Consider the following 228,099-nt stretch of genomic DNA (forward strand, 5'->3'; position numbering starts at 1 on the left):
CGGCATGCCGGTCGTCGCGCTGGCCACCACCGAGGCGGTCACCGCCGTGCCCCCGGCGGCGGGGGCCCTCGCCACCCGGATGGACGTCCTGCTCGACGCCGCCCGCCGGTTCATCGCCGAGCCGGCGGCCGCACGTCAGGCCGGCGCGGCGGCCCAGGCCGCCGCGCGCGACAGGTACGGCCTCGACCGTTTCCTCGCTGACTGGGACCGGCTGCTGGAGGAGGAAGTATGCGGATCGCGATGATCTCGGAGCACGCCAGCCCGCTCGCCATCCTCGGAGGGGAGGACGCCGGCGGCCAGAACACGCACGTGGCCGAGCTGTCCGCCGCGCTCGTCGCCGCCGGGCACGACGTGCGGGTCTACACCCGCCGCGACGCCCTCGACCTGCCGGTGACCGTCCGCGCCCCGGACGGGTACGACGTGGTGCACGTGCCGGCCGGTCCGGCCGAGCCGGTCGCGAAGGACGCGCTGCTGCCGCACATGCGCGAGTTCAGCCGGTGGCTCGTGGAGCGGTGGCGGGGCGGGGACTGGACGCCCGAGGTGATCCACGCGCACTTCTGGATGAGCGGCCTGGCCGCGCTGACCGCCGGCCGGCAGACCGGCGTGCCGGTGGTGCAGACGTACCACGCGTTGGGCACCGTCAAGCGCCGCCACCAGGGCGTCCAGGACACCAGTCCGGCCCGGCGCATCGCCTACGAGCGGGAGTTGGGCCGCTCGGTGGACCGGGTGGTCGCGCAGTGCCGCGACGAGGTCGGCGAGCTGGTCCGGATGGGGGTGCCCCGCTCGCGGATGACGGTCGTGCCCTCCGGCGTCAACCTCGCCTCGTTCGCCCCGCTCGGACCGGCCGCCGACCGGGAGCCGGGCCGCGCCCGCATCCTCACCGTGGGCCGGCTGGTCGAGCGCAAGGGCTTCCAGACGGTCGTGCGCGCGATGGCGCTGGTGCCGGACGCCGAGTGCGTCGTGGTCGGCGGTCCGCCCGAAGGGCTGCTGGAGACCGACCCGTACGCCCGGCGGCTGCGTGCCCTCGCCGAGTCGTGCGGGGTCGCCGACCGGGTGCACCTGGTCGGCGCGGTGCCCCGCGAGGAGATGGGCCGCTGGTACCGCTCGGCGGACCTGCTGGTCGCCGCACCCTGGTACGAGCCGTTCGGGCTGACCCCGCTGGAGGCGATGGCGTGCGGCGTGCCGGTCGTCGGCACCGCCGTGGGCGGCATCCGGGACACCGTCGTCGACGGCACGACCGGCGACCTCGTCCCGGCCCGTGACCCGAACGCCCTGGCCGCCGCGATCCGGGGACTGCTCGACGACCGGATCCGCCGCTTCCGGTACGCCACCGCCGCCCGCGAACGGGCCCGGTCGCGCTACTCCTGGGAGGTCACCGCCGAACGCCTCGCCGAGGTCTACAACGAGGTCGCCGCCGTACGCCGGCCGACCCGGGTGGTGGCCTGATGCCGGCGGTCAGCCCGCTCGATACGCACCTGACCAACCTCGCCGCGGCACTGGAGCCGTACCGCCGGTGTGAACCGCAGTTGGCGCGCTGGGGCGCGCACCTGGCCCACCGGCTGGCCGGCGGCGGACGACTGCTCGTCGCCGGCAACGGCGGCAGCGCCGCCGAGGCCCAGCACCTCACCGCCGAGCTGGTGGGCAAGCTGCACGACGACCGCCGGCCGCTGTCGGCGATCGCCCTGCACGCCGAGACCAGCGCGGTGACCGCCATCGCCAACGACTACGGCTACTCCGACGTCTACGCCCGCCAGGTCCGCGCCCACGGCCGGCCCGGGGACGTGCTGTTGCTGCTCAGCACCAGCGGCGGCAGCGGCAACCTGCTCACCGCCGCGCACGCCGCGCGGGACGCCGGGCTCACCACCTGGGCGCTCACCGGCCCCGCCCCCAACCCCCTCGCGGACGCCTGCGACGAGGTGCTCGCCGTGCCGTCGGCCGACAGCCAGGTCGTCCAGGAGCTGCATCTCGTCACCAGCCACCTGATCTGCGAATACCTCGAGCAGGAGCTACCCGCGGCACTTGCCGCCGCCGAGCCGGTCACGGCCGGTCGACTCGCGTCCGAGCCGGTACGCACCGGCGTCGAGGTGGTGCTCGACGGCCCGACCGCCCAGCAGATCGACGCGTGAGCATGAGGAGGTAAGCGTGAGGGGACCCGTGGTGGTCGTCGGGGACACCCTGCTCGACCGGGACGTGGAGGGGGTGGTGAACCGCCTCTGCCCGGACTCACCGGTGCCGGTGCTCGACGAGACCTCGGCCGTCGACCGGCCCGGCGGCGCCGGCCTCGCGGCGGTCTTCGCGGCCGCGCAGGGCGCCGACGTGGTGCTGGTCACCGCGCTCGCCGACGACGCCGGGGGCGCACGGCTCAGCGCGCTGCTCGCCGCCGCCGGCGTGCGGGTGTACCCGCTGGCCCTCGCCGGCGCGACGCCGGAGAAGATCCGGCTGCGGGCCCGGGGTCGGGTGCTGCTGCGCCACGACCGGGGTGGCGCCTCCGGTGAGCCGGGTCAACCCTCCGACGAGGTGCTGCGGGTGCTCGCCGCCGCGTCGGCGGTGCTGGTCAGCGACTACGGCCGGGGCGTCGCCCGGCAGCCCGCGCTGCGCGCCGCGCTGGCCGCCACCCGCGCGCCGGTCGTCTGGGACCCGCACCCGCGCGGACCGGCGGCGGTACCCGGCGTGCACCTGGCCACCCCGAACGAGTCGGAGGTGCGTGAGCTGGTCCCGACGCTGCCCGGCGCGTCCCGGATCGCCACCGCCTCCCGGGGTGCGCAGGGCCTGCGTCGACGCTGGCGGGCGGGCGCGGTCGCGGTGACGTTGGGCGGGGACGGCGCGTTGCTCTGCCACGCCGGGTCGACGCCCCTGGTGGTGCCCACCTCGGGCAGCGCCGAGGGCGACACCTGCGGGGCGGGCGACCGGTTCGCCGCCGCCGCCAGCCTCGCGCTGGCCCAGGGCGCGCTCGTCTCCGAGGCGGTGCAGGCAGCCGTCGCCGAGGCCTCCGCGTACGTCGCGGGTGGGGGAGTGGCCACCGCCCTGCCACCCCCGGCCGACGTGGTGAGCCTGCGCGGCGCCCGCCGGCCCGCCGTCAGCGCCGAAAGGGTGGGCGTCGCGGCGGTCGCCGCGCTCCTGTCCGAGGTACGGGACGCCGGTGGCACGGTGGTGGCCACCGGAGGCTGCTTCGACCTGCTGCACGCCGGGCACCTGGCCACCCTGCAGGCCGCCCGGCAGCTCGGCGACTGCCTGATCGTCTGCCTGAACTCCGACGCCAGCGTCGCCGGGCTCAAGGGCCCGCGGCGGCCGGTGCTGCCCGAGGGCGACCGGGCCCGGCTGCTGGCCGCCCTGAGCTGCGTCGACGCCGTCCTCGTCTTCGACGAGCCGACGCCCGAGGCGGTGCTGTCCTGGGTGCGCCCGGACGTCTGGGTCAAGGGCGGCGACTACGCCGGCGGTGTCGACGACGTGGCCACCCTGCCCGAGGCCGACGTGCTGCGCCGGTGGGGCGGCAACACGGTGGTGGTGCCGTACCTGGACGGCCGCTCGACCAGCGACCTCATCGCGCGTGCCGCCGCCGGTCAGGCCGTCGACGCGGACGACGGGCCACCGCGGCCGGTCGGCGTCACCGTACCGGTCACCACGACGCGGGAGCGCACCCGATGACCGCCACCCGGCCCGACGCCGGACCCGCCGTCCTGGTCACCGGCGGTTCCAGCGGGCTCGGCGCGGCGGTGGTCGCGGCGGTGGCCGCCGATGGTGGCCGTCCGCTCGTGCTGGACCGGCAGCCGCCGGTCGAGGGCGTGGACTGGACCGAGTGCGACCTCGCCGACACCCGCGCCGCCGAGGCGGCCACCCGGCACCTCGCCGAGCAGGCCGGCGGCCTGGACGCCGTGGTGACGGCCGCCGGGACGGACGTGCCGGGCCGGCTCGCCGACCTGCCGGGGGAGACGTGGGACCGGATCGTCGCGGTGGACCTGTTGGCCACGGCCGCGGTGATCCGGGCCGCGCTGCCGTTCCTGCAGACCTCCGCCGGGCGCATCGTCACGGTCGCCTCGACCCTGGGCGTCAAGGCGGTCAGCGACGCCACCGCGTACTGCGCGGCGAAGTTCGGCGTCGTCGGGTTCACCCGGGCGCTCGCCGCCGAGCTGGCCGGTCAGGTCGGGGTCACCCTGCTCATCCCCGGCGGCATGCGCACCGCGTTCTTCGACGAACGCGATCCGCAGTACAAGCCGGGTCCGGACGCCATCCTCAACGACCCCGCCGACACGGCCGCGGCGATCATGTTCGCGCTCCGCCAGCCGCCCGGCTGCGCGGTCCGGGAGATGGTGGTCTGCGCCGAGCAGGAGACGTCGTACCCGTGATCCTCGTGCTGCGCGCCCTCGGCGTCGGCGACCTGGTCACCGCGGTGCCCGCGCTGCGGGCGCTGCGGGCCGCGTACCCGGATCACGAGCTGGTCCTCGCCGCGCCCGCCGGTCTGGCCCCGCTTGTCGACCTGGTCGGCGGCGTCGATGAGCTGGTGGACACCGCCGGGCTGGACGGTCCGCTGCGGCCGGGGCGGGCGCCGGCGGTCGCGGTGAACCTGCACGGGCGGGGGCCGCAGTCACACCGCCTGCTGGCCGCCGCCCGTCCCGGGCGGCTCGTCGCCTACGCCAACGCCGACGCCGGGTTCGCCGACGGCCCGCGCTGGGCCGACGAGGAGCACGAGGTGGACCGTTGGTGCCGGCTGCTGTCCTGGTACGACATCCCGACCGACCGCCGCGACCTGGGCCTGCGCCGGCCCGAGGTGGCCGGCCTGCCGGTCGGCGCGACCCTGCTGCATCCGGGCAGCAACGTCCCCGCCAAGCGGTGGCCGGCCGAGCGGTTCGCGGCGCTGGCCCGGGCGCTGCGCGAGCGGGGGCACCGGGTGCTGGTCACCGGGTCGGCCGACGAGCGCGCGCTGGCCGAGCGGGTGGCCGGGGCGGCCGGTCTGCCGCCGGACGCCGTGCTGGCGGGCCGGACCGACCTCGGCGCGCTGGCCGCGCTGGTCGCCGACGCCCGGCTGGTGGTCAGCGGCGACACCGGGGTGGCGCACCTGGCCACCGCGTACGGCACCGCGTCGGTGGTGCTCTTCGGGCCGGTGCCTCCGGCGGTGTGGGGGCCGCCGCCGGACCGGCCCCGACACCGGGCGCTCTGGGCCGGTGCGGGAGATTGGCCCAGGTGGGACGGGGTAGGAAGCCACCCGACACTGGCGGCCCTGCGCCTGGACGAGGTGCTCGCTGCGGTGGACGAGGTGGAGAGGGTGGTGCGGGTCTCCGGTGCGGTTACGGCGTAGCGACCCGGGTCGGCCCGGTTACGGGCGACTCCGGCGCGGCAAGGGCTGGAGCTTCGTCGATCCGAGCGGTGCCGTCGTACGCGATCCGGACACCGTGGCGCGGCTGCGGGACCTCGTCATCCCGCCGGCCTGGCAGGACGTGTGGATCGCGCCGCACGCCAACGGACACATCCAGGCGACGGGTGTCGACGCGGCCGGGCGCAAGCAGTACCTCTACCACCCCGTGTGGCGGGAGAAGCAGGACGCGGCGAAGTTCGACCACATGCTGGAGGTGGCCCGACGGCTGCCCACGTTGCGTGCGCGGGTGGGGCAGGACCTCGTCGGCCGGGGCCTGGGTCGTGACCGGGTGCTGGCCACCGTGGCCCGCCTGCTCGACTTGGGGATGTTCCGGGTCGGCAGCGACCAGTACGCGGCCGGCGACGACCCGACGTTCGGGGTGTCGACCCTGCGCCCGGAGCACGCGCGACGCCGGGGCGACTGCGTGGTCTTCGAGTTCCCCGCCAAGGGCGGCATCGAGCAGGTACGCCGGATCGACGATCCGCAGCTGTGCGAGGTGCTGGTCAGTTTGCGTCGGCGTCGCCGCCGCGCGGACCGACTGTTCGGCTACTGGGACGGCCGCCAGTGGCGGGACGTCCGTAGCGACGAGGTCAACGGCTACCTGCGCGATGCCAGCGGCGGCGAGATGACCGCCAAGGACTTCCGCACCTGGCACGCCACGGTACGCGCGGCGGCCGAGTTGGCCGCCGCGGACCCGGCCCGCTCGGTCACCGCCCGGCGCAGGGCGGTGGCCGCGGTGATGCGTGCGGTGGCGGAGCTGCTGGGCAACACCCCGACGGTGGCCCGGACGTCCTACGTGGACCCCCGGGTCGTCGACCTCTACCACGACGGCGTGGTGGTACCGGTCGACCCGGGCGCCTCCCGCGAGGAGGTCGAGCGGGTCGTGTTGGAGCTGCTGGAGAAGGCCTGACCGGCCCCGCCGACGATCCTGGGGGGGAAGCGACGGGGCCGGAACCTCGGCCGGGGGCGGCACCGGGCGGCCGCCCGCCGCGTGTCACGCGCCACGGCGGGCGCCTCGCCACGGCCCCCGTTCGCGGTCGGCGCGGGCCCCGGGGTACGCGGGCACCGCCTCTACCGCGTCGACAGTCAGTCTGCCCGGGTCGAGTTGACTCTGGATGCCAGGTCGTTGACGTCCCGTGCCGTAACCGGCTCACCGTCGCGGCAGGCCTGCGGGCTCACCCCGTACGCCGCCCGGAACGCCCGACTGAAGTGGGCCTTGTCCCCGAACCCCCAGCGTGCCGCGATGACCTGCACGGGCTGGGTTCGCAGCGCCGGGTCGGCCAGGTCGCGCCGGCACCGGGCCAGCCGAAGGTCGCGGATGTACGCCGCCACGGTGGTGTTCTCGGCCTCGAAGAGGCGGTGCAGGGTGCGCAGCGAGATGTGGTGGGCGTCCGCGACGGTCCGTGGGGCGAGCGTGGCGTCGCCCAGGTGCCGGTGGACGTACGCCTGCACCTGCGTGACCAACGCGCGGCGGCGGACCTCGGTCGGCACCGCGTCCTCGGCGACGAGGTTCCGGCCGAGCAGGGTGGTGGCCAGGTCGAGCCCCACCGTGCCGAGCCGGCCGGCGTCGACGGCGTGGTACTGCTCGGGGTGCCCGGTCACCTGGATCAGGAACTGGGCCAGCAGCGCCCCGAGACCCTCGCTGCCGGACATTCGCCCGCCGTAGAGCGCGGCCATCCGCTTCGGCGGCAGCGGGAGCGCGGCGTGCGGTATCAGCGTGATGATCGAGGTGGCCCGGGTCCGCCCCGGCTCGTTCGCGTGGTGGCAGACGTCGTGCGGGCGCGAGGCGTCGTAGAAGGTGAACTCGCCGGCCAGGATCTCGCTGCGCCGACCGTCCTGGCTGGACGTGCCGATCCCGCTGGTGGTGAGGGCGAGCACGTACAGCTCCGGGTCGGACTGCCGGATCAGCTTGCGGGTGCGGGTGGCGTCGAGGGAGGGGTACCGGTACTCGACGAGTTGGATCGCGCCGAGATCGGTGAAGTCGGCCCGGGCGGCGAAGTCGGCGGCGTGCGCGGACTCGACCCGCAACGGCGCGGAGGTGCGCGCCACCAGGTCCAGCCACATCCCGAAGCGCTCGCCGGGCGGCAGGACGGTGGTGTCGACGGTGTTCCTGGGTAGCATCCGCGCCCCCTCAGGCCGTCCGGCGGGCGATCAGGGCCTCGACGCCGTCGAGGATCCGGTCCAGTCCGAAGGTGAACTCGTCGTCCGGGTCGTCGTCCTGGTCGAGTACGCCGGCGTCGAGCACCCGCGTCAGCGCGGGGAAGCGGACCGGGTCGATCAGCCGCGCCACCATCGCCCCGTACGCCGGCATCAACTCGCCGGGCTCGACACCGGCGGCTCGGCTGCCCTCGGCGATCTGGTTGGTGAGCATCGCCTCGTTGCGCACGTAGCCGGTGACCAGCAGCAGGATGGACATCTTCGCGCCCTCGGGCAGCGGGGTGCCGTCGAGGCAACCCAGCCCGTCCTCCAGCCAGCCGAGTTGCTGGGGTGTGGCGGGCGGCCCGGCGATCGGGATGTGCAGCAGCCAGGGGCGCTGTCGCAGCACGTCGTGTTCGGCCCACGCCCAGCGGGTCAGGCCGGCGCGCCAGTCGTCGTCCGGCGCGGCCGGGCCCGGTGCGGGGCCGTAGCCGGCGTCCACCATGAGCGTCAGCAGGTCGTCCTTCGAGGCGATGTGGCGGTAGAGGGCCATGGTGGCGGCACCCAGTTCCTTGGCCACCCGGCTCATCGACACGGCCGCCAGCCCGTCGGCGTCGGCGACCCGGACGGCCGCGTCGACGATGCCGGCCACGGTCAGCCCCGGCCGGGGGCCCTTCGGTGGCCGCTCGCGCAGCCCCCACGCGCTCTGGATGGCCGGCGGGAGCGCCGGGCCGCTGTCGTCTTTCGTCTCCGCCACATTTCCTCCTTGCCTCGCCATCCTAGTTCTGCGTATGGTCTACGCATTAAAGCGTACGCCATACGCAGAAGGAGTTTCCATGACAGCGACGACCGCACCGGCGCCCCGAGCGGGCCGGCGGGAATGGATCGGATTCGCGGTGCTGATGCTGCCGCTGCTCCTCGTCTCGATGGACGTGTCGGTGCTCTACTTCGCCGTCCCGTTCATCAGCGAGGAGCTACGGCCCAGCGCCACCCAGCAACTCTGGATCTTCGACATCTACGGCTTCGTGCTGGCCGGGCTGCTGATCACCATGGGCGCCCTGGGCGACCGGATCGGCCGGCGTCGGCTCCTGCTGCTGGGCGCCACCGCGTTCGGCGCGGCATCCCTGCTGGCCGCGTACGCCGACAGCGCCGCGACGCTGATCGCCGCGCGGGCCGTGCTCGGCGTCGGCGGGGCCACCCTGATGCCGTCCACGCTCGCCCTGGTGCGCAACATGTTCCACGACGCCAAGCAGCGGGGCACCGCCATCGGCATCTGGACCGCCACGCTCACCGGTGGCATCGCCATCGGTCCGGTGCTCAGCGGCGTCCTGCTGGAGCACTTCTGGTGGGGCTCCATCTTCCTGATCAACATCCCGGCGATGCTGTTGCTGCTCCTGCTCGCCCCGGTCCTGGTGCCCGAGTTCCGCAACCCGGCGCGCGGCCGGTTCGACCTGGTCAGCGCGGCGCTCTCGCTCGGCACGCTGCTGCCGGTCATCTACGGCATCAAGGAGATGGCCCGCGACGGCGTCAGCGCGGTACGGGTGCTGGACGTCGTCGCCGGCCTGCTGATCGGGACGCTCTTCCTGCACCGGCAGCGGACCCGGGCGTACCCGATGATCGATCTGGCGCTGTTCCGCCGCCACGGCTTCGCGGGATCGCTCGCGGTCAACCTGCTGGCGATGTTCGCGCTGGTCGGGTTCGCCATCTTCACCACCCAGCACCTCCAGTTGGTGCTCGGGCTGAGTCCGTTGCGGGCGGCGCTGTGGAGCCTCGTACCGTCGCTCGCGGTCGGCGGCGTCGCCCCGGCCGCCGCCGCGCTCGCCCAGCGGGTCGAGCGGGCCTACCTGATCGGCGCCGGCTTCGCGATCGCCGTGGTCGGCTTCGCGGTGCTCACCCGGGTCACCCCCGAGACGCCGCTCTGGCTGCTGCTCGTCGGCGCGAGCGTGTACGCCGGCGGCCTGGTGATGGTGATGTCACTCGTCACCGAGCTGGTGCTCGGCGCGGCGCCGCCGGAGCAGGCCGGTGTCGCCTCCGCGCTGACCGAGTCCAGCAGCGAGCTGGGCGGCGCGCTGGGAATGGCCATCCTGGGCAGTGTGGGCGCCGCGATCTACCGGCGCGAGGTCCTCGACGAGCTGCCGGCCGGACTGCCGACGGACGCCCGCGACGCGGCCGGCGAGACCCTGGGCGGCGCGCTCGCCGTGACGCGCGGACTGCCGGCGGAGGTCGGTGACGCGGTGCTGCACGCGGCCCGGTTCGCCTTCACCGACGGGCTGCACCTCGCCGCGATCGCCGCCATGGTGGCGATGGCCCTCGGCGCGGTGACCGCGCTGCTGACGCTGCGCGGCGTCCGGCCGGCCGACCCGGCGGCGCTGGCCACCGAGCCGACCGGACCGTCGTTGTCGGACCCCGCTCCGGTCAGTCGTTGAGCACGTGGGCGAGTCGGTCGCGGAACCGCCGCTCGGAGTCGCTGACCGACTCGCCGCCGAGGCCCAGCAGACCGCCGCTGGAGGCGGCCCCCACCACCTGGTCGGCGATGGTGACCAGCCAGTGCTTGTACGCGCCGGCCTCGCCCTCGTCGACCCGGGCGGCCAGCAACACGGCCGCCTCACGGGCCCGCACCAGCACGTCGTCGAGGTACGCCTGCGGGTCGGCGGGCGCGATGACCGGCAGTTCCTCGCCGGCCTCGGGGTCGCCGACCCGGGTCACGATCTCGCCGGCCACGGCGGCGACCAGCGGGCTGGCCGACTCCCGGCCCGCCCCGATGGACTCCAGCCCGGCCGCGTTCTCCGCCATGGTCCGGCGGGTGCCGTCGGACTCGGCGGCGCTCGCCGCGGTCAGCACCGACTGCGGCAGGCCGACCAGCAGCCCCCACTCCTCGTCGGAGAAACCGAAACCGGTGTACGCCGGCTGCTCGATCACGGCAATGCCCCTTCCGCCCTGTTCTGTCTGGTCAATCGGTGCTCTGCTTGGTCGATCCACCGGGCCCGTAACCGGGGCCCGGGTCAGGCTAGTCCAGGGACAGCAGGCCCTGCTCGGACACCACGCGCACCGACAGCGTCTTGTACCCGACCTCGTCGAAGAGGACCGTCATCTTGTCGTCCTCGTAGCTGAGCACCAGGCCCCGCCCCCACTCGCCGTGACGCACCTGGCTGTGCACCGGGAACGGTCCGACCGCGCCCTCGTCGGCGACGCTGGTGCCCCGGTGGCAGTTGTCGCAGTGCGCGCAGACCTCGGTCATCTGCTCGCCGAAGTAGGCCAGCAGGGTCTGCCCCCGGCAGGCGGTGGTCTCGGCGAAGGCCCGCATCATGTCGGTACGCGACCGGGTCACCGCCTGCTGGCGTTCCGCCTCGGCGAGGGCCGCCGACGCCGCCTCGACCGGAGTGGGGGAGTAGCGTGGGGCCCCGATGCGCTGGCGCGCGCGGGGCTCGGCGGCCCCCACCTGCTCCAGCAGCGACAGGTACTGGCCCAGCTTGCGCGGTCCCAGGCCGGTGGCCTCCCGCAGCTCGGTCTTGGTGGCCGGCTTGCGGCGCAGCAGCGCGGCCAGGTCCCGCAGCTCGTTCTCGTCCGGCAGGCCGCCGCTGAAGAACCGTTGCAGGCCCACGTCCTCGGCCCGCCAGAGCAGCAGCACCCGGGCCGGCTGCCCGTCCCGACCGGCCCGGCCGATCTCCTGGAAGTAGCTGTCCGGCGAGTCGGGCAGCGCGGTGTGCACCACCCAGGCGATGTTCGGCTTGTCGATGCCCATGCCGAACGCCGACGTGGCCACCATGATGGGCACCTGGTCGGCGAGGAACGCCTCGTGCAGCTCGTTGCGCGCGCCGGCCGGCATCCCACCGTGGTAGAACTGCGCCGGGAAGCCCGCCTTGGTCAACTTATCGGCCAACTCCTCGGCCGAGCGGCGGGTCGGCACGTAGATGATCCCGGGTCGTTCGTCGTCGCGCAGCAGGGCGATCAACCGCCGCCACCGGTAGTCCTCGGTGGGGCAGTGCGCCACCTCCAGGAAGAGGTTGGGCCGGTCCAGCCCGGAGACCACCACCTCCGGGTCGCGCAGCCGCAGCCGGGCGATGATGTCGTCGCGTACCGGCGGCGACGCGGTGGCGGTCAGCGCGACCACCGGCGGTCGGCCGATGCCCTCGATGAGGTGGCCCAGCGCCAGGTAGTCGGGGCGGAAGTCGTGCCCCCAGGCGGAGATGCAGTGCGCCTCGTCGATCGCCACCAGCGCCGGCTTCAGCGCGGCGACCTCGGCCATCCGGTCCGGGTTGCTCAACTGCTCCGGGGTGATGAACAGGAACTCCGCCCGCCCGGCCTGGATCTCGGCGACCGCCTCGGCCTGCTGGGCGGCCGACTCGTTCGAGCTGATCCGTACCGCCCGCAGCTCGGGACGTTGCCGCTCGTTGAGCGCCGCGATCTGGTCCTGTTGCAGGGCCAGCAGGGGGGAGATCACCACGGTCGGGCCGGGGATCAGGCTGGCCGGGATCTGGTAGATCGCCGACTTGCCGGCGCCGGTGGGCAACACCACCAGGGCGTCGTGCCGCTTCATCACCGCGCGCATGGCGGCGAGCTGGTTGGGCCGCAGTGCTTTCCAGCCGAAGAGGCTCTTCGCCGCGCGGCGCAACGTCATCGAGTGCGTGGACAGTTTCATCGAGGGCCGGAGGTACCCGAGCCCATGACCACCGAAACACCTTCGGGGATCATGGGCTCGGGAAGTGTCCGGTTCACCGCAGGCGGGGCAGGACCTCGCGCTGGTAGAGGTCGAACAGGCCCTCGAAGTTCGGGCCGGTGTTGGCCACGTACAGCTCGTCGAAGCCGGCCTTGGCGTACTTGTCGATCATCTCCAGGTGCGCGTCGGCGCTGTTGCCGCAGACGAACGCCTCCCGCACCATGTCCTCGGTGACCAGCTCGGCGGCCTGCTCGAAGTGGCGCGGCGAGGGCAGCACCTGCGACAGCTCACCCGGCACACCCGCGTTGGGCCAGCGCTCGTACGCGATCCGCGCGCCCTCGTCCTCGCTGGCCGCGAACGCCGCCTTGAACCCGGCCTGGCACGGCTTGTCGCCGCCGCCGTTCTCCCGGAAGCGCCGGACCAGCTCGCCGTCGGGCATGGTGCTCACGTAGCCGTCACCGATCCGGGCGGCCAGGTCGACGGCCTTGGGCCCGAACCCGGAGACGTAGATCGACGGCGGGGTGTCGGGCAGGGTGTAGACCCGCGCGTTCTCCACCGTGTAGTGCGTGCCCCGGTGGTTGACGAAGTCACCCCGCCACAGCTCGCGCATGACCTCGACGGCCTCCTCGAGCATCTCCAACCGGACGTCGGCGGACGGCCAGGCGTCACCGAAGATGTGCTCGTTGAGCGCCTCGCCGGTGCCGACGCCGAGCACGAACCGACCGCCGTGCAGCACCGCGCTGGTCGCCGCCGCCTGGGCGATCACGGCCGGGTGGATCCGTACGGTCGGGCAGGTCACCGCCGTGGTCACCGGCAGTGAGCAGACCTGGCTGAGCGCGCCGATCATCGACCAGACGAACGGGCTCTGTCCCTGCGCGTCGACCCAGGGGTGGTAGTGGTCGGAGATCCACAGTGCCTCGAAGCCGGCCGCCTCGGCGCCCCGGGCCTGCGCCAGCAGCTCGGCCGGCGAGTACTCCTCACTGGACAGAAAGTATCCGATCTTCATCGCTTCCCCTTCGGCGCGCGGACCAGCTGTCGGGAAAGCCGTACCCCGGTGTCGGCGGGCCACACCGGCGGGTCGGGGCTGATCGGTCAGCGGCGGCCGAACATGGCCCGGATCGCGGCGAGCAGCAACAGGGCGCCGACCACCAGGCCGAGCAGGCGTACGCCGGGGATGTCGGCCGGACTCGTGGCGTCGGCCAGCAGGGCGGTCTCCATCCCCGCACTCTTCCCGGGATCGGCCCCGTCGGGCAACTGTAAGGTTTATTGACTATTGAATCGCTCGGTGTGACCATGGCAGCACCGCCTGCCGAGGACGGTGCGCCGAGGGCGCGCGAGAGATGGGGTACGGGGCCGCATGAGCGAGCGCAACCAGCGGGTCGGCGTCACCGCGCCGGCGAGCAACGTCGACCGTTCCGGAGTGGCGGCGTGACCGCGCCGGCCGGGCACCTTCCGACGTTGGCCGCCGCCGTCCTGCAACCCGGGTTCGTCGGCACCACGCCGCCGCCCTGGGTGTGCCGCTGGCTCGGTGACGGGCTCGGCTCGGTGGTGCTGTTCGCCCGCAACGTCGTCGACACCGCCCAGGTGGCGGAGCTGACCGCGACGCTGCGCGCCGAGCGGCCGGACGTCATCGTGGCGATCGACGAGGAGGCCGGCGACGTCACCCGGATCGAATCCGGCCGGGGCAGCTCCCGGCCCGGAAACTACGCCCTCGGCGCGGTCGACGACCCGGCGCTGACCGAGGCCGTCGCCCTCGACCTCGGCGTCGAGCTGGCGGCGGCCGGGGTGACCCTCGACTACGCGCCGGACGCCGACGTCAACTCGAACCCGGCCAACCCGGTGATCGGCGTCCGCTCGTTCGGGGCCGACCCGGCGCTCGTCGCGCGGCACACCGCCGCCTGGATCCGCGGCCTCCAGCGCGGCGGCGTGGCCGCCTGCGCCAAGCACTTCCCCGGACACGGGGACACCCGGGTCGACTCGCACCACGACCTGCCGCGCATCACCGCCGACCGGGCCCGCCTGGACGCCTGCGAGCTGGCCCCGTTCCGGGCCGCCGTGGCGGCCGGCGCGCAGGCGGTGATGACCGGCCACCTGCTGGTGCCCGCACTCGACGCGGAGCTGCCGGCCACGCTGAGCCAGCGCATCCTGGGCGGCCTGCTCCGCGACGAGTTGGGCTTCTCCGGCGTGATCGTGACCGACGCGGTCGAGATGCGCGCGGTGGCCGACCGGTACGGCTTCGCCGGAGCTGCCGTGCGGGCCCTCGCCGCCGGTGCCGACGCCATCTGCGTCGGCGGCGAGCGGAGCGACGAGGAGGCCGCCCGGGAACTGCGCGACGCCATCGTGGCCGCCGTCGTCGCCGGCGAGCTGCCCGAGGAACGTCTCGCCGAGGCCGCCAAGCGGGTCGGTCAGCTCGCCGCCTGGACGATGGCCGCCCGCGCCGCCCGCCCGAGCGTCGCCCACCGGGCCAGCGACGTCGGGCTGGTCGCCGCCCGCCGGGCGGTACGGATCACCGCCGGCCCGGACTCGCCGGTCGCGCTGCCGCTGACCCGGGCCGCCCATGTGGTGGAGTTCGAGCCGCCGCGCAACATCGCCATCGGCGCGGAGACCCCGTGGGGTATCGGCGAGCCGTTGGCCGAGCTGCTGCCCGGCACCACGACGGTCCGGCACGCCGAGCACGACGTACCCGCCGACCCGGGCGTCGCCGCCGGCGACCGTCCGCTCGTGCTGGTCGTGCGTGACCTGCACCGGCACGGGTGGATGCGGGCGGCGGTGCGGCGGGCGCTCGACAGCCGGCCGGACGCCGTCGTGGTCGAACTGGGCGTGCCCGAACTGGTCGTCGGGGCGGTGCACCTGGCCACCCACGGCGCCACCCGGGCCAGCGGGCGGGCCGCCGCCGAGGTGCTGACCGGCCGGACCCGCTAGACGAGTAAGTCCTAACGACCCCGGGCTGTGGGCATAGACGAAGGGTGTTGAAGATCCGTTTGTGACGACAGACCTCAACACCCTTCTGACCGCACTGTACGTGAAGATCGACGACTGGCTCGGGCGTCCTCGCCGGACGGGTAGGCCACCGAAGCTCTCTGACGCGGAGTTGCTGACCCTGGCCGTCGCGCAGGCGCTGCTCGGGGTGCGTTCCGAGGCCCGTTGGCTGCGGTTCGTGCCCGGGCATCTACCCGGGGCGTTCCCGTACCTGCCCGGACAGTCTGGTTACAACAAGCGGCTACGGGCAGCGTTGCCGCTGCTCAAGCGTGCCATCCGGGCGGTCGCCGAGGACACTGACCTGTGGTCCGACGCCACCTGGGTCATCGACTCCACACCGGTGGAATGCGGGCGGTCCAGGCCGACGGTGAAACGCTCTGACCTGGCGGGGTGGGCCGGGTACGGCTACTGCGCCTCGCACTCGCGGTTCTTCTGGGGACTGCGGCTGCATCTGATCTGCACCCCGGCCGGCTTGCCGATCACCTGGGCCCTGGCGACACCGAAGGTCGACGAACGTCAGGTCCTGATGGCTGTCCTTGACCACGACCCCGACCTCATCGCCGAACGCCCGGGCCTGCTGATCGTCGCGGACAAGGGATACGTGTCCGCGGAGCTGGACCGGTGGCTGGCAGAGCGTGGCGTGCGATTGCTCAGACCGTCGTACCGCAACCGCACCCCACGCCCGGACGAGCACCTACTCAAGCCGATCCGCCAGCTCATCGAGTCCGTCAACGACACGCTGAAGGGGCAACTCGACCTCGAACTGCACGGCGGACGCAGCATCGAAGGCGTCGCGGCACGCATCGCGCAACGCCTCCTGGCGATGACCACCGCGATCTGGCACAACCGGGCCACCAACCAACCCGTGACCAGGTCCCTGATCGCCTACGACCACTGACCCAACTTCGGACTTACTCGTCTAGGGCTGCGCGAGCACCAGGTCGGCGTACTCGGGGTGCTTGTCGATGAACGCCGCCACGAACGGGCACTGCGGCACCACCCGGGCACCCCGGGCGCGCACCTGATCCAGGGTGCCGCGGATCAACACGCTGCCGACGCCCTTGCCCTGGAAGCGCGGGTCCACCTCGGTGTGCGTGAAGACCAGCACGTCCTGCCCCCGCGGCACGTACGCGGTGAAGCCGGCCAACGCGTCGTCGACCAGGATCTCGAATCGGTTCTTGGCGGGGTTGTCCTCGACCAGGCTGCTCACCGGGCCATTGTCCCCGTTGCGGCGGCCACCACGTCCAGTTCGGCGAGCAACCGGTCCACCTCCTCCACCGTGTTGTAGTGATAGATGCTGGCGCGTACCGCGCCGCCGCTGTCGCGCAGACCCATCGTCCGGAAGTACTCGTAGGCGTAGTAGTCGCCCGACGAGAGGCAGAACCCGGCGTCGCCCAGCGCCCGCTGGACCTCCAGCGGCGAGCGTCCGGCGACCCGGAAGGAGACCGTTGGGCAGCGCCGGGCCGGCGAGCCGTAGACGGTGACGGCGGGCCGCTCGGCGAGACCGCTGAGCAGCCGGTCCAGCAGCGCCTCCTCGTGCGCCTGCGCGGCGGCGAGTCCGGCCCGCAGCCGCGCCCGGCGGTCACCGGTCGCGGTCGGGTCCAGGGTGGCGAGGTGGTTCACCGCGGCGGTCACCCCGGCCAGCAGGGGGAAGCTCGGGGTGCCGTACTCGAACCGGTCCGGCACCGCGTCGGAGGACGGCACCAGCTTCGCCGGGCGCAGCCCGGCCCACCGGTCCGGCTCGGCGACCATCGCGGCCAGGTGCGGCCCGGACCACTTGTACGCGCTGGTGACCAGCACGTCCGCGCCGAGCGACGCCAGGTCGGTCGGCCCGTGCGGCACCGAGTGCACGCCGTCCACACAGACCAGCGCCCCGACCGAGTGTGCGATCTTGGCGATCGCCGGCACGTCCGGCACGGTGCCGATGGCGTTGCTGCCGGCGGTCACCGCCACCAGCCGGGTCCGCTCGCCCACCAGGTCGGCGTACTGGCCGGTGGGCAGCTCACCGGTGTCCCGGTCGACCTCGGCCCAGCGGACCGTCGCGCCGGCCGCCTCGGCGGCCTGCACCCACGGGCGCACGTTGGCGTCGTGGTCGAGCCGGGACACCACCACCTCGTCGCCGGGCCGCCAGGTCGCGCCGAGGGTACGGGCCAGGGTGTACGTCAGCGCGGTCGCGCTGGGGCCGAGCACCACCCCGTCCGGCTGCGCGCCGAGCAGGTCGGCGACCGCCGAGCGGGCCTGCGCCACCAGCTCCAGCGAGCGGCGGCCCGGCGTGAACGCGGCGTTGCGGTTGCCGACGGCCGCGCGCATCGCGTCGGTGACCGCGTCGATCACACCAGCCGCGGTCTGGGTGCCCCCGGCGCCGTCGAAGTGGACGAAGCCCTCGGTCAGGGCGGGATAGGCGGCCCGGGTACGGGCGATGTCGAAGGCCATGTCCGGGACCCTAGCCGGGGCGCCGGCCGCGCTCGCTCCCGCCCGGTCGTCGCGGACGTCTCGTACCCTAGGCGGGGTGACGAACCGACCCGCCACCATTCCCCTGCCCCCCGTCCGCCGCGTCGCGGGCCTGGTCGCCGCCGCGGCGCTCGGCCTCGCCGTGCTCGCCGGTTGCAGCTCCCAGGGCGCCTCCACCGACTGCGGCCTGGACGCCTGCACCGTCACCTTCGAGCGGGGCGTCGAGGCGAGCGCCACCATCCTGGGTGTCGAGGCCAAGTTGGTCGGCGCCGAGGGCGACCAGGTGACCGTCGAGGTCGCCGGCGAGCAGCTCACTCTCACCACCGGTCAGCAGGCCACCGAGGCCGGTGGCTTCGCGGTGACCGTCGACAGCGTCACCGACCAGCAGGTCAAGATCCGCGTTTCCCGCAATCCGGGCAGCTGACCTCGTCGGGCGGCGGTGGCCGACGTTTGGGAATCTTCCGGATCGGAGATTGTGACGGCATGTCACTCACCCGTAGCGCCGAAGCCACCGCCTCCCGCACGGCGGACAGCCGGTGGCTGGAACTTCTCGCCCGGGCCGGCTTCATCGGCTACGGCATCGTCCATCTCCTCTTCGCCTGGTTGGCGTTGCAGATCGCGTTCGGCACGTCGTCCCGCGACGGCGACCAGTCCGGCGCGCTGCGTACCCTCTCCGCGCAGCCCCTGGGCAAGTTCCTGGTCATCGCAGTCGCGGTCGGCCTGCTCGCCATGGCGATCTGGCAGGGCCTCGAGGCGGCGGTCGGGCACCGCGCCGAGCGGGGCAAGGAGCGGGTCATGGAGCGGCTGGCCTCGGCCGGCCGGACCATCGTCTACCTCTACTTCGCCTGGACCGCGTTCAAGGTGTTCAACGACGCCGGGTCGAACAGCGCCGACAAGCAGGAGGCGCTGACCGGCAAGCTGATGACCTCCACCGGTGGCCGCTGGCTGGTCGGCCTGGCCGGGCTGGTGGTCGCGGCGATCGGTATCGGCCTGGTCATCTACGGCATCCGCAAGACGTTCGAGAAGCACCTCAAGACCGGCGAGATGAGCCCGAAGACCCGTCAGTTGGCCCGCCGCCTCGGCATCGCCGGCTACGTCGCCAAGGGCATCGCGTACGGCATCGCCGGCCTACTGGTCATCGTGGCGGCGGTGAACTACGACCCGGAGAAGGCCCGTGGTCTGGACGCCGCGCTGCACACCCTGCGCGAGCAGTCGTACGGCCCGTTCCTGCTGATCCTGGTCGCCCTCGGCATCGCCTGCTTCGGCGTCTACTGCTTCCTCCAGTCCCGGTTCCGCAAGGTCTGAACTGGTCGATACCGAGGACATCGGGCACTATTAGGCTTTTGCCCGAAGTAACGCCGCTCGGTCGAAGGGAAGCGCTTCACTCGTGCAGAGCTATCTCGAAACGACCGTCGCCGCGCTCGTCGCGGCGGCGGTCGCCCTCTTCGTGGTCGAGGTCATTCACCGGCTCATCCGGCGGTTCGGCTGCCGGTCCCTGTTGTTGACCGAGTTGACCGATCACGCGCACCGTCCGTTCCAGGTCGCCGCCACGGTCCTCGCCGTGCAGTTCGCCGTCCGCTTCACCACGACGTACGCGGTCGGAGTGCCCTGGCGACGGTTTTTGCTGCACCTGCTGGTGCTCTGTGTGATCGCCAGCACGGCCTGGCTGGTGGCGGCGCTGTTGATCGTCGTCGAGGACACCGCGCTCGCCCGGTTCCGGGTCGACGTGCCCAACAACCGGCACGCCCGGCGGGTCCGTACCCAGGTGGTGATGCTGCGCCGGCTGACTGTCGCGGTGATCGTCATCCTGACCGTCGGCGTGATGCTGATGACGTTCCCGAGCGTACGGGGCATCGGCGCCGGCGTGCTGACCTCCGCCGGAGTCGTCGGCGTGGTGGCCGCGCTGGCCGCCCAGAGCCTGCTCGGCAACGTCTTCGCCGGGCTGCAACTCGCCTTCAGCGACGCGGTCCGCCTGGACGACGTGGTGGTCGTCGAGGGGGAGTGGGGTCGGATCGAGGAGCTGACCCTCAGCTACGTCGTGGTGCAGATCTGGGACGACCGGCGGCTGATCCTGCCCACCTCGTACTTCACCAGCAAGCCGTTCCAGAACTGGACCCGGACCGAGGCGGCCGTGCTCGGCACCGCCGAGTTCGACGTCGACTGGGCGGTGCCGGTGCAGACCATGCGGGAGGAGCTGCGCCGGCTGGTCGAGGGCACCGAGCTGTGGGACGGCCGGGTCTGCGTCCTCCAGGTCACCGACGCCACCGGCGGGATGGTGCGGCTGCGGGCGCTGGTCAGCGCCGCGGACGCGGGCAGCCTCTGGGACCTGCGCGCCCTCGTCCGCGAGCACCTGGTCGGCTGGATCCGCGACAACCGGCCCACCGCCATGCCCCGCGTCCGCACCGAACTGGGCGACGCCACCAGCAACCTGTCCTGGCAGTGGGTGCAGCCGAGGCGGCCGGTACGCCGCCCGTCCGACACCGAGGCGCCGGACGACGCCCGTGTCTTCGGCGGCAGCGACGACGGCGACGCCCGCAGCGAAGCTTTCGTGGGCCCCGAGGAATCCCGCCCCTGACCCCGGCCGGTGACGGTGATCAGGGGGCGCCGGCCGGAACCCCCTGATCACCATCGTTCAGCGCCGGACGGCGCGGTCGTAGAGCAGCTTCGCGGCGGATCCCAGGCGGGTGGCGTAGGAACGCTCCTCCGGGCCGCCGGCCAGGTCGCTGCCGGTGGTGGTGACCCCGACGATGGTGCCGTGACCGGTCGCGGGGTCGAAGCCGACGAGGTGCGGGCCGCCGCTCGCGCCGTGGGCCATGTCGCAGCGCATGCCGAACAGCAGTGGGGCGTCCGGCCCCGGTCGCGCCGCACCGGCGCAGTGGACCATGCGGGCGCCGAGCCACTGGGTGCCCGACTGCACATGCGGATAGCCGAAGGCGTGGACGAACTCGCCACTCACCGGAGGCTGGAAGGCGATCTCCTGGCTACCGACGGCGTCGCCGAGCCGCCGGCCGTCGGCCCGGGGATTGACCACCGCCACCCCGGTGTCGTAGCCGGCGACGGCGACCTCGCTGGAGTCGGTGCCGGTGTCCCACCGGCTCGAGGTGAACATGACGCGCACGCTGAAACCGCCGTACGGCTTGCTGCCGTTGCGGTATCCGGGCACGAAGTACACGTTGTGGTTCCAGGTGTCCGCGTCGGCGGGGTCGCCCGTACCCCGGAAGCAGTGTGCGGCGGTGACCACCGTGCTGCGGTTGGGGCTGCGGACGGACGTGGCGGTGCAGCTCCCGTCGTACCCGTCGCTGAAGGTGAAGAACAGTCGCCCCACCGTCGTGGTGACCGCCCCGCCGTGCGTCCACACCGCGCCGGGATCCGGCTGGTCGGCGGGCGGGACGGTCGGGTCGTCCGGCGTGTTGTCGTCCGGCGGCATCGGGGTGATCTCCGGAACGAGCGCGCCGGCCATCCGCATGCGGTCCGGGGTCCAGTACCGGTCGGCCGCCCGCTGCTGTCCGGGGGTGAGCGCGCCGTCCCGGGTGGTGACCTCGGTGCGGTGGGCCGCGGCCGGAGTGGCCAGGACGAGCGCGGGTAGCAGCGCCACGGCGCAGAGCGTGGCTCGCGTTTTCCTCATCGGTCCATCGTGCGGAGGCGATGTCAGGAACCTGTCAGGCCGCGATGAGGAGTCGATGGTCGCCGCGATGGGGGTGGGTGGGAGGTTTGGGCGGGCTTGGGTGGGGGATCTGCTGCCGGGCATCTCTTTACCTCTCGCCGAACCGCTGCCGCAATGCACGGCGCGGCGGTCGGCCGAGACGGACAGATGCCTGCTCGGCGCGCTTTAGGATTGGCGAGCGGCGACTCCGGGCATACAGCGCGGTGATGAGGAAAGGAGGACAGCATGGCTGACGTGGCGAATGCCCGCACATCCCGCAACGGGAGCGAGCCCTCCACCGCCGAGCTGGTGCAGCGGGCCGCCGAACAGGTATCCCGTCTGGTCCGCGACGAACTGGCGCTGGCCCGGGCGGAGTTGACCCAGAAGGGCAAGCACGCCGGCATCGGAATCGGCCTGTTCGGTGGCGGCGGGGCACTGGCGTTCTACGGCCTCGGCGCGCTTGTCGTCACGGCCATCCTGCTGCTGGATCTGGTGCTGCCCGCCTGGGCCGCCGCGCTGATCGTGGCGGTGGCGCTCTTCCTGGTGGCCGGCATCCTCGCGCTGGTGGGCAAGAAGCAGGTCAGCCGGGCGGTCCCGCCGGTGCCGGCGGCGACGGTCCGCAGCCTGCGGGCTGACGTGGACACCGTGGCCGCCGCCGTGAAGGACAGGGGACGGGCATGACGGGCAACGGGACGGGTGACACCGAGGCGCTGCGCGAGGAGATCCGCCGTACCCGGGTGGAGTTGGGCGAGACGATGGAGGCGTTGGCCGCCAAGGCGGACGTGAAGGCCCGCCTCAAGGAGTCCGCCGACCAGGCGAAGGAGCGGATGCGCGAGCAGGCGGCGCAGACCGTGGCCCGGGTCCGCGGGCAGGCCGCGCGTGGTGCGGGGATGGCCCGGGCCCAGGCGTACGACAAGGGCGGCCTGGTCCGCGAGAAGAGCGAGCTGGTACGACGCAACCCGGTGCCGTGGGCGGCGATCGCCGCCGGCGCGGTGGCCACCGTGGTGGTGCTGATGATCGTGCGGGGGAGGCGTAGGTGAGCGGGAAAATCGGCAAGGTCGCGTACCGGCCGGTCGGCGTGTTGTTGGGTATCGCCGCGGGTACGGTGGCGGGCGCGATCTTCCGACAGGTCTGGAAGGTCACGGCGGGCGACGGCGAGGCGCCGAGCGCCACCGACGAGGACCGCGGCTGGGGCGAGATCCTGGCCGCCGCGGCGTTGCAGGGGGCCATCTTCGCGGTGGTCCGGGCCGCCGTCGACCGGGGTGGAGCGGTCGGCGTCCGTCGGATGACCGGCCACTGGCCGGACTGACCAGGACATCGATGTCAGGCCCCCTTCCCCATCGACGGAAGGGGGCCTTTCGCACGACCCGACACGCCGCCCAGCGATCTCGGCCATCCGTCAGGTCACATGTCGGAGAAATTCGTCGGACAGGTCGTGCAGACTTTTTGCGTACGTGATTTGCTGTTCCACGCTGTTGCGAGATGGCGTGGGTTGAGAGAAGTCTCCTTCGTGGGGGCCGCCTCAGACGCCGCTGCTCGAAAACGGCCAATCGGCCGCACGGCGTGCACGGCCGCCAGTTTTAGAAGGAGATACACATGGCGCAGGGAACCGTGAAGTGGTTCAACGCTGACAAGGGCTTCGGCTTCATCACCGTCGACGGCGGGGGTGCTGACGTGTTCGTCCACTTCTCGGCCATCCAGACCAGCGGCTACCGCACGCTGGAGGAGAACCAGCGGGTGGAGTTCGAGATCGCCCAGGGTCAGAAGGGCCCGCAGGCCGAGCAGGTCCGTCCCCTCTGACACATCTGACCGGCCCCCGCCGGTCAGTGGGACGGCCCGGTCAGGGCTTGTTGACGTGAAGCCCCGTATCCCCACCCGGGATGCGGGGCTTTCCACGTCCGCCGCTCGCGCCGACTCAGAGCCGGCGGCGCGAGCGCAGTCCCCACCAGAGCGCCACCAGCCCGGCCAGGGCCACGACCGGGCCCAGCACCACCCAGAGCGTCTGGTCGGTCATCACGCTGCCGTCGACGTAGCCGAGGCCCTGCACCGTCCACACCGCACCGATCACCACGGCCAGCAGGCCGAGGGTGAGGGTCAGCCAACCCCTCATCGCGCACCCTCCTCGCCTCGTCGGGCGGCACGCCGCCCCGGGCGTCCAGCATCGTCGGTCCGACGGCGCGCCGCGAGCACCCGGGGTCGGCGGTTCACCACCGGTCGTGCACCTGCGGGCGGATCAGCTCGTCGTAGACCTCGCGTACGCCCGCCAGTTGGGCGGCGGTGAGCGGCGGCAGGTCGGCCGCGGCGGCGTTGCGCCGGGCCTGCTCGGCGTCGCGGGCGCCCGGGATGACGACGGTGACGCCGGTCTGGTCCAGCACCCACCGCAGCGCGAACTGGGCCATCGTGCGGTCGGCGTCGACCAGCGGCGCGAGCCGGCGTACGGCCGCGAGCCCCTGGGTGTAGTCGACCCCGGAGAACGTCTCGCCCACGTCGAACGCCTCGCCGTGCCGGTTGTAGCTGCGGTGGTCGTCGGCGGGGAACTCGGTGTGCTCGTCGTAGCGGCCGGAGAGCAGGCCACTGGCCAGCGGCACCCGGGCGATGATCCCGACGCCGGCCTGGGCGGCTGCCGGCAGCACCTGCTCCAGCGGCTTGTGCCGCACCGCGTTGAGGATGATCTGGACGCTGGCTACCCCGGGGCGGGCGATCGCGGTCAACGCCTGGTCGCAGGTCTCCACGCTGACGCCGTACCCGGCGATGGCCTTCTCGGCGACGAGGGTGTCCAGGGCGTCGAAGACCGCGTCGTCGGCGAAGACGGCGGTCGGCGGGCAGTGCAGCTGGACCAGGTCCAGGGTGTCCATCCCGAGGTTGGCCCGCGACCGGTCGGTCCACTGCCGGAAGTTGGCCAGGGTGTACGCCTCCGGCCGCTGCTCGACGCGTCGGCCCATCTTGGTGGCGACCGTCAGTCCGGCGTCCGGGCGGGAGCGCAGGAAGCGTCCGATCAACTGCTCGCTGCGGCCGTCGCCGTACACGTCGGCGGTGTCCAGGAAGGTGACCCCGGCGTCCACGGCCGTGGTGAGCACCGCCATGGCGTCGTCCTCGCTGACCGTTCCCCAGTCGGCGCCGAGCTGCCAGGCGCCCAGGCCGACGACTCCGACGGTCCGGCCGAGCCGGTTGAAGCTGCGCTGTTCCATGCCCCGAGCCTAGTGATCGGGTTGCCGGGCTGCCACGCGAGTCGTACCGTGCAACAAGACGGACGTACGGTTTGGAGGCGGCATGTGGGATCCGACGGCGTACCTGCGCTACTCCGACGAGCGCTCCCGACCCTTTCACGACCTGCTCAACCGGGTCCCCGCCGTCCGGCCGCGGACCGTGGTCGACCTCGGCTGCGGCCCCGGCCAGCTCACCGCCACCCTGGCCGAGCGCTGGCCGGACGCCCGGATCGTCGGCCTCGACTCGTCGCCCGAGATGATCGACCGCGCCCGGGCCCTGCCGAGCCCGGTCGAGTTCGCCGTCGCCGACCTGCGCGACTGGCGTCCGAGCGATGACGTCGACGTGCTGGTGACCAACGCGGCGCTGCAGTGGGTGCCCGGGCACCAGGAACTGCTCCGCCGCTGGGCCGCCGAGCTGCCCGCCGGCGCGTGGCTCGCCATGCAGGTCCCCGGCAACTTCGACGCCCCCTCGCACCGGGCGCTGCGCGAGGTCGCCGGCCGCCCGGCCTGGCGGGCCGAACTGGCCCCGCTCCAGCGCGCCCACCCCGTCGACGACCCGGCCGACTACGCGGACCTGCTGACCGCCGCCGGCTGCGCGGTGGACGCCTGGGAGACTAGCTACGTGCACCTGCTGCCGGCCGATCCCGCCGCCGACCACCCGGTGCTGACCTGGATGGAGGGCACCGCGCTGCGACCCGTGCGGGCCGCGCTGGACGCCGCCGGCTGGTCGGCCTTCCGGGCCGAGCTGGGGGTACGCCTCGACGCCGCCTACCCGGTACGGCACGGCCAGGTGTCCTTCCCATTCCGCCGTGTCTTCGTCGTCGCCCGTACCGGCGCCCACGCACAGGAGAACCCGTGACCGATCTGACCACCTTCATCGCCGGTCTGCCCAAGGTGGAGCTGCACGTGCACCACGTCGGCTCCGCCTCGCCCCGGATCGTCTCCGAGCTGGCCGCCCGCCACGAGGGCCGCAGCCCGGTACCGAGCGACCCGGACGCCCTCGCCGACTACTTCGAGTTCCGCGACTTCGCGCACTTCATCGAGGTCTACCTGAGCGTCGTCGACCTCATCCGGGACCCGGAGGACGTCTGGCTCCTCACCCACGAGGTGGCCCGGGAACTGGCCCGCCAGCAGGTCCGGTACGCGGAGCTGACGATCACCCCGTACTCGCACGTCCGGCGGGGCATCCCCGCGCCCGCGTTCTGCGAGGCGATCGAGGACGCCCGCAAGCGCGCCGCCGGCGACTTCGGCCTCGACCTGCGCTGGTGCTTCGACATCCCGGGCGAGGCCGGCCTGCCGGCCGCCGAGGAGACCCTGCGGATCGCCCTCGACGAGCGCCCCGACGGGCTCATCAGCTTCGGTCTCGGCGGCCCGGAGATCGGCGTGCCCCGGCCGCAGTTCCGGCCGTACTTCGACCAAGCCCGTGCGGCCGGGCTGCGCTCGGTGCCGCACGCCGGCGAGACCACCGGCCCGCAGACCATCTGGGACGCCCTGCACGAGCTGGGCGCCGAGCGGATCGGGCACGGCATCTCCGCCGCGCAGGACCCGGAACTGCTCACCTACCTCGCCGAGCGGCAGATCGGGATGGAGATCTGCCCGACGTCGAACGTGCGGACCCGGGCCGTGGCCAACCTCGACGAGCACCCGCTGCCCCGACTGGTCGAGGCCGGGCTGCTGGTCACCATCAACTCCGACGATCCGCCGATGTTCGGCACCACCCTGAACGACGAGTACGCGGTGGCGGCCCGACTGCTCGGGGCTGGCCCCGGGGAGCTGGCCGCGCTGGCCCGCAACGCGGTGACCGCGTCCTTCCTCGACCCGGCCGGCAAGCAGCGGATCATCGAGGAGATCGACGCGTACGTGGCCAACGCCGGCTGAGATACCAGGGCGAGCGGGGCGCGCGGCGGGAGCGTGGGTGTGGGGGGACCTGAGACTCCCGCCGCGCGCACGGCTCCACCGGCCGGTGGACGCGCGGGGCGCTGGCCGGTGGAACTGGTGGGTTCGTGCACTGATCCTGTCAGTCCGCGAGCGCCTGACCGCGGTCGTTAACCTCGATCTAAGGAAGACTTGTGCCGCCGCACAGCCCCGGCCCGCCGGGCCGATCGGAGCGTCCTGGTCAACCGATCGGACCGGGCCTGTTCGGTCGTCGGTCGACAGTGCTCGGTCGTCCGGCACGGGTGTGCGGTCGTCCGGGCACGACGCTCCGCCGTCCGGCCGCTCAGTCGTCGGTGGGACGCTGGCGGGGCCAGCGCCGGCCGCTGCTCTTCTGATCCCGGACGTCGCGCGCCATCCGGCCCACCAGGCCGAACCGGTTGACCTGTCGGGGCGTGGCGTCCGGGTCGGCGAGCAGCATCACCACGCTGGCGCCGCCCAACCGGGCCCGGTCGATGCTGACCGAGCCGTTCGCCTGCAACGCCACCCGCTTGGCGATGTCCAGACCGAGCCCGGTGGAGCCCTGGTCGCTGGCGCCCCGACGCAGCGCCCGATCCGGGTTCGCGATGCCCGGGCCGGCGTCGTCGATCCGGATCGCCACGTACCCGTCGCGGCGCGACACGGCCACCTCGAACGCCGTACCCTGCGGCGTGTAGCGGAAGACGTTGCCGATCACCGCGTCCAGCGCGGCGGCCAGCTCGGCCCGGGGCACCGGCGCCGGGATGCGCAACTGGGCGCCGGTGACCCGGTGCGGCCGGTTCTGGTCACCGGCCAGCGCCGCCCAGAACACCATCCGGTCCCGGACCACCTCGCTGACGTCGCACATGGCGGGACCGGCCTCGTGCGCCACCGCCTTGCGGGTGGTCTTGATCAGCACGTCGATCTCGCCCTCGAGGGTGACGATCGCCTGCCGGATGCGCCGGATGCCCCGCAGCCGGTCCAACTCCGCCGGGCTGAACGAACCCACGCTGGTGTCGTCGGACTCCAACGCCTCCGCGTCGAGCCGGAGCACGGTCAGCGGCGTCCGCAGCCGGTGCGACAGGTCGGCCACCAGCTCGCGCTCGTCGGTGCGGGCCGCGTCCAGCCGCTCGGCCATCCGGTTGAAGGCGTACCCGGCCTCCGCCAGCTCGCGGGGGCCGGTCGGCTCCACGCGCACGCTCAGGTCGCCGTCACCGACGGCCAGCGTGGCCTTGACCAGGCCCTGGGTGGCATCCACCGCCCGGGCGGCCACCCGGTCGACCACCAGCACCGCCGCGCCGACCATCGCCGCGCCCACCGCGAACAGCAGCAACCAGGTGCCACCGGCACCCTCGCCCAACGTCGAGTCCGGCACGAACACCTCGACCACCGCCGTCCGGTCACCGAGGACCACCGGGTCGAGCCGGACCACCCCGCCGTCGACGTCGGTGACCAGTGAGCGCCGGTCGGCGCGGGCCCGGTCCAGGTCGGCGCCACCGGCGCGGCCCGCGGCCTCGTCCAGCCCCAATCCGTACACCACCGGCCGAACCGCGGTGTCGTCGCCGCTGGCCACCACGGCCCGTTCGACGACCGCCTTGTCCGTGCTCACCGCCAACGCGCCGGTCACCAGCGCGCTGCGTCGGGCCGCGTCGGCGATCGCCTCCTCCCGCGTCTGCTCCCGCAGGCTCAACCCGAGCGGGATCAGGAACGCGAGCGCGACGAGGCTGCACATGCCGGCCGTGAGCAGGGCCAGCGCCGTCCTCAGTCCGGTGCCACCAGCCGGAACCCGACCCCCCGCACGGTGCGCAGGTAGCGCGGCTTCGCCGCGGACTCGCCCATCTTTCGGCGGAGCCAGTACAGGTGTACGTCGATGGTCTGATCCTCGCCGACCGATGGCTGCCGCCATACCTCCTCCAAGAGTTCCCGGCGGGACACTACCCGCCCGGGTCGTGCGGCGAGATACGCCAGCAGGTCGAATTCCTTACGGGTCAGCGCCAGCGGCTCCCCGTCGAGATGGGCGCTGCGCTCACCGACGTCCACCCGCAGCCCGCCGACGGTGTGCACCGCCGGCTGCACCGTCCGGCTGGCCCGTCCGGCCCGGCGCAGGACCGTGGTGATGCGGGCGTCCAGGTGCGCGCCGGTGAACGGCTTGACCATGTAGTCGTCGGCCCCGGCGCGCAGCAGCTTGACCACCGACTGTTCGTCGTCGCGGGCGGTGGCGATGATGATCGGGATGTCGGTGATGCCGCGCAGCATCCGCAGCGCGTCCGAGCCGTCCAGGTCGGGCAGGCCCAGGTCCAACACCACGAGGTCGGGTGTCTCCGCCGCGACCCGTCGTAGCGCGTCCAGGGCGGTGCCCACGGCGTGCACGGCGTGCCCCCGGTCAGCGAGGGACCGCAGCATCGCGCCGCGTACGACGTGATCGTCTTCGACCAGGAGCACGGAGGCCACGACAAGACGGTACTTGGCCTGGCAAGTTGATCGCGTTGCGACGTACCTGGGAAGCGGGCAAGCTGGTACGACGATGTCGTTCACCCTGTTCGCCGACGCTCGCCTGGCGCTCGCCCGGGACAGCCTCGCCGGTCTCTCCACCGGCGACGCGCTCGGCGAGCGGTACGCCCCGCCCGGGTCCTCCGTCGACGACGTTATCGGCGCGGGGCCGGGCCCGTCGGGCGCGGCCGACTCCGGGGCGGACGCCCTGCCACCGGCGCCGTGGGCCTGGACCGACGACACCGAGATGGCCTGCTCGGTCGTCGCCGAACTGGCCGCCTCGGGCGCCGTCGACCGGGACCGGCTGGCATTGGCGTTCGCCGAGCGCTGCGACGCGCGACGCGGCTACGGCGCGGGCGCGATGCTGATCCTGCGGCTGATCCGCACCGGCACGCCGTGGCCGGTGGCCGCCGCGTCGGCCTTCGACGGCCAGGGCTCCTGCGGCAACGGGGCGGCGATGCGGGTCGGCCCGTTGGGCGCGTACTTCGCCGATTCCACCGCCCGCGCGGCGGCGCAGGCCCGCGCCTCGGCCGAGGTGACCCACGCGCACCCCGAGGGGATCGCCGGAGCGGTCGCCGTGGCGGTGGCCGCCGCGCTCGCCGCCCGGGCCCGCCTCGACGGCCACCGACCGGCCCCGGCCCGACTCCTGGGCGGGGTGGCCGCCGCGGTCGACGCGGGCACCGAGGTCCACCGTGGCGTACACCGCGGCATCGGGCTGCTCGGCCGCCCCCTGCCCCGCGTGGTGGCCGCGCTCGGCAACGGCTCGCGGGTGACCGCCCAGGACACCGTCGCGTTCACACTCTGGGTCGCCGCCACCCACCTCGACGACTACCCGGCGGCGATCCGGACCTGCGTCCGGGCAGGCGGCGACGTGGACACCACGGCCGCGATCGCGGGTGCGGTGGTGGCGGCGTACACCGGGGTCGGCACCCCGGGCGGCGTCCCCGACGCGTGGCTGGCCGCCCGCGAGCCGCTACCCGCCTGGCTGCCCTGACCGCTCGCCTGCCCGGCCCTTCCGGCATCCGTCGCTGTCCGGTGTTCTGCACGCGGGGCGGCCCTGCCGCACCGGCTGCGCGCAGAGACCGCCAGGGGTGCCACACCACCTTTGCTCTGCTTCAACCCACGCAACAGTGTGGGGGCATGACTGTTGCGTGGGTTGAAGCAGAGCAAAGGACGCGTGCGGGGCCATCGGCACCGCCCGACGATGAGCTGAGGCACGTCGATCGGTGCGGCCTCAGACGGTGTCGGCCAGGTGTGGCTCAGCCGGTGTCGCCCAGGTGTGGCCTCAGCCGGTGCGGGCGGGAGTGGCTGCCGAGGCGAGCTCCGCGGCGGGCGCCGGTTCCGTGGGCGCGTCCGTGCCGTCCGGCCGCGACGTCGGCGGCACCGTGTCGGTCTCCGTGGCACCGGTCACCTCGGCCAGGGCCGCGTCCTCGGCCGGGTCGCGTCGGCGCAACCGGCTGACCAGCCAGCCGATCGCCGCGCCGCCGCCCAGGCCGGCCAGCAGGCCGGCGGCGAGCATCGCGTCCGCGTTACCGGACTCCTCGCCGGAGCCGGCCGCCGTGCCACCGCCGCCGGAAGCGCCGTCGGCGCCCTGCGCGCCCGCGTCGGGACCGTTCGCCGCGCCTGCCGCCGGGGCGCCGTGGCCGCCGTGCGCGGCCGGCCCGGCCGCAGCCGGGTCCGGGGGCAGCAGCGTCAGCGCCGGCGCGCGGTGGGTGCCGGTGGCGTCCGCCCAGCGGACGACCGTGCCGTCGGCGTACGTCTGGACGACCTCGAAGGTGAGCCGCTCGGCCTGCGGCAGCGGACCCATGGACAGCGCCAGCTTCGCCGGGCCGGCCGGACCCGCGCCGACGCGCACCCAGGTCACCGCCGTGGTCACGGTGCTCACGCCGGAGGAGTGGATGCCGGCCACCGGCTTGTCCAGGGTCGTGGAGTCGATCCTGGGCGCCCAGCCGTCGACCGACATCGGGTAGACCTCGGCCACCGGCGCGTCGGCCGGCAACCTGATCTCGACCTGCGTGGTCCTCGTGCCGGCCCGCTCCTCGGGCACGCTGAACTCCAGCCGTACGGCGTCACCCTGCCGTGCCTCGGTCGGGGTGGTCGTCACGTCCGCGGCCTGCGCCGCCGCAGCGGGCCAGAGCAGCAGTCCGGCGGCGGTCAGCGCGGTCACCGCCGCGATCCGCCGCGGACGGCCACCGCCGTGCGTGCTCGCCATCTCGTGCCCCCATCCGTCTCGGCGTGACCGGCACCGGTTTCCGGCCACACCTGGTAGTTCGGATTCGCGGCGCGAAAGGTTCAACGCGAGCCGTCCGGAAGGTGCCGGCGGCGCGACCGATAGCATCGGCAGGAGCCGAGACCGGCGCCGTTTCGTACCGCTTGGAGGAGTCACCGTGTCCGCACCCCGTACCCCCGCCGTGGCCGACCCCGTCGTCGTCGCCGCCGGGACGACGGCGGCCGACGCGGTGGCCGCGGCCGGACTGCCCGCGAACGGCCCCAAGGCGATCGTCGTGGTCCGCGACCCGCAGGGTCAGCTCCGTGACCTGGACTGGTCGCCGGCCGAGGAGACCGTGGTCGAGCCGGTCAGCCTGGACTCGCCGGACGGGCTCAACGTGCTGCGGCACTCCACCGCACACGTGCTCGCCCAGGCCGTGCAGGACGTCTTCCCCGAGGCCAAGTTGGGCATCGGCCCGCCCATCGAAAATGGCTTCTACTACGACTTCGACGTCGACAAGCCGTTCCAGCCCGATGACCTCAGCAAGCTCGAGAAGCGCATGCAGGAGATCATCAAGTCCGGGCAGCGGTTCCGTCGCCGCCGCTTCGGCAGCCTGGACGAGGCGCGCGCCGAGTTGGCCGACGAGCCGTTCAAGCTGGAGTTGATCGAGGTCAAGGGCGAGGGCCTGGACACCGACGAGGTGATGGAGGTGGGCGGCGGCGAGCTGACCATCTACGACAACCTCGACGCCAAGGAGGACAAGGTCTGCTGGTCGGACCTCTGCCGGGGCCCGCACCTGCCGACCACCCGCCTGATCGGCGCGTTCAAGCTGATGCGCTCGGCCGCCGCGTACTGGCGTGGGTCGGAGAAGAACCCCCAGCTCCAGCGGGTGTACGGCACCGCGTGGCCGACCCGGGACGAGCTGAAGGCGTACCTGAAGCTGTTGGAGGAGGCCGCCCGGCGCGACCACCGCAAGCTCGGTGCGGACCTCGACCTGTTCAGCTTCCCCGACGAGATCGGCTCGGGCCTGGCGGTCTTCCACCCCAAGGGCGGCATCATCCGCCGGGAGATGGAGCACTACTCGCGGCGGCGGCACGAGGAGGCGGGGTACGAGTTCGTCAACACCCCGCACATCACCAAGGCGCAGCTGTTCCACACCTCCGGTCACCTGCCGTACTACGCGGACACCATGTTCCCGCCCATGCAGCTGGAGGGCGCGGACTACTACCTCAAGGCGATGAACTGCCCGATGCACAACCTGATCTTCAGGGCGCGCGGGCGGTCGTACCGGGAGCTGCCGCTGCGGCTGTTCGAGTTCGGCACGGTCTACCGGTACGAGAAGTCCGGCGTGGTGCACGGCCTGACCCGGGTCCGGGGCCTGACCCAGGACGACTCGCACATCTACTGCACCCGCGAGCAGATGGCCGGTGAGCTGTCCACGCTGCTCAGCTTCGTGCTGGACCTGCTGCGGGACTACGGCCTGGACGACTTCTACCTGGAGCTGTCGACCCGCGACGACTCGCCCAAGTTCATCGGCGCGGACGAGGACTGGGCCGAGGCCACCGAGGCGCTGCGCACCGCCGCCGCGACCTCCGGCCTCGACCTGGTGCCCGACCCGGGTGGCGCGGCGTTCTACGGGCCGAAGATCTCCGTGCAAGCGCGCGACGCGATCGGCCGAACCTGGCAGATGTCCACCATCCAGGTCGATTTCAACCAGCCGGAGCGGTTCGGGCTGGAGTACCAGGCCGCCGACGGCAGCCGGCAGCGTCCGGTGATGATCCACCGCGCGCTGTTCGGGTCGATCGAGCGGTTCTTCGGGGTGCTCACCGAGCACTACGCGGGCGCGTTCCCGGCCTGGCTGGCCCCCGTGCAGGTGATCGGCATCCCGATCCGCGAGGACCACACCGACTACCTGCACGGCTTCGTGGCGGCGCTGCGCGCCGAGGGCATCCGCGCCCAGGTGGACGCGGGCGACGACCGGATGCAGAAGAAGATCCGTACGGCGCAGCAGCAGAAGATCCCGTTCATGGTGATCGCCGGTGACGACGACGTGGCAGCCGGGACGGTCTCCTTCCGCTACCGCGACGGCTCGCAGCGCAACGGGGTGCCGGTCGCCGAGGCCGTGACCCACGTCCTGGACGTGGTGACATCCCGTACCAACATCGGCCCCTCCGCCGCCGCGGAGTAGCGCTCGCCTTTCGCGCGCCGCGCGCTCGCCGCCCCGCCCGCCGCATGATCGTGCTCGATCCAGGAAGTAGTGGCCTCCCGAGGCTGGGAGGCCACTACTTCCATGTTCGAGCGCGATCTTCAGCCGGAAGGCGGGCTTCCCGTCGTCAGATGCCGCAGTTCGGCGCGGACCAGCCGCCGACCGCCGCGACGTGGGTGTGGTCGTTGTGGTCCGGGTAGCCGGGGCCGAGGATCTGGCCGAAGCCGTGGTAGCGGGCCTGCTGGGCGAGCCGGCAGAACGACGGTGAGCCGACCAGGTCGACCGCGTCGCCGTACAGGTGCCGGCTGTTCGACGCCCCGCCGACCGCGCTGTTGCAGGCGTAGCTGCGGAAGCTGCTGCTGATCGCGATGGGCACGTCGCCGAGGGCGTGCCGCAGCGCCTGGAGCTTCCACATCGAGACCAGCGCGTTGGCGCGGGCGGTGCTCGCCGAGACCGCGCCGCCGGACCAGGTGCTGTTGCAGTTGTTCAGTTCGGCGTAGCTGAAGTTGACGGGTGTGCAGTCGTCGTCCTGGAGCGCGTAGAGCCGGTTGAAGGTCTGCGGACCGGCGATGCCGTCCGCGCCCAGCCCGTACGCCTGCTGGAAGCGGATCACCGCCGACCGGGTGGCCGGACCGAAGGCGCCGTCGATGGTGAGCACGGCTCCGTAGCCGGGGTAGCCGGCGACGCGGATCTGGAGCTGTCGGACGTCCTCGCCGGACATCCCCTGGGACAGGGTGCGACCCCAGGTGTAGCAGCCGTCCGCGTGCGCGGCGCCGGCGGTGAGGGTGACCCCGGTCACTGTGGTGACGGCGGTCAGAGCGAGTGCCGCGAGGACTCGGCCGAGCTGACGGATCATGTAGTTCTCCATCCAGCGATCCAACAACGTCAATGGATGGAAGTTTCAGGGCTGAGTCTCGGCTCCGTCAAGAAGTTGCAGCAGCGAGTTTCCGGTCACGGGTGTCGCGGCCCGCCGGCCCGCCTCCGTAGGATCGGCTCGTGACAGGGGCGGAGCGACACACGGACAGCGGCGGCATGGCGGACGGCCTGGATCGGCTCTGGACGCCGCACCGGATGACCTACATCTCGGGTGAGGACCGCCCCGCCGAGGGTTACGAGAAGCCGACCGGCTGCCCGTTCTGTCTCGCTCCCGGACTGCCCACCGAGGAGAGCCTCGTGGTGGCCCGTGGCGAGCGCGTCTTCGTCGTGCTCAACCTCTACCCGTACAACCCCGGGCACCTGCTGGTCTGCCCGTACCGGCACGTCGCCGACTACACCGACCTCGACGAGGCGGAGACCGTCGAGCTGGCGTCGTACACGCAGACCGCGATGCGGGTGATCCGCAAGGTGAGCAACGCGCACGGCTTCAACCTGGGCATGAACCAGGGCGGCGTCGCCGGCGCCGGCATCGCCGCCCACCTGCACCAGCACGTGGTGCCACGCTGGGGCGGCGACGCGAACTTCATGCCGGTGATCGGCCGCACCAAGGTCCTGCCGCAACTCCTGCACGACACCCGCGACCTGCTCGCCCGCGCCTGGCCGTCCTGACCGAACCGCCCGCCCGGCGTCCGCGCCGGTCCGGCTAGTCGGCGCGCAGCAGCGGCACCAGCTCCGGCCAGCTCTCGACCCGGTGTACGAGCGGCAGCAACGCTGCGTACGCGACGACCTGCGCCGGGCGGGGCCGGAACAGGAACCGGTGCGGCACCGAGTCGAGGTAACCCAGCACCTCCAGCTTGTCGTCCACGAAGTGGGTCAGGCCGAGCCGCCGGGCGATCGGCGCCTTCGCCGGACGGGTCCGGCAGAAGTGCACCCGCTCGACCGGGATCCCGGTGCGGGCCGGGAAGTCGTGGTGGGACAGCCACTCCCACGTCCGCCGCTCGGTGGACTCGCCGCACTTGGAGACCAGGTGCACCTCGTCGAACGCCGGCCCGAGCGCCGCGAGCGCGTCGAACGCGCCCTCGACCATGGGCGTACGCAGGTAGTGCGCGCCGAAGAAGGACGTGTCGGCGTCGTCGTCGGCCGGTTCGATGAGCACGCCTCCGATGTCCACGCCCAGCCGTCGCATGGCGACGATCATGCCGCACACCGTCGGCACGCCGGTACCGCGTTTCCGCGATCGTGGTTGCTACGCCCCGGCCCGCTGGAGGTGGCACGATCGGCCGATGGCAGTCACGACACGGATGTTGGGGCGCAGCGGCATCGAGGTCAGCGCCCTCGGCATGGGGTGCTGGGCGATCGCCGGTCCCTGGGCGGAGGGCAGCCAGCCACTCGGCTGGGGAGCGGTCGACGACGACGAGTCGGTGCGGGCCGTACGACGTGCGCTCGAGCTGGGCGTGACCCTCTTCGACACCGCCGACACGTACGGCGCGGGGCACGGCGAGCGGGTGCTCGGACGGGCGCTCGCCGGCCACCGGGACGACGCCGTGATCGCCACCAAGTGGGGTTACACGTTCGACGAGGCGGCCCGGCAGGCCACCGGCGAGGACGCGTCACCGGCGTACCTGCGGCGGGCCGTCACCGCCTCGCTGCGCCGGCTGGGCACCGACCGGATCGACCTCTACCAGCTCCACCTGGCCGACCTGCCGGTGCGCCGGGCCGAGGCGTTGTTCGCCGCCTGCGAGGAGCTCGTCGCCGAGGGCCTGATCCGGGCGTACGGGTGGAGCACCGACCGCGCCGACCGGGCCACCGCCCTCGGGCAGGCCGCCCCGGGCGCCGCCGCTGTGCAGCACGCCCTGTCGGTGCTGCGCGACGCCCCCGAGGTGCTCGCCGTCTGCGACAAGTACGACCTGGCCAGCATCAACCAGGGGCCGCTCGGGATGGGCCTGCTCACCGGCAAGTACACGGCCGCGTCCACGCTGCCCCGCGACGACGTACGCGGGTTGACGCCGGGCTGGCTGGAATGGTTCCGGGGTGGCCGTCCGGCCCCGGAGTGGCTGCGCCGGGTCGGCGCGGTCCGTGCCGCGCTGACCGCCGACGGCCGTACCCTCGCCCAGGGTGCGCTCGGCTGGATCTGGGCCCGCAGCGGGCGTGCCGTCCCGATCCCGGGCTGCCGGACCGTCGCGCAGGTCGAGGAGAACGCGGCGGCGCTGCACCGGGGCCCGTTGCCGGCGGACCAGTTCGTCGAGGTGGAACGCCAACTGGCCGCCCTACGCACCGCGGCCCTGCGCGACGCCGACCGCCCCCACTGGCCCCGCCCCACCCACCCCCAAACCCACCCCTGACCCACCAACCGAGCCCAGAGCGCACGCCCGTCCAGCCTCTGCGGCGTGCCGCCGGCCCGCCGTGTCGTGACGGCGCGCGCCAGCCTCGCCTGGTCCTGTGCCGGCCTGGTCCTGTGCTGGTGTCGTCCTGTCGAGCTGCCCCAGATGTGGGACGAGCGAACAGCAGCTCGGCCCGCCGGGGCCCACACGCCATGTGTGCGCGGACGCGTTCCTCTTCGGCCGTCCTCCTCCGCTGCGGTGCCCCGAGTATGGGGCAGCTCGACAGGACGCGAACACCTCGGGCGCCCCTCCGCCCGCTCGCGACGGCTCTCCGCGGCCGGCAGCCGTCAGAGACGGCGCGGGCCGGCCCGAACGCGGTTCGGCGGAGGGGGTCCTACGGGGTGTGTTCCTTGCGGGTCTGGTCGGCCAGGTGGGTGGGCATCGGGTCGTGGCGGACGAAGTGGCGGCGGAAGGTGCCGGTGCCGGCGGTCATCGAGCGCAGTTCGACGGCGTAGCGGAGCAGTTCCAGGGCCGGTACCTCGGCACGGACCAGGGTGCGACCGTCGGCGTCCGGGTCCGGTTCGGTGCCGAGCACCCGGCCGCGCCGGCCGGACAGGTCGCCCAGCACGGCGCCCACCGAGCCGTCCGGCACCCGGATGGTCACCTCGTCGATGGGCTCCAGGAGTGCCGGCTGGCCGCGCTCGGCCGCGTCGCGCAGGGCCAGCGCTCCGGCGGTCTGGAAGGCCGCGTCGGAGGAGTCGACGCTGTGCGCCTTGCCGTCGACCAGGGTGACCCGCAGATCGACCACGGGGTGCCCGGCGACCAGTCCGCGTTCCATCTGGGCGCGGACGCCCTTCTCCACGGACGGGATGTAGTTGTGCGGGACGGCGCCGCCGACCACCCGGTCGACGAACTCGAAGCCGGCGCCCCGGGGCAGTGGCTCGACCTCGATGTCGCAGACCGCGTACTGGCCGTGGCCGCCGGACTGCTTGACGTGCCGGCCGTGCCCCCGCGCGGGGGCGGTCAGCGTCTCGTGCAGCGACACCTGCACCGGTTCGGTGTCCAGCTCGACGCCGCCGGCGCGCAGCCGGTCCAGCAGGACGTCCGCGTGCGCCTCGCCCATGCACCACAGCACCAGTTGGTGGGTCTCCGGGTTGCGCTCCAGCCGCAGGGTGGGGTCACCGGCGACCAGCCGGGCGAGGTTGCGGGCGAGGGCGTCCTCGTCGGCGCGGCTGCGGGCGGCGATCGCCACCGGCAGCAGCGGCTCCGGCATCTCCCACGGCGCGATCAGCAGCGGGTCGTCCTTGGCGGACACGGTGTCGCCGGTCTCCGCGCTCGGCGACTTGGTGATCGCGCAGATGTCACCGGCGACGCAGTGCGGCACCTCGCGCAGGGTGGCGCCGAGCGGGGTGTAGAGGTGCCCGACCCGCTCGTCGGCGTCGTGGTCGGGGTGCCCGCGCTCGGCCATGCCGTGTCCGCAGATGTGCACGGTGTCGTCGGGGCGCAGCGTGCCGGAGAAGACCCGGACCAGCGAGACCCGGCCGACGTGCCGGTCGACGGTGGTCTTGACCACCTCGGCGACGAGCGGGCCGTCCGGGTCGCAGGTCAGCGGCGGGCGGGGCGAGCCGTCCACCCCGGTCACCGCCGGCAGTTCGTGCTCCAGCGGCGACGGGAACGCCGCCGTCAGCACCTCCAGCAGCGCGTCCAGGCCGACGCCGGTCTCGGCGCAGACCGGCACCGCCGGATAGAAGTGCCCCCGGGCGACGGCCTTCTCCAGGTCGTCGACGAGCACCTCCGTGCTGATCTCCTCGCCGTCGAGGTAGCGGTCCATGAGGGTCTCGTCCTCGCTCTCGGCGATGATCCCCTCGATCAGCTCGTTGCGGGACTCGTCGATGGCGGGCTGGTGCTCCGGGTCCGGGTCACGGACGTCGGCGGGCAGCCCGGCGGTGTAGTCGAAGACCCGGCGGGTGATCAGCCCGAGCAGACCCTCGGTGGAGACGCCGTCGTCGCCGAGCATCGGCAGGTAGAGGGGCATCACGTTGTCGCCGAAGACCCGCTGGCAGAGGGCGACCGTCTCGTCGAAGTCGGCGCGCGGCGCGTCCAGGCGGGTCACCGCGACGGCGCGCGGCATGTCGACCGCCGCGCACTCCTCCCACAGGGCGACGGTGGCGGCGTCCATGCCACCGGCGGCGGAGACCACGAACAGCGCGGCGTCGGCGGCCCGCAGACCGGCCCGCAGCTCACCGACGAAGTCGGCGTACCCGGGCGTGTCCAGCAGGTTGACCTTGATGCCGTCGTGCAGCAGGGGCGCGCACGACAGGCTCACCGAACGCTGCTGCCGTACGGCCGCGGGGTCGTGGTCGCCCACGGTCGTGCCGTCGACGACGCTGCCGGCCCGGCTGATCGTGCCGGTCGCGGCGAGCAGGGCCTCGACGAGCGTGGTCTTGCCCGCGCCGGAGTGGCCGACGAGCGCCACGTTGCGAACCCGCGCGGGTTCGGTCACCACCGGCGTGCCGCCGGTGGCCCCCTTGTCCTGATGTTTCTGCGCCATGGGGCGCACCTCCCTCAGCCGGTGGTGGGTGGCGACCGCCGCGCCAGGTGGAAGCGGCCCGGGGCGGGTGCGCGGCGATATCCTCCGGTGGTCTGCTGCCGAGCGGGAAATCAACGGGCGGGCGGGTGAGCTGGCTCACCTCCCGGCTCGATCTCACACCCGTTGCCGGACACGCACAAGCCTGCCCCGGGCGGGTCGCCGGGACCGGCGTTATGGCCGGAGCTGCGCGGACCGTTATCGTGGGGACCGCCATGGCGAAGATCTTCCAAGTGTCGGCCCGCGCGGGGATGACCCGCGTCGTCGAGCCGATTGCCCGCGCCCTGCTGCGCGCGGGCGTCACCCCCAACGTCGTCACCGTCACGGGCACCGTCGGTGTGCTCGTCGGCGCGCTCGGCTTCGGTGCCCGCGGCCACCTGGTCGCGGGCGCGTTGATCGTTACCGTGTTCGCGTTGACCGACCTGCTCGACGGGACGATGGCCCGGATGAGCGGCGGCTCCACCCGGTTCGGCGCGTTCCTCGACTCGAGCATGGACCGGGTCGCCGACAGCGCCGTCTTCGGCGCGGTGGCGTACTGGCTGGCCACCCGGGGTGATCACTCCGGGGTGGCCGCCGCGCTGCTCTGCCTGGCCGCCGGCGGGCTCGTCTCCTACGTGAAGGCCCGCGCCGAAGGGCTGGGCATGACCTGCAACGTGGGCATCGCCGAGCGCACCGAGCGACTGCTGATCGTCGGTGTCGGCGGCATCCTCACCGGTGTGGGCGTGAAACCGGCGCTGGAGATCGCGCTCTGGCTGCTGGCCGCCATCTCGATCTTCACGGTGGGGCAGCGGATGGCGCACGTCTACCGCCAGGCTCAGCAGCTCCAGCCGGACGGCCAGGCGTGAGCGCGACCGGCGGCCGGACCGCGTGAACCTCACCGAGCTGGGCTACCTCGCCGGCTGGCGGCTGGTCCGCGCGCTTCCCCGGCCACTGGCGGCGGCGGCGTTCGCGGCGGGCGCGGACCGCGCACACCGCAAGGGCGGCGGGGGTACGGATCGACTGCGCGCCAACCTGCGCCGGGTGGTCGGTCCGGAGGTCCCCGAGGCCGAGCTGGACGATCTCGTACGACGTGGCCTGCGCTCGTACGCCCGGTACTGGATGGAGGCGTTCCGGCTGCCGTCGTTGAGCCGGGCGCAGATCCTGTCCGGGTTCCGGCTGGACGGCGCGGAGCTGCTGGCCGCCGATGTCGCCGCCGGCCGGGGCGCGGTGGTGGCGCTGCCGCACGCCGGCAACTGGGACGCGGCGGGCGCCTGGGTGGCGGCCACCGGCTGGCCGATCAGCACGGTCATGGAGCGGCTCAAGCCGGAGGGCGTGTACGAGCGGTTCCTGGCGTTCCGGGGGAAGCTGGGCATGGAGATCCTGCCCACCCACGGCGGCCCGCGTCCGCCGTTCGACGTGCTGCTGGACCGACTGCGCTCGGGCGCGGTCGTGCCGCTGCTGGCCGACCGGGACCTGTCGGCCCGTGGCGTCGAGGTGGACTTCTTCGGCGCGAAGACGCGGATGCCCGCCGGCCCCGCGCTGCTCGCGATCCACACCGGGGCGCCGCTCTACGTGGCGTCGATGTGGTACGAGGAGGACGCGGCGTGCGCCTCGCTCTCCGGCCCGCTGCCGGTGCCCGACCCGGAGGCGGGGCCGTTGGACGCGCGGGTCCGGTCGCTGACCCAGATGATCGCCGACCGTCTGGCGACGGGCATCGCCCGGCATCCGCAAGACTGGCACATGTTGCAGCGGATGTGGCTGGACCAGCGCGGCGCGGGGGGCACGGAGCTGTCGGCGCCGGCCTCGGGTCGGTCCTGAAGGGGGTGGACGCATGCGGATCGGTATCGTCTGCCCGTACTCCTTCGACGTTCCCGGCGGCGTGCAGAACCACGTCGTGGACCTCGCGGAGACGCTGATCGGCCTCGGGCACGAGGTCAGCGTGCTCGCTCCGGCCGACGAGGACGCCGACCTGCCGGCGTACGTGGTGTCCGCCGGGCGGGCGGTGCCGCTGCCGTACAACGGGTCGGTGGCCCGGATCGCGTTCGGCCCGGTCTCCACGGCCCGCGTGCGGCGGTGGCTCACCAACGGTGACTTCGACGTGCTGCACGTGCACGAGCCGCTGACGTTGAGCCTGTCGCTGCTGGCGGTGCTGTCGGCGCGTGGACCGGTGGTGGCGACCTTCCACACGGCGATGACCCGCTCGCGGGTCCTCGCTGCCGCGCAGGGCGTGCTGCAGATCGTGTTGGAGCGGATCACCGCCCGGATCGCGGTGAGCGCGCTGGCCCGTAAGGTGCAGGTCGAGCACATGGACGGCGGCGCGGTGGAGATCCCCAACGGGGTGGCGGTGGCGAAGTTCGCCGACGCCCAGCCGCTGCCGCACTGGCCGGGGGAGTGCGGGCCGGGCACCGGCGGCACGCTGGGCTTCCTGGGCCGGTTCACGGAGGCGCGCAAGGGCTTCCCGGTGCTGCGGGACGCCTTCGTGGCGCTCGCGCCGATCCGTCCCGGCCTGCGGCTGCTGGTCGCCGGCCCGGGTGACCCGGACGACCTGTACGACCAGTTCCCGGCCGAGCTGCGGGAGCGGGTGACCTTCCTCGGTCTGGTCTCCGAGGCGGACAAGGCGCGGATGCTGCGCAGCGTGCACCTGTACGTGGCGCCGAACACCGGCGGCGAGTCGTTCGGCATGATCCTCACCGAGGCGCTGGCCGCCGGCACCACCGTGGTGGCGAGCGACCTGGACGCGTTCCGTCGGGTGCTGGACGGTGGGCGGGCGGGGCGGCTGTTCCCGACCGGCGACGCGGTGGGACTGCGCGACGCCCTGTCCGAGCTGCTCGACGATCCGGACGCCCGGGCCACGCTGACCGCCTGCGGCGACCAGGTGGTGGCGAATTTCGACTGGCCCATGGTTGCCCGCCGTGTTCTGGAGGTATACGCAGCCGCGATCGAGGCGACCGACGGACGGGTCATCGACCAGGAGTGGGTGGGGCTGGGCTGAGCCGGAGTGACCGATGGTGCGCCTGAGCATGCCGGTGACCGGCGGCGACGCGCGCAATGGAGGAGAAACGGAGCAGCACTACGATGCCGCACATGTGGTGGGTGGTGGCCGCGAGCGTGCTCGTGGGGGTGCTCGCGGCGTACCTCATCTGGACCGCCGGCCGCGTCGAGCGGCTGCAGGCCCGCGCGGAGCTGGCGGCACGGGCCCTGGACGCCCACCTGTTGCGCCGGGCGGCGGCCGCCGCGGTGCTGGCGGAGCGGCGGTTCGGCGTCGAGTTGTACGCGGCGGCCCGGATCGCGCTCGACGCCGCGCCGGACGAGCGGGAGGCGGCGGAGAACGACCTGACCCGGCAACTGCGCGTGGTGCGGCTGGACCCGGCCGACGCGGACTGCACGGCGGTCATCGCGGCGAGTCGGCGGCTCGCGCTGTCCCGGCAGGTGCACACCGACCTGGTCCGTGACGCCCGGGCGGCGCGGAGCCGTCCGCTGGTACGCCTGTTACGCATGGGGCGGGGCCGCGAGTGGCCGCGCTACTTCGACATCGACGATCCGACGCTCGTCGTGCCGGCGGACGTGCCGGCCGGCTGACCAGGGCGGGAGCGGCACCGGCGGCCCGTGAGCCGGGCCACAGAGCAGGCCACCAGGGGTCGGATTGGCTGTCGAAGCGGCGTTGCGCCGTGCGTAGCATTTCCGCTGCCACCCCCACCGCACGTCCAAGGAGCGCCGACCCGTGTCCGACACCACCGCCTCGACCACCGGTACCGCCCCCGTCGTCGGCACGGCCCGCGTGAAGCGGGGCATGGCCGAGATGCTCAAGGGCGGCGTGATCATGGACGTCGTCAACGCCGAGCAGGCCAAGATCGCCGAGGACGCCGGGGCCGTCGCGGTGATGGCGCTGGAGCGGGTGCCCGCCGACATCCGCGCGCAGGGCGGGGTGTCCCGGATGAGCGACCCCGACATGATCGACGGCATCATCTCGGCGGTCTCGATCCCGGTGATGGCCAAGGCGCGGATCGGCCACTTCGTCGAGGCGCAGATCCTCCAGTCGCTGGGCGTGGACTACGTCGACGAGTCCGAGGTGCTGACCCCGGCCGACTACGCGAACCACATCGACAAGTGGGCGTTCACCGTGCCCTTCGTCTGCGGCGCGACGAACCTGGGCGAGGCGCTGCGCCGGATCACCGAGGGCGCGGCCATGATCCGCTCCAAGGGTGAGGCGGGCACCGGTGACGTCTCGAACGCCACCACCCACATGCGGAGGATCCGGCAGGAGATCCGCCGGCTGTCGTCGCTGCCGGCCGACGAGCTGTACGTCGCGGCCAAGGAGTTGCAGGCCCCGTACGAGTTGGTCAAGGAGGTCGCCGAGAGCGGCAAGCTACCGGTCGTGCTGTTCACCGCCGGCGGGATCGCCACCCCGGCCGACGCCGCGATGATGATGCAGCTCGGCGCGGAGGGCGTCTTCGTCGGCTCGGGCATCTTCAAGGCCGGCAACCCGGCGCAGCGGGCCGCCGCGATCGTCAAGGCCACCACCTTCCACGACGACCCGGACGTGCTGGCGAAGGTCTCCCGTGGTCTGGGTGAGGCGATGGTCGGCATCAACGTCGACGAGATCCCCCAGCCGCACCGCCTGGCCGAGCGCGGTTGGTGAGCGGACGGTGCGGATGAGTCGGCCCACCGTCGGCGTTCTCGCCCTGCAGGGGGACGTCCGGGAGCATCTGGCGGCGCTGACCGCGGCGGGCGCGGATGCCCGTCCGGTCCGCCGTCCGGGCGAGTTGGACGCGGTCGACGGCCTGGTGATCCCCGGCGGGGAGTCCACCACCATCAGCAAGCTCGTCGACATCTTCGAGCTGCGCGAGCCGATCGACAAGCGGATCGCCGACGGGATGCCCGTCTACGGCTCCTGCGCCGGCATGATCATGCTGGCCGCCGAGGTGCTGGACGGCCGCGCCGACCAGCGCGGTTTCGCCGGTATCGACATGACGGTACGACGCAACGCGTTCGGTCGGCAGGTCGACTCGTTCGAGGCGCCGGTGGAGATCACCGGCGTGGCGGGCGACCCCTTCCACGCGGTGTTCATCCGCGCGCCGTGGGTCGAACGGGTCGGCGCGGGCGTCGAGGTGATCGGCACGGTGACCGGTGGCCCGGCCGCCGAGCGGATCGTGGCGGTCCGCCAGGGCAACCTGCTGGCCACCTCGTTCCACCCCGAGCTGACGGGTGATCAGCGCGTGCACGCGTACTTCGTCGAGCTGACCCGGGCCGCCTGAGCGACCGATGCCGCCGCGCGGGCATGGATCCGGCCCGCGGACCGTTGGTCTGAGCGGGCCCCCACGCCGGGCTGCCGCCCCGGGCGGGTCCCGGGTGTGACATGGCGGGGTGTGACCTCGGTAAGATTGCCGCGGTTCGGCAGGGCCGTCGCCCGGCGCGGCATTTTCCCGCGGGGCCGACCGGCCGCCGGACCGCCGGATGCGGCGCGGAATCGGTGCGGCAGTCGACGCAGGCGTGCAATGACAGACGGAGGTAGAAGATGTCCGGCCACTCAAAGTGGGCGACCACCAAGCACAAGAAGGCCGTCATCGACGCCAAGCGCGGCAAGATGTTCGCCAAGCTGATCAAGAACGTCGAGGTGGCCGCCCGGACCGGCGGCGGCGACCCGGCCGGCAACCCGACGCTCTTCGACGCCATCCAGAAGGCGAAGAAGAACTCGGTTCCCAACGACAACATCGACCGCGCGGTCAAGCGGGGCTCCGGCCTGGAGGCCGGCGGCGCCGATTGGCAGACCATCATGTACGAGGGGTACGGCCCCAACGGTGTGGCGATGTTGATCGAGTGCCTCACCGACAACCGCAACCGGGCGGCGACCGAGGTGCGGACCGCGCTCACCCGCAACGGTGGCTCGCTGGCCGACGCCGGCTCGGTGTCGTACATGTTCTCCCGCAAGGGCGTGGTGATCGTCCCCAAGGCCGACACCAGCGAGGACGACGTCATGATGGCCGTCCTCGACGCCGGCGCCGAGGAGGTCAACGACCTGGGTGAGGCGTTCGAGGTGGTGTCCGAGCCGGGCGACCTGATCCCGGTGCGCACCGCCCTGCAGGACGCCGGAATCGAGTACGAGTCGGCCGAGTCGTCCCTGGTGCCCAGCGTGAACGTGCCGCTGGACGAGGAGGGCGCTCGCAAGATCTTCAAGCTGATCGACGTCCTGGAGGACTGCGACGACGTGCAGAACGTCTACGCCAACTTCGACGTCTCCGACGACGTGATGGCGGCGGTCGACGCCTGAGGCCCGACCTCCGTCCCGCCTGCGGGGCGTGATCGACTCGACTACATGGAACTCGGGGTGTCCGCCGCGCGCGGACACCCCGCTTTCCGTGAACCGGAGTCGATCAAGCGCCGAGCGCCGAGCGGCCGGCGCGGGCGTCACTTTGCGGGCGCCGCGTCCACCAGGAACACCTGGTCGGGTTGGCCTGTGCACGGTTCGGCGGCGGCCTCGGCCGGGACCTGGGTGGCGTCGTCGCGGATGCCCACGCAGAGGTCACTGCCCGCCGGTCGCAGGCGGTACGCGTCCGGCGTCGAACCGGCCGGCTCGAAGCGGAACAGCTGGTACCAGGAGTCGGTGCTGCACTGTTCCCACGGCTCGATGAGGTTCTGCCCGGGATCCTCCCGCCGCACCGTGAGGCAGCCGACCCCGTTGACCGGGTGCTCCCACTTGACGAAGTACATGTCGCCGGCCACCGGCACCAGGTAGGTCTCCGGCGGGGTCGCGCCCGCGCAGGGGCGTTGGACCGCCACTTCGGCCTTGTACCGGCCGCTGCGGTCGCGCCCCTCGCTGATGCAGAGGCTCGGGTAACTGGCGGGACGGATCTGGATGCGGCCGCTGGCCGGCGACCGCTGACCGGCACCGGACGCGGTCGGGCTCGGCGACGCGCCGCCGGCGGCCGTCTCCGACGTCCGGCGCTCCTCGTCGTGGGGCCACCAGAACCAGACGCCGAGCCCGACGAGCAGGGTGGCGACGACGAGCAGCGCCAGCAGGGCGGGCCGACCCGACCAGCGCCGTCGTGCCTCAGCCGGGCGGTCGGTCCGGGTGTCGGATGGCGCGTCCACCGGCGGCCCGGCGACGGCGTACTCGCCCGCGGCCAGCCGGTGCCGCGCGCGCAGCCACTCGTCGACCTGCTCGCCCGCCCCACAGGCGCGGACGAACGCCGCCAGCACCTCGGGGCGCGGCAGGGTGGAGCGGCGCAGGAGGTCGGCGGCGGTGCTGCGGGCCAACACGTCACCGGCCGCGACGGCGCGCTGTTCGAGTTGCCGGAACGTCAGCCGGGAGCGGTCCTTGAGGTGGCGCAGCAGTTCGATGAACTCGGCCGGATTGGCCGCCTCATCCGGTCGAAGCTCCCCCGTGGTCATCGCCTGATTCTGCTGACCCTGCACGCCTTCGGGCAAGTCGGTCCGACGTCTGTCCGAGGTGGTCGGACAAAACCCGGACAGGCCCCTCTGAGCTGCGCGGACACCGCACCGCCCCGACCAGGGCATTGTCCGCGACGACCCGGCTATCTAGCGTTTTCGTCGATGGCCGCTGCGGTTCGCACCGTACCGGCCGTCGGGTTCGCGAACGGGGACCGGTCCGAACCCGACCACATCAACGACACGGGGGAGATCCGATGATTGACGCTGTCCGGGATCCGGTGCCGCAGGTGACCACGGCGGGGGAGTACGTGGCGTCGCTGCGGGACGTGCGGCGACGCTCCGGCCTGACGTACCGGGAGGTGGCCCAGCGGGCCTCGGCGGCGGGGCACTGGCTGCCGCCGAGCACCCTCGCCACCATGCTGGGGCGCACCACCCTGCCCCGCGAGCGGACCGTCACGGCGTTGCTGGCCGCCTGCGGCACGTCCGCGCCCGAGATCGAACGGTGGCTGGACCTACACCGCGACATCGAGGCCCGGCTCTGCGAGCCGATGCGCCCCACCGGCCGGCCGGCGTCGGGCGAGTCGACGCACCCCGCGCCGCCGGACTCCGCTCCGGTGGCCGTCGAGGCGACCGGTCCTCGTCGGTCCACCGACCGACCCCGGTCCGCGCGTCGCCGGCTGCCACTGGGAGCGCTGGCGCTGGTGGGCGCGCTGACGGTGGGCGCGCTGCTGCCCGCCGGTGACGGAATGACCCCCAGGTCCAGCGGTACCGGATCGAGCGGGCCGTGTCCGCTCGTCCTGCGCCAAGGCATGTACGGCCCCTGCGTGCTGGACCTCCAGGAACGGCTGGCGGCGAGCGGGTTGCGGGTGCCCGTCGACGGGTGGTTCGGGCCCGACACGACCAGCCGGGTGATCGCCTTCCAGGCGTTGCACAGCCTGGAGGTCAGCGGCACCGTGGACCGGCAGGTGCTCGACGCCCTCCAGGACAGCGCGGTGTCGCCCGTCGCGTGGACGGAGAACCGGATCAGCAAGTACCTCCGGGCACGGTTCCCGGAGGACCCGTCCGAGGCGGTGCGGCTGGCCCGGTGCCTGTCCGGACTGGACCCGCTGCGGGTGGAGGTGACCGCCGACGGGTCGCGGCGGTGGGGTCTGTTCCAGTTCAGCGACACGGAGCTGTCCCGCCTCGGGGTCGACCGCCGGACCGCGCTGGATCCGGGTTGGAACATCGGGGCGGCGCGCGACATCTGGGCGCGTACCGGCGATTTTCGTCATTGGACCTGCGTCTCCTCGGTGTGACGCGCGACGACTGCCCGCCCGGCCCCGCGGGGCCGGGCGGGAGTCCGGTCACTGCGGCGGACGACTCACGGCCGGAGCCGGTTGGCGACCACGTACGCGCCGACGGCGTTGCCGGTGGCGATGCCGGCCTCCGCGTCGAACCGGTAGTGCACGCCCAGGTAGATCCGACTGAGCGCGTTCTCCCGGGCGGCCTCGTCGAAGCCGCTCATGTGTCGTACGACTCCCCGCGCGTGCGGATCGTCGGTGGTGGCGTCGAAGGCGATGGCGTTGGTGCCGAAGAAGCCCTTCAGCACCGCCGCCCAGGCGCCGGCGAAGGTGGCGTGCCCGGATACGTACGCCGGGAAGGGCGGTGAGAACGACACGCCGGCCTCGTCCTGCGACAGCGGCTGCCAACCGTTGCCGATGGCGCTCTCCGGCCGCCACAGGTCGATGGCGGTCAGGTACTTGGCGTCCCAGGCGGCGATGGCCGCGTCGGCGAGCGCCAGGGCGACGAGCCCGAAGAGGCGGGCGTTGGCCAGGATGCCCAGCTTCCGCTGCTCGGACACGATCCGGGTGTGCGCGAAGAGTTGGCCCGGTGGCCGGTAGGTGGCGGGCAGGTCGTTGGCCCAGAAGTAGGCGATCTGCGTCTGCTCCGCGGTGCGCAGCGACGACGTCGTGCCGCCGTAGTCCCGTACCTCCTGGACATTGCGGCGGTACTCGTCCCGGCCGAGCAGGTCGGCGTAGCTGGCCGCGCCGGCCGGTGGGCCGGGCCGGAACTGGTCACCGGCGCTCAGGGCGAACGGCGTGACGCGCCCCCAGTTCGGGCTGACCGCCGGCTTGCCGTCGGTCGGCCGCCACGCGCCGTCGACGCCGTCCGGGGCGTACCCAGCGGGGTTGGTGGCGCCGTCGTTGGCGCGAGCCTGGAGGTTCGCGGCGGCGGCCGCGGCCCCGACGGTCTCGCCGCGGGTGACCTCGGCGGCGTTCAGGCCGGACGGCCGCCGCGAGCCGGCGGCGACGTAGGCGGCGTCGAAGGCCGTGCGGCGGGACGGGTAGAGGGCGACCAACACGTCGAACGCCGCCCGGTCGATCGCCGCGTGCAGTGACGGTGCCACCACGTCGTCCATGGTGCCCGGGTAGCTGACCGGCACCCGCACCCGGTAGGGGTCGCCGACGCCGGTGACGGAGACGGCGGCGTCCTGCATCGCCGCGTGCAGGATGGCCGCGTGACGGGACAGGACGGTCGGTGGCAGGTCCATCCCCTTGAAGGCGTTCAGCAGCGTGTTGTTCCAGTGCAGGACCGGGTCGGTGGCCGGGTCGACGGCCAGCGGGGTCAGCGAGATGTTGTCCAGCCGGATCGTCGAGGCGGCGTGGGCGCCGAGGTGGAACAGCAGCACCGCCTTCGGGTCGCCGAACGGCGACGTGAAGTCGAAGGTGAAGCGCCGCGACGTGGAGGTCAGCGCCACCGTCTGGTCGAACGCCGACGTGAAGGGTGTGTCCACCCGGGAGACCGACACGCGCACGTCGCGGCCGACGTCGGCGGAGGCGTCGAACTGCACGCGGTACGGCTGGGCCGCCGTCACCCCGAACTCGAAGTGCCCGACCAGGTCCTCCCACACCGGCTTGCCGACGGTGTTGCTGGTGCGGATGCGCAACTGCCCGGCGTTGACCGTGGTGCTGGTCGAGGAGAGCCGGGTCCACCAGGGTTCGGTGCTGCCGTTGTCGAACGTGCCGTTGAGGATCAGGTTGCCCGCCGCGGCGGCGGCCGGTGCGTGCGGGACGAGGGCGGTGAGGGTGCTGGCGAGGGCGACCGTGAGCACCAGGCTGAGCAGACGACGGAGTCGCCGTCCGGGGTTCGGTGGGGACATCGAGAGCCTTCCGGTCCGGGAACCGGCGACGACCAGGTCGACGCCGTGAGGATCGGCTCACGGTAGGAGTGTTCGCGCTGATCACGGCCACCGAACAGCGCTCGGGACAGTGCCGTACGGCAGCGGGCGTCGGCATCCGATCAGGACACCGACGCCCGCGTCGGGGCGGCCGACCGGCTCAGCCGATCGTCTCCCGCTCCCGCCAGGCGGTACGCAGCGAGGTTCGGCCGTTGGTGCGCAGCAGCGACCCCTCGTACACCCGGGCCCCGGCGAGGACGAACGCGCCGGCGGCGAGCAGCAGGACGACGAGCGAGACGATCGGCTCCCAGCCGGCCGCGTCGCCGGTGAACAGTCGCAGCGGCATGGCCGTGGGCGACGAGAACGGCAGGTAGGACAGCACCCGCATCGCGGTGGCGTTGTCGTTCAGAAAGATCACTGCGAAGAACGGCAGCATGACGGCGAGCTGCACCGGCGTCGACACCGCGGCGATGTCCTCCTGCCGGTTGGCCAGCGCGCCGGCCGCCGCCCACATGGCGGCGAGCAGCACGAAGCCGACGAGGAAGAACGGCACGAACCAGCCGATCGCCGGGGCGAGCAGGCTGAGCAACCCCGCACTGTCGCCGATCTGCAGCCCGAGCACCGCCACCACGGCGATCAGGGCGATCTGCGCGAAGGCCAGGATGGCCCCGGCCACCACCTTCCCGGCCAGCAGGGCCCGGACCGGCACCGCGGCGACCAGGATCTCCACGATCCGGGTCTGCTTCTCCTCGATGACGCTCTGCGCGATCTGCACGCCGAAGGTCTGCGAGGTGAGGAAGAAGACGAACGCGAAGACGAACGGCACCAGGAACGCCACCACCGGATCGACCGCGTCCGGGTCGAGCAGGCGGACGGTCGGCTGGGTGCTCAGGGCCCGCACCACGTCGTCGGGGACGTCGTCCATGGCCAGGACGGCCGGTCCGGTGACCACCGCGGCATCCACGTCGTCGTCGCGGACGGCCCGCTCGGCGGCCCGGTCGTCGGGGACGACCCGTACCTCGAGCCCGGCGGCGCGCAGCGGGGCGGCCATGCTCTCGGTCACCGCCACGGTGGACGGCCCGCCGGAGAACAGCGGGGGCAGGATGGTGCCCGCCGCGGCGATCAGCAGGAAGAACAGGGTGCCGAACAGGAAGGTGCGGTCGCGGAGCTTGACCCGGATCTCGCGTTCGGCGACCAGCCGGGTGGCCTGGGTGACGTTCACTGGGTGACCTCTCGGAAGATCTCGGTGAGCGAGGGGCTGACCGGGCGGAAGGAGCGGACCGGGCCGCGCTCCAGAGCTGCCCGCAGCACGGGCTGTTCGTCGGTGCCGGTCGGCAGGTCGAAGACCACCCGTGCGCCGTCCAACTCGACCACCGTCGCCCCGGGGTGGTCGCGTACCCAGCCGGCGTCGTGCTCCACGACCAGCTCGAACCGGGGCACGGTGTACGAGTCGCGCAGTTGCTGGCGGCTGCCGGCGGCCCGGATCACCCCGTCCCCGATGATCACCAGGTCGTCGCAGAGGCGTTCCACGACGTCGAGCTGGTGACTGGAGAAGAGCACCGGCACACCGGCCGAGGCCCGTTCCCGCAGCACGGCCACGACGGTCTCCACGGCCAGCGGGTCCAGGCCGGAGAACGGTTCGTCGAGCACCAGCATCTCGGGGTCGTGTACCAGCGCGGCGGCGATCTGGGCGCGCTGCTGGTTGCCGAGCGACAGCGTCTCCAGCAGGTCGTCGCCGCGTTCACCGAGCCCGACCCGGTCCAGCAGCGCGTCGGTGGAACGCCGGGCCGCGCCGGCGTCCAACCCGTGCAGTCGGCCCAGGTAGGTCACCTGCTCGCGGGTCGTCATCTTGGGGTAGAGGCCCCGCTCCTCCGGCATGTAGCCGAAGCGCCGACGGTCCTGCCGGGTCAGCGTCGTGCCGCCCCAGCTCACCTCGCCGGCGTCCGGGGCGAGGACACCCAGGATGATCCGCATGGTGGTGGTCTTGCCGGCGCCGTTGGCGCCCACGAAACCGGTCATCCGGCCGGCGGACACCTCGAAGGACACGTTCCTGAGCACCTGACGGTCGCCGAAGCTACGGTCGACGCCGTCGAGGCGAAGCGTTCTGGTCACGCACCCACGCTAGATCGAGTACGCCGTCGCGCCGTCCGCCCGGCGGCTGAACGGGTGGGTCCGCCTCGCGGTGGACGCCGGTCACCCGCCGGGCCGGACCACCCCGTTCTCGTACGCGAACACCACGGCCTGCACCCGGTCACGCAGGCCGAGTTTGGCCAGCACCCGACTCACATGAGTCTTCACCGTCGCCTCGCCCAGGTGGATGGTCGCGGCGATCTCCGCGTTGCTCGATCCGGCGGCGATCAGCATCAGCACCTCCCGCTCGCGCGGGGTCAGCTCGGCCAGCGCGGCCTCGGCGTCCAGGCCCCGGTAGGCGGTGCCCGCCGGGTCGCCGGGTCGGGCGAAGGTGGAGATCACCCGGCGGGTGATCTCCGGGGCGAGCAGACCATCGCCCCTGGCCAGCACCCGGATCGCCTCGACCAGCTCCTCCGGTGTGCCGTTCTTGAGCAGGAAGCCGCTGGCCCCGGCCCGCAGCGCGGCGAACAGGTAGTCGTCGCGGTCGAAGGTCGTGAGGATCAACACCGCGGGGGCCCCGGGGCCGTCGGCGACGATCCGCCGGGTGGCCTCCAGGCCGTCCATCCCGGGCATCTCCACATCCATGAGTACGACGTCGGGGCGGGTGGCCCGGGTCATGCTGACGGCCCGTTCGCCGTCGGCGGCCTCGCCGACCACCTCGATGTCGTCCTCCACCTCCAGGATGACCCGGAAGCCGGTACGGACGAGGTGCTGGTCGTCGGCGAGCAGCACCCGGACCGTCGGGCCGATGTCGGGCGCGTGCTGGGCTGTCGCGCTCACGCCGGGGCCTCCGCGTCGGCTGCCGCCCGGTGGTGGTCGGCCGGCTCCCGCTGCGGGCTGATCGTGCGCACCGCCGACCCGTCGAGGGGGAAGCGGGCGCGGACCCGCCAGCCGCCGCCGGTTCGTTGCCCGACCTCCAGGTCGCCGTCGTGGGCGGTGACCCGTTCGCGCATGCCGAGCAGGCCCAGTCCGCCGGTGTCGGCCCGGCCACCGCCGCGCCCGTCGTCGGTCACGTCGACCTCGACCTCCCGGGCCAGGTAGCGGACCCGTACGTCCAGCAGCGCCGCCTCGGCGTGCTTGAGGGTGTTGGTCACCGCCTCCTGCGTCACCCGGTAGGCCGTCTGGGAGACCGACTCGGGCAGCGCGACCGGGTCGCCGTACACCCCGAGGGTCGCCGTGAGGCCGGCGGCCCGGGCCCGCTCGACCAGCTCGCCGATCCGTTCGACGCCGCCGGCCGGCGGCGTCGCGGCGTCGGTGCCGGTGGAGGTCCGCAGCACGCCGAGCATCCGGCGCAGCTCGTCGACGGCGGTACGGGCGCTCTGTTCGATGGCCGTCAGCGCGGTGCGGGCCTTGCCCGGGTCGCGGTCGAACACCCGCCGGCAGGCGGATGCCTGCACGCCCATCACCGACACGTGGTGGGCGACCACGTCGTGCAGCTCCCGGGCGATACGGACGCGTTCGCCGAGCACCGCCCGTTCCCGGGCGGTGGCCTGCGACCGGCGCAGGTCCTCGGCCTGGGCGCGCAGCTCGTGCTCGCGGCGGGCGGCCACCCAGGCGGTCTCACCGAAGAAGTACGCGAAGCCGAGGACCAGCACGTTGAGCAGCACGCCGGTGACCATCATGGCGAGCCTCGGCGGCACCGGACCGACCGCGTCGGAGAAGGCATCCGCCGGGATGTGGTCGATCATCACCGCGTAGTAGATCCCCAACCAGGCGAACATCGCGGCGATCACGCCGATGCGCAGCCGACGGGCCAGCTGGCGGTTCCGCCCCCAGGCGCCGACGGTGTAGAGCGTGCAGAACAGGGCCCACGCGGAGAACTGGGTCTCCGGTGCCGAGCGGGCCTGAGCGGCGACGAACACCACCGCGACGACCAGCAGCGTCGCGCCCGGCCACCGCCGTCGCCAGATCAGCGGCACGGTCACGGCGACGGTCCAGAACAGCTGCTCCGGCCCGGACGGCGGCGGACCCAGCAGGAACGCTCCGGTGCTGCGGGCCAGGGTGAGGCTGACCAACGCCAGCGCGGTGATCCCCAGGCCGATCCAGATGTCGTTTCGGCGCTGTTCCGCCGTCGGACCCGGTCGGGCCCACTCCTCCCGCATGACCGTGCTCATCCAGGAACGATGCCACGTCGCTCGGCGGCCCGTCGACCGGGCGGGTCAACGGGCGGCGGCCCGGCGCGGGGTACGCGCCGGGCCTCCGTCTGCGGTGTCGCTCAAGCCGTCGTCTGCTGGCGGGTCTTGCGGGCGGTGTCGATCAGGTCCCAGACCACGATCGCGGCCGCGCCCACCGCGATGGCCAGGCCGAGACCGTCCCGGTTGTCGGGCTCCGCCACCCAGCTCAGGCGCTCGGCCAGGGCCGGGTTGAGCAGCCGGTCGGAGAGCGCCAGCCAGGCCAGCGGCACCGCGAACGCCAGGTCGAGCAGCACCTTCGTGCCGAACAGGGGCCAGGTCCAGCGGTCGATCCGGTACTTGACGATCTCGAAGACAACGCTGAGGACCAGCACCCCGATCAGGGCCGGCAGCCAGAACGACCACAGCGCCGGGTCGAGGATGGCGATGTTCTCGCCGTCGGTGCCGTTCACCCAGGAGTGGTAGTGCTGCAACGGCAGGTACGCGATGGTCAGCACCAGCATGATCACCGATGCGATGGTGTCGGCGAGAGGGATGCCCCGTCGTACCGGCGCGTCGGGCAGTTGGTCGACGGTCCACCTCGGCAGGTCCACGGCCGTCTGGGTGCGCTCGATGACGGCGAAGGTCAGGGTGAGCCAGAAGGCGATCTGCACGGCCACCTGCATGGCCGTCACGATGCCGGGACCGATGGCGCCGAAGCCCTTTCCTTCCGCCGCCTCGACCACCGTGACGACCGTGCCGACGAGCGCCGGGATGAAGCTGAGCAGCAGCTTCAGCAGTCGCAGCCAGATCAGGTAGTAGGTCGGGCCGATGAGTTGCAGTCGGCGGTCGGCGTACCGGGCGGCGAGCAGGTCGGGGTTGCCCAACTCGGTGAGCACCTCCCGCTCGGCGGTGCTGGCGTCCTGCCCGCCGTCGGTCCGGCCCTCGATCATGTCGTCGATGGAGGCGCGCAACTCGGTGGCGATCTCGTCGCGGCGCGGGGCGGGCACCGAGCGCAGGGTGGCGGCGAGGTAGCGATCGGTCAGGGTGTTCATCGGTCCGCTCCTTGGATCAAGCCGTTGATGGAGGTCTGTACGGCGGCGAGGTCGTCCAGGAGCCGGCTCAGCATCGACTCGCCCTCGTCGCTGGTCCGGTAGAACTTGCGCGGTCGGCTCTCCTCGGTGTTCCACTCGCTGGTCAGCAGGCCCTGGTCCTCCAGGCGGCGCAGCAGCGGGTAGAGCGTGTTCGCGTCCACCGGGAAACCGTGGTCGGTGAGCCGTTGCAGCAGTGCGTAGCCGTAGTCCGGTCGCCGGAGCGCGACCAGGCTGGCCACCACGACGGTGCCTCGACGCAACTCCTGCAGATGCGTCCGTAGAACGTCCTCGCTAACCATGCGTCACATCATACTGTGTGGCACACACTGTTGTCTACGCCGATGTCATTGTGTCGGCTGTGGGTACGCGAAGCGGGGCGCCCGGTCGACACCGGACGCCCCGCCACCTGCGCGAATCAGCAGGACCCGCCCTGGCGGAAGTTCCGCTCCACGTAGTTGGCCAGACCGACCTGGAAGTAGCCGACGCCCGGCCGGATCGGGTGGCCGGTGAACAGCTCCACCCGCGACCCGACGCGAACCAGGTACGCCTCGGCGTCCCCCGCGTCGTTACTGATCATCGACCCGCGCGGGCCGTAGATCGCCTCCAACTCCGCGAAGGACATGCCGACCCGGGCCCCGGCGGGCGACTGCGGCGGCGCGGTGGCCGTACCGACCTCCACCAGTCGTCCGTCGCGGAAGGCCAGCAGGAGGACACCGGCCCAGGAACCGGTCACGCCGGCGTTGACCACCGTGCCGCAGCCCGGCGCGGTCCAGCCGATGTGTCCGGCCGCGGTGAGCGCCGCCAGGCTGGCACCGATCCGGTACACGCCGGCGCCGCGGACGCTGAGCACCCGCGGGTGGGTGTGCCCGGGGGCGGGCGGGTCGTACGCCGGGGCCGCCGCGACACCGCCGGCCGGGGGCGCTGCCGCCGCCGGGCCCGCGACGGTCATCGGGACGAGCGTGCCGAGCGCCAGCGCGGCACTGGTGAGAAGGATCGAGGGACGATTCATGGTGCGCTCCTTCGGTGATGGGTCTCCTGCCCTGTTAGTCACCGCGCCGGCGTCAGCGGTTCGTCGGCTTCCCGACCGACCCGGTCTACTGTGAGGAGACCGAGCTGGCCGGGGGTGACACGGTGACGGCTCCGCAGCGGATCGGGCCCTACGCCATCGAGCGACTGCTGGGCGTCGGCTCGTTCGCGACGGTCTGGTTGGGCTACGACGCGGTGCTCGACGCGCGGGTGGCGATCAAGGTGCTGGCCGAGAACTGGAGCCACGACCTGCGGGTCCGGGAACGCTTCCTCGACGAGGCCCGACTGTTGCGCCGCCTGGAGCAGGACCGGCTGATCCGGGTGCACACCGTCGGTGAGTTGCCCGACGGCCGGCCGTACGCGGTCCTGGCCTGGGCGGACCGGGGGAGCCTGCGGGATCGCCTCGACCGCGGCGAGATCCCGGTGCCGACCGCGCTGTGGCTGCTCGGCGAGGTCTGCGCCGGGGTCGCCGTGCTGCACCGGCACGGCGTCGTGCACCGGGACCTCACCCCCGGCAACGTCCTGTTCCGCTCCGCCGGCCCGGACGCTCCCGACGCCGAACAGGTGCTGATCGCCGACCTCGGCCTCGCCAAGGCGCTCGCCGCCGCCTCGGGGCTGACCGCCCGGGCCGGCACCCCCGGCTACATGGCCCCTGAGCAGGACGACCCGGGCGCGGTGGTCGACACCCGCGCCGACGTGTACGGGCTCGGCCGGCTCGGCGTCCGGCTGCTGGCCGCCGACCCGCTGGACGCGCAGCCGTCCCGGCCCGGCCCGCCCCCGGATCTCCGGCTCCGCGAGGATGTGCCACCGGCGGTGGCGGCGGTGCTCGCGCGGGCGACCGCGTACCACCCGGCCGACCGCTATCCCGACGCCGCAGCCCTGCGGGCCGCGTTGACCCGCGCGTGCGACCTGGCGGAGCGGCCCGTCGCCCTGACCCGGGCGGGTGGCCCGCAAGGGCTGGTTGCGGCGGCCGGTTCGGGGCAGCGGCCACCGTCACCTCGGCCGAAGGTCCGCCGTCCGCGCCGGTCGCTGCTCGCCGGGGTGGCCGTCGTGGTCGCCGTCGCGGTGAGCCAGGTGGCCGCCGAACCGGGAGGCACCGGATCGGGCCGGTCGGCGGGCGGCACGTACACGACCGGGCCGCTGACCGTGGCGTTGCCGCCCGGCTGGTCCGCCACGGGAGCGACCTGGGCCGGCCAGTACGGCGCCGACGGCGAACCCGAACCAGCCCTGGTGATGTCGCCGCGCCCCCGCCGCTGGGCCGCCGACCTCCGACTGCCCGGCGCGTTCGTCGGCCTCTCGGCCACCACGGCGGCCCGCACCACGCCGGCCGGCTTCCTGGTCGAGCGCACGCACGGGGACTGCGCGCCCACGCCGTCCCGCACCACCCGACAGGCGGGCGTGGCCTGGACGGTGGTGCTTTACGTCTGCGACCGGGGCCGGCCGCGGATCGTCGAGTCGGCCGGCCTGCACCCCGACGGCTCCGCCCTGGTGTACGTGCAGATCGCCCCGCCGGCGGGCAGCGGACCCGAGTTCGTCGACACCCTGCTCGCCGGTGTACGGGTGCGCTGACCCGCCCCGGGGCAGACCAGCCCGTCAGTGGATCACCACGGTGATGGTGTGCTCCCGACCCTCCTTCGGAATCGTCACGGCGACGGTGCCGGGGCGGACGAAGCGGACGTCCACCACGCCCGCCTCGTACTGCTGGGAGACCAGTTCCGGGCGGTCCACGGTGACGAGCCCCGGCCCGATGCCCTGGATCCGCAGGACCGCACCGGTCGCGAAGCAGAGCGATCGCAGCAGCTCGATCTCGGTCTCGGCGAGCGGCAGGTCGTAACGGACCGCGCCCAGACAGGCCGGCGTCGCGGGCGTCGGCGGGGGAGTCGTCCGGGGCGTACCCCATGGTTTGGATGGCGCGGGCGGACGCCCGCTGGGCGGCGGCGGTCGGGACGGCGACGCGGCGGGCGCGGGGGTTGCGGAGATCGCCGAGGGTGTCGGCGTCGATGGGGTCGGGCCGGGCGGCTGGACGGGCAGCGGCGAGACGGCCTCGGCGCCGCAGGCCGCGACCCCCACGGTGGCCGCGAGGACGACGGCGAGCCGGCGCAACGACGCCGGGCTCATCCGGCGTCGAGCCGTTGCCGGACCTGGCGGCGGGCCAGGTGCAACCGGGACTTCACCGTGCCCACCGGAAGGTCGAGCAGGGCGGCGATCTCCGGGTAGCTCAGCCCGAGCACGTCGCGCAGGGCCACCACCTCGGCGTGGTCGGGGTGGACCGCGTCGAACGCGTCGAGCAGATCGAGGCGGGTGCCCGCGACCACGCTGGTCCGTCGGGGATCGGCCTGATCGGGCACCGGAACGCCGCCGGCCTCCAGTCGACAGCGGCGGCGCAGCGTGCGGTACGTGGAGCGGGCCCGATTGGCGGCCAGCCGATGCAGCCAGGTGCGGAACGAGGAGCGACCCTCGAACCGGGTGATGCCGCCGGCCAGCGCCAGGAGTGTGTCCTGGCAGGCTTCCTCGGCGTCCTGGCGGTTGGGCAGGAATCGGGCGCACAGCCGCAGCGCCTCCGGACGCACCGCGACCAGCAGGGCGTCCAGCGCCGGCGGGTCGCCCTGCGCGGCGCGACGGGCCAGGGCGTCGAGATCAGCGGGGTCGGGCATGCCGGGTGTCCAATGCTCGCCGGTGACCGATCCTCAAGCGTACGGCCGGCGGCGGTGGTCCGCCCTCGTCCGGTCCGGCACCCGACCCGGGCTACTCGAAGCGGGACGCGTCGCCGGCACCCCGGCGCAGGATCTCCGGCTCCGGGCCGGACAGGTCGATCACCGTCGTCGGCTCCATGCCGCACTCGCCGGCGTCCAGCACCGCGTCGAGTTGGTGGTCGAGCTGTTCCTTGATCTCCCACCCCTGCGTCATCGGCTCGTCCTCGCCGGGCAGCGTCAGGGTGCTGGACACCAGCGGCTCGCCCAACTCGGCCAGCAGCGCCTGGGTCACCGTGTGCCGGGGCACCCGTACGCCGACGGTCCGCTTCTTCGGGTGCAGCATCCGGCGGGGCACCTCCTTCGTGGCCGGCAGGATGAACGTGTAGCTGCCCGGCGTGGACGCCTTCACCAGCCGGAACACCGCGTTGCTGATCTGCACGAACTGGCCGAGCTGCGCGAAGTCCCGGCAGACCAGGGTGAAGTGGTGCCGGTCGTCGAGATGGCGGATCTGCCGGATCCGGTCCAGCCCGTCCTGGTTGCCCAACTGGATGCCGAGCGCGTAGCAGGAGTCCGTCGGGTACGCGACCAGCCCACCGCCGCGGATCAGGTCGGCAACCTGGCCGATGATCCGCGGCTGCGGGTTCTCCGGGTGTACGTCGTAATACCTCGCCATGGGGTTGAGACTAGGCGGCAGTGTCCGCGCCGACGGGACGGGCTGTCATCGGGGGTAGATCTCCACATACGGCGAGTAGATCCAGCCGCGGTCGGTCTCGTACCAGAGGTTGTTGGCAGAATTGCGGTATCGGGCCTGAATGACCACATCCGTGCCGTACGCCAGGTGGGCATGGACGTAGCAGTTCTCTGCCGGTCCGGTGTGCACCGCCGCCTTGTCCTTCACCACGTAGGCCAACGTGTGTTCTTTGAGCGGCACATAGATGGAGCAGGAGGCCTGTGTGCCGATCGGTCCAGCCTGGGCCGGTACTCCCGTGGACGCGACGGCGGGCGCGGCGGCGGCGGGCGCCAACAGGAGCCCGGCCAGCAGGGCAACGAAGGTCCTGTTCATTCTTTTGATCATCGAAGCGTCTCCTGCCTCAACTGACCCGCGGAACGGGATGGCCGATCACACATCGAAGCCTAACAATCGGCTGCAAGGTCGTGTCCGGGACCGGATCGGTCCGCGTCTGCGATCGCCCGGGCTGCCGCTGGCCGACAGAGGAGACGCGGGCCACGACCCTCGGCGCGGACGGTGGAGCCGCCGAGATCACCTCGGTAGGGTAGGTGCCGGTCGGCTCCGACCACCTAGATCCACACCGCCGGGGGGCGCCACGCATGGCTGATTCGTTCGCGCATCTGCACGTGCACACCGAGTACTCGATGCTCGACGGAGCGGCCCGGTTGAAGGACCTGTTCGCCGAGGCCAACCGGCTGGGCATGCCGGCGGTGGCGATCACCGACCACGGCAACATGCACGGCGCGAACGACTTCTACAACCAGGCGATGGCCGCCGGGATCACCCCGATCCTGGGCGTCGAGGCGTACGTGGCGCCGGAGTCGCGCTACCACAAGGCGCGGGTCAAGTGGGGTCGGCCGGAGCAGAAGAGCGACGACGTCTCGGGTAACGGCGCGATCACCCACAAGACCATGTGGGCGAAGAACGCGCAGGGCCTGAAGAACCTGTTCACCCTGAACTCGCGGGCGTCCATGGAGGGGCACTACGTCAAGTGGCCCCGGATGGACATGGAGCTGATCGCCGAGCACGCCGAGGGGATCATGGCCACCACGGGCTGCCCGTCGGGGGCGGTGCAGACCCGGCTGCGGCTGGGGCAGTTCGACGAGGCGCTCAAGGTCGCGGCGAGCTACCAGGACATCTTCGGCAAGGAGAACTACTTCCTGGAGATCATGGATCACGGCCTCGACATCGAGCGCCGGGTCCGCGACGGCCTGACCGAGATCGCCCGCAAGCTGGACATCCCGCCGGTGGTCACCAACGACTCGCACTACACGCACGAGGCGCAGGCCACCGCGCACGACGTGCTGCTCTGCGTGCAGACCGGCAGCAACATCGACGACCCCAACCGGTTCCGGTTCGAGGGCGGCGGCTACTTCGTCAAGAGCGCCGACCAGATGCGCGCGGTCGACTCGTCCGAGCTGTGGCAGCAGGGCTGCCGCAACACCCTGCTGGTCGCCGAGAAGGTCGACCCGAAGGGCATGTTCGAGTTCCACAACCTGATGCCGCGCTTCCCGGTGCCCGAGGGCGAGACCGAGGAGTCCTGGTTCCGCAAGGAGACCTTCGCCGGGCTGGCCCGCCGCTACCCGAACGGCATCCCGGAGGGGCACGTCGTCCAGGCCGAGTACGAGCTGGGCGTCATCAACCAGATGGGCTTCCCGTCGTACTTCCTCGTGGTGGCCGACTTCATCCAGTGGGCCAAGAAGCAGGGCATCGCGGTGGGCCCGGGCCGTGGTTCGGCCGCCGGCTCGCTCGTCGCGTACGCGCTGGGCATCACCGACCTGGACCCGATCCCGCACGGCCTGATCTTCGAGCGGTTCCTCAACCCCGAGCGGGTCTCGATGCCGGATGTCGACATCGACTTCGACGAGCGCCGGCGCGGCGAGGTGATCAAGTACGTCACCGACAAGTGGGGTGAGGACAAGGTCGCCCAGATCGCCACCTTCGGCACGATCAAGGCGAAGGCCGCGATCAAGGACTCGGCGCGGGTGCTCGGTTTCCCGTACGCGGTCGGCGACCGGATCACCAAGGCCATGCCGCCGGCCGTGATGGGCAAGGACATCCCGCTCACCGGCATCTTCGACCCGAAGCACCCCCGGTACGCCGAGGCGGGCGAGATCCGCGGCCTGTACGACTCCGACCCGGACGTGCGCAAGGTGATCGACACGGCCAAGGGCATCGAGGGGCTGATCCGGCAGACCGGTGTGCACGCCGCCGGCGTCATCATGTCCGCCGAGCCGATCATCGAGCACATCCCGCTGATGCGCCGCGACGCCGACGGGGCGATCATCACGCAGTTCGACTACCCGACCTGCGAGTCGCTCGGGCTGCTGAAGATGGACTTCCTCGGCCTGCGCAACCTGACGATCATCGACGACGCGGTCAAGAACATCGAGCTGAACCACAACCTCAAGCTCGACCTGCTGGCCCTTCCGCTGGACGACCCGGCCGCGTACGAGCTGCTGGCCCGCGGAGACACCCTGGGCGTGTTCCAGCTCGACGGCGGGCCGATGCGGTCGCTGCTGCGGTTGATGAAGCCGGACAACTTCGAGGACATCTCGGCCGTGCTGGCGCTGTACCGGCCCGGCCCGATGGGCGTCGACTCGCACACCAACTACGCGCTGCGCAAGAACGGCCTCCAGGAGATCACCCCGATCCACCCGGAGCTGGAGGAGCCGCTGCGGGAGATCCTGGCCCCGACGCACGGCCTGATCGTCTACCAGGAGCAGGTGCAGCGCGCCGCGCAGATCCTCGCCGGCTACACGCTCGGCCAGGCGGACCTGCTGCGCCGGGCGATGGGTAAGAAGAAGAAGGAGATCCTCGACAAGGAGTTCATCCCGTTCCGGGACGGCTGCCGCGAGCGCGGCTACTCCGACGAGGCGATCCAGGCGGTGTGGGACGTCCTGGTGCCGTTCGCCGGGTACGCCTTCAACAAGGCGCACTCCGCCGCGTACGGCCTGGTCTCCTACTGGACGGCGTACCTCAAGGCGCACTACCCGGCCGAGTACATGGCCGGGCTGCTCACGTCCGTCGGCGACGACAAGGACAAGATGGCGCTCTACCTCTCGGAGTGCCGCCGGATGCGCATTCAGGTGCTGCCACCGGACGTGAACACCTCGGCCGGACCGTTCACCCCGGTCGGCAAGGACATCCGCTTCGGCCTGGCGGCGGTCCGCAACGTCGGCGCGAACGTGGTCGCCTCGATCATGCGGTGCCGCGAGGAGAAGGGCGAGTACACCGACTTCTACGACTTCCTGTCCAAGGTGGACGCGGTGGTGTGCAACAAGAAGACCATCGAATCGCTGATCAAGGCGGGCGCGTTCGACTCCATGGAGCACCCCCGCAAGGGTCTGCTCGCGGTGCACGCCGACGCCATCGACGCGTACGCCGACGTCAAGCGCAAGGAGGCTGTCGGCCAGTACGACCTGTTCGGCGCCGGCTTCGGCGACGCCGACACCGGCAGCACGACGGTGATGCCGGTCATCGGCGACAGCGAGTGGGAGAAGCGCGACAAGCTGGCCTTCGAGCGCGAGATGCTCGGCCTGTACGTCTCCGACCACCCGCTGTTCGGCCTGGAACACATCCTGGGCGCGGCGGCCGACACCACCATCGCCTCCCTCGCGGAGGACGGGGCGGTGCCCGACGGGGCGGTCGTCACCCTCGCCGGCATCCTCTCCGGCGTGCAGCGGCGGGTCACCAAGCAGGGCCGGGCGTGGGCCTCGGCCACTCTGGAGGACCTGGCCGGTGGCGTGGAGACGCTGTTCTTCCCGAACACCTACGAGGTGATCGGCCAGTACATCGCCGAGGACGCCATCGTGGTGGTCAAGGGCCGCGTCGACCGCCGCGACGACACCCCACGGATCATGGCGATGGACATGTCCATGCCGGACGTCAGCACCAGCGCCACCAACAAGCCGGTCACCCTCACCATCCCGGTGCACCGGTGCACGCCGCCGCTCGTGGAACGGCTCAAGGAGACCCTGGTGCTGCACCCCGGCGACACCGAGGTGCACGTCAAGCTGCTCAACGGCGGTCGTACCACCACCCTGCGGCTGGGCCCGTTCCGGGTGGCGGCGACGACCGCGCTGATGGGTGACCTCAAGAGCGTCCTCGGCCCGGCCAACGTGAGCTGACGGGCCGCGCGACCCGGCCGGCGCACGTCCGGCCGGGCCGCGCGACGCCGCCGTGCTCAGACCCGGTCGGGGGCCGCGATCTCGCGGAGCTGACCGTCGGCCAGCCGCAGCCACCGCTGCACGCCGATCTCGGCCAGGAACCGCTCGTCGTGGCTCACCACGACAAAAGCGCCCTGGTACGCGGTCAGCGCGCTTTCCAGTTGGCCGACGCTGACCAGGTCCAGGTTGTTGGTCGGCTCGTCGAGCAGCAGCAGTTGCGGCGCGGGCTCGGCGCAGAGCACACACGCCAGGGTGGCCCGCAGTCGTTCCCCGCCGGAGAGCACCCCGACGGGCAGGTTGACCCGGTTGCCCCGGAACAGGAACCGGGCCAGCAGGTTCATCCGCCGGGCGTCCGGCAGGCTCGGCGCGTACGCGGCGAAGTTCTCCGCCACCGTACGGTCGAGGTCCAGCAGGTCGAGGCGCTGCGACAGGTACGCGATCCGGCCGTCGCCCCGCTTCACCTCCCCGCCGGAAGGTGACAGGTCGCCCTGGATCAGGCGCAGCAGGGTCGACTTGCCCACGCCGTTCGCCCCGGTGAGCGCGATCCGTTCCGGTCCCCGGATCGTCAGGTCCGCGCCGTCGCCGCCGAACAGTTCCCGGTCGTCGAAGCGGGCCCGCATCCCCGTACCGGTGAAGACCGTCCGTCCGGCCGGGACGGTGGTGTCCGGCAGCTCCACGACGATCCGGTCCTCCTCACGGACCGCCCGGCCGGCCTCGTCCAGCCGGGCCTTGGCCTCGCCGAGCCGGGCCGAGTGCGTCCCCTGCGCCTTGCCCGCCGACTCCTGCGCGCTGCGCTTGAGCCCACCGGCGACGATCCGGGCCAGACCGGCGTTCTTCAGGTTCTTGGACGCGTTGCTGGCCCGCCGGTCGGCCCGCTCGCGGGCCTGTTGCATCTCCCGCTTCTCCCGCTTGACCTCCTGCTCCGCGTTGCGCAGGTTGCTCTCGGCCACCTCGCGCGCCGCCCGCACCGCCTCGGTGTACGCGGTGAAGTTGCCCCCGTACCAGCGGATCTCGCCGCGGTCCAGCTCGGCGATGCGGTCCATCCGGTCCAGCAGCTCCCGGTCGTGGCTGACCAGCAGCAGGCATCCGGACCAGTCGGTGAGCACGTCGTAGAGCTTGTGCCGGGCCGCCAGGTCCAGGTTGTTGGTCGGCTCGTCGAGTAGCAGCACGTCCGGTCGGCGCAGCAGCTGCGCGGCCAGCCCGAGGGAGACGACCTGGCCGCCGCTGAGCGTACGCAGCGGCCGGTCGAGCGACAGCTCGCCGAGGCCGAGCCGGTCCAGCTCGGAGCGGGTGCGCTCCTCGATGTCCCAGTCGTCGCCGATGGTGGCGAAGTGGGCCTCGCTCGCGTCGCCGGCCTCGATGGCGTGCAGCGCCGCGATCCGTTCGGCGACGCCGAGCACCTGCGCCACGGCCAGGTCACCGGCGAGCGGCAGGGTCTGCGGCAGGTACCCGAGCAGACCGTCGACGGTGACGCTGCCGCCGGTGGGCCGCAGCTCCCCGGCGATCAGCCGCAGCAGCGTGCTCTTGCCCGCGCCGTTGGGCGCGACCAGACCGGTGCGACCGCCGGGGACGCTGAAGGACAACTCCGCGAAGACCGGGGTGTCGTCCGGCCAGGAGAAGGACAGGTTCGAGCAGACGATGAATGCGTCAGACATGGTGGTTGACCTCGAAGGGTGGGCTGGGCGCGCGCACGGCGCCCGACGACGAACCGGGACCGGTGGAACGACGACATGGCCACGGCGGCCGCGCACACGCGCGCCGAACCGATGGCCGAACACGTCCGGTCTCACCCGGAGATGTCGTCGTCACCCGCCATGTCTGGTCTCCCTGGTCGTACTGCTACCCGACCGAACGAGTCTAACAACGGATCTCCGCCCCGCCACCGGGTTAGGTCGCAACGATCGGTGTATAGGCCGAGCTATAGTTGCCCCATGTCTCATGAGCCGCCACGTCGCTGGGCGATCAAGACGACAGCGGAAGTCCGCGACTGGTTGCGATCTCTGCGTCAGGCCGACCCTGCGACGTATCGGTCGGTCAACGTGGCGATCGACTTGCTCGCGGAGACCGGGCCGGGCCTCGGGCGTCCACTTGTCGACACCCTCCGAGGCTCTGCCATCAGCAACCTCAAGGAACTCCGCCCGAGGTCCGGGCGGGAGGTCGCCGTTCGGGTGCTGTTCGTCTTCGATCCCTGGTCTCAGGCCGTCCTGCTGGTGGCCGGCAACAAGGCGGGGAACTGGAATCGATGGTATGACCAGGCGATTCCGCTGGCCGAGATCGCGTACGAGGGCTGGCTTGCCTTCGAGAGGAAGCGGAGGGAGGGTTGATGAGCGACTTCCATGATTGGAATGACATCCGGGCCGAGCTGCACGACGGGGACGATGAGGCGCTCGACGCCGAACGTGCCCGAACGGAGGCGTGGATCAGCGCGTTCCACCTCGCCGAGGAGCGTAAGCGGCTGGGCTTGACCCAGCGCCAGGTGGCCGAGTTGATGGGTGTCACGCCCGGCCGAGTCAGCCAGATCGAGAACGGTGATCTTGAGGCCAACGAGGTCGCGACGCTGAGCCGATATGCCCGCGCGCTCGGTGCCCGGATGCGGATCATCTTCGACTACGGCGACGACTTGCGGCAGATCGCCTGATCGTTGATCAGCAGCAATGCCCTGACTACGCCAACGTCCGCCCCGGCGCCGCTGAGGTCCCGTTGACCTCAGCGGGGGCGGTACTCGACCTCGGGGCGGCCGGGGGTGCCGTAGCGGGGTTGGCGGACGACGCGGTCGATGGTCACCAGGTACTCCAGGTAGCGGCGGGCGGTCACCCGGGAGATGCCGGTCGCCGCGCTCACCTCGGTCGCCGACAGCCCCACCCCGGGGTGGGACCCGTCGGCCAGCGCGGCGCGTACCCGGGTGAGGGTCTGCGCGTCGAGCCCCTTGGGCAGGCTGTGGCCGGTCGTGCCGCGCAGGGTCGCGAACATCCGGTCCACGTCGTGCTGGGCGGCCACCTCGCCGTCGGCGAGCGCCTGGGCGCGGTAGTCCGCGTACCGCTCCAGCTTGTCGCGGAACGCCGCGAACGTGAACGGCTTGAGCAAATAGTGGGTCACCCCGAGGGACACCGCGGTGCGCACCACCGCCAGGTCCCGCGCGGACGTCACGGCGAGCACGTCGACGCTGCTGCCCGCCGCGCGCAGCGCCCGGCAGACGTCCAGGCCGTGCAGGTCGGGCAGCCGAAAATCCAGGAGTACGAGGTCCACCTCGCCGCCGTCGTTGGCGCGCAGGGCGGCCATCGCCGCCCGTGCGGTGTGCGCCACCCCGACCACCGCGAAACCGGGCACCCGCTCGGTGTACGCGGCGTGCGCCTCGGCCAGCAGCGGCTCGTCCTCGACCACGAGCACCCGGATGTCGGTCATCGCGGACCCCGGGCCGGTAGGCGGACGGTGAACTGGCTGCCGCCCGCGTCCGAGCGGGTCACCTCGGCGCTGCCGCCGTGCCGGCGGACCACCTGCCCGATCAGCGCCAGGCCCAGACCCCGTCCGGTGCTCTTGGTGGACCAGCCGCGTCGGAAGGCGTCCGCCACCCGCTCCTTCGCCAGCCCGGGGCCGTTGTCGGCGACCCGGACCACCAGCTCGTCGTCGACCGTGCCGACGAAGACCCGTACGGTGCGCGGCGGGGGCGTACCGGCGACCGCCTCCAGGGCGTTGTCGACGAGGTTGCCGACGACGGTGAGCAGGTCGTTGGTCGGCAGCGGGCTGTCGTCGAGGTGGCAGTCGGGCTCGATCACCAGGTCCACGCCGCGTTCGCCGGCCTGCGCGGACTTGCCGAGCAGCAGGGCGGCCAGGGCGGGCTCGGTGACCGCGTCGACGACCCGGTCGGTGAGCTGCTGGGCGAGGGCCAGGTCCCGGGTGCCGAGCCGGACGGCCTCGTCGGCCCGGCCCAGCTCCACCAGGGTGAGGACGGTGTGCAGCCGGTTGGCCGACTCGTGCGTCTGCGCCTGCAACGCCTGGGTGAGCGCGCGGACCGAGTCCAGCTCGCTGGCCAGGGTTCGTAGCTCGGTCTGGTCGCGCAGGGTCAGCACGGTGCCCAGCGCCGCGCCCTCGAAGCGAGCGGTGCGCTGGTTGGCCACCAGTACCCGGTCACCGGCCAGCAGCGGCTCGTCGAGAGCGTCGCGGCCGTCCGCGAGCAGTTCGGCCACCGCCGGTGGCAGGTCGACCTCGCCCACCGGTTGGTCGGTGACCGGCTGGTCGGCGTCGAGGCCCAGCAGTCGCCGGCCCTCGTCGTTGACCAGCGCCACCCGCCGGTCGGTGGTCAGCACGACGAGACCCTCGCGCACCGAGTGCAGGACCGCGTCGTAGTACTCGTACATCCGGGTCATCTGCGCCGGTCCCAGGCCGTGTGTCTGGCGGCGCAGCCGCCGGCTGAGCAGCCACGAGCCGGTCGCGGCGAGCGCGAGCGCCGGCGCCGCCACGCCGAGCAGCACGGGGAGTTGGCGCAGCAGCTTGCGGTTGATCTCGCGGGTGGTGATGCCCACCGAGACCAGGCCGACGATGCGCTGCCGCTGGTCGTACACCGGGACGACCGCGCGCACCGACTCGCCGAGCGTTCCGACGTTTGTGGTGGTGAACGGGTGGCCGGCCAGGGCGGGCCCGATCTCGCCGACGAACGGCTCACCGATCCGCTCGCGGGTGGGATGGGAGAAGCGGGTGCGGTCGGGGGCCATCACCACCACGAAGTCGGTGCCCGTGGCGTGCCGGGTCGATTCGGCGTACGGCTGCAGGATGCTGGCCGGGTCGGCGGTGGTGAGGGCGGCGCGGACGTCGGGGGAGTTGGCCACGGTCTGTGCCACGGCGAGCACCTCCTCCTGCGCGGCCTGGCGGGAGTCGGCGCGGGCCAGCCAGACGGCGCCCGCCGCGCCGGCCAGTACGAGCAGCGTCACCACCACCGCCTGGAGGGCGAAGAGCTGTCCCGCGATGCTCCACTGCCGTCGGGTCACCGCCATCGTCCCCTCGCTTTTCGTCGTGAACAGAATGACCGCAAGGCTGTCAACGGGTGAGACGCGCTTCACATTGTCGGCATGGACTCCACCGCATCCACCACCACGGCGGAACCGTCGGCCCGCCGGGACCGTACCCGTTACCTGTACCTGGCCGTCGTCGTGGCCGTGCTCGCCGGCATCGTGGTCGGCCTGGTAGCGCCCGATTTCGGCAAGGAACTCAAGCCGATCGGCACCGGCTTCGTCAACCTGATCAAGATGATGATCAGCCCGGTCATCTTCTGCACCATCGTGCTCGGCGTCGGTTCCGTCCGGCAGGCCGCGAAGGTCGGCAAGGTCGGCGGGCTGGCCCTCGGCTACTTCCTGACCATGTCGACCGTCGCGCTCGCCATCGGCCTCGTCGTCGGCAACATCATCCACCCCGGCTCGGGCCTCGACCTGGGTCCGGACCTCGCGGGCGCCGGCAAGGCCGCCGCCGGTGACGAGGCCGGCGGTACGACGGAATTCCTCCTCGGGATCATCCCGACGACCCTGTTCTCCGCGCTCACCGAGGGCGAGGTGCTCCAGACGCTGCTGGTCGCGCTGCTCGTCGGCTTCGCCGTGCAGGCGCTGGGACGTCGGGGTGAGCCCGTCCTCGGCGCGATCGCCGTCATCCAACGGGTCGTCTTCAAGGTCCTTGCCATGATCATGTGGCTGGCGCCGGTCGGCGCGTTCGGCGCGATGGCCGCCGTGGTCGGCGCGACCGGCGTGGACGCCCTCAAGAGCCTCGCCCAGATCATGCTCGGCTTCTACGCCACCTGCCTGATCTTCGTGCTGGTGGTGCTGGGCGCGCTGCTCTGGTTCATCGCCCGGATCTCGATCTTCTCGCTGCTGCGCTACCTGGGCCGGGAGTTCCTGCTGATCCTGTCGACGTCGTCGTCGGAGTCGGCGCTGCCCCGGCTGATCGCCAAGATGGAGCACTTCGGCGTCAGCAAGCCGGTCGTCGGCATCACCGTGCCGACCGGGTACTCCTTCAACCTCGACGGCACGGCCATCTACCTGACCATGGCGTCGCTGTTCATCGCCGACGCGCTGGGCAAGCCGCTCGCCGTCGGCGAGCAGATCTCGCTGCTGCTGTTCATGGTCATCGCGTCCAAGGGGGCGGCCGGCGTCACCGGCGCCGGCCTGGCCACGCTGGCCGGCGGCCTCCAGTCGCACCGTCCGGACCTGGTCGACGGGGTCGGTCTGATCGTCGGCATCGACCGGTTCATGTCGGAGGCGCGGGCGCTGACCAACTTCGCCGGCAACGCGGTGGCCACGGTGCTGGTGGGCACCTGGACCGGCGAGTTCGACCGGGACCGGGCGGCCGGGGTCCTGCGCGGCGACGACCCGTTCGACGAGGCCACCATGGTCGACGACCACGACGAGGAGCCCGCGCCGCGGCGGTCCGACGAGCAGGCGGCCGGCGTGCCGGCCTGACCTCGATCCACTCCGGTTCGGCGATGTGGGGGCATCTCGCTCGCGGGATACCCCCACATCGCCGCACTCGTGTCGATCACTTCGGTGCGAAACTCGCCGCCGCGCGGAGGCGGCGTGGAGAATGGGATGCCGGGGAGGGGTGCCGCGACGACCCTGGGGAGCAGGCGTGCTCGGATCCAGCCTCCTGGGCCGACTGCGCCATCGTGACCCGAACGGCGCCGTGCTGCGGCGCGCGGTCCGGCTGACCCTTGTCGCGTCCGTCCTCTTCTACGCCTGCCGCTACGGCGTGGGCAGCCCGGTGCTCGCCACGTACGCGCTGTTCGGCACGATCGCCGCCGGGTCGTTCGCGCAACTGCCCGGCCCGGCGCCACAGCGGGCGCGGATCCTCGTCACGTCGCTGCCGGTGGTGTGGGCGCTGATCGCCGCCGGCACGCTCCTGGCGTGGAGCACCTGGGCGGCGGCCGGTGGGATGCTGGTCATCGGGTTCGTCGTGGCGTTCGCCGGGGTCGGCAACCCACGCCTGGTGGGCCTGGCCAGCGCGTTCCAACTCTTCTACATCCTGGCGTCCTTCCCGCCGTACCAGCCGGACAGCCTGCCGCAGCGCCTCGGCGGGGTCACCCTCGCCGTCGTCCTGCTCGCCGCGGCCGAGGTGGTGCTCTGGCCCGATCCGGTGCCCGTCTCCTACCGGCAACTGCTCGCCCGGGCGGCGGACGGCGTCGCGGCCTTCCTCGACGCCACCGCCGACGCCCTCGGCGACCCCGGGGCCGATCAGGGCGCTCGCGATGGGCGGCGGGCCCGGGCGTACGACCTGGTGGCCGTGCTCGGGTTGGCCCGCAATCCCCGGGAGTCCTCACCCACCGCGGCCGGGGCCCAGGACCGGGCGCTGCGGATCACCGCGTCGGCCCTGCGGGAGGCGCTGGCCACGGCCGACCGGCTCGCGGCGGACGTCCCGGCGACGCCGATCCCGGACCTGGCGGCGGCGCGGCTGCTGCGCCCGTGCGCCGACGCCACCCGGGCTGCCGGCCGCAGCCTGTCGTCCGACGGGCCCGAGGTGGACCTGCGGGACCTGGACGCCGCGATCGGCGCCACCGAGGCGGCGTACCCGGTGCGGTCGGCCGGTGGCGGGGACCGACCGGACGTACCCCGGATGTGCCGGGACGCGACGGCGCTGGCCCTCGCCGACCAGGCGCGGCTCGTCGCCGTCGGCAGCCGGATCGCCGCCGGGGCACGCGGCGTCGGGATCGACGCCTACCCCCGGCTCTTCGAGTACGCGCGACACGGCGCGTGGACGCTGTACTGGCGACAGTTCCGCGCCCACCTCGCGCCCCGCTCCGCGCACCTGCACAGCGCGCTGCGACTCGCCGTGGCGCTGGCGATCGCCCGGGTGGCGGCCGGGGTGCTGCACCTCAACCACGGCTTCTGGGTGCTCCTGGCGACGCTCACCGTCCTGCGTACCTCGGCCGCCGACACCCGGACCGCGCTGCGACCCGCCGTGCTGGGCACCCTGGCGGGCGTCGTCGCCAGCGGCCTGCTGGTGCTCCTCGTCGAGCAACCCGTCGTGTACGCCGTCGTGCTGCCCGTCTCGTTGCTGCTGGCGTTCGGGGTCGGTCGGCTGCTCGGCCCGGTGTGGCAGCAGGCGCTGTTCACCCTGCTGCTGACCGTCGTGTTCAGCCAGCTCAGCCCCGAGGGATGGCGGCTGGCCGAGGCGCGGCTGGTCGACGTCGGGCTCGGCGCGGTGATCGGGGTGCTCGCCGGGGTGGCCATGTGGCCACGCGGGGCCGGCCACGACCTGCGGCACAACGCCGGCCGTTACCTGGCGGCCAACGGGACGGCGGTCGAGCGGACCGTCGCGGCGGTGCTCGGCGACGCGCCGCCACCCGAGCGCGACTTCGACCGGGTCGGCGAACGGATGATCCTGGTCGACTCGTCCTACTGCCAGTACCACTCCGAGCGGCACGATCAGCGGCGCGGCCACGTCGACTGGGACGCCGCCCTGAGCGCCGGGCACCACGTGGTGCCCGGCGCGGAGTCGCTGCTGCGCCGGAACCCGCCCGGCTGCCTGGCCGGCTGGCCGGCGGCGGCGGCACTGCTGCGGGACACGGCCGGGCACCTGCGGTCGGCGTACGACGACCTGGCCGGCGAGGTGACGCACGGTCGGGCGGCCGGCCCGATGCCGGTACCGACCGACTGCGTCGACGAGGTGAACCGGCTCCGCCCGCTGCTCGGCGACATCGACCCCGTCGCGGTGCGGCACCTGGTGGAGGTGGACCGGTGGCTCGCCGGGCTCGCCGACAGCCTGACCCGGATCCACGACGGTGACGACCGTGAGCCGGCCCGGTCAGGGGATGACCGGTAGACCGCTGTGGCGCAGGCGCTCGAACTGACGCGCTCCGCCAGGCCGGCGCTGGGGACTACTGGCAGGCCGCCGATCGCGGATTGGTCGTGGCTCACATGGCCTGACCAGGCCTAGCGTCGGTGGTATGGAGATCGCGCAGGCGCAGCAGTTGTGGAAGCCGGAGCCGGGCTGGTTGAACACCGCGTCCTACGGGTTGCCGCCCGAGCCGGCCTGGACGGCGTTGCAGGACGCCCTCGCCCAGTGGCGTGTCGGCAGCACCTCCTGGGAGGGCTGGGGCGAGTCGGTGCAGCAGGCCCGTACCGCGTTCGCCGGCCTGATCGGGGTGCCCGATGTCGACGTGGCGGTCGGTGCGACGGTCTCGCAGATGCTCGCGCCGGTGGCGGCGTCGCTGCCGGCCGGCGCCACCGTCGTCGTTCCGGAGATCGAGTTCACCTCGAACCTGTTCCCCTGGCTGGTGCAGCAGGAGCGGGGGGTGACCGTCCGCACCGTGCCGGCGGACCGGCTGGCCGACGCGGTCGACGCCGACACGGACGTGGTCGCGTTCAGCCTGGTGCAGTCGTCCGACGGATCCGTCGCCGGGTACGACGAGATCGTGGCCGCCGCCCGCGCGCACGACGCGCTGGTGGTGGTGGACGCGACCCAGGCGTGCGGCTGGCTTCCGTTCGACGGCGGTCGGGCCGACGTGGTGGCCGTGGGCGGCTACAAGTGGCTGATGAACCCGCGCGGCACCGCGTACGCCTATCTCGCCCCCGCCCTGCGCGAGCGGATGCGCCCGGACGCCGCCGGTTGGTACGCCGGCCAGGACCCGTACGCCTCCTTCTACGGTCTGCCGTTGCGGCTGGCCGAGGACGCCCGCCGCTTCGACATCTCGCCGGCCTGGTTCAGCTGGGTGGGCGCGGCCCCGGCCATGGAGTTGGTCGCCGAGATCGGCGTGCCGGCGATCCAGGCGCACAACGTGGCGTTGGCCAACCGGTTCCTGACCGGCCTGGGCCGGCCGGCGGGGGACAGCGCCATCGTCGCCGTCGACGTGCCGGACGCCGAGCAGCGCCTCGCGGCGGCCGGCATCCGGGCGGCGGTCCGGGCCGGCCGGGTCCGCGCCTCGTTCCACCTCTACTCGACCGAGGCGGACGTGGACGCCGCGCTGGAGGCGCTGGTCGGCTGACGCGGCTCAGGCCAGGTGGCCGCCGATCTTCGTGTACCCGCGCAGCAGGTCCCGGGAGATGATGAGCCGCTGCATCTCGTCGGTGCCCTCGAAGATGCGGTACAGCCGGACCTGCCGGTACCAGCGCTCGATGGGCAGTTCCCGGGTGTAGCCCATGCCGCCGTGGATCTGGAGCGCCCGGTCGACGACCCGGTTGACCATCTGCGCGCCGTAGAGCTTGCCCATGGATGAGGCGTGTCGGGGGTCGAGGCCCTGATCGACGGTCCACGCCGAGCGCAGGATCAGCCAGCGGGCCGCCTCCAGTTCGGTCTCCGAGTCGGCGATCATCCACTGGATGGCCTGGTTGGTGCCGATCTTCGCGCCGAACGTCTCCCGGGTGTTGGCGTACTCGATCGCCATCTGCAGGACCCGCTCGGCGATGCCGACGGCGTGCGACGGGATGGTGTAGCGGCCCTTGCCGATCCACTCCATGCCGAGGGCGAAGCCCTGCCCGATCTCGCCGAGGATGTTGCGGTGCGGCACGCGTACGCCGTCGAAGATCAGCGACGCCGGGCCGCCCTCGCCCATGGTCTGGATGAACTCCGAGCGCCAGCCCATCGCCCGGTCCACCAGGAACGCGGTCGCACCGCCGTTGCGCGCGCCCTTCTCCCGGTCGGTCACCGCCACGACGATGGCGAAGTCGGCGTCGTGACCGCCGGTGATGAAGGTCTTCTCGCCGTCCAGGATCCAGTCGTCGCCGTCGCGGCGGGCGGAGAGCCGGATGTTGGCGGCGTCCGAGCCGGCGCCCGGTTCGGTGATGGCGAAGCAGGAGCGCCGCTCGCCCTCGATCGTCGGGATGAGGAACTCCTGCTTCTGCTCCTCGGTGGCGTGGAACAGGATGTTGTCGGCCTCGCCGCCGAAGCGGAACGGCACGAACGTGTGGCCCAGCTCCGTCCAGATCAGCGACTGGAGTACGGCCGGCAGGTTCATCCCGCCGTACTCCTCGGGGGTGGCGAGGCCCCAGAAGCCGAACTTGCGGGCCTTGAGTTGCAGCTCGCGGACCTCGGAATGGTCCAGGCCCGGCTGGTGCGCCCGCTCCCGGCGAAGCACCTCCGTCTCCAGCGGCATCACCTCGCGTTGGATGAACGACCGGGCGGTGTCCCGCACCGCCCGCTCCTCGTCGGTGAGCGAAAAGTCCACGATGGTCCTCCTGGCGTCGGCGCGGCCGGTCCCGTCTAAACTAGCGGTGCAAGTTTTAGTACGTCCAGACCCGCGAGGAGCGTTGTGCCCCGACCCCGCCAGCCCCGGCTCACCCGGCAGCTGATCGTCGAGACAGCCACCGCGCTGATCGACGCTGAGGGCCTGCCCGCCTTCTCCACCCGCCGGCTCGCCGCCGCGCTGGGCGTGCAGGGGCCCTCGCTCTACAACCACTTCGCCACCAAGGACGAGATCCTCGACGCGGTCGCCGACACGGTCACCGGCGCCGTCGACACCAGCGGCTTCGCCAGCCGGGACTGGACGACCGCGCTGCGCGAGTGGGCCTGGTCGTACCGGCGGGCGCTCACCGCGCACCCGAACATCGTGCCGTACCTGGCGCAGGGGCCGGGCCGACGACCGGCCGCCCTCGCCATGGCGGACGCGGTCTACGGCGGCCTCGTCCGCGCCGGCTGGCCGCCGGCCCGCGCCACCCACATCGGCGCCGCGCTGCGCTACTTCGTGGCCGGGTCGGCGCTCGGTTCGTTCGCCCGGGGTTTCGTCGAGGACCCCGAGTTGTACGCCGCCCACTATCCGCACCTGCGCCAGGCGCACCGGCTCGCCGAGCACCAGCAGAGCGTGGACGAGGGCGCCTTCGCCCTCGGCCTGGACGCGCTGCTGCACGGCCTGGCCGCCGAGTACGACCGCGCCGTCGGCCCCCTCGGTGCGGTGGAGTCCGGCCAGTCCAGCGGGTAGCGTCCAAACTCCCAGCGCTAGTTTCACCCCGTCCGCCCGCCGCCGAGCCGCCCGTCGCCCACCTCCGAAGGGACGCCATGGATCTCGCCGCACCGCCGTCGCCGCTCCCCGACATCCTTCGCCTCCGGCGTCACCTGTACATCGGCGGCGAGTGGACGCCACCCGCCGGCACCGACGTGATCGACGTCGAGAGCCCGAGCACCGGCGACACCGTCGGCCAGGTGCCGGCCGGCACGGCGGCCGATGTGGACGCCGCCGTCGCCGCCGCCCGCGCCGCCTTTCCCGGCTGGGCGGCCACCGCGCCCGCCGAACGCTCCGCGCACCTCGACCGGCTGCACACCGCCCTCGCCGCCCGCGCCGACGACCTCGCCCGCACCATCGCCGTGGAGCAGGGCTCGCCGCTCAAACTCGCCACCCGGGTACAGGTCGGGCTGCCGTTGACGGTGCTGCGCGACCACGTCGCGCTCGCCGCCCGTGCGCCGGTCGAGGAGAGCATCGGCAACTCCCTCGTCGTCCGCGAGCCGATCGGCGTGGTCGGCGCGATCACGCCGTGGAACTACCCCTTGCACCAGGTGATGGCGAAGGTGGCGGCCGCGCTCGCCGCCGGCTGCACGGTCGTCCTCAAGCCGAGCGAGCTGACCCCGCTGACCGCGTACCTGCTCTTCGACGCGGTCGCCGAGGCCGGCCTGCCGCCCGGTGTGCTCAACCTGGTCCCCGGCACCGGGGCGGTGGTCGGCGAGGCGCTCGCCGGGCATCCCGACGTCGACCTGGTGTCGTTCACCGGCAGCACCGCCACCGGCACCCGGATCATGCGACTCGCCGCCGACCGGATCGCCCGCGTCGCGCTGGAACTGGGCGGCAAGTCCGCGAACGTGATCCTCGGCGACGCCGACCTGGCCACCGCGGTCAGGGTGGGCGTCGGCAACGCCCTGCTCAACTCCGGGCAGACCTGTACGGCCTGGACCAGGATGCTGGTGCACCGCGACCGGTACGCCGACGCGCTCGACCTGATCGCCGCGGCGGTGGCCGGCTACCGCCTCGGCGACCCGTTCGACCCGGCCACCCGGCTCGGCCCGCTGGTCTCCGCCGCGCAGGCGCAGCGGGTACGCGGCCACGTCGACCGGGCGCTCGCCGACGGCGCGCGGCTGCTCGTCGGCGGCCCGGACGCCCCGGTCCCGGCGCGCGGACACTTCGTCGCCCCGACCGTCTTCGCCGACGTGCATCCGGACAGCGCGCTCGCCCAGGAGGAGGTCTTCGGGCCGGTCCTCGCGGTCATCCCCTTCGACGACACCGACGAGGCCGTCGCCATCGCCAACAACTCGCGGTACGGGCTGGCCGGCGCGGTCTGGTCCGCCGACACCGAGGCGGCGCTCGCGGTGGCGCGGCGGCTGCGCACCGGGGCGGTCGACATCAATGGCGCTCCGTTCAACCCGCTCGCCCCGTTCGGCGGCTACAAGCAGTCGGGCCTCGGCCGGGAGTTGGGCACGCACGGGCTCGCCGAGTTCTGCGAGGTAAAGGCGATCCAGCGATGACCGGCCGTGAGCCGGCCGCGACCGCGCCGGGCGGGGGCGTCGAGCCGGCGTCCGCACCAATCGTCGTCCGCGCGCTGGTCGCGCGCGGGACCGGGGCTGAGCTGCGGATCGAGCGGGTACGCCTGCCCGCGCCCGGCCCCGGCGAGGTCCGCGTGACCATCCGGGCGGCCGGCGTCTGCCACTCCGACCTGTCCATGGTGAACGGCACCATCGCCGCGCGGTTTCCGCTGGTGCTCGGGCACGAGGCGACCGGGGTGGTGGCCGAGGTCGGACCCGGCGGCCGGTTGCCGGTCGGCACCCCGGTGGTGCTCAACTGGGCGCCCGCCTGCCGGGCCTGCTGGTGGTGCCGGCGCGGCGAGCCGTGGCTCTGCGCCGACACCACCGCCCCGACCGTGCCGCGCGGCGAGACCGAGGACGGGCTTCCGTTGCACCTGACGCTCGGCCTCGGCGCGCTCGCCGAGGCGGTGGTGGTGCCGGAGAGTGCCGTGGTACCGATCCCCGCCGGGTTGCCGGTCGAGCAGGCCGCGTTGCTCGGCTGCGCGGTGCTCACCGGCGTCGGCGCGGTCGGCAACACCGCCGGGGTCACTGCCGGTCAGTCGGTCGCCGTGGTCGGGCTGGGCGGGGTCGGGCTCGCCGTGCTCAGCGCGGCCCGCCGTGCCGGCGCCTCGCCGATCCTCGCGGTGGACGTGGCCGAGGCGAAGCGCGACCTGGCCATCGCCGCCGGCGCCACCGACTTCCTGCTCTCCGACGACCGGCTCTCCAAGGAGGTACGCGCCCGCACCGAGGGACGGGGCGTCGACCACGCCTTCGAGTGCGTGGGTCGTGCCGCCACCATCCGGGCGGCCTGGCGGCTCATCCGGCGCGGTGGCGCGCTCACCGTGGTCGGCATGGGCGCGAAGGACGACATGGTGAGCCTCGGCGCGCTCGACATCTTCCACTCCGCCCGGACGCTGCGCTCCTCGGTGTACGGCTCGTCCGACCCGGATCGGGAGGTGCCGGCGCTCGCCGCCGGACTGGCCGACGGCACGCTGGACCTGGGGGTCCTGGTCAGCGGCACGATGTCGCTGGACGAGGCCCCGGTGGCGTTCGACCGGCTGGCGCGGGGCGAGGGCGCCCGCTGGGTCGTCACGCTGGACTGAGCCGTGGTGTGATCATGCTGTCGACGGCGAAGGGGGCACGGTGGGACGCAGCGCGATCATCTTCCACGGTACCGGCGGTAACCCGGACGTCGTCTGGTACCGCTGGTTGGCCCGCCGGCTCGAGGCGCGGGGGTACGCCGTCGAGGTGCCGCACCTGCCGGGTCTCAACGTCGAGCCGATCGCGACGTTCCTGCCGACGGTGCTGGCCGGACGTCGCTTCGACGAGGACACGGTGCTGGTGGGCCACTCCGGCGGCGCGGCCCTGCTGCTGGCGCTCCTCGAACACGTCGACGTGCCGGTGGCCCAGGCGATCCTGGTCGCCGGCTACTGCACCCGGCCCAACACGAGCGAGGAACCCGTCCTGCAGGAGCGCTACGACTGGGCCGCGATCCGATCACACGTCCGGGACATCTACTTCGTCAATTCGCGCGAGGATCCGTACGGCTGCGACGACCGCCAGGGGCGCGCGATGTTCGAGCGGTTGGGCGGCACCCAGATCGTGCGCGACGACGGCCACTTCGGCGACTACGACCAGCCGTACGAGCGGTTCGAGCTGCTGGACCGACTCATCGGCTGAGGCTCGTCACATGCGGGCCCGCAGCACGTCGACCTCGCAGCCCGGCGCGGCGGGGTCGAAGCCGTGCTCGGCCAGCCAACGGATCACCACCAGGCTGCGCCACGACCACCACGCCCGGACCACGTCGAGGTCGACGTCGCCGCCGTAGCCGGCCAGCACGTCGCCGAGGTGCTCCTCGTGCCCGAGCGTCAGCATGGCGAGGTCGAACAGGGCGTCGCCCCGGGCCGCCTCGGACCAGTCGAGGATGCCGGTCACCTCTTCCCCCTCGACGAAGACGTGGTCCGCCTGCAGGTCGCCGTGCGTGAACACCGGTGTCCACGGTCGCAGTGCCGCCTCCGCGATGTGCCGGTTGCGGGTGACCAGGTCGGTGGGGAGCACGGCGTTCGTGACCAGCCACCCGCACTCGCGGTCGAGCCTTGTGGCCAGCTCGTCGAGGCTCCGACCCGGCCAGGGCGGCAGCGGCGCGTCGTGCAGCGTCCGTACGGCGGCGCCGGCCGCCGCCCACGCTCCCGGCGACCCGCTCGACGGCTCACCGAGGCGGCCGAGCGCCCGTCCGGGCAGGGCGGCGAGGGCGAGCACGGGCGGGTTGCGCCACAGGATCCGTGGGGTCGTGACGGGCGCCAGGGCCATCGCCTCGACCTCGACGTCGGCGCGCCCCTGGTCGGGGTCGATCTTGAGGTACACGTCGCCGACGCGGACGGTCGCGCGCTCGCTGTGGGCGACGACGACCTCGACCTCGTGCACGCCGGTCATTGTCCCCGGGCGGTGGGCGGCGCTCGACCGGTTTTTCGCTGCGGCCGTTGCGTCGGTGCCGATACCTAGCAGTACTATGCATCGTACTTCTAGGGTTGGGCGGGAGGTTCCGTGAAGGTCGCGAAAGACCTGGTCGCCGCGTCGGCGACGCCGATGGTGCTCGGCATCCTGGCCGAGGGGGAGAGCTACGGCTACGCCATCCTGCGGCGGATCAACGAGTTGTCCGGCGGTGAGCTGGACTGGACCGAGGGGCTGCTCTATCCGTTGCTGCACCGGCTCGAGCGCCTGGGCCATGTGGAGGCGAGCTGGCAGGCGGTCGCCGGTGAGCGCCGGCGCAAGTACTACCGCATCACCGACCGGGGCCGGGCCGAGCTCGCCGAGCAGCGCCGGCAGTGGGACACGGTGGTGGGTGCGCTCAAGGAGGTCTGGCACGACCGGACGCCGCTGCCCCCACGTCCGCTGGAGGGTTTCGCGTGACGGCGTACGACGGCCCGCAGGAGCTGGCGGCGCAGGTCGCCCAGTGGCGGCAGTACGTGCTGCGACGCGGGACGCTGAGCCCGGCCGACGCCGACGAGCTGGAGGACCACCTGCGTGGGTCCGTCGACGCGCTCGTCGCCGCGGGCCTCAGCCCCGACGAGGCGTTCCTGGTCGCGGTCAAACGGATGGGCAGCCTCGACGAGCTGTCCCGGGAGTTCGCCCGGGAGCACTCGGAGCGGCTCTGGAAGCAACTCGTGCTGACCGGCGACGCCGGCGCCCCGGCCGCCGGCGCGGGGTCCCGGCGGGACCTGTGGTGGATGCTCGCCGCGGCGGCCGGTGCGGCGGCGTCGGTCAAGGCGCCGGCGCTGTTCGGCCTGACCTTCGACGACGACGGGGCGTTCTACACGCGTAACTTCACCCTGTTCGCGCTGCCCTGGCTCGCGGCGTTCCTCGCCTGGCGTCGACGCGCCCGACCGGCGGTGGTCGTGGCGCTGGTCGCGTTGTTCGTCCTCGGCGCGGTGGCGGCCAACGTCTACCCCCTGGCGGGCGACTCGCAGTCCTTCGTCGTCACCAGCGTCCACCTGCCGATCGCGCTCTGGCTCGTGGTCGGTCTGGCCTACGTCGCCGACGACTGGCGCTCCACCCGTCGACGCATGGACTTCATCCGCTTCACCGGCGAATGGTTCATCTACTTCGTGCTGATGGGCCTCGGTGGCGGGGTGCTCGCCGCGTTCCTGTTCAACACCTTCGAGGCCATCGGCATCGTCCCGGAGGCGTTCGTCTCGCAGTGGCTCCTACCCTGCGGCGCGGCGGCCGCGGTCGTGGTGGCCGGGTGGCTGGTCGAGGCCAAGCAGAGTGTCGTCGAGAACATCGCGCCCGTGCTCACCCGGCTGTTCACCCCGCTCTTCACGGCCGCGCTGCTCGCGTTCCTGGTGGCCGTGGTCTGGACGAGCCACGGCATCGACGTCGAGCGGGAGGCGCTGATCCTGTTCGACCTGCTGCTGGTCGTGGTGCTCGGGTTGCTGCTCTACTCGCTCTCGGCCCGCGAGCCACTGGCCCCGCCCGGCGCGTTCGACCGGCTCCAGCTCGCGCTCGTGCTCAGCGCGTTGGCCATCGACGTACTGGTCCTCTTCGAGATCACCGGACGGATCACCGACGACTACGGCGGTACGCCCAACCGGGCGGCGGCGCTCGGCGAGAACGTGGTCCTGCTGGTCAACCTCGCGTGGTCGGCCTGGCTCCTGCTGAGCTTCGTTCGCCGGCGGACCCCGTTCGCGGCCCTCGAACGCTGGCAGACCGGCTACCTGCCGGTCTACGCGGCCTGGGCCTGGATCGTGGTCCTGGTCTTCCCGCCGCTGTTCCACTACGCCTGACCGGCGAGCGGGGACACACCCCGGCGCGGCTCCCGCTGTGGGACCATGCCGGGGTGCTCCGTGATCCGGGCAGCGGCGCTGCGTCATCCGCGGGTGAGGTGGATGGCCGACCCGATCGGGTGAGGTGCTGAAGGCGTGCTCGAGCTGTTGCGGGACCTGACCTACCTGAAGTACTGGCTGGCGGTGGTGGTGTCGTTCCTGGGCGACGCCATGTCCAGGATCACCCTGATCTACGTCGCGGCGACGCTCGTGGACAACCCCGCCGTGATCGCACTCGTCATCATGGCGCAGTTGCTGCCGTCCGGAGTCCTCGGTGCGTTCATCGGACCGCTGGCCGACCGCGTCTCGAAGCGCGTGCTGTTGATCGGTGCCGACCTGGGCCGCATCGTCATCGTGCTGGCGATGATTCCGGCGCTGCGATCGGTGAGCCTGCTGCTGGTGCTCATCCTGCTGGAGGGCGTCGGCAAGGCGTTCTTCGAGACGGCGCGGATCGCCGCGATCCCGAAGATCATCGGATCGCCGCAGCGCATTCCGGCCGCCGTCACCCTGTTCCAGAGCACCAACCACACGTTGAACCTGCTCGGCCCGGCTCTCGGCGGCCTCCTGCTGGTCATCGGCAATGTGTCGGTGGTGATGATGATCAACGCGGCGACGTTCGCCGGCTCGGCGCTCCTGCTGGCCGCCATGCCCGTCCTGCGGGAGGTCCCGACGGCCGCAGCCGGCGGCCACGAACCGTACTGGCAGGCGCTGCGCACCGGCGTCCGGGCCGTGCTGAGCGTTGCGTCGTTGCGGTTCCTGGCGGCGTTCCTGGTGCCCATCATGGTGGTGCTGGGCCTGTTCACCACCAACTTCAACGCTCAGCTGCTGATGGTCTTCGACCTGCCGGCACTCGAGTACGGCGTGGCCCAGGCCGTGTTCGGGGGCGGCTGTGTGATCGGAGCGCTGCTCGGCCCGGCCATGATGAGGAGGCTGCCGGCCGGGCGCGCACTCGTCGTCTCGGTCGGGTTGTTCGCGCTGACGTTGCTGGCGCTCGCCCCCGTCGACGGCCTCACCGGCCGGGCCGAGCTGGCCGGCGCCGCGACCTGGTGCCTGCTCACCGGCATCTCCTCCAGCCTGCTACAGGTGCCGATCGCCACCGCGATCCTGCGGGACCTCGGGGAGGAGGTCCGGGGCCGGGGCGTCGGGCTGATCAACTCGATCATGGTGCTGCTGACCATCGCCGGGGTCGGTCTGGGCGGACTGATCGCCACCGCCTGGGGCGTCACCGCGTCCATCATCGTGGCGGGCGTCGCGCTGATCGTCGCGACGGCCGTCTTCGTTCGGCCGGCGCTTCGCCTCGGTACGGCCCGGCCGGGGCCAACTCCGGCCGCTCCGGACCGGGTGGCGGCCGGCCGGGACTGACCCGCCTGTCGCCCTGTCGCCACCGCAGCAACGCCGGTGGTCGTCGGCCCACCCCGCCCCGGGTGGGCCGACAACCGGTGTCACTTTCCGGTGACGATGCCGGGATTGATGCACAGGCCCGGGTTGGCGCCGTTCTTCTCGGCGATCTCCAGGCAGCGGGTGACCTTGTCGACCTTCGCGTTGGTCTCGGTGATCTGCTTGGAGATCTCGGCGTTCTTGCGGTCCTGTTCCAGGTTGCGGGTCTGCGCCAGCTTGTCCTGGAACGCCTTGATGTTGCCCTCGGTCTTGTCGTCGTGGTTGACCCGGGTGATGGTCACCGACAGGATGTCGACGTCGGTGGCGAGGCGGCTCTCCGCGCTGGTCTTGATGTTCGCCGCGAACGGCTTGAGGTCGACGTTCAGGTCACCGGTCCGGGCGTCGATCTTCTCGAGGGGGTTGTACGCGGCGAACGCGTCGTTGACCGCGCTGTCGAGCTGCACGCCCACCCGCTGCCCCCGGAAGCTGACGAAGTCGCCCTTGTAGTCCATGAACTGCTTGGGCGCGTTCTCCGGCTTGACCTGCCATTCCACCAGCACTTCGACACAGGCGTCGGCGAGCGTTCCGGTGCGCACCCGGACGCAGTTGTTTCCGCCGATGTGGTCGTACTTCTGCCGTCCCGCGTCCCACTCGCCGACCTTCTGCCAGGGGGCCACCCACTTCAGGCCCGAGCCGGTCACCTCGCCGGTGGGCTTACCGAAGCTGGTCACGATGCCGACCGAGCGGATCGGCACCGAGTGGGCGCTGGAGGCGAGACCGACCACCACGCTGAGGGTGAGGAAGCCGAGCGCGGCGAGGGCGGACATCCGCTTCAGCGAGCGGGCGGGGGCGACGAGCGCGGCGACGGCGCTGACGACCAGGGCGACGGCGAGGACGATCGCCATGGTGAAGCCGACGGGCATGGGGTGGACACCTTCCGGAGGGCTGTGTGGATCATCAACGTAAGCGGTCCGGTCAAGTCGTCCGGAGTGTGCGGTGGGGTCCGTGCCCTGGTCGGTCCGGACGGGCGCAGCACCGCCGGCGGTGGGGCCGCCGCCGGTAAATTCGCGCCGGGCGCATCCGCCGCGCCTGGTCGCGGCGAACCCTGGGTAGAGAACACCTACCCGGGGGTACGTCTGTGCTGACCGATCCGATGCCGGCCGACGCCGTGCAGACCGCGCTCAAGCGGGTCTCGCTGGCGGCCGAGGACCTGGACGGTAACCGTGTCGCCTCGCTCATGCTGGAGTTGGCCGCCGAGTGGGGCGTGCCGGCGCTCTGGGAGCAGGTCTGCCAGCCGCTGCTGACGCCGTTGTCCGGGCGCGACGCCGCGCAGATCGCCGTGGAACACGCCCTGTCCGAGGGTGTCCGGGTGGGGCTGGACGTGCACCGCCGGGAGCCCGGGCGGTCCCTGCCGACCGGCGGGGTGCTGCTGGCCGGTGCCGAGCGGGAGGCGCACTCACTCGGCCTGCACGCCCTCGCCGCGGCCCTGCGGGAGCGGGGACGCGGCTGCCTGCACCTGGGGCCCGCGCTGCCGTGGTCCGCGCTGACCAGCGCCGTGCACCGCGCTCGTCCGTACACCGTGGTGTTGTGGTCGCAGACGCCGGTCACCGGCCGCGCGTACCGATTGGTGCGTTTCGCGCGTGAATTTCCCGGCCTGCGCGTCTACGGCGCAGGGCCGGGCTGGATCGAACCGCTCGCCGCGCCCGCCGCTCACCTGAGCGCGCTGCCGGCCGCCGTGGCCGCCTGTCTGGCCGCGCCCGAGCCGGGGGAGCGGTGTCGCGCCGAGACGTGACGCCGACCACTTGCGATACGAAACAGTTCCGTATCGTTAATGGCGGTCGTAGTCTGATCGCCGTTACGAGTCTGGCCCGTATCGTATTGCGGAACGGGTGCAACCGGGGGGAGAACCGGGCATGGAGCTGCACGACAACACGGGACACCCGAGGAGGTGGGCGATCCTGGGGGTGCTGGTGATCAGCCTCCTCGTCGTCGTCCTCGACAACACGATCCTCAACGTCGCCCTACGGACCCTGGCCGACCCGGTGCACGGCCTCGGCGCCAGCCAGGGCGAGCTGGAATGGGCCATCAACTCCTACACGCTGGTCTTCGCCGGCCTGCTGTTCACCTTCGGGGTGCTCGGCGACCGGGCCGGCCGCAAGCGCTTCCTCATGATCGGCTTGGCGCTGTTCGGCCTGGCGTCGCTGCTCTCCGCGTACGCCGACAGCCCCGCGCAGCTCATCGCGGCCCGTGCCCTGATGGGCGTCGGCGGCGCGGCGATCATGCCGGTGACGCTCTCGATCATCTCCAACGTCTTCGACCCGCGCGAGCGCGGCCGGGCCATCGGCGTCTGGGCCGGCGCGGTCGGCCTCGCCGTGGCGATCGGCCCGATCCTCGGCGGCACGCTGCTGGAGCACTTCTGGTGGGGCTCGGTCTTCCTGATCAACGTGCCCGTGGTCGCCGCCGGCGTGATCCTGGTGGCGCTGCTCGTCCCCGAGTCGCGTGACCCCCGCCCCGGCCGCGTCGACCTGCTCGGCGTCCTGCTCTCCGTGGTCGGCCTGGTGGCCCTCTCCTACGGCATCATCGACGGTGGTGAGCACGGCTTCGACCGTCCGGTCGCCTGGGGCTCGATCCTGGTGGGCCTCGCCGTGCTGGCCTGGTTCGTGCGGCACGAACTCCGCTCCGACCACCCGTCGCTGGACGTCCGGCTGTTCAAGGTGCCGCGCTTCGCCGCGCCGGTGGCCATCGTCGGTCTGGTGTTCTTCGCCGCGATGGGCGTGATGTTCTTCAGCTCGTTCTACCTGCAGCTGGTCCGCGACTACAGCCCGCTGCAGACCGGCCTGCTCTTCCTGCCCTTCGCCGGCGCCCAGCTGATCTTCGCGCCGCGCAGCGCCGCGATGGTCCGCCGCTACGGCGGCCGGGCGGTCGCCGCCGTCGGGCTGGGGCTGACGGTCGTGGCGCTGGCCGCGTTCGCCTTCATCGACGCGTCCACCCCGATCTGGCTGGTGCTCGTCGTCTTCTTCATCCAGGGCGTCGGGATGGCCAACATCATGCCGCCGGCCACCGAGTCCATCATGTCGGCGCTGCCCCGCGAGAAGGCCGGCGTGGGTTCCGCGGTGAGCAACACCGTCCGCCAGGTGGCCGGCGCGCTCGGCGTGGCCGTCCTCGGCTCGGTGCTCAGCGCGGTCTACCGCAGCGACGTCAGCGACGCGCTGACCGGCCTGCCCGCGCGGGCACAGGACGCGGCCAACGAGTCGATCTCCGGGGCGTACGCGGCGGCCGGGCAACTCGGCCCGGCGGCGCCCACGCTGATCTCGGCGGCCAACGACGCCTTCGTCACCGCCATGCACTGGGCGGCGGCGCTGTCCGCGATCGTCGCGGCGCTCGGCATGCTGGTGGTGCTGCGCTGGATGCCGGGCCGCGAGGCCCTGACGACGTCGACGGCGGCGCCCGCCACCGAGCCCGAGTTGGCCGGCACGGCCTAGGTTCGGGAACAATGTCCGACATGACCTCCACCGCCGATGCTCCGCGGTCGCCCGGGCGACCGCGGAGCCTCCGCGCCGACGAGGCGATCGTCGAGGCGACCCTCGATCTGCTCGCCGAGGGCAGCACCATCGAGGCGCTCTCGATCGAGGCGATCGCCAACCGCGCCGGCGTCGGCAAGGCCACCATCTACCGCCGCTGGGCCGGCAAGGACGCGCTGCTGATCGACGCGCTGCGCCGACTCAAGGGCATCATGCCGCAGCCGGCCGGCCACTCCGTCCGGGACGACCTGCTCGTGCTGGTCAGCGCGGTCGGGCAGAACGTCGACCCCCGCGCGGCGAAGATCATGCCGTGCCTGGTGCCGGCGGTGAACCGCAGCCCGGACCAGTTCCAGCTCTACCAGAACATCATTGAGCCCCGGCGGCAGCTCATGCGCGAGGTGCTGCGACGCGGCATCGACGAGGGGCTGCTCCGCCCCGACATCGACGTCGAGGTCACCATGGCGCTGCTCACCGGACCGATGCTGATCCAACGCGTCCTGCAGTGGAATCCCGAGTTGGACGACCGCGAGCTGCCCACGCAGGTCGTCGACGCCGTCCTGGAGGGCATCCGCGCCCGCTGAGCGACCGTGCCCCGCCGGGCTGAGCTGACTGATCGTCGGGTCAGCCCGCCGGGGCGCGCAGCCGGTGCAGACGCAGTGCCAACTGCACCTCCAGCGCCCGTTCCGGACGCTGCCAGTCCGCGCCGAGCAGTTGCCCGACCCGCTCCAGCCGCTGGGTGACCGTGTTGACGTGCACGTGCAGTTGTTCGGCGGCCCGGGCCAGGCTGCCGCCCACCCCGAAGTACGCCTCCAGCGTCTTCACCAGCGCCGTCCCGCGCCGGGCGTCGTAGTCGAGGACCGGTCCGACCGTGGTGGCGAGGAACCGCGCCACGTCCTTGTCGCCCTGGTCGCCCACGGTGCCCAGCAGCAGGCCGACGAAGCCCAGCTCGGCGGTGCTCGCCCCCTGACCGGCACGGCCCAGCGCGCCGAGGGCGGTGAGGCAGCGGTCCGCCTCGTGGAACGTCCCCGCCAGCGCCCCGGGCCCGGTCGCCGGGCCGCTCGCCCCGGCGGTCACCGGCCGGCCCGTCACACGCGACAGGTCCCGCGCCACCGCGCGGGCGCTGCCGCCGGCGTCCTGACCCGGCAGCATCAGCACCACCCGACCGTCGCGCGCCGCCGCCAGGCCACCGCGCGCGGAGGCGTACGTGGTGGCCCAGGAGAGCACCCGCTGCCGCGCCGAACCGGTCGCCGCGATCGCGTCATCGCCCACCGCCACCAGCACGTGCGGCGCATCCAGGTCCACCCCCAGTCGACGCGCCCGACTGCGCAGCGCGTCCGTGTCGCGCAGCGGCCGGGCGATCAGGTCGTCCAGCAACTCGCCCCGGACCCGACCCTCCGCCTCGGCGACCGTCCGGCGGAACAGCAGCAGCAGGGCGGTCACCAGCGCGGCCCGCTCCAGGATGCGCTGGTCCGCGTCGACCAACTCGTCGTTGGGGCGCAGCACCAGGGCACCCAGGTTCTCCGTGCCGGCGACCACCGCCGCGTACCACAGCGGACCACGACGGACGCTGCGCCCCTCGGTCCGGGACGCGGCCACCGCCTCGACGATGTCCGCCCGCTCCGGCTCGTCGATCTCGCCGACCCGGGCCAGTAGGCGACCCTCGGCGTCCAACGCCAGCAGCGCCCCGCCCAGCACGTCGGTCACCGCCGCCGCCACGTCCTCGACGCCACCGCCGCGCAGCACCAACGCCGTCATCCGGTCGTGCGCCGCCGCGGCCCGCTCCACCGAGCTGCTGTGCGCCCGGATGGTGGTGTTCGCCGCCGACAGCTCGGCCAGTGCCGAACGGGTCTCGGCCAGCAGCCGGGCCGTGTCGATCGCCACCGCGGCGTGCGCGGCCAGGGAGACCAGCAACGCCACCTCCTCCCGGGCGAACGGCCGGGCCGAACGGTTGGCGGCGTAGAGCACCCCGATCGAGGTGGAGCCGAGCCGCAGCGGCACCCCGAGGATCGCCACCAGGCCCTCCTCGCCCACGCCGGCATCGATCTCCCCGGTGTGGTGGAAGCGCGCGTCCTCGCCGTAGTTCGCGGTGACGTACGGCGCGCCGGACTGGGCCACCAGACCACCCAGGCCGGCGCCCATCGGCAGCCGCAGCCGCTGGAAGCGGGCCGAGACCGACCCGTCGGTGACCCGCATGTAGGTGTCGCCGCGCTCGTCGTCGTTGAGCGTCATGTACGCCACGTCCGCGCCGAGCAGGTTCCGCGCCCGGTGCACGATCGCCCGCAGCACGTCGTCCAGGTCGCGCAGGCCGGCCAGGTCACTGACCGTGTCGTACAGGCCGGACAGCTCGGTCTCCCGGCGGCGCCGGCGCTCCAGCAGCGCACGTACCCGCAACGCCACCGTCTTGGCCTGCTCCAGCTCGGCCAGCCGGTCCGGCGGCACACCCGCGGCCCGTGCGGCCACCAGCGGGCCCTCGAACTCCACCGCGGCGGCCTCACGGGCGAGCAGTTCCAGGAACTCCACCGGCGACGACATGGTCGACATTGTGCGCGGACCCACTAGTTGGCCGTCCAGCCCCCGTCGAGCGCGATCGACGCGCCGGTGATGAAGGCCGCCGGCGGCGAGCAGAGGTACGCCAGCAACTCGGCCACCTCCTCCGGCTCGATCAGCCGTTTGACGGCCGCCCGGGCCAGCATGATCTTCTCGACGACCTCGGTCTCCTCGATCCCGTGGCTGGCCGCCTGGTCGGCGATCTGGCTCTCCACCAGGGCGGTCCGCACGTACGCCGGGTTGATGCAGTTCGCGGTCACCCCGTGCGCGGCGCCCTCCAGCGCCACCACCTTCGAGAGCCCTTCGAGGGCGTGCTTCGCCGAGACGTACGCCGCCTTGTACGGCGAGGCGCGCAGACCGTGCACCGACGAGATGTTGACGATCCGGCCCCAGCCCCGGGCGTACATGTGCGGCAGCGCCCGGCGGATCAGCAGGAACGGCGCCTCCACCATCACCCGCTGGATGTACTCGAAACGCTCGACCGGAAAGTCCTGCAACGGCGCCACATGCTGGAGCCCCGCGTTGTTCACCACGATGTCGACGTCGACGTCGAGGGAGTCCACGGCCGCCGGGTCGGCCAGGTCCACCCCCTCGGCGCGTCCGCCGGCCTGGGCGGCCACCGCCTTGGCCGCCTCCAGGTTGCGGTCCACCACGAGCACCTTCGCGCCGGCCGCGCCCAGGCGCAGGGCACACGCCCGCCCGATGCCGCTGCCGCCGCCGGTGACCAGGGCGGTCCGACCGGCGAGGTCGACCTGCACGACGTGGGGGACCGCCACGGGTTCTGCCGTCATGGCGCATGAAGTTACGAGCTGTGTGTCCACCCGCACATGGGCCGGAGCCACATACTCCCGGGCAAAGCTGTGTGCCCACCCGGCGCCGGGGGCAGCCCGGTCGGGCGCTCGTGGACCGTCGCCGTCGCCGTCGTCGTCGCCAAGATCCTCACAACTTCACCGATGTTGCTGTCTCCGGCGGCGCTGAGGCAGCAACATCCCGGAAGTTGTGAGGATCTTGGGCGCGGGGCGCGGGGCGCGGGGCGCGGGGCGCGGGGCGCGGGGCGCGGGGCGCGGGGTGTGTCCCGTGGGGGCGGTGGGGCAGGCGGGGGTTAGGGTGTCGAACACACGTACTGGGGGAGGGGGCGGCGTGCGGGTGCTGGGGGTCGATCCGGGATTGACGCGCTGTGGGGTGGGCGTCGTCGAGGGCGTGCCCGGTCGCCCCTGCACGCTTGTCGCCTACTACGTGGTCTACACGGACCCGGCCGACGACCTGGCGTTGCGGCTGCTGCACCTGGACCGGTCGCTGACCGAGTTGGTGGCCAAGCACGAGCCGGAGAGTGTCGCCGTCGAGCGGGTGTTCAGTCAGCACAACGTCCGTACGGTGATGGGCACCGCCCAGGCCAGTGGCATCGCGGTGCTGGCCGGGGCGCGGGCCGGGTTGCCGGTGCAGACGTACACCCCGAGTGAGGTGAAGGCGGCGGTGACCGGTTCCGGTCAGGCCGACAAGGCGCAGATGACCGCGATGGTGACCCGGCTGCTGCGGTTGGCCGAGCCACCGAAACCGGCGGACGCCGCCGACGCGCTCGCCCTGGCCATCTGCCATGTGTGGCGGGGCGGTACCCGTTCCAAGCTGGCCGCCGCGGCCGACCGGGCACGACGAGGAGGAGCACGATGATCGCCAGCGTGCGCGGCACGGTGACCGCGACGGGTCCTGATCTGGCTGTGATCGAGGTCGGCGGTGTCGGCCTGGCCGTGCACTGCGCGCCGGGCACGCTCGCCGAGTTGCGGGTGGGGCAACCGGCGCGGCTGGCGACCAGCCTGGTGGTCCGGGAGGACTCGCTGACCCTGTACGGGTTCGCCGACGACGACGCCAAGGCGCTGTTCGAGCTGTTGCAGACGGCGAGTGGGGTCGGCCCGCGGCTGGCCCAGGCTGTGCTGGCCGTGCACACGCCGGACGCGGTGCGCAAGGCCATCGCGAACGCCGACACCGCCGCGCTGACCCGGGTGCCCGGGATCGGCAAGAAGGGCGCCGAGCGCCTGGTGCTGGAGTTGCGCGACCGCATCGGCCCGGTGTCGATCGGCGCCGACGGGGCCGGTGGCGTGACCGGCGGCGCGTGGCCCGACCAGGTTCGGCAGGCGCTCGTGGGTCTGGGCTGGACGGCCGGGCAGGCGGACCAGGCGGTGGCCGCCGTGGCGGAGACGATCGACGGGGCCACCCCGCCCGTGCCGGTCCTGCTCAAGCAGGCCATCCGGCTGCTGGGCCGGACCCGATGAGCGAGACCGACGGGCTCGTCTCGGCGTACGTCAGCGATGCCGAGCGGGACGCGGAGGCCACCGTACGGCCCCGACGGTTGGCGGAGTTCATCGCCCAGGACCGGGTGCGTGACCAGCTCGACCTGCTGTTGCAGGGCGCCATGCGGCGGGGGTCGCCGCCGGACCACATCCTGCTCTCCGGGCCGCCCGGGCTGGGCAAGACGAGCCTCGCGAACATCGTCGCCGCCGAGCTGGGCGCGGGCATCCGGGTGACCAGCGGCCCGGCGATCGAACGCTCGGGTGACCTGGCGGCGATCCTGACCAGCCTGGCCGAGGGCGACGTGCTCTTCATCGACGAGATCCACCGGATCGCCCGGCCGGCCGAGGAGCTGCTCTACAGCGCGATGGAGGACTTCCGGGTCGACGTGGTGGTCGGCAAGGGGCCGGGCGCGACCGCGATTCCGCTGGACGTCGAGCCGTTCACCCTGGTCGGCGCGACCACCCGTTCGGGTCTGTTGACCGGACCCATGCGGGACCGGTTCGGTTTCGTCGCGCACCTCGACTTCTACGCCCCGGCGGATCTGGAGACGCTGTTGCACCGGTCGGCGCGCATCCTCGGGGTGCCGATCACCGCGGACGGCGCGGCGGAGATCGCCGGCCGCTCCCGGGGCACGCCCCGGATCGCGAACCGGCTGTTGCGCCGGGTCCGCGACTACGCCGAGGTCCGCGCCGACGGTGTGGTCACCCTCGGCACCGCCCGCAAGGCCCTCACGGTGTACGACGTCGACGCGCTCGGCCTGGACCGGCTCGACCGGGCGGTGCTGACCGCCCTGGTGGACTCGTTCCGGGGCGGCCCGGTCGGGTTGTCCACCCTCGCCGTGGCGGTGGGGGAGCAGCCGGACACGGTCGAGGAGGTCTGCGAGCCGTTCCTGGTGCGGGCCGGCCTGCTGGCGCGTACGCCCCGGGGACGGGTGGCCACCGAGGCCGCCTGGCTCCATCTGGGGCGTACCCCGCCGAATGGTACATTTGGGGCGGATGTCCCGCCAGCACCCGATCTGTTCTCCATGGATACCGATCAGCCGTAATGTGAACGTGATCTGTGCCGCATTCGGTGTTCTCAGGTGCAGGGATTAGACTTCGCCGCGGTCTGTACAGGATGTGAGAATCCGCCTCCGCTCCGGCACCCCCCGTGCCGCCAGGAGGCCAATGGGAAGGCAGTAACCGTGCAATACCTTGCAGCGGGTGGTGGAGCCGGTGGCTTCACGCCGATCCTGATGATCGTCCTGCTCTTCGGCGTCATGTACTTCATGATGATCCGTCCGCAGCAGAAGCGTCGCCGCGAAGCCGAGGCCATGCAGTCCGCGCTCGGCCCGGGCGACGAGGTCGTCACCATCGGCGGGCTCTACGGCACGGTCACCGGCGTCGAGGACGACGCCGTCCTGCTCGAGATCGCTCCCGGCGTCCAGACCCGGTACGCCCGTCCGGCCATCGCCCGGGTGGTCACCCGCGCGGAGCTGCCGAGCGAGCCGGTCACCGAGGACGTGGACACCGTCAAGGAGTGACCGCCCCGCAGGGGGTCGACGGTTCCGGCGGTACGGCCGGCCGACGGACTCCCCGGGGTGCCGCGCCCGAACGGGGCAGCGGACGTGACGTGAAAACTGGATAGTTGGGTCGACGCCGGGCGTCGGCACGTTCCCGTGGCCGTCGGCGTTCCCGTGCCGGCGTGTCCGGCCACTGTGTCGGCACCCCGTCGGCGCAGGTCAAACCGTTGGCCGGGACCCCCGGCCCGACACTCGCCGCCGCCGCCGCGTGCAGCGGCGCGACCGTACAGGGAGACAGGACAACCGTGGCACCACCTCAGGGACAGATGCGCCCCGGCCGGCAACTCGCCGTGCTCGGGCTCATCTTCGTCGTCCTCTACCTTCTGGTGTTCTTCGCGGGCGGTGCCAGCGGCAGCTTCAAGGACCGGCTGGAGCCACGGCTCGGCCTGGACCTGATCGGCGGCACCCGGGTCACGCTGGAGGCGACCAACTCCGTCGACGGCAAGCCCCCGACGGCGGACAACCTCGAGGAGGCCCGCCAGATCATCGAGAGCCGGGTCAACGCGTTCGGCGTGGCCGAGGCCGAGGTGGTCACCGAGGGCAACCGGAACATCGTCATCTCCCTGCCCGGTGAGAACCGGGACCTCACCGACGTGGGCAGCGCCGCCGAGCTGCGCTTCCGCAAGGTGCTCAAGGCCGCCGACGGCAGCGGGACGGCCGTCGCGCCGCCGGCCGCCACCCCGGCTCCGGGCAGCGTCACCCCGTCCGGCACCCCCTCGGGCAGCGCCGCGCCGAAGGTGACCCCGTCGGCGACCGGCGAGGCGAAGGTCAGCCCGTCGGCCAGCGGTGGGCAGGGCGGGATGGCGCCCGCGCCGACCGCCAGCGCCACGCCGACCCCGTCGGCCTCGGCGAGCGCCGCGCCGTCGGCGAGCGCCAGCACCGAGCCGGTGCCCGCGAGCATCGAGGAGCAGCGCAAGGCCGTCGAGCAGAAGGTCGGGGCCGCCGCCTGGCAGGCCGCGAGCGGACTGCAGGCCCCCGCCGACCTGAGCGCCGACCCGTCGCTGGGTGACAAGCTCAAGCCGTTCAGCACGCTGAGCCCGCAAGAGGTGGCCGTGCTGCCGGCGCAGATGCAGTTCAACGTGCCGACGATCGGGTGCGCGCAGCTCGACAAGCGCCCGCCGGCGTCGATCTCCGACCCGAAGCAGCAGGTCGTCTCCTGCGAGGACGGCGCGTCGAAGTACCTGCTCGACCAGGCCAAGGTGCTGGGCACCGACGTGGACGACGCCGACGCGGTGCTCGACCAGACCAACGCCTGGGTGGTCAGCCTCGACTTCACCGGCGACGGCCAGGGCAAGTGGACGGCGCTCACCCGCGAGGCGTTCAACAACGAGGGTCAGGCCTGTGACGCCACCGCGCTGGGCCAGGACGGCAAGTGCCGGGTCGCCGTCGTGCTGGACAACGAGATCGTGTCGTCGCCGGAGATCCAGGGCGTGCTGACCGGCAACTCGCAGATCACCGGCCAGTTCACCCAGAAGGACGCCAGCACCCTCGCCGGCCAGCTCCGGTACGGCGCGCTGCCGGTGACCTTCGAGCAGCAGGAGGCGCAGAACGTCACCGCCACCCTGGGCGCCAGCCACCTGCGGGCCGGTCTGCTCGCGGCCGGCATCGGCATGCTGCTGGTCATCATCTACGCGTTCTTCTACTACCGGCTGCTCGGTTCGGTCATTTTCCTGAGCCTCATCCTCTCCGCGCTGCTGGTCTTCGGCGCGCTGGTGGTGCTCGGCCGGCAGATCGGCTTCACGCTCACCCTCGCCGGCATCGCCGGCATGATCGTCTCACTCGGTGTGGCGGCGGACTCGTTCGTCATCTACTTCGAACGACTCAAGGACGAGATCAGAGAGGGCCGCAGCCCGCGCAGCGCGGTGCCCCGCGCCTGGATCCGGGCCCGCCGGACGATCATCTCGGCCAACGCGATCACGCTGCTCTCCGCGGTGGTGCTCTACGTGGTGTCGGTCGGCACGGTCAAGGGCTTCGCGTTCGCGCTCGGCCTGGCCACGGTGCTGGACCTGGTCGTGGTCTTCCTCTTCCGGCACCCGATCATGACGATGTTCGCCCGGACCCGGGCGTTCCTGTCCCCGCGGGTCAGCGGCCTGGGCCGGGCGCTTCCGGCCCGCAGCCAGCAGACTCAGCCCCGCAACCCGCGCGCCAAGGAGGCCTGAGATGGCTCAAAACGGTTTGGCGAGCCGCCTCTACAACGGCGAGGCCGGTCTCAACATCGTCGGTCGCCGCAAACTGTGGTTCGGCGTCGCCGGTGCCCTGATCCTGGTCGCGATCCTCAGCTTCGCGCTGCGGGGTTTTAGCCTCGGCATCGAGTTCGCCGGTGGTAACTCGTTCCAGGTGCCGGCCAGCGTCGGCACCCTGGACGACGCCGAGCGTGAGGTCAACTCGGCCCTGGCGGCCGAGAACACGGGCGTCGAGGTGGCCACCACGCAGAAGGTGGGCGGCCCGGGCGGCGACTCGTACGAGCTGCGGACGCCGCAGCTCACCGTCGAGCAGGCCAACGCGGTCAAGGCCCAGATCGCCGACGACCTGAACATCAACGCCAACGAGATCAGCAGCAACCAGGTCAGCGAGGCGTGGGGCAGCCAGGTGACCGAGCGCGCGGTGCTCGGCCTGATCATCTTCATCGCGCTGGTGATGGTCTACCTGATCCTGCGCTTCGAGTGGCGGATGGCCGTCGCGGCGGTCTCGTCGCTGTTCATGAACCTGATCCTCACCGCCGGCATCTACTCGCTGGTCGGCTTCGAGGTCACCCCGTCGACGATCATCGGCTTCCTCACGATCCTGGGCTTCGCGCTCTACGACGTGGTGGTGGTCTTCGACAAGGTGCAGGAGAACACGCGGGGCATCACCGCCAACAACAACCTGACGTACGGCGAGGCGGCCAACCTGGCCGTCAACCAGAGCCTCATGCGGTCGCTGAACACCTCCGTGGTGGCGCTGCTGCCCGTCGGTGGTCTGCTCTTCATCGGCGCCGGCCTGCTCGGTGCCGGCACCCTGAAGGACCTCGGCCTGGTGCTGTTCGTCGGTATGGCGGTGGCGTTCCTGACCTCCATCCTGGTGGCGACGCCGCTGCTGGCGCTGCTGAAGAACTACGACCCGCGCATCCAGGCGCACAACAAGCGGGTGCAGTCCCGCCGCGGCGCGTTGGGCCGGGGCGAGACCACCGGCGGCAAGGTCGCCCCGACCCCGGTCAACGGGGACGCGGCCGACGTGATCGACCCGGAGTCCGCGGCGCTGGCCGGCGCGGCACCCAAGGTGGGTTCGCGACCGGCGGGCAAGCGGCCGACCGGCGCGCGGGGCGGTCGCCCCGGCGGCGGCGGTAACCGGCCCGGTGGCGCCAAGCGCCGCTGACCGGCCGCAGCGCCAGGCGGCGCTGACCGACCGCAGCGCCAGGCGGCGCTGACCGGCCGGGTGGCGCCCACCCGGCCAAAGGCTGAGCGTCAGCCGCCAAGGACCGGCCCCGGGGCTGACCCGGGAGGAAACGCCCGGACGGCGTCCGGCATGCTGTGCGAGCAGCATGCCGGACGCCGTCGTCGTTGGAAGGGAACGCAACAGCCGTGACGGAGACCCACAGCACCGCCCCGCGCGGGGACAGCGGCCCGGAGGCCGCCCGACTGGTGGCCAGCCGGGTGCTGGACGTGCCGGACTTCCCCAAGCCCGGTGTCCTGTTCAAGGACCTGATGCCGCTGTTCGCCGACGGCAAGGCGTTCCGCGAGGTCGTCGACGGGATCGTCGCGTACCACGGGCGGGACGCGTTCGACGTGGTGGTCGGCATCGAGGCGCGGGGGTTCGTCGTGGCGGCGGCCGTCGCGTACGCGGCCGGGGTGGGTGTCGTGCCGGTGCGCAAGGCCGGCAAACTGCCCCGTCCGGCGCACTCGGTCTCATACGCCCTCGAGTACGGCGAGGCCACCCTTGAGGTGCACGAGGACGCCTTCACCGCCGGTCACCGGGTGCTCGTCGTCGACGACGTGCTGGCCACCGGGGGTACCGCCGAGGCGACGTTGGACCTGGTCGAGCGGGCCGGCGGTACGGTGACGGGCTTCACCGTACTCTTGGAGCTTGGTTTCCTGGGCGCCCGGGAGCGGCTGACGCCACGCCCGGTCCATGCCCTGCTGACCGTTTGATCCTTACCCCGATCGCGGTCTGGCGGGTGCCGACCAGGCCGGGCCGGTCGTCGGGGCGTCGACCGTCCGGCGGAGCGGCAGGGGACCGTGCGTGCGGGTAGCATTGCCCATTGCTGACGCCGGCGGTGCGCCGTCCGGCGACGCGAGACCAGGCCGGCCGACACACGGCCGGCGTGTTTCCGGCGAGCGGTGAGGAGGCCGGTGTCCCACGATGTCGTCCCTCCGGCGGAGGGCACGGTGCACCCCACAGGCGACGCTGACGGCTCGGTGACCGACCGGAACGGCGACGCGCCGGCCCGGGTGACGGGCACCGACAACGGCTCCGGCAGGGCTCCTGCCGACGGCGCGACGGCCCCGACCGGTGTCGCGGCGAGCGCCGTCGAGGCGTCGCCCGGCGCGGACGGGGTGGTGGTGCCGTTCCCGACCGACGCCGGCGTCGACCCGTCGCCGAGCGGTGGTTTCGGGCTCTCCAACGCCCCCACCGGCCGGCGGGTCCGCGCCCGCCTGGCCCGGTTCAACGCCCCCTGGCAGACCTCGCAGGTCAGCGAGGTGCTGGAGCCGCTCATCGCCAGCCACCGGGAGAACCACCCGAAGGCGGACGCGCGGCTGCTCCAGCGTGCCTTCGACACGGCCGCACGGTGGCACTCCGGGCAGTACCGCAAGTCCGGCGACCCGTACATCACGCACCCGCTCGCCGTCGCGACCATCCTGGGCAACCTGGGGATGGACACCACGACGCTGGTGGCCGCGCTGCTGCACGACACGATCGAGGACACCGAGTACACCCTCGACGCGATGCGCGCCGACTTCGGCGGCGAGGTCGCCCTGCTGGTCGACGGCGTCACCAAGCTGGACAAGGTCAAGCTGGGCGACGCGGCCAAGGCCGAGACGATCCGCAAGATGGTCGTGGCGATGGCCAAGGACCCGCGGGTGCTGGTGATCAAGCTGGCCGACCGGCTGCACAACATGCGTACGCTCTCCTTCCTGCCGGCGCCCAAGCGCGAGCAGAAGGCCAAGGAGACCCTGGAGATCCTCGCGCCGCTGGCCCACCGCCTCGGTATGAACACGATCAAGTGGGAGCTGGAGGATCTGGCCTTCGGCACGCTGTTCCCGAAGCGGTACGAGGAGATCAACCGGCTGATCGGTGAGCACCAGCCGCAGCGTGAGTCGCTGCTGCGGCAGGTCACCCAGAAGGTGGGCACCGACCTCAAGGCCGCCAAGATCAAGGCGGAGACGACCGGTCGGCCGAAGCACCTCTACTCGATCTACCAGAAGATGATCGTGCGGGGTCGCGACTTCAACGACATCTACGACCTGGTGGGTGTGCGGATCCTGGTCGACACGGTGCGGGACTGCTACGCGGCGCTCGGTGTGATCCACGCCAACTGGCAGCCGGTGCCGGGCCGGTTCAAGGACTACATCGCGATGCCCAAGTTCAACATGTACCAGTCGTTGCACACGACGGTCATCGGGCCCACCGGCAAGCCGGTGGAGATGCAGATCCGCACGTACGCGATGCACCGCACCGCCGAGTTCGGCATCGCCGCGCACTGGAAGTACAAGGAGCACAAGGGCACCCAGATCGTCGGCCCGCCGGCGCACATCGACGAGATGACCTGGCTGCGGCAGTTGCTCGACTGGCAGCGCGAGGCCGCCGACCCGAGCGAGTTCCTGGACGCGCTGCGCTTCGACCTGTCCAGCCAGGAGGTGTACGTCTTCACCCCCAAGGGTGACGTCATCCCGCTCCCGACCGGGTCGACGCCTGTGGACTTCGCGTACGCGGTGCACACCGAGGTCGGGCACAAGTGCATCGGCGCACGGGTCAACGGCAAGCTGGTGCCCCTGGAGTCGACGCTGTCCAACGGCGACGTGATCGAGATCTTCACGTCGAAGTCCGAGACGGCCGGCCCGACGCAGGACTGGCTGGGCTTCGTCAAGAGCCCGCGCGCCCGCACCAAGATCCGCCAGTACTTCAACAAGGAGCGGCGCGAGGAGGCGATCGAGGCCGGCAAGGACGCGATCGTCAAGGCGATGCGCAAGCAGGGCATGCCCCTGCAACGGATGCTCACCTCCGACGCGCTGATGTCGATCGCCCGGGACCTGCACCTCGCCGACGTGGCGTCGCTGTACGCGGCGGTCGGCGACAGTCAGGTCTCCGCGCAGTCGGTGGTGCAGAAGCTGATGGCCGCGTACGGCGGCGAGGAGGGCGCGGCGGAGGACATCGCCGAGACCGCCGTCGCCACCCGGCCGCCCCGCAGCCGCCAGAGCAGCAGCGACCCGGGCGTGGTGGTCCGGGGCGTCAGCGACGTCTGGATCAAGCTGGCCCGCTGCTGCACCCCGGTCCCACCGGACACCGTGTTCGGCTTCGTCACCCGCTCCGGCGGGGTGAGCGTGCACCGCGACGACTGCGCCAACGCGGAGGACCTGCGGGCGCAGGCCGAGCGGGTGGTGGAGGTGAGCTGGAAGCTGACGTCGGCCTCCACGTTCCTGGTGGCGATACAGGTCGAGGCACTGGACCGGCACAAACTGCTCGCCGACGTCACCCGGGTGCTCTCCGACGAGCGGGTCAACATCCTCTCGGCGACCGTCACCACCACCCGCGACCGGGTGGCGGTGAGCCGGTTCAGCTTCGAGATGGCCGACCCGAAGCACCTGGGCCACCTGCTGGCCACCGTCCGCAAGGTCGACGGCGTGTTCGACGCGTACCGGGTCACCTCCGGCGCCTGACACGTCGTACCCCGCACACGAGAGCGCCCGCCGGCTCAGCCGGCGGGCGCTTCGTCATCCTGGCGGGCGTCAGCCCTGCGGCGCGCTCATCGTGAGGGTCTTGATGACGACCTCCTTCTTCGGGTGGCCGCCGCCGGCCTGCTGCGCGAACGCCCCGTCGTCGCCGGCCTTGGCCACGTCCTTGACGATGTCCATGCCGCCGGTGATGGTGCCCAGCACGGTGTACGCCGGGTCGAGCGGCGAGTCGCCGTACACGATGAAGAACTGGCTGCCGGTGCTGCCGGGCTGACCGGAGTTGGCCATCGCGATGACACCCTCCGGGTACGGCGGGCGCTTGTCGGTGGGCAGGTTCTCCTCGGGCAGCCGGAAGCTCGGGCCACCCGTGCCGTCGGTGTCCCGCCAGCCCTTGCCGGTGGCGCTCGGGTCACCGCACTGGAGCACCTTGATGCCCTCGGTCACCAGCCGGTGGCACTTGGTGTTGTCGAAGAACTTCTTCTCGGCGAGGAGGCTGAACGCGCCCGCGGTGCACGGCACCTGGGACCGGTCGATCTTCGCGGTGATCGGGCCCAGGTTGGTGTCGATCGTCATGGTCTGCACACCGGTTGCCGACTGCTGGTTGCTCGGCACCCCGACGTCCTTGATCTGCGGGGACCGCTGGTCGGCGGGCATCGCGTTGTAGACGCACTCGGACGCGCCGGGCGCCGACGCGGCGTTGTTGCCCTTGTCGTCGTCGCCGCCGAGGGCCATGGCCAGCCAGACGGTGCCGGCGACCACGAGCACCAGCGCGGCGGCCGCGCCGACGATCGCCTGCGTCTGACGGCGCTTGCGGGCCTTGGCCGACCGCTCGGCCATCTCCTTCTCGAGTCGGGCGCGTGCCGCCGCGCGCTGCCGCTCTCTGGTGGACGTCACGCCTGGATCCTCCTGGCTGTCTGCTGCGGGGTGCCGCTCGGTTGGGTGGGGCGACCGGTCAGCCGGCGCTCGGGCTGCTGGCCGGGGCGCCGGACGGCGGCGGTGCCGCGCCGGTGACCGGCTCGCCGACCGTGAGGCTCTGGATCACCACGTCGGTCTTGGGCTTGACCTTCGCCCCGGTCCCATTGTCCACGGTCGGCTGGGCACCGATCTTCTCCACCACGTCCAGCCCGCCGGTGACCTTGCCGATCACCGGGTACTTCGGGTCCGCGGTGGTGAAGTCCTTGAAGAAGATCAGGAACTGGCTGCCGTTGGTGCCCGGCGGGTTGGAGATCATCGCGACGGTCCCCTTGGGGTACGTCGGCGGTTGGCCGGGCGCGGGGCTGGCCGAGGGCGAGGCCGACGGCGCGGTCGGAACGTCCTCGTCGTAGAACGAGTAGGTGGGCCCGCCGAGGCCGGTGCCGCTCGGGTCACCGCAGCGCAGCGCGCCGTCGGTGGTGATCTCGTGGCACTTGGTGTTGTCGTAGAACGACCGGCTCGCCAGGTGGGCGATGCTCGCGGCGGCGCACGGCGAGCTGGTCAGGTTCAGCTCGGCGGTGATCGGTGCGCCCTGGTTGGTGGTGATGGTCATCGGCCGGGTGCCGTCGGTGGGCAGGCCCTTGGTCTCCGGCGTGCCGACGTCCTTGAGGTTGGTGTTCGCCGTCGCGTCCTGTGGCGTCCAGAGGCAGGTGTCCTCGGCCGCCGTGTTCTGCTTCGGGTCGGAGTCGAACGCCCCGAGCGCCCACGCCGAGCCGGCCACGATCACCGCGAGGACCAGGAAGGCGCCGACACCGGCCTGGATCTGCCGACGACGCCGCGTGGCGGCCGCCCGGCGGGCCATCTGCCGGTCGAGCTTGGCCCGCGCCAGTTTGCGCTGCCGGTCCCTGCTGGAAGCCACAGGTGCTCCCCTTTCTTCGCCTGATCGTCACCGGCGGCCGGCCCTTGCGGCCCGTCCGGGCGTCGCGTGTGCCGCGCCACACGCCCGCCAGAGTGTACGGCTAGTGACTGGGAAAGTGGTGTACGAGGTGCACCCCGTGCCGAGCAGCGCTTATCGGAGGTTGTCACTGTGCCGCCCGGGGCGCGTGGGACGGACGCGGCAAACTCGTTCGGCCCGCCCGATAGGCTGCTGGGCAGGACGACAGCTCGACGGAGAGGACAGCGCCCGTGCTCGTGGCCGGCTTTCCCGCGGACGCCTTCGGCACCAACTGTTACGTGGTCGCCACCGCGCCGGGGGAGCAGTGCGTGGTGGTCGACCCCGGCATCGGGGTGCTCGACCAGCTCGACGCGCTGCTCGCCGAGCACCGCCTGCATCCGGCCGCCGTGCTGCTCACCCACGGCCACCTGGACCACACGTTCTCGGTGGCGCCGGTCTGCGACGCCCGGGGGATCACCGCGTACGTGCACCCCGGCGACCGGGAGATGCTCGCCGACCCGGCCAAGGGTCTCTCGGCGGACCTGACGTCGCTCTTCGGCGGTCGGCTGAGCTACAGCGAGCCGGAGGACGTGGCCGAGCTGACCGACGGCGCCACGCTCACGCTCGCCGGCCTGGAGATCGCTGTCGACCACGCCCCGGGCCATACCGGCGGGTCGGTGCTGTTCCGGCTGCCGGGCGCGGGCTCGGGCTGGGAGGCGGACGAGATCTGCCTCTCCGGCGACGTGCTCTTCGCCGGCTCGATCGGCCGCACCGACCTGCCCGGCGGCAGCATGCCGGCCATGCTCGCCAGCCTGCGCGACAAGATCCTCCCGCTGGCCGACGACACCGTCGTGCTGCCCGGCCACGGCCCGAGCACCACCATCGGCCGCGAGCGCGCCAGCAACCCGTACCTCGTCGAGGTGGCCAGCACGTCGCCGGCCGCGCCCACCCGGGGCCTGTAGCTCTCCCGTCCGCGCCGCGCGCGGACCCACGACACCACCGCGCCGCGGGCGCGGAACCCGCAAGGAGTACGCCATGAGCAAGCCCACGCCCATCTCCGGGTTCCCGGAGTGGACCCCCGGCCAGCGGATGATCGAGCAGTTCGTGCTCGACAAGATCCGCAACACGTTCGAGCTGTACGGGTTCGCCCCGTTGGAGACCCGCGCGGTGGAACCGCTGGACCAGCTCCTGCGCAAGGGGGAGACCTCCAAGGAGGTCTACGTGATCCGGCGGCTGCACGCCGACGCCGAGAGCGGCGGCGGTGACGACCAGCTCGGGCTGCACTTCGACCTGACCGTGCCGTTCGCCCGCTACGTGGTGGAGAACGCCGGCAAGCTGGCTTTCCCGTTCCGCCGCTACCAGATCCAGAAGGTGTGGCGGGGGGAGCGGCCGCAGGAGGGCCGCTACCGGGAGTTCGTCCAGGCCGACATCGACATCGTCGACCGGGACACCCTGGCCCCGCACCACGAGGCGGAGATGCCGCTGGTCATCGGGGACGCGCTGCGCGCCCTGCCCATCCCACCGGTCACCATCCAGGTCAACAACCGCAAGATCTGGGAGGGCTTCTTCCGGGGCGTCGGGGTGACCGATCCGGAGGCGGCGCTGCGTACCGTCGACAAGCTCGACAAGATCGGCCCGGCGAAGGTGGTCGAGCTGCTGGTGGAGACCGCCGGGGCGAGCGAGGCGCAGGCCAAGGCGTGCCTCGCGTTGGCCGAGATCTCCGCGCCGGACGCCTCGTTCGCCGACGCGGTACGCGCGCTCGGCGTGACCGACCCGCTGCTCGACGAGGGCCTCGACGAGCTGGTCCGGGTGGTGGAGACCGCTGCCGGGCACATGCCCGGCCTCTGCGTGGCCGACCTGCGCATCGCCCGTGGGCTGGACTACTACACCGGCACGGTGTACGAGACCCAGCTGCGCGGCTACGAACGGTTCGGCTCGATCTGCTCCGGCGGCCGGTACGACAACCTGGCCACCGCGGGGGCCACCTCGTACCCCGGGGTGGGCATCTCGATCGGGGTGACCCGGCTGCTCGGGCTGCTGTTCGGCGCGGGGGAGCTGTCGGTCTCCCGGTCGGTGCCCACCTGTGTCCTGGTGGCGCTGGCGGACGAGGAGCACCGGGGGGCCAGTGACCAGATCGCGGCGGAACTGCGTCGGCGGGGGATCCCCACCGAGGTGTCGCCGAGCGCGGCCAAGTTCGGCAAGCAGATCCGGTACGCCGAGCGGCGGGGCATCCCGTACGTCTGGTTCCCGGGGGTCGACGGCGCGGCGGACGAGGTGAAGGACATCCGCTCCGGCGAGCAGGTCATGGCCGACGCGCAGGCCTGGAATCCGCCGGCGGGTGACCTGAAACCGGCGGTGAGTTGAGCGGTCCCACTGGCGCTCACGGTCGCGGGGACCTACGGTAGCGTAAGTTACGCCACCGTAGGGAGTTCTTCGTGACCGTGAGCACCACACTGAGCCAGACCGCCCTGCTCGTCGAGCTGGAGCCGGTAGTCGCGCGCAACCTGGACCGTCATCTCTCGCTGGCGAAGGAGTGGTTCCCGCACGAGTACGTGCCGTGGAGCGAGGGTCGTACGTTCGACGGGCCGCTCGGTGGTGAGGCGTGGTCACCCACCGACTCCACGATCCCGGACGTGGCGCGCACCGCGCTGATCGTGAACCTGCTGACCGAGGACAACCTGCCCTCGTACCACCACGAGATCGCCACCCTGTTCGGCCGCGACGGTGCCTGGGGTACCTGGGTGCACCGGTGGACCGCCGAGGAGGGCCGGCACGGTGTCGCCATCCGGGACTACCTGACCGTCAGCCGGGCCGTCGACCCGGTGGCGTTGGAGCGGGCCCGGATGACGCACATGTCCGCCGGCTACGTCAACGCGCACGACGACGAGGTGCTGCACTCGCTGGCGTACGTCTCGTTCCAGGAGCTGGCCACCCGCATCTCGCACCGCAACACCGGCAAGGCCACCGGTGACCCCGTCTGCGAGGCGCTGCTGGCCCGCGTCGCCGCCGACGAGAACCTGCACATGGTCTTCTACCGGAACCTGCTCGCCGCCGCGTTCGAGCTGGCCCCCAGCCAGGCCATGCGGGCCGTCGCGGACGTCGTCGCCGACTTCCAGATGCCCGGCAACGGCATCGACGGCTTCGCCCGCAAGTCCGTGGCGATCGCCCTGGCCGGCATCTACGACCTGCGTCAGCACCGCGACGAGGTGTTGCAGCCGGTGCTGCGCCAGTGGGACGTCTTCAACGTGACCGGCCTGAACGCCGACGGCGAAGCCGCGAGAGAGCAACTCGCCACACAGCTCGACGACCTGGACCGCGCCGCGTCCCGCTTCGAGGAGAAGCGCGCCGCCCGAGCCGCCCGCCTAGCCCCCCGCTAACCCCCTTACCCCACCCCGCACCCCCCCACGCGCCCCACCCCACCCCCGTCGATCTTGCACTTTCTGTTGTCACGAACCGGGGCACAGCCCGCGTTTCGGCGACAGGAACTGCAAGATCGACGGGGGTGGGGGGCGGGGGCGCGCCCGGGGTGGGGTGGGGGTCAGGGGAGGGGGAGGAGTAGGCAGGTGCTGGTGGCGTGGGCGACCAGGCGGCCTTGGGTGTCTGTCAGGCGGGCTTCGGCCAGGGCGGTGCGTCGGCCGCGTTGCAGGACCGTGCCCTCGCAGCGCAGCGTGCCGCTGGCGACGGTGACCGGGCGGAGGAACTTCACGTTCAGGTCCAGCGACGTGTAGCCGACCCCGGCGGGCAGCGTGGTGTGCACGGCGCAGGCGGCGGCGGTGTCCAGCAGGGTCGAGAGGACGCCGCCGTGCACGGTGCCCAGCGGGTTGTAGTGGAACTCCTGCGGGACCAGTTCGACGACGACCCGGCCCTCGTCGGCCTCCATGCGGGCCATGTCGAGCAGGTGCATCACCGGTGGCGCGGCCAGTTCCCCGGCGATCATCGCGCGCAGCATGTCGAGGCCGCTGCGCTGACCGACCTGCGCGGCGTTCGCGGCCGGATCCGACCAGGTGAAGGTACGGCTGCGCGCCGGCTCCTGAGTCTGTGTCATGGACGCAGCCTGGCAGCACGTTGCTGAGTCTGTCAACGAGACCTAGCCTGGTCGGATGAGGCCTGCGGCACTGGACTGGTCGGTGGAGAACTGCACCATCGCCCGCGCGATGGAGATCCTCGGCGAGCGGTGGACCATGGTGGTGCTGCGCGAGGTGTTCAGCGGCGTACGGCGCTTCGACGACATGCGGGTCCGCACCGGCATCCCGCGGCAGGTGCTCACCAGCCGGCTGACCCTGCTGGTCGAGCGGGGGGTCCTGCGCCGTGAGCCGTACCGGGAGCCCGGCAGCCGGCTGCGCCACGAGTACCGGCTGACGGAGATGGGCCTCGCCCTCTGGCCGGTGCTGGTCGCCGTGCTCGGTTGGGGCGACCGGTATCTGGCCGACCCCGAGGGCGCGCCGCTGCGGGTGGAGCACCGCGACTGCGGCGCCGAGGTACGCGCCGAGCTGCGCTGTGCCGACGGGCACCCGGTGCGGGACCCGCGCGACGTGCTGCCCCGCCCGGGGCCCGGCGCACGCCGTCGTACCCCCTGACGCCGCCGCCCGCCCGTACCGGCGCAGGCGTCCGGCGCGTGCGTCCGACCGTTGTGGCATCAACCGCCTCTGTCGCCCGGCGGTGTCCGAAAGGGATCCCGCGGTCTTCGCGGTGTGACGGCGGATGTCCGCGAGTGTGTCCGTGGTGTTGCGGCGGTGTCATCGGTGGCGGTCGACGAATTCGGGCGAAACCAGGTCTTGTCAATGATCTTAAGTATGTGAATACTTCAGTTCACTCGACCGGTTTTCGCAGATCGGCCGGGTTGCCCTCGGGTCAGCCACCCCCGGCCAGACCCGTCTCCCCCGCCCAGGAGGTTTGTTACATGCGACCCACGAGGTCCTCCTTCCGTGTTGCGGCGACCGTCGCCGTGACCGGAACCCTGGTCGTCGGCTCGCTCATCGGCGCACCCGCCCAGGCCGCCCCCGCCGCCTCGCCCGACGCCGGCGCCGCCCTCTCCGCCCAGCTCGGTGACCGCTCCGCCGGCTCGTACATCGACGCCAGCGGCAAGACCGTGGTCACGGTGACCGACGCCGCCGCCGCGCGTACGGCCAGCAAGGCCGGCGCGAGCGTCCGGTACGTCACCCGGGGCGCCGCCGAGCTCAACCGGGCCACCGCCGAGCTGGAGCGCTCGGCGAAGATCCCGGGCACCGCCTGGTGGAGCGACCCGGTCACCAACCAGGTGGTCGTCTCCGTCGACAGCACCGTCACCGGCGCCAAGCTGGAGCGGGTCAAGGCCGCCGCCGCGCGGGCCAACGGCGCGGTCCGGGTCGAGGCCGAGGCCGGCGTGCTGAGCACCCGGATCTCCGGTGGCCAGGCCATCTACACCGGCGGGTACCGCTGCTCGCTCGGCTTCAACGTGCGCAGCGGCAGCACCTACTACTTCCTGACCGCCGGGCACTGCACCAACCTCGGCACCAACTGGTACTCGAACTCGAGCCAGACCAGCCTGCTCGGCACCCGTACCGGCACCAGCTTCCCGGGCAACGACTACGGCATCGTGCGGCACAGCAACTCCGCGAACGCCGCCGGCAACGTCTACCTGTACAACGGCAGCTACCGGGACATCACCGGCGCCGGCAACGCTTCGGTCGGCCAGTCGGTGCAGCGCTCCGGCAGCACCACCGGCCTGCGCAGCGGCTCGGTGACCGCGACCAACGCCACGGTGAACTACGCCGAGGGCTCGGTCTCCGGCCTGATCCGCACCAACGTCTGCGCCGAGGGTGGCGACAGCGGTGGCTCGCTCTTCTCCGGCGGTACCGCGCTCGGCCTCACCTCCGGCGGCAGCGGCAACTGCAGCAGCGGCGGTACCACCTTCTTCCAGCCGGTCACCGAGGTGCTGAGCCGCTACGGCGTCAGCGTCTTCTGATCGACGTACCGCACGCGGGCCGCCGGGACTCCGGCGGCCCGCGTCGCGCGTCCGGGCCCGCTCACGCCAGCCGGTCGGGGCCGTCCGTCGGCAGCAGGGGATCCGGGGGTACGACACCGGTCGCCGGCAGGGCCGGTCCGAGCGGGGTGGCCCCGGCGGCGGCCCACGCGAGATGCGCCCGGCGGGCCGACAGCACCGCCAGCAGCGGCCAGAGCGAGACGCCCACCGCCGTCACCCGCTCGGCCAGCCCGGTCCGGGATCCGCTGCTCACCTCGAAGGCGAACCAGCCGAACAGGGCCAGCAGCACGAGTGTGGCGCTCAACGCCACGCCCCGCCGGAACGCCCAGGGCGGCTGCGGCGCCCGGGGATGCGCGGCGTCCGGGCCACGCGGCAGCCGCAGCGCCGACCCGGCCGGCCAGAGCGCCAACGCCAGCACGGCGACGGTCGCCACGATGCCGTGGCTGAGCGAGCCGCCGACCGTCGGCCGGGGAAAGGCGACGAGCGCGATGGTGGCCACGCCGCCGACGGCGAGCAGGAACCGGCTGGGCAGCCCGGCCGCGTGCAGCACCGCGGCGATCGCCAGGTAACAGCAGCCGAGCAGCACCAGGGCACTGATCATGATCCAGGCGTCGGTGGCGTCCGGCCCGGCCAGTTCGCTGATGGTGTCCCGGACGGGGTCGTACCCGGCGGGCTGCCGGGCGCCCGCGACCGTCCAGCCGCCCACCAGCAGCACCGGCGCGGCCACCGCCGTGGCGACGCCCCAGTTCGGTACGGCGCGCATCAGGTCACGCTAACCGGCGTCGGGCCCCGTCGCCCGGGGTTCGCCGGCTCGCCCACCAGCGAATCGGGCCGGCCTGACGGGTGCCCCGGAGCCGGGCCGGCCTTCCCTGACAGAATGCGGGTGAGGACTGTTCCACGATGAGGAGTTACCAGCCGTGATCCGTACCCACAATGCCGGAAGCCTGCGCGCCGCGGACGCCGGCTCGACGGTGACGCTCGCCGGGTGGGTGGCCCGCCGGCGCGACCACGGCGGTGTCATCTTCGTCGACCTGCGCGACGGCTCCGGCGTCGTGCAGGTGGTGTTCCGCGAGGAGGACGCGCACGCGCTGCGCAACGAGTTCTGCGTGAAGGTCACCGGCGAGGTGACCCGCCGCCCCGAGGGCAACGAGAACCCCGACCTGCCGACCGGCGAGGTCGAGGTGACCGCCGTCGCGCTGGAGGTGCTCTCCGAGGCCGCGCCGCTGCCGCTGCCGGTGGACGACCAGGTCGAGGCCGGTGACGACATCCGGCTCAAGTACCGCTACCTGGACCTGCGCCGCAGCGGCCCGGCGAACGCGCTGCGCCTGCGGTCGCGCGCCAGCCAGCTCGCCCGGGGCGTGCTGCACGAGCGGGACTTCCTGGAGATCGAGACGCCGACGCTGACCCGGTCGACCCCGGAGGGCGCCCGCGACTTCCTGGTGCCGGTGCGGTTGCAGCCCGGTAGCTGGTACGCGCTGCCGCAGTCGCCGCAGCTGTTCAAGCAGCTGCTGATGGTCGGCGGCATGGAGCGGTACTACCAGATCGCCCGCTGCTACCGGGACGAGGACTTCCGGGCCGACCGGCAGCCGGAGTTCACCCAGCTCGACATCGAGATGTCGTTCGTCACCGAGGACGACGTGATCGACCTCGGCGAGGCGATCGTCTCGGCGCTGTGGAAGGACCTGGCCGGGCACGAGATCACCCGGCCGATCCCGCGGATCACCTGGCACGACGCGATGGCCCGGTACGGCTCCGACAAGCCGGACCTGCGCTACGGCGTCGAGCTGACCGAGCTGACCGACTACCTGCGCGGCACCGAGTTCCGGGTGTTCGCCGGCGCGATCGACGCGGGCGGCTACGTGGGCGCGGTGGTGATGCCCGGTGGCGCGTCGCAGACCCGCAAGGAGCTGGACGGCTGGCAGGACTGGGCCAAGGCGCGCGGCGCGCGGGGCCTGGCGTACGTGGTGCTGGACGCCGAGACCGGCGAGGCGCGCGGCCCGGTGGCGAAGAACCTCTCCGCCGAGCACCTGGGCGGGCTCGCCGACGCGGTCGGCGCGAAGCCGGGCGACGCGGTCTTCTTCGCGGCGAGCACGAACACCCGGGAGGCGCAGGAGCTGCTGGGGGCGGCGCGGATCGAGATCGCCAAGCGCTCCGGCCTGATCGACGAGAGCGCCTGGGCGTTCTGCTGGGTGGTCGACGCGCCGATGTTCGAGCGTACCGACGAGGGCGGCTGGACGGCCGTGCACCACCCGTTCACCTCCCCGAACGCCGAGTGGGTGGACCGGTTCGAGGAGGCCCCCGACCGGGCCCTGGCGTACGCGTACGACATCGTCTGCAACGGCAACGAGATCGGCGGCGGCTCGATCCGTATCCACCGGGGCGACGTGCAGCAGCGGGTGTTCGACCTGCTCGGCATCACCCCCGAGGAGGCGCAGGACAAGTTCGGCTTCCTGCTGGAGGCGTTCAAGTACGGCGCACCGCCGCACGGCGGCATCGCGTTCGGCTGGGACCGGGTCTGCATGCTGCTGGCCGGCGCGGACTCCATCCGCGAGGTCATCGCGTTCCCGAAGACCCGGGGCGGCTTCGACCCGCTGACCGGCGCGCCGACGCCGATCACCGCCCAGCAGCGCACCGAGGCCGGCATCGACGCCAAGCCCAAGCCCGCGGCCACCGCCCACACCGGCACCGCCGGCCCCGCCGCCCCGGTGGCCGACCCGGTCTGACCCCCGACCCCTTCTTTGGTTGATCAAGAGGTCTGCGTCATCATCGCCCCGCGAGATGACGCAGACCTCTTGATCAACGGGGGAGTGGGTGGGCATGCGGGTACTTGTCGTCGGGGGTAGTGGGTTTCTCGGGCGGGAGGTGTGTCGGCGGGGCGTCGGCGTGGGGTTTTCGGTGGTCGGCACGTTCCACGGCGGTGACGTCGGTGTGCCGGGGGTCGTGGCGCGGCGGTTGGACGTGACCGACCGGGCCGCCGTGCGTGCGCTGGTCGCCGAGGTGCGGCCGGACGCCGTGGTCGCCACCTTCTACCGGTACGACGACTGGACGATCACCGCCGACGGCGCCGCGTACGTTGCGCTCGCCGCCGCCGAGGTGGGCGCCCGGCTGGTGCACCTGTCCAGTGACGCCCTGCACGGCGGCCGGCCCGAGCCGTACCTCGACGACGACCCGCCCAGCCCGATCAACGCGTACGGGGCCGCGAAGGCGGCGGCCGAGACCGCCGTACGGGCGATCGACCCGGGCGCGGCGCTGGTACGTACGTCGCTGATCCTGGGCGACGGCAGCAAGCAGATCCAGCTCTGCCGGGACGCGCTCGCCGGCCGGGCCGTCCTGTTCACCGACGAGGTCCGCTGCCCGATCGACGTCACCGACCTGGCCGACGCCGTGCTGGAGTTGGCCCGCTCGTCGTACGCCGGGCCGCTCAACGTGGCCGGTGCCGACACGGTCAGCCGGGCCGAGCTGGGCCTGCTGGTCGCCGAGCGGTTTGGGCTGCATGCGACCGGGTTGAAGACGACCACGGCCGCCGCCGTCGGCGTGGTGCGCCCCGGCGACGTACGCCTCGACTCCGACCGCGCGGCCGGTCTGCTGCGGACGCGCCTGCGGGGGGTACGCGAACTCCTGGCCTGACATCATGCACACTTTCTATGCACATCTCTTGTGCATAGAAAGTGTGCAGAGATAGTGTGCTCGTATGGATGCCACCCCCGGTCCCGCGAACAAACCGTCTGAACCCCGGCAGGTCCACCTCGACAGCCGGCAGGTCCGCACCCTGGCCCACCCGCTGCGCATGCGCCTGCTGGGCTCGCTGCGCGTCGACGGTCCGGCGACCGCCACCGCGTTGGCCGAGAAGCTGGGCACGAACACCGGCGCGACCAGCTACCACCTCCGGCAGCTCGCCGAGGTCGGGTTGGTGGCCGAGGACCCGGCCCGGGGCAGCGGCCGGCAGCGCTGGTGGCAGGCCGTGCACGACATCAGCAACTTCGAGCCCACCGACTTCGACGACGACCCGGACGCCCGGGCCGCTGTGCAGTGGATCCAGGGAGACCAGGTACGGCTGATGGCCGACCTGGCCGAGCGCTGGATGGGCGTCGAGCACCACCAGTCCCGCGAGTGGCGCGACGCCGCCGGCATGGGTGACCTGGTGCTGCCGCTCGATCCGGCCCGCCTGCGGGCGCTCAACGACGAGCTGTGGGCGGTGCTGATGCGCTACCGCGACCAGCCCGCCCCGGAGGGGGACGTCAAGCCGGTGCACCTGTTCGTCGCCGGTTTCCCGCGGTTGGAGGAGCGCTGGTGAGCGCGAGGAGTGAGCCGGGTTTGCGAGCCCCGCAGTCGCGAGCGCAGGTGGTCTGGTGAGCGCGAGGAGTGAGCCGGGTTTGCGAGCCCCGCAGTCGCGAGTGGAGGTGGTCTGGTGAGCGCGAGGAGTGAGCCGGGTTTGCGAGCCCCGCAGTCGCGAGTGGAGGTGGTCTGGTGAGCGCGAGGAGTGAGCCGGGTTTGCGAGCCCCGCAGTCGCGAGTGGAGGTGACGTCGTGAGCGCCCTCTCCGTACGCCAGGTCCGGCGTCGTTACCTCACGCTGTACGGCCTGCGCTGGCTGCCCACCGGCCTGATGGTCCCGGTGATGATCCTGCTGATGCAGGAGCGCGGCCTGTCGCTGCCGCAGATCGGCCTGGTCACCACCGCGCAGGGGTTGCTGGTGCTCGCGCTGGAGCTGCCCACCGGTGGGTTCGCCGACGCCCTCGGGCGCAAGCCGGTCCTGCTCGCCGCCGGAGTCCTCAACCTCGCCTCCCTCGCGGTGTTCACGGTGGCCGACTCGTTCGCGCTGTTCTTCCTGGTCTGGGCCCTGCAGGGCATCTACCGGGCGCTCGACAGCGGCCCCCTGGAGTCCTGGTACGTCGACGCCACGCTGGCCGCCGACCGGCAGGCCGAGTACGAGCGCGGCCTCGGGTACGCCGGCACCATCGTCGGCGTCGCCATCGGCGGCGGGGCCCTGCTCAGCGGTGGCCTGGTCGCGCTCGGTCCACTCGGGCCGGTCAGCGCGCTCACCGTGCCGGTGCTGGCCGCGATCGTCGCGCAGGCGGTGGCGCTCGGCACGTTGCTGGTCCTGCTGGTCGAGGAGCGCCCGGCCACCGGCGTCGCGGCGGTGCGCGCGTCGGTGATGCAGGCGCCCCGCATGATCGGCCAGGCGATGGGCCTGCTGCGCCGATCCCGGGTGCTGCTCGCCCTGGTGGCGGTGGAGCTGTTCTGGGGCTTCGGCATGGTCACCTTCGAGTCGCTGCTGCCGGTCCGGCTCGCCGAGGTGGTCGGCGACCCGGAACGCGCCGCCGCGCTGCTCGGGCCGGCCAGCTCCGCCGCCTGGATCGCCAACGCGGCCGGCGCGGCGCTCACCCCGCTGCTGCTGCGCTGGCCCGGTGCGGCGCCCGGGGCGGCCCTGCTGCGCATCCTGCAGGGAGCGACCGTCGTCGGGATGGGGCTGCTCGCCGGCCCGGTCGGGGTGATCGTCGCCTACCTGGCCTGCTACGCCGTGCACGGCGTGTCGAACCCGCTGCACAGCGGCCTGCTGCACCGCCAGGTCGACGGCCCGTACCGGACCAGCGTGCTCTCGTTGAACTCGATGATGGGTCAGCCGGCGGCCGCGCTCGGCGGGGTGGTGCTCACCGCGGTCGCGGCCGCCACCAGCGTGGGTACGGCGATGGTGGTCGGCGCGGTCGTGCTGGCCGTCGCCGCGCCGCTGTACGTGCCCGCCTGGCGGGCCGACCGGCGAGCGGCGGCGGGCTCGGCCGGTGCGGTGGCGGGCGGGGTCGCCGTGGATCCGCCTCGCCCGCGAGGTGGGGGTGTGGACCCCGCCGGCCCCGCTGGCGGCGGTGTGGAGCCGACGGGCGGCGGCGTGGGCCCGACCGTGGTCGCCGAGCCGGTCGAGCGGCGTTAGCGCTCGGGGCCGAGGCGGATCGAGGTGCGGGTCAGGGTGCTGGTGAAGCCGAGGCGGCGGTAGAGCCGCACCGCCCCGACGTTGTCCGGGTAGACACCGAGCGCGACGGTGTCGTGCCGGGACAGCAGTGCCCGGGTCATCCCGGCGGTCAGCGCCGCGCCCAGCCCTTGGCCCCGCTGGTCGGGGGCGACGGTCAGACCGGCCAGGAACCCGATGTCACCCCGGCTGCGGTCCGCGCCGCAGGCCACCAGCTCGTCGCCGGACCGGATGCCGTACCAGTCGACGACCGTCGGGTCGCCCGGGCGGGTGGTGGTGGTCGGGAACGACCGGTCCACGAGCGTCTCCAGCGCAGGGCGGTCGGCGTCGGTCAGCCGGACGACCCGCTGCTCGTCCGGCTGCTGCGGGGGAGCGACGGTGGTCCAGTGGAAGTCCCAGTCGACGTGCTGCGCCACCGCCACCCGCCCGATCGCCAGGGCGGGGTCGAACCGGGGCAGGTGCAGCCGGTTCCCCGGCCGCAGCAGCCCTTCGGCGATCAGTGCGGCGCAGAGGTCCAGTGCTGGGCCGGCGGCGCCCACGGCGTCGGCGCCGAAGCCGCGCTCGGGAGGCAACAACCACAGCACGGCGCCGTCGCGTTGCCAGCCACGCGCCGGAATGCCCGGCGAGAGCGAGTGCCGGACGAACGGGTGCCCGCCGGCGGCGGCCAGGATCGTGGCCCGGTCGTGCAGCTCCTGGTCCTCGATGATCATGAGACCAGCCTAGAAGCCGGCGTACGGCCGACCGCGCCGGCCCAGGGATGCGCCCCATTCGCACCTCGCGCGGGTGCCGTAGGCCCAAGATCGTCACAACTTCGGGGATGGTGCTGCTTCGCACGCGCCGGAGACAGCAATATCGCCGAAGTTGCGCGGATCTTGACAGCGGCCCTGGCGACGCGGCGGCCCGAGCGGCACGGGCGTGCGGTCGATCCACGGTGGAGATTGGCGAGTCGACCGATTGGGTACATCACGCGCCGACCTACTGGGAACCCCCACCGGAGGACCGACATGTTCGCCATTCTCGCGGCCATCGTCTTTGGCTTCGCCCTGCTGCTGGACCTGCTCGACACCGACTTCGGCGCGCCCGACCTGTTCAACTGGAACACCCTCGTGCTCATCGGCCTCTTCCTGCTCGCGCTCTACCTGGGCGGCGTCGGCAGCGGGCCGCGGGGCAGTGGTGGCGGTCGCTGGTACCGGGGTCGCCGCCCCGGTCGTGGCTGACCGAGACCGATCAGCGAAGGCCCGGCCCGTAGCGCGATTCCGGCGTCTCGGGTCGGGCCCGGTACTGTCTTCGTGATGGAGTCCGACGCTCTCTTCTCCCTCGGTGCACCCACCGGGTCGCGTGCCGCGCCCGAGGGTCCCGCCGGTGTCGACGGCTTCACTCCGGTAGCGGACGATTCGCCCCTGCCTGTCCGCATGCGACCCGCGAGCCTGGACGAGTTGATCGGACAGGACCATCTGCTCGCCCCCGGCGCGCCGCTGCGGCAACTGGTCTCCGGCGGTGCGCCGATGTCGGTCATCCTCTGGGGGCCGCCCGGTAGCGGCAAGACGACAATCGCGCACCTGGTGGCCGGCGCCACCGACCGCCGCTTCGTCGCCATGTCGGCGCTCTCCGCCGGCGTCAAGGACGTCCGTGCGGTGATCGAGACGGCCCGTCGCCAGCGCCGTTCGGGCGGCCCGCAGACGGTGCTGTTCATCGACGAGGTGCACCGGTTCAGCAAGACCCAGCAGGATTCGCTGCTCGCCGCCGTCGAGGACCGTACGGTCACGCTCCTCGCGGCGACCACCGAGAACCCGTACTTCTCGGTCATCTCGCCGCTGCTCTCGCGGTGCGTGCTGCTCACCCTGCAACCGCTCGACGACGACGCCGTACGCGGCCTGCTGCGGCGCGCGGTCACCGACGAGCGCGGCCTGGGCGGCACGCTCACCCTGGCCACCGACGCCGAGGACCACCTCGTCCGGCTCGCCGCCGGTGACGTCCGCAAGGCGCTGACCGCGCTGGAGGCGGCGGCGGCCTCCGCCACGGCTCTCGGTGCCGGGCGGATCGACCTGGCCACCGCCGAGCAGGCGGTCGACGTGGCGGCGGTGCGCTACGACCGCGACGGCGACGCCCACTACGACGTGGTCAGCGCCTTCATCAAGAGCATGCGCGGCTCGGACGTGGACGCCGCGGTGCACTGGCTGGCCCGGATGCTGGTCGCCGGGGAGGACGCCCGGTTCATCGCCCGCCGGCTGGTCATCTTCGCCAGCGAGGATGTGGGCATGGCCGACCCGACCGCACTGAGCGTGGCCACCGCCGCCGCGCACGCGGTCGAGTACGTCGGCCTGCCCGAGGCGCAGCTCAACCTGGCCCAGGCCGTGATCCACCTGGCCACCGCGCCGAAGTCGAACTCGGCCACCACCGCGATCGGCGCCGCCATCGCCGACGTCCGGGCCGGTCGGGGTGGCCCGGTGCCCCGGGGGCTGCGCGACGCGCACTACGCCGGCGCGCGCGGGCTGGGTCACGGCACCGGGTACCGCTACCCGCACGACGACCAGCGCGGCGTGCTCACCCAGCAGTACGTCCCCGACGACCTGGTGGGCGTGGACTACTACCAGCCCGGCCCGCACGGGGCGGAACGGTCCGTGGCGACGCGGCTGCCGCTGCTGCGCCGGATCGTACGCGGGCTGCCGGTCCCACCGGCCCGTCCGGAAGGTCCGGCCGCCGGATCGCCCGCGACAGCCACGCCGGCCGCGGGGGAACCGGTAACGCCGCAGCCCGCGACGGCGCTTGCTGGTCGGAACGGCCGGGCGGCCACGGACGTGGACGGTGCCGGCACGACGCAGGACGGCGGCACGAACGCCGCAGGAGAGGGTCAACAGTGAGATCGCGTGGTGCGGACCGCCCCGACGAGGGCCCGGACGAGCGGCGTGATCCCCGCGCCAAGGGCCGCCGTTGGGGTCGAGGCCGAGCCGAGGCCGAGCCGGAGGAGCCGGTAGCCGGCGAGGAGTTCGGCTGGATCGACGATCTGCGCTCGGCCAAGCAGCAACGGGGCGAGTTGGGCCCGGACGGGGTCCCGACCGAGCCCGCGCCCCCGCGTGCCGGCGTGCCGGCGCCTCCGGACGCGCCGCCCGGCCCGCGCCGGCCGGACGCCGAGGCCGCCGGCCCGCGCCGGCCCGTCGACGGACCCTGGCCCGGCGAGGCGCCCCCGCCCGGTCGTCGTCCGGACGCCCGCCCGCCCGCCGACCGGACGCCGGTCGAGCGCCCGCGTGAGCCCGGACCGGCCGGCGCCCCCGGCCAACCGGCGCCGCGTGGCACCCAGCCGGTGCCCGGCGCCGACCCGCGCGCCGCCGCGGGACCCCGCACGCCGCCGGCCGGCCGCCCGGGCGGCGTCGACCCGGCCGACACCGCCGGCCCTCGCGCCAGAGGCGTCGACCCGCGCGACCCGGCCGGCCCCCGACCGAGGGGCGGCGTTCCCGCCGGCCCCGCGCGAGCACGACCGACCGTGGGGCCGTCCGGCCCGCCCCCGGTCCCACCGGTCGTCGGCACTCCAACCGGCCCCCGTCCCGAGGTGGCCGCGCCGGCCGGTCGGGCGGAGGCCGTGCCTCCGCTGCGCCGGCCCGAGGCCGTACCGCCGGGCCGTCCACCCGCGCCTGAGCCGGGTCCGGGCGGCCGGCCGCTCGGCGGTGACGGCCCGCAGCCCGGACGACGTACGCCCGACCCGGCCCGACCCGCCGCCGGTGGCGCCGCCCGCTTCGACGGACCCGTGTCCGGTGTCGCCGCGCAGGTCGCCGACGGTCTGCGACCCGACCCGGCGGTCGTCGACGACCCGCGTACGGCCCGCCGCCGTCCCGGGCCGGTCGACCCGGGAGCGCCGGAGCCGCCCCGCCCCGCCGGGGGCGGCCGCCGTCGGGCCGCCGAACCGGACGAGCCGGTGGTGCCCCGCTCGGGCAACGCCCCGCCGCTGCCCGACGCGTCGCCGAGCGGCGCTGTCCCCACCGGCGGCACGGCCACCGACGGCACCGGACGCCGTCGTGCGGTCCCCGACGAGCAGGACCGGCGCGCGACGACCGGCGGTGAGCCGCAGCCGGAACGCCGGGACCGTCCGGAGCGGCCGGCGGACTGGCTGCGTCAGGCCGGCCGGCTGCCGCACACCGACCCGGGCCTGCCGGTGGTCAACCGTCGAGGGGCCGGCGGGCAGCCCGCGGAGCGGCCCGCCGCCCGCCGTACCGGCCCCCCGCCCGCGGGTGACCTGAACGACCGCTCCGGCGGCCCGCTGGCGGTACCGGATCCGGCTGCGGAGCGCGCCACCGGCCGCCGGGCCGCCGGGCCGCCCGCCGACCCGGGCGCGGACGCTCCCGCCGGCCGCCGGCCCGTCCGCACCCCGGACACCACCGGCGAGCACCCGACCGGTGCGGTGCCGCAGCCGCCGGCCCCCGCGGAGCGCCCCGTCGGCCGTCGGGGTGCTCCGGGCACCGTCGGGGACCCGATCAACCGTCGCCGCCGCCCGTCGGCCGAGCCCCCTGCCGAGGGCCGGCCCGAGCGCGGTGACGACCCGTACGCCGGTCCGCCCGGTGGCGGACGACCCGCACCCGGCGCGCCGGTGCGGGGCGCCCGTTCCGGCCCACCCGGTGGCCGGGCCCGGCTCGCGCCCGGCGACGCGCCGGTCTCCGGCGCCGGCCGCCGTGGCCCCGACGGCCCGCCCCGACCTGGCGTCACCCGCCCCGACGGTCCGGCGCGCGCGGCGGTCCCGCCGGGCGCCGGCCCCGACGGTCCGCCCGGCCCACGCCTGGATGGGCCGCCCCGGTCCCGCCCCGACGGTCCGGCGCGCGCGGCGGTCCCGCCGGGCGTCGACGGCCCGGCCCGCGCCGCGACGCCGCCGCCGGGCGCCGGCCCGGACGCTGCGGCCCGCGCCGCCGTCCCACCCGGCGTCGATAAGCAGGGTGCGGCGCGGGCGGCGGTACGACCGGGCGTCGGCCCGGACGCTCCACCCCGACCTGGTACGGCCCGGCCCCGCCCGGACGCTCCGGGCCGGGCGGTGGTCCCGCCGGGCGTTGGCCCGGACGGCGCACCCCGCCCGGACGGGCCACCGCGTCCGGACGGACCGGCGCGCGCCGCCGTTCGCCCCCCGGGTGTCGCCCAGCCGCCCGGCGGAGACGTCCGCACGGGTGCCGAGCCGCCCGGCGCCGGCGCACCGGTGGCCGCGCGTGCCGCCGCCCCGCGGCCGACCGACCGCGCCGCGGGTCGGGCGCTGCCGCCGCCCCGCGAGGGTGGCCGTCCCGAGCCCAGTGGTGTCGCTCCCGTGCCACCGCCGGGTCGTACCGGCGAACCGGTCGCCCGGGCCGCCGTCGTGCCACCGGGTACGGCGGGTCCCGCGGACCGGCCGCCCGCCGAGCCGACCGACGAGCCGGCGCTGCGCGCGGCCGGCCAGGACGTCGCCGACGACGAGGACGCGGCCCCGGGCGCCCGGTCCGACCAACACCGGCAGTCGCGCGAACGACGTCGGCTGCGGGTCGCCGTGCTGGCGCTGGTCAGCGTCGTGCTGCTCGGCGCGGTGCCGCTCTTCTTCGGCCTCCGTACGCTCAGCCGGGACCCGGTCTTCGACAACCTGGACCAGCTCGACGTGCCCGGGTGGGCCGCGGCCAAGACGGTCGACGACGTCAGCGGCAGCCGCTGGTGCCTGCTCGACTGCCGACTGCGCGAGCGCACGGTCACCTCGGAGAAGTCGCCGGAGGAGACGGCGAAGGTCTACGAGGAGGCGCTGCGCGCCGACGGCTGGCGGCCGTGGAAGGTGAGCCGCTGCCCCGAGCAGGAGACCAAGGGCAGCTACACGTGCTGGCGTCAGGACGAGCTGACCCTCGACCTGTGGGTGCGTGCGCCGGCCTGCGTGCCGCCGCCGGTCGACGGGGAGCCGGCGATCGTGCCGTCTCCCGAGCCGTCGGCCGCTGCGGGGGAGTGCGCCGGCTCGTTGGTGTCGGTGAAGGTGCGCAACGCGATCGACGACGAGCGGACCAGGCCGCAGCCCAGCACCGATCCGTCACTGACCGGCGAGGATCCGTTCCCGACGGTCAGCGGCGATCCGCTGGGCGACGTGACACCCTCACCGTCCTGAGCCGCTCTCCATCACGGACGGTAGGGTCTGGGGCTGGCGGGCCCGCCCGTGCCCGCTGACCGGCGACGGCCCGGTGGGTTCGGTGGGCACCAGGGTTGTGCGTTCCGGGGACGTCGGGTCCGGCCGGAAATCTGCTTGAGGAGGACACGCGTGGGCGACATTCTGGCGGTCGCGGCGCTGATCGCGGCGAGCGCGTTCGCGGTGCTGGTGCTCATCCTGACGCTGCCGATCCTGCGGCTGCGGCACACGGTGGACGCCACCACCCGGATGATCAACGACCTCAACGACCGGACGGCACCGCTGCTCGGCGACGTCAACACCACGGTGAAGAACGTCAACGTCGCGCTGGAGCAGGTGCAGACCTCGCTCGACGGCGTGAACCTGCAGCTGGCCAAGGTCGATACGATGACCAGCCACGCCCAGAACGTCACCGCCAACATCGCCAACCTGGCGACGGTGGTCTCCGCCGCGGCCGCGAACCCGCTGGTCAAGGTGGCCGCCTTCGGCTACAGCGTGCGCCGGGCCGCCGCCAGCCGCCGGCACGCCGAGACCGAGCGCGAGGTGCGCGACACCATCAAGCAGCAGCGGCGAGCCGCCCGGCGCGGCAACCGTTGACCCACCCGGCCACAGGAGGTAGCGCGACATGAGGCGGTTGTTCTGGCTCGGCATCGGCGTGGCCGTGGGCGTGGTGGTGGTCCGCAGGGCGACCCGGACCGCGCAGGCGTACACCCCGGCCGGCATCGCCAGCTCGTTGTCGGAATCCGCTGGCAGCCTGGTGGAGTCGGTGCGTAGCTTCGTGGAGGACGTGCGGGTCGGAATGGCCGAGCGCGAGCAGGAGATCCACCAGGCGTTCGTCCAGGGCGAGGCGTTCGACGACCAGTTCGCCGAGCTGCGGGAAGACCCGCGGATCGGCGATCGAGAGATTTTTCCGGAGGAACACCAGCGATGAAGACGGCGGAAATCAAGCGGCGGTACCTCGCGCACTTCGAGGCGAACGGTCATGCCGTGGTGCCGTCCGCTCCGCTGCCCGCCATCAGCGACCCGAACCTGCTGTTCGTCAACGCCGGCATGGTGCAGTTCGTGCCGTACTTCCTGGGCCAGCAGACCCCGCCGTACGAGCGGGCGGTGAGCGTGCAGAAGTGCATCCGCACCCCGGACATCGACGAGGTCGGCAAGACCAGCCGGCACGGCACGTTCTTCCAGATGAACGGCAACTTCTCCTTCGGCGACTATTTCAAGGCCGGCGCGATTCCCCTGGCCTGGGAGTTGTCCACGAAGCCGATCGCCGAGGGTGGTTACGGGCTGGATCCGGAGCGGATCTGGCCGACGATCTACCTCGACGACGACGAGGCGTTCGAGATCTGGCGGTCGGTGGGTGTGCCGGCCGAGCGGATCGTGCGTCGGGGCAAGGCGGACAACTTCTGGTCCATGGGCATTCCCGGGCCGTGCGGTCCGTCGTCCGAGCTGTTCTACGACCGGGGCCCGGAGTACGGCGCCGAGGGCGGGCCGGCGGTCGACGAGGACCGGTACATGGAGTACTGGAACCTCGTGTTCATGCAGTTCGAGCGGGGTCCGGGCACCAACAAGGAGGACTACCCGATCCTGGGTGACCTGCCGGCGAAGAACATCGACACCGGCATGGGCCTGGAGCGGATGGCCTCGATCCTGCAGGGCGTCGACAACCTGTACGAGATCGACGAGGTTCGGCCGATCCTGGCCCGGGCGGCGGAGCTGACCGGCAAGCGGTACGGCGCGCACTCCGGGCACGTGGCCAGCGAGTCGCACCCGGACGACGTCCGGCTGCGGGTGGTCGCGGATCACGTGCGGACCGCGCTGATGCTGATCGGCGACGGCGTGACGCCGAGCAACGAGGGCCGTGGGTACGTGCTGCGGCGGATCATGCGCCGGGCGATCCGGTCGATCCGGCTGCTGGGCTGGCAGGACCGGGCGCTGCCCGAGCTGCTGCCGGTGGCGCGGGACTGCATGGCGCCGTCGTACCCGGAGCTGGCGACCGACTTCGACCGGATCGCCCAGTACGCGTACGCGGAGGAGGAGGCCTTCCTGTCGACGCTGCGTGCCGGGACGACGATCCTGGACACGGCGATCGCCGAGACCCGCTCGGCGGGCGGCACCGCGCTGTCCGGGGCGAAGGCGTTCCAGCTGCACGACACGTACGGTTTCCCCATCGACCTGACCCTGGAGATCGCGGCCGAGCAGGGCCTCAAGGTCGACGACGAGGGTTTCCGCCGGCTGATGGCCGACCAGCGGACCCGGGCCAAGGCGGACGCGCAGGCGCGCAAGACCGGGCACACCGACGTCTCGGCGTACCGGTCGGTGCTCGACGAGGGTGGCCCGGTGACGTTCACCGGCTACAGCGAGGTGGCCCGCGAGTCGCGGGTCCGGGCGCTGCTCGGCTCGGACGGCCCGCGCGCGGCGGCGACCGAGGGTGAGACCGTCGAGCTGGTGCTCGACACGACCCCGTTCTACGCCGAGGGCGGCGGCCAGCAGCCCGACCACGGCATCATCACCGTGGGCGACGGTCAGGTCGAGGTGCTGGACGTGCAGCAGCCGGTGCCGGGGCTGATCGTGCACCGGGCCCGGGTCATCCGGGGTGAGGTGCACCCCGGTGACACCGGCTACGCCGAGATCGACACCACCCGGCGGCGGGCGATCTCCCGGTCGCACACGGCCACCCACCTGGTGCACCAGACCATGCGCAACTTCCTCGGCGAGTCGGCCACCCAGGCGGGCTCGTTGAACGCGCCGGGCCGGCTCCGGTTCGACTTCAACACCCCGACCGGGGTGTCGCCGACCGTCCTGCGGGACGTGGAGCAGCAGGTCAACGAGGTGTTGCTGGCCGACCTGGAGGTACACGCCTTCATCACCTCGCTGGACGAGGCGCGGCGGATCGGCGCGATGGCGCTGTTCGGCGAGAAGTACGGCGAGGAGGTGCGGGTCGTCGAGGTGGGCGACTACGCCCGGGAGCTGTGCGGTGGCACGCACGTGGCCCGTTCGGCGCAGCTCGGCCTCGTGAAGATCCTCTCCGAGTCGTCGATCGGCTCCGGCGTCCGCCGGGTCGAGGCGCTGGTCGGCATGGACGCCTTCGGCTTCCTGGCCCGCGAGCACCTGCTGGTCTCCCGGCTGGCCGAGCTGTACCGGGTGCCCAACGAGCAGGTCGCCGACCGGGTCGAGCAGACGGTGACCCAGCTCCGCGACGCCGAGAAGGAGCTGGAGAAGCTGCGCGCCCAGCTGGTGCTGGGTGGGGCGGGCGCGCTCGCCGCGCAGGCGAAGGACGTGCGCGGGGTGGCGTACGTCGGGACCGAGGCGCCGGAGGGCGCGGCCGGTAACGACGTACGGACCCTGGCGCAGGAGATTCGCGGCAAGATCGACCCGGCGCGGCCGGCGGTGGTCGCCGTGGCGGCCCGGGCGAACGGCAAGGCGTCGCTGGTGGTGGCGGTCAACGCGGCGGCCCGCAGTCGCGGCCTCGCCGCGTCGGACCTGGTCAAGGCGGCGTTCTCCGGGCGGGGCGGGGGTAGTCCCGATCTGGCCCAGGGCGGCGGCCTGCCCGCGACCGAGGCGCCCAACCTGCTGCTCACCGTCGAGAAGGCGATCACCGAAGCGTGATGGACGGTCAGTGTCGACCAGGGCGGACCGAATGGTCCGCCCTGGTTCGTCGACAGCCCACGGGTGACCCACGGTGACCGGGCTGACACGCGGAGTTCGCCTCGGTGTCGACGTCGGTCAGGTGCGCGTCGGGGTGTCGCGCTCGGATCCGCACGGCGTCCTGGCCACGCCCCTGGTGACCCTCGCCCGTGATCTCACCGCCGCGCCGGAGGCGGTGCCGAGCGACATTGCCCAGCTCAAGGCCCTGGTGGTCGAGCACGAGGCGGTCGAGGTGGTCGTCGGGCTTCCGGTCAACCTGGCCGGCAAACACGGCCCGGCGGCGCTCAGCGTGAAGGCGTACGCTGACCGTTTGGTCAATGTGATAGCGCCGGTTCCGGTAACGCTCACTGACGAGAGGATGTCGACCGTGGTCGCTTCTCGTAGGCTTGCCGAACGTGGCGTACGTGGCAAGCGTCAACGTGCGGTTGTCGACCAGGCGGCCGCGGTGGAGATCCTGCAGAGCTGGCTGGACGCACAGCGGAGGCGGACGTAATGATCGACGATCTGGACCTTGGGTTCGACGAGCCGGAGCGGGGTGAGAAAGGGCGGCACCGGCGCAGCTTCCGCAAGCGCAAGTCGGGCTCCGGCGGCGGCCGGGGCAAGACGTTCTTCGCGCTGCTGATGGCCCTGGTCCTGCTGGGCGGCATCGGTGGCGGCGCGTTCTACGGGTTCGACCGGATCCAGAACTACTTCGTCACGCCCGACTACGACGGCGCCGGGTCGGGTGAGATCACCGTCGAGATCAAGAACGGGGCGCTGCTGGCCGACATGGCCGACGCCCTGGTCGCGGCCGACGTGGTCAAGAGTCAGAAGGCGTTCATCGAGGCGGCCGAGGCCAACTCGCGCAGCAAGAACATCCAGCCGGGCACGTACAAGCTCCGCAAGCAGATGAGCGGCGCGAGCGCGGTGACGGCGATGCTCGACCTGAAGAACAAGATCGTCAACGGGATCACCATCCCCGAGGGTCGTACCAGCAAGAACATCTACAAGCTGCTCTCCGACAAGACCAAGATCCCGGTCAAGGAGTTCGAGGCCGCCGCCAAGGACCCGGAGGCGCTCGGCATCCCGGACTGGTGGTTCAAGCGCGAGGACGGCAAGAAGGTCGTCAAGTCCGTCGAGGGCTTCCTCTACCCGGACACGTACGAGATCCCGCCGAAGGCCACCGCGGAGACCGTCCTGAAGCTGATGGTGGACAACTTCCTCTCGGTGACCGGTGAGATGAAGTTCGCCGACCGGGTGCAGAAGGAGCGGGGCGGCGTCAGCCCGTACGAGGCGCTGATCGTGGCGTCGCTGGCCCAGGCCGAGGCGGGCAACAAGGACGACCTCGGCAAGGTCGCCCGGGTGGCCTACAACCGGGCGTACGGCGAGTTCCCGTGCAACTGCCTGGAGATGGACGTCACGGTCAACTACTGGTTGGAGTTGACCGGTAAGCCGACCAAGACGTCTGCGGAGATGAAGCAGTCGGAGCTGCTCGACACCACGAGCCCGTACAGCCGAAAGCTGAAGGGCATGATTCCCACCCCCATCAACAACCCCGGCAAGCTGGCGCTGGAGGGTGCGATGGACCCGCCGGTGGGCAAGTGGCTGTACTTCGTGGCGATCGACAAGCAGGGGCACTCCGCCTTCGCCGAGACGTACGAGGAACAGAAGCGCAACGAGGCCCGGGCCAAGGAAGCCGGCGTGATCTGACACCGCCCCTCTCTGTTGCCGGTCCATCGTCATGCCGCGCCGACGGGGCAGCGCGTTCCGCTCCGGCCCCCTAGACTGCCGCTGTTCGTATCGACAGTCGTGAGAACGGGGGAATGGTTGTGGCTACGAAGAGATGGACGGCGCGAGCGGGAGCGGTCGCCTCGACGGCTATGGTGCTGCTTGCCTTCGCCGCGGTGCCGGCACAGGCCGCCGAGGTCACCAGAAGCACGACCGGTGCCGCGGGTCGGGCCGTCTACATCAAGAATGGTGACTGGGACCTCTACGCACGGGACCCGCTGACCGACGGGCACTGCGCCCGTTGGCAGGAGCGCGCTCCGGGGAGCAGCTCGTGGTCGTGGAAGGGCAACTCGATCTGCACCTCGTCGGAGGGGTGGGCGGCGTTCGCCCGATCGGGCTACTCCTACCGGGTCTGCCGCACCGGTATCGGCAACTGCTCGTCGGTGGCCACCCTGCCCTGACCGAGCATGGGCGCTCGAGGTTGGCTGATGAGCTGGCCGCGACACCGTGAAGGCTCCCCCTCTCCCTCGACCAGGAATCGGTCGCGGTGGAGAGGGGAGCCTTTCGGTGTCAGCGCCTACGGTCGTGCGTCAGTGGCTCGTGCCGGTCCAGGAACCGGTGCGCGGGTTCAGGAACGTCCACACGCCGTTGCTGTTCTGCTTGCGCAGCGCGAACGTGCGGTTGTAGCCGTAGTAGAAGTACCCGGTCTGGGTGCTGGTGTCGTAGCCGGTGTTCCGGTTGACCGCGCCGTACGCCTTGCCCCAGGTCTGCGGCCCGACCTGCCCGTCGACGCCGATGTTCATCACGTCCTGCCAGGTCCTGGTCTTGGCGGCGGTGTTGGAGCCGAACTCGCCGTCGATGAAGCTGGTGCCGACGGTGCCGCTCAGGTCGTCGGCCCAGATGATGGCCTGCCAGAGCCGTACGATGTTGCCGCCTCGGACGCACGAGCTGGAGTTGCAGAGCTGGTGGTTGTCCGACCAGCTGCCGGCCGCGCTGTCCGCCCGTGCGGGAGCCCCGGCCAGCAGCGTCATGCTGAGGGCTGCGGCAACCGCGATGAGGACGCGCAGAATCCGTTTGTTCATGGTTCCCCCCTGTTGACGATCGATCGTCCTGCCTCAGAAGCTTTCACCGACGTCGATGAAGCGTCAAGTGGATACCACCGTCGCGGTCGGCGGCGGCTGGTGCGGTGCCCCCGGCGGTGGGTAGGGTCGGGTCGACGTGGACGGGGGGCGGAGATGACGCGGACCGGGGCGGCCCGTCGGGCCGCGGTGCTGGGCAAACCCATCGCGCACTCGCTCTCCCCGGTGATCCACAACGCCGGCTACGCCGCTGCGGGCCTGACCGGGTGGTCGTACACCCGGATCGAGTGCGCGGCCGCGGAGCTGCCGGCCGTGGTCGCCGGCCTGGGCCCGGAGTGGGCCGGGCTGTCGGTGACCATGCCGGGCAAGGAGGCGGCGCTCGCGGTGGCCGACGCCGCGTCGCCGGTCGCCGTCGCCGTCGGCGCGGCCAACACGTTGGTACGACGAGACGACGGCTCCTGGTACGCGGACAACACCGATGTCGGCGGCATGGTGCAGGTGCTCACCGAGGCCGGGGTGGTGTCCGGCGCGACGATGACGGTGCTCGGTGCCGGTGGAACGGCCCGTGCCGCGCTCGCCGCCGCCGCGCGGCTGGCCTGCCCGTCGGTGACGGTGGTGGCCCGACGAGCCGAGGCGGTCGACGAGCTGCGCCCGGTGGCCGATGCACTCGACCTGGCCCTGACCGGCGCCGGCTGGTCCGAGGCTGCCCGGCTGACCGACGCCGACGTGGTCATCGCCACCGTGCCGAAGGGCGTCGCGGACCCGCTCGCCGGCACGGCGACGTGGCGGCCGGGTGGCGTCTACTTCGACGCGCTCTACGACCCGTGGCCGACGCCGCTGGCCGACTCGGCCGTCGGAGCCGGGCTGCGGGTCGTCTCTGGTCTGGACCTGTTGCTGGCGCAGGCGGTCGGCCAGTTCGAGCAGTTCACCGGCGTTGCCGCGCCGGTCGAGGCGATGCGTGAGGCGCTGGTGGCGGCCCGCCGCTGATGATGCAAACGAGCAGCAGCCCGGTGCGGCCGCCGTGCGCGGAGGCGGACTGTTCAGCGGTGACCGACTGTGAAGGTGGATGGGATCTTTGTCAGCAAGGCCATACACGGAGAGGCAAGGAAGAGGGTCCCTTGTGAGTAGGCCGTCACGGGTCGCGACGCATGCTGTCGTCGCTGCCGCCCTTGCGGGCGTGGGCTACTTGGTGGGGCTCGTCTTTCAGCGTTGGCTCGACGGTTCCGGGTCGTCGGTCTGGGTGCTGGCGGTCATTCCGCCTTCGGTGTACCTGCCGAGCCTCGGTCGCCGTAAGTCGTCCTGACCGGACGCCCGGGCGTGGAGCGAATAGTCTCCTCTGACGATCCGTTCCGCCGGAGGTCTTGATGTCCGTCCTGGTGCTTCTCGCCATTGGTGCCCTCAGCGTCTTGGCGTTGGTCGCCGTGCTCGGGTATGGCTCACTTGGATGGCCCCTCGTCGCCGTCATGGCGGTATGTGCTGCTGTCGTGGTCGTTCAGGTGTGGAGGAAGGGCCGCTCTGGTGTGGCGCTGCCGCATGACGGTGGCAGGCAGCATCTGGTACTTGGCGGCTTCGTCACCGCGCTGTGGCTGGTGGGAGTGGTCCTGCACCTCACGTTCGACCTGTCGGTGCCACGGTACGCACTGGCGCTGCTCCTCGTCCCGTGCGTGAGTCTCCTGGCCGCCGGCCTTCTGCAACGCCGCAGCTGACGTCCCGGCTGGACCCCCGAGCTGAGGATTCGCGAGTGATCCGTCGAAACGCCAGGCGAGCGAGTGGGCTCAGGGTCACCTAGATTGGGGAGGGCTGGCTGGTCTCGACGTCCTCGGTCGCGCTCGTGAAGGAGATGAGCAGTCAGGATGAATGTGTCCGCCAAGCGTGTGATCGTGGTGTTCGCAATTGGCCTGGGCTGCTCGGTCGCTTTCCAGGTATTCACCTCGTCGTGGTCAGCGGCGGACCGGGCTCTCGTGGTGGCCGGCTTCAGCCTGACCGTCCTGGGGTCGCTCGTCGGGCTGGCCGTCTACAAGAGCCTGCTGAAATGACGTCCGGAGAGCTTCGATGATCTCGCGCAGGGTGCTGCTGCTCGTCATCGTGCTGATGCTGGCCCTCCCAATCGGCGCCGTCCTCCTGACCGACCTCTCGTACGCGACGGGCCTGCTGATCGCGGTCGCTGCGGGCGTCGGAGTGCTCCTCGCCGGCCGGGCCGGGAGATGATCGAAAACCCGGCGCGACCTGGGCTGATCCGCTGAAGAGGCGCGGCGCACACCCTCGTTCCGCGTGGATCCTTAGCTGACGGTTAAGACGCGCTTACGGAAAACTGTCCTACCGACGACGTGCCCTGGTCATCGATACGCTGCTCACGGTTATCGCACCAGACACAGGGAGTCTTCCTTGACCAGGCACGGACTGCACCGCATCACCCGGTTCCGCAACGGCCCCCGACGCAAGGCGATCGCCATCGGCGTCGTCGGTGGTTCGGTGGTGGCCGGCATCGTGGCGACCATGATGCCCCTGTTGGCCAGCGACGACCTGTCGATCCGCGCGGTGGCGGACACCACCGCGACGATGGTCTCGCAGGACGGTGACAACTCCACCAAGGGGACCCTGGCGACCTGCGCGGCGCGCTGCGACGGCAACCCGCGCGGCGGCCGGGAGGCGGTCGTCGAGTTCGCGGTGACCACCCTTCCCGCCGCCGCCGTCAACGTCCGGGCGACGCTGCGCATGCACGCCTGGCAGCAGTTCGGCGCGACGGTGACCGCGTACGCCTCGTCGGTGAGCGCCCGCGAGGCGCGACCGGCCCCGGCGAAGGCCGGAGCCGTGTTGGACGCCGTGACCGGTGTGGCCAAGGGCGTCAACGAGTGGGACGTCTCCAATCTGGTCACCGGTAACGGCACCTGGACGGTGTCGCTGGCCCAGACCGGCCTGGAGACACGCGTCTACTGGGCGTCGGTCGAGAACCGCAACTCCGATCTGCGACCCAGCCTGGTGATCAGCTACGACCTGGGTAGCGGGCCGACGTCGGCGCCGACCACCCGACCCGCGCCGACGCCCACGATCGCGCCGACCACCGCCGCGCCCCGACCCACGCCGACGGTCGCACCGAGCCGTACACCCACCCCGACCGGAAGTCCCACCCTGCCGTCCGGCAAGTGCGGCCAGGTGTCCGACACGCTGGTGCCGTCCTGCGGCGCCTGGTGGGGGATGTACTCGCCCGCCAACGCCGGCAGCGGCTGGGACCACGGCAAGGCGATCACCGATGTGGAGGCCCAGGTCGGGCGCAAGTTCGACATCGTGCACCGCTACCACGACTTCTCCAACGCCGGCAGCAACGGCGCGTTCCCCGACGCGTACGAGCAGGAGCAGATGCGCCAGGGCCGGCTGATGTTCTTCGCCTGGGAGTCGCGCGACTTCTCCGCCGGTACGACGCTGAAGTGGTCCGATGTCTACAGCGGTCGGCAGGACGAGACCATCGACGCGGTCGCCGGTCGCATCCGGGCCGCCAAGGTGCCGGTGTTCATGGGCTTCGATCACGAGCCGGAGGACGAGCCGGGCAAGGGCAGCGACGCCGATTTCGTCCGGGCCTGGAAGTACGTGTACGAGCGGTTCGCCAAGGCGGGCGCGGACAACGCCGTCTGGGTGTGGACGATGATGGGCTGGTCCGGCCACTACTCGCGGTACGCCGGTCTCTACCCCGGCGACCGGTACGTCGACTGGGTGGCCTACGACCCGTACAACTTCCACGTCTGCAACGGCAGCACCGTCTGGAAGAGCCCGAGCACGACGATCGGCGGCTTCTACGACTGGCTCGACCAGAACGGCATCGGTGCGGGCAAGCCACGGATGCTCGCCGAGTTCGGCACGAACTTTGACGCCAAGGACCCGGGCGCCAAGCAGCGCTGGTTCCAGGAGTTCCCGGCAGCCCTCAAGGCCCACCCGAAGATCAAGGCCGCCATCTACTTCAATTCGCCGGGTATGACGACCCGCACGGCGACCTGTGACATGACGATGAACCACGATGCCGCCTCGGTGGCCGGGTTCAGCCAGGCCGGTAAGGACACCTACCTGCGGCAGCCGACCGGAGGGAGCCGCTGACACCTGTGACGACACTGTGAACACAGCCGCCGTTCATCGGAGATCCACCAGCTGATCTTCCGGCGTTCTGTCGGCTAGCGGATTCACGCACCGCCCAATCGGCGGATGCGCCTACCAGGCTGGGCGAGGCACGCTACCTCGGGTTCTCATCCATCTTGGAGGCGCAGCGTGCCCACACTCTCGCACTCATGGCGTTTGTCAGGACGACGTCGTACTCGGGCGGGGGTGGTCGCGCTGGCGGTGTTCGCCGCGGTGTTCAGCGCGCCCACGGCCTCCTCGGCGGCGGTGCTACCGGTCCCCGGGACCGCGACTCTGGTGTCGGCGAACCCCGCCGACATCACCCCGCACGCGCGGGACGGTGAGACCCGCGCCTTCGCGCAGGTCGGCAACACCGTGTTCGTCGGGGGCAGCTTCACCCAGCTCCGGCAGACGGCCACGTCCGCGTGGGTCACCCAGCGCTACCTCTTCGCGTACGACCGCACCACCGGCACGATGTCCACCACCTTCCTGCCGGTGCTGGACGGCGCGGTCAACACGCTGATCGCGGGACCCGGCGGCACGCTGATCGTCGGCGGCGCCTTCAAGAACGTCAACGGGGTCTCCCGCAAGAACCTGGTCGCGCTGAACCCGAGCACCGGCGCGATCATCGACAGCTGGGTGGGCCGCTCCGACGGCGGCACCGTCCGGGAGATGGCGCTGTCGGGCAACTGGCTCTACGTGGCCGGCGCGTTCAACTGGCTCAACGGCACCGCGCACGCAGGGCTCGGCCGGCTGAACGCGACCACCGGGGCGATCGACCCGACGTTCTCCGTCGACGCCACCGTCGGGCGGCACGGCACCTCCTCGTACGTGTGGACCATCGACGTCACTCCGGACGGCAACACCCTCGCCGTCGGCGGCAACTTCACCCTCCTCAACGACCTGCCGCGCAACCAGATCGCGCTCGTCGACGTCTCCGGCACCCCGACGGTGCTGGACTGGAGCAGCGAGAAGTACGTCGCGCCGTGCGCCTCGCCGACGACCTTCGTGCACTACGTGCAGGACATCAAGTTCGGTGAGGACGGCACCTGGTTCGTGGTCGGCAGCAACGGCGGCAGTGGCTGGCCGAACGCGTACTGCGACGCGCTGGCCCGGTTCGAGACCGCCGCCCGGGGCACCGGTCAGCTCGCCACCTGGCTCGACTTCACCGGCAACGACACCATCACCTCGGTGGAGGTGGCCGACAACGTGATCTACCTGGGCGGCCACTTCCGCTGGTTGAACAACCCGAACGCCAGCGACAACGCCGGCTCCGGCGCGATCGACCGGCTCGGCATCGGCGCGGTCACCCCGGCCACCGGCCTGCCGGTGAACTGGAACCCGCGGCGCAGCGGCAGCGCCTCGATGCCGTCCGGGACCACCGCCTGGGGCTCGGCGGTGCCGGTGCTCTGGAAGGGCTCGGACGGTCTCTACTTCGGGCACAACTCGGACGGCATGGGCGAGGAGTACCACGGGCGCCTCGGCATGTTCCCGTCCGCCGGTGGCCGCACCTTCACGGCGAAGAACCCGCCGAGCGGCAGCACCGGCAACCTCTACCTGGGCGCCGGCGCGGGCGCGGTGTCGAAGGTGCCGTTCGACGGCGTGACGCTGGGCACCGCGACCACCGTCAGCCAGCCCGCCTACACCGCGTCCGGCGCGACCTGGCGAGTGGACGACCGGATCTACTGGTCGCACACCGTGGCCGGTACGCCCACCGGCAGCCGGATCGACGTCTCGCTGTTCAACGGCGGCGCGATCGGCTCGCCGTGGGAGGCCTCGGGCTACAACGACTGGTTCAACCCGGCGCTGCTCACCGGCGCCTTCTACCTCGACGGCCGGCTCTACTACACCCGTACCGGCGCCAACAACCTCTACTACCGCTACTTCGAGATCGACGGCAACTACCTCGGCGCCACCGAGTTCGCGCTGCCGACCACCGGTGTCACCTGGTCGACCGTGCGTGGCATGGCCTGGGTGGACGGTCGGATCGTCTACGGGGCGACCGACGGCGGATTGCGCAGCGTCCCGTTCGACCCGACGGCCGCGCCGACCGCGGTGGTCAACGGCACCGCGACGACGCTCATCGCCGCAGCGACGCCCGAGTTGTCATGGTCTATCCCCTCGATGTTCTTCTCCGTAGAGTGACGGTCAACCAAACGTAACGGAGGATCGGTAGATTGTTCACGTCGGGTCGGCGGCGGTACCACCGCCGCCGGCCCCGCGATGTGGGGAGGGTCGTTGGTCGGCGGCGCTGGATTCCGCGCTCAACGCGTGGTCCACCTGGTCTTCGCGCTCAAACGCGCCTGGTACGGGTTGCGATATCCGCGGCTGACCCTGGGACGGGACGTGCAGATCCGGGGTCGGATCCGGCTGCGTCGGGGGGTACGCGTCACCATCGGGGACCGCACCCGCATCAACAAGCTGGTCCGCTTCGCCGGCCCCGGCGAGGTACGCGTCGGCGCCGAGTGTCTGCTCAACGCCACCTGGATCGGCACCTGGACGTCGGTGACGATCGGGGACAGGTGCCTGTTGTCCGACTGCGAACTGCTCGACAACGACTTCCACAACCTGCCGCCCGACCAGCGGCACGCCCCGCCCAGTCCGGCCACCCGCGCGCCGATCGTGCTGGAGGAGAACGTCTGGGTCGGCGCGCACGCCCTGGTGCTCAAGGGGGTCCGGGTCGGCCGGGACAGCGTCGTGGGCGCGGCCACGGTGGTACGTACCGACGTGCCACCGGGCGTCGTCGTGGTGGGCAATCCTCAACAGACGGTGAAGAAGTTCCATGACTGATGCGACGCCCGCCCCCTGGCCATCCGACCCGTCGAACTCCGGCGCCGCCCGCGTCGTGACGCTCTCCGATCTGCTGCGGGTGCCGATGCACCGGCTGCGGCTGGTGGTCGCGGTCGCCGTGGCCGGCCTGCTCGCCGCCCTCGGCTACGTGCTGCTGGTCCCGGCGGCGGTGACCGCCAGCGCGGTCGTGGCGGTCCGGCCGGTGGTCACCGACGCCTTCACGCCCAGCGGCGCGGGCGCCGACCGCGCCGTCAACATGAACGTGGAGAGTGGACTCGCCACCGGCACCGAGGTGGTCCAGCGGCTCGCCGACGCCGTCGGTGGCGCGCCGCGCGAGATCCGCAACGCCCTGGAGGTCGAGGTACCCACCGGCGGGCAGATCCTGCGCTTCACCTACCAGGCGCACGACGCGCAGCGGGCGGTGCAGGGGGCCAACCTCGCCGCGCGGTCCTACCTCGACGTGCGCCGTGCCATGTACGAGCAGCAGCGCGCCGAGATGCTCCGCTCCTACGACGCGAGCATCGCCAAGGTCGTCGCCCAGCAGACCGCCGTGCAGAAGCGCGCGAGCAGCGCCAAGGGCACCGCCGCCGGTGACGCGGCGTTGGCCGAGCTGTCCGGCATCAACAACCAGCTCACCCAGCTCAACGCGGCCCGTACCGAGATCGCCGCGGTCGACGTCAACCCCGGCTGGGTCACCCAGACCGCCGAGCGGGCGCTGGTGTCCTCCGCCGGGCACCGGCCGATCTACCTGGTCGCCGGCCTGCTCGGCGGCGCGCTGATCGGCGTCGTGCTGGCGTACGCGTGGGAGTCGGCGGACCGGCGGGTCCGCTCGGTCACCGACGGCCGGGACGCCACCGGCCTGCCGCTGCTCGGCACGGTACGCCGGCCGCCGTTGCGGGGCAGTCCCCGGGCGGTCGACGCGGACGTCCGCTACGTGGCGATGGCGGTCGCCGAGCGGGTCCGTCAGCCGGCCCGGGTCGCGCTGGTCACCTCCCGCGAGGACGCCACGGCGCTCACCGCCGGGCTGGCCGTGGCGCTGGCCGCCGACGGCCGGGAGGTCTTCGTCGCCGACGACAGCGGCCGGGTGGAACGGCTGCGTGCCGCCGTGCTCGCCGACCGTGGGCGGCTGCCCGTCGATCCGTCCCGACCGCTGGTGCCCAAGCCGCGCCCGGCCGGCACCCCGGCGGCCGGCGGTGGTGCCCCCGCCGAGACGTCGGCGACCCGACGGCCCTCGCCGCACCCGCCCGGCAGCCGCCCGTCCACCGACCCGGACGCCACCCTCACCCTGCCCCGGGTCTCGTCCGCCCGCACCGACAACGGCCGGCCGGCTTCGGCGGACGAGGTGACCGTGGGGGTGGGCAGCGTCCGCTTCGGCACCTGGCGGCAGGGCGCCGACCACGGCCTGGTGCTGTTCAACGCGCCACCGGCCGAGTCCGACGAGCGGGGCGTCGCGGTCGCCCGGCAGGGCAGCGCCGTGGTGATCGTCGAGCGGGACCGTACCCGCCAGAGCGACCTGCGGCGGCTCGTGGAGCGGCTGCGCGCCGCCGGGGTCACCCCGCTGGGCTTCGTCCTCACCCGCAACGGCCGGGCCTGATCGGTGTCGATCACCCGCGCCCCGGCGACCGAGCCGCCGCCCGGCGACACACCGGTCGCCGCCGGGCCGACGCCGCCGACACCGCCGCCCGCCCGGCTGCCGCTCTGGCCGCTGGCGTTGATGTTCGGCCTGGTGCCGCTCTGGTGGGCGCTCGGCGCGTTCTACCTGGGGTGGCCGATGCTGGGGGCGCTGCTGCTGGCGATGCTGCTCACCCGGGGCCGGGTGCCGCTGCCCCCGATGGCCGGGCTCTGGCTGCTGTTCCTGGCGATCGTGGTCGTCAGCGCCACCCAACTGGCCTCACCGGCCTCGCTGCTGACGTTCGCCCTGCGGCTGGCCTTCTACCTGACCGCGCTGGTGGTCGGGGTCTACGTCTACGTCGCCGCCCGGGAACGCGCCGACCTGGTGGCGGTGCTCACCCCGCTCTGCGCGTTCTGGTTCGCGCTGGTGGTGCTGGGCTGGCTCGGCGTGCTGATGCCCCGGTTCGCGCTGGCCACCCCGATGGAGGTGCTGTTGCCGGCCGGCGTCGCCCGTACCCCGTTCATCCAGGACATGGTGCACCTGACCACCGCGGAGTACAGCCCCCGCTCGCTCAACCCGATCTACCGGCCTGCGGCGCCGTTCGCGTACACCAACAACTACGGCAGCGCGTACGCGATGACCCTGCCCTGCGTGGTGGCGTACACCATGTTGCGCCGTCGCGGCCTGCTGCGGTGGGTGCTGCTGGCGTCGTTGCCGCTGTCGCTGGCGCCCGCGTTCCTCACCCTGAACCGGGCGATGTTCCTCAGCCTCGGCGCGGGGCTCGCCGTGCTCGGGGTGCGCGCCAGCCTGCGGGGCAACGTCCGGGTCGCCGCGTCCATCGTCGGCGTGGTCGTGACCGGCGGACTGGCCACGCTCTTCATCCCGATCACCGAGCTGATCAACAACCGGGTCGACTCCAGCGACACCAACACCGACCGCTTGTCGCTCTACACGGAGGTGATCCGTCGGGTGCAGGACTCCCCGTGGCTGGGCTACGGCGCTCCGGTGAACGTGGACACGGTCTCCGCGGACGCGCCGATCGGCACCCAGGGGCAACTGTGGATGGTGCTGTTCAGCCACGGCGTACCGGCGCTGCTCTGTTTCCTGGGCTGGTTCGTGGCCGCCGCGGTGGTCTGCGCGCGGGCGACGTCGGCGGCCGGTCAGTGGCTCGCGGTGGTGCCGGTGGTCTGCCTCGTGCAGATCCCGTTCTACGGCATGGCCAACCAGAACCTGGCGGTCGCGTTCTTCGCGGTCGGCTTCGCCATGGCGCTCACCGAACGCGAACGCGCGCCCCGTCCGCAGCGGTGGCAGCCACCGCTCGCCACCGGCACGGCGGTGCCGGCGTGACCGCCGCCACCCGACCGCCGGCCGACGCCGGCCGCGACGACCCGCGGGGCGCGGCGACGGACACCGGCGCGGCCGAGACGCGCCGCAGCGCCCGCAGCGGGGTGGCCGGGCTGCTCGGCGCGGCCACCAGCGGACTGTTCGGGTTCGTGCTGGCCGTGGTGATCACCCGGGGGTACGGGACGGCCGGCGCGGGCGCGTTCTTCGCCGCGATCGGCGTGGTCACCGTGGCCACCGCGGTCTGCACGCTCGGCGCGGAGACCGGTCTCATGTGGGCGGTACCCCGGCGGCGACTCGGCCCCCGGGGGGACGCGGCCCGGGTGCTGCCGGTGGCGCTGATCCCACCGCTGCTGGTCGGCCTGGCCGTCGCCGGCGTGGGAGCGCTCAGCGCCGACGCGCTCGCTCCCCGCCTGTTGCGCGGCTCGGACGACGACGGCCACGGCCTGCTGACGCTGACCTTCGCCGCGGTGCCCGTGGTGGTGGCGATGACCCTGCTGCTGGCCGCGTTGCGCTGCGTACGACCCATCCGCGCGTACGTCGGCGTGCAGTTCCTCCTGCTGCCGGTGGCCCGCCCGGCGTTGGTCGGTGCCGCCGCGCTGGCCGGCGGCGGGCTGCTCGCCGGCATGACCGGCTGGCTGGTGCCGGCGGCGCTGGCGTTGCTGGTCTGCCTGGTGTTGGTGGCCGGACCACTCGGGGTGGGTCGGGGCGCGACGCTGCGACCGACCCGGTCCGACTGGTCGACGTTCTGGCGCTTCGCGCTGCCCCGGGCCGCCTCGGCGGCCATCGACGCGGGCAGCATGTGGGTGGGGGTGCTGCTGACCTCGGTGCTGGCCGGGCCGGCCGACGCGGGCGTGTTCGGCGCGGTCGGCCGCTACGTGCTGGCCGGTCAGCTCGCCATGCAGGGCCTGCGGGTCGCGGTGTCACCGCAGCTGTCCCGGCTGCTCGGGCGCGGTGAGCGGGCCGCCGCGGCGGCCGTGCACCGGCAGTTGAGCAGGTGGGGACTGGTGCTGTCCTGGCCGGTGTACCTGCTGCTGGCGGTGTTCGCGCTCGCGTTCCTGCAGTTGTTCGGCCGGGAGTTCACCGCCGGCGTGCCGGCGATGACGGTGCTGGCGCTGGCGATGCTGGTGAACACCGGCGTGGGCAACGTGCAGAGCCTGCTGCTGATGGGCGGGCGCAGCGGCCTGCACCTGGTCTCCACCCTGGCCGGGCTCACCGTGACCGTCTCGCTCGGGCTGTGGCTGATCCCCGGCCACGGCGCGACCGGCGCCGCGCTGGCGTGGGCCGCCGGCATCGTCACCGAGAACCTCACCGCCGCCGGCTTCGCCCGCTCGGTGGTCGGTGAACCGCTGGTCGACACCGCGACGCTGCGCGCGGCGGCGGCCACCGTCGGCGGGGTGGGTGTCGCGGCCGGGATCGGTGTGCTGGCCGCGGGGCGGGGCCTGCCCGGCCTCGCGGTGGCGCTGGCCGTGCTGCTGGCCGGCTGCGTCGGCATGTTGACGTTGCCCCGGGTGCGCGCCGGCATCCGGGTGACCATGAGGCAGATCCGTGGGTCCGACGAGGCGGCCACGGCCGCCGGGCCGGCCCCGGCATCGACGAGAGGCAGGTGAGAGCCGTCGTGGCGTCCATCCGTGACCGGGTCAAGCAGTTGGTGCCGACCCAGGTGACCACCCGGGTGAAGGAGTCCCTGGTCGACTACGGGGTACGCACCAGTGACCGGCGGCCCCTGCCGGACTTCCTGATCATCGGGACGAAGCGGGGCGGCACCACCTCCCTGTGGAACTACCTCATCCAGCATCCGCTGGTGCCCCGGCTCTTTCCCGCGTGGAACACCAAGTCGGCGCACTACTTCGAGGAGCACTGGGCTCGGGGAGAGGCGTGGTACCGCTCGCACTTCCCGACCGAGCGGCAGCGCGAGGCGCTCGCGAAGCGGCACGGCGGGCCGGTCAGCGTCGGCGAGGCCGCGCCGCTGTACATGTTCCACCCGCTCGCCGCGCAGCGGGTCGCCGCGCTCATGCCGACCGTGAAGCTGATCGTGCTGCTGCGCGACCCGGTCGAGCGGGCGTACTCGCACTGGAAGGAGCGCCGTACGCACGGCATCGAACCGCTGGACTTCGCGGCCGCGCTGGCCGCCGAGCCGGAGCGTACGGCGGGGGAGCGGGAACGGCTCATCGCCGAGCCGGAGGCGTTCAGCGAGGCGTACGACTGGTACACCTACCGGGCGCGCGGGCGTTATCTGGAGCACCTGGAGCCGTGGTTGGAACGCTTCGACCCCGCCCAGATCCTCTTCCTGCCCAGCGAGGACCTGTACCGCGACTCCCGCGCCACCTACCAGCGCACCCTCGACTTCCTCGGGCTGCCCCGGTACGACCTGCCGAACTTCAAGGTCTACAACGACCGGCGGTCGGCGCCGCTGGAGCCGGCGGTGCGCGCCGAGCTGACCGAGTACTACCGCCCGTACAACGACGCGCTGCGCGAGCGGCTCGGGTTGGACCTCGACTGGGCGGACCGGGCGGCGTGACGACCGAGGTCACCCCGGCCACCGACCCCCGCTCGCGGGTGGACGGGCTGGGCTGGGTGAGTCGCGCGGTGTTCCCGGACGACCGGGTCCACCTGACGCTGGGCGGCGCGGTCCCGGACGGGCAGCGGGCGGTGGCCCGGTACGCCGTGGTGCCGTCGGTGCCACGGGCCCGGTTCCTGGTGCCGCTGGGCGCGCCCCGGGCCGGCGCGGCGTCGCTGCTGGCGTACAACGCGCTGCGGCCGCCGAAGGTGCGGGTGATGCGGGCGGCGCTCGGTGGACTGGCCCGGTTCGGCGCGGCGGGTCTGGCGCCGTTTCCGACGCTGACCGTCTCGGTGCCGGTGGGGGCGCCGGTGGCCGATCTGGTGCTGACCGAGCGGCTCGCCGGCGCGCTGGGCGGCACGCCCCTGCTGGCCGCGTGCGGCGTCCGTCCGCCGGACCCGAACGCCAAACCGACCCTGCAACTGTTCACCGTCGACGGTCGTCCCCGCGGCTACGCGAAGATCGGCTGGAACGACGCCACCCGGGCCCTGGTCACCGCCGAGGCCGCCGCGCTGCGGGCGCTGCGCGCGGTGACCGGGGTGCCCGACCATCCGACGCCGCCCGGGCTGCTCACCGAGACGGCGTGGGCCGGCCAGGCCGTCGCGGTGATCGAGCCGCTGCCGCCGGACGTACGCGGAGTGCCGGTGGACGACCCGCCGCGGATCGCGGCGCTGCTCGCGGTCGCCCGCCGGGGCGACGCGCCCGGTGTGTCGCGCCCGTTGGCGTCGTCGACGTTCCTGGCGCGGCTGGCCGCCCAGGCGCAGCGGGCCACCGGGGCCGCCGGGGCGCGGGCGGTGGCGGCGGTCGACGCGCTGGCCCGTCGGCACGGCGACACGACCGTCGAGTTCGGCCACTGGCACGGCGACTGGGTGCCGTGGAACCTGGGTACGCACGACGGTCGCCTGGTCGCCTGGGACTGGGAGCACAGTGGCCCGGACGTGCCGGTCGGCTTCGACCTGGCCCACGACGCGTTCCAGCGGTCGCTGGTGCTGCGCGGCGAGCCGGCGGCGGTGGCCGCCGTGGCGGTGGACGCGTGGCTCGGGCGACACGGTGGGCGGCTGGGCCTCGACGCGGCGCGGTGCGCGCTGGTGGCCGATGCGTACCTGGTGGAGATGTGGCTGCGTACGTGGCGGCTCGCGGACGCCGGCGCCGGGTGGAACCCCGCGCTGCATCCCGCACTGTTGGACGTCATCGAGAAACGACATAGCGAGTGAACAGGAGAATCCCGACGCCCGGGAGGCGTCACAGAGTGACCACATAATGGCAGGTCGTGACGATGGTCGATGGGCTGTGGGCTCGACAGTGGGCCTCGACAGCTCGGCGGGAGATCGTCGCCTGGTCCGGTCGCGCTATTCAACGACCGCAGAACCTGTGATCTGCTGCTGCCTTGCCTGAACAGGAACTCCAAGCGGACTTGTGGGGAGTCGCGTGGACACGAACAACGACGAGTCGCCGGTGCTGCTGCTGGTGGGATCCAGCGGCGGTCACCTGGCCCAACTTCTCGCCCTGCGGCCCTGGTACGAACGGTGGCGGCGCTGCTGGGTCACCTTCGACACCCCGGAGGCGGTGTCGCTGCTGACCGGTGAGGACCTGGTGCCCGCGCACCACCCGACCACCCGGAACGTACCCAACCTGCTGCGCAACGCGCGGCTGGCCTGGCGGGTGCTGCGGCGTCGGCGGGTCGCCGCCGTGGTCACCACCGGCGCCGGCGTGGCCGTGCCGTTCGTGGTGCTGGCCCGCCTGCGTCGCATCCCGACCGTCTACATCGAGGTGTACGACCGGATCGACACCCCGACGTTGACGGCCCGGCTCTGCCGCCCGTTCCTGTCCGCGATGCTCGTGCAGTGGGACGAGCAGCGCCGGCAGTACCCGGAGGCCACCGTCGTGGGGACGCTGCTGTGAGCGGGGAGACGGAGATCGCCCGCCGCGACGCCGTCGCCGAGCCGTCCCGGCTGCCGCGTCAGCGCGACACCACATCCGTCGAGCGGCCCTGGCTGCTCGTCGCCGTCGGTACCGACAAGCATCCCTTCGACCGGCTCGTGGACTGGCTCGCGCAGTGGCACGCGCAGGCCGGCCCGGTCGGGCTGACCGTGCAGCACGGGCACACCGTGGCGCCGTCGCTGCCCGGCGCGGTGCCGTTCCTCGGTCACGACGCGCTGCAGCAGGCGATGGCCGACGCCGACCTGGTGGTGTGTCACGGTGGCCCGGCGACGATCCTGGAGGCCCGCCGGCACGGTCACCTGCCCATCGTGGTGCCCCGGGACCCGGCGCGCGGCGAACACGTCGACGACCATCAGCAGCTCTTCGCGCGTCGCCTCGGCGCGGCCGGGCTGGTGGTGCTCTGCGAGACCCGCGAGGAGTTGCACGACGCGCTCGCGGCGGGGCAGGCCGACCCGTCCCGGTACGCGGTCCAGGCCGACCCGGCCGCGCACGAGGCCCGCCGCGCCGCCGTGGCCAGGGTCGGGCAGATCGTGGACGACCTGGTGGCCCGCTCGACCCGGCGCCGACCCCGCTGGCGGACCTGGCCGCGTCCCGGCCGGACGACGAAGGAGACCCGATGACCCGGCAGCCGAGCGTCAGCGTCGTGGTGCCCACCCGGGACCGCCCCGAACTGCTGCGCGCCGCCCTCGCCGCGATCCTCGCCCAGGAGTACCCGGGCCCGATCGAGGCCGTGGTGGTGTTCGACCAGTCCACCCCGGACGAGTCGCTGACCGGCCTGGGCGGGCCGGACCGGACGGTCCGGGTGATCACCAACGGGCGCGCGCCCGGACTGGCCGGCGCGCGCAACAGCGGCACCCTCGCCGCCGACGGCGAGCTGATCGCGTTCTGCGACGACGACGACGAGTGGCTGCCCGGCAAGCTGGCCGCCCAGGTCGAGGCGTTGTCGGCCGACCCGGACGCCGAGTTCGTCTGCTGCGGCATCCGGGTCAGCTACGACGGGCACACCGTCGACCGGGTGCTCGACAAGGACCGGATCACCCTGGACGACCTGCTGCGGGACCGGATGACGGAGCTGCACCCGTCCACCTTCCTGATCCGGGCGACCGCGCTGCGTGACGGCTTCGGCCTGGTCGACGAGGAGATCCCGGGCAGCTACGCGGAGGACTACGAGTTCCTGCTGCGCGCCGCCCGCAGCGCGCCGCTGATCAACCTGCGGACGCCGTCGGTGCTGGTGCGCTGGCACAAGCGGTCGTACTTCGCGCAGCGCTGGGACACCATCTCCGAGGCGTTGCAGTGGCTGCTGCGGCGCTATCCGGAGTTCGCCGGACAACCGGCCGGCGAGGCCCGGGTCACCGGGCAGATCGCCTTCGCCCGGGCTGCCTCCGGCGACCGGCGGGGCGCGCTGCGCTGGGCCCGGCACACCCTGCGCCGCAATCCTCGTGAGCCGCGCGCCTACCTGGCGCTCGCGGTCGCCGGTCGGGTGGTCCGGGCCGACTCGGTGCTGCGCACCCTGCACAAGCGCGGTCGGGGGATCTGAGCGGAGCGGTCCGGTTCACCCACGGCGGCGTCCGTAGGGCGGGACGCGGCGGGCAGCGCGACGCGCCCGTCGCGCCCCGTGACAGACTGACCGCTGTGTTGCGCTGGTTGACTGCAGGTGAATCGCACGGCCCCGCCCTCGTCGCGCTGCTGGAGGGGGTGCCGGCCGGCATCGAGGTGAGCACCACCGAGATCGCGGGTGAGCTGGCCCGTCGCCGGTTGGGCTATGGCCGCGGCGCCCGGATGTCCTTCGAGCAGGACGAGGTCGAGGTCGTCGGCGGGCTCCGGCACGGCGTCACGCTGGGCAGCCCGGTGGCGATCCGGGTCGGCAACTCCGAGTGGCCCAAGTGGCAGACGGTGATGGCCGCCGACCCCGTCGACCCCGACGAGCTGGCCCGGCAGGCCCGCAACGCCCCGCTGACCCGTCCCCGGCCGGGCCACGCCGACCTGGCCGGCATGCAGAAGTACGGCCACACCGACGCGCGTCCCATCCTGGAGCGCGCCAGCGCCCGGGAGACCGCCGCCCGGGTGGCCGTCGGCACGGTCGCCAAGGCGTTGATCCGGCAGGCCCTCGGCATCGAGATCGTCTCGCACGTGGTCGAGCTGGGGCCGGTGGCCGCGAAGCCCGGGCTGCGGCCGACCCCCCAGGACGCCGACCGGATCGACGCCGACCCGCTGCGCTGCCTCGACCCCGAGGCCAGCGCCCTGATGGTCGCCGAGGTCGACGCCGCGAAGAAGGCCGCCGACACCCTCGGCGGCGTGGTGGAGGTGCTGGCGTACGGGGTGCCGCCGGGCCTGGGCAGTCACGTGCAGTGGGACCGCAAGCTCGACGCCCGACTGGCCACCGCGCTGATGTCGATCCAGGCGATCAAGGGTGTGGAGATCGGCGACGGGTGGCAGCAGGCCCGTTCCCGTGGCTCGGAGGCGCACGACGAGATCATCCCGTCGGCCACCGGCGTGCGTCGGGTCACCGACCGGGCCGGCGGGCTGGAGGGTGGCATCACCACCGGTGAGCCGCTGCGGGTCCGTGCCGCCATGAAGCCGATCTCGTCGCTCAACCGGGCGCTGGCCACCGTGGACGTCCTCACCGGCGAGCCGGCGACGGCCATCAACCAGCGTTCCGACGTCTGCGCCGTGCCCGCCGCCGCCGTCGTCGCCGAGGCGATGGTGGCCCTCGTGCTGGCCGAGGCGGCCACCGAGAAGTTCGGCGGCGACTCGGTCGCCGAGATCCGCCGTAACCTGGCCGGCTACCTCGACGCGCTGGTCATTCGCTGATGGCGCCGGTCGTCGTGCTGGTCGGGGTGCCCGGCTGCGGCAAGACCACCGTGGGGCAGGCGCTCGCCGCCTCCCTCGGCGTGGAGTTCCGGGACACCGATGCCGACATCGAGCAGTTGGCCGGCAAGACCATCCCGGAGATCTTCATCGACGAGGGTGAGGCGCACTTCCGTGCCCTGGAGCGGGCCGCCGTGGCGGCGGCACTCGCCGCGGGTACCGGTGTGCTCGCCCTGGGCGGTGGCGCTGTGCTGGCCGAGGAGACCCGGGCCGCCCTGGTGGGGCACCGGGTCGTGCACCTGTCGGTGGAGCTGCCGGACGCGGTGAAGCGGGTGGGGCTCGGCGCGGGCCGACCGCTGCTGGCGATCAACCCGCGCGCCACCCTCAAGCACCTCATGGACCAGCGCAAGCCGTTGTACGCCGAGGTGGCGACCGACACGGTGGTCACCGACGGTCGCACCCCGGCGCAGGTCGTCGCCGAGGTCGCCGCGCTGCTGCCAAGCTGACCCCCACCCCACCCCACCCTCCGCGCCGATCGTGCAGTCGCTGCGCCGACGTACCGGGGCATTCCCGGTGTCTCGACCACCACAACCGCAGGATCGGCGCGGTGTCAGGCTCGGGCGATCAGGTCGAGCACGTCGGCCAGCGCCTTCGGCTCGCTGAGCATCGGCCAGTGCCCGGTGGGCAGATCGAACAGCCGGCCGCCGGTCAGGCCGGTGAAGAGCGGATGCCGCTGGGCGATCATCTGCTCCACCACGCTCAGCGGAAAGGTGCTGGCGACCAGGGCGGTCGGCACCGGGCGGCCACCGGTACGCCGTACCGGGTCGGTGGCCGTGCGCAGCGGCTGGGGGGTGCTGCGGGCGCGCAGCAGCGTCAACGCCTGCTCGTCCAGGCCGGCCAGGTTCGTCGGGTCGGCCGTCGGATCCCAGGCCGGCGGGGGCAGCAGGTGACCGTCGCCGATCAGGGCGCGCAGTCGCTGCTGCTCCTCCGGCGGCACGGTGTCGAACTGCGCGGTCCCGTCCGGCAGGGGTCCGCTCTCCACGTAGACCACCCGGGCGATCCGGTCCGGGATCCGGTCCGCCGCCTGGGCGACCGGCATGCCGCCGCCGGAGTGCCCGACCAGCAGGACGTCGTGCAGGTCCTCGACCTCGATCAGCCGCACGATGTCGGTGGTGTGCGTCTGCAGGTCCACCTCCGGCCCGGCCAGGTGGTCGCGCTCGGCCAGGCCGGTGAGCGTCATCGGGTACACCTCGTGGCCCTGCCCGCGCAGGGCCACGGTCACGTCCCGCCACGCCCAGGCGCCCAACCAGAAGCCCGGTACCAGGACAAAAGTCGCCATCGATCGCTCCTTCTCTCGGTTTACCGGTCGACCGTACGATCGAATCCGGACAGTGTTCGCCCGGTTTGAAGGAGTGCTCCGTGTCACAACCCGCCGGTCGGATGCTGGCCCTGCTCGAACTGCTGCAGAGCCGGCACCGGGCGACGGCCGGTGACCTCGCCGCCCGCCTCGGCGTGGACGAACGGACCGTGCGCCGGTACGCCGCCACGCTGATCGACCTGGGCATTCCGGTCACCGCCGACCGGGGTCGCCACGGCGGTTACCGACTGCGTCCCGGGTACAAGCTGCCGCCGCTGATGCTCACCGACGACGAGGCGGTGGCCGTGCTGCTCGGCCTGGTCGTCGCGGAACGGCTCGGGATCGCTTCCGAGCAGCCGGCCACCGCGACCGCGCTGGCGAAGATCCGCCGGGTGCTTCCGGAGGCGCTCGCCGACCGGCTGGCCGCCGTGCAGGAACACCTGGGCTTCACCCTGCCGCGCGCCGGGCGGGAGCACGGTCCGGCCCCGGGCACCCTGCTCGCCCTCGCCTCGGCCGCCCGTCGCGGGCAGCGGGTGGCGTTGGACTACCGCTCCTGGCGCGGCGAGGAGTCGCACCGGGAACTCGACCCGTACGGGCTGGTCGTCCACGCCGGCCGCTGGTACGTCACCGGCCACGACCACCGGCGCGGTGAGATCCGCACCTTCCGGTTGGACCGGATCGGCGCCGTGACTCCCCGCTCGGCGACCTTCCGGGTGCCGGACGACTTCGACGCGGTCGCCTGGGTGACCCGCTCGCTGGCCGGGGTGCCGTACGCCCACGAGGTGGAGGTGCTGCTGGAGACCGATCTGGACGCCGTGCGTCGCCGTATCCCGCCCACCGTCGCCGAATTGACCGCCGGTGCCGACGGGGTGCTGCTGCGCGCCCGGGCGGAGAGCCTGCCCGGGATGGCCGTGTTGCTCGCCGGTCTCGGCTGCCCCTTCACCGTGCGGCGTCCGGAGGCGCTGCGCGCCGAGGTGGCCGCGCACGCCCGTCGCCTGGCGGACTGGTCCACCCGGCCAGCAGGTGGACAGCCGCCCGCACCGCGTGCTCCGCTCGACTAGGCTGCCGGCGATGGACGAGGTGACCCGGATTCCGGTCGGCGGCGAACGACCGTACGACGTGCTTGTCGGACGCGACCTGCTGGGCGCGCTGCCGGGGCTGCTGCCCGGCGCGACCCGGGTGGCGGTGCTGCACACGCCCCCGCTCAAGGCCCTGGCCGACGCGATCGGTGAACGGCTGCGCGCGGTGGGCGTCGACCCGCTGCCGGTCGAGGTGCCCGACGCGGAGTCGGGCAAGCAGATCGACGTGGCGGCCGCCTGTTGGGACCGGCTCGGCGCGGCCGGGTTCACCCGTACCGACGCCGTGGTCGGGGTGGGCGGCGGCGCGGTCACCGACCTGGCGGGATTCGTCGCGGCCTGCTGGCTGCGCGGGGTGCGCTGGGTGCCGGTCGCCACCTCGTTGCTGGGCATGGTGGACGCGGCCGTGGGCGGCAAGACGGGGATCAACACCGCCGCCGGCAAGAACCTGGTGGGCGCGTTCCACCCGCCGGTCGGTGTGCTCGCCGACCTGGCCACCCTGGACAGCCTGCCCGCCGTCGACCTCGCGGCCGGGTTGGCCGAGGTGGTCAAGTGCGGGTTCATCGCCGACCCGGTGATCCTGGATCTCGTCGAGCGTGACCCGGCGGCGGCCACCGACCCGCGCGGGCCGGTGACCCGGGAGCTGATCGAGCGGGCCATCCGGGTCAAGGCCGACGTGGTCGCCGGCGACCTGCGCGAGTCGGGTGTGCGGGAGGTGCTCAACTACGGCCACACCCTGGCGCACGCGATCGAGCAGAACGAGGGCTACCGCTGGCGGCACGGTCACGCGGTGGCGGTCGGCCTGGTGTACGCCGCCACCCTGGCCCGGCTCGCCGGCCGGCTGGACGCCCCGACCGCCGACCGGCACCGGCGCACCCTGACCGCGCTCGGCCTGCCGGTGAGCTACGCGGCCGAGGCCTGGCCGCGGCTGCTGGCCACGATGCGGGTCGACAAGAAGGCCCGGGGCGCCCGGTTGCGGTTCGTGGTGCTGGACGGGCTGGCCCGCCCGGCCATGCTGGAGGGCCCGGACGACGCCCTGCTCGAAGCCGCCTACCGCGAGCTGGTTGTTCCATGAGGGTGTACGTGCTGAACGGGCCGAACCTGGGTCGGCTGGGCACCCGGGAGCCCACCGTGTACGGCTCGACCAGCTACGCCGACCTGGTGGCGCTCTGCGAGACCACCGGTCGGGAGTTGGGGCTCGACGTCACGGTCCGGCAGACCGACGCCGAGCACGAGCTGCTCGGCTGGCTGCACGACGCCGCCGACGAGGGCGCCGCCGTGGTGCTCAACCCGGCCGCCTGGTCGCACTACTCGTACGCGGTGCGCGACGCCTGCGCGATGCTGCGCGGGCCGCTGGTGGAGGTGCACATCTCCAACATCCACACCCGCGAGGAGTTCCGGCACCATTCGGTGATCTCCGCGGTGGCGACCGGGGTGATCTGCGGTCTCGGTATCGACGGCTATCGCCTCGCCCTGCATCACCTGGCCGCCCGCGTCGACTGAACCATCCCATTCCGCAGTTTCACCCTCAGTGATGTCGCCGGCGCTCGGCAATGTCACTGCTAGTGGTCGCCTCCTCGCCCGACGAAGGGGAGCGCCCTTCTGCTTCGCCTCCTTTGCTCTGCTTCAACGGAGGCAACACCCGCCCTGAGCTGCTGATCTCTGGGGTGAGTCGAGGTGGGGTGCCGATCATGGTGCGGCACTGACCGTGACTGTTGCCTCCGTTGAAGCAGAGCAAAGGGTCAAGGACGTGCACACGGCGGCGAGTCGGCGATAACGGATAGTGATGATGGATGGGCATCGGGCGTCGGTTTGCGCGAGTGGCGACCACGGCGGGTAACGCGTCTCGGCGCAGCTTGTAGACTTGCCGGGTCTGTCCGCCAATTGATGATCAAGGCAGGAAATGGCCTCCACCAACGACCTCAAAAACGGCCTGGTACTCAACCTTGACGGCGAGCTCTGGGCCGTCGTCGAGTTCCAGCACGTCAAGCCCGGTAAGGGTGGCGCGTTCGTGCGCACCACGCTGAAGAACGTGCTGTCCGGGAAGGTGGTCGACAAGACCTTCAACGCGGGCACCAAGGTCGAGACCGCGACCGTGGACAAGCGCACGATGCAGTACCTGTACGCCGACGGCGAGGACTACGTCTTCATGGATCTGGAGACCTTCGACCAGATCACCGTGCCCGGCGGCACCGTCGGGGAGGCAGCCAACTACCTGCTGCCCGAGGCGGAGGCGACCGTCGCCACCCACGAGGACGTGCCGCTCTACATCGAGCTGCCCACCAGCGTCGTGCTCGAGGTCACCTACACCGAGCCGGGCCTGCAGGGCGACCGTTCGACCGGTGGCACCAAGCCGGCGACGGTCGAGACCGGCGCCACCGTGCCGGTCCCGCTGTTCATCACCACCGGTGAGAAGATCAAGGTCGACACCCGCGACGGCCGTTACCTCGGCCGCGCCTGATGGCTGAGGGTCCCAAGCAGCAGATGCCGGCGCGCCGCAAGGCGCGCAAGCGGGCGCTGGACGTCCTCTACGAGGCCGACCTGCGGGATCGGCCGCCCGTGGAGGTCCTGGCCGGTTACCTCCAGCGCATCGAGCAGCCCCGCCCGGAGCACCTGAGCTACACCGTGGGGCTCATCGAGGGGGTCGCCGAGCACCTGGACCGGATCGACGAGCTGATCGCCAGCTACGCCGAGGGGTGGACCCTCGACCGGATGCCGGTGGTCGACCGCAACCTGGCCCGGATCGCCGTCTACGAGTTGCTCTACGTCGACGAGATCGACGACGCGGTGGCGATCAGCGAGGCGGTCGAGTTGGCCCGGCAGATGTCCACCGACGACTCACCGCGCTTCCTCAACGGGGTGCTCGGCCGCATCGCCGAGTACGCCACCCGCTGAGCCGACGCGAGCACCGCGAACGAGAAGGGCCCGTGCCACCGGCACGGGCCCTTCTCGTCGAACGGCAGATCGGGTGAAGCGACAGCTCAGGAGGCGAAGAACGCCCGGGGGTCGGCCACCAGCACGCCGTGCTCGGTGAGCCGCTCGATCAGACCCGACGGCGAGGCGTCGTAGACGATGGCGAGCGCCCGGAGGTCGTCGGCGCGGATGGAGAGCACCCGGCCGTTGTAGTCACCGCGCTGCTGCTGGATCGCGCGGGCGTAGCGGGCGACGTAGGCCAGGTCCTCGGAGGCCTCGTCGTAGAGCCGCTCCAGGTCCAGGACGATCTTGCTGGTGGGCTCGTGCCGGACACCGCTGCCGTCGGGCAGCAGCTCCGAGACGGGGACCCGGTAGAACTCGGCCAGCTCGGCCAGACGGGACACCGTCACGGCCCGGTCGCCACGCTCGTACGAGCCGACCACCACGGCCTTCCACCGCCCGTTCGACTTCTCCTCCACACCCTGCAGGGAGAGGCCCTGCTGCTGGCGGATGGAGCGCAGGCGGGCGCCCAGAGATTTGGCGTATTCAGAGGGCATTCGGACACTCCCAGTGCTGCTCGGGGTTCTCCCGTCGATCGCTACGGAGCGTGACGGTACGGGGAATGGGACACCTGGTCAAGTGGTCGTGACCTTACCGTTGGGGAGCGTCGAGGGGGTCGGCGGTGTTTCGAAGATCTGATCCGGTGGTCAGCGGCCGCCGTCGGCCGGCGCGGTGACCACTGGTAACGTGGCGTGAAGCCCCGGTCAGGGCAGCTCCCGCTTCCCGGCCGGAGGTGCCCGACATCCTTTAACGACCCGTCCCGTGAGGCGGGGAAGGAGGTCCGCCGTGGCGTCCCCACCGGCTGCCCGCCCGTCACCACCGCGACAACCCTCGGTGAAGGTGATCCTCGCCAGCGCCGACGTGCAGCGGGTGGTCGACCGGATCGCCCACCAGATCCTGGAGAAGACCCAGGGCGCGGCCGACACCGTGCTGCTCGGGATTCCCACCCGGGGTGCCCCCCTCGCGCGGCGGCTCGCCGCCCGGATCAGCACCTTCGAGGACGTCGACGTCCCGGTCGGTGTGCTCGACATCACGCTCTACCGTGACGACCTGCGCCGGCACGCCACCCGCGCGATCGGCCCCACCCAGGTGCCCAGCGGCGGCATCGACGGCAAGCGGGTGATCCTCGTCGACGACGTGCTCTTCTCCGGACGCACCGTGCGGGCGGCGCTCGACGCGCTCAACGACGTCGGCCGCCCGGCATCGGTGCAACTCGCCGTGCTGGTCGACCGTGGCCACCGCGAACTGCCGATCCGCGCCGACTACGTCGGCAAGAACATCCCCACCGCGCTCGCCGAGAGCGTCAAGGTGACGCTCGCCGAGACCGACGGGACCGACGAGGTCAAGCTCTACGGGGGAGCTCACTCATGATCAGGCACCTGCTCTCCGGCGCGGACCTGGACGCCGACACCGCCACCGAGATCCTGGACACCGCCGCCGAGATGGCCACCGTGGCCGGCCGGGAGATCAAGAAACTGCCCGCGCTGCGCGGGCGGACGGTGGTGAACCTCTTCTACGAGGACTCCACCCGGACCCGGATCTCGTTCGAGGCGGCCGCGAAGCGACTCAGCGCCGACGTGATCAACTTCTCCGCCAAGGGGTCCAGCGTCGCCAAGGGCGAGAGCCTGAAGGACACCGCGCTGACCCTGCAGGCCATGGGCGCCGACGCGGTCGTCGTACGGCATCCCGCCTCCGGCGCCCCGCACCGGCTGGCCAACTGGGTGGACGGGTCGGTGGTGAACGCCGGCGACGGCACCCACGAACACCCCACCCAGGCGCTGCTCGACGCGTACACCATGCGGTCCCGGCTGGGCCGGCTCGCCGGCCTGTCGGTCGCGGTGGTCGGGGACGTGCTGCACTCCCGGGTGGCCCGCTCGAACGTGCTGCTGCTGTCCACCCTCGGCGCGAAGGTCACCCTGGTCGGTCCGCCCACGCTCATCCCCGTCGACATCGCCGCGGCGCTCGCCCCGGGCACCGACGTCTCGTACGACCTCGACTCGGTGCTGCCGAACGTGGACGTGGTGATGATGCTGCGCGTGCAGCGGGAACGGATGCGGGACTCCTACTTCCCCTCCGCCCGCGAGTACGCCCGCCGCTACGGGCTGGACGGTCCCCGGATGCGCCGCCTGCCGGAACACGCGATCGTCATGCACCCCGGCCCGATGAACCGGGGGATGGAGATCACCCCCGAGGTCGCCGACTCACCCCGCTCCACCATCGTCGAACAGGTCACCAACGGGGTCTCCGTCCGGATGGCCGTCCTGTACCTGCTGCTCGGAGGGAACAACCGGTGACCGCGTACCTCATCACCAGCGTGAGCATCGTCGGCGCCGCGCCGACCGACCTGCTGATCCGCGACGGCGTCGTCGCCGAGGTCGGCCCGGGACTGTCCGCGCCGGACGCCACCGTCATCGACGGCGCCGGCCTGGTCGCCCTGCCCGGTCTGGTCGATCTGCACACCCACCTGCGCGAACCCGGCCGGGAGGACGCCGAGACGGTCGAGTCCGGGTCGCGGGCGGCGGCGCTGGGCGGCTACACGGCGGTCTGCGCGATGGCCAACACGTCGCCGGTCGCGGACACCGCCGGCGTGGTCGAGCAGGTCTGGCGGCTCGGCCGGGAGGCCGGGCTGGTCGACGTGCAGCCGATCGGCGCGGTCACCGTCGGGCTGGCCGGCGAGCGCCTCGCCGAGCTGGGCGCGATGGCCGACTCCGCGGCCCGGGTACGGATCTTCTCCGACGACGGGCACTGCGTCGCCGACCCGCTGCTGATGCGCCGGGCTCTGGAGTACGTCAAGGCGTTCGACGGGATCATCGCCCAGCACGCCGAGGAACCCCGCCTCACCGAGGGCGCCCAGATGCACGAGGGTGAGGTCTCCACCCGGCTCGGGCTGATCGGCTGGCCGGCGGTCGCCGAGGAGGCGATCATCGCCCGGGACGTGCTGCTCGCCGAGCACGTGGGCAGCCGCCTGCACGTCTGCCACGTCTCCACCGCCGGCAGCGTCGAGGTGCTGCGCCAGGCCAAGGCCCGCGGGGTACGCGTCACCGCCGAGGTCACCCCGCACCACCTGCTGCTCACCGACGAGCGTGCGGAAACCTACGACCCGGTCTTCAAGGTGAACCCGCCGCTGCGGACCGACGCCGACATCGCCGCGCTGCGTGCCGCGCTCGCCGACGGGGTGATCGACATCATCGCCACCGACCACGCTCCGCACGCCGTGGAGGACAAGGAGTGCGAGTGGGCGTACGCCCGGCCGGGCATGCTCGGCCTGGAGACGGCGCTCTCCATCGCGCTGGACGTGCTCGGTCCCGAGTGGGACCTGATCGCCGAGCGGATGTCCCGCACCCCGGCCCGGATCGCGGGGCTGACCGGGCACGGCGTCGACCCCGCCCCGGGCGTGCCGGCCACCCTGACCCTGATCGACCCGGCCGCCCGCCGCACCATCGAGCCGGCGGAGCTGGCCAGCCGTAGTCGCAACACCCCGTACGCCCGCATGACGCTGCCGGGTCGCATCGTGGCGACCTTCCTGCGCGGCGAGCCGACGGTCCTGGACGGAAAGGCAATCAAGTGACGCGTAGACGTTCCGCGATCCTCGTGCTCGAGGACGGGCGCACCTTCCCCGGTGAGGCGTACGGCAGCGTGGGGGAGACGTTCGGCGAGGCGGTCTTCACCACCGGCATGACCGGTTACCAGGAGACGCTGACCGACCCGTCCTACCACCGTCAGGTGGTCGTGCAGACCGCCCCGCACATCGGCAACACCGGCGTCAACGACGAGGACGACGAGTCCGGCCGGATCTGGGTGGCCGGTTACGTGGTCCGCGACCCGGCCCGGATCGGCTCGAACTGGCGGGCCACCGGCGGCCTCGAGGACCGCCTCGCCACCGAGGGTGTGGTGGGCATCAGCGGGGTGGACACCCGGGCGCTGACCCGGCACCTGCGCGAGCGGGGCGCCATGCGGGTGGGCATCTCCAGCGTCGAGAAGGACCCGCAGAGCCTGCTGGCCCGGGTCCGCCAGTCGCCGCAGATGGTCGGCGCGGACCTGTCCGCCGAGGTGACCACCCCGGAGTCGTACGTCGTCGACGCGATCGGCGAGCACCGGTTCACGGTGGCCGCGCTCGACCTTGGCATCAAGCGCAACGTGCCGCGCCGGCTCGCCGCGCGCGGGGTGACCACCCACGTGCTGCCGGCGTCGTCGAGCATCGAGGACCTGCTCGCCACCGGCGCCGACGCGATCTTCCTGTCGCCGGGGCCCGGCGACCCGGCCACGGCCGACGGTCCGGTGGCGGTGGCCCGGGAGGCGCTGCGGCGGCAGGTGCCGCTGTTCGGCATCTGCTTCGGCAGCCAGATCCTCGGCCGGGCGCTCGGCTTCGGCACCTACAAGCTGGGCTACGGCCACCGGGGAATCAACCAGCCGGTGCTCGACCGGGCCACCGGCAAGGTCGAGGTGACCAGCCACAACCACGGCTTCGCGGTCGAGGTGCCGGGCGCCGGCGCCGTCGTCCCGGACCAGGTGATCGACACCGACTTCGGTGGCGTACGCGTTTCGCACGTCTGCCTCAATGACAACGTGGTCGAGGGGCTGCGGGCCGTGGACGTGCCCGCCTTCACCGTCCAGTACCACCCGGAGGCGGCAGCCGGCCCGCACGACGCCGACTACCTCTTCGACCGTTTCGCCGAGCTGATCGAAGGCCGGAACCACAGCAAGGGGCGCGCGAATGCCTAAGCGGACCGATCTCAAGCACATCCTGGTGATCGGCTCCGGGCCGATCGTCATCGGGCAGGCCTGCGAGTTCGACTACTCCGGTACCCAGGCGTGCCGAGTGCTGCGCAGCGAGGGGATCCGGGTCAGCCTGGTCAACTCCAACCCGGCCACGATCATGACCGACCCGGAGTTCGCCGACGCTACCTACGTCGAGCCGATCACCCCGGAGTTCGTCGAGCTGGTCATCGCCAAGGAGCGTCCGGACGCGATCCTGCCGACCCTCGGCGGGCAGACCGCGCTGAACACCGCCGTCGCCCTGCACTCCAACGGCGTCCTGGCGAAGTACGGCGTCGAGCTGATCGGCGCGAACATCGACGCCATCAACCGGGGTGAGGACCGCCAGCTCTTCAAGGAGATCGTCGCGAAGGCCGGCGTACGCCTCGGCGTCGACGACCCGACCTCGCTGGTGCCCCGCTCCCGGGTGTGCCACTCGATGGAGGAGGTCGAGGCGACCGTCGCCGAGCTGGGTCTGCCGGTGGTGATCCGGCCGTCGTTCACCATGGGCGGCCTGGGCTCCGGCATGGCGCACACCCCGGAGGACCTGGCCCGGATCGCCGGCGACGGCCTGGCGGCCAGCCCGGTGCACGAGGTGCTCATCGAGGAGAGCGTGCTCGGGTGGAAGGAGTACGAGCTCGAGCTGATGCGCGACCGGCACGACAACGTCGTGGTGGTCTGCTCCATCGAGAACGTCGACCCGATGGGTGTGCACACCGGCGACAGCGTCACCGTGGCCCCGGCCATGACGCTCACCGACCGGGAGTACCAGCACCTTCGGGACCTGGGCATCGCCGTGCTGCGCGAGGTCGGGGTGGACACCGGCGGCTGCAACATCCAGTTCGCGGTCAACCCGGTCGACGGCCGGATCGTCGTGATCGAGATGAACCCCCGGGTGTCGCGTTCCTCGGCGTTGGCCTCCAAGGCGACCGGCTTCCCGATCGCGAAGATCGCCGCGAAGCTGGCCATCGGCTACACGCTCGACGAGATCCCCAACGACATCACGTTGAAGACCCCGGCGGCGTTCGAGCCGACCCTGGACTACGTGGTGGTGAAGATCCCCCGGTTCGCGTTCGAGAAGTTCCCCGGCGCGGACCCGGAGCTGACCACCACCATGAAGTCGGTGGGCGAGGCGATGAGCCTGGGCCGCAACTTCACCGAGGCGCTGAACAAGGCCATGCGGTCGATGGAAACGAAGGCGGTCGGGTTCTGGACCACCCCCGACCCCGACGGCGTCACTCTCGCGGACACCCTGGCCGCGTTGCGCGTCCCGCACGACGGCCGGCTCTACACCGTCGAACGGGCGCTGCGTCTGGGCGCGTCGATCGCCGAGGTCGCCGAGGCGTCCGGCGGCATCGACCCCTGGTTCCTGGACCAGATCGCCGCGCTGATCGAGCTGCGGACCGAGATCGTCGACGCGCCGGTGCTCGACGCCGAGCTGCTGCGCCGCGCCAAGCGGGCCGGCCTGTCCGACCGGCAGCTCGCCGCGCTGCGCCCGGAGCTGGCGGCCGAGGACGGCGTACGCGCCCTGCGGCACCGCCTCGACGTGCGCCCGGTCTACAAGACCGTCGACACCTGCGCGGCCGAGTTCGAGGCCACCACGCCCTACCACTACTCGTCGTACGACCTTGAGACCGAGGTCGTGCCGTCGGACCGGCCGAAGGTGCTGATCCTGGGCTCCGGCCCGAACCGGATCGGGCAGGGCATCGAGTTCGACTACTCGTGCGTGCACGCGGTACAAGCGCTGCGGGCGGCCGGCTACGAGACCGTGATGGTCAACTGCAACCCGGAGACGGTGTCGACCGACTACGACACCGCCGACCGGCTCTACTTCGAGCCGCTGACCTTCGAGGACGTGCTGGAGGCCTGGCACGCGGAGGACTCCTCCGGCCGGGCGGCCGGCGGGCCGGGCGTGGTCGGCGTGGTCGTGCAGCTCGGCGGGCAGACCCCGCTGGGGTTGGCGCAGCGGCTCAAGGACGCGGGCGTGCCGGTGGTCGGCACCTCGCCGGAGTCGATCCACCTGGCCGAGGAGCGGGGCGCGTTCGGCGCCGTGCTGGCCCGCGCCGGGCTGCGCGCGCCGGCGCACGGTCTGGCCACCTCGTACGACGAGGCCAAGGCGATCGCCGACGAGATCGGCTACCCGGTGCTGGTCCGTCCGTCCTACGTGCTCGGTGGGCGCGGCATGGAGATCGTGTACGACGACCCGACGCTGCGCGACTACATCGGCCGGGCCACCGACATCTCCGGTGACCACCCGGTGCTGGTGGACCGGTTCCTCGACGACGCCATCGAGATCGACGTGGACGCCCTGTGCGACGCCGACGGCGAGGTCTACATCGGTGGCGTGATGGAGCACATCGAAGAGGCCGGTATCCACTCCGGAGACTCGTCCTGCGCGCTGCCGCCGATCACCCTCGCCGGCTCGCACCTGGCCGAGGTCCGCCGGTACACCGAGGCCATCGCCCGGGGTGTCGGCGTCCGCGGTCTGCTCAACGTGCAGTACGCGCTCAAGGACGACGTGCTCTACGTGCTGGAGGCGAACCCGCGCGCGTCGCGGACCGTTCCGTTCGTCTCCAAGGCGACGGCGGTGCCGCTGGCCAAGGCGGCGGCCCGGATCGCGCTGGGCGCGACCATCGCCGAGCTGCGCGCCGAGGGTCTGCTCCCGGCGACGGGGGACGGGGGCACGATGCCCGCCGACGCGCCGATCGCGGTCAAGGAGGCGGTGCTGCCGTTCAAGCGCTTCCGGACCCGCGCGGGCAAGGGGATCGACTCGCTGCTCGGCCCGGAGATGAAGTCGACGGGTGAGGTGATGGGCATCGACACCAACTTCGGGCACGCCTTCGCCAAGAGCCAGTCGGCCGCGTACGGGTCGTTGCCGACCACCGGGAAGATCTTCGTGTCGGTGGCGAACCGGGACAAGCGCGGCATGATCTTCCCGATCAAGCGGCTGGCCGACCTGGGCTTCGAGATCGTGGCGACCGCCGGTACCGCCGAGGTGCTGCGCCGGCACGGCATCGCCTGCGAGCAGATCCGCAAGCACTACCAGGCCGGCGAGGGTGACGACGCGGTGTCGCTGATCCTCGGCGGCCACGTCGCACTGGTGATCAACACGCCGCAGGGTTCGGGCGCGAGTGCCCGCTCCGACGGCTACGAGATCCGCAGCGCGGCCGTCACCGCGGACATCCCCTGCATCACCACGGTTCCCGGGGCCGCTGCGGCCGTGATGGGGATCGAGGCCCGGATCCGGGGCGACATGCAGGTGCGCCCGTTGCAGGACCTGCACGCCACACTGCGGGCGGCCCAGTGACGGTGTTCGAGCGGGTCGTCCGACCCGGGTTGTTCCGCCTCGGCGGCGGGGACGCCGAGGCGGCGCACGAGTGGACGCTGCGGCGGTTGACCGCGCTGTCGCGGCGTCCGGTGGCCCTGGCCGCGCTGCGGTCCCGGTACGCCGTCGACGCTGGGCGCACCGTGTTCGGGGTGCGGTTCCCGAACCCGGTCGGGTTGGCCGCCGGCATGGACAAGGACGGCGCGGCGCTGCCGGCCTGGCCGGCGCTCGGGTTCGGCTTCGTGGAGGTCGGCACGGTCACCGCGCACCCCCAGCCCGGTAACCCACGGCCCCGGCTCTTCCGGCTGCCGGCCAGCGAGGCCGTGATCAACCGGATGGGCTTCAACAACGCCGGGGCCGCCGCGCTGGCCGCCCGGCTGGCGGCGCTACCGCGCCCGATCGGGGTGCCGTTGGGCATCTCGCTGGGCAAGTCCAAGGTGACCCCGCTCGACGAGGCGGTCGAGGACTACCTCACCTCGTACCGGGCGCTGCGCGGGCACGGCGACTACTTCGCGGTGAACGTGTCGTCGCCGAACACCCCGGGCCTGCGGTCGTTGCAGGACCGTGCCCACCTGGACGCGCTGCTCGGCGCGCTGGTGGGGGAGAAGCCGGTGCTGGTCAAGATCGCACCCGACCTGACCGAGGCGGCCATCGCCGAGCTGCTGGAGGTCTGTCTGGCCCGGGGCGCGGCCGGGGTGATCGCCACCAACACCACCCTGTCCCGGGACGGGCTGGCCCCGGGGGACGCCGCGCGCGGCGCCGAAACCGGTGGTCTGTCCGGCCGACCGTTGACCGGCCGCGCCCGGGACGTGGTCGCCTTCGTGCACCGCGAGACCGGCGGCCGACTGCCGATCATCGGCGTCGGCGGGGTGCTGGACCCGGACGACGCGGCCCGGATGTTCGACGCCGGCGCGGCCCTGGTGCAGCTCTACACGGGCTTCATCTACCGGGGTCCGGCCCTGGTCCGCGCCGTGGCCCGCGCGGCGACCACAGCGGTGGCGCCGGACCCGGTCGCCGGGCGGTGACCGGCCCGGGTCCGCTGCTGGCCCTGCCACGCGCCGCGCCGCGCCCGCTCTGCGCCAGGAATTCGCCCCTGCAGCGCCCGGCCGTTCATCGGCGAGGTGCTGCGCTGCCGGCAGCCATCGGTCCCTTTGCTCTGCTTCAACCCGCGCAACGGCCGGCGTCCGATATCCGGACACCGGGCGTTGCCTCCGTTGAAGCAGAGCAAAGGATGAGGAGGAACGGCCCGACCGGCGGCCTGACGACCGCCGCCCGGGCCGCCGGCGCCCGGCCCGCTGGCGCTTGGAAGGAGTACGCGTGACACCCGAGGAGATCCTGGCCGTCGACCGGGCGCACGTCTGGCATCCGTACGCTGCGCTGCCGCCGGCGAACGCGCCGTTCGTGGTCCGCAGCGCCGAGGGGGTACGGCTGAGGTTGGCCGACGGCCGGGAGTTGGTGGACGGGATGTCGTCCTGGTGGGCGGCGGTCCACGGCTACCGGCACCCGGTGCTGGACGCGGCCGTGACCGACCAGCTCGGGCGGATGAGCCACGTCATGTTCGGCGGACTCACCCACGAGCCCGCCGTGCGGCTCGCCCGCACCCTGGTCGAGCTGGCCCCGGACGGGCTGGAACACGTGTTCCTGGCCGACTCCGGGTCGGTGAGCGTCGAGGTGGCCGTGAAGATGTGCCTGCAGTACCAGCGGGCGGTCGGCCGGCCGGAACGGCGGCGGCTGGCCACCTGGCGGGGCGGGTACCACGGCGACACCTTCCACCCGATGAGCGTCTGCGACCCCGAGGGCGGGATGCACCACCTCTGGGGTGACGTGCTGCCCCGGCAGGTCTTCGCCCCGGTGCCGCCGGGCGGGTTCGCCGATCCGCCCGACGAGGCGTACGTGGCGGCGTTGGTGGACGCCGTCGAGCGGCACGCCCACGAACTGGCCGCGGTCATCGTGGAGCCGGTGGTGCAGGGCGCGGGCGGGATGCGTTTCCACCACCCCGGCTACCTGCGGGTGCTGCGCGAGGTGACCCGCGCGCACGGGGTACTGCTGATCTTCGACGAGATCGCCACCGGGTTCGGCCGTACCGGCACGATGTTCGCCGCCGAGCACGCCGGGGTGTCCCCGGACGTGATGTGCGTGGGCAAGGCACTCACCGGGGGCTACCTGACCCTGGCCGCGACGCTGTGCACCCCGGAGATCGCCCGGGGGATCTCCGCCGACGGCGTCCTGGCGCACGGTCCGACGTTCATGGGCAACCCGCTGGCCTGCGCGGTCGCCAACGCCTCCATCGGGCTGCTGCGGGCCGGCGACTGGGCGGCGCAGGTGTCCCGGATCGGCGCGGGCCTACGCGCCGGACTGGAGCCGCTGCGCGCCGCTCCGGGCGTGGCCGACGTGCGGGTGCTCGGGGCGATCGGCGTGGTCCAACTCGACCACGACGTCGACCTGGGCGCGGCCACCGTGGCCGCCGCCGACCGGGGCGTCTGGCTGCGGCCCTTCCGGGACCTGATCTACACGATGCCGCCGTACGTCACCGACGACGCCGACCTGGCCCGGATCGCGGCCGGGGTGGCGGCGGCCGTGGCGGCCGGCTGAGCGGCGGTCGACGAGTATCCCGGGCGGCGGGACCGCCGCCCGACGACAAGAGGGGAAGTACGCCGATGGAGAGCTTCGGCACCCGGCTGCACCGGGCGGTCACCGAGCGCGGACCGCTCTGTGTGGGCATCGACCCGCATCCCGGTCTGCTCGCCCGGTGGGGGCTCGCGGACGATGTCGACGGTCTGGACCGGTTCACCCGAACCGTGGTGGATGCGCTCGGTGACCGGGTTGCGGTTGTCAAGCCTCAGTCGGCCTTTTTCGAGCGGTTCGGATCCCGCGGTGTGGCGATTCTTGAGTCAACTATCCGACAGTTACGGGAAGCCGGATCGCTCGTTCTGCTCGACGTCAAGCGCGGCGACATCGGCTCAACGGTCAGCGCGTACGCCTCGGCGTACCTGGATCCATCCAGCCCGCTGTATGTCGACGCGGTCACGGCCAGTCCCTACCTGGGAGTAGGTTCGCTGGCCCCGATGTTCGAGTTGGCCGCGAAACACGGCGGCGGCGTCTTCGTGCTGGCGCTCACCTCCAACCCGGAGGGCGCGGCCGTGCAGCGGGCCCGCACGGCCGACGGACGCACCGTCGCGCAGACCGTCATCGACGAGATTTCCCAGCTCAACAGTGGTGCGGACCCGCTCGGCAGCTTCGGTCTGGTGGTCGGGGCCACCATCGGTGACACCGGTCATGACCTCTCCACCGTGGGGGGTCCGCTGCTCGCTCCGGGGCTCGGCGCGCAGGGCGCGGGCGCCGCCGATCTGCGTACCGTCTTCGGCTCCAGCCTCGCCGCGGTGCTCCCGTCGTACTCCCGCGAGGTCCTGTCGGCGGGACCGGATGTCGACGCCCTGCGGGCCGCCGCGGACCGGGTGCTGGGTGAGTGCCGGGCCGTTCTGGCTGCCCGGTGACTGACTGACGGCTCGGTCACTTTGCGGTGATCATCGCGCGCCCACGTTGCCGAAAGCTCCGTTGACCGCTAGTTTTCCCCGCGCTGGGAACCATGGACCCCTTGGTTCACAGCGACACCACGTTTCACAGATGCGGCGGTGCGCCCCGCCCGCCGCGATAGGGACCTGAGGAGAACTGGTGCCGCTCCCGTCACTGACCCCCGAACAGCGCGCTGCCGCGCTCGAGAAGGCCGCGGAGATCCGCAAGGCCCGTGCCGAGCTGAAGGAGCAGCTCAAGCAGGGCAAGACCACCCTTGGTGCCGTCCTCGAGCGCGCCGAGAGCGACGACGTCGTGGGCAAGCTCAAGGTTTCGGCCGTCCTGCAGGCGATGCCGGGCATCGGCAAGATCCGGGCTACCCAGATCATGGAGAAGCTCAAGATCGCCGACAGCCGTCGTCTGCGCGGCCTCGGCGAGCAGCAGCGCAAGGCACTGCTTGGAGAGTTCGCCGCCAACTGAACCTGGCAGCGTGTAGAAACAAGCAGTGAGCACGGATGACGAGGCGCGCCCGGCGGCTCGGCTCACTGTCCTGGCTGGACCTTCGGGTTCCGGCAGGGAGAGTGTCGTCGAGCTCGTCCGGGCGCGTTTCCCGTCCGTGTGGATCCCGGTGCCGGCAACGACCAGGCCGCGCCGGGAGCCGGAGACCGATGGCGAGCAGCGGGTGTTCCTCGCCCCGGCCGAGTTCGAGCGCCGGGTGGCCGCGGGCGAGCTGCTGGAGTGGTCCCGGATCGGCGCGTACCGCCGGGGGACCCTGCATCCGCCGCTGCGCGCCCGGCTCGACGCCGGGCAGCAGGTCCTGCTTCCGCTCGACCTGACCGGTGCCCGGCTGGTGCGGGCCCGGGTGCCCGACGCGCGGCTGGTGCTGCTGCTCCCGCCCGGACGCCGCCTCGACGCCGTCGTGACGGCCGCCTTCGCGGACACCCTCACGCACGACCTCACCGATCGGGTGGTGGACGAGCTGGTAGGCTTACTCGGTTCAACTTATCCGGATCCGGCCTGGTCGCGTGTGCGTGGCTGACGGCCGGCCGCCGTCGGGACTCAGCACCGCGTCCGCGCGGCTCGAAAGACGCAGAGGTTAATTCGTGGGATCCATCGCCAACCCCGAAGGCATCACCAACCCGCCGATCGACGAGCTCCTCGAGAAGACGACGTCGAAGTACGCGCTGGTCATCTTCGCCGCGAAGCGCGCGCGCCAGGTCAACGCCTACTACAGCCAGCTCGGTGAGGGCCTGCTGGAGTACGTCGGCCCGCTCGTCGAGACCACCCCGCAGGAGAAGCCCCTCTCCATCGCCATGCGCGAGATCAACGGCGGTCTGCTCACCGCCGAGCCGACCGACCAGCCGTAGGTCCGTCCCCGTCGATGTCCGCCTCGATCGTCCTCGGGGTCGGCGGCGGCATCGCCGCCTACAAGGCGTGTGAGCTGCTGCGACTCTTCACCGAGTCCGGCCACCGGGTCCGTGTCGTGCCGACCGCGTCGGCGCTGCGGTTCGTCGGCGCGCCGACCTGGGCGGCGCTCTCCGGCCAGCCGGTCGCCGACGACGTCTGGTCCGACGTGCACGAGGTGCCGCACGTCCGCCTCGGCAAGCAGGCCGACCTGGTGGTGGTCGCGCCGACCACGACCGACCTGCTCGCCAAGGCCGCCCACGGGCTCGCCGACGACCTGCTGACCAACACGTTGCTGACCGCCCGCTGCCCGGTGCTGCTGGCCCCGGCCATGCACACCGAGATGTGGGAACACCCGGCCACCGTCGCCAACGTCGCCACGCTGCGTTCCCGGGGCGTCCGGGTGATCGAGCCCGCCGTCGGGCGGCTCACCGGCGCCGACACCGGCAAGGGCCGGCTGCCCGACCCGGCGGAGATCTTCGCGGTCGCCCGCCAGGTCCTCGCCCGGGGCGTCGCCGCCCCGGCCGACCTGACCGGTCGCCGGCTGGTGGTCACCGCCGGTGGCACCCGCGAGCCGCTGGACCCGGTCCGCTTCCTCGGCAACCGTTCCTCCGGCAAGCAGGGGTACGCCTTCGCGCGAGCGGCGGTCGCCCGGGGCGCCCGGGTCACGCTGATCGCGGCCAACGTCTCGCTCGCCGACCCCGCCGGTGTCGACCTGGTCCGGGTCGGCACGACCGCCGAGTTGCGCGAGGCGACCCTGACGGCCGCCGCCGAGGCCGACGCGGTCGTGATGGCGGCGGCTCCGGCCGATTTCCGACCGGCGACGTACGCGCCTGGCAAAATCAAGAAGTCGGACGACGGTGTCGCTCCCACCATCGAGCTCGTCACGAACCCGGACATCGCGGCGGAGCTCGGCCAGCGCAAGCGGCCGGAGCAGGTGCTGGTGGTGTTCGCCGCCGAAACCGGCGACGCGGAGGCCAACGGCCGGGCGAAGCTGGCCCGGAAGCGGGCCGACCTCATCGTGATCAACGAGGTCGGTCCGGACCGGGTCTTCGGTGCCGACACCAACACGGTGACGGTCATCGGCGCGGACGGCTCGGTGAGCCGACTGCCGGAGCAGGCCAAGGAGGCGGTGGCCGACACCGTGTGGGACCTCGTCGTGGCGCGGCTGGCCAACCGCTCCTGACGGGTGGAACAGAGCGCGACCGATCCCGACACCGGCCGCAGCGGTGATTAGACTGCCGCGGAACGACCTCACACGCTTAGGAGTGCCGTGACACGCCGCCTCTTCACGTCCGAATCGGTCACGGAAGGCCACCCGGACAAGATCGCCGACCAGATCAGCGACGGCATCCTGGACGCCCTGCTCGCCGAGGACCCGCACAGCCGGGTCGCGGTCGAGACCATGATCACCACCGGCCAGGTGCACATCGCCGGCGAGGTCACCACCAAGGCGTACGCCGACATCCCGACGATCGTCCGCCGGACCATCCTCGACATCGGCTACGACTCGTCGAAGAAGGGTTTCGACGGGGCCTCCTGCGGGGTCAGCGTCTCGATCGGCGCGCAGTCCGAGGACATCGCGCAGGGCGTCGACAACGCCTTCGAGCTGCGGACCGGCGCCTCGGAGAGCGCGTTGGACGCGCAGGGCGCCGGCGACCAGGGCATGATGTTCGGCTTCGCCTGCTCCGAGACGCCGGAGCTGATGCCGCTGCCGATCGCCCTGGCCCACCGGCTGGCGCGTCGGCTCGCCGCGGTCCGCAAGGACGGCACCATCCCGTACCTGCGGCCGGACGGCAAGACCCAGGTCACCATCGAGTACGAGGGGCTGCGCCCGGTCCGGCTGAACACCGTCGTGGTGTCCAGCCAGCACGCCGCGGACATCTCGCTGGAGTCGCTGCTGACCCCCGACGTGCGTGACTCCGTGATCGCCCCCGAGCTGGAGAGCCTCGGTCTGGACACCGACGGTTACCGGCTGCTGGTGAACCCGACCGGCCGGTTCGAGATCGGCGGTCCGATGGGTGACGCCGGCCTGACCGGCCGCAAGATCATCGTCGACACCTACGGTGGGTACGCCCGGCACGGCGGCGGCGCGTTCTCCGGCAAGGACCCGTCCAAGGTGGACCGCTCGGCCGCGTACGCGATGCGGTGGGTGGCCAAGAACGTGGTCGCCGCCGGCCTCGCCGAGCGGTGCGAGGCGCAGGTCGCCTACGCCATCGGCAAGGCGCACCCGGTGAGCCTCTTCATCGAGACGTTCGGCACCGAGACCGTGCCGGTCGCCTCGATCGAGAGCGCCGTCTCCGAGGTGTTCGACCTGCGCCCGGCCGCGATCATCCGGGACCTCAACCTGCTCCGCCCGATCTACCAGCAGACCGCCGCGTACGGCCACTTCGGCCGGGAGCTGCCGGACCTGACCTGGGAGAGCACCGACCGGGCCGCCGACCTCAAGTCGGCCGCGGGAGCCTGACCGCCACCAGGCGTAGCGACCGGCGACCCGCGCAGGGGTCGCCGGTCGCGCGCGTCTGCGTGGACGTGCCGCTGGCGCACCTGGACCGCCCGTTCGACTACCTCGTGCCGGCCGAGCTGGACGACCAGGCGGTGCCCGGCACCCGGGTGAAGGTGCGCTTCGCGGGGCAACTCGTCGACGGCTGGCTGCTGGAGCGCGCCGACGACTCCGGGCACACCGGCCGGCTCGCCTACCTGGAGAAGGTCGTCTCGCCCGAGCCGGTGCTGACGCCCGAGGTCGCCCGCCTGGCCCGCGCCGTCGCCGACCGGTACGCGGGCAACCTCGCCGACGTCCTGCGGCTCGCCGTGCCACCCCGGCACGCCCGGGTCGAGAAGGAGCCCGCCGCCGACCCCGAATCCGGCGATGCCGCCGTGCCGGGCGGGCTGGCCGGGTCCGGCGATGCCGTGTCGGCGCAGCCCGCCGAGTCCGTCGACCCGAGGGGGTGGCGGGACTATCCGGCCGGTCCGGCGTTGCTGCGGGCGCTCACCGACGGCCGGCCGGCCCGGGCGGTCTGGTCGGCGCTGCCGGGCGAGGACTGGGCCGCCCGCTACGCCGACGCGGTCGCCGCCACCGTGGCCGGGGGGCGCGGCGCGGTGGTGGTGGTGCCCGACGCGCGTGACCTCGACCGGCTCGACGCGGCGCTGACCGACGTGCTGGGTCCGGGGCGGCACGTCATCCTCTCCGCCGCCCTCGGGCCGGCCCGGCGCTACCGGGCGTTCCTCGCCGCCCGTCGCGGGCAGGTGCCGGTGGTCATCGGCACCCGGGCGGCGATGTTCGCCCCGGTGCGCCGGCTCGGTCTCGTTGCCGTCTGGGACGACGGGGACGACCTGCACTCCGAACCCCGCGCGCCCTACCCGCACGCCCGGGACGTGTTGCTCACCCGGGCGCGGCTCACCGAGGCCGCCGCGCTGGTGGGCGGGTACGCGCGCACGGCCGAGGCGCAGTTGCTGCTGGAGACCGGCTGGGCCCGCGAGGTGGTCGCCGACCGGGCCACGGTCCGGGCGCGGATCCCGGCCATCGCGCCGACCGGCGACGATCCGCAGCTGGCCCGGGATCCCGGCGCGGCCACCGCCCGGCTGCCCAGCCTGGCCTGGACGGCTGCCCGCGACGCGCTCCGGGCGGGCCTGCCGGTGCTGGTGCAGGTGCCCCGCCGCGGCTACCTGCCCTCGGTCTCCTGCGCCGACTGCCGCACCCCGGCCCGCTGCGCGCACTGCGCCGGTCCGCTCGCCCTGCCGTCGGCCGGGGGCACCCCCGTCTGCCGGTGGTGCGCCCGGGTCGCCGCCGCGTACGCCTGTCCGCAGTGCGGCGGGCGGCGGCTGCGGGCGGCGGTAACCGGCGCCCGGCGTACCGCCGAGGAGTTGGGCCGGGCGTTCCCGGACGTGCCGGTGCGGACGTCGGGACGCGAGGAGGTGCTGACCGACGTGCCGGGGACGGCGGCCCTGGTCGTCGCCACGCCCGGCGCCGAACCGGTCGCGGCGGGCGGCTACGGCGCGGTGCTGCTGCTCGACTCGTGGGCCCTGCTGACCCGGGCCGACCTGCGGGCCGGCGAGGAGGCGCTGCGCCGCTGGCTGGCCGCCGCGGCCCTGGCCCGGCCGGCGCCGGCCGGCCGGGTGGTGGTGGTCGCCGACGGCGCGCTCGCCCCGGTGCAGGCGCTGCTGCGCTGGGACGCCGCCTGGTTCGCCGGCCGGGAGTTGGCCGAGCGCCGCGAGCTGGGTTTCCCGCCGGCGGTACGGATGGCGAGCGTCACCGGCCCGGCCGAGGCGGTGGCCGACCTGCTCGCCGCCGCCCGGCTGCCCGACGACGCCGAGGTGCTCGGGCCGGTGCCGGCCGACGAGGGGCGCGAGCGGATGCTGCTGCGGGTGCCCCGGGCGCGGGCCGCCGCGCTCGCCGAGGCGCTGCACTCGGCAGCCGGACTGCGCGCCGCCCGCAAGGCCGCCGACCCGGTTCGTCTCCAGGTCGATCCGCTGAGCCTGTTCTGACCGTTTTTCCGCGGCTGGCCGGCGGCCGACGCCGACCCGGCGACCGCTGCCCGCACACCGCGTCCGGCAAAGCGCTGGCGGCGAGGTGGTAGCATCGCCCGTCATGCTCGGGTGTACGACGGCCCAGGAACGCGTCGGTCGGACGCGATGTCGATGATGTCAGGAAGCCGGTTATCAGGGGTGGACCAGTCGTGACCGTTCGACAATCTATCGTCTTCAACGGCGACCTCGGCAGCGGCAAGAGCACCGTGTCGGTGGAGATCGCCAAGCGGCTCGGCATGCGCCGGGTCAGCGTGGGTGACCTCTATCGGGAGATGGCGCAGCAGCGGCAGATGACCGCCTTGCAGCTCAACCTGCACGCCGAGCTGGACCAGGCCGTCGACGGGTACGTCGACCAGCTCCAGCGGGACATCGCCGCCTCCGGCGAGCACCTGATCATGGATTCGCGGCTGGCCTGGCACTTCTTCACCGACGCGCTCAAGGTGCACATGATCACCGAACCGGGTGAGGCGGCCCGCCGGGTGCTGGCCCGCCCGTCCGGCCCGGCGGAGAGCTACACCTCGCACGACGAGGCCAAGGCCAAGCTCCGCGAGCGCAGCGCCAGCGAGCGCAACCGGTTCATCCTCCGCTACGGGGTGGACAAGGCGCGGCTGCGCAACTACGACCTGATCTGCGACACCACCCGGGCCTCCGCGGCCGAGGTGGTCGAGCACATCATCGCCGCGTACGAGGGCACGCTCGGCGCCGACGTGCTGCGCGACGGCCCGCCGCTGCTGCTGCTGGACCCGGCCCGGGTCTACCCGACCGAGGACATCGCCACCCTGCGCGGGCTCTGGGACAGCGAGTTCGTCGGTGACGTGGCCGAGGCCGGCGACGAGTCGTTGGAGCCGCTGAAGATCGGCTTCACCGGCGAGTACTTCTTCGTGGTCGACGGGCACCGTCGGCTCAGCGCCGCCCTGCAGAACGGGTTCACCCTGGTCCCGGCCCAGCTGGTCGCCGAGGTCGACGAGCCGGTGGTGGGCGGGATGAGCGCCGTGGACTACTTCGCGGCGCAGGTGCGGCCCGGCCTGGTCTACGACTGGGAGGCCGCCCACAAGATCCAGTTGCCGCTGCCGGAGCCGGCGCTGCTCCGCGGCGACGCCGTACTCGCCGCCGACACGGGCGTCGGCGCGTAAGGGCGGCGCCCCGCGCGACGCCGGGCCGGCACGCGGGATGCGCGCCGGCCCGACTGTCGGGTTGGACGATGGTCGAGCGGAGGCGTCAGCCCAGGACGACGCCGGAGGCGCCCACGCCGGCCATGCCGGAGAAGATGTCCTCGTAGTAGAACCGCCAGGCGCACACCCGCCCGGTCGGAACGTAACCCGTGCATGCCGTCGAGGTATTGGTGTCGTCGATGGCGGTGTTGGTGCCGGTCGCCCAGACCTGGAGGGTGTTCGCCGGGTTCACGATCTCCACGGGGCCGCCGCTGTCACCCTGGCCGACGGCGTTGGTGCGGGTGGTGTTCTCGGCCTGCACCTGGCCGCAGACCGTGCCGAAGTTGCGCACGTTGATGCACAGGTTGCGGGCCTTGACCTGGATCGAGCACCGGGTGCCGGAGTACGCGCCGGAGCTGCACACCCAGTTGCCGACCTGGCTGGCCTGCGCGCCGATCACCTGGTTGCTGAACTCGCTGACCACCGCGCCGTTCGCGTCGGTGCTGTTGTTGAAGACCCGGCCGCCGCCGCTCGCCGCGATGAGCAGGGTGTCGCTGCTGACGTTGCGGCTGGTGACGGTGCCGATGGTCTGCCCGGTCGGGTCGGCCGCGACGACGTTGAGGTTGGCGCAGTGCGCGGCGGAGAGCACCCGCGACACCCCACCCGCCCAGACGCCGAAGCCGGTCGAGCAACCGCCACCGGTGGAGGTGTTACGCCACGCGGCGCCACCCCACCAGGGCGGCGAGTCGTCCCACCGGGTGGCGGGAGCGGCGGCGACGCCGGTCTGGACGGTCACCGGCACGCCGGCGAGGGCCGCCGCGCCGAGCAGTCCGCTCTGCGTACCCACGAGCAGGCCGGCGCCGTCGGCGCGCGGCCCCACCGTCGTGATCTTGTCACCGGCCGAGGCGCGCAGCTTGTCGGCCGCGGCCATCAGCTCCCGCTGCGAGTACGCGGCGGGCAGCACCGTCGTCGCGACGGTGGCCCGGGCGTTCGCCACCAGGCGGGCCGGCGGCTCGCCCTTCCAGTAGACCTGGAGGTGCCGGGTGGTGGGATCGGCGACGATCCCGGCGAAGCCGGAGTTCGCGCTGCGCTGCGCGGCGTTGGTGATCTGGGCTGCGGCGTTGTTCATCCGCTCCTGCAGCTTCAGCAGCTCGGCCCAGGAGGCGAAGCCACCGGGCACCGCGGTGCTGTCGATGAACGATCCGGTGGTGGTGGCCTTGCCCTTCGGCGCGGCGGTGGCCGACGTGGCGGTCACGCCCGTGACGAGCAGCGTGAGGCCGCAGGCGACCACGGCGATGCGGCGCAGCATCGACGCGGACCGTCGGGCGGTCGGGTGTGGACGGATCATCTGTACCCCTTCCCCAGGGTTCGTGGCGCGGGCCGGGCCCGCACCAGGACGGTGGCACGGGTCGTCCGTTCGGGGCGGCGATCCTGGACGGGATTGGACACGGTCGGACACCGCCGGACGGGCAAAGGTCCGATGTGAAGTGTCAGACATCGGCGATCTCCTATCTGACTGCCGGTGATCGCGTCTAGCCTGCCCGTGTCGGCACTCGGGGCGGCCCGGGTGACCGGGAGGGGGTGGGGGCCGCATGTCCGACCAGTGGGTTGCTCCCGGGGTTCGTCCCGGACCGCAGGAGTCGCCCGGGGCGTCCGACGTGGCACGGCGCGCCGCCGCCGCGCAGACCCTGCCGGACCTGGCCGCTCTGCTGCGCCAACTGCGCCGCCGCGAAGCGCGGCAACAGGGCGAGACCCGGCTGACGTACCGGCAGTTGGCGGCGAAGACGGGCTGGTCACGCGGCATCATCGGGGAGTACTTCGCCGGGAACGTGCTGCCCCCGCCGGAGCGGTTCGACGCGCTGATCCGGTTGCTCGGGGCGGGCCCCGGCGAGCAGGGTGTGCTGGCCACCGCGCGGGACCGGATCGAGGAGCGACGCCGACGCCCCACCGGTGACCACGTGACCGACGTACGGGCAGGCGCCGGGGCGGCGCGCTCCCGGGGCGGCGGCACCCGGGCCGCCGCGACGACGAACCGTCTCCCCGTACCCCGCCAACTGCCCCCGGCGCTACCCGGATTCGTCGGACGTGCCGCCCAGCTCGCCCAGCTCGACGCCGCCTGTGCCGACCCGGACCCCGCCGACGACGGCGGCATGGCGCCCGCCCGGGTGGTGACGTTGTCCGGTACGGCCGGGGTCGGCAAGACCACCCTGGCGGTGCACTGGGCGCACCGGGTCGCCGACCGCTTCCCGGACGGTCAGCTCTACGTCGACCTGCGCGGATTCGACGCCACCGGAACGGTGGTGACGGCTGCCGAGGCGATCCGGGGCTTCCTCGAGGCCCTCGAGGTGCCGCCCGAACGGATCCCCACCCACCTGAACGCACAGGTGGGCCTGTACCGCAGCCTGCTCGCCGGCCGTCGGATGCTGGTGCTGCTGGACAACGCCCGCGACGCCGAGCAGGTCCGGCCGCTGCTGGCCGGCAGCCCGACCTGCCTGGTCCTGGTCACCAGCCGCAACCGCCTGGCCGGGCTGATCGCCGCCGAGGGCGCCCGTCCGCTGGGCGTGGAACTGCTCAGTGCCGCCGAGGCGTGGCAACTGCTCGCCCGCCGACTCGGCGCGGACCGGCTGGCCCTCGAACCACGGGCCGTGGACGAGATCATCGAGCGGTGCGCGCGGTTGCCGCTGGCGCTGGCGGTGCTCGCCGCCCGGGGCGCGGCGAATCCCGGGTTTCCGCTGGCCAGCCTCGCCGCCGAGCTGCGCAGGGCACCCCGTCCGCTGGAACCGTTCGACGCCGGTGACGCCGGCACCGACGTCCAGGCCGTCTTCTCCTGGTCGTACCAGAGCCTCACGCCCCCGGCCGCCCGGCTGTTCCGGCTGTTCGGCTGCCACCCGGGCCCGGACATCGGGGTGCCGGCGGCGGCCAGCCTGGCCGCAGTGCCCCGGGAGCAGGCCCCCCGACTGCTGGCGGAGCTGGCCCACGCGCACCTCGTCACCGAGCACGCCCCCGGGCGGTTCGGCGCGCACGACCTGCTCCGGGCGTACGCCGCCCAGCAGGCCGAACGGTTCGAGCCGGCCGGCGCCCGGCGGGCCGCGATCCGGCGCGGCCTGGACCACTACCTGCACACCGCCCACGCGGCCGCGCTGCTGCTGCAACCGGGCCGGGATCCGGTCACCCTGGCCCCGGCCCCGCCCGGTGTGCTGCCCGAGGAGATCACCGACCACGCGCAGGCGCTCGCCTGGTTCACCACCGAGTACCCGGTGCTGCTGGCGGCGGTCGCGCACGCGAAGCACGTCGGGTTCGACGGCCACGCCTGGCAGCTGGCGTGGACGCTTGTGGACTTCCTGCAACGCCGGGGGCGCTGGCCGGATCTCGCCGTCGCCCAGCGGACCGCCCTGGCCGGAGCCCGTCGGGCGGGTGACCGACTCGGGCAGGCGAACGCCCACCGGGACCTCGCCCGGGTGCTCTCCCGGCTGGGCCGGGTGGAGGAGGCGGCGACCAACTACCGGGAGTCGTTGGCCATCTTCGGGGCGCTGGGTGACCACACCGGGCAGGCGCGTACCCACCGGGCGTTCGGGGCGATGCTCGACGGCCTCGGCCGGCACGCCGAGGCCCTGGAGCACGGGCAGCGGGCGCTGGAGCTGTACCGGGACGCGGGCCACCTCGCCGGCGAGGCGAGCGCCCGCAACGCGGTGGGCTGGGCACACGCCCAGCTCGGCCAGTACGCCGCGGCGCTCACCCACTGCGGGCAGGCGCTGACGTTGCTGCGCCGCACCGGTGACCGGCACGGCGAGGCGAACACCTGGGACAGTCTCGGCTTCATCCACGCCCGCCTGGGCGACCATGCCGAGGCGATCCGCTGTTACGGGCGGGCGCTGCGGCTCTACCGGCGGATCAGCGACCGTTACGACGAGGCGGACACCCTGTCCCGGCTCGGCGAGAGCCGGCAGGCGGCGGGGGACACCGTCGGCGCGGTGCGCACCTGGCAGCGTGCGGTGCGCATCCTCGACGACCTCGGCCATCCCGACGCCGAGCGGGTCCGCGCCCTGCTGGCCAGGGCGGCGACCGCCCGGGGCTGACGGGTGCCCGGCAGGGGCTGCCGTCCGGCGGCGGCACCGGGATGATGGAGCCTTCGACGCATCGACGGGGAGGCCGGCCATGGAGGCTGCCGAGGCGCTCACACTGCTCATGTCGCCGCAGGGACGCGTCGACCCGTACCCGACGTACGAGCGGCTGCGCGCCCACGGTCCGGTGGTCGAGGCGTTGCCCGGCCTGTACGTGGTGACCGGCTACCCGGAGGTCGACGAGCTGCTGCGCGACCCCCGCCTCGGGGTGCTCGACGACGCGCTGCGGGACCAGGTGTGGCCGAACTGGCGGCAGAGCCCGGCGATGAAGTCGATCGCCCGGTCCATGCTGCGGACCAACCCGCCCGACCACAGCCGGATGCGTCGGCTCGCCGCCGGGGCGTTCAGCCCGCGCCGGATCGCCGGGATGCGTGACGTGGTGCGGGCACAGGCCGAGGAGTTGCTCGACGCGATGATCGAGCGCGCCCAGGACGGCCGGCCGGTCGACGTGCTGGCCGACTTCGCGTACCCGCTCCCGGTCGGGGTGATCTGCGCGCTGCTGGGCGTGCCGGCGCAGGACCGGCCGCTGTTCCGGCGCTGGGCCGGCGACCTGACCGGCGTGCTGGAGCCGGAGATCACCACCGAGGAACTGGCCGTCGCCGACGCGGGCGCCGCCGAACTGCGCGACTACTTCGTCGAGCTGATCGTCGCCCGGCGCCGGGAACCGGCCGACGACCTGACCACCGCGCTGGTCCAGGTCCACGACGCCGACGGCGAGCGGCTCACCGGCGACGAACTGCTGGCCAACCTGGTGGTGCTGCTGGTGGCCGGCTTCGAGACCACCACCAATCTGCTCGGCAACGGCCTCGTCGTGCTGCTGCGCCACCCCGAGCAGGCCGACGCGCTGCGCGCCGATCCCGGGCTCGTCCCGGCGTACGTCGAGGAGCTGTTGCGCTACGACTCCCCGGTGCAGCTGACCACCCGGACCAGCACGGCGTCGGTGCGCTGCGGCGGGCTCGACCTGCCGGCCGGCAGCACGGCGCTGCTGCTGCTCGGCGCCGCCAACCGCGACCCCCGCCGCTTCACCGACCCGGAGCGTTTCGACCCCACCCGTGAGCAGGCGCACCCGCTGTCCTTCGGTGCCGGTCCGCACTACTGCCTCGGCGCCGGCCTCGCCCGGCCGGAGGCGCAGCTGGCGTTCCCGCTGCTGCTGCGCCGGCTGCCCGAGCTGGCACTGGCCGAGCCGCCCCGGCACCGGACCCGGCTGACCCTGCGCGGCTACGAGAGCCTGCTGGTGACGCTGGGCACACCGGCGGCGGCCGATCGAGGTACGCCGGCCGGCTCCCTCCCGAGCACTCCGTAGACTGGTACGGCACCGCCCGCCCTACGAAGGAGCCGTCCCGCGTGACCGTCCAGCCCATCCGTCTGTTTGGGGATCCGGTGCTGCGCACGCCGGCCGATCCGGTGGTCGACTTCGATGTCGAGCTGCGTAGGCTCATCGCCGACCTCACCGACACCATGCGGGGGCAGAACGGCGCCGGCCTGGCCGCGCCGCAGCTCGGCGTGAGCCTGCGGGTGTTCACCTTCGACGTCGACGACGTGCTCGGGCACCTGGTCAACCCGGTGTTGGAGTTCCCCGACGAGGAGGAGCAGGACGGTCCCGAGGGCTGCCTGTCCATCCCCGGGCTGTACTTCGACACCAAGCGCCGGCAGAACGTCATCGCCAAGGGCTTCAACGGCTACGGCGACCCGTTGCAGATCGTCGGCACGGGGCTGATGGCCCGCTGCGTGCAGCACGAGACCGACCACCTCGACGGGGTGCTCTTCCTCGACCGGCTCGACTCCGCCGGTCGCAAGGAGGCCATGAAGGCGATCCGCCAGGCCGAGTGGTACGACCCGGCCGCCCCGCCGGTGGTCAAGGTCACTCCGCACGCCGGTGGCAGCCCCTTCGGCCTGGGTCGGTGACCGGGATGCGTGTGATCTTCGCCGGTACGCCGGCGGTGGCCGTACCCGCCCTGGCCGCCGTCGCGGCCTCCCGGCACGAGCTGGTCGCCGTGGTCACCCGACCCGACGCGCCCGCCGGACGAGGGCGTGGCCTGTCCCGCTCGCCGGTCGGCGCGTGGGCCGACGAGCACGGCGTGGAGGTGCTCACCCCGGCCCGTCCCCGCGAGCCGGAGTTCCTCGACCGACTGCGCGCGCTCGCCCCGGACTGCGTGCCGGTGGTGGCGTACGGCGCGCTGGTGCCGCCGTCCGCGCTGGAGATCCCCCGCCACGGCTGGATCAACCTGCACTTCTCGCTGCTGCCGGCCTGGCGGGGAGCCGCGCCCGTGCAGCACGCGGTGCTGCACGGCGACGAGTTGACCGGCGCCAGCGTCTTCCAACTGGAGCAGGGCCTGGACACCGGGCCCGTCTTCGGCACGCTGACCGACGAGATCCGCCCCGGTGACACCTCCGGCGACCTGCTGGAGCGGCTCGCCGACTCCGGCGCCGGGCTGCTGGTAGCGGTGCTCGACGCCATCGCCGATGGCACCGCCCGCGCCGAGCCGCAGCCCGCCGACGGGGTGTCGCTCGCGCCCAAGCTGACGGTGGAGGACGCCCGGGTGCGCTGGGGTGACCCGGCCTTCGCCGTGGACCGGCGGATCCGCGCCTGCACGCCGGCCCCGGGCCCGTGGACGACCTTTCGGGACGAGCGGGTGAAACTCGGTCCGGTCGCACCGGAGCCCGACGGTCCGGACCTGAAACCGGGGGAGTTGCTGGTGGAGAAGACCCGCGTGTTGGCCGGTACGGCCACCGGGCCGGTGCGCCTGGGCGAGGTCCGCGCCGCCGGCAAGCGGGCCATGGCGGCCACCGACTGGGCGCGCGGCGTCCGGGTGAGCGCCGGCGAGGCCTTCGCGTGACGGCCCCGGAGGGAACCCGTCCGTTCCGGGGCGGACCGTCGGCCGGCCGTGGTGGCGATCGTCGGCCGGCGCGGCCTCCGCTGGACCGGCCGCGCCGGGCGGCGTACGAGGCGGTGGCCGCCGTGCACCGCGACGACGCGTTCGCCAACCTGGTGCTGCCCACCATCCTGCGCGAGGAGGGGTTGTACGGCCGCGACGCCGCCTTCGCCACCGAGCTGACCTACGGCACGCTGCGGCACGTCGGTACGCTGGACGCGATCCTCAGCGACGCGGCCGGCCGCGACGTGGCCCGGATCGACCCGCCGGCCCGCGACGCGTTGCGGATCGGGGCGTACCAGCTCCTGCACACCCGGGTGCCCCCGCACGCGGCCGTGTCGTCGACCGTGGACCTGGTCCGCTCCGTCGCGCCGGGCGCCGCCGGGTTCGCCAACGCGGTGCTGCGCGAGGTGTCGACCCGGGACATCGACGCGTGGGTGGCCAAGCTCGCCCCGCCCATGGAGACCGACCCGGTCGGGCACCTGGCGCTGGCGTACAGCCACCCGCAGTGGATCGTGCGGGCCTTCTCCGAGGCGCTCGGCGGTGACCTGGGCGAGACGGCCCGCCTGCTGATCGAGGACAACGAGCGTCCCCCGGTGCACCTCTGCGCCCGGCCCGGGTTGATCGACCCGGTCGAGCTGGCCGACTCGGTCGGCGGGGCGCCCGGCGCCTTCTCCCCGTACGCCGTCTATCTGCCGGGCGGCGCGCCCGGCGACGTGCCGGCGGTGGCGGACGGCCGCGCCCACGTCCAGGACGAGGGCTCCCAGTTGGTGGCCGCCGCGCTCGCGGACGCCCCGCTGGACGGCCCGGACGGGCGCTGGCTGGACCTCTGCGCCGGCCCCGGCGGCAAGGCGGGGCTGCTCGGCGCGCTGGCCGCGCAGCGCGGTGCCCGGCTGACCGCCGTGGAGGTGGCCGAGCACCGGGCCCGGCTGGTGTCCCAGGCGACCCGGGGTCTGCCGGTCACCGTGCTGGCCACCGACGGCCGGGAGGTCGGCGCGGACCCGAAGCTGCCGGAGGGGCACTTCGACCGGGTGCTGGTGGACGCCCCGTGCACCGGGCTGGGCTCGCTGCGTCGCCGGCCCGAGTCGCGCTGGCGGCGGCAGCCGTCGGACCTGCCGCCGCTGACCCGGCTGCAACGCGAGTTGCTGGGCGCCGCGCTGCGGGCGGTCCGGCCGGGCGGATTGGTCGCCTACGTGACCTGCTCGCCGCACACCGTCGAGACGCACGTGACGGTCACCGAGGCGGCCCGCCGCAGCGGTGTGGCGGTGGACTTCGTCGACGCCCGACCGTTGCTGCCGGCCGGCATGCCCGGCCTGGGTGACGGCCCGACCGTGCAGCTCTGGCCGCACCGGCACGGCACCGACGCGATGTTCCTGGCCGTCCTGCGCAAGGGCTGATCGAACGCCGTGCTCCGGCCGCTCGGAACGTCGGGCGGCCGGAGCGGCGAGGGATCAGGTGACCGGGAGGCCCTTGGTGCCGGCGTTGCGCATCGAACGGGTCAGGTTCCGGTCACTGATCCACAGGAAGCACTGCACGCCCCGGTTGCCGTTCTTCCACTCCTGCTCGTACGGCTGGTAGTAGATCGTCCCGGCCCGGAAGTCGAGCTTGGAGTCGTCCGGCACCTTTGCGTACTTGGCGGTGACCGACTGGCACGCCCGGTGGGTGCGTTTGGTGGTGCGGTTGAACTCCGCGTAGCTGATGTCCGGTGCCTGCCAGATGCCGACGAACTCGGCGTGGTGCTTCGCCGTGCAGGAGACCGGCACCATCGCCTCGATGTCGTCCTTGACCAGCTTCGGGTTGAAGCAGCGGTAGGCCAGCGGCGCGGCCCCGGCCAGCGCGCCCCGCAGGCTGCCGGTGCGCAGGTCGACGGCGGTGTCGTCGATGCTGGCGATCTCGGTGACGTCGCACCGGTACCAGCGGGCGCCGCCGGCCCAGGCGGGCGCCGACGGCAGCACGACGGTCAGTCCGAGACGGCCGGAGCGCCAGTCGCCGCCGACCGCCTTGGTGACCTCCTTCTCGCAGCCGGCCTGCGCGGCCCGCATGCCCTCCGACCCGGGCGGCGGGGTGGTGCCGCGCTGGGCGCCGGGACCGGTGAGCGTGCCGACATGGATGGTCTCCACCCGGTGCGCCTCGCTGCACTCCATCGGGTTGTAGCCGCTGAGGAAGCCGACCTGCTGGGAGGAGTGGTGGCAGACACCCGCGGCGGGGACGAACTGCTCAGCGGCCACGGGCGCGGGCCAGTCGTCGGTGAGGTTCCGGTCCACGCCGGCGGGCGCGCCACAGCCGGTGAGGGCCAGCGCCACCGCCGCGCCCCCGGCAACCGCCGTCAACCACCGTCGCATCATCGACCTCCCGCCGCCGGTGACCTCCGGTCGACCTCCAGCCGGCCGGTAGCGCCACGGCGCAGCAGCATACGGCACCGTCACTCAGATCGCGGGTAGTCCCTCGGGGCCGGCGCCGCGCATCGAACGGGTGAGTTTGCGGTCGTCGCTCCACAGGAAACAGCGCACCCCACGGTCACCCTCCTCCCACTCCCGTTGCGACGGTGGGTAGTAGATGGATCCGGCCCGGTACGGCAGCTCGCTGTTGTTGGGCACGGCCACGTACGCGGCGATCAGCGCCATGCAGCGGCGGTGCGCCAGCTCGCCCGCGCGGGTGAAGGCCGCCCAGCTCATGTCCTTCTCCTCGTAGACGCCGACGAACTCGGCGCGGTGCGGCTCGGTGCAGAGCACCGGGGCCATGTAGTTGAGGTTGTCGCCGATCAGCTTGGGATCGAAGCAGCGGTGGGTCAGCGGGCTGTCCCCGATCAACGCGCCACGCAGGCTGCCGACCCGGTTCACCGGGCGGGTGTTGTCGATGCTGTCGGTCTCGCTGAGGTCGCAGCGGAACCAGCGCGCACCCCCGGTCCAGGCCGGGGCCGAGGGCAGCGAGAGGGTCAGGGTGAGCCGGGCCGTGTGCCAGTCGCCGCCGAGCACGTCCCGGGCCCGCTGGTCGCACTCGGCGCGCGCCGTGCGCAGCGCGGTCGAACCCGGACCCGGTCGGGCGCCGGCCAGCGCGGCCGGCCCGGTGAACGTGCCGACGTGGATCGCCTCGGCGAGGTGGCTGCGGGCGCAGTCCACGGTCTCGTAGGTGCTGGCCTGCACGACCGAGGTGATCCGGGGCAGGCAGGTGTCGGTGGCCGGGGTGAACGGCCGGGGCACCCGCAGCGCCGGCCAGTCGTCGGTGAGATCACCGTCCGCGCCTCGTGCCGGCGCGCAGCCGGACAGCAGCATCGTCGTGACGCCGACCAGCGCCAGCGCTGCAAGCCACCGTCGCATCGTCCGCCCTCCCGGAAGCTGGCGACCGGTCGCCGCGCCCCACGGCGCGACCCCGGCGGGCGTGCAGCCTACGGCACCATCCCGCTTGGAGTGTCGTCGCGTTTGGGTCGATCGGCCAGCCACTGATGTCTGTTCGTCCGGATTCGAGGGTCCGGACCGGCTCATTCTGCACTACTGGTCACTGCTGGATCACAGCGTGTCGGAGTTGGTGCCGTGCTGCGGGCGGCGGGTGACCGCGTTCGTACACTGGCCCCGTGACCGTACCGCCGCCAATCGTCGCGCCGAGCATCCTGGCCGCCGATTTCGCTCGCCTCGCCGAAGAGGTCCGTGCCGTCGAGGACGCCGCGGACTGGTTGCACGTGGACGTGATGGACAACCATTTCGTGCCCAACCTGACCATCGGGCTGCCCGTGGTGCAGAGCCTGCGGGCCGCCACCACGATGCCGTTCGACGTGCACCTGATGATCTCCGACCCGCGCCGGTGGGCCCCCGGGTACGCCGACGCCGGGGCGTACAACGTCACCTTCCACGCCGAGGCGGCCGACGATCCGGTGGCCCTGGCCAAGGACCTGCGCTCGGCCGGCGCTAAGGCCGGACTGGCCATCGACCGGGACACCCCGATCGAGCCGTACCTGGACCTGCTGCCCAGCTTCGACACCCTGCTGATCATGACGATCAAGGCGGGCTTCGGCGGGCAGCGGTTCATCCCGCAGCTGTTGGAGAAGGTCCGCACCGCCCGCCGGCACGTGAACGCCGGGCACCTGGAGCTGCGCATCGAGGTGGACGGCGGGATCGCCGCCGACACCATCGAGCAGGCGGCGGCGGCCGGCGCCGACGCGTTCGTGGCCGGCACCGCCGTCTACGGCGCCGCCGATCCGGCGGAGGCGGTACGGCACCTGCGGGCGCTGGCGGAACGCGCGGCGCCCGAGGCCTGACGTGGAGCCCGAGGCCGACCGCAAGGACGTCATCCTCGTCGTCGACGACGACGAGGACATCGCCCGGTTCGTCGACTTCAACCTGCGGTTGCACGGCTTCGAGGTGATCCACGCCAGCGACGGCCAGGAGGCCCTGGAGGTCATCGAGCGCCAGCGACCGGATCTGGCGGTGGTCGACCTCATGATGCCCCGCATCGACGGGCTGGAGCTGACCCGGCGGCTGCGCGCCGACCCGATGACCTCCGCGCTGCCGGTGATCATGCTGACGGCCAAGGGGATGACCGTGGACAAGGTCCACGGGCTCAGCGCGGGCGCGGACGACTACCTGGTGAAACCGTTCGACACCGCCGAGCTGGTGGCCCGGGTCTCCTCGACGCTGCGGCGCAACAAGGAGTTCCGGGAGGTCTCCCCGCTCACCGGGCTGCCCGGCAACAGCCGCATCCGGCGGGAGATCAGCGACCGGGTCCGGCAGGGGGTGGACTACGCGGTCGGCTACATCGACATCGACCGGTTCAAGAGCGTCAACGACCGGTACGGCTTCGTCCGGGGTGACGACTTCATCTCCGCGTTGGCCCGCAGCCTGCACCGGGCCGTGGTGGCGGTGGGCCTGCCGCCGGCCTTCCTCGGCCACGTCGGCGGCGACGACTTCGTGATCGTCTGCGCGCCCGACCAGGTCCGCCCGCTCACCTCCCGCGCGGTGGTCGACTTCGAGAAGTCCGCGGACACGCTCTACGACGCCACCGACCGCGAGCGCGGCTTCGTCGAGCTCAAGGACCGGCGCGGCAACATCCGCCGGGCGGCCCTGGTCACGCTCTCGATCGGCGTCTCGCTCTCCGACGCCGGCAAGCGGTTCACCGACCCGCTCGAGGCGATCGCGGTGGCCTCGGAGATGAAAACGGTCGCCAAGAGCCAACCGGGGTCGTACGTCGCCGTGGACCGGCGGCGCGGTGTCACCTGACGCGTGATCCCGCTGTGAAGTAGCTCGCCTGAATAACGACACGCCGGGTTCGGCGTGTAAGACTGCGAAGTACCCACCACGCGCTGGCGGGACTCGGTGAAATTCCGAACCGGCGGTGATCCACGGTCCAACCGTGGTCAGCCCGCGACCCGGACGGCTCTGCCGCCCGGTGGACCTGGTGCAAATCCGGGGCCGACGGTTGGGGGCGGCTCGTCCGCGCCCAGACAGTCCGGATGGGAGACAGCGCGCGGGACGGACGGGTCCGAGCCGGCCGCTGGCGTCAGCGTGCCGTGCCGCCCTCCCGGGGCGGCTGTGCCGTACCCGGAATCCGCCGCCGCCTGCCCGCGGTCCATACCGCCTCCCTGACCGCCCGCGCGATGAGGCGAGTGAGAGGGCAGGACAGGGCGATGGCCAGCGTCTCCGTCGACGAGGCGATGCGGCGTGCGATCGAGTTGGCGGCGCGCGGGTTGGGCACCACCAGCCCCAACCCGGTGGTCGGGTGCGTACTGCTCGACGCGGACGGCCAGGTCGTGGGCGAGGGCTTCCACGCGTACGCGGGCGGACCGCACGCCGAGATCGTCGCGCTGGCCCAGGCCGGCCGGCGCGCCAAGGGCGGCACCGCGGTCGTCACTCTGGAGCCGTGTGACCACACCGGCCGCACCGGCCCCTGTAGCACCGCGCTGGTCCAGGCCGGCGTGGCCCGGGTCGTCATCGCCGTACCGGACCCGAACCCGGTGGCCTCCGGTGGCGCCGCCACGTTGCGCTCCGCCGGGGTCCAGGTGGACCTGGGGGTACGCGGTGACGAGGCCGAGGCCGGCAACGTGGCCTGGTTGACCTCGATGCGCCGGGGCTGGCCGTACGTGATCTGGAAGTACGCCGCCACCCTCGACGGCCGGTCCGCCGCCGAGGACGGCACCAGCATGTGGATCACCTCCGAGGCGGCCCGGATCGACGTCCACGCGCTGCGCGGCACGGTCGACGCGGTCATCGCCGGGGTGGGCACCGTGCTCGCCGACGATCCGCGGCTGACCGCCCGCAACCTGCGCGACGGCAGCCTGGCCATCCGGCAGCCGCTGCGGGTGGTGGTGGACAGCTCGGGGCGTACCCCGGTGGACGCCCGGGTCCGCGACGGCGCCGCGCGGACGTGGATCGCGACCGCCGCCGAGGTCGGCGCGGGCCCGGACGGCCGGGTCGACCTGCCGGCGCTGCTCGCGGCGCTGCACCAGCGCGGCGTCCGCGCGGTGCTGCTGGAGGGTGGGCCCCGGCTGGCCGGCGCGTTCCTGGCCGCCGGCCTGGTGGACAAGATCGTCGGGTACGTCGCGCCGCGGTTGCTCGGCGCCGGCCCGACCGCGCTGGTCGACGCGGGAGTGACGACCATCGCTGAGGCCATCGATCTGGAGTTCGTCGACGTTACGCAGGTCGGTCCGGATCTCCGGATCACCGCTTTGCCCCGAAAGAGGGAGGGCTGACATGTTCACCGGCATTGTCGAGGAATTGGGCGAGATCGTACGCGTCACGGCCACGGCGGGCGATTCCGCGCTGATCGCCGTGCGTGGCCCGTTGGTCACCTCCGACGCCCGCCACGGTGATTCCATCGCCGTCAACGGTGTCTGCCTGACCGTGGTGGACGCGGCGGACGGCGTCTTCACCGCCGACGTGATGGGCGAGACCCTGCGCCGCTCCGCGCTGGGCGCGCTGCGCCCGGGCGACCCGGTCAACCTGGAACGGGCCGCCGCGCTGGGCAGCCGCCTCGGTGGGCACCTCGTGCAGGGCCACGTCGACGGCGTCGGCGAGCTGATCTCGCGGGAACCGGCCGAGCAGTGGGAGACGGTCCGGTTCCGGCTCCCCGCCGAGCTGTCGCGCTACGTGGTGGAGAAGGGCTCGATCACCATCGACGGCGTGTCGCTGACCGTGGCCGCCGTCGGCGTCGACGAGTTCGCCGTCGGGCTGATCCCGACCACCCTCAAGCTGACCACCCTCGGCGCGAAGGGCGTCGGCGACCCGGTCAACCTCGAGGTCGACGTGGTGGCCAAGTACGTCGAGCGGCTGCTGGGCAGTCGGCCCGCCGAGACCGGCGAGGTGGCCTGATGGGCGCCCTCGGCTGGTTCCTCGACGCCCAGGTGCAGGTGGCCGGCTCGCCGGTGCTGATCCGGGAGATCGTCGGCAACGCGTTCGGTCTGATCTCGGCGCTGCTCGGGCTGCGCCGGCTGGTCTGGGCCTGGCCGGTCGGCATGATCGGCAACGCGCTGCTGTTCACCGTCTTCCTCGGCGGGGTGTTCGCCACCCCGCAGGCCCACGACCTGTACGGGCAGGCCGGCCGTCAGGTGTTCTTCTTCGCGGTGAGCGTCTACGGCTGGTGGCGCTGGCAGCGCAACCGTCGGGCCGACGCCCAGCACGCCGCGGTGCTGCCACGCTGGGCCACCGGCCGGGAACGGCTCGGCCTGCTGCTGGCCGCCGTCGTCGGCACCGCCGCGGCGTACCCGCTGCTCAAGGCGCTGGGCTCGTGGGGTCCGCTGCCGGACGCCTGGATCCTCACCGGCAGTCTGCTCGCCACCTACGGCATGGCCCGCGGCTGGGTCGAGTTCTGGCTGGTGTGGATCGCGGTGGACGCCGTCGGTGTGCCGCTGCTGCTGCGCGGCGGGTTCTACCCGTCGGCGGCCATGTACCTGATCTACGGCGCCCTCTGCGCCTGGGGCTTCGCCGCCTGGTGGCACACGTCGCGCGTCGCCCGGCCGGCCGCCGCGCTCCCGCCCACCTACACGGAGGCCGTCGCATGACCAGTTTCGGGAGTATCGACGAGGCGATCGCCGAGATCGCGGCCGGCCGGCCGGTCGTCGTGGTCGACGACGCCGACCGGGAGAACGAGGGCGACCTGATCTTCGCGGCCGAGCTGGCCACGCCGGAGCTGATGGCGTTCATGGTGCGCTACACCTCGGGGTACGTCTGCGTGCCGTTGACCGAGAGCGAGGCCGACCGGCTCGACCTGCCGCCCATGCACCACACCAACCAGGACCGCCGGGGCACCGCGTACACGGTGACGGTGGACGCCCGGGAGGGGGTCAGCACCGGCATCTCGGCGGCCGACCGCGCGCACACCATCCGGCTGCTCGCCGACGCCGCCACCGACCCGACCGACCTGGCGCGTCCCGGGCACGTGGTGCCGCTGCGCGCCCGCGAGGGCGGGGTGCTGCGCCGGCCCGGACACACCGAGGCGGCCATCGACCTGACCCGGCTCGCCGGGCTGCGTCCGGCGGGCGTGCTCTGTGAGCTGGTCAACGACGACGGCACCATGATGCGCTTGCCGGACCTGGAGAAGTTCGCCGCCGAACACGGCCTCGTGCTGATCACCATCGCCGACCTGATCGCCTACCGGCGGCGTACCGAGAAGCAGGTCGAGCTGGTGGCCGAGGCGCGGATGCCCACCCGGCACGGCGTGTTCCGGGCGCTGGGGTACCGCGCCGAGCACGACCCGGCAGAGCACGTCGCCATGGTCATCGGCGACCTCGGCGACGGCCAGGACGTGCTGGTCCGGGTGCACTCCGAGTGCCTGACCGGGGACGTGTTCGGCTCGCTGCGCTGCGACTGCGGGCCGCAGTTGGACGCCGCGCTGGCCCGGGTCGCCCGCGAGGGCCGGGGCGTGGTGCTCTACGTGCGCGGGCACGAGGGGCGTGGCATCGGGCTGCTGCACAAGCTCCAGGCGTACCAGTTGCAGGACCAGGGCCGGGACACCGTCGACGCCAACCTCGACCTCGGTCTGCCGGCCGACGCCCGCGACTACGGCACCGGCGCGCAGATCCTCTACGACCTGGGCGTGCGCTCGATGCGGCTGCTCACCAACAACCCGGCCAAGCGCGCCGGGCTGGAGGGGTACGGCCTCACCATCACCGGCCGCGAGAGCCTGCCGGCCGGGGCGCACCCGGAGAACCTGCGCTACCTGCGCACCAAGCGGGACCGGATGGGTCACCTGCTGGACGAGTTGGACGAGGTGTCCGAGGCGCCGCTGGGGCGTCCCGTCGCCAACGACGAGATCGGAGCATGACGATGGCGGGATTCGGTGAGCCGGGAGTCGACGCGGTGGACGCCGCGGGGCTGACCGTCGGCGTGGTGGCCGCGCGCTGGCACGGCGAGCTGACCGACCACATGCTGGAGCGCGCGGTCGCCGCCGCCGAGGCGTGCGGCGCGCGATCCGTGGTCGCCCGGGTCGCCGGCTCGGTCGAGCTGCCCGTCGTCGCCCAGGCCCTGGCCCGCCGCTGCGACGTGGTGGTCGCGCTCGGCGTGGTCGTGCGGGGCGCGACCGCCCACTTCGACTACGTGTGCCGGTCGGTCACCGACGGGCTGACCCGGGTGGCGCTGGACGAGGGCAAGCCGGTCGCGCACGGTGTGCTCACCGTGGAGACCATCGAGCAGGCCCGGGACCGGGCCGGGCTGCCCGGCTCGGCGGAGGACAAGGGCTGGGCGGCGACCGTCGCCGCGCTCGACGCCGCGCTGGCCGTGCGGACCGTCGCCGCCGGCAACGGCCAGCGGGTCGGCTTCGGCGGCTGACGCCGCCTCCGACGCCGCGCGGCTCCGGTGCCGGCCGGCTCCGGGCCTGCGCGGCCTCGGTGCTGGCCGGCTCCGATGCCGGCCGGTCTCAGAGCCGGCCGGCCTCGATGATCCGGCGGAGGAACTGCCGGGTACGCGGCTGCGTCGGCTCGCCGAGCACCTGCTCCGGCGGGCCGCTCTCGACGACGCTTCCTGCGTCGAGGAAGCACACCTCGTCGGCGACCTCCCGGGCGAAGCCCATCTCGTGGGTGGCCAACACCATGGTCATCCCGTCGGCCTTCAGGTCCCGGATCATCGCCAGCACCTCGCCGACGAGTTCCGGGTCCAGCGCCGAGGTGACCTCGTCGAGCAGCATCAGCCGGGGCGAGTTCGCCAGCGCCCGGACGATCGCCACCCGCTGCTGCTGCCCGCCGGATAGCCCGTCCGGGTAGGCGTGCGCCTTCGCGCCCAGCCCCACCCGGTCCAGCAGGTCGCGCGCCTGGGCCTCGGCCTCGGCGCGGGCCCGCCGGTGTACGCGCCGGGGCGCGAGGGTGATGTTGTCCAGCACGCTCAGGTGCGGAAACAGGTTGTACGCCTGGAACACCATGCCGATCCGCCGGCGCACCCGGTCGGCGTCCACCCGGGGGTCGGAGATGTCCTCCCCGTCCAGCTCGATCGTGCCGTCGTCGATGTCCTCCAGCAGGTTCACGCACCGCAGCAGGGTGGACTTGCCCGACCCGGACGCCCCGATCAGCGCCACCACCCGGTGTTCGGCGACGGTCAGGTCGAGCCCGTCCAGCACGACGTGACCGGCGAACTCCTTGCGCAGTCCCCGGCAGCGCAGCAGCGTCATGGTCAGCCTCCCGACTGGCGGCGGGCCGAGCGCAGCGTCACCCAGTCGGTGACCGCGATCAGCGGGATCGCGAGCAGCACGAACAGCACGCCCGCCACGATGTACGGCGTGTAGTTGAACGACTGGGCGGTGGCGATCTGGGCGGCCCGGACCGCGTCGATCGGGCCGGCGAGCGAGACCAGCCCGACGTCCTTCTGCAGGGCCACCACGTCGTTGAGCAGCGGCGGCGCCACCCGGCGGACGGCCTGCGGCAGCACCACGTGGCGCATCGTCTGCCGGTAGGTCAGGCCCAGCGAGCGGGCTGCGGCGAGCTGGCTGGGATGCACCGACTCGATGCCGGCCCGGAACACCTCGGCGAGGTAGCCGCCGTAGGTGAGCACCAACGCGAGCCCGCCCAGCACCAGCACCGACGGCATGCCCTGCAACCGCAGCCCGGGCACACCCAGGGTGAGCAGGTAGAGCACGATGATCAGCGGTAGCCCACGGAAGGTGTAGGTGTACCCGGCGGCCAGCGCGCGGACCGGGAAGAAGACCGGGCCGCGCAGCGTCCGCAGCACGGCGATCACCAGCCCGAGCAGCAGCGCCCCGGCCGCGCAGCAGACCAGCAGCCGTACGTTGAGCCACAGCCCGTCCAGCACGGCCGGCAGCGCGTCGGCGGCGATCCGCGGGTCCAGGAAGGACCGCCGTACCCGGTCCCAACCCGGCGCGCCGGTCACCGCGACCACCAGCAGGGTGCCGAGCGCCGCCGTGGAGGAGGCCGCGACGAGCACGCTGTAGACGGTCTGTCGACGCCGGTACGCCGCCCGCCGCACCTGTGCGGCGGAGGGGGTGTGCGCCGCAGCGTGTGTCCGCTCCCGCGTCACGTCAGCTCGGTCGCGCCCGCCACCTGCGCGAGCCACTTCTGCTCCAACTGCTTCAACGTGCCGGCCTCGCTGAGCTGACCGACCGCGCCGCTCACACAACGGGTCAGCGGCGAGTTCTTGTCCAGCAGCAGCCCGAACATCTCCGGCACGCCCACCTGCGGAACCTGACCGACGATCACCGCGTCGGTGATCTCCGCGCCGGTGATGTAGAAGGCGGTCGGCAGGTCCACCACGAGGCCGTCGATCTGCCCGTTCTGCAGGGCCTTCTTGGCGTCGTCGTTGCTGTTGTAGACCTGCGGCTTCGCCGTCGGCTTGATCACGTCGGTGATCGCCTGGTAGCTGGTCGTACCGACCTGGGCGCCGAGCTTGGCGCCCCGCAGGTCGGCCACGGACTTCTTGCCGGCGATCTTCGACGACTTGAGCGCGATGACGGTCTGCCGCACCAGGTAGTAGGGCGCGGAGAAGTCCACCGCCTGCTTGCGCTCGTCGGTGACCGAGAACTGGTTGATGTCGAAGTCGAAGCTCTTCTCCCCGGGCGCGATCGCGGTGTCGAACTTCACCCGGGTCCAGGTCACGTCACCCCGGGCGTAGCCCAGCTTCTCCGCCACCGCGTACGCGACGGCGGCCTCGAAGCCCTCGCCGTTCTCCGGCTTGTCCTGCCGGAACCACGGCTCGTACGCCGGCTGGTCCGTGGCGATGGTGAGCTTGCCCGGCGTACGGGTCGGCAGGCTGTCCTTGGCGCACGTCGGCGCGGCGGTGACGGTGGGGGTCGGTTCGTCCTGTGGCGCGCACCCGGCGATGGCGCCGACGACGGCGCCGACGAGGAGGAGCGCGAGCAGACGTGAGCGGCTGGCCATGGCGGACAGCGTAAAGGTCCACGCGCATCGATCGAAGATCTTCCCACCGCGACGACAGGGAATTGTCCGCCTGCTGGGTTCGGCCCGACCCGGACGTCGGGCAGCGGCCCGGCGGCTGGAAGAATCCTTCCCCGTGAAGACGTTCGAGGAGTTGTTCGCCGAGCTGCAGGCCAAGGCCGCTGCCGGCACCCCGGGCTCGGGCACGGTCGCCGCTCTGGACAAGGGCGTGCACTTCATCGGCAAGAAGGTCGTCGAGGAGGCGGCCGAGTCGTGGATGGCCGCCGAGCACGAGGGGCCCCAGCGCACCGCCGAGGAGATCTCCCAACTGCTCTACCAGGTCCAGGTGCTGATGCTCGCCAGCGGTCTCGAGCTCAAGGACGTCTACCGACATCTGTGAGTGCGCCCCGTCGTTGATCAGACTCGATCGAAGGAGCACTCCGTCATGCTGCGTGTCGCCATCCCCAACAAGGGCACCCTGGCCGAGCCGGCCGCCCAGATGCTGCGCGAGGCGGGCTACCGCCAGCGCACCGACCCCAAGGACCTCGTCTGCCGGGACGAGGCCAACGACGTCGAATTCTTCTACCTGCGGCCCAAGGACATCGCCACCTACGTCGGCTCCGGTGATCTCGACCTCGGCATCACCGGCCGCGATCTGCTGATCGACTCGGCCGCGCCCGCCGAGGAGGTCGTCGACCTCGCCTTCGGCCGGGCCACCTTCCGGTTCGCCGCCCGCCCCGACGACATCGCCTCCGTGCAGGAGTTGGGTGGGCACCGGATCGCCACCGCGTACCCGGGGCTGGTCGAGCGGCACCTCGACGAGGCGGGCGTCAAGGCCGAGGTGATCCGCCTCGACGGCGCCGTGGAGAACGCCGTACGCCTCGGGGTCGCCGACGTGATCGCGGACGTGGTGGAGACCGGCGCGACGCTGCGTCAGGCGGGCCTCGTGGTGTTCGGCGAGCCGCTGCTGCGCTCGTCGGCGGTGCTGGTACGCCGCGCCGGCGCGCCGGCCCACGCGCAGGCCGAGCAGTTGCTGCGCCGCCTGCACGGCGTGCTGGTGGCCCGCCGTTACGTGATGCTCGCCTACGACGTGCCGGCCGGTCTGCTGGACCGGGCCAGCGGGTTGACCCCCGGCATCGAGTCGCCCACCGTCTCGCCGCTGCACCGCGAGGGTTGGGTGGCCGTGCAGGCCATGGTGCTCCGCGACGACGTGCACCGGATCATGGACGAGCTGTACGACCTGGGCGCCCGCGCCATCCTGGTCACCAACATCCACGCCTGCCGCCTCTGACCGGTCCTTGATCCACACGAGATCGCCGAAATGGGGGTGTCCGCAGGTGTGGGTCACCCCCATTTCGCTGATCTCGTGTGGATCACCCGGGTGCCTCGGCGGGTGGTGCGTCGGTGCGGCGGACGTGAGTGGCAGACTGGACGGGTGAGTGACACCGAACTGGTCCGCCTGAAGCCGCGCCGCATCCGGGTGGTGTGCTGGTCGGCGGCGATCGTGCTGGTGGTGGTGTTCGCCCTGGTCGCCACCTCGCTGACCGGGCCGACCGGCGACGGGTACGGCAGCTTCCAGCGCGGTGACCAGATCGCCATGATCGGCCTGGGTGTCTTCGGCGCGCTGGGTTTCCTGTTGTTCACCCGCCCGCGCATCGAAGCGGACGGGCGGGGCATCCGGGTACGCAACGTCATCAGCTCGTACGAGCTGCCCTGGGAGGTCGTCCGGGGCATTCGGTTCGACCGGGGCGCGCCGTGGGCCAGCCTGGAGCTGCACGATGACGACCTGCTGCCGTTGATCGCGTTGCAGGCCGCCGACAAGGAGCTGGCCGTCGACGGCGTGCGCGCCCTGCGCCGGCTTTTCGAAGCCCACCAGTCCCGCCTCGCCGAACGCGCCGTCGGCAACTAAGCCCCCGCGCCGCCTCGGCCCGCGCCCGCGCCGTCCCGCGTCCGCGCCGCGTCCGCGCCGTCCCGCCCCGTGCCGAAGCAGCAACTTCCCCGAAACTGCTGCCTCCCGGCGCCTGGATGCCGCAACTTCCGGGAAACTGCGCGGATCTTGACGCCCAACGAGGCCCGCCGAGGCCCGCCGAGGCCCGCCGAGCGGCACCGACGCCATCGGCCCAGCCCCAGGTGGTGTCCGGTTTGGGAGTGGGCGGGGTGGCGGTGTAGTGTTGTCGAGTCGACCAGGCTGTCTCCGCGTGCGAGCAGACAGCCTTGAAAGCGGAGCGCCTGCTCCCACCCGAGTCGCCGCCACGGTGGCCGGGTCCGGTCACCGGTTCCGGGCATGTCCCGGTCCCGGATGCGCGATCCTGTGATCGTGCCGACCGGTCGAGCGGGCCCTGGCATGCGCCAGGGCCTTCTGTTTTCCAGGTCGGTTCCCTTCCGGGAGCCGCAGGGGTCGGCACCTGAGCAGAAACGACTCGAGGAGGCCCCATCAGCGTCGAACCACGCGTGAACGAGCAGATCCGGGCACGTGAGGTCCGACTGGTCGGCCCAGAGGGTGAGCAGGTGGGCATCGTCCCGCTGGAGCGCGCCCTGCAGCTGGCCGCGGACGTCGATCTGGACCTGGTCGAGGTTGCGCCGATGGCGCGCCCGCCGGTGTGCAAGCTCATGGACTTCGGCAAGTTCAAGTACGAGAGCGCACTGAAGGCGCGCGAAGCGCGGCGTAACCAGCAGCAGACCGTCATCAAGGAAATGAAGCTCCGGCCGAAGATCGACCCGCACGACTACGAGACCAAGAAGGGTCACGTGGTGCGGTTCCTCAAGGCGGGCGACAAGGTCAAGGTGACGATCATGTTCCGCGGTCGCGAGCAGAGCCGCCCGGAGCTGGGTTACCGGCTCCTGCGTCGGCTCGAGTCCGAGATCACGGATCTGGGATACGTCGAAGCCGCTCCCAAGCAGGACGGCCGAAACATGATCATGGTTCTCGCTCCGCACCGGGCCGTCAAGGCTTCCGCGGTCGCCGCCACGGCGTCCCGCGGTGGCCCTCGGGACCGGGCAGGGGACGAGTCCGCCGCTCCGGCAGCCGATGAGACCGCGGCGGTCGGGGAGACCGCAGCAGCCGGCGACACCGGCACCGCCGCCACCAGCGGCGAGTAACAGGGGAGAAGACGTTCCACATGCCGAAGATGAAGAGCCACACGGGTATGGGCAAGCGGGTCCGGGTGACCGGCAAGGGCAAGATCGTGTCTGAGCAGGCCGGCAAGCGCCACCTGCTGGAGGGCAAGGCGTCCACCCGCACCCGCCGGTTGACCGGCACGGTCGTCGTGGCCAAGGCCGACGTCAAGCGCATCAAGAAGCTGCTCGGCCGCTGACGCGCGCCACCTTTACGTAAGAAGGAGTTGAGATGGCACGCGTCAAGCGGGCTGTGAACGCCCAGAAGAAGCGTCGTACCCTGCTGGAGACCGCGAGTGGTTACCGCGGCCAGCGCTCCCGGCTGTACCGCAAGGCCAAGGAGCAGGTGCTGCACTCGATGCAGTACGCCTACCGGGACCGTCGTGACCGCAAGGGCGACTTCCGGCAGCTGTGGATTCAGCGGATCAACGCGGGCGCCCGGGCGAACGGGATGACCTACAACCGCCTGATCCAGGGCCTGCGTCTGGCCGGCATCGAGGTCGACCGCAAGATCCTGGCCGACATGGCCGTCAACGACGCCGCCTCGTTCGCGGCGATCGTCGAGCTGGCCCGGGCCGCGGTCACGGCCGAGGGCACCGGCGGCGCGGCGGCTCAGGCCGCCTGATCCCCACGCACCAGAACGAGGCGTCTCCCGCGTCGGCACCGCCGTCCGGGGGGCGCCTCGATCGTGCCCGAGGAGCAAACCCCATGGCCTTCACCCCGCGTACCCCCAGGATTGTCGCCGCCCGCCGGCTGCAACGCCGCCGGGACCGCGACGCCGCCGGCCGGTTCCTGGCCGAGGGCCCGCAGGCGGTCCGCGAGGCCCTGGCGCGGCCGGGGGTGGTCACCGAGCTTTTTGGTACGGCGACCGCGCTGGACCGGTATCCGGAGCTGGCCGCCACGGCGGCCCGGGCCGACGTGCCGGTCTCCGAGGTGACCGACGACGCCCTCGCGGCGTTGGCCGAGACGGTCGCCCCGCAGGGGCTGGTCGCCGTCTGCCGGCACCTGGACGTGCCGCTGGAGCAGGCCCTCGCGGCCGCTCCCCGGCTGGTGGCGGTGCTCGCCGAGATCCGTGACCCGGGTAACGCCGGCACCGTGCTGCGCACCGCCGACGCGGCGGGCGCGGGCGCGGTGGTCTTCGCCGGTGACGCGGTCGACCCGTACAACGGCAAGTGTGTCCGCGCCTCGGCCGGCAGCCTGTTCCACGTCGACGTGGTCCGCGCGCCCGACCCGGTCGCGGTGGTCGACGCGCTCCGGGCCGCCGGACTGTCGATCTTCGCCACCACCGGGTACGGCGACGACGACCTGGACGACCTGACCGACTACGGCCGGCTCGTCGGGCCCACCGCCTGGTTGTTCGGCTCGGAGGCGCACGGGCTGCCCGAGACGTTGACCGCCGCCGCCGACGCCCGGGTGCGGGTGCCGCTGTACGGGCGCGCCGAGAGCCTGAACCTGGCTGCCGCCGCGGCCGTCTGCCTGTACGCTTCAGCGAGAGCGCAGCGCTGAGGGTGACCCTCGGCGCCACTGACAGCAGGGGAGAGCGTCCGTCCATGAACGCGCCACGGCGTTCGTTTAGCCAGCCCGCCGGTGTCGGCGGGCGGCGGGCCTGACCTGCTCCCTGCGCAACTCCTACCGGCGGGCTGCGGCACAGCCGCGCGTCCGTAGACTCGCTTCGCCGCCCCGATGACGGGCTGGCGCCGCCGTGAGGGAGTGCCCGTACGCCATGAGCTACCGCAACGATCCGTACGACCCGAAGCAGGTCGCCCTGCTCGACCCGGCCGCCCTGGCCGAGGCCGTCGCCGACGCCACGAAGGCGTTCGAGGCCGCCGCCGACCCGGACGCGCTGACCGCGCTGCGCCCCGCGCACCTCGGTGACCGGTCTCCGGTCTCCCTCGCGCGCCGGGAGATCGGCGCGTTGCCGCCGGCCGCGAAGTCCGACGCCGGCAAGCGGGTCAACGAGGCCCGCCGGGCGATCGAGTCCGCGTACGCCGAGCGCGCCGAGGTGGTGGAGCGCGAGCAGGCCGCGCGGGTGCTCGTCGAGGAGCGGGTGGACGTCACGCTGCCGTACGCCCGGCGTCCACGGGGTGCCCGGCACCCGCTCAGCACGCTGATGGAGTCGATCAGCGACCTGTTCGTGGGGATGGGCTACGAGGTGGCCGAGGGCCCCGAGGTCGACCTGGAGTGGGTCAACTTCGACGCGTTGAACATCCCCGCCGACCACCCGGCGCGCGGTCTGATGGACACCTTCCACATCGCGCCGGAGGGCTCCGGGCTTGTATTGCGAACGCACACCTCGACGGTGCAGACGCGCACCATGCTCAGCCGCAAGCCGCCGATCTACGTGATCGTGCCCGGCCGCGTCTACCGCACCGACGAGATCGACGCCACCCACAGCCCGGTGTTCCACCAGGCCGAGGGCCTGGTCGTCGACAAGGGCATCACGATGGCGCACCTGCGGGGCACCCTCGACCACTTCGCCCGGGCGATGTTCGGCCCCGAGGCGAAGACCCGGTGGCGGCCGCACTACTTCCCGTTCACCGAGCCGTCGGCGGAGTTCGACGTGTGGTTCCCGGAGCACCGCGACGGTCCGCAGTGGGTCGAGTGGGGTGGCTGCGGGATGGTCAACCCCCGGGTGTTGCGCGCCTGCGGGGTCGACCCGGAGGTCTACTCCGGCTTCGCCTTCGGCATGGGCATCGACCGGACCCTGATGGTCCGGCACGGGGTCAGCGACATCCGCCATCTCTTCGAGGGCGACGTGCGGTTCAGCCGGGCGCTCGGGACCGGGGCGTAGGGCGATGCGGGTACGAGACACGGGAACGGTGGTCTGAAGTCATGCGAGTTTCTGTCAGTTGGCTGCGGGAGTACGTCGACCTCCCCGCCGACCTGCCCACCGGCGACCTGGAGCAGGCCCTGGTCGACCTCGGCATCGAGGTCGAGTCCGTGCAGGACCTGCGCGCGAGCGTCACCGGTCAGCTCGTCGTCGGCGAGGTGCGCGAGATCGAGGAGCTCACCGGCTTCAAGAAGCCCATCCGGTTCTGCCGGGTGGACGTGGGCGCCGCCAACGGCACCGGCGAGCCGCAGGAGATCGTCTGCGGGGCGCGCAACTTCGCCGTCGGTGACCGGGTCGTCGTCATCCTGCCCGGCGGCGTGCTGCCCGGCGGGTTCGCGATCGGCGCCCGCAAGACGTACGGGCACAACTCGGCCGGCATGATCTGCTCGGCCAAGGAGTTGGGCCTGGGCGACGACCACTCGGGCATCATCGTGCTGCCGGTGGACACCGCCGCCAAGCCGGGTGACGACGCGCGGCCCGTCGTGGGCCTCGACGACGTCGTGTTCGAGCTGGAGATCACCCCGGACCGTGGGTACGCGCTGAGCCTGCGTGGCCTGGCCCGGGAGCTGTCGCACGCGTTCGACGTGCCGCTGCACGACCCGGGGATGGCACCCGCCCCGGGTGGCACGCCGACCCCGGCGTACCCGGTGGAGGTCCGCGACACGGTCGGCTGCGACCGGTTCACCGCCCGCCTGGTCCGTGGCGTCGACCCGAACGCGCCCACACCGTCCTGGATGGCCCAGCGACTGGTGACCGCCGGCATCCGCAGCATCTCGCTGCCGGTCGACATCACCAACTACGTGATGTTGGAACTGGGCCAGCCGATGCACGCCTTCGACGCCGACCGCATCGCCGGGCCGCTGGTGGTCCGTCGCGCGGAGGCGGGGGAGAAGCTGACCACCCTGGACGGGGTCAGTCGGGTGCTCACCGCCGACGACATGGTGATCTGCGACGACACCGGGCCGATCTCCCTGGCCGCGGTGATGGGCGGCGAGACCAGCGAGGTCGACACCGGAACCACCACCAACGTGCTCTTCGAGGCGGCCCACTGGGACCCGGCCATGGTCGGACGGACCGCGCGCCGGCACAAGCTGTTCAGCGAGGCCGCGAAGCGCTGGGAGCGGGGCGTCGACCCGGCCGTGGCGCTGGTCGCCCTGGAACGGGCCGTGCGACTGCTCACCGAGCACGGCGGCGGCACCCCGGGCGACGAGATCCTGGACATCGACCACGTCCGGCCGCGTACCCCGATCAGCCTGCCGGCGGACCTGCCGACCCGTCGGGTCGGCGTCGAGTACCCGCCGGCGCGGGTGGTCGCCCTGCTGGAGCAGGTCGGCTGCACCGTCGCCCAGGGTGCCGACCGGCTGTCCGAGGACCCGGGCACGGTCGGCGTGGCCAGCGGTGTCGGGACGACGCTGAGCGTCACCCCGCCGACCTGGCGGCCCGACCTGACCGACCCGGCCGACCTGGTCGAGGAGGTCGTCCGCCTCGACGGGTACGACCGGGTGCCGTCGGTGCTGCCGACCGCGCCGCCCGGTAACGGCCTGACCCCGCGTCAGCGCCGCCGCCGGGCCGTGGCCGGATCGCTGGCCGAACGCGGGTACGTGGAGGTGCTCGCGCACCCCTTCGTCTCGCCGGAGTTGGCCGACCAGCTCGGCCTGCCGGCCGACGACCCGCGCCGACCCGCGGTGCGCCTCGCCAACCCGCTGTCCGAGGAGGAGCCGCTGCTGCGTACCACGCTGCTCGGCCCGCTGCTCGGCATCCTCAAGCGCAACCTCGGCCGGGGCCACCGCGACCTCGCCCTCTACGAGATCGGCGCGGTCTTCCACCCGCGCCCCGACGCCGGCAGCCCGCCGGCGATGGGCGTGGACCGCCGGCCCACCGACGAGGAGTTCGCTGCCGCCGACGCGGTCGTGCCGGCCCAGCCGGTGCACGTCGCGGCGGTGCTCGCCGGTGACCTGGACCCGGCCGGCTGGTGGGGCGCGGGTCGCCCGGCCGGCTGGGCGGACGCCATCGAGGCGGCCCGGGACGTGCTGGCCGCGGCCGGCATCCCCGACGAGCGGGTCGAGGTGCGCGCCGCCGAGTACGCGCCGTGGCACCCGGGCCGCTGCGCCGAGCTGCGGGTCGACGACACCGTCGTCGGGTACGCCGGTGAGCTGCACCCGGCGGCGGTGGCGGCGTTGGAGCTGCCCCGCCGTACCTGCGCCATGGAGCTGGACCTGGACGTCCTGCCGCCGGTGCCGGTGACTCCCGCGCCGACGGTGTCCGGGTTCCCGCCGGCGCTGATCGACGTGGCGCTGGTGCTCGACGAGTCGGTCCCGGCCGAGCAGGTGCGTCGGGCGCTGGAGGCGGGCGCTGGCGAGCTGCTGGAGGACGTGCGGCTGTTCGACGTGTACTCCGGCGCGCAGCTCGGCGAGGGTCGCCGGTCGCTGGCGTACAAGCTGACGTTCCGCGCTCCGGACCGGACGCTGACGGTGGAGGAGGCGCTGGCCGCCCGGGACGCGGCGGTCGCCGTCGCGGCCGAGCGTTTCGGCGCGACCCTGCGCGGCGCGTAACCGGAGGTGCCGTCCCCGTCCTGCGGTCTCCCGATCTGCGGTTTCGGGTTCGGCTTCCTGGCCGCGCACCCACGAGCAAGGCCCTGACCTGGCGGTACCCGCCGGGTCAGGGCCTTTTCTCGGGTACGTCGATCGGGTAGGGCGCCCTCGGTGTGTGCTCGGGAACCGTTGGGCCCGAGGTCAGTCGACCCGGAGTGAGTGGGCGATCGCGTCGGCGTCGGCCGGGTCGTCGGCGACCGCGATGACGACCACCCGTTGGTCGGCGATCACTACCACCCGCCGAGCCCGACCGTCCGGCAACACATCCCCGCCCCGGAGCACGGGGTGGCCGGCCGCGTCGTCCTGCTCGGTGGCGATCGCCGCCACCGGATCGCGGGCGAGGTCCCTGGACCGTCGAACCTCCGCGTAGTCGACGCGGGGCGCCGGCGTCAGCGCGCAGCCGGCGACGACGTCGAGATCGACGAGGTACGTGTCCCGGACCGGCGTACCGCACTTGACGGCGTTGCGCGGCCACTGCGCCGGCACCGAGATCCGTACGCCCTCGCTGGAGACCTCCTGTGTGCCGGATGGGTCGCCGCCGGGCGCGGCTTCGCGCCCGCAGGCACCAAGGCCGGCCACCGCCGCGACGGCGACGGCGACGGCGACGATCGGCGGCCTCCTGCGGCCGTTCAGGTCGAGGTTCATGCTCGGCCCTTCCTCGGGTGGCGCGCCAGCAGCACGGACCCGGGCTGGGCCCGAAGGTTGCTGCCCGAACCTGCCCCACCCGCGCGCCGATGAGCCGGCCAGCCACTGACGACATCAGCGACTCACAGGTTACTTCCCGTGATCGACCGTGGAAGAATCGCGACAATCAGCTTTATCGATACACGGGGAGGTAACGTCGATGGCTGATCTCGATGCGGTGCGTCCGTCGCCCGCGGAATCCCATGGTCCGGCACGTTCCACGGCAACCCTTGCGCCGCAGCGGACGACGGTCCGGCTGTTCGGTCGGACAGCGGTGTGGCGCAACGGGGCAGAGGTGCCACTCGGTCCGGCAGGGCAGCGAACGCTCTTCGCCGTGCTGGCTCTGAACGCCGACCGTCCGGTGCCCCGGCAGGAGCTACTCGACGTGCTCTGGTCGGACAGTCAGCCCCGCGAAGCGGTAAACGTCATCCAGACCTACGTCAAGCGGCTGCGGCGTTCCCTGGAGCCGGAGCGCCCGCCGCGCGCCCCGAGCGGCCTCCTGGTCCGCGTGGGCGACGGCTACGCGCTTCGCATCGGTGCCGACGCCGTCGACCTGGGACGGTTCCGCGTCCTGGTGGGTGCCGCCCGTACGGCACGGCGCTACGGCGATCACGAGCGAGTCTGCCTCTTGCTCGAGGAGGCCCTACGGCTCTGGCGCTCACCCCTGCTGGCGGATCTCCCGGCGCTCACCGCGCAGCCACCGGTCCGAGCGATCGAGGGTGAACGCGCGATGGCGGTCTGCTGGTACGCCGAGGCCGCGCTGCGCCAGGGCGCTGCCGACGAGGCGCTCGTCACCGTCGACCAGGCGGCTGCGGTGTCCCCGCTGGACGAGAGCCTGCACGCCTGGCTGATCCGGCTGTGTCTGGCGGTCGGGCGGCGTGCGGAAGGGCTGGCGGCGTACCGACGGATCGAACGCCGCTTGGCCCGCGATCTCGGGGTGGATCCGCGACCGGAGTTGGAGCAGCTGCGGCGGGCGCTGGTCGCAGCGGGGTGAGCCGGTCCAGTTGTCGACCAGTCCGCATCCATCGACGTAGGTGATCCTGGTGTCGCCGTCCTGACTGTCTGGTCGGGACGGTGTCCGATCGCCTCGAAGAAAGGACCTCCGGACATGACGCGTCGTCCGTCAGGACGTTCCTACCTCCTACTGGCCCTGCTGCAGGTGGGTGCCCTCACGCTGGGGGCAACACCCTCGCCTGCCGCGGCCGTCCCGGAGCCGAACGATTCGCGGCACCTGGTCAACCTCGACAGGCTCGGCGCGAGCGATCTGGAACGAGCGCAGGCGCCGCTCGTCGCGCTGGCCGACCAGATCCAGCAGCGGGTCGCGAAGCAGCGGCTCTCGGGCTTCACCGGCGTCGCTGTCGACGTCGCGGCCCGGCAGGTGACGCTCTACTGGAAGGGGGCCCCGCCGGCTGCCTTCATCAAGGGCCTGACCATGGCCGAGGGGGTCCGACTCGGGACCGTCGCGGTGCCGTACTCGCTCGCCGAACTCGACCGTGAGGCACGACGGATAGCCCAGGAGAACCAGTCGACGGTGGCGTCGGTGGGGCCACGCGACGACTTCCGTGGGCTGACGGTCGCCGTGGACCGCGAAGCCGTCAGCGGCTTCCGCGCATCCGCCGACCTTGCCAGCACCATCCCGTTGACGGTCACCACGTCCGCGCGGACCGAGCCGGCGAGCCGGTGGACGGATGTGGTGCCGTACTGGAGTGGCAACGCCATCCAGCGCCCCGTCGGCAGCGGGAACGTGGTCCGCTGCAGCACGGCCTTCGCGGGGAAGACAACCAGCGGTACGGACGTCATGGTGACCTCGTACCACTGCGGGAAGAACACCGAGTGGAAGTCGCCGGGTAACGGATGGATCGTCGGAAACTCCAACGCCGGCCAGGCGTCCATCGACTCCATGCTGATCACGGGCAGCTACTACGAGGGCAACATGTACGTCGGTGACTACCAGTCCAACCAGGGCGTGCCGATCTACGGTGCGGGAAACCCGGCGTTGAACTCGTGGGTCTTCTCCTCGGGTTCGCACTCCGGCGCCTCGGTCGTGCAGGTGCAGGCCGTCAACAAGTACATCAACCTCGAAGGCGTGGGAACCGTGGGTCCGGGTTTCTACACCGTGAACACGGACGGCGTCGCGTCGATCGGGCAGGGCGACAGTGGTGGTCCGATCGCGCAGGCGGTGTCGGTCAGCGGCGGTACCGCGATCTACGGTCGAGGGGTCATCACCGGCGGATCACCGGACACCGCAGGGCCCTGTCAGGGCGTGCAGAGTTCCGGCCGGCAGTGCTGGCGCGAGACGTTCCACGTCAACATCTACGAGGTCATGGCCCGCTGGGGGATCACGATCGGAAGCAGTGGCGGGGTCTGACCGGCTCCGGGAGTGTGGCGAGCTGGGCGGTGGCGCACCGCCCAGCTCCGCCCGCGGGCACACCTGGAGGACCGGGCCGCCCGCTTGGTAGAACTGAGAGTGTCACCGCGCGGTCCGGCCCCTCATTAGCATGCACTGCTCTGCATGAACTTGCACCCGCGAGTCATCCTTGTTAATCTTCGCTGCATAGTCATGCGGAGGTGGGTATGGGGATTCGAGTCGCGGTCGCCGGAGCGAGCGGGTACGCCGGTGGCGAGCTGCTGCGTCTGGTCGCCGGGCACCCGGAGTTCGACCTGGTCGCCGCCACCGCGCACCGCCAGGCCGGGCACCGCGTCGACGTGGTGCATCCGCAGCTCACCGGGCTCGACCTGGTGCTCGGCGAGACCGACCCGTCGACCCTCGCCGACGCCGACCTGGTCTTCCTGGCGCTGCCGCACGGTGAGTCGGCGGCTCTCGCGGCCCAGCTCCCACCCGAGGTGCGCGTCGTCGACCTGGGCGCCGACCACCGGCTCGCCGATCCGTACGCCTGGGCGCAGTACTACGGCGGCACGCACGCCGGCCAGTGGACGTACGGCCTGCCCGAGCTGCCCGGCCAGCGGGAGCTGATCGCCGGCTCCACCCGGGTCGCGAACACGGGCTGCTACGCCGCCGCGATCACCCTGGCTCTCGCGCCGTTGATCGCCGACGGTGCGGCCAGCCCCGCCGACGTGGTGGTGGTCGCCGCCTCGGGAACGTCCGGAGCGGGCCGGGCGACGAAGCCGCACCTGCTGGCCAGCGAGGTGCTGGGCGACCTGTCGCCGTACCGGGTCGGCACCCACCAGCATGTGCCCGAGATCAAGCAGGCCTCCGGTGCCACCGGCCTGTCGTTCACCCCGGTCCTCGCGCCGATGCCACGCGGCATCCTCGCCACGGTCACCGCCGTGCCGGCCCGCGGCGTCGACCCGCAGCAGGTGCTGGCGCAGGCGTACGCCGACGCGCCGTTCGTGCAGGTGCTGCCGGAGGGGCGCTGGCCGCACACGGCCGCCACGCTGGGCTCCAACTCGTGTCACCTGCAGGCGACCGTCGACGTCGACTCCGGTCGGCTGATCGTGCTCAGCGCGCTGGACAACCTGGGCAAGGGCGCCGCCGGCCAGGCCGTGCAGAACGCCAACCTGATGCTCGGCCTGCCGGAGACGACGGGCCTGTCCATCTGGGGAGTCAGTCCGTGAGTGTCACCGCCCCTCGGGGGTTCCGGGCGGCCGGGGTGGCCGCCGGGTTGAAGGCCAGCGGTGGCGCGGACGTCGCGTTGGTGGTCAACGACGGCCCGGACGCCGGTGTCGCCGGTGTCTTCACCACCAACCGGGTCAAGGCCGCGCCGGTGCTCTGGAGCCAGCAGGTCGTGCAGGGCGGCGTGGTCCGCGCCGTGGTGCTCAATTCCGGTGGCGCGAACGCCTGCACCGGCCCGGCCGGTTTCCAGGACACGCACGCCACGGCGGAGCACACCGCCTCGGCGCTGAGCGCGGTCAGCCCGCGGCTGCTCCTCGGGGCCGGCGAGGTGGCGGTCTGCTCCACCGGCCTGATCGGTGCGCGGCTGCCGATGGAGAAGTTGCTGCCGGGTGTCCGTACCGCGATCCGGGAGCTGTCGCGCGACGGCGGCCCGGCCGCCGCCGAGGCCATCATGACGACGGACACCAGGCCGAAGACGACGGTGGCGCGGGGTAGCGGCTGGACCGTGGGTGGGATGGCCAAGGGCGCCGGGATGCTCGCGCCCGGGATGGCCACCATGCTCTGCGTGCTCACCACCGACGCGGTGGCCGGGCCGGCGGCGCTGGACGAGGCGCTGCGCGCGGCCACCCGGGTGACCTTCGACCGGGTCGACTCCGACGGCTGTATGTCCACCAACGACACCGTGCTCCTGCTGTCCAGCGGCGCCAGTGGCATCGAGCCCACCCCCGCCGAGCTGGCCGCCGCTGTCACCTCGGCCTGTCACGACCTGGCGCAGCAGCTCATCGCCGACGCGGAGGGGGCCACCAAGCAGGTCGCCATCGACGTCGTGGGGGCGGCGAGCGAGGACGACGGGGTCGAGGTGGGTCGCTCGGTGGCTCGCAGCAACCTGGTCAAGACGGCGTTGTTCGGCAACGACCCGAACTGGGGTCGGATCCTGGCCGCCGTCGGCACCACGTCCGCCGCGTTCGAGCCGGACGAGGTGGACGTGGCCGTCAACGGGGTGTGGGTGTGCCGGGGCGGGTCCGCCGGCGAGGACCGCTCGAAGGTCGACCTGACCGGGCGGGACGTGACGATCCGGATCGACCTGCACGCGGGCGATGCGACGGCCACGATCTGGACCAACGACCTGTCCCACGCGTACGTGCACGAGAACTCGGCCTACTCAACGTGAGCGCGAGGAACGCAGCGAAAGGCCGGTACTGTGAATCTCACCAGTGATCTCACCAGGGCGCAGGCGAAGGCGGAGACGCTGATCGAGGCGCTGCCCTGGCTGGCGCGTTTCTCCGGCTCCACCGTCGTCGTCAAGTACGGCGGCAACGCCATGACCGAGCCGGAGTTGCAACGGGCGTTCGCGGCCGACATGGTGTTCCTGCGCTACGCCGGCCTGAAGCCGGTCGTGGTGCACGGCGGCGGTCCGCAGATCTCGGCCATGCTGGGTCGGCTCGGCATCGCCAGTGAGTTCCGCGGCGGCCTGCGGGTGACGACCGCCGAGGCGATGGACGTGGTCCGGATGGTGCTCGTCGGACAGGTCGGCCGGGAACTGGTCGGGCTGATCAACTCGCACGGCCCGTACGCCGTCGGCCTCTCCGGCGAGGACGCGCGGCTGTTCACGGCGGTGCGCCGGTCGGCGTACGTGGACGGGGAACCGGTCGACGTCGGCCAGGTCGGCGACGTCGAGTCGGTGGACACCTCGGCGGTGACCGACCTGATCGACGCCGGCCGGATTCCGGTGATCTCGACGGTCGCGCCGGACGCCGACGGGGTCCTGCACAACCTCAACGCGGACACCGCCGCCGCCGCGCTCGCCGTCGCGCTGCGAGCCCGCAAGCTGGTCGTCCTCACCGACGTGGCCGGCCTGTACGCGGACTGGCCGGACACCAGCAGCCTGGTCTCCGAGATCACCGCGGACGACCTGGCCAAGCTGCTGCCGCGCCTGGAGTCGGGGATGGTGCCGAAGATGGAGGCCTGCCTGCGGGCCGTGCGGGGCGGTGTGCCCGCCGCGCACGTCGTCGACGGCCGGGTGGCGCACTCCACGTTGCTCGAGGTGTTCACGTCGGAAGGGTTCGGAACGATGGTGGTGCCGCAGGACGGGACGGTCGGGGCATGAGCAGCCTGGTGCAGCGCTGGACGCAGTCCATGATGGACAACTACGGCACGCCGCCGTTGGCGCTGGTCTCCGGCGCGGGCGCCGTGGTCGTCGACGAGGCGGGCCGCGAGTACGTGGACCTGGTCGGCGGGATCGCGGTGAACTCCCTCGGGCACGCCCATCCGGCGGTGGTGGCCGCCGTGTCGAAGCAGGTGGCCACGCTCGGGCACGTCTCCAACCTCTTCGTGGCCGAGCCGCCGGTGGCTCTCGCGGAGCTGCTGCTGGCGCTCGCCGGCCGACCCGGCCGGGTCTTCTTCGCCAACTCCGGCGCGGAGGCGAACGAGGCCGCCTTCAAGCTGTCCCGGCGCACCGGGCGCAGTCACGTGGTCGCCACCAACGGCGGCTTCCACGGTCGCACCATGGGCGCCCTCGCGCTGACCGGTCAACCGGCCAAGGCGGACCCGTTCCGCCCGCTGCCCGGCGAGGTGACCCACGTCGACTACGGCGACGTGAGCGCCCTTGAGGCGGCGGTCACCGACGCCACCGCGATGGTGATCCTGGAGCCCATCCAGGGTGAGAACGGTGTGGTCGTACCGCCGCCCGGCTACCTGACGGCGGCTCGGCGGATCACCGCCCGGCACGGGGCGTTGCTGGTGCTCGACGAGGTGCAGACCGGCGTCGGCCGGACCGGGCACTGGTTCGCGCACCAGGCCGAGGGCGTGGAACCCGACGTGGTGACCCTGGCCAAGGGCCTGGGCGGCGGGCTGCCGCTGGGCGCGACGCTCGCCTTCGGTCGGGCCGCCGACCTGCTCACCCCCGGTTCGCACGGTACGACCTTCGGCGGCAACCCGGTGAGCTGCGCCGCCGCCCTCGCCGTGGTGGCGACCATCGCCAACGAGGGGCTGCTCGACCACGTCAAGCGGGTCGGCGAACGGCTGCGTCGTGGCATCGAGGCACTGGAGCACCCACTCGTCGCGGGTGTACGCGGGGCCGGGCTGCTGCTCGGCGTGGTGCTCGCCGCGCCGGTGGCGACGGTCCTGGCCGAGGCGTTGCGGGAGGCCGGCTTCCTGACCAATCCGGTGCAGCCGGGCGTACTCCGGCTCGCCCCGCCGTTGATCCTCAGCCCCGAGCAGGTCGACGCGTTCCTGGCCGCGCTTCCGGCGGCCCTCGACGCGGCGGTCCCGGCGGCGGCCGGTGCGAGCGCCCCCGCGACGCCCGTATCCTCCACCCAGCCCACCACGACGAGGACGATCGCATGATCCGGCACTTCCTGCGCGACGACGACCTGACGCCCGCCGAGCAGTCGAGCGTGCTCGACCTGGCGGCCCGGATGAAGGCCGACCGGTTCGGCCACCAGCCGCTGGCCGGCCCCCGCTCGGTGGCGGTGCTCTTCGACAAGCAGAGCCTGCGGACCCGGATCTCGTTCGACGCCGGCATCGCCGAGCTGGGCGGGCATCCGCTGGTGGTGGACACCCAGGTCACCCACTTCGGCCGGGGCGAGACGCTCGCCGACGCGGGCCGGGTGCTGTCCCGCTACGTCGCGGCCATCGTCCTGCGGACCCACGGCGACGACCGGATCGCCGAGGTCGCCAGCGGCGCGACCGTACCGGTGGTCAACGCGCTCACCGACGGCTTCCACCCCTGCCAGTTGCTGGCCGACCTGCTGACCGTCCGGGAGCGGTGCGGCGGCACGACCGGCCGGACGCTGACCTACGTGGGCGACGGCGCGAACAACATGGCGCAGTCGTACCTGCTGGCCGGTGCGATGGCCGGGATGCACGTGCGGATCGCCGGCCCGGCCGGGTTCGCGCCGGACCCGGCGGTGGTGGCGAGGGCCACCGAGATCGCCGCCGGCACCGGCGGGTCGGCACGGGTGCTGACCGACCCGGTGCAGGCGGTCCGGGACGCCGACGTGGTGGCGACCGACGCCTGGACGTCGATGGGTCAGGAGACCGACGGGCTGGACCGGGTCACCCCGTTCCTGCCGTACCAGGTCAACAAGGAACTGCTCGACCACGCCGCACCGGACGCGATCGTGCTGCACTGCCTGCCCGCCCACCGGGGCGAGGAGATCACCGACGAGGTGCTCGACGGTCCGCGGAGCGCGGTGTTCGACCAGGCGGAGAATCGGCTGCACGCCCAGAAGGCGCTGCTCACGTTCCTCCTGACGGTCTCCGGGGAGCGACGATGACCGCTCCGCTGACCCGCGCCGCGCGGCACGCCCGGATCGTCGAGCTGATCCGGGACCGGCCGGTACGCTCGCAGACCGAACTGGCCGACCTGCTCGCCGCCGACGGGGTCGGGGTCACCCAGGCGACCCTGTCGCGTGACCTGGAGGAGTTGGGCGCGGTCAAGGTGCGCGGCGGCGACGGCCCGGCCGTCTACCTGATCCCCGAGGACGGCAAGCGCCCGCTGCGCGACGCCGAGGCCGCGCCGGCCCGGCTGATCCGGCTGCTGCGCGAACTGCTCAACGGGGTGGACGCCAGCGGCAACATCGCCGTGCTGCGGACCCCGCCGGGCGCGGCACAGTACCTGGCCAGCGCGTTGGACCGGGCGGGCCTGCCCGAGGTCGTCGGCACCATCGCCGGCGACGACACCATTCTCGTCGTGGCACGGGAGACCGTCGGCGGTGCCGCGCTCGGTGACAAGCTCGCCGGTTGGGCCCGCCGGGAAGACAGCGTCGAAGGGAACAGCGCACCATGACCGCGCAACTGTGGGGCACGCCGAGCCGGACGGCTGCGGCCCGCGACGCCCGGATGGGTGGCTGACGAGCATGGGTACCACAATGGGCGGCGTGGACGACAAGAGCCTCACCGAGAACAGCGCCGGCACCAACCGGACGAGCCTGTGGGGTGGCCGGTTCGCCGGCGGCCCCGCCGAGGCGCTCGCCCGACTGTCGGTGAGCGTGCAGTTCGACTGGCGCCTCGCCCCGTACGACATCGCGGGTTCCCGGGCGCACGCCCGGGTCCTGGCCGGCGCCGGCCTGCTCGACCCGGAGGAGCTGGGTCGCATCCTGGCGGCCCTGGACGACCTGGAGGCGGCCTGCGCGTCGGGGACGTTCCGGCCCACCGTCGACGACGAGGACGTGCACACCGCGCTGGAGCGCGGCCTGCTGGAGCGCCTCGGCAGCCTCGGCGGCAAGCTGCGCGCCGGCCGGTCCCGCAACGACCAGGTCGCCACCGACCTGCGGCTCTACCTGCGGGATCACGCCCGCGGGGTGGCCAGCCGGGTCGTCGAGCTGGCCGAGGCGCTCGTCGAGCAGGCCGAGCGGCACGTCGACACCGCCGCGCCCGGCATGACCCACCTCCAGCACGCCCAGCCGGTCACCTTCGGCCACTGGCTGCTGGCGCACGTGCAGCCGCTGCTGCGCGACCTGGAGCGGCTGCGCGACTGGGACAATCGGACGGCGATCAGCCCGCTCGGCGCGGGCGCGCTCGCCGGGTCCGGGTTGCCGCTGGACCCGGTGGCCGTCGCCAAGGAGCTGGGTTTCCGGACGTCGTTCGCCAACTCGATGGACGCGGTCGCCGACCGGGACTTCGTGGCCGAGTTTCTCTTCACCACCGCGCTGATCGGGGTGCACCTGTCCCGCCTCGGCGAGGAGGTGGTGCTCTGGACGTCGCACGAGTTCGGCTGGGTGGAGCTGGACGACGCGTTCGCCACCGGCTCGTCGATCATGCCGCAGAAGAAGAACGCGGACATCGCCGAGCTGGCCCGGGGCAAGTCCGGTCGGCTGGTCGGCGGCCTGATGACGGTGCTGACCATGCTCAAGGGTCTGCCCATGACGTACGACCGGGACATGCAGGAGGACAAGGAGCCCGCGTTCGACGCCGTCGACACGCTGGAGCTGCTGCTGCCCGCCCTGGCCGGGATGATCTCCACGATGACCGTCCGGGTGGACCGGCTCGTCGCGGCCGCACCGGTGGGCTTCTCGCTCGCCACCGAGGTCGCCGACTGGCTGGTCCGGCGCAACGTGCCGTTCCGGGACGCGCACGAGATCACCGGCCGGCTCGTGGCGCTCTGCGCGGCCCGCGAGTGCGAGCTGGAGGACGTCTCGGACGCCGACCTGGCCGCCGTCAGCGAACACCTCGACCCGTCCGTGCGGGACGTGCTCTCGGTGCGCTCGGCGCTCGCGGCCCGGACCACCCCCGGCTCGACCGGCCCCGGCCCGGTCGCCGACCAGCTCGCCGCCGCGGCGGACCGGCTGGCCGGCTGGCGGGAGTGGGCCACCGAGCGGGTCGTACCCCGCTGAGGTCACCGTGGCGTCGGCGCGGGCCGTCGGCGCCACGGTGGTTCAGGCCGTCGGGCGCTCCCGCTTCGGGAGCTTGGCCACCACCATGTCGTACGACGAGTCGACCGCCTCGGTCAGCTCGTCGAGGTCGATCCCGCCGTCCAGGCGCAGCGTGTTCCAGCCGGACCGGCCGATGTACGGCATCGGTCGCGCGTCGCCGGGGTGGCGGTGCAGCCACTCGTCGGCGATCTCGCGGTTCGCGCCGCACTTGACGCCGACCGTGGGCTCGGAGTCGGCGTTGCCGAGGAACGCGAAGATCCGGCTGCCCACCTTCACCACCTCGTCGTCCTCCCACGGCCGGTCCAACCACGCCCCCGGCTTGGCCAGGCAGTACGACAACATCTCCCCACGCTCCACAAAAACCTCCCTCATCGCGCCCCCGCGCCCCCGCCCTCTTCCGCGCCGATCTTGCAGTTTCTGTTGTCGAGTTGCGGTGCAACGTCCCTTATGTCGCCACAGTAAGTGCAAGATCGGCGCCCCGAGGCCGCCCGTACGCGCCGATCATGGAGTTGTGGTGCCTCGCGTAGGGGTTGTCACTCCTCATGCCGGCCACCACGAGTTCATGATCGACGCGTGGCGGGCGGGCGCGAGGGATCAGGTGGTCTGGTCGGTGGAGCGGGCGGCTAGGCGTTCGTAGCGTTGGCGGGCGGCCTGCGCGCTGCCCAGCCCCAGCCCGTACGCGATGGACTGCCAGGTCAGTCCCCGATCGCGGGCGAGGGTGAGCAGTCCGGCCTCCAGGGCGTCCAGTTCGGCGCGTACGTGGGGGAGCAGCGTCAGCGCGGCGGTGAGGTCGCCCGCGTCGACCGGCTCCTCGGCGGGTTCCCGCTCGGCGCCGCCGGCGGCGAGGGCGGTGACCAGGGCGACGGCCTCCCACGGGTCCAGCACGTACGGGTGGGCCCAGCGTCCCCGCCGCGCGTCGGAGCCGGCGTGCCGCTCGCTGATCCGTTGCAGCGCCTCGTAGGTGCGGTGGGCGCGGGCCCGACCCGGGTCGGGCGCCGTGAAGAGGTCCGGGGTCGTCATGTCCCGAGCACACCCCATCAACGACATGTTGTCAACAGAATGTTGAAAGTCCGACGGGGTAGGTACCGTTCGGTGCATGGACCTCGTGCCGGACGATCGCACCGCCGACGCCGACGCCGACGCCGACGCCGACGCCGACGCCGACGCCGACGCCGACGCCGACCTCCCGGAGCTGGCGGACCTGCTCGCCGGCCCGCTGCTGCCGGCCGCCTGCGGCCTGCTCGGCTGCCGTCTGACCGCCGGAGGCGTCACCGTTCGGATCACCGAGGTCGAGGCGTACGCGGGCACGGCCGGCGATCCCGCCTCGCACGCCCACCGGGGCCGCACGCCCCGCAACGAGGTGATGTTCGGTCCCGCCGGGCACGCCTACGTCTACTTCACCTACGGGATGCACTGGTGCATGAACGTGGTCACCGGTGACGAGGGGGAGGCCGCGGCCGTGCTGCTGCGCGCCGGCGCGGTGGTCGACGGGCTGGAGACGGCACGGCAGCGCCGGCCGGCGGTGCGGCGCGACGTGGACCTCGCCCGTGGGCCGGCCCGGCTCTGCGCCACGCTCGGCATCGACCGCGCGACGTACGGCGCGTACCTGCTCGCCGATGGTGCGGTCCGGTTGCGGCCGCCAACCGAGTCGGTGCCGCCGGAGACCGTGGTGGCGGGGCCCCGGGTCGGTGTGACGGGCGCGCATGACCTGCCCTGGCGGTTCTGGCTCGACGGTGATCCCACCGTCAGCGCGTACCGGCGGCACGTACCCCGCGTCCGGCGGTGAGGGCGGCGCGCGGCGGGTGACCGCGACCTTGTCGGTGGTTGTGGCCATAATCACCCCACCTGCCCCACCGACGGTTCGGAGGACGTCCATGGCAACGCTGCTCGCGATCGGCACGGCGAAGGGGCTGTTCCTTGCCACCAGCGCCGACGACCGGCGCACCTGGGAAGTCAGCGGCCCCCACCATCCGAGGACAAGCGTCTACTCTGTCGCCCTCGACACCCGGCGGGCGACCCCACGGCTGCTCGCCGGGCTGACCAGCTCCCACTTCGGTCCCACCGTCGCGACCAGCGACGATCTCGGCGCCTCCTGGGACGAGCCCGACCACGCGCCGGTCGCCTTTCCGGCCGACACCGGCGCGTCCCTGGGGCGGGTCTGGCAGCTCACGCCGGCCGGCCCGGGCGAGCCGGACGTCGTCTGGGCCGGCACCGAGCCGTCGGCGCTGTTCCGCTCGACCGACGGTGGCCGCACCTTCGAGCTGGTCCGCGCGCTCTGGGATCACCCGCACCGCCCGCACTGGCAGGCCGGATTCGGTGGCCAGGCCGTGCACACCGTGCTGCCGCACCCGCGTGACCCGGCCCGGCTGCTGGTCGCCATGTCCACCGGCGGGGTCTACCGCTCGGAGGACGCCGGGGCGAGCTGGACCCCGGGCAATGTCGGCATCCGCGCCGCCGGCCTGGCCGACGAGTGGCCGGAGTTCGGCCAGTGCGTGCACAAGGTCGCCCGGGACGCCGGCAACCCCGAGCGGCTCTACGCGCAGAACCACTTCGGCGTCTACCGCTCGGACGACGACGGCCGCACCTGGTCGTCGATCGCCGACGGGCTGCCCAGCGACTTCGGCTTCCCGATGGTGTCGCATCCCGGGCGTCCCGGCATGGTGTGGACGTTCCCGCTGGTCGCCGACGTCGAGCGGTACCCCACGGACCACCGCTGCCGGGTGTACCGGTCGGCCGACGCGGGAGGCAAGTGGGAGCCGCTGTCGGTGGGTCTGCCCGAGGGCCCGTTCTACCCGGCGGTGCTGCGCGACGCGATGTGCGCCGACGACGCCACCCCCGGCGGGGTCTACCTCGGCACCCGCTCCGGCGAGGTCTACGCCAGCGCGGACGAGGGCGACTCCTGGTCGCTGGTAGCCGCGCACCTGCCCGACGTGCTCTGCGTCCGGGCGGCGGTGGTCTGAGTGGTCACTGTGCTGCTGCCCGGCCCGCTGCGCGGCGAGGCCGGCGGCGCGAGCCGGCTGAGCGTCGACGCGGCGGGCACGCTGGGGGCGGTCCTCGACGAGTTGGCCGCCGGTCATCCACGCCTGGCCCGACGGATCCGCGACGAGCGCGGGGAGCTGCGCCGCTACGTCAACGTGTACGTCGACGGGGAGGACTGCCGGCACTCCGGAGGGCTGGCCACGCCGGTCGGCGACGGCGCCCAGGTGCAGGTGCTGCCGTCGGTGGCCGGGGGGTGATTCCCGGACGTGACCGGCGTCACCGCAGGCCATGCCCCCGATGGAATAGTTGACTCGTCAAATAAGTTGTGAGCTGCGTCCGGGTACCACCACGGCACCCGGTTGACACGCGAGGAGCTGGTCATGCAGTTCGGAGTCTTCACCGTCGGTGACGTCACGGTCGATCCGACCACCGGTCGGGAGCCGACCGAGCATGAGCGGATCAAGGCGATGGTCGCCATCGCACTGAAGGCCGAAGAGGTCGGGCTCGACGTCTTCGCCGCCGGTGAGCACCACAACCCGCCGTTCGTCCCGTCGTCACCGACCACCATGCTCGGTCACGTCGCGGCCCGCACCGAGCGGCTGCTGCTGTCCACCGCGACCACGCTGATCACCACCAACGACCCGGTGAAGATCGCCGAGGACTACGCGATGCTCCAGCACCTGTCCGACGGTCGGGTGGACCTGATGATGGGCCGCGGCAACACCGGCCCGGTGTACCCGTGGTTCGGCAAGGACATCCGCGCCGGCATCCCCCTGGCCATCGAGAACTACGACCTGCTGCACCGGTTGTGGCGTGAGGACGTGGTCGACTGGAAGGGCCGCTACCGTACGCCGTTGCAGTCCTTCACCTCGACGCCGCGTCCGCTCGACGGCGTGCCGCCGTTCGTCTGGCACGGCTCGATCCGCAGCCCCGAGATCGCCGAGCAGGCCGCGTACTACGGCGACGGCTTCTTCGCCAACCACATCTTCTGGCCCAAGGAGCACACCCAGCGGATGGTCGGCCTCTACCGCGAGCGGTATGCCCACTACGGCCACGGCTCCGCCGACCAGGCCATCGTCGGCCTCGGCGGCCAGGTGTTCATGCGGCGCAACTCGCAGGACGCCGTCAAGGAGTTCCGGCCGTACTTCGACAACGCACCGGTCTACGGGCACGGGCCGTCGCTGGAGGAGTTCACCCGGGAGACCCCGCTGACCGTGGGCAGCCCGCAGCAGGTCATCGACCGCACGCTCGGCTTCCGCGAGTACGTCGGCGACTACCAGCGGCAGCTCTTCCTGATCGACCACGCCGGCCTGCCGCTCAAGACCGTGCTGGAGCAGCTCGACCTGCTCGGCGAGGAGGTCGTGCCGGTGCTGCGCAAGGAGTTCGCGGCCCTGCGTCCGGTGCACGTCCCGGAGGCGCCCACCCACGCCTCGCTGGTCGCCGCCGCCGGTGGTGCGAAGGACAGCACCGTGCACGCCGTCGACGACGTGACGGGCAAGGCGCCGGAGGGGGCGACCCGATGACCCGCCGCACGCTGGCCGTGGTGTCGGCGGGGCTGAGCCAGCCCTCGTCCACCCGGCTGCTCGCCGACCAGCTCGCCGGGGCGACCCGCGACGAGCTGGTCCGGCGGGGCCACGACGCGGAGCTGCGCGCGATCGACCTGCGCGAGTACGCCCACGACGTGGTCAACAACATGCTCACCGGGTTCCCGCCGGCCGCACTGCGCGAGGCCATCGACACGGTGACCGGGGCGGACGGCATCATCGCCGTCACCCCGATCTTCAGCGCCTCGTACAACGGGCTGTTCAAGTCGTTCTTCGACGTCCTCGACGCGGGTTCGCTGGTCGACCGGCCGGTGCTCATCGCTGCCACCGGTGGCACGGCCCGGCACTCCCTCGCGCTGGAACACGCGATCCGCCCGATGTTCAGCTACCTGCGGGCGGTGGTGGTTCCCACCGCGGTGTTCGCCGCGCCGGAGGACTGGTCCGACGGCACCGCGGACGGCGCGTTGCGCGGTCGGATCCGGCGGGCAGCCGGGGAACTGGCCGACCAGGTCGAACGCCGGCCGCCCAGCAGTGGCCCGGCGGACCCGTTCGCCCTCACCACCGACTTCCTGCAGATGCTCGACCGAGGTGGCGACACCCCGGTCAACTGACCGGGTGGGCCACCAGCACCGGGCAGTGCGCGTGGTGGACGGCGGCCTGACTGACCGAGCCGAGCAGCAGCCCGGCGAATCCGGCCCGACCCCGGGTGCCGACGACCAGCAGCGACGCCGCGCCGCTGGCCTCGACGAGCCCCTGGGCTGGGCTGGCCGCCCGGACCGGGTGCTCCCGCACCACCAGGTCGGGATGCTCGGCCCGGACGACGGCGGACGCGTCGGCGAGCAACCGCACCGCCTCGGCCTGCTCGGCGGCCTGCTCCTCCTCGATCTCGTCCGGCACCGGCCGGTCACCGCCGGCCGGGCCGACATGCGCCAGCACCAACGGGACGTCGCGTAACGTCGCTTCGACCGCCGCGTGACCGACGGCGAGCTGCGACGGCTCGGAGCCGTCCACGCCGACCACGACCGGCCCGTCCACGTCGATCGGCCGCCCCTCGGGACGGACCACCAGCACCGGGCAGTGCGCGTGCGCGGCGACCTGCGCGCCCACCGAGCCGAGCAGCAGGCCGGTGAAGCCACCCAGCCCCCGGCTGCCCACCACGACCAGTTCCGCCCGGCGGGACTCCTCGACCATCGTCGCGCCGGGCCCACCGGCGACCAGGCGTACCTCGACGGCGAGGCCGGGGAACCGCTCGGTGAGGTCGGTCGCCACCCCCTGCGCCATCTTCTGCGCCTCCTCGGACGGCGCCGGCATCATCAGGTCGTACGGGTTGAGGGGCGCGTGCAGGTAGCCGTGCACCACCAGCAGCGACCGGGACCGCAGCTGGGCGGCGCGGGCCGCGTGCTCCGCGGCGACGAGACTGGACGGCGAACCGTCCACGCCCACCACGACAGGTCGGTTCATCAGCTCTCCCTGGGTCGGTCGACCCATTGTCGGTGGTTGTCCGCCTCAGGTGGCGCCGAACGCGCCGGCCGGCCGACCTGCCGAGTGGTTCCGACGAGGGTTCACCGACGGTGGCCCTCGCGGTGGTGCCGGACGATCGCCAGCGGGCCCTGCGAATGGTGCAGCACGGCATGGCTCACCGAGCCGAGCAACAGGCCGGCCAGCGCGCCCCGGCCGTGCGCGCCGACGACCGTGAGCTGCGCTCCGGCGGACTCACGCACCAGCACCGGCGCCGGCGCGCCGTACGCCACCCGGTGCCGCACCGACACGTCCGGGTACCGCTGCGACCAGCCGGCCACCGCCTCGGCGAGCAGCCGCTCCTCGTCGGCGGCGAGCGCGTCGACGCTGTACGCCAGCGGAAGCCGGTCGCCCGGCGCGTTCGGGGTGGGCGTGATCCAGGCGTGCACGACCACCAGGTCCGTGCCGCGTAGCGACGCCTCCTCGAAGGCGAAACCGAGTGCCTGCGCGGACAAGGCCGACCCGTCGATGCCGACCAGGACGGGCCCGTCCGCACGGGCCTCGCCCTTGACGACCAGCACCGGGCAGTCGGCGCGGGCGCAGACCGGCACGGCCACCGACCCGATCAGCAACTCGGTGATGCCACCCAGGCCCCGACTCCCCACCACCAGCAGCGCGGCGGCCCGGGACTCGGCCAGCAGGACGGGTACCGCCGCGCCGTCGACCACCGAGCCGGTGACGGTGAGGTCGGACGCGGTCTTGTCGGCCTCGTTCACCGCCTCCGCGACGATCTGCTCGGCCTGTTCCCGTAGCCCCGCGTCCAGCGCCGAACCCGTCACCGCGATCAGCGACGCGTCGGAGAGGGGCCAGGCGAACGCGTGCACCACGCGCAGTGGTCGGCCGCGCGCGACCGCCTCCCGGGCGGCGACTCGCACCGCGTTGAACGCCGACGTCGAACCGTCCACGGCGACCACCACGGGAGCACCAGATTTGTTGGTCATCACGGCCTCCTTCGTCCGCCTTCATCGTCGAACGGGAGCGTTCCGCCCGGGCAGGGGCGGCTGGCTGCGCGGAACGGGTCGTAGGTCCCGCGTAGGCTCGCCGGGTGACCTCCGATGTGCGGCTGCGGGCGGTTCGTGAGGACGACCTCGTGGAGTTCTTCCTGCACCAGCAGGATCCCGAAGCGAACCGGATGGCCGCGTTCGGTCCCGCCGACCCGTCGGACCACCGCGAGTTCGCCCGGCACTGGGCGCGGGTGCTCACCAACCCGGCGAACCGGGTCCGCACCGTCGAGGCCGACGGCGACGTGGTCGGCTACGTGAGCGCCTTCCCGGTCGGCGACCAGACCGAGGTCAGCTACTGGATCGACCCGGCCCGCTGGGGCCGGGGCCACGCCACCGCGGCGCTGGCAGCCCTGCTGCGCGAGCTGCCTCGGCCGGTGCACGCCCGGGCCGCGAAGGACAACGCCGCCTCGCTCGCGGTGCTCCGCAAGTGCGGCTTCGTCGTGGTCGGTGAGGACTCGGGGTACGCCAACGGGCGCGGCACGGAGGTCGAGGAGTGGCTGCTGGAGCTGCCCGCCGACACCCCTGACCTGGGCTAGCACTAGTCTCGCGGGGTGAACTGGTTGGATCTGGTCGGCTGGGCCGGCTCCGCGGTGCTGGTCTGGTCGCTGCTGCAGTCGCGCATCCTGCGGCTGCGCGCCCTGAACCTGGTCGGCTGCGCCGTGTTGATCGGCTACAACGCCACCATCGAGGTCTGGCCCATGGTCGGGCTCAACATCGTCCTCGCGGTGATCAACATCTGGTACCTGCGGGGCATGCTCGCCACCCGGCACGACGAGCAGACCTACCAGGTGGTCCAGGTGGGGGTCGACGACCAGTTCCTCGCTCACACGCTGCGCGTGCACGGGCCGGACATCGCCCGGTTCAACCCCCACTTCCGCTGGGATCCGTCCGCCGTCGACCGCTCCGCCTTCCTCGTGGTCACCGCCGACGAGGTGGTCGGGGTGGTGCTGTCGCACGCCGAGGCACGCGGCGTGGCCCAGATCGACCTGGACTACGTGACCCCGAAATTCCGGGACTTCACCCCGGGCGAGTTCGTCTACCGACGCAGCCGCCTCTTCACCGAACGCGGCTTCCACCGGGTCGTCAGCCCGCCCGGCATGATCGCCCCCTACTACCACCGGCTCGGTTTCCGCCCCGAGGGCGACTCGTACGTCCTGGACCTGCCGACGTCACCGGCCGCCGAATCGGCGTAGCGTCACCCCGGCAGGATTCGGCCGGCGTCGCACGGGGCACAGATGCGCGTACGCCGGTCGGGCTCGTCGACCGGCGGGCGCCGCGCGTACCGGCCGGCGTCACCATCGCAGAGGGAGCGAACCGGGCGTGCAGAGCTACGGGAGCCAACTGGCCCTGGTCGGGATCCTGATCGTGATCAACGCGCTCTTCGCCGGCAGCGAGATGGCGTTGGTGTCGCTGCGGGACAGCCAGATCCAGCGCCTCGAACGCACCAGCCGGGCCGGACGGGTGCTGGCCCGACTCGCCAAGGACCCGAACCGCTTCCTCGCCACCATCCAGATCGGCATCACCCTCGCCGGCTTCCTGGCCTCCGCCGCTGCCGCGGTCTCCCTCGCCAAGCCCCTCGTCCCCCTGCTCGGGGTCTTCGGCAGCGCCGCCGAGACGGTGGCGATCGTGGTGGTCACCCTCGCACTGACCTTCGTCACCCTGGTCTTCGGCGAGCTGGCGCCCAAGCGGATCGCCATGCAGTCCGCCGAGCGGTGGGCGCTACTGGTCGCCCGTCCGCTCGACGTGCTCGCCAGCCTGACCCGGCCGGCCGTGTGGGCCCTCGGCGCCACCAGCGACCTGGTCGTCCGCCTGGTCGGACTCAACCCGAAGCACGAGCCCGAGGAGATCGGCCCGGACGAGCTGCGCGACATCGTCGCCGGCAACCACGGCTTCACCAAGGAACAGCGCACCATCATCGCCGGCGCCGTCGAGATTGCCGACCGGCGGTTGCGGGCGGTGCTCGTACCCCGGTTGCAGGTCTTCACGCTCGACAGCGGGACCACCGCGGAGGCCGCGCGGCTCGTGCTGGCCGCCACCGGGCACTCCCGGGCGCCCGTGGTGCGCCACGGCGGCCTGGACGACACCGCCGGCGTGATCCATCTGCGCGACCTGGTCGGTGTCTCCGACGACCGGCCGATCGACGAGATCGCCCGCCCACCGATGCTGCTGCCCGACTCACTGCCGGTGGTGGACGCGCTGCGCCAGTTCAAGGCCGAGCGCCAGCACATCGCGCTGGTCGTGGACGAGCGCGGCGCCGTCGACGGGATCGTGACGCTGGAGGACATCCTGGAGGAGATCGTCGGGGAGATCTACGACGAGACCGACCGGGACGGCTACTCGGTGCGCCGGGAGCCGGACGGCACCCTGGTGCTGCCCGGCACCTTCCCGGTGCACGACCTGCCGGACATCGGTGTCGAGCTGCCGTCCCGCCCGGCGGGTGACTACACCACCGTCGCCGGGCTGGTGCTGGCCCGCCTCGGGCACATCCCGACGGTCGCCGGCGAGGACGTCACCCTGGACGGCTGGGTGCTGACGGTGGCCGGCATCGACCACCGGGCCATCACCGAGGTACGCCTGCGGCAGGTCCCCGCCGCCGACACGGCGGTCGACGACGGTGACGCCGATGAGCCCGTCGAGCCGGTGCTCGACGAGGCCCGCAGCTGACCGAACCCGCCGGTCAGTCGCGCGAGAGGTTCTGCAACCGGACCTGACCGCGGGCCACCAGGCGCTCCTTGGCGTCGGTGATCTCCACCTGCCAGAGCTGCTGGCTGCGCCCCCGGTGCACCGGCGTGCCGACCGCCCGCAGCTCACCGTCGCGCACGGCCCGCAGGAAGTCGGTCTGGTTCGCCACCCCGACCACCGTGCCCCGGTCGGCCAGCCAGAGCGAACCGCCGACGCTGGCAGCGGTCTCCACGACCGAGCAGTACACCCCGCCGTGCTGGATGCCGAACGGCTGGTGCAGGTCCGGGCGGACCTGCCAGCTGATGACGACGCGGTCGGGGGTCGCCTCCTCGAATTTCAGGCCGAGCAGGTTGACGAAACCACCCGTCAGATCCGGTGTCTCCACGGCAGAACCCTCCCGAAATCAGTGGGGCGCAAGCGTAACCGGGCGCGTTGCCGCAAACCCGGTACGGGTCGGTGCCGGCGATGGGGGAGAATCGGTGACCGTGACCGACAGCAACTCCCCGCCGTCCGGGCGGGACTCCCTGACCGACGACCTGCTCTGGCGTGGCCTCATCCAGGACTCGACCGGCCTCGACGAGCTGCGCGAGCTGCTCGACGGCGGGACGGCCACCACCTACTACGTGGGGTTCGACCCCACCGCGCAGAGCCTGCACGTCGGCTCGCTCATGCAGGTCACCACGGCCCGACGGCTGCAACTCGCGGGGCACCGCCCGCTGCTGCTGGTGGGCGGAGCGACCGGGCAGATCGGCGACCCGAAGGAGAGCGCCGAGCGGACGCTCAACCCGCCCGAGGTGATCGCCGGCTGGGTCGAGCGGATCCGCGAGCAGCTCGCGCCCTTCGTGTCGTACACCGGTGACAACGCGGCCCAGCTCGTCAACAACCTGGACTGGACCGGCGAGATGTCCGTGGTCGAGTTCCTCCGCGACGTGGGCAAGCACTTCCCGGTGAACAAGATGCTCGCCCGGGAGGTGGTGCGGGCGCGGTTGGAGACCGGCATCAGCTTCACCGAGTTCAGCTACCAGCTGTTGCAGGCCAACGACTTCTTCGAGTTGCACCGCCGGCACGGCTGCCAACTCCAGTTCGGTGGCTCCGACCAGTGGGGCAACATCACCGCGGGCGTCGACTACGTGCGGCGGCGCGGCGCCGGGCCGGTGCAGGCGTTCACCACACCACTGGTGACCAAGGCCGACGGTACGAAATTCGGCAAGACCGAGGGCGGGGCGGTCTGGCTCGATCCCACCCTGACCAGCCCGTACGCGTTCTACCAGTTCTGGCTCAACGTCGACGACCGGGAGGTCGACCGCTACCTGCGGTACTTCAGCTTCCGTACCCGGGACGAGCTGGAGGAGCTGGCGAAGGCGACGGCCGAACGGCCGGCGGCCCGGCTGGCCCAGCGGGCGTTGGCCGAGGAGTTGACCACGCTGGTGCACGGCGCCGAGGAGACCCGGCAGGCGGTCGCCGCCAGTCAGGCGCTGTTCGGACGGGGCTCGCTCGACGACCTGGCCCCGGAGACGCTGCGCGCGGCGCTCACCGAGGCCGGCCTGGTGCGACTCGGCGGAGAACTCCCGGACGTGGCGGGCCTGTTGCGGGACTCCGGCCTCGCAAGCGGGCTCAAGGAGGCACGTCGGGTCATCGCCGAGGGCGGCGCGTACGTGAACAACACCAGAGTGACCGAGGTGGACGCCACGGTGTCGACCGACGACCTGCTGCACGGTCGGTACCTCGTGCTGCGCCGGGGGAAGCGGTCGTTCGCCGGCGTTGAGCTGGGCGAATAGTCGACCATCGACAATGTGACGGGGGACGCGTCCGGCGGATTTGACGATCATCCGGCCGGACGCGTAACTTTCTCTCTGCCAGCGCGGAACGGACGAAACAGGCGAAAGCCTGAAGCGGCCGGAGCGCGGTGACGGCCTCGGGGTCGGGCGGGTTCACCGCCGGATCACCGACCGGGTGGTGCCCACGGAAACGCCGCGAGGCGGATTTGGTGCGGCGGAACCGACCGGGTAAGGTAGTCAGCCGGCAGGGAAACGGACGAGCAAGCGGGCAACCGCTGCGGCCAGCCTGCCAACCCATGACGCGAGCGGCGCAAGCCGGTCTGACCATGGTGCCCGCAACACGGCAGAAAGCACGACGAACCGGGAAACACCGGTTTGACACGGCAGAAACCAGCGGGTAACGTAGTAAAAGTGCCTGGCGCTGAAAGCGCCGGACACGCGGAACGAAAAGCCCCGGGATGGGGCCCACGGATGTGGGTCGTTGATCGGTGTGTGGTTGTTCTTTGAGAACTCAACAGGGTGCTTGTAAAGCCAGTGCCAATTATGATTTATACCCCGGACTGGTCAGGCCTTTGGTTTGGCTGGTTGGGATTCCTTTGGCAACATTTTGTTGTCAGGGTTTGCTGTTCAACTAATTTTTTGTTGGAGAGTTTGATCCTGGCTCAGGACGAACGCTGGCGGCGTGCTTAACACATGCAAGTCGAGCGGAAAGGCCCTTCGGGGTACTCGAGCGGCGAACGGGTGAGTAACACGTGAGCAACCTGCCCCAAGCTTTGGGATAACCCTCGGAAACGGGGGCTAATACCGAATATTACTTCTGGCCGCATGGCTGGGGGTGGAAAGTTTTTCGGCTTGGGATGGGCTCGCGGCCTATCAGCTTGTTGGTGGGGTGATGGCCTACCAAGGCGACGACGGGTAGCCGGCCTGAGAGGGCGACCGGCCACACTGGGACTGAGACACGGCCCAGACTCCTACGGGAGGCAGCAGTGGGGAATATTGCACAATGGGCGGAAGCCTGATGCAGCGACGCCGCGTGAGGGATGACGGCCTTCGGGTTGTAAACCTCTTTCAGCAGGGACGAAGCGGAAGTGACGGTACCTGCAGAAGAAGCGCCGGCCAACTACGTGCCAGCAGCCGCGGTAAGACGTAGGGCGCGAGCGTTGTCCGGATTTATTGGGCGTAAAGAGCTCGTAGGCGGCTTGTCGCGTCGACCGTGAAAACTTGGGGCTCAACCCCAAGCCTGCGGTCGATACGGGCAGGCTAGAGTTCGGTAGGGGAGACTGGAATTCCTGGTGTAGCGGTGAAATGCGCAGATATCAGGAGGAACACCGGTGGCGAAGGCGGGTCTCTGGGCCGATACTGACGCTGAGGAGCGAAAGCGTGGGGAGCGAACAGGATTAGATACCCTGGTAGTCCACGCTGTAAACGTTGGGCGCTAGGTGTGGGGGGCCTCTCCGGTTCCCTGTGCCGCAGCTAACGCATTAAGCGCCCCGCCTGGGGAGTACGGCCGCAAGGCTAAAACTCAAAGGAATTGACGGGGGCCCGCACAAGCGGCGGAGCATGCGGATTAATTCGATGCAACGCGAAGAACCTTACCTGGGTTTGACATGGCCGCAAAACCTCCAGAGATGGGGGGTCCTTCGGGGGCGGTCACAGGTGGTGCATGGCTGTCGTCAGCTCGTGTCGTGAGATGTTGGGTTAAGTCCCGCAACGAGCGCAACCCTCGTTCGATGTTGCCAGCGCGTTATGGCGGGGACTCATCGAAGACTGCCGGGGTCAACTCGGAGGAAGGTGGGGATGACGTCAAGTCATCATGCCCCTTATGTCCAGGGCTTCACGCATGCTACAATGGCCGGTACAATGGGCTGCGATACCGTGAGGTGGAGCGAATCCCAAAAAGCCGGTCTCAGTTCGGATCGGGGTCTGCAACTCGACCCCGTGAAGTCGGAGTCGCTAGTAATCGCAGATCAGCAACGCTGCGGTGAATACGTTCCCGGGCCTTGTACACACCGCCCGTCACGTCACGAAAGTCGGCAACACCCGAAGCCGGTGGCCCAACCCTTGTGGAGGGAGCCGTCGAAGGTGGGGCTGGCGATTGGGACGAAGTCGTAACAAGGTAGCCGTACCGGAAGGTGCGGCTGGATCACCTCCTTTCTAAGGAGCACCATCCGGTGAAAGCCGGTATGGAGCCCGCGGCCCGCGAATGTCGGGTCGGGGTGCTCAATGGCGGAGACACTGGCAAGTTGGATGCCGGCAACGGTCTCGGATGTCTAGTACACGCTCTTTCGAGTGCAGGAACGACGGATGTGATGCGGCTGGGGTCTGGCGTTAGCACCCTGTTGGGTCCTGAAAGAACAACCGGTGGTTGTCTTTCAGAGCCGTTGCTCGAGGTGAGAGTCCTCGGGTTGGCGCCAGGCATGGCCTGGCCTCGCATACCGGTCACGGTGGTGATGTTGGTGTGGGGCTTGTGGGTTGTGGGTTGGTTGTTTGTTGAGAATTGCACAGTGGACGCGAGCATCTTTGTGGTCAAGTTGTCAAGGGCGAACGGTGGATGCCTTGGCACCAGGAGCCGATGAAGGACGTGGGAGGCCGCGATAGGCCTGGGGGAGCTGTCAACCGAGCTGTGATCCCAGGGTGTCCGAATGGGGAAACCTGGCACCAGTCATGTGGTGTCACCCACACCTGAACACATAGGGTGTGTGGAGGGAACGCGGGGAAGTGAAACATCTCAGTACCCGTAGGAAGAGAAAACAATTTAGTGATTCCGTGAGTAGTGGCGAGCGAAAGCGGATTGAGGCTAAACCGGCTGCGTGTGATACCTGTCAGGGGTTGCGTGGTCGGGGTTGTGGGACCCCGCTGAGTGTACTGACATGCGCTCGAGGAGTTATAAAGCCAGCTGCTAGCCGAATGGTGTGGAAAAGCCAACCGTAGGCGGTGATAGTCCGGTAGGTGAAAGTGGCTGGTCTTCTGTGGGTGTTCCCGAGTAGCGGCGGACCCCTGAAATCTGCCGTGAATCTGCCAGGACCACCTGGTAAGCCTAAATACTTCCTGGTGACCGATAGCGGACGAGTACCGTGAGGGAATGGTGAAAAGTACCCCGGGAGGGGAGTGAAATAGTACCTGAAACCGTTCGCCTACAATCCGTCGGAGCCTTGCGGGGTGACGGCGTGCCTTTTGAAGAATGAGCCTGCGAGTTAGTGGCATGTGGCGAGGTTAACCCGTGTGGGGGAGCCGTAGCGAAAGCGAGTCTGAATAGGGCGATCGTAGTCGCATGCTCTAGACCCGAAGCGGAGTGATCTAGCCATGGGCAGGCTGAAGCGCGGGTAAGACCGCGTGGAGGGCCGAACCCACCAACGTTGAAAAGTTGGGGGATGACCTGTGGTTAGGGGTGAAAGGCCAATCAAACTCCGTGATAGCTGGTTCTCCCCGAAATGCATTTAGGTGCAGCGTCGCGTGTTTCTTGCCGGAGGTAGAGCACTGGATGGTCTAGGGGGCCCACAAGCTTACCGAAATCAGCCAAACTCCGAATGCCGGTAAGTGAGAGCGCGGCAGTGAGACTGCGGGGGATAAGCTTCGTAGTCGAGAGGGAAACAGCCCAGATCACCAGCTAAGGCCCCTAAGCGTGTGCTAAGTGGAAAAGGATGTGGGGTCGCATAGACAACCAGGAGGTTGGCTTAGAAGCAGCCACCCTTTAAAGAGTGCGTAATAGCTCACTGGTCAAGTGGTTCCGCGCCGACAATGTAGCGGGGCTCAAGCACACCGCCGAAGCTGTGGCATTCACATTTTTACTTCGCGGCGCCTTGATGTGCCGTGCAGGTGTGTGGATGGGTAGGGGAGCGTCGTGCCGGGGGTGAAGCAGCGGGGTGACCCAGTTGTGGACGCGGCACGAGTGAGAATGCAGGCATGAGTAGCGAAAGAAGGGTGAGAAACCCTTCCGCCGGATGACCAAGGGTTCCAGGGCCAGGCTAATCCGCCCTGGGTGAGTCGGGACCTAAGGCGAGGCCGAGAGGCGTAGTCGATGGACAACGGGTTGATATTCCCGTACCCGCGAAAGAGCGTCCCTGATGAACCTCGTTGTGCTAACCACCCGAACCAGCTGATGTCTTCGGACGGATGGTGGGGAGCGTGGGAACCTGGCGGGTAGTAGTCAAGCGATGGGGTGACGCAGGAAGGTAGCTGAGCCCGGCCGGTGGTTGTGCCGGGGTAAGCGTGTAGGCCGTGCCATAGGCAAATCCGTGGCGCATGGAGGCTGAGACGTGATGCCGAGCCGATTCAGGTGAAGTCAGTGATCCTATGCTGCCGAGAAAAGCCTCTAGCGAGTTCTTAGCGGCCCGTACCCCAAACCGACACAGGTGGTCAGGTAGAGAATACCGAGGCGATCGGGCGAACTGTGGTTAAGGAACTCGGCAAATTGCCCCCGTAACTTAGGGAGAAGGGGGGCCGGAGACGTGAAGCCCCGCGCGGGTGGAGCGTTGTATGGCCGCAGAGAGCAGGGGGAAGCGACTGTTTACTAAAAACACAGGTCCATGCGAAGAAGTAATTCGATGTATATGGACTGACGCCTGCCCGGTGCTGGAACGTTAAGGGGACCTGTTAGCTCTTTTGGGGCGAAGCGGAGAACTTAAGCGCCAGTAAACGGCGGTGGTAACTATAACCATCCTAAGGTAGCGAAATTCCTTGTCGGGTAAGTTCCGACCTGCACGAATGGCGTAACGACTTCCCCACTGTCTCAACCACAGGCCCGGCGAAATTGCAGTACGAGTAAAGATGCTCGTTACGCGCGGCAGGACGGAAAGACCCCGGGACCTTTACTATAGCTTGACATTGGTACTTGAGTTAGCTTGTGTAGGATAGGTGGGAGCCGGTGAAGCTCATACGCCAGTATGGGTGGAGGCAATCTTGAAATACCACTCTGGTTGATTTGGGTATCTAACTTCGGACCGTTATCCGGTTCAGGGACAGTGTCTGGTGGGTAGTTTAACTGGGGCGGTTGCCTCCTAAAGGGTAACGGAGGCGCCCAAAGGTTCCCTCAGCCTGGTTGGCAATCAGGTGTTGAGTGCAAGTACACAAGGGAGCTTGACTGTGAGACTGACAGGTCGAGCAGGGACGAAAGTCGGGACTAGTGATCCGGCACTTGCGAGTGGAAGCGGTGTCGCTCAACGGATAAAAGGTACCCCGGGGATAACAGGCTGATCTTCCCCAAGAGTCCATATCGACGGGATGGTTTGGCACCTCGATGTCGGCTCGTCGCATCCTGGGGCTGTAGCAGGTCCCAAGGGTTGGGCTGTTCGCCCATTAAAGCGGTACGCGAGCTGGGTTTAGAACGTCGTGAGACAGTTCGGTCCCTATCCGCCGTGCGCGTAGGATACTTGAGAAGGGCTGTCCCTAGTACGAGAGGACCGGGACGGACGAACCTCTGGTGTGCCAGTTGTCCCGCCAGGGGCACGGCTGGTTAGCTACGTTCGGAAGGGATAACCGCTGAAAGCATCTAAGCGGGAAGCCTGCTTCAAGATGAGGTATCCCACCCACCTTTGGTGGGGTAAGGCCCCCAGCTAGACGACTGGGTTGATAGGCCGGAAATGTAAGCCCGGTAACGGGTTCAGTTGACCGGTACTAATAGGCCGAGGACTTGACTACTAAGCTGCTACGCGTCCACTGTGCAACTCTGAACAAACACCCACCCGTGAGTGTTGTGCCGGGTTGGTTGATATGTTCATAGAGTTACGGCGGTCATGGCGGAGGGGAAACGCCCGGTTACATTCCGAACCCGGAAGCTAAGCCCTCCAGCGCCGATGGTACTGCACTCGTGAGGGTGTGGGAGAGTAGGACACCGCCGGACAATCTTCCAGTCGAGGGCCGCCCCATCAGGGTCGGCCCTCGACTGCGTAGCGCCATTGGTGGCGCAATCAGGAAGGATGTACCTGTGAGTTCAGGACCGCAGGGCGGAGACCGTCCCCGTCGTAACGAGGACCGCACCGACGGCCCGGCTGGACGCGACCGTGGAGCGCGCCGCGACGACCGGCCCCCGTACCGGGGAGACCGTGACAACGCCGGCGGCGCCCGCGGCGGCTACAGCGGCGGCCGCGAGGGCGGCACCCGCGGTGGCGACCGCCGCGAGGGTGGTTTCCGGGGCGGCGACCGTGACGGTGGCTTCCGGGGCGGTGACCGTGGTCGTTCCGGTGCGCCCCGTGAGGGTGGCTTCCGGGGCGGCGACCGCCGCGAGGGCGGTTTCCGTGGTGGCGACCGTGACGGTGGCTTCCGGGGCGGCGACCGCCGTGAGGGTGGTTTCCGTGGTGGCGATCGCGACGGTGGTTTCCGGGGTGGCGACCGGGACGGCGGTTTCCGGGGCGGTGACCGTGATGGTGGTTTCCGGGGTGGCGACCGTCGTGAGGGTGGCTACCAGGGTGGCGGTGACCGTGGTCGTTCCGGTCCGCCGCGCGAGGGTGGCTTCCGGGGCGGCGACCGCCGTGAGGGTGGCTTCCGGGGTGGCGACCGTGAGGGTGGCTTCCGGGGCGGTGAGCGTCGCGAGGGTGGTTTCCGCGACTCGTCGCGCTCCGCTGGTCCGCGCGAGGGCGGTTTCCGTGGTGGCGACCGTGACGGTGGTTTCCGTGGTGGTGACCGTCGTGAGGGTGGCTACCAGGGTGGCGGTGACCGTGGTCGTTCCGGTCCGCCCCGTGAGGGTGGCTTCCGGGGTGGCGACCGGGACGGCGGTTTCCGGGGCGGTGACCGTGATGGTGGTTTCCGGGGTGGCGACCGTCGTGAGGGTGGCTTCCGTGGTGGCGACCGTGATGGTGGTTTCCGTGGTGGCGACCGTCGTGAGGGTGGCTACCAGGGTGGCGGTGACCGTGGTCGTTCCGGTCCGCCCCGTGAGGGTGGCTTCCGGGGTGGCGACCGCGACGGTGGCTTCCGGGGTGGCGACCGTGACGGTGGCTCCCGTGGTGGCGACCGTCGCGAGGGTGGCTTCCGTGGTGGCGACCGTGAGGGCGGCTTCCGTGGCGGTGACCGTCGTGAGGGTGGCTACCAGGGTGGCGGTGACCGTGGTCGTTCCGGTCCGCCCCGTGAGGGTGGCTTCCGGGGTGGCGACCGCGACGGTGGTTTCCGGGGTGGCGACCGTCGTGAGGGCGGTTTCCGCGGTGGCGACCGTGAGGGCGGTTTCCGAGGCGGCGACCGCCGGCAGGGTGGCGCGCCCCGTGAGGGTGGCTTCCGGGGTGGCGACCGTGAGGGCGGGTTCCGGGGTGGCGACCGTCGTGAGGGCGGCTTCCGCGCTGGCAACCGTGAGGGTGGCTTCCGAGGCGGCGGCCGTCGCGAGGACGACCGCCGCCGCGACGAGCGTGCGGCGGGCCCGGAGGCGTCCGAGGGTGGGCGTAGCGCGGCCCCGGCACTGCCGGACGACATCGTCGCGACCGACCTTGACAAGGACGTGCGTGCCGAACTGCTCTCGCTGAACAAGCCGGTCGCCGAGACCGTGGCCCGGCACCTGGTCGCCACCGGTCAGTTGATCGACGAGGACCCGGCCGAGGCGTTGGCCCACGCGCTGGCTGCCCGGCGGCTGGCGTCGCGCATCGCCTCCGTCCGCGAAGCGGTCGGCCTGGCCGCGTACCACGCGGGGGAGTGGCAGACGGCGATCGCCGAGCTGCGGACGTACCACCGGATGACCGGTTTGCAGAGTCACCTTGCCGTGCTCGCCGACTGTGAGCGTGCGCTCGGCCGGCCGGAGCGGGCCATTGACCTGTACCGGGGCGCTGACCAGGAGAAGCTGGACCCGGCCGTCGCCACCGAGCTGCTGATCGTCGCCGCCGGCGCACGGGGTGACCTCGGCCAGAAGGACGCCGCGGTCGCGATGCTCCAGGTGCCCGATCTCACCAGCGAGACGACGGCGCCGTGGACGGCGCGTCTCCGTTACGCGTACGCCGACGCGCTGCTCGCGGTGGGCCGGCGTGAGGAGGCCCGCGAGTGGTTCTCCCGCGCCGCCGACGTGGACACCGAGGGCGAGACCGACGCCGCCGAGCGGTTGCTCGAACTCGACGGCGTCGTCATCGAGGGCGACGACGAGGACGAGGCCGAGGAGATCGCCGCCGGTCCGGGCGCACCGGGTGCCGTGCCGGCGCAGCCGGACACGGACCTGACCGTCGCCGACGGTGAGGACGACTTCGCCGCGACGGCCGACGACGAGGCTGACGACGAAGACGCCGAGGACGACGACGCCGAGGACGAGGACGAGGACGACGAGGACTTCGCCGCCGAGGCGGGCGACGAGGACTTCGACGACGACGAGGAGGGCCGCGTCACCGGCGCTTCGGCCCGGCACACCGACGCGGCGGACCCCGAGGACGTCGACGGTGACGACGAGGACGTCGACGCCCGCCGTCCGGACCCGGACGACACCGCTGCGGCCCTGACCGCCGACGACGGTGGCCGGGACGCGGACGGCGAGCGGACCGCCTCCACCCGGGGCGACGAGCCGGAGTCGACGCAGCGGTGAACGCGGACGCCGGGAAGCGGCTGATCGACGGGTACAGCCTGGTCGTCTTCGACCTGGACGGTGTGATCTACCTGATCGACCGGCCGATTCCCGGCGCCGTCGAGGCGGTGGCCCAGCTGCACGCCGAGGGGCGCGCGGTCGCGTACGCCACCAACAACGCCTCACGCCGCTCCAGCGACGTCGCCGACCTGCTGACCGGGATGGGCGTGCCGGCACGGCCGGAGGAGGTCCTCACCTCCGCCGCCGCAGCGGCCGAGCTGCTGCGCGACCGGCTGCCGGCCGGCGCCGCGGTGCTGGTGGTCGGCGCGGAGGCGTTGCGCGCCGAGCTGCGCGCGGTCGGGCTGACCCCGGTCACCCGCGCCGACGAGAAGCCGGCCGCGGTGGTGCAGGGCTACGGCCCGCAGGTCGGCTGGGCCGAGTTGGCCGAGGCGTCGGTCGCGGTCCGGGCGGGCGCGATCTGGGTCGCCACCAACACCGACCGGACGCTGCCCAGCGCCCGTGGCCCGCTACCGGGCAACGGGTCACTGGTCGCGGTGTTGCGGACCGCGTTGGAACGGGACCCGGACCTGGTGGTCGGCAAGCCGGAGTCGGCGCTGTTCGAGACCGCCGCCCGGCGCGGCGACGGCGGAAATGCCCTTGTCGTCGGCGATCGACTGGACACCGACATCGAGGGCGCCCGCCGCGCGGGCCTGGACAGTCTGCTCGTCCTCACCGGCGTCAGCGGCGTACCCGAGTTGCTCGCGGCCGAGCCGGGGCGGCGGCCCACGTACGTCGCGCGGGACCTGGCGGGGCTCTTCGACCCGGCGGCGGCGGTGCGGGTCCCGGGCCCGACGGACGCCGGCGGCTGGTCCGTCACGGACCGCGACGGGACGCTGGAGCTGGCCGGCGACGGCCAGGCGCTGGACGCCCTGGCGGCCCTCTGCGCGGCGGCCTGGGCGGCCCCGACACTGCCGGCGATCCGCCCGGCGGGCCCGGCCGCGGCCGCGGCCCTGAAGAGCTTCGGGCTGACCGCGCAGGCGTGAAGCCGGGCCACGGAGACGTGGGCCGGCCACGAAGGCGCGCGGCGGGGCAGCGACGACGCTTCAAAGCCGGGCACCGACGACGCGCGGGCGACCCGCTAGAGGAGCTTGCGCAGCTTCATCAGGTCGAACGGGTTGGCCTTGATCGACACCCGGCGGGAGGTGACCGCCCTGGTGACGTCCAGGTCGCCACGGACCAGGGCGAGCAGGTCGTCGCTGGACGTGCTCAACGCGATCTTGGCCTTCGGGTCGTCGCCGTCGGCCAGTTCGACCAGCCGGCCGCCGCTGATCCGTCCGTGGAAGGCCGTGTCCAGATCGGTGATCCGGCAGGCCAGGGTGCGCTCCAGGTCGATACGCTCCCGAACCGTCTCGGCGTTGCGGTCCAACCGGGCGGCCAGCTCCTGCAACGCCTGCCGGCACTCGTCCACGCTGGCCACATGTCCCCCTCGCCGATTGCCTCGCCGTCCCCGGCACCGTACCGCACGGGACAGTCCGGGGTGCCCGGTAGCGTGACACCTGCAGACCCCGCCCGACGGAAGGACCAAGGCATGCAGGACGCGTGGCGCGCCTACCTCGAACTGGCCCTGGGCCTGGCGGAGGCGCCCCGGAAGAAGGCGCAGGAAGCGGTGCGTCGGGTCGTCGGCACGGGCGGGGCGACCGCGGCCCAGTTGCAGGCGCTCGCCGAGGAGCTGGTCAGCACCAGCGCCGCCAACCGGGAGTCGTTGACCAAGCTGGTCCGCTTCGAGGTCGACCGGGCCCTCGGCGCGGTCGGTCTGGCCACGGCGGACGAGGTGGCCGAGCTGACCCGACGGGTACGCGACCTGGAACGGCAACTGCGCGAGGCGCGGGCCACCGAGTCACCCGCCGCGACGACGGCCGGCGGCCCGTCCGCCGCCCCGACGCCTGCCGCCGAGCCCGTGCCACAGCCCGACCCGACCCGCGCCGCGCCGCCCGGTGACGGCCTGGTGCCGTCCGACGCCCCCGCCGGAGCGCCGGTCGCCCAGCAGGCCGCGCCGCCCGTCGCCAAGAAGGCCGCCGCGCCCGTCGCCAAGAAGGCGATCGCGAAGAAGGCCGTCGCGAAGAAGGCCGTCGCGAAGAAGGCCATCGCCCGCAAGCCTCCCGCGACGATCAGCCGGACCGGCGACGAGACGCAGACGCCGGTCAGTCAGGACGACACACCGACGCCGGCGGCCATGCCGGCGAAGAAGGCCGTCCGCAAGCGCCGCCCGGACGGTGCGTCGTGAGCGACGCGCCACGTCCGGGCCCACCCGGGGGCTTCCGGCCGGGCCCGCCACCGGCCGGCTCGTTCGCGGCCCGCCCGGGCCCGCCGCCCGGTCCCCGTCCGGGCCCGCGTGCCGACCTGACGGTCGGCGCCGACGACGCGGCGAGCCACCCGGCGGTCGAGGCCGCCGTGCGGGCCATGGACAACGCGGCGGCGCTCGCCCCGGCCGACCAGATCGCGCAGTACGAGGCGGCGTACGAGACGCTGCGCGAGACCCTCGCCACCATCGACCAGACCTGAGCAGGGCGATTGCGCCCGACGGACCGGAGAAACACGTATGGCACGTCGCAACCGGCTGGACGCCGAACTCGTCCGTCGCGGGCTGGCCCGCTCGCGTGAGCAGGCCGCCGCGCTGGTCGAGGCCGGCCGGGTCCAGCTGCGCGGAGTGCCCGC

Annotated in this window: 215 protein-coding genes, 3 rRNA genes and 1 riboswitch (2 of these 219 running past the window's edge); of the genes, 158 read left to right on the top strand and 60 right to left on the bottom strand. The window is 72.4% G+C overall.

Annotated elements, in window-relative coordinates:
* The 7 genes in view from ACN263_RS09740 to ACN263_RS09770 are tightly spaced (at most 31 nt apart) and all read left to right on the top strand, a layout consistent with a single transcriptional unit that may run on beyond the window.
* On the top strand, positions 1-244 hold the final stretch of the coding sequence (locus ACN263_RS09740; RefSeq protein WP_422739478.1) for a glycosyltransferase. Its footprint begins 731 nt before the window's first position; only the last 244 of its 975 coding nucleotides appear in the window; its start codon lies off the left edge, out of view; the stop codon is at positions 242-244.
* Entirely contained in the window at positions 229-1,446 is a 1,218-nt protein-coding gene (locus tag ACN263_RS09745) for a glycosyltransferase (protein ID WP_422739479.1), read from the top strand. The genes ACN263_RS09740 and ACN263_RS09745 overlap by 16 nt, the downstream gene beginning before the upstream one ends.
* Complete coding sequence (locus ACN263_RS09750; RefSeq protein ID WP_422740655.1) at positions 1,443-2,126, top strand: D-sedoheptulose-7-phosphate isomerase; 684 nt, start codon at positions 1,443-1,445, stop codon at positions 2,124-2,126. The genes ACN263_RS09745 and ACN263_RS09750 overlap by 4 nt, the downstream gene beginning before the upstream one ends.
* A 31-nt stretch (positions 2,127-2,157) precedes the next feature.
* The gene (locus ACN263_RS09755; protein ID WP_422740656.1) at positions 2,158-3,645 is read left to right on the top strand and encodes a PfkB family carbohydrate kinase; all 1,488 of its coding nucleotides are present in this window, start codon (positions 2,158-2,160) and stop codon (positions 3,643-3,645) included.
* Positions 3,642-4,343 (top strand): SDR family oxidoreductase, encoded by a 702-nt coding sequence (locus ACN263_RS09760; RefSeq protein WP_422739480.1) that lies wholly within the window; start codon positions 3,642-3,644, stop codon positions 4,341-4,343. Before ACN263_RS09755 ends, ACN263_RS09760 begins: the two co-directional genes overlap by 4 nt.
* A complete protein-coding gene (locus ACN263_RS09765) occupies positions 4,340-5,293 on the top strand; it encodes a glycosyltransferase family 9 protein (RefSeq protein ID WP_422739481.1) in 954 nt (317 codons plus the stop codon). Before ACN263_RS09760 ends, ACN263_RS09765 begins: the two co-directional genes overlap by 4 nt.
* On the top strand, positions 5,277-6,260 hold the full coding sequence (locus ACN263_RS09770; RefSeq protein WP_422739482.1) for a DNA topoisomerase IB: 984 nt from the start codon (positions 5,277-5,279) through the stop codon (positions 6,258-6,260). The genes ACN263_RS09765 and ACN263_RS09770 overlap by 17 nt, the downstream gene beginning before the upstream one ends.
* Positions 6,261-6,436: 176 nt before the next feature.
* On the opposite strand, the gene ACN263_RS09775 is transcribed toward ACN263_RS09770, so the two are convergent.
* Positions 6,437-7,471, bottom strand: coding sequence for a helix-turn-helix domain-containing protein (locus ACN263_RS09775; protein ID WP_422739483.1), 1,035 nt, complete (start codon positions 7,469-7,471; stop codon positions 6,437-6,439).
* Between the two features lie 10 nt (positions 7,472-7,481).
* On the bottom strand, positions 7,482-8,243 hold the full coding sequence (locus ACN263_RS09780) for a TetR/AcrR family transcriptional regulator (protein WP_422739484.1): 762 nt from the start codon (positions 8,241-8,243) through the stop codon (positions 7,482-7,484).
* Between the two features lie 79 nt (positions 8,244-8,322).
* Here ACN263_RS09780 and ACN263_RS09785 point away from each other — a divergent pair, with 79 nt between their 5' ends.
* Positions 8,323-9,912: an MFS transporter gene (locus ACN263_RS09785; RefSeq protein WP_422739485.1), complete on the top strand. Its 1,590-nt coding sequence runs from the start codon at positions 8,323-8,325 to the stop codon at positions 9,910-9,912.
* Here the strand turns inward: ACN263_RS09785 and ACN263_RS09790 are convergent.
* From ACN263_RS09790 to ACN263_RS09805, 4 genes are all read right to left on the bottom strand, one after another.
* Complete coding sequence (locus ACN263_RS09790; protein WP_422739486.1) at positions 9,902-10,405, bottom strand: hypothetical protein; 504 nt, start codon at positions 10,403-10,405, stop codon at positions 9,902-9,904. The genes ACN263_RS09785 and ACN263_RS09790 overlap by 11 nt on opposite strands.
* Positions 10,406-10,493: 88 nt before the next feature.
* Entirely contained in the window at positions 10,494-12,125 is a 1,632-nt protein-coding gene (locus tag ACN263_RS09795) for a RecQ family ATP-dependent DNA helicase (RefSeq protein ID WP_422739487.1), read from the bottom strand.
* Positions 12,126-12,198: 73 nt separating this feature from the next.
* Positions 12,199-13,149, bottom strand: coding sequence for a TIGR03557 family F420-dependent LLM class oxidoreductase (locus tag ACN263_RS09800; protein ID WP_422739488.1), 951 nt, complete (start codon positions 13,147-13,149; stop codon positions 12,199-12,201).
* 86 nt (positions 13,150-13,235) lie between these two features.
* On the bottom strand, positions 13,236-13,361 hold the full coding sequence (locus tag ACN263_RS09805) for a hypothetical protein (protein WP_422739489.1): 126 nt from the start codon (positions 13,359-13,361) through the stop codon (positions 13,236-13,238).
* Between the two features lie 210 nt (positions 13,362-13,571).
* Here ACN263_RS09805 and ACN263_RS09810 point away from each other — a divergent pair, with 210 nt between their 5' ends.
* Positions 13,572-15,065, top strand: coding sequence for a glycoside hydrolase family 3 protein (locus ACN263_RS09810; RefSeq protein WP_422739490.1), 1,494 nt, complete (start codon positions 13,572-13,574; stop codon positions 15,063-15,065).
* Between the two features lie 61 nt (positions 15,066-15,126).
* Complete coding sequence (locus ACN263_RS09815) at positions 15,127-16,020, top strand: IS982 family transposase (RefSeq protein ID WP_422736979.1); 894 nt, start codon at positions 15,127-15,129, stop codon at positions 16,018-16,020.
* 21 nt (positions 16,021-16,041) lie between these two features.
* Here the strand turns inward: ACN263_RS09815 and ACN263_RS09820 are convergent, their stop codons facing one another.
* Both ACN263_RS09820 and ACN263_RS09825 read right to left on the bottom strand, forming a co-directional pair.
* Positions 16,042-16,332 (bottom strand): GNAT family N-acetyltransferase, encoded by a 291-nt coding sequence (locus ACN263_RS09820; protein ID WP_422739491.1) that lies wholly within the window; start codon positions 16,330-16,332, stop codon positions 16,042-16,044.
* Positions 16,329-17,555: a cysteine desulfurase-like protein gene (locus tag ACN263_RS09825; RefSeq protein ID WP_422739492.1), complete on the bottom strand. Its 1,227-nt coding sequence runs from the start codon at positions 17,553-17,555 to the stop codon at positions 16,329-16,331. The genes ACN263_RS09820 and ACN263_RS09825 overlap by 4 nt, the downstream gene beginning before the upstream one ends.
* 76 nt (positions 17,556-17,631) lie before the next feature.
* Between ACN263_RS09825 and ACN263_RS09830 the strand changes: the two genes are divergently transcribed.
* From ACN263_RS09830 to ACN263_RS09840, 3 genes are all read left to right on the top strand, one after another.
* Positions 17,632-17,997: a hypothetical protein gene (locus ACN263_RS09830; protein ID WP_422739493.1), complete on the top strand. Its 366-nt coding sequence runs from the start codon at positions 17,632-17,634 to the stop codon at positions 17,995-17,997.
* A gap of 59 nt (positions 17,998-18,056) precedes the next feature.
* Positions 18,057-18,878, top strand: a complete 822-nt coding sequence (locus ACN263_RS09835) for a DUF1206 domain-containing protein (protein ID WP_422739494.1) — start codon at positions 18,057-18,059, stop codon at positions 18,876-18,878.
* A gap of 82 nt (positions 18,879-18,960) precedes the next feature.
* On the top strand, positions 18,961-20,148 hold the full coding sequence (locus ACN263_RS09840; RefSeq protein ID WP_422739495.1) for a mechanosensitive ion channel family protein: 1,188 nt from the start codon (positions 18,961-18,963) through the stop codon (positions 20,146-20,148).
* A 57-nt stretch (positions 20,149-20,205) separates the two neighbouring features.
* Here the strand turns inward: ACN263_RS09840 and ACN263_RS09845 are convergent, their stop codons facing one another.
* Positions 20,206-21,198, bottom strand: a complete 993-nt coding sequence (locus ACN263_RS09845; RefSeq protein ID WP_422739496.1) for a trypsin-like serine peptidase — start codon at positions 21,196-21,198, stop codon at positions 20,206-20,208.
* A gap of 264 nt (positions 21,199-21,462) precedes the next feature.
* Between ACN263_RS09845 and ACN263_RS09850 the strand changes: the two genes are divergently transcribed.
* From ACN263_RS09850 to ACN263_RS09865, 4 genes are all read left to right on the top strand, one after another.
* On the top strand, positions 21,463-21,897 hold the full coding sequence (locus ACN263_RS09850) for a phage holin family protein (RefSeq protein ID WP_422739497.1): 435 nt from the start codon (positions 21,463-21,465) through the stop codon (positions 21,895-21,897).
* Complete coding sequence (locus tag ACN263_RS09855; RefSeq protein ID WP_355053393.1) at positions 21,894-22,256, top strand: DUF3618 domain-containing protein; 363 nt, start codon at positions 21,894-21,896, stop codon at positions 22,254-22,256. The genes ACN263_RS09850 and ACN263_RS09855 overlap by 4 nt, the downstream gene beginning before the upstream one ends.
* Positions 22,253-22,525, top strand: a complete 273-nt coding sequence (locus tag ACN263_RS09860; RefSeq protein ID WP_422739498.1) for a DUF4235 domain-containing protein — start codon at positions 22,253-22,255, stop codon at positions 22,523-22,525. Before ACN263_RS09855 ends, ACN263_RS09860 begins: the two co-directional genes overlap by 4 nt.
* 287 nt (positions 22,526-22,812) lie before the next feature.
* The gene (locus ACN263_RS09865) at positions 22,813-23,016 is read left to right on the top strand and encodes a cold-shock protein (RefSeq protein ID WP_011905669.1); all 204 of its coding nucleotides are present in this window, start codon (positions 22,813-22,815) and stop codon (positions 23,014-23,016) included.
* Between the two features lie 115 nt (positions 23,017-23,131).
* Here ACN263_RS09865 and ACN263_RS09870 read toward each other — a convergent pair whose 3' ends face one another.
* Together ACN263_RS09870 and ACN263_RS09875 are read right to left on the bottom strand one after the other, a co-directional pair.
* On the bottom strand, positions 23,132-23,326 hold the full coding sequence (locus ACN263_RS09870) for a hypothetical protein (protein ID WP_422739499.1): 195 nt from the start codon (positions 23,324-23,326) through the stop codon (positions 23,132-23,134).
* A 94-nt stretch (positions 23,327-23,420) separates the two neighbouring features.
* Positions 23,421-24,404: an aldo/keto reductase gene (locus tag ACN263_RS09875; protein ID WP_422739500.1), complete on the bottom strand. Its 984-nt coding sequence runs from the start codon at positions 24,402-24,404 to the stop codon at positions 23,421-23,423.
* Between the two features lie 82 nt (positions 24,405-24,486).
* On the opposite strand from ACN263_RS09875, the gene ACN263_RS09880 reads away from it, so the two are divergent.
* Together ACN263_RS09880 and ACN263_RS09885 are read left to right on the top strand one after the other, a co-directional pair.
* Positions 24,487-25,281 carry a trans-aconitate 2-methyltransferase gene (locus tag ACN263_RS09880; protein WP_422739501.1) on the top strand — a complete coding sequence of 265 codons (795 nt, stop codon included), beginning with the start codon at positions 24,487-24,489 and terminating at the stop codon, positions 25,279-25,281.
* Positions 25,278-26,300 (top strand): adenosine deaminase, encoded by a 1,023-nt coding sequence (locus ACN263_RS09885; protein WP_422739502.1) that lies wholly within the window; start codon positions 25,278-25,280, stop codon positions 26,298-26,300. Before ACN263_RS09880 ends, ACN263_RS09885 begins: the two co-directional genes overlap by 4 nt.
* Before the next feature lie 340 nt (positions 26,301-26,640).
* On the opposite strand, the gene ACN263_RS09890 is transcribed toward ACN263_RS09885, so the two are convergent.
* Positions 26,641-28,044, bottom strand: a complete 1,404-nt coding sequence (locus ACN263_RS09890; RefSeq protein ID WP_422739503.1) for an ATP-binding protein — start codon at positions 28,042-28,044, stop codon at positions 26,641-26,643.
* Between the two features lie 29 nt (positions 28,045-28,073).
* Positions 28,074-28,763 carry a response regulator transcription factor gene (locus ACN263_RS09895; RefSeq protein WP_074318485.1) on the bottom strand — a complete coding sequence of 230 codons (690 nt, stop codon included), beginning with the start codon at positions 28,761-28,763 and terminating at the stop codon, positions 28,074-28,076.
* Between the two features lie 73 nt (positions 28,764-28,836).
* On the opposite strand from ACN263_RS09895, the gene ACN263_RS09900 reads away from it, so the two are divergent.
* Positions 28,837-29,796: an ADP-ribosylglycohydrolase family protein gene (locus ACN263_RS09900; protein ID WP_422739504.1), complete on the top strand. Its 960-nt coding sequence runs from the start codon at positions 28,837-28,839 to the stop codon at positions 29,794-29,796.
* Between the two features lie 291 nt (positions 29,797-30,087).
* Here the strand turns inward: ACN263_RS09900 and ACN263_RS09905 are convergent, their stop codons facing one another.
* The gene (locus tag ACN263_RS09905) at positions 30,088-31,014 is read right to left on the bottom strand and encodes a DUF1775 domain-containing protein (RefSeq protein ID WP_422739505.1); all 927 of its coding nucleotides are present in this window, start codon (positions 31,012-31,014) and stop codon (positions 30,088-30,090) included.
* 175 nt (positions 31,015-31,189) lie between these two features.
* On the opposite strand from ACN263_RS09905, the gene thrS reads away from it, so the two are divergent.
* Positions 31,190-33,199, top strand: a complete 2,010-nt coding sequence (thrS, locus tag ACN263_RS09910; RefSeq protein ID WP_422739506.1) for a threonine--tRNA ligase — start codon at positions 31,190-31,192, stop codon at positions 33,197-33,199.
* A 145-nt stretch (positions 33,200-33,344) separates the two neighbouring features.
* Here the strand turns inward: thrS and ACN263_RS09915 are convergent, their stop codons facing one another.
* Positions 33,345-34,085: a D-Ala-D-Ala carboxypeptidase family metallohydrolase gene (locus ACN263_RS09915; protein ID WP_422739507.1), complete on the bottom strand. Its 741-nt coding sequence runs from the start codon at positions 34,083-34,085 to the stop codon at positions 33,345-33,347.
* A 164-nt stretch (positions 34,086-34,249) separates the two neighbouring features.
* Between ACN263_RS09915 and ACN263_RS09920 the strand changes: the two genes are divergently transcribed.
* A complete protein-coding gene (locus ACN263_RS09920) occupies positions 34,250-34,762 on the top strand; it encodes an HIT family protein (protein ID WP_422740657.1) in 513 nt (170 codons plus the stop codon).
* A gap of 34 nt (positions 34,763-34,796) precedes the next feature.
* On the opposite strand, the gene ACN263_RS09925 is transcribed toward ACN263_RS09920, so the two are convergent.
* Positions 34,797-35,291 carry a hypothetical protein gene (locus ACN263_RS09925; protein ID WP_422739508.1) on the bottom strand — a complete coding sequence of 165 codons (495 nt, stop codon included), beginning with the start codon at positions 35,289-35,291 and terminating at the stop codon, positions 34,797-34,799.
* Positions 35,292-35,376: 85 nt separating this feature from the next.
* Here ACN263_RS09925 and ACN263_RS09930 point away from each other — a divergent pair, with 85 nt between their 5' ends.
* The gene (locus ACN263_RS09930; RefSeq protein WP_422739509.1) at positions 35,377-36,435 is read left to right on the top strand and encodes an aldo/keto reductase; all 1,059 of its coding nucleotides are present in this window, start codon (positions 35,377-35,379) and stop codon (positions 36,433-36,435) included.
* 373 nt (positions 36,436-36,808) lie between these two features.
* Here ACN263_RS09930 and ACN263_RS09935 read toward each other — a convergent pair whose 3' ends face one another.
* The gene (locus ACN263_RS09935) at positions 36,809-38,965 is read right to left on the bottom strand and encodes an elongation factor G-like protein EF-G2 (RefSeq protein ID WP_422739510.1); all 2,157 of its coding nucleotides are present in this window, start codon (positions 38,963-38,965) and stop codon (positions 36,809-36,811) included.
* A gap of 251 nt (positions 38,966-39,216) precedes the next feature.
* Here ACN263_RS09935 and pgsA point away from each other — a divergent pair, with 251 nt between their 5' ends.
* The 7 genes from pgsA (at position 39,217) to ACN263_RS09970 (ending at position 45,248) form a co-directional block, all read left to right on the top strand.
* A complete protein-coding gene (gene pgsA / locus ACN263_RS09940) occupies positions 39,217-39,846 on the top strand; it encodes a phosphatidylinositol phosphate synthase (protein ID WP_422739511.1) in 630 nt (209 codons plus the stop codon).
* Positions 39,847-39,868: 22 nt separating this feature from the next.
* Positions 39,869-40,798 carry a phosphatidylinositol mannoside acyltransferase gene (locus ACN263_RS09945; protein ID WP_422739512.1) on the top strand — a complete coding sequence of 310 codons (930 nt, stop codon included), beginning with the start codon at positions 39,869-39,871 and terminating at the stop codon, positions 40,796-40,798.
* A 13-nt stretch (positions 40,799-40,811) separates the two neighbouring features.
* Positions 40,812-41,972 carry a glycosyltransferase family 4 protein gene (locus ACN263_RS09950; protein WP_422739513.1) on the top strand — a complete coding sequence of 387 codons (1,161 nt, stop codon included), beginning with the start codon at positions 40,812-40,814 and terminating at the stop codon, positions 41,970-41,972.
* An 83-nt stretch (positions 41,973-42,055) separates the two neighbouring features.
* The gene (locus ACN263_RS09955; RefSeq protein WP_422739514.1) at positions 42,056-42,559 is read left to right on the top strand and encodes a hypothetical protein; all 504 of its coding nucleotides are present in this window, start codon (positions 42,056-42,058) and stop codon (positions 42,557-42,559) included.
* Positions 42,560-42,701: 142 nt separating this feature from the next.
* On the top strand, positions 42,702-43,619 hold the full coding sequence (gene pdxS / locus ACN263_RS09960) for a pyridoxal 5'-phosphate synthase lyase subunit PdxS (RefSeq protein ID WP_422739515.1): 918 nt from the start codon (positions 42,702-42,704) through the stop codon (positions 43,617-43,619).
* A gap of 13 nt (positions 43,620-43,632) precedes the next feature.
* Positions 43,633-44,235, top strand: coding sequence for a pyridoxal 5'-phosphate synthase glutaminase subunit PdxT (gene pdxT, locus ACN263_RS09965; protein ID WP_422739516.1), 603 nt, complete (start codon positions 43,633-43,635; stop codon positions 44,233-44,235).
* Between the two features lie 260 nt (positions 44,236-44,495).
* A complete protein-coding gene (locus tag ACN263_RS09970) occupies positions 44,496-45,248 on the top strand; it encodes a YebC/PmpR family DNA-binding transcriptional regulator (RefSeq protein ID WP_422739517.1) in 753 nt (250 codons plus the stop codon).
* A 137-nt stretch (positions 45,249-45,385) separates the two neighbouring features.
* Here the strand turns inward: ACN263_RS09970 and ACN263_RS09975 are convergent, their stop codons facing one another.
* On the bottom strand, positions 45,386-46,369 hold the full coding sequence (locus tag ACN263_RS09975) for an RICIN domain-containing protein (RefSeq protein WP_422739518.1): 984 nt from the start codon (positions 46,367-46,369) through the stop codon (positions 45,386-45,388).
* 254 nt (positions 46,370-46,623) lie between these two features.
* On the opposite strand from ACN263_RS09975, the gene ACN263_RS09980 reads away from it, so the two are divergent.
* Positions 46,624-47,664, top strand: coding sequence for a peptidoglycan-binding protein (locus ACN263_RS09980; RefSeq protein WP_422739519.1), 1,041 nt, complete (start codon positions 46,624-46,626; stop codon positions 47,662-47,664).
* 65 nt (positions 47,665-47,729) lie between these two features.
* Here the strand turns inward: ACN263_RS09980 and ACN263_RS09985 are convergent, their stop codons facing one another.
* From ACN263_RS09985 to ACN263_RS10020, 8 genes are all read right to left on the bottom strand, one after another.
* Positions 47,730-49,508: a carbohydrate binding domain-containing protein gene (locus ACN263_RS09985; protein WP_422739520.1), complete on the bottom strand. Its 1,779-nt coding sequence runs from the start codon at positions 49,506-49,508 to the stop codon at positions 47,730-47,732.
* Between the two features lie 178 nt (positions 49,509-49,686).
* Positions 49,687-50,748, bottom strand: a complete 1,062-nt coding sequence (locus tag ACN263_RS09990) for an ABC transporter permease (RefSeq protein ID WP_422739521.1) — start codon at positions 50,746-50,748, stop codon at positions 49,687-49,689.
* Entirely contained in the window at positions 50,745-51,638 is an 894-nt protein-coding gene (locus ACN263_RS09995) for an ABC transporter ATP-binding protein (protein WP_422739522.1), read from the bottom strand. Before ACN263_RS09995 ends, ACN263_RS09990 begins: the two co-directional genes overlap by 4 nt.
* Before the next feature lie 81 nt (positions 51,639-51,719).
* Positions 51,720-52,406, bottom strand: coding sequence for a response regulator (locus ACN263_RS10000; protein ID WP_422740658.1), 687 nt, complete (start codon positions 52,404-52,406; stop codon positions 51,720-51,722).
* Positions 52,407-52,432: 26 nt separating this feature from the next.
* Entirely contained in the window at positions 52,433-53,770 is a 1,338-nt protein-coding gene (locus ACN263_RS10005) for a sensor histidine kinase (protein WP_422739523.1), read from the bottom strand.
* A gap of 101 nt (positions 53,771-53,871) precedes the next feature.
* Positions 53,872-54,822, bottom strand: a complete 951-nt coding sequence (locus tag ACN263_RS10010; protein ID WP_422739524.1) for a permease prefix domain 1-containing protein — start codon at positions 54,820-54,822, stop codon at positions 53,872-53,874.
* Entirely contained in the window at positions 54,819-55,160 is a 342-nt protein-coding gene (locus ACN263_RS10015; RefSeq protein WP_421475825.1) for a PadR family transcriptional regulator, read from the bottom strand. The genes ACN263_RS10010 and ACN263_RS10015 overlap by 4 nt, the downstream gene beginning before the upstream one ends.
* A 116-nt stretch (positions 55,161-55,276) precedes the next feature.
* Positions 55,277-55,870, bottom strand: a complete 594-nt coding sequence (locus tag ACN263_RS10020) for a hypothetical protein (protein ID WP_422739525.1) — start codon at positions 55,868-55,870, stop codon at positions 55,277-55,279.
* Positions 55,871-55,992: 122 nt separating this feature from the next.
* Here ACN263_RS10020 and ACN263_RS10025 point away from each other — a divergent pair, with 122 nt between their 5' ends.
* On the top strand, positions 55,993-57,456 hold the full coding sequence (locus tag ACN263_RS10025; RefSeq protein ID WP_422739526.1) for a serine/threonine-protein kinase: 1,464 nt from the start codon (positions 55,993-55,995) through the stop codon (positions 57,454-57,456).
* 24 nt (positions 57,457-57,480) lie between these two features.
* Here the strand turns inward: ACN263_RS10025 and ACN263_RS10030 are convergent, their stop codons facing one another.
* The 4 genes from ACN263_RS10030 to ACN263_RS10045 form a co-directional block, all read right to left on the bottom strand.
* Positions 57,481-58,005, bottom strand: a complete 525-nt coding sequence (locus tag ACN263_RS10030; RefSeq protein ID WP_422739527.1) for a hypothetical protein — start codon at positions 58,003-58,005, stop codon at positions 57,481-57,483.
* Positions 58,002-58,541, bottom strand: coding sequence for an RNA polymerase sigma factor (locus ACN263_RS10035; protein ID WP_422739528.1), 540 nt, complete (start codon positions 58,539-58,541; stop codon positions 58,002-58,004). Before ACN263_RS10035 ends, ACN263_RS10030 begins: the two co-directional genes overlap by 4 nt.
* Before the next feature lie 91 nt (positions 58,542-58,632).
* A complete protein-coding gene (locus tag ACN263_RS10040; RefSeq protein ID WP_422739529.1) occupies positions 58,633-59,253 on the bottom strand; it encodes an L-threonylcarbamoyladenylate synthase in 621 nt (206 codons plus the stop codon).
* 45 nt (positions 59,254-59,298) lie between these two features.
* On the bottom strand, positions 59,299-59,643 hold the full coding sequence (locus tag ACN263_RS10045) for a hypothetical protein (RefSeq protein WP_422739530.1): 345 nt from the start codon (positions 59,641-59,643) through the stop codon (positions 59,299-59,301).
* A gap of 266 nt (positions 59,644-59,909) precedes the next feature.
* On the opposite strand from ACN263_RS10045, the gene dnaE reads away from it, so the two are divergent.
* Complete coding sequence (dnaE, locus tag ACN263_RS10050; protein WP_422739531.1) at positions 59,910-63,440, top strand: DNA polymerase III subunit alpha; 3,531 nt, start codon at positions 59,910-59,912, stop codon at positions 63,438-63,440.
* Positions 63,441-63,496: 56 nt separating this feature from the next.
* Here dnaE and abc-f read toward each other — a convergent pair whose 3' ends face one another.
* Positions 63,497-65,134 (bottom strand): ribosomal protection-like ABC-F family protein, encoded by a 1,638-nt coding sequence (abc-f, locus tag ACN263_RS10055; protein WP_422739532.1) that lies wholly within the window; start codon positions 65,132-65,134, stop codon positions 63,497-63,499.
* A gap of 276 nt (positions 65,135-65,410) precedes the next feature.
* Between abc-f and ACN263_RS10060 the strand changes: the two genes are divergently transcribed.
* Positions 65,411-65,803 carry a type II toxin-antitoxin system RelE/ParE family toxin gene (locus ACN263_RS10060; protein WP_421475833.1) on the top strand — a complete coding sequence of 131 codons (393 nt, stop codon included), beginning with the start codon at positions 65,411-65,413 and terminating at the stop codon, positions 65,801-65,803.
* Positions 65,803-66,117: a transcriptional regulator gene (locus ACN263_RS10065; RefSeq protein WP_121654474.1), complete on the top strand. Its 315-nt coding sequence runs from the start codon at positions 65,803-65,805 to the stop codon at positions 66,115-66,117. Before ACN263_RS10060 ends, ACN263_RS10065 begins: the two co-directional genes overlap by 1 nt.
* A gap of 68 nt (positions 66,118-66,185) precedes the next feature.
* On the opposite strand, the gene ACN263_RS10070 is transcribed toward ACN263_RS10065, so the two are convergent.
* Together ACN263_RS10070 and ACN263_RS10075 are read right to left on the bottom strand one after the other, a co-directional pair.
* Entirely contained in the window at positions 66,186-66,881 is a 696-nt protein-coding gene (locus tag ACN263_RS10070; RefSeq protein WP_422739533.1) for a response regulator, read from the bottom strand.
* Positions 66,878-68,467 carry an ATP-binding protein gene (locus ACN263_RS10075; RefSeq protein ID WP_422739534.1) on the bottom strand — a complete coding sequence of 530 codons (1,590 nt, stop codon included), beginning with the start codon at positions 68,465-68,467 and terminating at the stop codon, positions 66,878-66,880. The genes ACN263_RS10070 and ACN263_RS10075 overlap by 4 nt, the downstream gene beginning before the upstream one ends.
* Positions 68,468-68,542: 75 nt before the next feature.
* On the opposite strand from ACN263_RS10075, the gene ACN263_RS10080 reads away from it, so the two are divergent.
* The 3 genes from ACN263_RS10080 to ACN263_RS10090 all read left to right on the top strand — a co-directional run bounded on the left by ACN263_RS10080 (position 68,543) and on the right by ACN263_RS10090 (position 73,437).
* On the top strand, positions 68,543-69,919 hold the full coding sequence (locus ACN263_RS10080) for a cation:dicarboxylate symporter family transporter (RefSeq protein WP_422739535.1): 1,377 nt from the start codon (positions 68,543-68,545) through the stop codon (positions 69,917-69,919).
* 166 nt (positions 69,920-70,085) lie between these two features.
* Complete coding sequence (locus ACN263_RS10085; RefSeq protein ID WP_422739536.1) at positions 70,086-72,275, top strand: FUSC family protein; 2,190 nt, start codon at positions 70,086-70,088, stop codon at positions 72,273-72,275.
* 124 nt (positions 72,276-72,399) lie between these two features.
* Positions 72,400-73,437, top strand: a complete 1,038-nt coding sequence (locus tag ACN263_RS10090) for an aminotransferase class V-fold PLP-dependent enzyme (RefSeq protein WP_422739537.1) — start codon at positions 72,400-72,402, stop codon at positions 73,435-73,437.
* 6 nt (positions 73,438-73,443) lie between these two features.
* Here ACN263_RS10090 and ACN263_RS10095 read toward each other — a convergent pair whose 3' ends face one another.
* Entirely contained in the window at positions 73,444-74,616 is a 1,173-nt protein-coding gene (locus tag ACN263_RS10095; RefSeq protein WP_422739538.1) for an acyl-CoA dehydrogenase family protein, read from the bottom strand.
* Between the two features lie 84 nt (positions 74,617-74,700).
* Between ACN263_RS10095 and ACN263_RS10100 the strand changes: the two genes are divergently transcribed.
* From ACN263_RS10100 to ACN263_RS10115, 4 genes are all read left to right on the top strand, one after another.
* Positions 74,701-75,366 (top strand): TetR/AcrR family transcriptional regulator, encoded by a 666-nt coding sequence (locus tag ACN263_RS10100; RefSeq protein WP_422739539.1) that lies wholly within the window; start codon positions 74,701-74,703, stop codon positions 75,364-75,366.
* Between the two features lie 77 nt (positions 75,367-75,443).
* On the top strand, positions 75,444-76,898 hold the full coding sequence (locus ACN263_RS10105; RefSeq protein WP_422739540.1) for an aldehyde dehydrogenase family protein: 1,455 nt from the start codon (positions 75,444-75,446) through the stop codon (positions 76,896-76,898).
* Positions 76,895-78,037, top strand: a complete 1,143-nt coding sequence (locus tag ACN263_RS10110) for an alcohol dehydrogenase catalytic domain-containing protein (RefSeq protein WP_422739541.1) — start codon at positions 76,895-76,897, stop codon at positions 78,035-78,037. The genes ACN263_RS10105 and ACN263_RS10110 overlap by 4 nt, the downstream gene beginning before the upstream one ends.
* A gap of 40 nt (positions 78,038-78,077) precedes the next feature.
* Positions 78,078-78,614, top strand: a complete 537-nt coding sequence (locus ACN263_RS10115) for an RBBP9/YdeN family alpha/beta hydrolase (protein ID WP_422739542.1) — start codon at positions 78,078-78,080, stop codon at positions 78,612-78,614.
* 6 nt (positions 78,615-78,620) lie between these two features.
* Here the strand turns inward: ACN263_RS10115 and ACN263_RS10120 are convergent, their stop codons facing one another.
* The gene (locus ACN263_RS10120) at positions 78,621-79,367 is read right to left on the bottom strand and encodes a phosphotransferase family protein (RefSeq protein WP_422739543.1); all 747 of its coding nucleotides are present in this window, start codon (positions 79,365-79,367) and stop codon (positions 78,621-78,623) included.
* 111 nt (positions 79,368-79,478) lie between these two features.
* Between ACN263_RS10120 and ACN263_RS10125 the strand changes: the two genes are divergently transcribed.
* The 3 genes from ACN263_RS10125 (at position 79,479) to ACN263_RS10135 (ending at position 82,618) form a co-directional block, all read left to right on the top strand.
* Positions 79,479-79,844: a PadR family transcriptional regulator gene (locus ACN263_RS10125; RefSeq protein ID WP_422739544.1), complete on the top strand. Its 366-nt coding sequence runs from the start codon at positions 79,479-79,481 to the stop codon at positions 79,842-79,844.
* Positions 79,841-81,217: a permease prefix domain 1-containing protein gene (locus ACN263_RS10130; RefSeq protein WP_422739545.1), complete on the top strand. Its 1,377-nt coding sequence runs from the start codon at positions 79,841-79,843 to the stop codon at positions 81,215-81,217. The genes ACN263_RS10125 and ACN263_RS10130 overlap by 4 nt, the downstream gene beginning before the upstream one ends.
* A 135-nt stretch (positions 81,218-81,352) precedes the next feature.
* On the top strand, positions 81,353-82,618 hold the full coding sequence (locus tag ACN263_RS10135) for an MFS transporter (RefSeq protein ID WP_422739546.1): 1,266 nt from the start codon (positions 81,353-81,355) through the stop codon (positions 82,616-82,618).
* 80 nt (positions 82,619-82,698) lie between these two features.
* Here ACN263_RS10135 and ACN263_RS10140 read toward each other — a convergent pair whose 3' ends face one another.
* A complete protein-coding gene (locus ACN263_RS10140) occupies positions 82,699-83,556 on the bottom strand; it encodes an SPFH domain-containing protein (RefSeq protein WP_422739547.1) in 858 nt (285 codons plus the stop codon).
* A gap of 215 nt (positions 83,557-83,771) precedes the next feature.
* On the opposite strand from ACN263_RS10140, the gene ACN263_RS10145 reads away from it, so the two are divergent.
* The 3 genes from ACN263_RS10145 (at position 83,772) to ACN263_RS10155 (ending at position 86,735) form a co-directional block, all read left to right on the top strand.
* On the top strand, positions 83,772-84,425 hold the full coding sequence (locus tag ACN263_RS10145; protein WP_422739548.1) for a transcriptional regulator: 654 nt from the start codon (positions 83,772-83,774) through the stop codon (positions 84,423-84,425).
* Between the two features lie 121 nt (positions 84,426-84,546).
* The gene (locus ACN263_RS10150; protein ID WP_422739549.1) at positions 84,547-86,115 is read left to right on the top strand and encodes an MFS transporter; all 1,569 of its coding nucleotides are present in this window, start codon (positions 84,547-84,549) and stop codon (positions 86,113-86,115) included.
* Positions 86,116-86,126: 11 nt separating this feature from the next.
* A complete protein-coding gene (locus ACN263_RS10155; RefSeq protein ID WP_422739550.1) occupies positions 86,127-86,735 on the top strand; it encodes a TetR/AcrR family transcriptional regulator in 609 nt (202 codons plus the stop codon).
* A gap of 40 nt (positions 86,736-86,775) precedes the next feature.
* Here ACN263_RS10155 and ACN263_RS10160 read toward each other — a convergent pair whose 3' ends face one another.
* The gene (locus tag ACN263_RS10160) at positions 86,776-88,695 is read right to left on the bottom strand and encodes a helix-turn-helix domain-containing protein (protein ID WP_422739551.1); all 1,920 of its coding nucleotides are present in this window, start codon (positions 88,693-88,695) and stop codon (positions 86,776-86,778) included.
* Positions 88,696-88,709: 14 nt separating this feature from the next.
* Positions 88,710-89,492, bottom strand: coding sequence for a 3-hydroxybutyrate dehydrogenase (locus tag ACN263_RS10165; RefSeq protein ID WP_422739552.1), 783 nt, complete (start codon positions 89,490-89,492; stop codon positions 88,710-88,712).
* A 349-nt stretch (positions 89,493-89,841) separates the two neighbouring features.
* Here ACN263_RS10165 and ruvC point away from each other — a divergent pair, with 349 nt between their 5' ends.
* The 8 genes from ruvC (at position 89,842) to ACN263_RS10205 (ending at position 99,402) form a co-directional block, all read left to right on the top strand.
* Positions 89,842-90,369 (top strand): crossover junction endodeoxyribonuclease RuvC, encoded by a 528-nt coding sequence (ruvC, locus tag ACN263_RS10170; protein WP_210821188.1) that lies wholly within the window; start codon positions 89,842-89,844, stop codon positions 90,367-90,369.
* On the top strand, positions 90,366-90,968 hold the full coding sequence (ruvA, locus tag ACN263_RS10175) for a Holliday junction branch migration protein RuvA (protein WP_421475873.1): 603 nt from the start codon (positions 90,366-90,368) through the stop codon (positions 90,966-90,968). The genes ruvC and ruvA overlap by 4 nt, the downstream gene beginning before the upstream one ends.
* Positions 90,965-92,032 carry a Holliday junction branch migration DNA helicase RuvB gene (ruvB, locus tag ACN263_RS10180; RefSeq protein WP_422739553.1) on the top strand — a complete coding sequence of 356 codons (1,068 nt, stop codon included), beginning with the start codon at positions 90,965-90,967 and terminating at the stop codon, positions 92,030-92,032. The genes ruvA and ruvB overlap by 4 nt, the downstream gene beginning before the upstream one ends.
* A 138-nt stretch (positions 92,033-92,170) precedes the next feature.
* Complete coding sequence (yajC, locus tag ACN263_RS10185; RefSeq protein WP_422739554.1) at positions 92,171-92,509, top strand: preprotein translocase subunit YajC; 339 nt, start codon at positions 92,171-92,173, stop codon at positions 92,507-92,509.
* Positions 92,510-92,793: 284 nt separating this feature from the next.
* Positions 92,794-94,707 carry a protein translocase subunit SecD gene (gene secD, locus ACN263_RS10190; RefSeq protein WP_422739555.1) on the top strand — a complete coding sequence of 638 codons (1,914 nt, stop codon included), beginning with the start codon at positions 92,794-92,796 and terminating at the stop codon, positions 94,705-94,707.
* Between the two features lies 1 nt (position 94,708).
* Complete coding sequence (gene secF, locus ACN263_RS10195) at positions 94,709-95,902, top strand: protein translocase subunit SecF (RefSeq protein ID WP_422739556.1); 1,194 nt, start codon at positions 94,709-94,711, stop codon at positions 95,900-95,902.
* 206 nt (positions 95,903-96,108) lie between these two features.
* Complete coding sequence (locus ACN263_RS10200; RefSeq protein ID WP_422739557.1) at positions 96,109-96,675, top strand: adenine phosphoribosyltransferase; 567 nt, start codon at positions 96,109-96,111, stop codon at positions 96,673-96,675.
* Positions 96,676-96,876: 201 nt separating this feature from the next.
* A complete protein-coding gene (locus ACN263_RS10205) occupies positions 96,877-99,402 on the top strand; it encodes a RelA/SpoT family protein (protein WP_422739558.1) in 2,526 nt (841 codons plus the stop codon).
* Between the two features lie 69 nt (positions 99,403-99,471).
* On the opposite strand, the gene ACN263_RS10210 is transcribed toward ACN263_RS10205, so the two are convergent.
* Positions 99,472-100,311, bottom strand: a complete 840-nt coding sequence (locus ACN263_RS10210) for a peptidylprolyl isomerase (protein ID WP_422739559.1) — start codon at positions 100,309-100,311, stop codon at positions 99,472-99,474.
* 58 nt (positions 100,312-100,369) lie between these two features.
* Positions 100,370-101,248, bottom strand: coding sequence for a peptidylprolyl isomerase (locus ACN263_RS10215; protein WP_422739560.1), 879 nt, complete (start codon positions 101,246-101,248; stop codon positions 100,370-100,372).
* Positions 101,249-101,514: 266 nt separating this feature from the next.
* Between ACN263_RS10215 and ACN263_RS10220 the strand changes: the two genes are divergently transcribed.
* The 3 genes from ACN263_RS10220 (at position 101,515) to ACN263_RS10230 (ending at position 104,640) form a co-directional block, all read left to right on the top strand.
* Positions 101,515-102,225: an MBL fold metallo-hydrolase gene (locus ACN263_RS10220; RefSeq protein ID WP_422739561.1), complete on the top strand. Its 711-nt coding sequence runs from the start codon at positions 101,515-101,517 to the stop codon at positions 102,223-102,225.
* Positions 102,226-102,298: 73 nt separating this feature from the next.
* Positions 102,299-103,627 carry a histidine--tRNA ligase gene (hisS, locus tag ACN263_RS10225; RefSeq protein WP_422739562.1) on the top strand — a complete coding sequence of 443 codons (1,329 nt, stop codon included), beginning with the start codon at positions 102,299-102,301 and terminating at the stop codon, positions 103,625-103,627.
* A gap of 71 nt (positions 103,628-103,698) precedes the next feature.
* A complete protein-coding gene (locus ACN263_RS10230; protein WP_422739563.1) occupies positions 103,699-104,640 on the top strand; it encodes an acyl-ACP desaturase in 942 nt (313 codons plus the stop codon).
* Between the two features lie 161 nt (positions 104,641-104,801).
* On the opposite strand, the gene ACN263_RS10235 is transcribed toward ACN263_RS10230, so the two are convergent.
* Complete coding sequence (locus ACN263_RS10235) at positions 104,802-105,308, bottom strand: PaaI family thioesterase (protein WP_422739564.1); 507 nt, start codon at positions 105,306-105,308, stop codon at positions 104,802-104,804.
* Between the two features lie 55 nt (positions 105,309-105,363).
* Here ACN263_RS10235 and ACN263_RS10240 point away from each other — a divergent pair, with 55 nt between their 5' ends.
* Complete coding sequence (locus tag ACN263_RS10240; protein ID WP_422739565.1) at positions 105,364-105,840, top strand: winged helix-turn-helix transcriptional regulator; 477 nt, start codon at positions 105,364-105,366, stop codon at positions 105,838-105,840.
* A gap of 323 nt (positions 105,841-106,163) precedes the next feature.
* The gene (locus ACN263_RS10245; protein ID WP_422739566.1) at positions 106,164-107,207 is read left to right on the top strand and encodes a S1 family peptidase; all 1,044 of its coding nucleotides are present in this window, start codon (positions 106,164-106,166) and stop codon (positions 107,205-107,207) included.
* A gap of 61 nt (positions 107,208-107,268) precedes the next feature.
* Here the strand turns inward: ACN263_RS10245 and ACN263_RS10250 are convergent, their stop codons facing one another.
* A complete protein-coding gene (locus ACN263_RS10250) occupies positions 107,269-107,988 on the bottom strand; it encodes a DUF998 domain-containing protein (protein WP_422739567.1) in 720 nt (239 codons plus the stop codon).
* Positions 107,989-108,142: 154 nt separating this feature from the next.
* Between ACN263_RS10250 and aspS the strand changes: the two genes are divergently transcribed.
* From aspS to ACN263_RS10270, 4 genes are all read left to right on the top strand, one after another.
* Positions 108,143-109,948 carry an aspartate--tRNA ligase gene (gene aspS, locus ACN263_RS10255; RefSeq protein WP_422739568.1) on the top strand — a complete coding sequence of 602 codons (1,806 nt, stop codon included), beginning with the start codon at positions 108,143-108,145 and terminating at the stop codon, positions 109,946-109,948.
* Positions 109,949-110,042: 94 nt separating this feature from the next.
* Positions 110,043-110,852 carry an SDR family oxidoreductase gene (locus ACN263_RS10260; RefSeq protein ID WP_422739569.1) on the top strand — a complete coding sequence of 270 codons (810 nt, stop codon included), beginning with the start codon at positions 110,043-110,045 and terminating at the stop codon, positions 110,850-110,852.
* 64 nt (positions 110,853-110,916) lie between these two features.
* Complete coding sequence (locus ACN263_RS10265; protein ID WP_422739570.1) at positions 110,917-111,519, top strand: ArsR/SmtB family transcription factor; 603 nt, start codon at positions 110,917-110,919, stop codon at positions 111,517-111,519.
* 232 nt (positions 111,520-111,751) lie between these two features.
* Complete coding sequence (locus tag ACN263_RS10270; protein ID WP_422739571.1) at positions 111,752-113,149, top strand: MFS transporter; 1,398 nt, start codon at positions 111,752-111,754, stop codon at positions 113,147-113,149.
* Here ACN263_RS10270 and ACN263_RS10275 read toward each other — a convergent pair.
* Complete coding sequence (locus ACN263_RS10275; protein ID WP_422739572.1) at positions 113,146-113,895, bottom strand: GNAT family N-acetyltransferase; 750 nt, start codon at positions 113,893-113,895, stop codon at positions 113,146-113,148. The two genes, ACN263_RS10270 and ACN263_RS10275, sit on opposite strands and share 4 nt — an antisense overlap.
* 294 nt (positions 113,896-114,189) lie before the next feature.
* Between ACN263_RS10275 and ACN263_RS10280 the strand changes: the two genes are divergently transcribed.
* From ACN263_RS10280 to ACN263_RS10320, 9 genes are all read left to right on the top strand, one after another.
* Complete coding sequence (locus ACN263_RS10280; RefSeq protein WP_422739573.1) at positions 114,190-114,402, top strand: hypothetical protein; 213 nt, start codon at positions 114,190-114,192, stop codon at positions 114,400-114,402.
* Positions 114,403-114,477: 75 nt separating this feature from the next.
* Complete coding sequence (locus ACN263_RS10285) at positions 114,478-116,046, top strand: replication-associated recombination protein A (RefSeq protein ID WP_422739574.1); 1,569 nt, start codon at positions 114,478-114,480, stop codon at positions 116,044-116,046.
* A gap of 2,528 nt (positions 116,047-118,574) precedes the next feature.
* A complete protein-coding gene (locus ACN263_RS10290; protein ID WP_422740659.1) occupies positions 118,575-119,273 on the top strand; it encodes a hypothetical protein in 699 nt (232 codons plus the stop codon).
* Positions 119,274-119,423: 150 nt separating this feature from the next.
* Complete coding sequence (locus tag ACN263_RS10295; protein ID WP_422739575.1) at positions 119,424-119,888, top strand: DUF948 domain-containing protein; 465 nt, start codon at positions 119,424-119,426, stop codon at positions 119,886-119,888.
* Between the two features lie 28 nt (positions 119,889-119,916).
* Positions 119,917-120,222 carry a hypothetical protein gene (locus ACN263_RS10300; protein ID WP_422739576.1) on the top strand — a complete coding sequence of 102 codons (306 nt, stop codon included), beginning with the start codon at positions 119,917-119,919 and terminating at the stop codon, positions 120,220-120,222.
* Entirely contained in the window at positions 120,219-122,897 is a 2,679-nt protein-coding gene (alaS, locus tag ACN263_RS10305) for an alanine--tRNA ligase (protein WP_422739577.1), read from the top strand. Before ACN263_RS10300 ends, alaS begins: the two co-directional genes overlap by 4 nt.
* A 73-nt stretch (positions 122,898-122,970) precedes the next feature.
* Entirely contained in the window at positions 122,971-123,429 is a 459-nt protein-coding gene (gene ruvX / locus ACN263_RS10310) for a Holliday junction resolvase RuvX (protein WP_422739578.1), read from the top strand.
* The gene (mltG, locus tag ACN263_RS10315) at positions 123,429-124,625 is read left to right on the top strand and encodes an endolytic transglycosylase MltG (RefSeq protein WP_422739579.1); all 1,197 of its coding nucleotides are present in this window, start codon (positions 123,429-123,431) and stop codon (positions 124,623-124,625) included. The genes ruvX and mltG overlap by 1 nt, the downstream gene beginning before the upstream one ends.
* Before the next feature lie 170 nt (positions 124,626-124,795).
* A complete protein-coding gene (locus tag ACN263_RS10320) occupies positions 124,796-125,104 on the top strand; it encodes a hypothetical protein (protein WP_422739580.1) in 309 nt (102 codons plus the stop codon).
* 129 nt (positions 125,105-125,233) lie between these two features.
* Here the strand turns inward: ACN263_RS10320 and ACN263_RS10325 are convergent, their stop codons facing one another.
* Entirely contained in the window at positions 125,234-125,725 is a 492-nt protein-coding gene (locus ACN263_RS10325; RefSeq protein WP_422739581.1) for a peptidoglycan-binding domain-containing protein, read from the bottom strand.
* A gap of 153 nt (positions 125,726-125,878) precedes the next feature.
* On the opposite strand from ACN263_RS10325, the gene ACN263_RS10330 reads away from it, so the two are divergent.
* The 17 genes from ACN263_RS10330 (at position 125,879) to ACN263_RS10410 (ending at position 143,384) form a co-directional block, all read left to right on the top strand.
* Entirely contained in the window at positions 125,879-126,709 is an 831-nt protein-coding gene (locus ACN263_RS10330; protein ID WP_422739582.1) for a shikimate dehydrogenase, read from the top strand.
* A 377-nt stretch (positions 126,710-127,086) separates the two neighbouring features.
* Complete coding sequence (locus ACN263_RS10335) at positions 127,087-127,428, top strand: hypothetical protein (protein ID WP_422739583.1); 342 nt, start codon at positions 127,087-127,089, stop codon at positions 127,426-127,428.
* Between the two features lie 147 nt (positions 127,429-127,575).
* Positions 127,576-127,758, top strand: a complete 183-nt coding sequence (locus tag ACN263_RS10340) for a hypothetical protein (protein ID WP_422739584.1) — start codon at positions 127,576-127,578, stop codon at positions 127,756-127,758.
* 16 nt (positions 127,759-127,774) lie between these two features.
* Complete coding sequence (locus tag ACN263_RS10345; RefSeq protein ID WP_422739585.1) at positions 127,775-127,930, top strand: hypothetical protein; 156 nt, start codon at positions 127,775-127,777, stop codon at positions 127,928-127,930.
* A gap of 177 nt (positions 127,931-128,107) precedes the next feature.
* Positions 128,108-129,808, top strand: coding sequence for a glycosyl hydrolase (locus tag ACN263_RS10350; RefSeq protein WP_422739586.1), 1,701 nt, complete (start codon positions 128,108-128,110; stop codon positions 129,806-129,808).
* A 225-nt stretch (positions 129,809-130,033) separates the two neighbouring features.
* Positions 130,034-131,971: a hypothetical protein gene (locus ACN263_RS10355; RefSeq protein WP_422739587.1), complete on the top strand. Its 1,938-nt coding sequence runs from the start codon at positions 130,034-130,036 to the stop codon at positions 131,969-131,971.
* Positions 131,972-132,049: 78 nt separating this feature from the next.
* Positions 132,050-132,616: an acyltransferase gene (locus ACN263_RS10360; RefSeq protein ID WP_422739588.1), complete on the top strand. Its 567-nt coding sequence runs from the start codon at positions 132,050-132,052 to the stop codon at positions 132,614-132,616.
* Complete coding sequence (locus ACN263_RS10365; protein WP_422739589.1) at positions 132,609-134,210, top strand: lipopolysaccharide biosynthesis protein; 1,602 nt, start codon at positions 132,609-132,611, stop codon at positions 134,208-134,210. Before ACN263_RS10360 ends, ACN263_RS10365 begins: the two co-directional genes overlap by 8 nt.
* A 9-nt stretch (positions 134,211-134,219) precedes the next feature.
* Positions 134,220-135,575: an O-antigen ligase family protein gene (locus tag ACN263_RS10370; RefSeq protein WP_422740660.1), complete on the top strand. Its 1,356-nt coding sequence runs from the start codon at positions 134,220-134,222 to the stop codon at positions 135,573-135,575.
* Entirely contained in the window at positions 135,572-137,179 is a 1,608-nt protein-coding gene (locus ACN263_RS10375; protein ID WP_422739590.1) for a lipopolysaccharide biosynthesis protein, read from the top strand. The genes ACN263_RS10370 and ACN263_RS10375 overlap by 4 nt, the downstream gene beginning before the upstream one ends.
* An 8-nt stretch (positions 137,180-137,187) precedes the next feature.
* Positions 137,188-138,090, top strand: a complete 903-nt coding sequence (locus ACN263_RS10380; RefSeq protein WP_422740662.1) for a sulfotransferase domain-containing protein — start codon at positions 137,188-137,190, stop codon at positions 138,088-138,090.
* Positions 138,087-139,343, top strand: a complete 1,257-nt coding sequence (locus ACN263_RS10385; protein ID WP_422739591.1) for a hypothetical protein — start codon at positions 138,087-138,089, stop codon at positions 139,341-139,343. The genes ACN263_RS10380 and ACN263_RS10385 overlap by 4 nt, the downstream gene beginning before the upstream one ends.
* A 214-nt stretch (positions 139,344-139,557) precedes the next feature.
* Positions 139,558-140,031 (top strand): UDP-N-acetylglucosamine--LPS N-acetylglucosamine transferase, encoded by a 474-nt coding sequence (locus ACN263_RS10390; protein ID WP_422739592.1) that lies wholly within the window; start codon positions 139,558-139,560, stop codon positions 140,029-140,031.
* Between the two features lie 92 nt (positions 140,032-140,123).
* Positions 140,124-140,690, top strand: coding sequence for a glycosyltransferase (locus tag ACN263_RS10395; RefSeq protein ID WP_422740663.1), 567 nt, complete (start codon positions 140,124-140,126; stop codon positions 140,688-140,690).
* Positions 140,687-141,607 (top strand): glycosyltransferase family 2 protein, encoded by a 921-nt coding sequence (locus ACN263_RS10400; protein WP_422739593.1) that lies wholly within the window; start codon positions 140,687-140,689, stop codon positions 141,605-141,607. Before ACN263_RS10395 ends, ACN263_RS10400 begins: the two co-directional genes overlap by 4 nt.
* A 95-nt stretch (positions 141,608-141,702) precedes the next feature.
* The gene (gene aroC / locus ACN263_RS10405) at positions 141,703-142,881 is read left to right on the top strand and encodes a chorismate synthase (RefSeq protein ID WP_422739594.1); all 1,179 of its coding nucleotides are present in this window, start codon (positions 141,703-141,705) and stop codon (positions 142,879-142,881) included.
* Entirely contained in the window at positions 142,881-143,384 is a 504-nt protein-coding gene (locus ACN263_RS10410) for a shikimate kinase (protein ID WP_422739595.1), read from the top strand. The genes aroC and ACN263_RS10410 overlap by 1 nt, the downstream gene beginning before the upstream one ends.
* A gap of 104 nt (positions 143,385-143,488) precedes the next feature.
* Here ACN263_RS10410 and ACN263_RS10415 read toward each other — a convergent pair whose 3' ends face one another.
* Positions 143,489-144,217 carry an alpha/beta fold hydrolase gene (locus ACN263_RS10415; RefSeq protein ID WP_422739596.1) on the bottom strand — a complete coding sequence of 243 codons (729 nt, stop codon included), beginning with the start codon at positions 144,215-144,217 and terminating at the stop codon, positions 143,489-143,491.
* Positions 144,218-144,297: 80 nt separating this feature from the next.
* On the opposite strand from ACN263_RS10415, the gene ACN263_RS10420 reads away from it, so the two are divergent.
* The 5 genes from ACN263_RS10420 to nusB all read left to right on the top strand — a co-directional run bounded on the left by ACN263_RS10420 (position 144,298) and on the right by nusB (position 148,206).
* Positions 144,298-145,296, top strand: coding sequence for a helix-turn-helix transcriptional regulator (locus ACN263_RS10420; RefSeq protein ID WP_422739597.1), 999 nt, complete (start codon positions 144,298-144,300; stop codon positions 145,294-145,296).
* A 10-nt stretch (positions 145,297-145,306) separates the two neighbouring features.
* Positions 145,307-146,386, top strand: coding sequence for a 3-dehydroquinate synthase (aroB, locus tag ACN263_RS10425; RefSeq protein WP_422739598.1), 1,080 nt, complete (start codon positions 145,307-145,309; stop codon positions 146,384-146,386).
* The gene (gene aroQ / locus ACN263_RS10430; RefSeq protein ID WP_422739599.1) at positions 146,383-146,814 is read left to right on the top strand and encodes a type II 3-dehydroquinate dehydratase; all 432 of its coding nucleotides are present in this window, start codon (positions 146,383-146,385) and stop codon (positions 146,812-146,814) included. The genes aroB and aroQ overlap by 4 nt, the downstream gene beginning before the upstream one ends.
* A 400-nt stretch (positions 146,815-147,214) precedes the next feature.
* Positions 147,215-147,772 carry an elongation factor P gene (gene efp / locus ACN263_RS10435; protein ID WP_422739600.1) on the top strand — a complete coding sequence of 186 codons (558 nt, stop codon included), beginning with the start codon at positions 147,215-147,217 and terminating at the stop codon, positions 147,770-147,772.
* A gap of 23 nt (positions 147,773-147,795) precedes the next feature.
* A complete protein-coding gene (nusB, locus tag ACN263_RS10440) occupies positions 147,796-148,206 on the top strand; it encodes a transcription antitermination factor NusB (protein WP_422740665.1) in 411 nt (136 codons plus the stop codon).
* An 86-nt stretch (positions 148,207-148,292) separates the two neighbouring features.
* Here the strand turns inward: nusB and ACN263_RS10445 are convergent, their stop codons facing one another.
* Positions 148,293-148,781: a transcriptional regulator gene (locus ACN263_RS10445; protein ID WP_007458348.1), complete on the bottom strand. Its 489-nt coding sequence runs from the start codon at positions 148,779-148,781 to the stop codon at positions 148,293-148,295.
* Positions 148,782-149,070: 289 nt separating this feature from the next.
* On the opposite strand from ACN263_RS10445, the gene pyrR reads away from it, so the two are divergent.
* The 15 genes from pyrR to ACN263_RS10520 all read left to right on the top strand — a co-directional run bounded on the left by pyrR (position 149,071) and on the right by ACN263_RS10520 (position 166,938).
* Entirely contained in the window at positions 149,071-149,655 is a 585-nt protein-coding gene (gene pyrR, locus ACN263_RS10450) for a bifunctional pyr operon transcriptional regulator/uracil phosphoribosyltransferase PyrR (protein WP_422739601.1), read from the top strand.
* Entirely contained in the window at positions 149,652-150,578 is a 927-nt protein-coding gene (locus tag ACN263_RS10455; protein ID WP_422739602.1) for an aspartate carbamoyltransferase catalytic subunit, read from the top strand. Before pyrR ends, ACN263_RS10455 begins: the two co-directional genes overlap by 4 nt.
* Positions 150,575-151,852, top strand: a complete 1,278-nt coding sequence (locus tag ACN263_RS10460; RefSeq protein ID WP_422739603.1) for a dihydroorotase — start codon at positions 150,575-150,577, stop codon at positions 151,850-151,852. Before ACN263_RS10455 ends, ACN263_RS10460 begins: the two co-directional genes overlap by 4 nt.
* Complete coding sequence (gene carA, locus ACN263_RS10465; RefSeq protein WP_422739604.1) at positions 151,849-153,006, top strand: glutamine-hydrolyzing carbamoyl-phosphate synthase small subunit; 1,158 nt, start codon at positions 151,849-151,851, stop codon at positions 153,004-153,006. Before ACN263_RS10460 ends, carA begins: the two co-directional genes overlap by 4 nt.
* Entirely contained in the window at positions 152,999-156,346 is a 3,348-nt protein-coding gene (gene carB, locus ACN263_RS10470) for a carbamoyl-phosphate synthase large subunit (protein ID WP_422739605.1), read from the top strand. Before carA ends, carB begins: the two co-directional genes overlap by 8 nt.
* On the top strand, positions 156,343-157,389 hold the full coding sequence (locus ACN263_RS10475) for a quinone-dependent dihydroorotate dehydrogenase (protein ID WP_422739606.1): 1,047 nt from the start codon (positions 156,343-156,345) through the stop codon (positions 157,387-157,389). Before carB ends, ACN263_RS10475 begins: the two co-directional genes overlap by 4 nt.
* 292 nt (positions 157,390-157,681) lie before the next feature.
* Positions 157,682-158,956: an adenosylmethionine--8-amino-7-oxononanoate transaminase gene (locus ACN263_RS10480; protein WP_422739607.1), complete on the top strand. Its 1,275-nt coding sequence runs from the start codon at positions 157,682-157,684 to the stop codon at positions 158,954-158,956.
* 65 nt (positions 158,957-159,021) lie between these two features.
* Positions 159,022-159,858, top strand: a complete 837-nt coding sequence (gene pyrF / locus ACN263_RS10485) for an orotidine-5'-phosphate decarboxylase (protein WP_422739608.1) — start codon at positions 159,022-159,024, stop codon at positions 159,856-159,858.
* Between the two features lie 178 nt (positions 159,859-160,036).
* Positions 160,037-160,354: an integration host factor, actinobacterial type gene (mihF, locus tag ACN263_RS10490; RefSeq protein WP_007458370.1), complete on the top strand. Its 318-nt coding sequence runs from the start codon at positions 160,037-160,039 to the stop codon at positions 160,352-160,354.
* Between the two features lie 25 nt (positions 160,355-160,379).
* A complete protein-coding gene (locus tag ACN263_RS10495; protein WP_422739609.1) occupies positions 160,380-160,913 on the top strand; it encodes a guanylate kinase in 534 nt (177 codons plus the stop codon).
* 64 nt (positions 160,914-160,977) lie between these two features.
* Entirely contained in the window at positions 160,978-161,241 is a 264-nt protein-coding gene (rpoZ, locus tag ACN263_RS10500) for a DNA-directed RNA polymerase subunit omega (protein ID WP_074318577.1), read from the top strand.
* Between the two features lie 14 nt (positions 161,242-161,255).
* Positions 161,256-162,464 carry a bifunctional phosphopantothenoylcysteine decarboxylase/phosphopantothenate--cysteine ligase CoaBC gene (gene coaBC, locus ACN263_RS10505; RefSeq protein WP_422739610.1) on the top strand — a complete coding sequence of 403 codons (1,209 nt, stop codon included), beginning with the start codon at positions 161,256-161,258 and terminating at the stop codon, positions 162,462-162,464.
* 87 nt (positions 162,465-162,551) lie between these two features.
* On the top strand, positions 162,552-163,745 hold the full coding sequence (metK, locus tag ACN263_RS10510) for a methionine adenosyltransferase (protein ID WP_355624166.1): 1,194 nt from the start codon (positions 162,552-162,554) through the stop codon (positions 163,743-163,745).
* Between the two features lie 59 nt (positions 163,746-163,804).
* Entirely contained in the window at positions 163,805-165,763 is a 1,959-nt protein-coding gene (locus ACN263_RS10515; protein ID WP_422739611.1) for a primosomal protein N', read from the top strand.
* A 191-nt stretch (positions 165,764-165,954) separates the two neighbouring features.
* Positions 165,955-166,938, top strand: coding sequence for an AAA family ATPase (locus ACN263_RS10520; protein WP_422739612.1), 984 nt, complete (start codon positions 165,955-165,957; stop codon positions 166,936-166,938).
* An 85-nt stretch (positions 166,939-167,023) separates the two neighbouring features.
* Here ACN263_RS10520 and ACN263_RS10525 read toward each other — a convergent pair whose 3' ends face one another.
* On the bottom strand, positions 167,024-168,304 hold the full coding sequence (locus ACN263_RS10525) for a hypothetical protein (RefSeq protein ID WP_422739613.1): 1,281 nt from the start codon (positions 168,302-168,304) through the stop codon (positions 167,024-167,026).
* Positions 168,305-168,548: 244 nt separating this feature from the next.
* Here ACN263_RS10525 and ACN263_RS10530 point away from each other — a divergent pair, with 244 nt between their 5' ends.
* The 5 genes from ACN263_RS10530 to ACN263_RS10550 all read left to right on the top strand — a co-directional run bounded on the left by ACN263_RS10530 (position 168,549) and on the right by ACN263_RS10550 (position 175,347).
* Positions 168,549-171,032: an ATP-binding protein gene (locus ACN263_RS10530; protein ID WP_422739614.1), complete on the top strand. Its 2,484-nt coding sequence runs from the start codon at positions 168,549-168,551 to the stop codon at positions 171,030-171,032.
* 79 nt (positions 171,033-171,111) lie between these two features.
* Entirely contained in the window at positions 171,112-172,380 is a 1,269-nt protein-coding gene (locus ACN263_RS10535) for a cytochrome P450 (RefSeq protein ID WP_422739615.1), read from the top strand.
* Positions 172,381-172,421: 41 nt separating this feature from the next.
* On the top strand, positions 172,422-172,982 hold the full coding sequence (gene def, locus ACN263_RS10540; protein WP_422739616.1) for a peptide deformylase: 561 nt from the start codon (positions 172,422-172,424) through the stop codon (positions 172,980-172,982).
* A 5-nt stretch (positions 172,983-172,987) separates the two neighbouring features.
* Entirely contained in the window at positions 172,988-173,914 is a 927-nt protein-coding gene (gene fmt / locus ACN263_RS10545) for a methionyl-tRNA formyltransferase (protein ID WP_422739617.1), read from the top strand.
* Positions 173,911-175,347, top strand: coding sequence for an RsmB/NOP family class I SAM-dependent RNA methyltransferase (locus tag ACN263_RS10550; protein WP_422739618.1), 1,437 nt, complete (start codon positions 173,911-173,913; stop codon positions 175,345-175,347). The genes fmt and ACN263_RS10550 overlap by 4 nt, the downstream gene beginning before the upstream one ends.
* Positions 175,348-175,401: 54 nt before the next feature.
* Here the strand turns inward: ACN263_RS10550 and ACN263_RS10555 are convergent, their stop codons facing one another.
* Both ACN263_RS10555 and ACN263_RS10560 read right to left on the bottom strand, forming a co-directional pair.
* Complete coding sequence (locus tag ACN263_RS10555) at positions 175,402-176,292, bottom strand: septum formation family protein (RefSeq protein WP_422739619.1); 891 nt, start codon at positions 176,290-176,292, stop codon at positions 175,402-175,404.
* Positions 176,293-176,376: 84 nt separating this feature from the next.
* Entirely contained in the window at positions 176,377-177,267 is an 891-nt protein-coding gene (locus ACN263_RS10560) for a septum formation family protein (RefSeq protein WP_422739620.1), read from the bottom strand.
* A 254-nt stretch (positions 177,268-177,521) separates the two neighbouring features.
* On the opposite strand from ACN263_RS10560, the gene rpe reads away from it, so the two are divergent.
* From rpe to ribH, 7 genes are all read left to right on the top strand, one after another.
* Entirely contained in the window at positions 177,522-178,202 is a 681-nt protein-coding gene (gene rpe, locus ACN263_RS10565; protein WP_422739621.1) for a ribulose-phosphate 3-epimerase, read from the top strand.
* A gap of 1 nt (position 178,203) precedes the next feature.
* Complete coding sequence (locus tag ACN263_RS10570; RefSeq protein WP_422739622.1) at positions 178,204-179,160, top strand: GGDEF domain-containing response regulator; 957 nt, start codon at positions 178,204-178,206, stop codon at positions 179,158-179,160.
* Positions 179,161-179,238: 78 nt separating this feature from the next.
* Positions 179,239-179,409, top strand: a riboswitch (FMN riboswitch).
* Between the two features lie 158 nt (positions 179,410-179,567).
* Positions 179,568-180,629 carry a bifunctional diaminohydroxyphosphoribosylaminopyrimidine deaminase/5-amino-6-(5-phosphoribosylamino)uracil reductase RibD gene (gene ribD / locus ACN263_RS10575; RefSeq protein WP_422739623.1) on the top strand — a complete coding sequence of 354 codons (1,062 nt, stop codon included), beginning with the start codon at positions 179,568-179,570 and terminating at the stop codon, positions 180,627-180,629.
* Position 180,630: 1 nt separating this feature from the next.
* Positions 180,631-181,248, top strand: a complete 618-nt coding sequence (locus ACN263_RS10580) for a riboflavin synthase (protein WP_422739624.1) — start codon at positions 180,631-180,633, stop codon at positions 181,246-181,248.
* Positions 181,248-181,937 (top strand): nicotinamide riboside transporter PnuC, encoded by a 690-nt coding sequence (pnuC, locus tag ACN263_RS10585; protein ID WP_422739625.1) that lies wholly within the window; start codon positions 181,248-181,250, stop codon positions 181,935-181,937. Before ACN263_RS10580 ends, pnuC begins: the two co-directional genes overlap by 1 nt.
* A complete protein-coding gene (locus tag ACN263_RS10590) occupies positions 181,934-183,199 on the top strand; it encodes a bifunctional 3,4-dihydroxy-2-butanone-4-phosphate synthase/GTP cyclohydrolase II (protein WP_422739626.1) in 1,266 nt (421 codons plus the stop codon). Before pnuC ends, ACN263_RS10590 begins: the two co-directional genes overlap by 4 nt.
* Before the next feature lie 2 nt (positions 183,200-183,201).
* Positions 183,202-183,702, top strand: a complete 501-nt coding sequence (gene ribH / locus ACN263_RS10595) for a 6,7-dimethyl-8-ribityllumazine synthase (protein WP_422740667.1) — start codon at positions 183,202-183,204, stop codon at positions 183,700-183,702.
* An 88-nt stretch (positions 183,703-183,790) separates the two neighbouring features.
* Here the strand turns inward: ribH and ACN263_RS10600 are convergent, their stop codons facing one another.
* The 3 genes from ACN263_RS10600 to ACN263_RS10610 are packed head-to-tail and all read right to left on the bottom strand — an operon-like array spanning position 183,791 to position 186,254.
* Positions 183,791-184,534 (bottom strand): amino acid ABC transporter ATP-binding protein, encoded by a 744-nt coding sequence (locus tag ACN263_RS10600; RefSeq protein ID WP_422739627.1) that lies wholly within the window; start codon positions 184,532-184,534, stop codon positions 183,791-183,793.
* A 2-nt stretch (positions 184,535-184,536) separates the two neighbouring features.
* The gene (locus tag ACN263_RS10605) at positions 184,537-185,397 is read right to left on the bottom strand and encodes an amino acid ABC transporter permease (RefSeq protein WP_422739628.1); all 861 of its coding nucleotides are present in this window, start codon (positions 185,395-185,397) and stop codon (positions 184,537-184,539) included.
* Positions 185,394-186,254, bottom strand: coding sequence for an ABC transporter substrate-binding protein (locus ACN263_RS10610; protein WP_422739629.1), 861 nt, complete (start codon positions 186,252-186,254; stop codon positions 185,394-185,396). The genes ACN263_RS10605 and ACN263_RS10610 overlap by 4 nt, the downstream gene beginning before the upstream one ends.
* Before the next feature lie 133 nt (positions 186,255-186,387).
* Here ACN263_RS10610 and ACN263_RS10615 point away from each other — a divergent pair, with 133 nt between their 5' ends.
* From ACN263_RS10615 to pheT, 9 genes are all read left to right on the top strand, one after another.
* A complete protein-coding gene (locus ACN263_RS10615) occupies positions 186,388-186,651 on the top strand; it encodes a phosphoribosyl-ATP diphosphatase (RefSeq protein ID WP_089016570.1) in 264 nt (87 codons plus the stop codon).
* Positions 186,652-186,696: 45 nt separating this feature from the next.
* Positions 186,697-187,542: an ATP phosphoribosyltransferase gene (gene hisG / locus ACN263_RS10620; RefSeq protein WP_422739630.1), complete on the top strand. Its 846-nt coding sequence runs from the start codon at positions 186,697-186,699 to the stop codon at positions 187,540-187,542.
* Between the two features lie 144 nt (positions 187,543-187,686).
* Complete coding sequence (locus ACN263_RS10625) at positions 187,687-188,160, top strand: PH domain-containing protein (RefSeq protein WP_422739631.1); 474 nt, start codon at positions 187,687-187,689, stop codon at positions 188,158-188,160.
* A gap of 542 nt (positions 188,161-188,702) precedes the next feature.
* The gene (gene infC / locus ACN263_RS10630) at positions 188,703-189,350 is read left to right on the top strand and encodes a translation initiation factor IF-3 (protein WP_030335715.1); all 648 of its coding nucleotides are present in this window, start codon (positions 188,703-188,705) and stop codon (positions 189,348-189,350) included.
* 20 nt (positions 189,351-189,370) lie between these two features.
* On the top strand, positions 189,371-189,565 hold the full coding sequence (gene rpmI, locus ACN263_RS10635) for a 50S ribosomal protein L35 (protein WP_354973576.1): 195 nt from the start codon (positions 189,371-189,373) through the stop codon (positions 189,563-189,565).
* 32 nt (positions 189,566-189,597) lie between these two features.
* A complete protein-coding gene (gene rplT, locus ACN263_RS10640; RefSeq protein WP_007458417.1) occupies positions 189,598-189,990 on the top strand; it encodes a 50S ribosomal protein L20 in 393 nt (130 codons plus the stop codon).
* A gap of 83 nt (positions 189,991-190,073) precedes the next feature.
* Positions 190,074-190,871 (top strand): TrmH family RNA methyltransferase, encoded by a 798-nt coding sequence (locus ACN263_RS10645; protein ID WP_422739632.1) that lies wholly within the window; start codon positions 190,074-190,076, stop codon positions 190,869-190,871.
* 217 nt (positions 190,872-191,088) lie between these two features.
* Positions 191,089-192,156: a phenylalanine--tRNA ligase subunit alpha gene (gene pheS, locus ACN263_RS10650; RefSeq protein WP_422739633.1), complete on the top strand. Its 1,068-nt coding sequence runs from the start codon at positions 191,089-191,091 to the stop codon at positions 192,154-192,156.
* A gap of 41 nt (positions 192,157-192,197) precedes the next feature.
* A complete protein-coding gene (gene pheT, locus ACN263_RS10655) occupies positions 192,198-194,747 on the top strand; it encodes a phenylalanine--tRNA ligase subunit beta (protein WP_422739634.1) in 2,550 nt (849 codons plus the stop codon).
* A 180-nt stretch (positions 194,748-194,927) separates the two neighbouring features.
* On the opposite strand, the gene ACN263_RS10660 is transcribed toward pheT, so the two are convergent.
* Entirely contained in the window at positions 194,928-195,431 is a 504-nt protein-coding gene (locus ACN263_RS10660) for a hypothetical protein (RefSeq protein ID WP_422739635.1), read from the bottom strand.
* A 199-nt stretch (positions 195,432-195,630) separates the two neighbouring features.
* Here ACN263_RS10660 and ACN263_RS10665 point away from each other — a divergent pair, with 199 nt between their 5' ends.
* The 9 genes from ACN263_RS10665 to argH all read left to right on the top strand — a co-directional run bounded on the left by ACN263_RS10665 (position 195,631) and on the right by argH (position 205,379).
* The gene (locus ACN263_RS10665; protein WP_422739636.1) at positions 195,631-196,464 is read left to right on the top strand and encodes an AfsR/SARP family transcriptional regulator; all 834 of its coding nucleotides are present in this window, start codon (positions 195,631-195,633) and stop codon (positions 196,462-196,464) included.
* A 114-nt stretch (positions 196,465-196,578) separates the two neighbouring features.
* On the top strand, positions 196,579-197,838 hold the full coding sequence (locus ACN263_RS10670) for a hypothetical protein (RefSeq protein WP_422739637.1): 1,260 nt from the start codon (positions 196,579-196,581) through the stop codon (positions 197,836-197,838).
* A gap of 206 nt (positions 197,839-198,044) precedes the next feature.
* Entirely contained in the window at positions 198,045-199,046 is a 1,002-nt protein-coding gene (gene argC, locus ACN263_RS10675) for an N-acetyl-gamma-glutamyl-phosphate reductase (protein WP_422739638.1), read from the top strand.
* On the top strand, positions 199,043-200,215 hold the full coding sequence (gene argJ / locus ACN263_RS10680) for a bifunctional glutamate N-acetyltransferase/amino-acid acetyltransferase ArgJ (RefSeq protein ID WP_422739639.1): 1,173 nt from the start codon (positions 199,043-199,045) through the stop codon (positions 200,213-200,215). The genes argC and argJ overlap by 4 nt, the downstream gene beginning before the upstream one ends.
* Before the next feature lie 30 nt (positions 200,216-200,245).
* Positions 200,246-201,151: an acetylglutamate kinase gene (gene argB / locus ACN263_RS10685; protein ID WP_422739640.1), complete on the top strand. Its 906-nt coding sequence runs from the start codon at positions 200,246-200,248 to the stop codon at positions 201,149-201,151.
* The gene (locus ACN263_RS10690) at positions 201,148-202,389 is read left to right on the top strand and encodes an acetylornithine transaminase (protein WP_422739641.1); all 1,242 of its coding nucleotides are present in this window, start codon (positions 201,148-201,150) and stop codon (positions 202,387-202,389) included. Before argB ends, ACN263_RS10690 begins: the two co-directional genes overlap by 4 nt.
* The gene (argF, locus tag ACN263_RS10695; protein WP_422739642.1) at positions 202,386-203,321 is read left to right on the top strand and encodes an ornithine carbamoyltransferase; all 936 of its coding nucleotides are present in this window, start codon (positions 202,386-202,388) and stop codon (positions 203,319-203,321) included. The genes ACN263_RS10690 and argF overlap by 4 nt, the downstream gene beginning before the upstream one ends.
* Positions 203,318-203,833, top strand: coding sequence for an arginine repressor (locus ACN263_RS10700; RefSeq protein WP_422739643.1), 516 nt, complete (start codon positions 203,318-203,320; stop codon positions 203,831-203,833). Before argF ends, ACN263_RS10700 begins: the two co-directional genes overlap by 4 nt.
* Positions 203,834-203,915: 82 nt before the next feature.
* Positions 203,916-205,379: an argininosuccinate lyase gene (argH, locus tag ACN263_RS10705; protein ID WP_422740668.1), complete on the top strand. Its 1,464-nt coding sequence runs from the start codon at positions 203,916-203,918 to the stop codon at positions 205,377-205,379.
* 42 nt (positions 205,380-205,421) lie between these two features.
* On the opposite strand, the gene ACN263_RS10710 is transcribed toward argH, so the two are convergent.
* Both ACN263_RS10710 and ACN263_RS10715 read right to left on the bottom strand, forming a co-directional pair.
* Complete coding sequence (locus ACN263_RS10710; RefSeq protein WP_422739644.1) at positions 205,422-205,775, bottom strand: MmcQ/YjbR family DNA-binding protein; 354 nt, start codon at positions 205,773-205,775, stop codon at positions 205,422-205,424.
* Positions 205,776-206,012: 237 nt separating this feature from the next.
* On the bottom strand, positions 206,013-206,438 hold the full coding sequence (locus tag ACN263_RS10715; protein WP_422739645.1) for a DNA-binding protein: 426 nt from the start codon (positions 206,436-206,438) through the stop codon (positions 206,013-206,015).
* Between the two features lie 76 nt (positions 206,439-206,514).
* Between ACN263_RS10715 and ACN263_RS10720 the strand changes: the two genes are divergently transcribed.
* The 5 genes from ACN263_RS10720 to ACN263_RS10740 all read left to right on the top strand — a co-directional run bounded on the left by ACN263_RS10720 (position 206,515) and on the right by ACN263_RS10740 (position 210,552).
* Complete coding sequence (locus ACN263_RS10720; RefSeq protein ID WP_422739646.1) at positions 206,515-207,204, top strand: DNA-3-methyladenine glycosylase; 690 nt, start codon at positions 206,515-206,517, stop codon at positions 207,202-207,204.
* A gap of 88 nt (positions 207,205-207,292) precedes the next feature.
* Positions 207,293-208,378: a WD40/YVTN/BNR-like repeat-containing protein gene (locus ACN263_RS10725; protein ID WP_422739647.1), complete on the top strand. Its 1,086-nt coding sequence runs from the start codon at positions 207,293-207,295 to the stop codon at positions 208,376-208,378.
* On the top strand, positions 208,379-208,654 hold the full coding sequence (locus ACN263_RS10730; protein ID WP_422739648.1) for a ubiquitin-like small modifier protein 1: 276 nt from the start codon (positions 208,379-208,381) through the stop codon (positions 208,652-208,654).
* A 123-nt stretch (positions 208,655-208,777) separates the two neighbouring features.
* On the top strand, positions 208,778-209,920 hold the full coding sequence (locus tag ACN263_RS10735) for an LLM class flavin-dependent oxidoreductase (RefSeq protein WP_422739649.1): 1,143 nt from the start codon (positions 208,778-208,780) through the stop codon (positions 209,918-209,920).
* On the top strand, positions 209,917-210,552 hold the full coding sequence (locus ACN263_RS10740) for an FMN reductase (protein WP_422739650.1): 636 nt from the start codon (positions 209,917-209,919) through the stop codon (positions 210,550-210,552). Before ACN263_RS10735 ends, ACN263_RS10740 begins: the two co-directional genes overlap by 4 nt.
* Here ACN263_RS10740 and ACN263_RS10745 read toward each other — a convergent pair.
* Complete coding sequence (locus tag ACN263_RS10745) at positions 210,545-211,402, bottom strand: universal stress protein (protein ID WP_422739651.1); 858 nt, start codon at positions 211,400-211,402, stop codon at positions 210,545-210,547. The two genes, ACN263_RS10740 and ACN263_RS10745, sit on opposite strands and share 8 nt — an antisense overlap.
* Positions 211,403-211,503: 101 nt before the next feature.
* Positions 211,504-212,400 (bottom strand): universal stress protein, encoded by an 897-nt coding sequence (locus ACN263_RS10750; protein WP_422739652.1) that lies wholly within the window; start codon positions 212,398-212,400, stop codon positions 211,504-211,506.
* A 104-nt stretch (positions 212,401-212,504) separates the two neighbouring features.
* On the opposite strand from ACN263_RS10750, the gene ACN263_RS10755 reads away from it, so the two are divergent.
* The 3 genes from ACN263_RS10755 to ACN263_RS10765 all read left to right on the top strand — a co-directional run bounded on the left by ACN263_RS10755 (position 212,505) and on the right by ACN263_RS10765 (position 215,127).
* On the top strand, positions 212,505-212,999 hold the full coding sequence (locus ACN263_RS10755; RefSeq protein WP_422739653.1) for a GNAT family N-acetyltransferase: 495 nt from the start codon (positions 212,505-212,507) through the stop codon (positions 212,997-212,999).
* A gap of 15 nt (positions 213,000-213,014) precedes the next feature.
* Entirely contained in the window at positions 213,015-213,656 is a 642-nt protein-coding gene (locus ACN263_RS10760) for a hypothetical protein (RefSeq protein ID WP_422739654.1), read from the top strand.
* Positions 213,657-213,783: 127 nt separating this feature from the next.
* Complete coding sequence (locus ACN263_RS10765; RefSeq protein ID WP_422739655.1) at positions 213,784-215,127, top strand: hemolysin family protein; 1,344 nt, start codon at positions 213,784-213,786, stop codon at positions 215,125-215,127.
* 13 nt (positions 215,128-215,140) lie between these two features.
* On the opposite strand, the gene ACN263_RS10770 is transcribed toward ACN263_RS10765, so the two are convergent.
* Entirely contained in the window at positions 215,141-215,530 is a 390-nt protein-coding gene (locus tag ACN263_RS10770) for a PaaI family thioesterase (RefSeq protein WP_422739656.1), read from the bottom strand.
* A gap of 100 nt (positions 215,531-215,630) precedes the next feature.
* Here ACN263_RS10770 and tyrS point away from each other — a divergent pair, with 100 nt between their 5' ends.
* The 4 genes from tyrS to rrf all read left to right on the top strand — a co-directional run bounded on the left by tyrS (position 215,631) and on the right by rrf (position 222,762).
* Positions 215,631-216,923, top strand: coding sequence for a tyrosine--tRNA ligase (tyrS, locus tag ACN263_RS10775; protein ID WP_422740670.1), 1,293 nt, complete (start codon positions 215,631-215,633; stop codon positions 216,921-216,923).
* A gap of 639 nt (positions 216,924-217,562) precedes the next feature.
* Positions 217,563-219,077, top strand: a 16S ribosomal RNA gene (locus ACN263_RS10780).
* 370 nt (positions 219,078-219,447) lie between these two features.
* Positions 219,448-222,560, top strand: a 23S ribosomal RNA gene (locus tag ACN263_RS10785).
* Positions 222,561-222,645: 85 nt separating this feature from the next.
* Positions 222,646-222,762: ribosomal RNA gene (rrf, locus tag ACN263_RS10790) — 5S ribosomal RNA — on the top strand.
* The 16S, 23S and 5S rRNA genes sit together here, the layout of an rRNA operon.
* A gap of 90 nt (positions 222,763-222,852) precedes the next feature.
* On the opposite strand, the gene ACN263_RS10795 is transcribed toward rrf, so the two are convergent.
* A complete protein-coding gene (locus ACN263_RS10795; RefSeq protein ID WP_422739657.1) occupies positions 222,853-224,400 on the bottom strand; it encodes a hypothetical protein in 1,548 nt (515 codons plus the stop codon).
* Here ACN263_RS10795 and ACN263_RS10800 point away from each other — a divergent pair.
* Positions 224,389-225,405 (top strand): tetratricopeptide repeat protein, encoded by a 1,017-nt coding sequence (locus ACN263_RS10800; protein ID WP_422740671.1) that lies wholly within the window; start codon positions 224,389-224,391, stop codon positions 225,403-225,405. The genes ACN263_RS10795 and ACN263_RS10800 overlap by 12 nt on opposite strands.
* Positions 225,402-226,427 (top strand): HAD-IIA family hydrolase, encoded by a 1,026-nt coding sequence (locus ACN263_RS10805; protein ID WP_422739658.1) that lies wholly within the window; start codon positions 225,402-225,404, stop codon positions 226,425-226,427. Before ACN263_RS10800 ends, ACN263_RS10805 begins: the two co-directional genes overlap by 4 nt.
* A gap of 95 nt (positions 226,428-226,522) precedes the next feature.
* Here the strand turns inward: ACN263_RS10805 and ACN263_RS10810 are convergent, their stop codons facing one another.
* Positions 226,523-226,861 carry an SCP2 sterol-binding domain-containing protein gene (locus ACN263_RS10810; protein WP_422739659.1) on the bottom strand — a complete coding sequence of 113 codons (339 nt, stop codon included), beginning with the start codon at positions 226,859-226,861 and terminating at the stop codon, positions 226,523-226,525.
* A 111-nt stretch (positions 226,862-226,972) separates the two neighbouring features.
* Between ACN263_RS10810 and ACN263_RS10815 the strand changes: the two genes are divergently transcribed.
* The 3 genes in view from ACN263_RS10815 to ACN263_RS10825 are tightly spaced (at most 37 nt apart) and all read left to right on the top strand, a layout consistent with a single transcriptional unit that may run on beyond the window.
* Positions 226,973-227,668, top strand: coding sequence for a hypothetical protein (locus ACN263_RS10815; RefSeq protein WP_422739660.1), 696 nt, complete (start codon positions 226,973-226,975; stop codon positions 227,666-227,668).
* The gene (locus tag ACN263_RS10820) at positions 227,665-227,946 is read left to right on the top strand and encodes a hypothetical protein (RefSeq protein WP_422739661.1); all 282 of its coding nucleotides are present in this window, start codon (positions 227,665-227,667) and stop codon (positions 227,944-227,946) included. The genes ACN263_RS10815 and ACN263_RS10820 overlap by 4 nt, the downstream gene beginning before the upstream one ends.
* A gap of 37 nt (positions 227,947-227,983) precedes the next feature.
* Positions 227,984-228,099: the beginning of a TlyA family RNA methyltransferase gene (locus ACN263_RS10825; RefSeq protein WP_422739662.1), read on the top strand. The gene runs 739 nt beyond the window's last position; 116 of the gene's 855 nt are visible here — the first part of the coding sequence; it begins with the start codon at positions 227,984-227,986; its stop codon lies off the right edge, out of view.

The organism is Micromonospora sp. WMMD729, from assembly GCF_049315225.1.
Lineage (GTDB): Bacteria > Actinomycetota > Actinomycetes > Mycobacteriales > Micromonosporaceae > Micromonospora.

What these genes read in the sequence shown, in the direction of transcription:
- ACN263_RS10400 (WP_422739593.1), top strand. Translation starts at nt 140,687, where the DNA reads ATGACCCGGCAGCCGAGCGTCAGCGTCGTGGTGCCCACCCGGGACCGC.
- ACN263_RS10140 (WP_422739547.1), bottom strand. Translation starts at nt 83,556, where the DNA reads ATGCCCGTCGGCTTCACCATGGCGATCGTCCTCGCCGTCGCCCTGGTC.
- ACN263_RS10410 (WP_422739595.1), top strand. Translation starts at nt 142,881, where the DNA reads ATGGCGCCGGTCGTCGTGCTGGTCGGGGTGCCCGGCTGCGGCAAGACC.
- ACN263_RS10645 (WP_422739632.1), top strand. Translation starts at nt 190,074, where the DNA reads ATGGCCTTCACCCCGCGTACCCCCAGGATTGTCGCCGCCCGCCGGCTG.
- ACN263_RS10665 (WP_422739636.1), top strand. Translation starts at nt 195,631, where the DNA reads ATGGCTGATCTCGATGCGGTGCGTCCGTCGCCCGCGGAATCCCATGGT.
- ACN263_RS09875 (WP_422739500.1), bottom strand. Translation starts at nt 24,404, where the DNA reads ATGGAACAGCGCAGCTTCAACCGGCTCGGCCGGACCGTCGGAGTCGTC.
- ACN263_RS10040 (WP_422739529.1), bottom strand. Translation starts at nt 59,253, where the DNA reads ATGGCGAGGTATTACGACGTACACCCGGAGAACCCGCAGCCGCGGATC.
- carB (WP_422739605.1), top strand. Translation starts at nt 152,999, where the DNA reads ATGCCTAAGCGGACCGATCTCAAGCACATCCTGGTGATCGGCTCCGGG.
- ACN263_RS09825 (WP_422739492.1), bottom strand. Translation starts at nt 17,555, where the DNA reads ATGGCCTTCGACATCGCCCGTACCCGGGCCGCCTATCCCGCCCTGACC.
- ACN263_RS10285 (WP_422739574.1), top strand. Translation starts at nt 114,478, where the DNA reads ATGGAGTCCGACGCTCTCTTCTCCCTCGGTGCACCCACCGGGTCGCGT.
- secF (WP_422739556.1), top strand. Translation starts at nt 94,709, where the DNA reads ATGGCTCAAAACGGTTTGGCGAGCCGCCTCTACAACGGCGAGGCCGGT.
- pheS (WP_422739633.1), top strand. Translation starts at nt 191,089, where the DNA reads ATGAGCTACCGCAACGATCCGTACGACCCGAAGCAGGTCGCCCTGCTC.
- ACN263_RS10105 (WP_422739540.1), top strand. Translation starts at nt 75,444, where the DNA reads ATGGATCTCGCCGCACCGCCGTCGCCGCTCCCCGACATCCTTCGCCTC.
- ACN263_RS09980 (WP_422739519.1), top strand. Translation starts at nt 46,624, where the DNA reads ATGATTGACGCTGTCCGGGATCCGGTGCCGCAGGTGACCACGGCGGGG.
- ACN263_RS10330 (WP_422739582.1), top strand. Translation starts at nt 125,879, where the DNA reads ATGACGCGGACCGGGGCGGCCCGTCGGGCCGCGGTGCTGGGCAAACCC.
- ACN263_RS10065 (WP_121654474.1), top strand. Translation starts at nt 65,803, where the DNA reads ATGAGCGACTTCCATGATTGGAATGACATCCGGGCCGAGCTGCACGAC.
- ACN263_RS10080 (WP_422739535.1), top strand. Translation starts at nt 68,543, where the DNA reads ATGGACTCCACCGCATCCACCACCACGGCGGAACCGTCGGCCCGCCGG.
- aroB (WP_422739598.1), top strand. Translation starts at nt 145,307, where the DNA reads ATGGACGAGGTGACCCGGATTCCGGTCGGCGGCGAACGACCGTACGAC.
- ACN263_RS09890 (WP_422739503.1), bottom strand. Translation starts at nt 28,044, where the DNA reads ATGTGCAGCCTCGTCGCGCTCGCGTTCCTGATCCCGCTCGGGTTGAGC.
- ACN263_RS09920 (WP_422740657.1), top strand. Translation starts at nt 34,250, where the DNA reads ATGGCGGACGGCCTGGATCGGCTCTGGACGCCGCACCGGATGACCTAC.
- ACN263_RS10020 (WP_422739525.1), bottom strand. Translation starts at nt 55,870, where the DNA reads ATGAATCGTCCCTCGATCCTTCTCACCAGTGCCGCGCTGGCGCTCGGC.
- ACN263_RS10560 (WP_422739620.1), bottom strand. Translation starts at nt 177,267, where the DNA reads ATGCGACGGTGGCTTGCAGCGCTGGCGCTGGTCGGCGTCACGACGATG.
- ACN263_RS09745 (WP_422739479.1), top strand. Translation starts at nt 229, where the DNA reads ATGCGGATCGCGATGATCTCGGAGCACGCCAGCCCGCTCGCCATCCTC.
- pheT (WP_422739634.1), top strand. Translation starts at nt 192,198, where the DNA reads ATGCGAGTTTCTGTCAGTTGGCTGCGGGAGTACGTCGACCTCCCCGCC.
- ACN263_RS10660 (WP_422739635.1), bottom strand. Translation starts at nt 195,431, where the DNA reads ATGAACCTCGACCTGAACGGCCGCAGGAGGCCGCCGATCGTCGCCGTC.
- ACN263_RS09760 (WP_422739480.1), top strand. Translation starts at nt 3,642, where the DNA reads ATGACCGCCACCCGGCCCGACGCCGGACCCGCCGTCCTGGTCACCGGC.
- ACN263_RS10165 (WP_422739552.1), bottom strand. Translation starts at nt 89,492, where the DNA reads ATGACGGCAGAACCCGTGGCGGTCCCCCACGTCGTGCAGGTCGACCTC.
- ACN263_RS10300 (WP_422739576.1), top strand. Translation starts at nt 119,917, where the DNA reads ATGAGGCGGTTGTTCTGGCTCGGCATCGGCGTGGCCGTGGGCGTGGTG.
- ACN263_RS10335 (WP_422739583.1), top strand. Translation starts at nt 127,087, where the DNA reads ATGTCCGTCCTGGTGCTTCTCGCCATTGGTGCCCTCAGCGTCTTGGCG.
- ribD (WP_422739623.1), top strand. Translation starts at nt 179,568, where the DNA reads ATGGCCAGCGTCTCCGTCGACGAGGCGATGCGGCGTGCGATCGAGTTG.
- argH (WP_422740668.1), top strand. Translation starts at nt 203,916, where the DNA reads ATGGGCGGCGTGGACGACAAGAGCCTCACCGAGAACAGCGCCGGCACC.
- pnuC (WP_422739625.1), top strand. Translation starts at nt 181,248, where the DNA reads ATGGGCGCCCTCGGCTGGTTCCTCGACGCCCAGGTGCAGGTGGCCGGC.
- ACN263_RS10070 (WP_422739533.1), bottom strand. Translation starts at nt 66,881, where the DNA reads ATGACCGACATCCGGGTGCTCGTGGTCGAGGACGAGCCGCTGCTGGCC.
- ACN263_RS10265 (WP_422739570.1), top strand. Translation starts at nt 110,917, where the DNA reads ATGGATGCCACCCCCGGTCCCGCGAACAAACCGTCTGAACCCCGGCAG.
- ACN263_RS09900 (WP_422739504.1), top strand. Translation starts at nt 28,837, where the DNA reads ATGTCGTTCACCCTGTTCGCCGACGCTCGCCTGGCGCTCGCCCGGGAC.
- ACN263_RS10555 (WP_422739619.1), bottom strand. Translation starts at nt 176,292, where the DNA reads ATGCGACGGTGGTTGACGGCGGTTGCCGGGGGCGCGGCGGTGGCGCTG.
- ACN263_RS09880 (WP_422739501.1), top strand. Translation starts at nt 24,487, where the DNA reads ATGTGGGATCCGACGGCGTACCTGCGCTACTCCGACGAGCGCTCCCGA.
- ACN263_RS10005 (WP_422739523.1), bottom strand. Translation starts at nt 53,770, where the DNA reads ATGAGCACGGTCATGCGGGAGGAGTGGGCCCGACCGGGTCCGACGGCG.
- ACN263_RS10075 (WP_422739534.1), bottom strand. Translation starts at nt 68,467, where the DNA reads ATGGCGGTGACCCGACGGCAGTGGAGCATCGCGGGACAGCTCTTCGCC.
- ACN263_RS09970 (WP_422739517.1), top strand. Translation starts at nt 44,496, where the DNA reads ATGTCCGGCCACTCAAAGTGGGCGACCACCAAGCACAAGAAGGCCGTC.
- ACN263_RS09925 (WP_422739508.1), bottom strand. Translation starts at nt 35,291, where the DNA reads ATGATCGTCGCCATGCGACGGCTGGGCGTGGACATCGGAGGCGTGCTC.
- ACN263_RS10815 (WP_422739660.1), top strand. Translation starts at nt 226,973, where the DNA reads ATGCAGGACGCGTGGCGCGCCTACCTCGAACTGGCCCTGGGCCTGGCG.
- ACN263_RS10120 (WP_422739543.1), bottom strand. Translation starts at nt 79,367, where the DNA reads ATGACCGGCGTGCACGAGGTCGAGGTCGTCGTCGCCCACAGCGAGCGC.
- ACN263_RS10015 (WP_421475825.1), bottom strand. Translation starts at nt 55,160, where the DNA reads ATGGTTAGCGAGGACGTTCTACGGACGCATCTGCAGGAGTTGCGTCGA.
- ACN263_RS10360 (WP_422739588.1), top strand. Translation starts at nt 132,050, where the DNA reads ATGTGGGGAGGGTCGTTGGTCGGCGGCGCTGGATTCCGCGCTCAACGC.
- argF (WP_422739642.1), top strand. Translation starts at nt 202,386, where the DNA reads ATGATCCGGCACTTCCTGCGCGACGACGACCTGACGCCCGCCGAGCAG.
- ACN263_RS10340 (WP_422739584.1), top strand. Translation starts at nt 127,576, where the DNA reads ATGAATGTGTCCGCCAAGCGTGTGATCGTGGTGTTCGCAATTGGCCTG.
- mltG (WP_422739579.1), top strand. Translation starts at nt 123,429, where the DNA reads ATGATCGACGATCTGGACCTTGGGTTCGACGAGCCGGAGCGGGGTGAG.
- ACN263_RS10610 (WP_422739629.1), bottom strand. Translation starts at nt 186,254, where the DNA reads ATGGCCAGCCGCTCACGTCTGCTCGCGCTCCTCCTCGTCGGCGCCGTC.
- ACN263_RS09850 (WP_422739497.1), top strand. Translation starts at nt 21,463, where the DNA reads ATGGCTGACGTGGCGAATGCCCGCACATCCCGCAACGGGAGCGAGCCC.
- ACN263_RS10320 (WP_422739580.1), top strand. Translation starts at nt 124,796, where the DNA reads ATGGTGCTGCTTGCCTTCGCCGCGGTGCCGGCACAGGCCGCCGAGGTC.
- ruvB (WP_422739553.1), top strand. Translation starts at nt 90,965, where the DNA reads ATGAGCGAGACCGACGGGCTCGTCTCGGCGTACGTCAGCGATGCCGAG.
- ACN263_RS10700 (WP_422739643.1), top strand. Translation starts at nt 203,318, where the DNA reads ATGACCGCTCCGCTGACCCGCGCCGCGCGGCACGCCCGGATCGTCGAG.
- fmt (WP_422739617.1), top strand. Translation starts at nt 172,988, where the DNA reads ATGCGTGTGATCTTCGCCGGTACGCCGGCGGTGGCCGTACCCGCCCTG.
- ACN263_RS10240 (WP_422739565.1), top strand. Translation starts at nt 105,364, where the DNA reads ATGAGGCCTGCGGCACTGGACTGGTCGGTGGAGAACTGCACCATCGCC.
- argC (WP_422739638.1), top strand. Translation starts at nt 198,045, where the DNA reads ATGGGGATTCGAGTCGCGGTCGCCGGAGCGAGCGGGTACGCCGGTGGC.
- ACN263_RS09985 (WP_422739520.1), bottom strand. Translation starts at nt 49,508, where the DNA reads ATGTCCCCACCGAACCCCGGACGGCGACTCCGTCGTCTGCTCAGCCTG.
- ACN263_RS09905 (WP_422739505.1), bottom strand. Translation starts at nt 31,014, where the DNA reads ATGGCGAGCACGCACGGCGGTGGCCGTCCGCGGCGGATCGCGGCGGTG.
- ACN263_RS10155 (WP_422739550.1), top strand. Translation starts at nt 86,127, where the DNA reads ATGTCCGACATGACCTCCACCGCCGATGCTCCGCGGTCGCCCGGGCGA.
- ACN263_RS09935 (WP_422739510.1), bottom strand. Translation starts at nt 38,965, where the DNA reads ATGGCGCAGAAACATCAGGACAAGGGGGCCACCGGCGGCACGCCGGTG.
- ACN263_RS10365 (WP_422739589.1), top strand. Translation starts at nt 132,609, where the DNA reads ATGACTGATGCGACGCCCGCCCCCTGGCCATCCGACCCGTCGAACTCC.
- ACN263_RS09785 (WP_422739485.1), top strand. Translation starts at nt 8,323, where the DNA reads ATGACAGCGACGACCGCACCGGCGCCCCGAGCGGGCCGGCGGGAATGG.
- ACN263_RS09915 (WP_422739507.1), bottom strand. Translation starts at nt 34,085, where the DNA reads ATGGAGAACTACATGATCCGTCAGCTCGGCCGAGTCCTCGCGGCACTC.
- alaS (WP_422739577.1), top strand. Translation starts at nt 120,219, where the DNA reads ATGAAGACGGCGGAAATCAAGCGGCGGTACCTCGCGCACTTCGAGGCG.
- ACN263_RS10150 (WP_422739549.1), top strand. Translation starts at nt 84,547, where the DNA reads ATGGAGCTGCACGACAACACGGGACACCCGAGGAGGTGGGCGATCCTG.
- ACN263_RS10035 (WP_422739528.1), bottom strand. Translation starts at nt 58,541, where the DNA reads ATGCCCGACCCCGCTGATCTCGACGCCCTGGCCCGTCGCGCCGCGCAG.
- ACN263_RS10275 (WP_422739572.1), bottom strand. Translation starts at nt 113,895, where the DNA reads ATGATCATCGAGGACCAGGAGCTGCACGACCGGGCCACGATCCTGGCC.
- ACN263_RS09845 (WP_422739496.1), bottom strand. Translation starts at nt 21,198, where the DNA reads ATGAGGAAAACGCGAGCCACGCTCTGCGCCGTGGCGCTGCTACCCGCG.
- pdxT (WP_422739516.1), top strand. Translation starts at nt 43,633, where the DNA reads ATGAGTCGGCCCACCGTCGGCGTTCTCGCCCTGCAGGGGGACGTCCGG.
- ACN263_RS10045 (WP_422739530.1), bottom strand. Translation starts at nt 59,643, where the DNA reads ATGAACAGGACCTTCGTTGCCCTGCTGGCCGGGCTCCTGTTGGCGCCC.
- ACN263_RS10525 (WP_422739613.1), bottom strand. Translation starts at nt 168,304, where the DNA reads ATGATCCGTCCACACCCGACCGCCCGACGGTCCGCGTCGATGCTGCGC.
- ACN263_RS10720 (WP_422739646.1), top strand. Translation starts at nt 206,515, where the DNA reads ATGGACCTCGTGCCGGACGATCGCACCGCCGACGCCGACGCCGACGCC.
- ACN263_RS10090 (WP_422739537.1), top strand. Translation starts at nt 72,400, where the DNA reads ATGGAGATCGCGCAGGCGCAGCAGTTGTGGAAGCCGGAGCCGGGCTGG.
- ribH (WP_422740667.1), top strand. Translation starts at nt 183,202, where the DNA reads ATGGCGGGATTCGGTGAGCCGGGAGTCGACGCGGTGGACGCCGCGGGG.
- ACN263_RS10590 (WP_422739626.1), top strand. Translation starts at nt 181,934, where the DNA reads ATGACCAGTTTCGGGAGTATCGACGAGGCGATCGCCGAGATCGCGGCC.
- ACN263_RS10750 (WP_422739652.1), bottom strand. Translation starts at nt 212,400, where the DNA reads ATGACCAACAAATCTGGTGCTCCCGTGGTGGTCGCCGTGGACGGTTCG.
- ACN263_RS10250 (WP_422739567.1), bottom strand. Translation starts at nt 107,988, where the DNA reads ATGCGCGCCGTACCGAACTGGGGCGTCGCCACGGCGGTGGCCGCGCCG.
- rpmI (WP_354973576.1), top strand. Translation starts at nt 189,371, where the DNA reads ATGCCGAAGATGAAGAGCCACACGGGTATGGGCAAGCGGGTCCGGGTG.
- ACN263_RS09955 (WP_422739514.1), top strand. Translation starts at nt 42,056, where the DNA reads ATGCCGCACATGTGGTGGGTGGTGGCCGCGAGCGTGCTCGTGGGGGTG.
- efp (WP_422739600.1), top strand. Translation starts at nt 147,215, where the DNA reads ATGGCCTCCACCAACGACCTCAAAAACGGCCTGGTACTCAACCTTGAC.
- ruvA (WP_421475873.1), top strand. Translation starts at nt 90,366, where the DNA reads ATGATCGCCAGCGTGCGCGGCACGGTGACCGCGACGGGTCCTGATCTG.
- ACN263_RS09805 (WP_422739489.1), bottom strand. Translation starts at nt 13,361, where the DNA reads ATGGAGACCGCCCTGCTGGCCGACGCCACGAGTCCGGCCGACATCCCC.
- ACN263_RS10580 (WP_422739624.1), top strand. Translation starts at nt 180,631, where the DNA reads ATGTTCACCGGCATTGTCGAGGAATTGGGCGAGATCGTACGCGTCACG.
- ACN263_RS10740 (WP_422739650.1), top strand. Translation starts at nt 209,917, where the DNA reads ATGACCCGCCGCACGCTGGCCGTGGTGTCGGCGGGGCTGAGCCAGCCC.
- ACN263_RS10690 (WP_422739641.1), top strand. Translation starts at nt 201,148, where the DNA reads ATGAGCAGCCTGGTGCAGCGCTGGACGCAGTCCATGATGGACAACTAC.
- ACN263_RS10415 (WP_422739596.1), bottom strand. Translation starts at nt 144,217, where the DNA reads ATGGCGACTTTTGTCCTGGTACCGGGCTTCTGGTTGGGCGCCTGGGCG.
- ACN263_RS10530 (WP_422739614.1), top strand. Translation starts at nt 168,549, where the DNA reads ATGTCCGACCAGTGGGTTGCTCCCGGGGTTCGTCCCGGACCGCAGGAG.
- ACN263_RS10235 (WP_422739564.1), bottom strand. Translation starts at nt 105,308, where the DNA reads ATGACACAGACTCAGGAGCCGGCGCGCAGCCGTACCTTCACCTGGTCG.
- ACN263_RS10160 (WP_422739551.1), bottom strand. Translation starts at nt 88,695, where the DNA reads ATGTCGACCATGTCGTCGCCGGTGGAGTTCCTGGAACTGCTCGCCCGT.
- ACN263_RS09855 (WP_355053393.1), top strand. Translation starts at nt 21,894, where the DNA reads ATGACGGGCAACGGGACGGGTGACACCGAGGCGCTGCGCGAGGAGATC.
- ACN263_RS10345 (WP_422739585.1), top strand. Translation starts at nt 127,775, where the DNA reads ATGATCTCGCGCAGGGTGCTGCTGCTCGTCATCGTGCTGATGCTGGCC.
- ACN263_RS10060 (WP_421475833.1), top strand. Translation starts at nt 65,411, where the DNA reads ATGTCTCATGAGCCGCCACGTCGCTGGGCGATCAAGACGACAGCGGAA.
- coaBC (WP_422739610.1), top strand. Translation starts at nt 161,256, where the DNA reads ATGTCCGCCTCGATCGTCCTCGGGGTCGGCGGCGGCATCGCCGCCTAC.
- ACN263_RS09950 (WP_422739513.1), top strand. Translation starts at nt 40,812, where the DNA reads ATGCGGATCGGTATCGTCTGCCCGTACTCCTTCGACGTTCCCGGCGGC.
- aroQ (WP_422739599.1), top strand. Translation starts at nt 146,383, where the DNA reads ATGAGGGTGTACGTGCTGAACGGGCCGAACCTGGGTCGGCTGGGCACC.
- ACN263_RS10535 (WP_422739615.1), top strand. Translation starts at nt 171,112, where the DNA reads ATGGAGGCTGCCGAGGCGCTCACACTGCTCATGTCGCCGCAGGGACGC.
- ACN263_RS10670 (WP_422739637.1), top strand. Translation starts at nt 196,579, where the DNA reads ATGACGCGTCGTCCGTCAGGACGTTCCTACCTCCTACTGGCCCTGCTG.
- ACN263_RS10445 (WP_007458348.1), bottom strand. Translation starts at nt 148,781, where the DNA reads ATGCCCTCTGAATACGCCAAATCTCTGGGCGCCCGCCTGCGCTCCATC.
- ACN263_RS10745 (WP_422739651.1), bottom strand. Translation starts at nt 211,402, where the DNA reads ATGAACCGACCTGTCGTGGTGGGCGTGGACGGTTCGCCGTCCAGTCTC.
- ACN263_RS09870 (WP_422739499.1), bottom strand. Translation starts at nt 23,326, where the DNA reads ATGAGGGGTTGGCTGACCCTCACCCTCGGCCTGCTGGCCGTGGTGATC.
- ACN263_RS09775 (WP_422739483.1), bottom strand. Translation starts at nt 7,471, where the DNA reads ATGCTACCCAGGAACACCGTCGACACCACCGTCCTGCCGCCCGGCGAG.
- ACN263_RS09800 (WP_422739488.1), bottom strand. Translation starts at nt 13,149, where the DNA reads ATGAAGATCGGATACTTTCTGTCCAGTGAGGAGTACTCGCCGGCCGAG.
- ACN263_RS09975 (WP_422739518.1), bottom strand. Translation starts at nt 46,369, where the DNA reads ATGACCACGGGGGAGCTTCGACCGGATGAGGCGGCCAATCCGGCCGAG.
- ACN263_RS10455 (WP_422739602.1), top strand. Translation starts at nt 149,652, where the DNA reads ATGATCAGGCACCTGCTCTCCGGCGCGGACCTGGACGCCGACACCGCC.
- ACN263_RS09835 (WP_422739494.1), top strand. Translation starts at nt 18,057, where the DNA reads ATGTCACTCACCCGTAGCGCCGAAGCCACCGCCTCCCGCACGGCGGAC.
- ACN263_RS10280 (WP_422739573.1), top strand. Translation starts at nt 114,190, where the DNA reads ATGTTCGCCATTCTCGCGGCCATCGTCTTTGGCTTCGCCCTGCTGCTG.
- pgsA (WP_422739511.1), top strand. Translation starts at nt 39,217, where the DNA reads ATGGCGAAGATCTTCCAAGTGTCGGCCCGCGCGGGGATGACCCGCGTC.
- ACN263_RS09930 (WP_422739509.1), top strand. Translation starts at nt 35,377, where the DNA reads ATGGCAGTCACGACACGGATGTTGGGGCGCAGCGGCATCGAGGTCAGC.
- ACN263_RS10245 (WP_422739566.1), top strand. Translation starts at nt 106,164, where the DNA reads ATGCGACCCACGAGGTCCTCCTTCCGTGTTGCGGCGACCGTCGCCGTG.
- ACN263_RS10110 (WP_422739541.1), top strand. Translation starts at nt 76,895, where the DNA reads ATGACCGGCCGTGAGCCGGCCGCGACCGCGCCGGGCGGGGGCGTCGAG.
- hisG (WP_422739630.1), top strand. Translation starts at nt 186,697, where the DNA reads ATGCTGCGTGTCGCCATCCCCAACAAGGGCACCCTGGCCGAGCCGGCC.
- ACN263_RS09795 (WP_422739487.1), bottom strand. Translation starts at nt 12,125, where the DNA reads ATGAAACTGTCCACGCACTCGATGACGTTGCGCCGCGCGGCGAAGAGC.
- pyrF (WP_422739608.1), top strand. Translation starts at nt 159,022, where the DNA reads ATGGAGAGCTTCGGCACCCGGCTGCACCGGGCGGTCACCGAGCGCGGA.
- ACN263_RS10325 (WP_422739581.1), bottom strand. Translation starts at nt 125,725, where the DNA reads ATGAACAAACGGATTCTGCGCGTCCTCATCGCGGTTGCCGCAGCCCTC.
- hisS (WP_422739562.1), top strand. Translation starts at nt 102,299, where the DNA reads ATGAGCAAGCCCACGCCCATCTCCGGGTTCCCGGAGTGGACCCCCGGC.
- ACN263_RS10030 (WP_422739527.1), bottom strand. Translation starts at nt 58,005, where the DNA reads ATGAGCCCGGCGTCGTTGCGCCGGCTCGCCGTCGTCCTCGCGGCCACC.
- ACN263_RS09865 (WP_011905669.1), top strand. Translation starts at nt 22,813, where the DNA reads ATGGCGCAGGGAACCGTGAAGTGGTTCAACGCTGACAAGGGCTTCGGC.
- ACN263_RS10715 (WP_422739645.1), bottom strand. Translation starts at nt 206,438, where the DNA reads ATGACGACCCCGGACCTCTTCACGGCGCCCGACCCGGGTCGGGCCCGC.
- ACN263_RS10735 (WP_422739649.1), top strand. Translation starts at nt 208,778, where the DNA reads ATGCAGTTCGGAGTCTTCACCGTCGGTGACGTCACGGTCGATCCGACC.
- ACN263_RS10010 (WP_422739524.1), bottom strand. Translation starts at nt 54,822, where the DNA reads ATGAACACCCTGACCGATCGCTACCTCGCCGCCACCCTGCGCTCGGTG.
- dnaE (WP_422739531.1), top strand. Translation starts at nt 59,910, where the DNA reads ATGGCTGATTCGTTCGCGCATCTGCACGTGCACACCGAGTACTCGATG.
- ACN263_RS10725 (WP_422739647.1), top strand. Translation starts at nt 207,293, where the DNA reads ATGGCAACGCTGCTCGCGATCGGCACGGCGAAGGGGCTGTTCCTTGCC.
- abc-f (WP_422739532.1), bottom strand. Translation starts at nt 65,134, where the DNA reads ATGTCTGACGCATTCATCGTCTGCTCGAACCTGTCCTTCTCCTGGCCG.
- ACN263_RS10600 (WP_422739627.1), bottom strand. Translation starts at nt 184,534, where the DNA reads ATGACGCTGCTGCGCTGCCGGGGACTGCGCAAGGAGTTCGCCGGTCAC.
- nusB (WP_422740665.1), top strand. Translation starts at nt 147,796, where the DNA reads ATGCCGGCGCGCCGCAAGGCGCGCAAGCGGGCGCTGGACGTCCTCTAC.
- ACN263_RS10260 (WP_422739569.1), top strand. Translation starts at nt 110,043, where the DNA reads ATGCGGGTACTTGTCGTCGGGGGTAGTGGGTTTCTCGGGCGGGAGGTG.
- rplT (WP_007458417.1), top strand. Translation starts at nt 189,598, where the DNA reads ATGGCACGCGTCAAGCGGGCTGTGAACGCCCAGAAGAAGCGTCGTACC.